This is a genomic window from Streptomyces sp. NPDC048291 (assembly GCF_043201715.1).
In the GTDB taxonomy this organism is placed as follows: Bacteria; Actinomycetota; Actinomycetes; order Streptomycetales; family Streptomycetaceae; genus Streptomyces.
The window spans coordinates 1-230,686 of sequence record NZ_JBICZC010000008.1; the positions used below are offsets into that span (position 1 = coordinate 1).

At 72.2% G+C, this 230,686-nt stretch carries 171 protein-coding genes and 7 pseudogenes (1 of these 178 cut by a window edge); 104 read left to right on the top strand and 74 right to left on the bottom strand.

Annotation, left to right across the window (positions count from 1 at the left end; all coding sequences use genetic code 11):
• A pseudogene (locus ACGF5O_RS22090) lies at positions 1-1,202 on the bottom strand (glucosidase); the annotation flags it as partial.
• A 14-nt stretch (positions 1,203-1,216) separates the two neighbouring features.
• The gene (locus tag ACGF5O_RS22095; RefSeq protein WP_393811570.1) at positions 1,217-1,921 is read right to left on the bottom strand and encodes a hypothetical protein; all 705 of its coding nucleotides are present in this window, start codon (positions 1,919-1,921) and stop codon (positions 1,217-1,219) included.
• A gap of 315 nt (positions 1,922-2,236) precedes the next feature.
• On the opposite strand from ACGF5O_RS22095, the gene ACGF5O_RS22100 reads away from it, so the two are divergent.
• Together ACGF5O_RS22100 and ACGF5O_RS22105 are read left to right on the top strand one after the other, a co-directional pair.
• Complete coding sequence (locus ACGF5O_RS22100) at positions 2,237-3,439, top strand: glycosyltransferase (RefSeq protein WP_393811571.1); 1,203 nt, start codon at positions 2,237-2,239, stop codon at positions 3,437-3,439.
• 11 nt (positions 3,440-3,450) lie between these two features.
• On the top strand, positions 3,451-3,813 hold the full coding sequence (locus tag ACGF5O_RS22105) for a signal peptidase I (protein ID WP_393811572.1): 363 nt from the start codon (positions 3,451-3,453) through the stop codon (positions 3,811-3,813).
• Here the strand turns inward: ACGF5O_RS22105 and ACGF5O_RS22110 are convergent.
• A complete protein-coding gene (locus tag ACGF5O_RS22110) occupies positions 3,810-4,436 on the bottom strand; it encodes a TetR/AcrR family transcriptional regulator (protein WP_393811573.1) in 627 nt (208 codons plus the stop codon). The genes ACGF5O_RS22105 and ACGF5O_RS22110 overlap by 4 nt on opposite strands.
• An 89-nt stretch (positions 4,437-4,525) precedes the next feature.
• Between ACGF5O_RS22110 and ACGF5O_RS22115 the strand changes: the two genes are divergently transcribed.
• The gene (locus tag ACGF5O_RS22115; protein WP_393811574.1) at positions 4,526-5,122 is read left to right on the top strand and encodes a peroxiredoxin-like family protein; all 597 of its coding nucleotides are present in this window, start codon (positions 4,526-4,528) and stop codon (positions 5,120-5,122) included.
• A 75-nt stretch (positions 5,123-5,197) separates the two neighbouring features.
• Here the strand turns inward: ACGF5O_RS22115 and ACGF5O_RS22120 are convergent, their stop codons facing one another.
• Positions 5,198-5,554, bottom strand: a complete 357-nt coding sequence (locus tag ACGF5O_RS22120) for a CAP domain-containing protein (protein ID WP_393811575.1) — start codon at positions 5,552-5,554, stop codon at positions 5,198-5,200.
• 1 nt (position 5,555) lies between these two features.
• On the opposite strand from ACGF5O_RS22120, the gene ACGF5O_RS22125 reads away from it, so the two are divergent.
• Positions 5,556-6,068 carry a hypothetical protein gene (locus ACGF5O_RS22125; protein ID WP_393811576.1) on the top strand — a complete coding sequence of 171 codons (513 nt, stop codon included), beginning with the start codon at positions 5,556-5,558 and terminating at the stop codon, positions 6,066-6,068.
• Between the two features lie 594 nt (positions 6,069-6,662).
• Here the strand turns inward: ACGF5O_RS22125 and ACGF5O_RS22130 are convergent.
• Both ACGF5O_RS22130 and ACGF5O_RS22135 read right to left on the bottom strand, forming a co-directional pair.
• Entirely contained in the window at positions 6,663-7,160 is a 498-nt protein-coding gene (locus ACGF5O_RS22130) for an NUDIX hydrolase (RefSeq protein WP_393811577.1), read from the bottom strand.
• A 77-nt stretch (positions 7,161-7,237) separates the two neighbouring features.
• Positions 7,238-7,774, bottom strand: a complete 537-nt coding sequence (locus tag ACGF5O_RS22135) for a GNAT family N-acetyltransferase (RefSeq protein ID WP_393811578.1) — start codon at positions 7,772-7,774, stop codon at positions 7,238-7,240.
• Between the two features lie 359 nt (positions 7,775-8,133).
• Between ACGF5O_RS22135 and ACGF5O_RS22140 the strand changes: the two genes are divergently transcribed.
• On the top strand, positions 8,134-8,697 hold the full coding sequence (locus ACGF5O_RS22140; protein WP_393811579.1) for a DinB family protein: 564 nt from the start codon (positions 8,134-8,136) through the stop codon (positions 8,695-8,697).
• Between the two features lie 49 nt (positions 8,698-8,746).
• Here the strand turns inward: ACGF5O_RS22140 and ACGF5O_RS22145 are convergent, their stop codons facing one another.
• On the bottom strand, positions 8,747-9,139 hold the full coding sequence (locus ACGF5O_RS22145; protein WP_393811580.1) for an ArsR/SmtB family transcription factor: 393 nt from the start codon (positions 9,137-9,139) through the stop codon (positions 8,747-8,749).
• Positions 9,140-9,277: 138 nt separating this feature from the next.
• Between ACGF5O_RS22145 and ACGF5O_RS22150 the strand changes: the two genes are divergently transcribed.
• Both ACGF5O_RS22150 and ACGF5O_RS22155 read left to right on the top strand, forming a co-directional pair.
• Positions 9,278-11,263: a heavy metal translocating P-type ATPase gene (locus ACGF5O_RS22150; RefSeq protein ID WP_393811581.1), complete on the top strand. Its 1,986-nt coding sequence runs from the start codon at positions 9,278-9,280 to the stop codon at positions 11,261-11,263.
• Positions 11,260-11,658, top strand: coding sequence for a (2Fe-2S) ferredoxin domain-containing protein (locus ACGF5O_RS22155; RefSeq protein WP_393811582.1), 399 nt, complete (start codon positions 11,260-11,262; stop codon positions 11,656-11,658). Before ACGF5O_RS22150 ends, ACGF5O_RS22155 begins: the two co-directional genes overlap by 4 nt.
• Positions 11,659-11,867: 209 nt before the next feature.
• Here the strand turns inward: ACGF5O_RS22155 and zwf are convergent, their stop codons facing one another.
• The 6 genes and pseudogenes from zwf to ppgK all read right to left on the bottom strand — a co-directional run bounded on the left by zwf (position 11,868) and on the right by ppgK (position 19,484).
• Positions 11,868-13,280, bottom strand: a complete 1,413-nt coding sequence (gene zwf, locus ACGF5O_RS22160) for a glucose-6-phosphate dehydrogenase (RefSeq protein ID WP_393811583.1) — start codon at positions 13,278-13,280, stop codon at positions 11,868-11,870.
• A gap of 42 nt (positions 13,281-13,322) precedes the next feature.
• Positions 13,323-13,775, bottom strand: a pseudogene (locus tag ACGF5O_RS22165) (6-phosphogluconolactonase); the annotation flags it as partial.
• Between the two features lie 46 nt (positions 13,776-13,821).
• On the bottom strand, positions 13,822-14,853 hold the full coding sequence (gene gnd, locus ACGF5O_RS22170; protein WP_393811584.1) for a phosphogluconate dehydrogenase (NAD(+)-dependent, decarboxylating): 1,032 nt from the start codon (positions 14,851-14,853) through the stop codon (positions 13,822-13,824).
• A 10-nt stretch (positions 14,854-14,863) separates the two neighbouring features.
• Positions 14,864-16,492, bottom strand: coding sequence for a glucose-6-phosphate isomerase (pgi, locus tag ACGF5O_RS22175; RefSeq protein ID WP_393811585.1), 1,629 nt, complete (start codon positions 16,490-16,492; stop codon positions 14,864-14,866).
• 100 nt (positions 16,493-16,592) lie between these two features.
• Positions 16,593-18,659, bottom strand: coding sequence for a transketolase (gene tkt / locus ACGF5O_RS22180; RefSeq protein ID WP_393811586.1), 2,067 nt, complete (start codon positions 18,657-18,659; stop codon positions 16,593-16,595).
• Positions 18,660-18,710: 51 nt separating this feature from the next.
• A complete protein-coding gene (gene ppgK, locus ACGF5O_RS22185) occupies positions 18,711-19,484 on the bottom strand; it encodes a polyphosphate--glucose phosphotransferase (protein WP_393811587.1) in 774 nt (257 codons plus the stop codon).
• A 211-nt stretch (positions 19,485-19,695) separates the two neighbouring features.
• Between ppgK and ACGF5O_RS22190 the strand changes: the two genes are divergently transcribed.
• The 5 genes from ACGF5O_RS22190 to ACGF5O_RS22210 all read left to right on the top strand — a co-directional run bounded on the left by ACGF5O_RS22190 (position 19,696) and on the right by ACGF5O_RS22210 (position 24,893).
• Entirely contained in the window at positions 19,696-20,499 is an 804-nt protein-coding gene (locus ACGF5O_RS22190) for a Cof-type HAD-IIB family hydrolase (protein WP_393811588.1), read from the top strand.
• 284 nt (positions 20,500-20,783) lie between these two features.
• Positions 20,784-21,140, top strand: coding sequence for a hypothetical protein (locus tag ACGF5O_RS22195; RefSeq protein WP_393811589.1), 357 nt, complete (start codon positions 20,784-20,786; stop codon positions 21,138-21,140).
• 49 nt (positions 21,141-21,189) lie between these two features.
• Positions 21,190-22,632 carry a cytochrome ubiquinol oxidase subunit I gene (locus ACGF5O_RS22200; RefSeq protein ID WP_393811590.1) on the top strand — a complete coding sequence of 481 codons (1,443 nt, stop codon included), beginning with the start codon at positions 21,190-21,192 and terminating at the stop codon, positions 22,630-22,632.
• Positions 22,629-23,669, top strand: a complete 1,041-nt coding sequence (locus tag ACGF5O_RS22205; protein WP_393811591.1) for a cytochrome d ubiquinol oxidase subunit II — start codon at positions 22,629-22,631, stop codon at positions 23,667-23,669. The genes ACGF5O_RS22200 and ACGF5O_RS22205 overlap by 4 nt, the downstream gene beginning before the upstream one ends.
• A 300-nt stretch (positions 23,670-23,969) precedes the next feature.
• Positions 23,970-24,893, top strand: a complete 924-nt coding sequence (locus tag ACGF5O_RS22210) for an ester cyclase (protein ID WP_393811592.1) — start codon at positions 23,970-23,972, stop codon at positions 24,891-24,893.
• Positions 24,894-24,972: 79 nt separating this feature from the next.
• On the opposite strand, the gene ACGF5O_RS22215 is transcribed toward ACGF5O_RS22210, so the two are convergent.
• The 7 genes from ACGF5O_RS22215 to hemA all read right to left on the bottom strand — a co-directional run bounded on the left by ACGF5O_RS22215 (position 24,973) and on the right by hemA (position 33,968).
• Positions 24,973-26,937 (bottom strand): ABC transporter ATP-binding protein, encoded by a 1,965-nt coding sequence (locus tag ACGF5O_RS22215; RefSeq protein WP_393811593.1) that lies wholly within the window; start codon positions 26,935-26,937, stop codon positions 24,973-24,975.
• A complete protein-coding gene (locus ACGF5O_RS22220) occupies positions 26,937-28,670 on the bottom strand; it encodes an ABC transporter ATP-binding protein (protein ID WP_393811594.1) in 1,734 nt (577 codons plus the stop codon). Before ACGF5O_RS22220 ends, ACGF5O_RS22215 begins: the two co-directional genes overlap by 1 nt.
• Complete coding sequence (locus ACGF5O_RS22225) at positions 28,664-29,197, bottom strand: MarR family winged helix-turn-helix transcriptional regulator (RefSeq protein ID WP_393811595.1); 534 nt, start codon at positions 29,195-29,197, stop codon at positions 28,664-28,666. The genes ACGF5O_RS22220 and ACGF5O_RS22225 overlap by 7 nt, the downstream gene beginning before the upstream one ends.
• A 69-nt stretch (positions 29,198-29,266) precedes the next feature.
• Positions 29,267-29,485: a DUF6059 family protein gene (locus ACGF5O_RS22230; RefSeq protein ID WP_393811596.1), complete on the bottom strand. Its 219-nt coding sequence runs from the start codon at positions 29,483-29,485 to the stop codon at positions 29,267-29,269.
• Positions 29,482-30,891 (bottom strand): BTAD domain-containing putative transcriptional regulator, encoded by a 1,410-nt coding sequence (locus tag ACGF5O_RS22235; protein WP_393811597.1) that lies wholly within the window; start codon positions 30,889-30,891, stop codon positions 29,482-29,484. Before ACGF5O_RS22235 ends, ACGF5O_RS22230 begins: the two co-directional genes overlap by 4 nt.
• Before the next feature lie 101 nt (positions 30,892-30,992).
• Complete coding sequence (locus ACGF5O_RS22240) at positions 30,993-32,594, bottom strand: class I adenylate-forming enzyme family protein (RefSeq protein WP_393811598.1); 1,602 nt, start codon at positions 32,592-32,594, stop codon at positions 30,993-30,995.
• A gap of 189 nt (positions 32,595-32,783) precedes the next feature.
• Positions 32,784-33,968, bottom strand: coding sequence for a 5-aminolevulinate synthase (gene hemA / locus ACGF5O_RS22245; RefSeq protein WP_393811925.1), 1,185 nt, complete (start codon positions 33,966-33,968; stop codon positions 32,784-32,786).
• A 300-nt stretch (positions 33,969-34,268) separates the two neighbouring features.
• Here hemA and ACGF5O_RS22250 point away from each other — a divergent pair, with 300 nt between their 5' ends.
• From ACGF5O_RS22250 to ACGF5O_RS22285, 8 genes are all read left to right on the top strand, one after another.
• Positions 34,269-35,816 carry a long-chain fatty acid--CoA ligase gene (locus tag ACGF5O_RS22250; RefSeq protein ID WP_393811599.1) on the top strand — a complete coding sequence of 516 codons (1,548 nt, stop codon included), beginning with the start codon at positions 34,269-34,271 and terminating at the stop codon, positions 35,814-35,816.
• Between the two features lie 134 nt (positions 35,817-35,950).
• Positions 35,951-36,502 (top strand): O-methyltransferase, encoded by a 552-nt coding sequence (locus ACGF5O_RS22255; RefSeq protein WP_393811600.1) that lies wholly within the window; start codon positions 35,951-35,953, stop codon positions 36,500-36,502.
• A gap of 34 nt (positions 36,503-36,536) precedes the next feature.
• The gene (locus tag ACGF5O_RS22260; protein WP_393811601.1) at positions 36,537-36,707 is read left to right on the top strand and encodes a hypothetical protein; all 171 of its coding nucleotides are present in this window, start codon (positions 36,537-36,539) and stop codon (positions 36,705-36,707) included.
• A gap of 52 nt (positions 36,708-36,759) precedes the next feature.
• Positions 36,760-37,128, top strand: a complete 369-nt coding sequence (locus ACGF5O_RS22265; RefSeq protein ID WP_393811602.1) for a hypothetical protein — start codon at positions 36,760-36,762, stop codon at positions 37,126-37,128.
• Positions 37,125-38,558 (top strand): FAD-binding oxidoreductase, encoded by a 1,434-nt coding sequence (locus ACGF5O_RS22270; RefSeq protein ID WP_393811603.1) that lies wholly within the window; start codon positions 37,125-37,127, stop codon positions 38,556-38,558. Before ACGF5O_RS22265 ends, ACGF5O_RS22270 begins: the two co-directional genes overlap by 4 nt.
• Positions 38,555-39,328 carry an SDR family NAD(P)-dependent oxidoreductase gene (locus ACGF5O_RS22275; RefSeq protein WP_393811604.1) on the top strand — a complete coding sequence of 258 codons (774 nt, stop codon included), beginning with the start codon at positions 38,555-38,557 and terminating at the stop codon, positions 39,326-39,328. The genes ACGF5O_RS22270 and ACGF5O_RS22275 overlap by 4 nt, the downstream gene beginning before the upstream one ends.
• Positions 39,328-40,305 carry a GNAT family N-acetyltransferase gene (locus ACGF5O_RS22280; RefSeq protein ID WP_393811605.1) on the top strand — a complete coding sequence of 326 codons (978 nt, stop codon included), beginning with the start codon at positions 39,328-39,330 and terminating at the stop codon, positions 40,303-40,305. Before ACGF5O_RS22275 ends, ACGF5O_RS22280 begins: the two co-directional genes overlap by 1 nt.
• Positions 40,302-41,924, top strand: a complete 1,623-nt coding sequence (locus ACGF5O_RS22285; protein WP_393811606.1) for an FAD-dependent monooxygenase — start codon at positions 40,302-40,304, stop codon at positions 41,922-41,924. The genes ACGF5O_RS22280 and ACGF5O_RS22285 overlap by 4 nt, the downstream gene beginning before the upstream one ends.
• Before the next feature lie 20 nt (positions 41,925-41,944).
• Here the strand turns inward: ACGF5O_RS22285 and ACGF5O_RS22290 are convergent, their stop codons facing one another.
• Positions 41,945-42,439, bottom strand: coding sequence for a MarR family winged helix-turn-helix transcriptional regulator (locus ACGF5O_RS22290; protein WP_393811607.1), 495 nt, complete (start codon positions 42,437-42,439; stop codon positions 41,945-41,947).
• Between the two features lie 108 nt (positions 42,440-42,547).
• Between ACGF5O_RS22290 and ACGF5O_RS22295 the strand changes: the two genes are divergently transcribed.
• The 4 genes from ACGF5O_RS22295 to ACGF5O_RS22310 all read left to right on the top strand — a co-directional run bounded on the left by ACGF5O_RS22295 (position 42,548) and on the right by ACGF5O_RS22310 (position 48,071).
• The gene (locus ACGF5O_RS22295) at positions 42,548-44,053 is read left to right on the top strand and encodes an FAD-dependent monooxygenase (protein ID WP_393811608.1); all 1,506 of its coding nucleotides are present in this window, start codon (positions 42,548-42,550) and stop codon (positions 44,051-44,053) included.
• A gap of 150 nt (positions 44,054-44,203) precedes the next feature.
• Positions 44,204-45,181 carry a zinc-binding alcohol dehydrogenase family protein gene (locus tag ACGF5O_RS22300; protein WP_393811609.1) on the top strand — a complete coding sequence of 326 codons (978 nt, stop codon included), beginning with the start codon at positions 44,204-44,206 and terminating at the stop codon, positions 45,179-45,181.
• A 206-nt stretch (positions 45,182-45,387) separates the two neighbouring features.
• Positions 45,388-46,419, top strand: a complete 1,032-nt coding sequence (locus ACGF5O_RS22305; protein ID WP_393811610.1) for a methyltransferase — start codon at positions 45,388-45,390, stop codon at positions 46,417-46,419.
• A gap of 44 nt (positions 46,420-46,463) precedes the next feature.
• Positions 46,464-48,071 carry an FAD-dependent oxidoreductase gene (locus tag ACGF5O_RS22310; protein WP_393811611.1) on the top strand — a complete coding sequence of 536 codons (1,608 nt, stop codon included), beginning with the start codon at positions 46,464-46,466 and terminating at the stop codon, positions 48,069-48,071.
• A 72-nt stretch (positions 48,072-48,143) separates the two neighbouring features.
• On the opposite strand, the gene ACGF5O_RS22315 is transcribed toward ACGF5O_RS22310, so the two are convergent.
• Positions 48,144-49,748 carry an FAD-dependent monooxygenase gene (locus tag ACGF5O_RS22315; RefSeq protein ID WP_393811612.1) on the bottom strand — a complete coding sequence of 535 codons (1,605 nt, stop codon included), beginning with the start codon at positions 49,746-49,748 and terminating at the stop codon, positions 48,144-48,146.
• A 182-nt stretch (positions 49,749-49,930) separates the two neighbouring features.
• On the opposite strand from ACGF5O_RS22315, the gene ACGF5O_RS22320 reads away from it, so the two are divergent.
• The 15 genes and pseudogenes from ACGF5O_RS22320 (at position 49,931) to ACGF5O_RS22390 (ending at position 62,727) form a co-directional block, all read left to right on the top strand.
• Positions 49,931-50,416 carry a DUF1772 domain-containing protein gene (locus tag ACGF5O_RS22320; RefSeq protein ID WP_393811613.1) on the top strand — a complete coding sequence of 162 codons (486 nt, stop codon included), beginning with the start codon at positions 49,931-49,933 and terminating at the stop codon, positions 50,414-50,416.
• The gene (locus tag ACGF5O_RS22325; RefSeq protein WP_393811614.1) at positions 50,413-50,937 is read left to right on the top strand and encodes a hypothetical protein; all 525 of its coding nucleotides are present in this window, start codon (positions 50,413-50,415) and stop codon (positions 50,935-50,937) included. Before ACGF5O_RS22320 ends, ACGF5O_RS22325 begins: the two co-directional genes overlap by 4 nt.
• Positions 50,934-52,805: an asparagine synthase (glutamine-hydrolyzing) gene (gene asnB, locus ACGF5O_RS22330; RefSeq protein WP_393811615.1), complete on the top strand. Its 1,872-nt coding sequence runs from the start codon at positions 50,934-50,936 to the stop codon at positions 52,803-52,805. Before ACGF5O_RS22325 ends, asnB begins: the two co-directional genes overlap by 4 nt.
• Positions 52,806-53,060: 255 nt before the next feature.
• Positions 53,061-55,019, top strand: a complete 1,959-nt coding sequence (locus ACGF5O_RS22335; RefSeq protein ID WP_393811616.1) for a BTAD domain-containing putative transcriptional regulator — start codon at positions 53,061-53,063, stop codon at positions 55,017-55,019.
• Between the two features lie 171 nt (positions 55,020-55,190).
• Complete coding sequence (locus ACGF5O_RS22340) at positions 55,191-55,562, top strand: TcmI family type II polyketide cyclase (protein ID WP_393811617.1); 372 nt, start codon at positions 55,191-55,193, stop codon at positions 55,560-55,562.
• Positions 55,559-55,990 (top strand): cupin domain-containing protein, encoded by a 432-nt coding sequence (locus ACGF5O_RS22345; RefSeq protein WP_393811618.1) that lies wholly within the window; start codon positions 55,559-55,561, stop codon positions 55,988-55,990. Before ACGF5O_RS22340 ends, ACGF5O_RS22345 begins: the two co-directional genes overlap by 4 nt.
• The gene (locus ACGF5O_RS22350) at positions 55,987-57,261 is read left to right on the top strand and encodes a beta-ketoacyl-[acyl-carrier-protein] synthase family protein (protein WP_393811619.1); all 1,275 of its coding nucleotides are present in this window, start codon (positions 55,987-55,989) and stop codon (positions 57,259-57,261) included. The genes ACGF5O_RS22345 and ACGF5O_RS22350 overlap by 4 nt, the downstream gene beginning before the upstream one ends.
• The gene (locus ACGF5O_RS22355) at positions 57,258-58,520 is read left to right on the top strand and encodes a ketosynthase chain-length factor (RefSeq protein WP_393811620.1); all 1,263 of its coding nucleotides are present in this window, start codon (positions 57,258-57,260) and stop codon (positions 58,518-58,520) included. Before ACGF5O_RS22350 ends, ACGF5O_RS22355 begins: the two co-directional genes overlap by 4 nt.
• A gap of 44 nt (positions 58,521-58,564) precedes the next feature.
• Positions 58,565-58,828 (top strand): acyl carrier protein, encoded by a 264-nt coding sequence (locus ACGF5O_RS22360; protein ID WP_393811621.1) that lies wholly within the window; start codon positions 58,565-58,567, stop codon positions 58,826-58,828.
• Positions 58,828-59,271 (top strand): annotated as a pseudogene (locus tag ACGF5O_RS22365) (SRPBCC family protein); the annotation flags it as partial. The gene ACGF5O_RS22360 and the pseudogene ACGF5O_RS22365, both read left to right, overlap by 1 nt.
• A complete protein-coding gene (locus tag ACGF5O_RS22370) occupies positions 59,257-60,024 on the top strand; it encodes an SDR family NAD(P)-dependent oxidoreductase (RefSeq protein WP_393811926.1) in 768 nt (255 codons plus the stop codon). The pseudogene ACGF5O_RS22365 and the gene ACGF5O_RS22370, both read left to right, overlap by 15 nt.
• Before the next feature lie 32 nt (positions 60,025-60,056).
• Complete coding sequence (locus tag ACGF5O_RS22375) at positions 60,057-60,806, top strand: SDR family NAD(P)-dependent oxidoreductase (RefSeq protein WP_393811622.1); 750 nt, start codon at positions 60,057-60,059, stop codon at positions 60,804-60,806.
• Position 60,807: 1 nt separating this feature from the next.
• Positions 60,808-61,134, top strand: coding sequence for an antibiotic biosynthesis monooxygenase family protein (locus ACGF5O_RS22380; RefSeq protein WP_393811623.1), 327 nt, complete (start codon positions 60,808-60,810; stop codon positions 61,132-61,134).
• Positions 61,131-61,472, top strand: coding sequence for an antibiotic biosynthesis monooxygenase (locus tag ACGF5O_RS22385; RefSeq protein WP_393811624.1), 342 nt, complete (start codon positions 61,131-61,133; stop codon positions 61,470-61,472). The genes ACGF5O_RS22380 and ACGF5O_RS22385 overlap by 4 nt, the downstream gene beginning before the upstream one ends.
• A gap of 1 nt (position 61,473) precedes the next feature.
• On the top strand, positions 61,474-62,727 hold the full coding sequence (locus ACGF5O_RS22390; RefSeq protein ID WP_393811625.1) for a cytochrome P450: 1,254 nt from the start codon (positions 61,474-61,476) through the stop codon (positions 62,725-62,727).
• A gap of 352 nt (positions 62,728-63,079) precedes the next feature.
• On the opposite strand, the gene ACGF5O_RS22395 is transcribed toward ACGF5O_RS22390, so the two are convergent.
• On the bottom strand, positions 63,080-63,613 hold the full coding sequence (locus ACGF5O_RS22395) for a carboxymuconolactone decarboxylase family protein (RefSeq protein ID WP_393811626.1): 534 nt from the start codon (positions 63,611-63,613) through the stop codon (positions 63,080-63,082).
• Between the two features lie 64 nt (positions 63,614-63,677).
• On the bottom strand, positions 63,678-64,211 hold the full coding sequence (locus tag ACGF5O_RS22400) for a cupin domain-containing protein (RefSeq protein WP_393811627.1): 534 nt from the start codon (positions 64,209-64,211) through the stop codon (positions 63,678-63,680).
• Positions 64,212-64,980: 769 nt separating this feature from the next.
• Here ACGF5O_RS22400 and ACGF5O_RS22405 point away from each other — a divergent pair.
• Positions 64,981-67,227, top strand: coding sequence for an alpha/beta fold hydrolase (locus ACGF5O_RS22405; RefSeq protein ID WP_393811628.1), 2,247 nt, complete (start codon positions 64,981-64,983; stop codon positions 67,225-67,227).
• Between the two features lie 186 nt (positions 67,228-67,413).
• On the opposite strand, the gene ACGF5O_RS22410 is transcribed toward ACGF5O_RS22405, so the two are convergent.
• Both ACGF5O_RS22410 and ACGF5O_RS22415 read right to left on the bottom strand, forming a co-directional pair.
• Complete coding sequence (locus ACGF5O_RS22410) at positions 67,414-67,818, bottom strand: type II toxin-antitoxin system PemK/MazF family toxin (RefSeq protein WP_393811629.1); 405 nt, start codon at positions 67,816-67,818, stop codon at positions 67,414-67,416.
• A 345-nt stretch (positions 67,819-68,163) separates the two neighbouring features.
• Positions 68,164-68,481 carry a hypothetical protein gene (locus ACGF5O_RS22415; RefSeq protein ID WP_393811630.1) on the bottom strand — a complete coding sequence of 106 codons (318 nt, stop codon included), beginning with the start codon at positions 68,479-68,481 and terminating at the stop codon, positions 68,164-68,166.
• A 60-nt stretch (positions 68,482-68,541) separates the two neighbouring features.
• Between ACGF5O_RS22415 and ACGF5O_RS22420 the strand changes: the two genes are divergently transcribed.
• On the top strand, positions 68,542-69,180 hold the full coding sequence (locus tag ACGF5O_RS22420) for a hypothetical protein (protein WP_393811631.1): 639 nt from the start codon (positions 68,542-68,544) through the stop codon (positions 69,178-69,180).
• Positions 69,181-69,359: 179 nt separating this feature from the next.
• Here ACGF5O_RS22420 and ACGF5O_RS22425 read toward each other — a convergent pair.
• The 3 genes and pseudogenes from ACGF5O_RS22425 to ACGF5O_RS22435 all read right to left on the bottom strand — a co-directional run.
• A pseudogene (locus ACGF5O_RS22425) lies at positions 69,360-69,557 on the bottom strand (CorA family divalent cation transporter); the annotation flags it as partial.
• A gap of 471 nt (positions 69,558-70,028) precedes the next feature.
• Positions 70,029-70,844, bottom strand: coding sequence for an SAM-dependent methyltransferase (locus ACGF5O_RS22430; protein ID WP_393811632.1), 816 nt, complete (start codon positions 70,842-70,844; stop codon positions 70,029-70,031).
• Between the two features lie 842 nt (positions 70,845-71,686).
• Positions 71,687-72,181, bottom strand: a complete 495-nt coding sequence (locus ACGF5O_RS22435; RefSeq protein ID WP_393811633.1) for a MarR family winged helix-turn-helix transcriptional regulator — start codon at positions 72,179-72,181, stop codon at positions 71,687-71,689.
• A gap of 277 nt (positions 72,182-72,458) precedes the next feature.
• Here ACGF5O_RS22435 and ACGF5O_RS22440 point away from each other — a divergent pair, with 277 nt between their 5' ends.
• Positions 72,459-73,256 carry an NTF2-like N-terminal transpeptidase domain-containing protein gene (locus ACGF5O_RS22440; protein WP_393811634.1) on the top strand — a complete coding sequence of 266 codons (798 nt, stop codon included), beginning with the start codon at positions 72,459-72,461 and terminating at the stop codon, positions 73,254-73,256.
• 113 nt (positions 73,257-73,369) lie between these two features.
• A complete protein-coding gene (locus ACGF5O_RS22445) occupies positions 73,370-74,578 on the top strand; it encodes an alpha/beta fold hydrolase (RefSeq protein ID WP_393811635.1) in 1,209 nt (402 codons plus the stop codon).
• Positions 74,579-74,861: 283 nt separating this feature from the next.
• Here ACGF5O_RS22445 and ACGF5O_RS22450 read toward each other — a convergent pair whose 3' ends face one another.
• From ACGF5O_RS22450 to ACGF5O_RS22460, 3 genes are all read right to left on the bottom strand, one after another.
• Positions 74,862-75,326 carry a hypothetical protein gene (locus ACGF5O_RS22450; protein ID WP_393811636.1) on the bottom strand — a complete coding sequence of 155 codons (465 nt, stop codon included), beginning with the start codon at positions 75,324-75,326 and terminating at the stop codon, positions 74,862-74,864.
• A gap of 237 nt (positions 75,327-75,563) precedes the next feature.
• Entirely contained in the window at positions 75,564-76,796 is a 1,233-nt protein-coding gene (locus ACGF5O_RS22455) for an alpha/beta fold hydrolase (protein WP_393811637.1), read from the bottom strand.
• Positions 76,797-77,256: 460 nt separating this feature from the next.
• Positions 77,257-78,315: a PucR family transcriptional regulator gene (locus ACGF5O_RS22460; protein ID WP_393811638.1), complete on the bottom strand. Its 1,059-nt coding sequence runs from the start codon at positions 78,313-78,315 to the stop codon at positions 77,257-77,259.
• 239 nt (positions 78,316-78,554) lie between these two features.
• Here ACGF5O_RS22460 and ACGF5O_RS22465 point away from each other — a divergent pair, with 239 nt between their 5' ends.
• The 7 genes and pseudogenes from ACGF5O_RS22465 to ACGF5O_RS22495 all read left to right on the top strand — a co-directional run bounded on the left by ACGF5O_RS22465 (position 78,555) and on the right by ACGF5O_RS22495 (position 88,243).
• A complete protein-coding gene (locus tag ACGF5O_RS22465; protein WP_393811639.1) occupies positions 78,555-78,980 on the top strand; it encodes a hypothetical protein in 426 nt (141 codons plus the stop codon).
• Positions 78,981-79,072: 92 nt separating this feature from the next.
• Positions 79,073-81,106 (top strand): SPFH domain-containing protein, encoded by a 2,034-nt coding sequence (locus tag ACGF5O_RS22470; protein ID WP_393811640.1) that lies wholly within the window; start codon positions 79,073-79,075, stop codon positions 81,104-81,106.
• A gap of 80 nt (positions 81,107-81,186) precedes the next feature.
• Complete coding sequence (locus ACGF5O_RS22475; RefSeq protein WP_393811641.1) at positions 81,187-86,109, top strand: DNA repair ATPase; 4,923 nt, start codon at positions 81,187-81,189, stop codon at positions 86,107-86,109.
• Positions 86,106-86,237 (top strand): hypothetical protein, encoded by a 132-nt coding sequence (locus ACGF5O_RS22480; protein WP_393811642.1) that lies wholly within the window; start codon positions 86,106-86,108, stop codon positions 86,235-86,237. The genes ACGF5O_RS22475 and ACGF5O_RS22480 overlap by 4 nt, the downstream gene beginning before the upstream one ends.
• 51 nt (positions 86,238-86,288) lie before the next feature.
• Positions 86,289-86,480: pseudogene (locus ACGF5O_RS22485) on the top strand (hypothetical protein); the annotation flags it as partial.
• A 166-nt stretch (positions 86,481-86,646) separates the two neighbouring features.
• Positions 86,647-86,883 carry a hypothetical protein gene (locus tag ACGF5O_RS22490; RefSeq protein ID WP_393811643.1) on the top strand — a complete coding sequence of 79 codons (237 nt, stop codon included), beginning with the start codon at positions 86,647-86,649 and terminating at the stop codon, positions 86,881-86,883.
• A 55-nt stretch (positions 86,884-86,938) separates the two neighbouring features.
• Positions 86,939-88,243: an SLC13 family permease gene (locus tag ACGF5O_RS22495; protein WP_393811644.1), complete on the top strand. Its 1,305-nt coding sequence runs from the start codon at positions 86,939-86,941 to the stop codon at positions 88,241-88,243.
• A gap of 21 nt (positions 88,244-88,264) precedes the next feature.
• Here ACGF5O_RS22495 and ACGF5O_RS22500 read toward each other — a convergent pair whose 3' ends face one another.
• On the bottom strand, positions 88,265-88,747 hold the full coding sequence (locus tag ACGF5O_RS22500; RefSeq protein WP_393811645.1) for a CBS domain-containing protein: 483 nt from the start codon (positions 88,745-88,747) through the stop codon (positions 88,265-88,267).
• A 245-nt stretch (positions 88,748-88,992) separates the two neighbouring features.
• Between ACGF5O_RS22500 and ACGF5O_RS22505 the strand changes: the two genes are divergently transcribed.
• Positions 88,993-89,568: a TerD family protein gene (locus ACGF5O_RS22505; protein ID WP_393811646.1), complete on the top strand. Its 576-nt coding sequence runs from the start codon at positions 88,993-88,995 to the stop codon at positions 89,566-89,568.
• 8 nt (positions 89,569-89,576) lie between these two features.
• On the opposite strand, the gene ACGF5O_RS22510 is transcribed toward ACGF5O_RS22505, so the two are convergent.
• The gene (locus tag ACGF5O_RS22510; RefSeq protein ID WP_393811647.1) at positions 89,577-89,864 is read right to left on the bottom strand and encodes an STAS domain-containing protein; all 288 of its coding nucleotides are present in this window, start codon (positions 89,862-89,864) and stop codon (positions 89,577-89,579) included.
• Positions 89,865-90,604: 740 nt separating this feature from the next.
• Between ACGF5O_RS22510 and ACGF5O_RS22515 the strand changes: the two are divergent.
• The 3 genes and pseudogenes from ACGF5O_RS22515 to modA form a co-directional block, all read left to right on the top strand.
• Positions 90,605-90,901, top strand: a pseudogene (locus ACGF5O_RS22515) (flavodoxin family protein); the annotation flags it as partial.
• Positions 90,902-91,053: 152 nt separating this feature from the next.
• Positions 91,054-91,593, top strand: coding sequence for a MarR family winged helix-turn-helix transcriptional regulator (locus ACGF5O_RS22520; RefSeq protein ID WP_393811648.1), 540 nt, complete (start codon positions 91,054-91,056; stop codon positions 91,591-91,593).
• A 642-nt stretch (positions 91,594-92,235) separates the two neighbouring features.
• On the top strand, positions 92,236-93,063 hold the full coding sequence (gene modA, locus ACGF5O_RS22525) for a molybdate ABC transporter substrate-binding protein (RefSeq protein ID WP_393811649.1): 828 nt from the start codon (positions 92,236-92,238) through the stop codon (positions 93,061-93,063).
• 1,099 nt (positions 93,064-94,162) lie between these two features.
• Here modA and ACGF5O_RS22530 read toward each other — a convergent pair.
• Positions 94,163-95,347: a magnesium and cobalt transport protein CorA gene (locus ACGF5O_RS22530; protein ID WP_393811650.1), complete on the bottom strand. Its 1,185-nt coding sequence runs from the start codon at positions 95,345-95,347 to the stop codon at positions 94,163-94,165.
• A gap of 191 nt (positions 95,348-95,538) precedes the next feature.
• Here ACGF5O_RS22530 and ACGF5O_RS22535 point away from each other — a divergent pair, with 191 nt between their 5' ends.
• The 3 genes from ACGF5O_RS22535 (at position 95,539) to dmpI (ending at position 98,039) form a co-directional block, all read left to right on the top strand.
• The gene (locus ACGF5O_RS22535; protein WP_393811651.1) at positions 95,539-96,711 is read left to right on the top strand and encodes a winged helix DNA-binding domain-containing protein; all 1,173 of its coding nucleotides are present in this window, start codon (positions 95,539-95,541) and stop codon (positions 96,709-96,711) included.
• A 186-nt stretch (positions 96,712-96,897) separates the two neighbouring features.
• A complete protein-coding gene (locus ACGF5O_RS22540; protein WP_393811652.1) occupies positions 96,898-97,764 on the top strand; it encodes a LysR substrate-binding domain-containing protein in 867 nt (288 codons plus the stop codon).
• A 92-nt stretch (positions 97,765-97,856) separates the two neighbouring features.
• Positions 97,857-98,039 carry a 4-oxalocrotonate tautomerase DmpI gene (gene dmpI / locus ACGF5O_RS22545; RefSeq protein WP_393811653.1) on the top strand — a complete coding sequence of 61 codons (183 nt, stop codon included), beginning with the start codon at positions 97,857-97,859 and terminating at the stop codon, positions 98,037-98,039.
• 98 nt (positions 98,040-98,137) lie between these two features.
• On the opposite strand, the gene ACGF5O_RS22550 is transcribed toward dmpI, so the two are convergent.
• The 3 genes from ACGF5O_RS22550 to ACGF5O_RS22560 form a co-directional block, all read right to left on the bottom strand.
• Complete coding sequence (locus ACGF5O_RS22550; RefSeq protein WP_393811654.1) at positions 98,138-98,929, bottom strand: S1 family peptidase; 792 nt, start codon at positions 98,927-98,929, stop codon at positions 98,138-98,140.
• A gap of 204 nt (positions 98,930-99,133) precedes the next feature.
• Positions 99,134-101,935: an AAA family ATPase gene (locus tag ACGF5O_RS22555; protein ID WP_393811655.1), complete on the bottom strand. Its 2,802-nt coding sequence runs from the start codon at positions 101,933-101,935 to the stop codon at positions 99,134-99,136.
• Between the two features lie 143 nt (positions 101,936-102,078).
• Positions 102,079-102,918: a response regulator transcription factor gene (locus tag ACGF5O_RS22560; protein WP_393811656.1), complete on the bottom strand. Its 840-nt coding sequence runs from the start codon at positions 102,916-102,918 to the stop codon at positions 102,079-102,081.
• Between the two features lie 128 nt (positions 102,919-103,046).
• Here ACGF5O_RS22560 and ACGF5O_RS22565 point away from each other — a divergent pair, with 128 nt between their 5' ends.
• Complete coding sequence (locus ACGF5O_RS22565) at positions 103,047-104,720, top strand: AMP-binding protein (RefSeq protein ID WP_393811657.1); 1,674 nt, start codon at positions 103,047-103,049, stop codon at positions 104,718-104,720.
• Entirely contained in the window at positions 104,717-106,324 is a 1,608-nt protein-coding gene (locus ACGF5O_RS22570) for an AMP-binding protein (RefSeq protein WP_393811658.1), read from the top strand. Before ACGF5O_RS22565 ends, ACGF5O_RS22570 begins: the two co-directional genes overlap by 4 nt.
• Positions 106,325-106,386: 62 nt before the next feature.
• Here the strand turns inward: ACGF5O_RS22570 and ACGF5O_RS22575 are convergent, their stop codons facing one another.
• Complete coding sequence (locus ACGF5O_RS22575) at positions 106,387-107,070, bottom strand: hypothetical protein (protein ID WP_393811659.1); 684 nt, start codon at positions 107,068-107,070, stop codon at positions 106,387-106,389.
• 208 nt (positions 107,071-107,278) lie between these two features.
• On the opposite strand from ACGF5O_RS22575, the gene gcl reads away from it, so the two are divergent.
• A complete protein-coding gene (gcl, locus tag ACGF5O_RS22580) occupies positions 107,279-109,063 on the top strand; it encodes a glyoxylate carboligase (RefSeq protein WP_393811660.1) in 1,785 nt (594 codons plus the stop codon).
• 199 nt (positions 109,064-109,262) lie between these two features.
• On the opposite strand, the gene ACGF5O_RS22585 is transcribed toward gcl, so the two are convergent.
• The 4 genes from ACGF5O_RS22585 to ACGF5O_RS22600 form a co-directional block, all read right to left on the bottom strand.
• Entirely contained in the window at positions 109,263-109,505 is a 243-nt protein-coding gene (locus ACGF5O_RS22585) for a hypothetical protein (protein ID WP_393811661.1), read from the bottom strand.
• Between the two features lie 355 nt (positions 109,506-109,860).
• Positions 109,861-111,351: a catalase gene (locus tag ACGF5O_RS22590; RefSeq protein ID WP_393811662.1), complete on the bottom strand. Its 1,491-nt coding sequence runs from the start codon at positions 111,349-111,351 to the stop codon at positions 109,861-109,863.
• A 185-nt stretch (positions 111,352-111,536) separates the two neighbouring features.
• A complete protein-coding gene (locus ACGF5O_RS22595; RefSeq protein ID WP_393811663.1) occupies positions 111,537-112,430 on the bottom strand; it encodes a 2-hydroxy-3-oxopropionate reductase in 894 nt (297 codons plus the stop codon).
• Between the two features lie 136 nt (positions 112,431-112,566).
• Complete coding sequence (locus tag ACGF5O_RS22600) at positions 112,567-113,406, bottom strand: TIM barrel protein (RefSeq protein ID WP_393811664.1); 840 nt, start codon at positions 113,404-113,406, stop codon at positions 112,567-112,569.
• A 144-nt stretch (positions 113,407-113,550) separates the two neighbouring features.
• Here ACGF5O_RS22600 and polX point away from each other — a divergent pair, with 144 nt between their 5' ends.
• The gene (gene polX / locus ACGF5O_RS22605) at positions 113,551-115,290 is read left to right on the top strand and encodes a DNA polymerase/3'-5' exonuclease PolX (protein ID WP_393811665.1); all 1,740 of its coding nucleotides are present in this window, start codon (positions 113,551-113,553) and stop codon (positions 115,288-115,290) included.
• Between the two features lie 16 nt (positions 115,291-115,306).
• Here polX and ACGF5O_RS22610 read toward each other — a convergent pair whose 3' ends face one another.
• Positions 115,307-116,500 (bottom strand): hypothetical protein, encoded by a 1,194-nt coding sequence (locus tag ACGF5O_RS22610; protein ID WP_393811666.1) that lies wholly within the window; start codon positions 116,498-116,500, stop codon positions 115,307-115,309.
• A 302-nt stretch (positions 116,501-116,802) separates the two neighbouring features.
• Here ACGF5O_RS22610 and ACGF5O_RS22615 point away from each other — a divergent pair, with 302 nt between their 5' ends.
• Together ACGF5O_RS22615 and ACGF5O_RS22620 are read left to right on the top strand one after the other, a co-directional pair.
• Positions 116,803-120,159, top strand: a complete 3,357-nt coding sequence (locus tag ACGF5O_RS22615; protein ID WP_393811667.1) for a right-handed parallel beta-helix repeat-containing protein — start codon at positions 116,803-116,805, stop codon at positions 120,157-120,159.
• Positions 120,160-120,197: 38 nt separating this feature from the next.
• Positions 120,198-121,481: a S8 family serine peptidase gene (locus ACGF5O_RS22620; protein WP_393811927.1), complete on the top strand. Its 1,284-nt coding sequence runs from the start codon at positions 120,198-120,200 to the stop codon at positions 121,479-121,481.
• A 394-nt stretch (positions 121,482-121,875) separates the two neighbouring features.
• On the opposite strand, the gene eccCa is transcribed toward ACGF5O_RS22620, so the two are convergent.
• Positions 121,876-125,805, bottom strand: coding sequence for a type VII secretion protein EccCa (gene eccCa / locus ACGF5O_RS22625; protein WP_393811928.1), 3,930 nt, complete (start codon positions 125,803-125,805; stop codon positions 121,876-121,878).
• Positions 125,806-126,150: 345 nt separating this feature from the next.
• Here eccCa and eccD point away from each other — a divergent pair, with 345 nt between their 5' ends.
• The 17 genes from eccD to ACGF5O_RS22710 all read left to right on the top strand — a co-directional run bounded on the left by eccD (position 126,151) and on the right by ACGF5O_RS22710 (position 170,400).
• Positions 126,151-127,551 (top strand): type VII secretion integral membrane protein EccD, encoded by a 1,401-nt coding sequence (gene eccD, locus ACGF5O_RS22630; protein ID WP_393811668.1) that lies wholly within the window; start codon positions 126,151-126,153, stop codon positions 127,549-127,551.
• Between the two features lie 55 nt (positions 127,552-127,606).
• Positions 127,607-129,202, top strand: a complete 1,596-nt coding sequence (gene eccB / locus ACGF5O_RS22635) for a type VII secretion protein EccB (protein WP_393811669.1) — start codon at positions 127,607-127,609, stop codon at positions 129,200-129,202.
• A gap of 222 nt (positions 129,203-129,424) precedes the next feature.
• Entirely contained in the window at positions 129,425-129,763 is a 339-nt protein-coding gene (locus ACGF5O_RS22640) for a hypothetical protein (RefSeq protein WP_362598933.1), read from the top strand.
• Between the two features lie 54 nt (positions 129,764-129,817).
• Complete coding sequence (locus ACGF5O_RS22645; RefSeq protein WP_393811670.1) at positions 129,818-130,141, top strand: WXG100 family type VII secretion target; 324 nt, start codon at positions 129,818-129,820, stop codon at positions 130,139-130,141.
• Positions 130,142-130,263: 122 nt separating this feature from the next.
• Positions 130,264-130,713, top strand: coding sequence for a type VII secretion system-associated protein (locus ACGF5O_RS22650; RefSeq protein ID WP_393811671.1), 450 nt, complete (start codon positions 130,264-130,266; stop codon positions 130,711-130,713).
• Positions 130,714-130,816: 103 nt separating this feature from the next.
• Positions 130,817-133,876 carry an AAWKG family protein gene (locus ACGF5O_RS22655; RefSeq protein WP_393811672.1) on the top strand — a complete coding sequence of 1,020 codons (3,060 nt, stop codon included), beginning with the start codon at positions 130,817-130,819 and terminating at the stop codon, positions 133,874-133,876.
• An 81-nt stretch (positions 133,877-133,957) separates the two neighbouring features.
• Positions 133,958-134,407, top strand: coding sequence for a YbaB/EbfC family nucleoid-associated protein (locus tag ACGF5O_RS22660; RefSeq protein ID WP_393811673.1), 450 nt, complete (start codon positions 133,958-133,960; stop codon positions 134,405-134,407).
• 7 nt (positions 134,408-134,414) lie between these two features.
• Positions 134,415-134,780: a hypothetical protein gene (locus tag ACGF5O_RS22665; RefSeq protein ID WP_393811674.1), complete on the top strand. Its 366-nt coding sequence runs from the start codon at positions 134,415-134,417 to the stop codon at positions 134,778-134,780.
• A gap of 18 nt (positions 134,781-134,798) precedes the next feature.
• Positions 134,799-163,211: a hypothetical protein gene (locus ACGF5O_RS22670; RefSeq protein ID WP_393811675.1), complete on the top strand. Its 28,413-nt coding sequence runs from the start codon at positions 134,799-134,801 to the stop codon at positions 163,209-163,211.
• Positions 163,212-163,245: 34 nt separating this feature from the next.
• Complete coding sequence (locus ACGF5O_RS22675; protein WP_393811676.1) at positions 163,246-164,514, top strand: ricin-type beta-trefoil lectin domain protein; 1,269 nt, start codon at positions 163,246-163,248, stop codon at positions 164,512-164,514.
• Between the two features lie 148 nt (positions 164,515-164,662).
• Positions 164,663-164,917 carry a hypothetical protein gene (locus ACGF5O_RS22680; RefSeq protein WP_393811677.1) on the top strand — a complete coding sequence of 85 codons (255 nt, stop codon included), beginning with the start codon at positions 164,663-164,665 and terminating at the stop codon, positions 164,915-164,917.
• Positions 164,914-165,282 (top strand): helix-turn-helix domain-containing protein, encoded by a 369-nt coding sequence (locus ACGF5O_RS22685; protein WP_393811678.1) that lies wholly within the window; start codon positions 164,914-164,916, stop codon positions 165,280-165,282. Before ACGF5O_RS22680 ends, ACGF5O_RS22685 begins: the two co-directional genes overlap by 4 nt.
• Before the next feature lie 127 nt (positions 165,283-165,409).
• Positions 165,410-165,919 carry a 2-oxo-4-hydroxy-4-carboxy-5-ureidoimidazoline decarboxylase gene (gene uraD / locus ACGF5O_RS22690; RefSeq protein ID WP_393811679.1) on the top strand — a complete coding sequence of 170 codons (510 nt, stop codon included), beginning with the start codon at positions 165,410-165,412 and terminating at the stop codon, positions 165,917-165,919.
• Positions 165,920-165,960: 41 nt separating this feature from the next.
• A complete protein-coding gene (uraH, locus tag ACGF5O_RS22695) occupies positions 165,961-166,356 on the top strand; it encodes a hydroxyisourate hydrolase (RefSeq protein WP_393811680.1) in 396 nt (131 codons plus the stop codon).
• A gap of 6 nt (positions 166,357-166,362) precedes the next feature.
• On the top strand, positions 166,363-167,286 hold the full coding sequence (gene pucL / locus ACGF5O_RS22700) for a factor-independent urate hydroxylase (protein ID WP_393811681.1): 924 nt from the start codon (positions 166,363-166,365) through the stop codon (positions 167,284-167,286).
• A 126-nt stretch (positions 167,287-167,412) separates the two neighbouring features.
• Positions 167,413-168,789 carry an 8-oxoguanine deaminase gene (locus tag ACGF5O_RS22705; RefSeq protein WP_393811682.1) on the top strand — a complete coding sequence of 459 codons (1,377 nt, stop codon included), beginning with the start codon at positions 167,413-167,415 and terminating at the stop codon, positions 168,787-168,789.
• A 231-nt stretch (positions 168,790-169,020) separates the two neighbouring features.
• A complete protein-coding gene (locus tag ACGF5O_RS22710; RefSeq protein WP_393811683.1) occupies positions 169,021-170,400 on the top strand; it encodes a nucleobase:cation symporter-2 family protein in 1,380 nt (459 codons plus the stop codon).
• Positions 170,401-170,515: 115 nt separating this feature from the next.
• Here the strand turns inward: ACGF5O_RS22710 and ACGF5O_RS22715 are convergent, their stop codons facing one another.
• Positions 170,516-171,313, bottom strand: coding sequence for a helix-turn-helix domain-containing protein (locus tag ACGF5O_RS22715; protein ID WP_393811929.1), 798 nt, complete (start codon positions 171,311-171,313; stop codon positions 170,516-170,518).
• A 102-nt stretch (positions 171,314-171,415) separates the two neighbouring features.
• Here ACGF5O_RS22715 and ACGF5O_RS22720 point away from each other — a divergent pair, with 102 nt between their 5' ends.
• Entirely contained in the window at positions 171,416-172,270 is an 855-nt protein-coding gene (locus tag ACGF5O_RS22720) for an NAD(P)H-binding protein (protein WP_393811684.1), read from the top strand.
• A 114-nt stretch (positions 172,271-172,384) separates the two neighbouring features.
• On the opposite strand, the gene ACGF5O_RS22725 is transcribed toward ACGF5O_RS22720, so the two are convergent.
• On the bottom strand, positions 172,385-173,815 hold the full coding sequence (locus ACGF5O_RS22725; RefSeq protein WP_393811685.1) for an MFS transporter: 1,431 nt from the start codon (positions 173,813-173,815) through the stop codon (positions 172,385-172,387).
• A 131-nt stretch (positions 173,816-173,946) separates the two neighbouring features.
• On the opposite strand from ACGF5O_RS22725, the gene ACGF5O_RS22730 reads away from it, so the two are divergent.
• Positions 173,947-174,348, top strand: coding sequence for a winged helix-turn-helix transcriptional regulator (locus tag ACGF5O_RS22730; RefSeq protein WP_393811686.1), 402 nt, complete (start codon positions 173,947-173,949; stop codon positions 174,346-174,348).
• Positions 174,349-174,379: 31 nt separating this feature from the next.
• Here the strand turns inward: ACGF5O_RS22730 and ACGF5O_RS22735 are convergent, their stop codons facing one another.
• From ACGF5O_RS22735 to ACGF5O_RS22755, 5 genes and pseudogenes are all read right to left on the bottom strand, one after another.
• A complete protein-coding gene (locus tag ACGF5O_RS22735; protein ID WP_393811687.1) occupies positions 174,380-174,802 on the bottom strand; it encodes an acyl-CoA thioesterase in 423 nt (140 codons plus the stop codon).
• 127 nt (positions 174,803-174,929) lie between these two features.
• Positions 174,930-175,583: a hypothetical protein gene (locus ACGF5O_RS22740; RefSeq protein ID WP_393811688.1), complete on the bottom strand. Its 654-nt coding sequence runs from the start codon at positions 175,581-175,583 to the stop codon at positions 174,930-174,932.
• Between the two features lie 80 nt (positions 175,584-175,663).
• Positions 175,664-176,263: a histidine phosphatase family protein gene (locus ACGF5O_RS22745; protein WP_393811689.1), complete on the bottom strand. Its 600-nt coding sequence runs from the start codon at positions 176,261-176,263 to the stop codon at positions 175,664-175,666.
• A 3-nt stretch (positions 176,264-176,266) separates the two neighbouring features.
• Positions 176,267-176,796 (bottom strand): annotated as a pseudogene (locus tag ACGF5O_RS22750) (hypothetical protein).
• A gap of 60 nt (positions 176,797-176,856) precedes the next feature.
• On the bottom strand, positions 176,857-178,065 hold the full coding sequence (locus ACGF5O_RS22755) for a pyridoxal phosphate-dependent aminotransferase (protein WP_393811690.1): 1,209 nt from the start codon (positions 178,063-178,065) through the stop codon (positions 176,857-176,859).
• 81 nt (positions 178,066-178,146) lie between these two features.
• On the opposite strand from ACGF5O_RS22755, the gene ACGF5O_RS22760 reads away from it, so the two are divergent.
• A complete protein-coding gene (locus ACGF5O_RS22760; protein WP_393811691.1) occupies positions 178,147-178,818 on the top strand; it encodes a winged helix-turn-helix transcriptional regulator in 672 nt (223 codons plus the stop codon).
• 167 nt (positions 178,819-178,985) lie between these two features.
• Here ACGF5O_RS22760 and ACGF5O_RS22765 read toward each other — a convergent pair whose 3' ends face one another.
• The 3 genes from ACGF5O_RS22765 to ACGF5O_RS22775 all read right to left on the bottom strand — a co-directional run bounded on the left by ACGF5O_RS22765 (position 178,986) and on the right by ACGF5O_RS22775 (position 182,691).
• Positions 178,986-179,849 (bottom strand): hypothetical protein, encoded by an 864-nt coding sequence (locus tag ACGF5O_RS22765; protein ID WP_393811692.1) that lies wholly within the window; start codon positions 179,847-179,849, stop codon positions 178,986-178,988.
• On the bottom strand, positions 179,849-181,111 hold the full coding sequence (locus ACGF5O_RS22770; protein WP_393811693.1) for a VWA domain-containing protein: 1,263 nt from the start codon (positions 181,109-181,111) through the stop codon (positions 179,849-179,851). Before ACGF5O_RS22770 ends, ACGF5O_RS22765 begins: the two co-directional genes overlap by 1 nt.
• Positions 181,112-181,185: 74 nt before the next feature.
• A complete protein-coding gene (locus ACGF5O_RS22775; protein ID WP_393811694.1) occupies positions 181,186-182,691 on the bottom strand; it encodes an IucA/IucC family protein in 1,506 nt (501 codons plus the stop codon).
• 93 nt (positions 182,692-182,784) lie between these two features.
• Between ACGF5O_RS22775 and ACGF5O_RS22780 the strand changes: the two genes are divergently transcribed.
• Genes ACGF5O_RS22780 through ACGF5O_RS22790 form a run of 3 tightly spaced genes read left to right on the top strand, consistent with a single transcriptional unit; the run spans position 182,785 to position 185,624 of the window.
• Positions 182,785-184,347: an IucA/IucC family protein gene (locus ACGF5O_RS22780; RefSeq protein WP_393811695.1), complete on the top strand. Its 1,563-nt coding sequence runs from the start codon at positions 182,785-182,787 to the stop codon at positions 184,345-184,347.
• A gap of 42 nt (positions 184,348-184,389) precedes the next feature.
• Positions 184,390-185,295 (top strand): HipA family kinase, encoded by a 906-nt coding sequence (locus ACGF5O_RS22785; protein WP_393811696.1) that lies wholly within the window; start codon positions 184,390-184,392, stop codon positions 185,293-185,295.
• Positions 185,292-185,624, top strand: a complete 333-nt coding sequence (locus tag ACGF5O_RS22790) for a SelT/SelW/SelH family protein (RefSeq protein WP_393811697.1) — start codon at positions 185,292-185,294, stop codon at positions 185,622-185,624. Before ACGF5O_RS22785 ends, ACGF5O_RS22790 begins: the two co-directional genes overlap by 4 nt.
• A gap of 1 nt (position 185,625) precedes the next feature.
• On the opposite strand, the gene aceB is transcribed toward ACGF5O_RS22790, so the two are convergent.
• On the bottom strand, positions 185,626-187,248 hold the full coding sequence (aceB, locus tag ACGF5O_RS22795) for a malate synthase A (RefSeq protein ID WP_393811698.1): 1,623 nt from the start codon (positions 187,246-187,248) through the stop codon (positions 185,626-185,628).
• Positions 187,249-187,432: 184 nt separating this feature from the next.
• Positions 187,433-188,032 (bottom strand): NTP transferase domain-containing protein, encoded by a 600-nt coding sequence (locus ACGF5O_RS22800; RefSeq protein WP_393811699.1) that lies wholly within the window; start codon positions 188,030-188,032, stop codon positions 187,433-187,435.
• 155 nt (positions 188,033-188,187) lie between these two features.
• Here ACGF5O_RS22800 and ACGF5O_RS22805 point away from each other — a divergent pair, with 155 nt between their 5' ends.
• Positions 188,188-188,502, top strand: a complete 315-nt coding sequence (locus tag ACGF5O_RS22805) for a DUF5955 family protein (RefSeq protein ID WP_393811700.1) — start codon at positions 188,188-188,190, stop codon at positions 188,500-188,502.
• A gap of 83 nt (positions 188,503-188,585) precedes the next feature.
• Here the strand turns inward: ACGF5O_RS22805 and ACGF5O_RS22810 are convergent, their stop codons facing one another.
• A complete protein-coding gene (locus tag ACGF5O_RS22810) occupies positions 188,586-189,374 on the bottom strand; it encodes an IclR family transcriptional regulator (protein WP_393811701.1) in 789 nt (262 codons plus the stop codon).
• Positions 189,375-189,647: 273 nt separating this feature from the next.
• Between ACGF5O_RS22810 and allB the strand changes: the two genes are divergently transcribed.
• The 5 genes from allB (at position 189,648) to ACGF5O_RS22835 (ending at position 194,395) form a co-directional block, all read left to right on the top strand.
• Positions 189,648-190,988, top strand: a complete 1,341-nt coding sequence (allB, locus tag ACGF5O_RS22815) for an allantoinase AllB (protein WP_393811702.1) — start codon at positions 189,648-189,650, stop codon at positions 190,986-190,988.
• A 49-nt stretch (positions 190,989-191,037) separates the two neighbouring features.
• Positions 191,038-192,150 (top strand): allantoicase, encoded by a 1,113-nt coding sequence (alc, locus tag ACGF5O_RS22820; RefSeq protein WP_393811703.1) that lies wholly within the window; start codon positions 191,038-191,040, stop codon positions 192,148-192,150.
• Between the two features lie 205 nt (positions 192,151-192,355).
• Positions 192,356-193,171: an AIM24 family protein gene (locus tag ACGF5O_RS22825; protein ID WP_393811704.1), complete on the top strand. Its 816-nt coding sequence runs from the start codon at positions 192,356-192,358 to the stop codon at positions 193,169-193,171.
• Between the two features lie 95 nt (positions 193,172-193,266).
• A complete protein-coding gene (locus ACGF5O_RS22830; RefSeq protein ID WP_393811705.1) occupies positions 193,267-193,893 on the top strand; it encodes a dihydrofolate reductase family protein in 627 nt (208 codons plus the stop codon).
• Positions 193,894-193,999: 106 nt separating this feature from the next.
• On the top strand, positions 194,000-194,395 hold the full coding sequence (locus ACGF5O_RS22835; protein WP_362589986.1) for a ribonuclease domain-containing protein: 396 nt from the start codon (positions 194,000-194,002) through the stop codon (positions 194,393-194,395).
• A gap of 449 nt (positions 194,396-194,844) precedes the next feature.
• Here ACGF5O_RS22835 and ACGF5O_RS22840 read toward each other — a convergent pair whose 3' ends face one another.
• The 3 genes from ACGF5O_RS22840 to ACGF5O_RS22850 form a co-directional block, all read right to left on the bottom strand.
• Positions 194,845-195,741 (bottom strand): DMT family transporter, encoded by an 897-nt coding sequence (locus ACGF5O_RS22840; protein ID WP_393811706.1) that lies wholly within the window; start codon positions 195,739-195,741, stop codon positions 194,845-194,847.
• 279 nt (positions 195,742-196,020) lie between these two features.
• Positions 196,021-197,121, bottom strand: a complete 1,101-nt coding sequence (locus ACGF5O_RS22845; RefSeq protein ID WP_393811707.1) for an NADH:flavin oxidoreductase/NADH oxidase — start codon at positions 197,119-197,121, stop codon at positions 196,021-196,023.
• A gap of 147 nt (positions 197,122-197,268) precedes the next feature.
• Positions 197,269-197,475 carry a hypothetical protein gene (locus ACGF5O_RS22850; protein ID WP_393811708.1) on the bottom strand — a complete coding sequence of 69 codons (207 nt, stop codon included), beginning with the start codon at positions 197,473-197,475 and terminating at the stop codon, positions 197,269-197,271.
• Between the two features lie 170 nt (positions 197,476-197,645).
• Between ACGF5O_RS22850 and ACGF5O_RS22855 the strand changes: the two genes are divergently transcribed.
• The 3 genes from ACGF5O_RS22855 (at position 197,646) to ACGF5O_RS22865 (ending at position 200,911) form a co-directional block, all read left to right on the top strand.
• Positions 197,646-198,929, top strand: coding sequence for a histidine kinase (locus tag ACGF5O_RS22855; RefSeq protein ID WP_393811709.1), 1,284 nt, complete (start codon positions 197,646-197,648; stop codon positions 198,927-198,929).
• A gap of 52 nt (positions 198,930-198,981) precedes the next feature.
• Positions 198,982-199,644 (top strand): response regulator, encoded by a 663-nt coding sequence (locus tag ACGF5O_RS22860; protein ID WP_393811710.1) that lies wholly within the window; start codon positions 198,982-198,984, stop codon positions 199,642-199,644.
• An 85-nt stretch (positions 199,645-199,729) separates the two neighbouring features.
• On the top strand, positions 199,730-200,911 hold the full coding sequence (locus ACGF5O_RS22865; protein WP_393811711.1) for a cytochrome P450: 1,182 nt from the start codon (positions 199,730-199,732) through the stop codon (positions 200,909-200,911).
• A 61-nt stretch (positions 200,912-200,972) separates the two neighbouring features.
• Here ACGF5O_RS22865 and ACGF5O_RS22870 read toward each other — a convergent pair whose 3' ends face one another.
• Positions 200,973-201,983, bottom strand: a complete 1,011-nt coding sequence (locus tag ACGF5O_RS22870) for a Gfo/Idh/MocA family oxidoreductase (RefSeq protein WP_393811712.1) — start codon at positions 201,981-201,983, stop codon at positions 200,973-200,975.
• Between the two features lie 130 nt (positions 201,984-202,113).
• Between ACGF5O_RS22870 and ACGF5O_RS22875 the strand changes: the two genes are divergently transcribed.
• The 5 genes from ACGF5O_RS22875 to ACGF5O_RS22895 all read left to right on the top strand — a co-directional run bounded on the left by ACGF5O_RS22875 (position 202,114) and on the right by ACGF5O_RS22895 (position 209,737).
• On the top strand, positions 202,114-202,851 hold the full coding sequence (locus ACGF5O_RS22875; protein ID WP_393811930.1) for a GntR family transcriptional regulator: 738 nt from the start codon (positions 202,114-202,116) through the stop codon (positions 202,849-202,851).
• Between the two features lie 214 nt (positions 202,852-203,065).
• Positions 203,066-204,211, top strand: a complete 1,146-nt coding sequence (locus tag ACGF5O_RS22880) for an ROK family glucokinase (RefSeq protein WP_359225227.1) — start codon at positions 203,066-203,068, stop codon at positions 204,209-204,211.
• Positions 204,208-204,789, top strand: coding sequence for a sugar kinase (locus ACGF5O_RS22885; protein WP_393811713.1), 582 nt, complete (start codon positions 204,208-204,210; stop codon positions 204,787-204,789). Before ACGF5O_RS22880 ends, ACGF5O_RS22885 begins: the two co-directional genes overlap by 4 nt.
• A gap of 104 nt (positions 204,790-204,893) precedes the next feature.
• Positions 204,894-207,713, top strand: a complete 2,820-nt coding sequence (locus ACGF5O_RS22890) for an SNF2-related protein (RefSeq protein ID WP_393811714.1) — start codon at positions 204,894-204,896, stop codon at positions 207,711-207,713.
• Entirely contained in the window at positions 207,710-209,737 is a 2,028-nt protein-coding gene (locus ACGF5O_RS22895) for an SWIM zinc finger family protein (RefSeq protein WP_393811715.1), read from the top strand. The genes ACGF5O_RS22890 and ACGF5O_RS22895 overlap by 4 nt, the downstream gene beginning before the upstream one ends.
• Before the next feature lie 22 nt (positions 209,738-209,759).
• On the opposite strand, the gene ACGF5O_RS22900 is transcribed toward ACGF5O_RS22895, so the two are convergent.
• From ACGF5O_RS22900 to ACGF5O_RS22950, 11 genes are all read right to left on the bottom strand, one after another.
• Entirely contained in the window at positions 209,760-211,883 is a 2,124-nt protein-coding gene (locus ACGF5O_RS22900; protein ID WP_393811716.1) for a bifunctional serine/threonine-protein kinase/ABC transporter substrate-binding protein, read from the bottom strand.
• Positions 211,884-211,888: 5 nt separating this feature from the next.
• Positions 211,889-214,084 (bottom strand): bifunctional serine/threonine-protein kinase/ABC transporter substrate-binding protein, encoded by a 2,196-nt coding sequence (locus ACGF5O_RS22905; protein WP_393811717.1) that lies wholly within the window; start codon positions 214,082-214,084, stop codon positions 211,889-211,891.
• Positions 214,077-214,991, bottom strand: coding sequence for a hypothetical protein (locus ACGF5O_RS22910; RefSeq protein WP_393811718.1), 915 nt, complete (start codon positions 214,989-214,991; stop codon positions 214,077-214,079). Before ACGF5O_RS22910 ends, ACGF5O_RS22905 begins: the two co-directional genes overlap by 8 nt.
• 156 nt (positions 214,992-215,147) lie before the next feature.
• Complete coding sequence (locus ACGF5O_RS22915; protein WP_393811719.1) at positions 215,148-215,573, bottom strand: OsmC family protein; 426 nt, start codon at positions 215,571-215,573, stop codon at positions 215,148-215,150.
• A 63-nt stretch (positions 215,574-215,636) separates the two neighbouring features.
• Positions 215,637-216,371: a hypothetical protein gene (locus tag ACGF5O_RS22920; protein ID WP_393811720.1), complete on the bottom strand. Its 735-nt coding sequence runs from the start codon at positions 216,369-216,371 to the stop codon at positions 215,637-215,639.
• 107 nt (positions 216,372-216,478) lie between these two features.
• On the bottom strand, positions 216,479-217,360 hold the full coding sequence (locus tag ACGF5O_RS22925) for a metal ABC transporter permease (protein ID WP_393811721.1): 882 nt from the start codon (positions 217,358-217,360) through the stop codon (positions 216,479-216,481).
• The gene (locus ACGF5O_RS22930) at positions 217,357-218,226 is read right to left on the bottom strand and encodes a metal ABC transporter ATP-binding protein (RefSeq protein ID WP_393811722.1); all 870 of its coding nucleotides are present in this window, start codon (positions 218,224-218,226) and stop codon (positions 217,357-217,359) included. The genes ACGF5O_RS22925 and ACGF5O_RS22930 overlap by 4 nt, the downstream gene beginning before the upstream one ends.
• An 11-nt stretch (positions 218,227-218,237) precedes the next feature.
• On the bottom strand, positions 218,238-219,221 hold the full coding sequence (locus tag ACGF5O_RS22935) for a metal ABC transporter solute-binding protein, Zn/Mn family (RefSeq protein ID WP_393811723.1): 984 nt from the start codon (positions 219,219-219,221) through the stop codon (positions 218,238-218,240).
• Between the two features lie 62 nt (positions 219,222-219,283).
• Positions 219,284-220,600: an MDR family MFS transporter gene (locus tag ACGF5O_RS22940; RefSeq protein WP_393811724.1), complete on the bottom strand. Its 1,317-nt coding sequence runs from the start codon at positions 220,598-220,600 to the stop codon at positions 219,284-219,286.
• Complete coding sequence (locus ACGF5O_RS22945; protein WP_393811725.1) at positions 220,597-222,432, bottom strand: ABC transporter permease subunit; 1,836 nt, start codon at positions 222,430-222,432, stop codon at positions 220,597-220,599. Before ACGF5O_RS22945 ends, ACGF5O_RS22940 begins: the two co-directional genes overlap by 4 nt.
• A 107-nt stretch (positions 222,433-222,539) precedes the next feature.
• Positions 222,540-223,796: an ABC transporter substrate-binding protein gene (locus tag ACGF5O_RS22950; RefSeq protein ID WP_393811726.1), complete on the bottom strand. Its 1,257-nt coding sequence runs from the start codon at positions 223,794-223,796 to the stop codon at positions 222,540-222,542.
• A 48-nt stretch (positions 223,797-223,844) separates the two neighbouring features.
• Here ACGF5O_RS22950 and ACGF5O_RS22955 point away from each other — a divergent pair, with 48 nt between their 5' ends.
• The 3 genes from ACGF5O_RS22955 (at position 223,845) to ACGF5O_RS22965 (ending at position 229,460) form a co-directional block, all read left to right on the top strand.
• Positions 223,845-225,680 (top strand): FAD-dependent oxidoreductase, encoded by a 1,836-nt coding sequence (locus ACGF5O_RS22955; RefSeq protein WP_393811727.1) that lies wholly within the window; start codon positions 223,845-223,847, stop codon positions 225,678-225,680.
• A gap of 80 nt (positions 225,681-225,760) precedes the next feature.
• Complete coding sequence (locus ACGF5O_RS22960) at positions 225,761-227,932, top strand: TerD family protein (protein WP_393811728.1); 2,172 nt, start codon at positions 225,761-225,763, stop codon at positions 227,930-227,932.
• 283 nt (positions 227,933-228,215) lie between these two features.
• Positions 228,216-229,460: an exo-alpha-sialidase gene (locus tag ACGF5O_RS22965; RefSeq protein WP_393811729.1), complete on the top strand. Its 1,245-nt coding sequence runs from the start codon at positions 228,216-228,218 to the stop codon at positions 229,458-229,460.
• Between the two features lie 25 nt (positions 229,461-229,485).
• On the opposite strand, the gene ACGF5O_RS22970 is transcribed toward ACGF5O_RS22965, so the two are convergent.
• Positions 229,486-230,058 carry an NADPH-dependent F420 reductase gene (locus ACGF5O_RS22970; protein ID WP_393811931.1) on the bottom strand — a complete coding sequence of 191 codons (573 nt, stop codon included), beginning with the start codon at positions 230,056-230,058 and terminating at the stop codon, positions 229,486-229,488.
• 385 nt (positions 230,059-230,443) lie between these two features.
• On the opposite strand from ACGF5O_RS22970, the gene ACGF5O_RS22975 reads away from it, so the two are divergent.
• Positions 230,444-230,686 carry the 5' portion of an ArsR/SmtB family transcription factor gene (locus tag ACGF5O_RS22975; protein ID WP_393811730.1) on the top strand. 168 nt of this gene lie beyond the right edge of the window, so the window shows 243 of its 411 coding nt (coding positions 1-243); its start codon is at positions 230,444-230,446; its stop codon lies beyond the right edge, outside the window.

The window sequence follows — 230,686 nt, forward strand, 5'->3', positions numbered from 1 at the left end:
TGCTCGGCGAGCCAGCGCTCCACGTCGAGGTAGTAGTACTGCTTGCTCCACAGCATCCCGGCCAGCGCCTGCCGCACCAGCCGCCGCTCGTCCTCGCCGAGGCCGTCCGGGACCACGCCCTCGAAGAAGACGTCGGCCTCGGCCCGGCGGGTCTCCATCACCTGCCCGAAATCGCCCCAGGGATCGGTCAGTTGAGCGTCCGTCAGGCGCAGCCGGACGGTGCCGCTGCCGCCGGCCGGCACGGTGAGCACGTGATGGACGGAGGCCTTGGTGCCGGTCCGCGCGGGATTGACGGCGTCCCGCTCGCCGTCGACGACGTACCGGCCGATGCCGTCCTTGACGTAGGGGGTGGCGTTGGGGCTGCCGAAGATCCGCTCGTTGTCGGTGTCGTTCTCGGTGAACAGGGTCTCCGCCGCGCCCTCGAAGTGCAGTCGCCGCGCGCCGAGTTCGGCGTGGTCGGCGAGGATCGCGCCGTCCGTGTGCCGCAGGCCGGGCACCTCGGTGCCGCCCGCCCACGACCAGGTGTGCCGGAACCACAGCGTCGGCAGCAGATGCAGCGTGGCCTCGTCGGGGCCGCGGTTGTGCGCGGTGATCTCGACCAGCAGGTCCTCGGGGCCGGCCTTGGCGTACTCCACGAACACGTCGAAGTACCGGTCCTCGTCGAAGACACCGGTGTCCAGCAGCTCGTACTCGGACTCGCCGCGCCCGCGGCCCCGGTTGACGGCCACCAGCTCCTCGTACGGGAACTCCGCCTGCGGGTACTTGTAGAGGAACTTCAGGTACGAGTGGGTGGGCGTCGAGTCGAGGTGGAAGTAGTACTCCTTGACGTCCTCCCCGTGGTTGCCCTCGGCGTTGGTCAGGCCGAACATCCGCTCCTTCAGGATCGAATCCCGCCCGTTCCAGAGCGCCAGCGCGAGGCACAGCCGCTGCTTGTCGTCGCTGACGCCCGCGATGCCGTCCTCGCCCCAGCGGTAGGCCCGGGAGCGGGCCTGGTCATGGGTGAAGTACGACCACGCGTCACCTCCCCGGCTGTAGTCCTCCCGCACCGTGCCCCACTGCCGCTCGCTCAGATACGGCCCCCAGCGCCGCCACGCCACCTGCCCCGCGTCGGCCGCCGCCAGCCGCAGCCGCTCGGCATCCGCCCCGTCACCGCGCTCCGTGCCGTCCGGACCGCGCTCCGTGTCATCCGCGTTGTCCGCCATCGCACGCCGTCCTCTCAGCCCGCGGAGGTGTTGTAGTTGACGATCCCCTCCACCATGAGGGCGATCGCGCCCGGCAGCGGGCTGTCCGCTTCCGTGCTCACCACGTCGGGTAACCGGTGAGCCTCCTTCTCGGTGGCCGCCACCATGCCCCAGAAGGCGTTGAACCCCGAGGGATCCACCGGCTTGTCCACGGCCGCCCCGACCGTCATGACACCGCCCACCTCGGTCACGGCGAGGGCGCCCATCTGCTGGAGCGTGCCGGGGTCCCGCCCTTCGGCGGCCACCACGCTCCACCCCGTCACGTCCACGCACCGCAGCGCGGCGAGCAGGCTGCCGGCACTGTCCTGGCCGGTCAGGACGATGTCGGGCAGGACGAGGGCCACCGGCCCCCGCGTCATCGGCAGGCCGGAGCGGATCGCACCTTCGAGGCCTGGTTCGAGCGACTCGTCCTGGTAGACGAAGACCATCTGAAGGGTCCTCGCATACCGTTCGAGATAAGCCACCGTGTCGAGCTTGTGCGTGCCGAACACGACGACCACGCGGACGGTGAGGCCGCTCTTGGCCAGTTCGACGACGGCTTCCAGGCTGCGGTCCAGCACGGTGACCCCGGGAGCCAGGCAGTGCAGCTCCTTCGGGTAGGGCGCACTGAAACGCGTGCCGAATCCGGCGCAGGGCAGGATGATCGAGACATCGGGGGCGGGCGCGGAAGAACGATGCATGGAGTGGCTCTCGGATTCTGTCGTCGACCGGGGAACCTGGCGCGCCTTGCAGGAGGTGTGGTCCTCCGGGCCGAGGCCGCGCCGCGGGCCCGGAGGACATGCTCGCGATCACCGTAATGACCGGGGCGGCTCCAGGCGAGATGGCCGCCCCGCCGCTCCTGCTCCCGCTCCTGCTCCCGCGGCCGCGCCCGCATGGAGCACGGCACGCCTGGGTAGCCAGCACCACGGTGCTCGCGGAACCTCCGCCGCCTCCGGTGTCACACGCGTACGGCAAGGGCCGGACCCCAGGGGAAGACAGAGCGAAAGAGGCGCTGGATGCGGGTGCTGTTGTCCACCTACGGGACGCGTGGCGATGTCGAACCCCTGGTGGCCCTCGCGGTGCGGTTACGGGCGCTCGGTGCCGAGGTGCGCATGTGCGCCCCGCCCGACGAGGAGTTCGCGCAGCGGCTGGCCGGGATCGGCGTGGAGCTGGTGCCGGTCGGGCCGCCGGTGCGGGAACTGATGCGGGGGACGACCCTGCCGTCGGCGGCGGAGCTGTCCCGCTACCGGAATGAGATGGTCGGCACGCAGTTCGACGTCTTCCCCGCGGCGGCCGAAGGGTGCGACGTCATGGTGGCGGCCGGCCTGGCGCAGATCGCCGCGCGGTCCGTGGCCGAGGCCGCCGGCATCCGCTACGTGTACGCCTGCTACTCGGCGGTCAACCTGCCCTCGCCCCACCACGCCCCGCCACCGCGACCGGGCTGGCCCGAGCCGGCGGCGAACGACAACCCCACGCTGTGGGAGCTGGACGCCGACCAGGTGAACGCGCAGTTCCGCGAGGTGCTCAACGACCACCGGGCAGCCATCGGCCTGCCACCCGTGGACAACGTCCGCGACCACGTCTACACCGACCGGCCGTGGCTGGCGGCGGACCCGGTCCTGGGACCGTGGCGGCCGGCCCCGGGCCTCGACGTCGTACAGACCGGTGCCTGGACCCTGCCGGACGAACGCCCGCTCCCGCCCGAGCTGTCGGTGTTCCTGGACGCCGGGGACCCGCCCGTCTACGTGGGGTTCGGCAGCATACGTCCGTCGCCGGACATCGCCCGCAGGGCCGTCGAGGAGAGCCTGGCCCAGGGGCACCGGGTGCTCGTCTCCCGCGGCTGGGCGGACCTGGACCTGCCCGAGGTCCGGGACGACTGCCTCGCCATCGGCGAGGTCAGCCACCAGAGTCTGTTCCCCAGGGTGGCCGCCGTGGTGCACCACGGCGGCGCGGGCACGACGCTGACGGCCGCCCGGGCGGGCGTGCCGCAGGTGGTGGTGGCCCTCCAGCTGGCGGACAACCCGTACTGGGCCGGCCGGGTGGCGGCCCTCGACATCGGCGCGGCGCCGGACGAACCGGCTCCGGCCGCCGACACCCTGCGCGTCGCGTTCAAGACGGCCCTGGCCCCCGGGACCCGGGCGCGAGCCAGGGCACTGGGCGCCGAACTCCGCACCGACGGAGCGCAGGTGGCCGCGAACCTCCTCCTGGCCGGCTGTTAGCGTTCCGACGCATGGCAGACAGCGTGTACGTGGGCAAGGCGGGCAAGGACGCGGCACTGGACCGGGGTTGGCTGCTGGGTCACTTCAAGGAGCACGGCGACCCCCGGCACAGCCAGGCCGTCGAGGTCAAATGGGGTGTCCACGCACGCGGCGAACAGCGGACCCAGTGGGTGCAGGGCGAGGTGCGCGAAGCCCTCCTGGTCCTCATCACCGGCCGCTTCCGCCTGGAGTTCCCCGGCCGCAGCGTGCTCTTGGAGGAGCAGGGCGACTATGTCGTCTGGGGCCGGGGCGTCGACCACTCGTGGGTGGCGGAGGACGAGTCCGTCGTGCTGACCGTGCGGTGGCCCTCCGTACCCGGATACGCCACGCCCTAGGGCCTGCCCCGAACGCCGAGTCCGTCCAGCAACAGGGCGAGTCCCGCCAGGAACTCGTGGTCCGCGTCGATGTTCCTGGCGCTCCGGGCGGTCTCCGTCAGGTGCGGGAACTCGGCGGGCGGCAGTTCGGTGATGGCCACCGTCCCCGGACCGGACAGCGGGCCGAGGTGCTCCAGCTGGATCGCTCCGATGACGTAACTCAGCAGGCCGCGCAGGGCGATGACGCGCTGCTCGCCCTCGACACCCGCGTCCGTGAGGACGCCGAGCACGGACTCCGACCAGCGCAGCACTCCGAGGGAGTGGTGCCGGTGGACGATGGTCAGCGGGACGACCGCCGGATGGGCGCCCACGGTGTCGCGCAGCCGCCGCGCCATGGCCTCGATCCGCTCGCGCCACGACGTGCCGGGATCCGGCGGCCCGGCGTCCACCCCGCCCAGCACGAGCTCGACGACGAGCCGTTCGAGCTCCTCGCGATCGTGCACGTACCTGTACAGCCCCATGGTGCTCATCCCGAGCTCCTGGGCGACGGCGCGCATCGACAGCCCGGGGAGTCCGTCGCGGTCGATGACGGCGAGGGCGGCCGAGGCGAGCCGATCGGGGGTGAGGGAACGCGGGCGCGGCATGACGGTTGACAGCGTACGGCATACGCCTACGCTGGTAGGCGTATGCCGTACGCTTACGGAGGGGGAAGTCCATGCGTATGAGCCGTCGTATGAGCCGTCGTCCGGTGGAACCCGGTTCCACCGTGACCGGGCGCAACCTCACCACCGTCTCCGGCGACCCGGTCGCCGTCCCCGCCCCCGACCGGCTGATCCATCTCCAGTTCCGGCGGTTCGCCGGCTGCCCGGTCTGCAACCTGCACCTGCGGTCGGTGACAAGGCGTCACCAGGAGATCGAGGCCGCCGGTGTCCGCGAGGTCGTGGTCTTCCACTCGCCCGCCTCGGAACTGCTGCCCCACACGGCCGCGCTCCCGTTCGCCGTCGTCGCCGACCCGGCCAGGCGGCTGTACGCGGAGTTCGGAGTGGAACGGTCGCCCCGCGCCCTGCTCGGACCGCGCGCCTGGGGACCGATCGTCCGGGCGGTCCTGAGCGGCGTACGGGAGGTCGCCCGCGGGCGGGAGCACCTGCCCGCGACCAGCCCGCACGGCGGCCGGCTAGGCCTCCCCGCGGACTTCCTCGTCGCCCCCGACGGCCGCGTGCTCGCCGTCAAGTACGGCGAGCACGCCTACGACCAGTGGTCCGTCGACGAACTGCTCGCCCTGGCGGCCCGCACACCGCATCCGCCCGGCTCGGCCCCGGCCGCCGGGTGACCGACCCCGACGGCCACCGCCGGGGCGGCCGTCGACGCGCCGGGGCAAGCGCCCGGACTTCCCGTCGGCCCCCGCTCAGCGGGCGGTGCCGAAGTCCTGGGTCCAGTAGCTGTCGGGCTGCGCGAGGCCGACGCCGATCTCCTTGAACGTGCAGTTGAGGATGTTGGCCTTGTGGCCGGGGCTGGCCATCCAGGCCGCCATGACCTGCTCGGGGGAGGCGTAACCGTAGGCCACGTTCTCGCCGTAGGCGCTCCAGGTGTAGCCGGCGCCGGTGATCCGGTCCCCGGGGGAGGAGCCGTCGGACCCGGTGTGCGACATGTTCCGGTGCAGCGCCATGTCCTCGCTGTGCGCCTGTGCGACCTTGGTCAGGGTCGTGTTCAGGGTCAGGGCCGAACAGCCGACCTTGCTGCGCTCGGCATTGACGAGCTCCACGATGCGGGCGACGACGCCGGACGCCGTGGCGGTGGCCTTCGGGGTGCTCGACGGGCTCGACGTGCTCGGCGTGGTCGACGGCTTGGGGGCCGCGGAAGCGGCGGCGGAGGTGTGCCGGGCGCTGGGGGACGCGGTGGTGCGGGGCTTGGGCGCGACGGTCCGGGCGGTGCGCGAAGGCGCTGTGGCCTTCGGCCTCGGCGCGGTGGTCTTCCCGGCGCGCGCGGGGGAGCGGGGAGTCTTCGCGGCGCTCACGGAGGCGCTCGGAGTCTCCGTGGCGCTGGGCCCCGCCGACGCCGTCCACGAGGGCCCGCCGGTCCGGACGGCGTCGTCCCAGGGGCGGCTCCGGTGGGCGTCGTTCCACCAGTACGTCTTGTTCCACGAGGCCGTCGTCGCGCGGCTCTCGGCGCTGGTGGACCGGGGCCCGCCGCCGTCGGGCCAGTTGGTACAGGCCAGGGCGGCGGACGGTATGCCCACGGCGCCCACGGCGACGCCGGCGATGACTATTCGCCGGTAATGCGTGTTCTTACGATGTCTACCCATGCGTAACCCGCTCCTGAGCTGCGGCAGCGTCCTGCGGGTCGTCATTCTTAGGACGCCTCCACCAGGTGCGCAAAGGGCCTCGGCACTAGCTCGCTTAGTAGGCGCGGGCGGCGCTTGCCGGGGGAGCGGGGTGCGCCGGCCCGCCCTCCGGGACCGCCACGGAATCCTGTCGCCCCGTCAGAATCCCTACGCGCGCGCAGAACGGATGAGGGCGGCGCGCGGGCGGAAAGCGGTGAGTCCGGGCGCGACACAGGCACCCGCCAAGCCGGACAAATCCCATATGTCGTCAGAGCGGTCTCTACTATCCGGCACGGTGAGGTGCCGGATCCGCTGTGACGGATGTCACGGAATAGCGCATTCCGGTTCTGTGCCGCTGCGATGCCGGCGGCCTGATCTCTCGGACGGCACCTCCCCGGGGCTGCCGTCCGATCGAGCGGGACGGCACCCCACTCGCCGCCACCGCGGACCGCGGCGGCCGGCTCCGGCGAACCGCCGGACCGATGCCCACGGCATCCGGGTCGGACAAGACCAGCCGCTGACAGGGGCGGATCGCCGGGGAGGCGCCTCGTCAGCCGCCGGACCCGGACCGCAGATACCGGCGCAGGGCTTCCCGTCCTCCCGGAACGAAGAGCCACTGATCCACGACCCCGCAGACTTCGGCCACAGTCAGCCAGCCCCGCCAGGCGATCTCACCCGGATCCGGGACCAGGGGCTCCGTCACGACGGCCTCATGCACCCCGAACCACACAGGGCTGATCCCCCTCCGGCAGAGGAACTTGAAGAGGAACCGCACGGGCACGCGAACGCCCAGCTCTTCGGCGAGCTCCCGGGCCGCGGCTTCCTCGTACGACTCGCCCACGTCCACGGCACCGCCGACCATCACGTCGTGGTGGCCCGGAAACCGGGACAGCGTCTCGGCCCTGCGCACCACCAGGATCCGCCCCGCACGGTCACGGCAGATCGTCGCCGCGATGCGATGCGGCCGGTTCTCCCGCACCGCCTCGTCCCGCTCGACGATGCCCAACACGTGGTCATGCTCATCGACATGCTCAACCAGTTCGCCCACGGAGGCACGATCTCAGCCCCCACTGACACCCTGGCCCGCCGGCCGCGGCACTCCAGCCCGACCAGCACGCCGGACTGCTACGCCCCGCCGCCCTGGCGCCTTGGCCGGTCGGCCGGATGAGGTGCGTCGGTCGGCGGGCAGGCGGTGGTGCGGGCGACGGGGGCGTGCAGCAGACGGGGCGATGTCTCGAAGCCGTGGCGGGAGTAGGCCGGGATCGCACGGGGGCTGGAGTGCACGGTGACGCGTTCGAGCCCGAGCTCCCGAGCCCGGTCCAGGACCGCGTCGATGAGCCGGCCGCCCAGGCCGCCATCGCGTTCGCCGGGAACGACGTACACGCACTGCAGGTCGCCCGATGTCCGGTGCAGGGCGCGCGGGCTGGGCACCCGTGGGAGGACCGCCAGCCAGGCCATGCCGATGATCACCTCGTCGCGGACCATCACCATGCAGCGATGCGACGCCGTGTTCTCCCTCGCCCACGTGACGAAGTGCCGCACGAACTCCGCACGCCCGGTGACGGGAACGTCCTGGTTCTCAAGGACCCACTGCCACCGGAGTCCGGCGACGACGTCCAGTTCGTCGGAGGCGGCCTGACGGATGACGACATTGTTGTCCACCCGCGCATTCTGCGGTCGCCCGCCCACCGCTGTCATCACCGCAACACGGCCCCACCCCCCCCACGCCCCGCTGCCAGGTGCCGACGAGGCTCGGGGTGAAGAGCATGGCAATTCTCCTCACGGCTCGGGTACCGCTGGAATGCGTGGCGGACACGTCGCGGGACCTGAGGGAACTGCTCCCGGGGCGGTGGAGGCGCAACGCCCGCGTGCTCGTCGGCGTGCAGGACGTGCGCTGCTCCGGTTCGGTTCCGGGCCGCGCCAGGCGCCTACCTCAAGTCCCTTTCGTGGGAAGCAACTTGAGTAGTCGTAGCCCAGTGGGCGGAGCGCGGCCGGGTCCCCGCTGTATGTAGTGTGCCGAAATGACGAGAAGCGAGCGGCTCGCGGAGCAGTTGGACTGGCACTGGCACAACAACCTGCGGCCGCGGCTCGACGGTCTTACCGATGAGGAGTACTTCTGGGAGCCGGTGCGCGGCTGCTGGAGCGTCCGCCCGCGCGGCACGTCGGCCGCACCGATGCCGGAAGGCTCGGGGGAGTGGACGATGGACTACGTGTTCCCCGGCCCGGTGCCGGCGCCGGTGACCACGATTGCCTGGCGGCTGGCACACATCATCGTCTCGTGCCTGGGCTATCGGGTCGGATGGTACTTCGGCGGCCAGGACGTCGACTCCGGGACATTCGCCTACGCGGGGACCGCTGACGAGGCGCTGAAACAGCTCGACGAGATGTACGGGAGATGGAACGCGGGGGTCCGCGCGCTCTCGGACGCCGACTTGGAGAATCCGCCCGCGGTGGGTCCCGAGCGGTTTCCCATGGAGAACAGGATCCTGCACATCAACAGGGAGCTGATCCATCACGGCGCCGAGATCTCCCTGCTGCGCGACCTCTACCGCTGGCAGGACGGAGCCGTACCACGCCGAGTATGACTCCGTGGTCCACACCTGTTCCCGGTGCGCGGACTCACCGGAGGCGGCGTCAGCTCACCCCGGCCGCCGTGTCCGCCGTGTCCGGGGTGTCGCGCAGGCCGAGGCGCAGGTGTTCGACGTGGTAGAGGGCCTGTTCCAGGAGTTCGGCGACGTGGTTGTCGTAGAGGGCGTAGATGACCGAGCGGCCCCGGCGCTCGGTGGTGACCAGGCCGAGGTTGCGCAGCAGCCGCAGTTGGTGGGAGCAGGCGGACTGTTCCATGCCGACGGCGTCGGCGAGTTCCGTCGCCGCGCACGGGCCCTCCTGGAGGCGGGTCAGGATGCGCAGGCGGGACGGGGTGGCCAGCGCCTGGAGCGTGGCTGCCACGTCGTCGGCGCCGACGGTTTCCAGGCGCTCGCGTGCGGTGGCGGTGGTGGTGGTCCGTCCGTCAGCTCCATGGCCCATGGGCTTCATCCTACGGACCAGTACACATGAATGCATGAATGAGTCTTCATGTGATCCTGTATGGTGGGGAAGCGTTACCGGCGCGCCGGTGCCGGTGGCCCCGCCATGCCCTGTCCGTACCGAGGGACCTCCACTCCGATGACCTCCTCCACTCCCACTCCCACTCCGCCCGCTTCGGGCCGGGCCGCGCCCGTGCGCCGGGGCACCGCACCCCGCCGTACCCGTGTCCTCGCGCTGCCCGAGGCCCGCTGGGCCACCGCCGCTCTCGCGCTCTTCCTGGCCGCGCTGCCCCTGCAGCTGACCGGCGCCCCCACCTGGACCTGGGGTCCGCTGTACGCACTGACCTACGCGGCCGGCGGCTGGGAACCGGGCTGGGCCGGGCTCCAGGCGTTGCGGGAGAAGACCCTCGACGTCGACCTGCTGATGGTGGTGGCCGCCCTCGGGGCGGCGGCGATCGGGCAGGTGATGGACGGTGCGCTGCTGATCGTCATCTTCGCCACCTCCGGCGCGCTGGAGGCGCTGGCCACCGCCCGCACCGCCGACTCGGTGCGCGGGCTGCTCGACCTGGCTCCGGCCACGGCGACCCGGCTCATGGCGACCGGTGCGGAGGAGAGCGTCGCCGTCGAGGCACTGGCTGTCGGCGACGTGATCCTCGTACGGCCCGGTGAGCGGGTCGGCGCCGACGGCCGCGTCCTGGACGGCGCGAGCGACGTGGACCAGGCGACGGTCACCGGTGAGCCGCTGCCGGTCGCCAGGGAGGTGGGCGACGAGGTGTTCGCGGGCACCCTCAACGGCACCGGCGCGCTGCGCGTCCGGGTCGAGCGCGATGCCTCCGACTCGGTGATCGCCCGGATCGTGCGGATGGTGGAGGAGGCTTCCGAGACCAAGGCGCCCACCCAGCTGTTCATCGACAAGGTCGAACAGCGCTACTCGCTGGGCATGGTGGCCGCGACCCTCGCCGTCTTCCTCGTCCCGCTCGCTTTCGGAGCCGCGCTGACCGGCTCGCTGCTGCGGGCGATGACGTTCATGATCGTCGCCTCGCCGTGCGCGGTCGTGCTGGCCACCATGCCGCCGCTGCTGTCCGCGATCGCCAACGCCGGACGGCACGGTGTGCTCGTGAAGTCCGCGGTGGTCATGGAGCGCCTCGGCGAGGTCGACGCGGTCGCGCTCGACAAGACCGGCACGCTGACCGAGGGCACCCCGCGCGTCACCGACGTCCGGCCGCTCGACGGATCCGGGCTCGACGAGAGGGAGCTGCTGACGTTCGCCGCCGCGGCGGAGCACCCGAGCGAGCACCCGCTGGCCCGTGCCGTCGTCGACGCCGCACGGGACAGGGGCCTGGACCTGCCGGTCACGGAGGAGTTCGGCTCCGCGCCCGGTGTCGGGGTCACCGCGGCCGTCGGCGGACGGAAGGTCGCCGTCGGTGCGCCGGTCCGGCTGCTCGCCGAGGCGGACGACCCGCGGTCCGTGCGGGCCGCGGTGGCCGCCGCGGAACTGGAGGAGGGCGGTCGGACCGCGGTCGTGGTCATCGTCGACGGCACCCCGGCCGGGCTGCTGGGCATCGCCGACCGACTGCGCGCCGACGCGGGTGCGACCGTGTCCGCGCTGACCGCCCTGACCGGAGCCGCGCCGCTTCTGCTGACCGGTGACAACCCCGGCGCCGCGGCCCGCCTCGCGGCAGAGGTCGGCATCGACGATGTGCGGGCCGGACTGCTGCCCGAACACAAGGTCGCCGCCGTGCGGGAGCTGGAGGAGTCCGGACGCCGGGTGATGGTCGTCGGCGACGGCGTCAACGACGCGCCCGCCCTGGCCGCCGCCCACGCCGGTGTCGCCATGGGCAGGGCCGGCTCCGACCTCGCGCTGGAGACCGCCGACGCCGTGATCGTGCGCGACGAACTCCGCACGGTCCCCGCGGTGATCGCGCTCTCCCGGCGGGCCCGCAAACTGGTCGTGCAGAACCTCGTGATCGCCGGCGTCTTCATCGCCGGCCTGGTCGCCTGGGACCTGATCGGCACGCTGCCGTTGCCACTCGGTGTGGCCGGCCACGAGGGCTCCACCGTCGTCGTCGGCCTCAACGGCCTGCGCCTGCTGCGTGAAGCGGCGTGGCGGCGGGCCGCCGAATGAGCCGCCGCAAGGAACCCGCCGCGCAGGGTGAACCCCGGTGCACGGTCACCGTGTGCCGGGGCTGCTGCTGCGGCACCGCCAAGATCCCCGGCGTCGACCACTCTGCCCAACTCGCCACGCTCAAGTCGAAGTTGGGCACGGTCGCCCGGGTCCGGGCGGTGAACTGCCTGGACGCCTGCGAGCAGGCGAACGTCATCGTCGTCCAGCCGTCCTCCGCCGGCCGTGCGGCCGGCGGTCGGCCGGTCTGGCTCGGCCTGGTCAACGACCCCGACGCGACGGCCGACATCGCCGACTGGGTGGCAGCCGGTGGGCCTGGACTCGCCGACCCGCCCGACATCCTCGACCTGTACGAGTTCGCCCCGTCGCGGCGGGTGCGGCGGGGCGTGGCGGACTGAGGCCCCCGGTCCCGCCGATCACGAGAAGGCACTGGTCGGAGGGAGGGGCCGGATCTTCCACCGGCCGCTGATTGCCTGGGTGGGCCAGAGAGGGGTCGCACGCGACGAGGCGGGGGCGGCCACCCGGGTTTTCCGGGCGTACGCCCTCGTGGATGAGGAAGGCGCTGACCGCGGACACGACGGCCGGGAGCTGCAACCGGCGTGGCGGCTCACCGTTCGGGAGACCTCGCCGACAGCCATGGCTCGTGCCAGTGCGGATATCCGGCCACGAGCTTGCTCGCTCCCGCAGGTCCCCAGGTCCCCTGCCGGTAGCGCTCGGGGTCGCCGGGCGCCTCCAGCAACGGCTGGACGATCCGCCATGTCTCCTCCACCGAGTCCTCCCGGGTGAACAGGCTCGCGTTGCCCTGCATCGCATCACTGAGCAGGCGCTCGTACGGTTCGGGTGCCTCACCGAGCGCGGCCTCGAAGAGGAGGTCGAGGTCCACCAGCTGCGTGTCCTGCTTGCCCGGCTGCTTGGCCTGGACGCGGAAGTTCACACCAGGGCTCGGATCGATCCGCAGGATCCACTGGCCGGGCTCGGGCGCGAACCGCTCCGCGAACGCGAGTCGCGGCGGGCGTTTGAACACGATCCGGATCTCGGTCACCCGCTCGGGGAGCGACTTGCCGGCGCGGATGAAGAACGGCACCCCGGACCAGCGCCAGTTCTCGATCTCCAGCCGCAACCCGACGAACGTCTCGGTACGCGAGTGCGGACGCACGCCGGGGACCTGAAGGTACCCCTCGTACTGCCCGCGGACGTAGTGGGCCGGGTCGGCGTCGGGGATCGCCCGGAACACATCGACCCGGCGGTCCCGGAGCGCGTCCGCGTCGGCGGCCGACGGCGGCTCGGACGCCACCAGGGCGAGCAGCTGCAGCAGATGGTTCTGTACGACGTCGCGGAGCGCACCGACCGGGTCGTAGAAATGACCGCGGTCCTCGACCCCGAAGTCCTCGGCCATGGTGATCTGTACGCAGGAGATGTGGTCGCGGTTCCACACCGGCTCGAACACGGAGTTGGCGAACCGCAGGAACTGGATGTCCATCGCCGGCTCCTTGCCGAGGAAGTGGTCGATCCTCAGCAACTGGTCCTCGTCGAGGAGCTGACGCAGCTCGGCGTTGAGGGCGCGCGCCGACGCGAGGTCGTGCCCGAACGGTTTCTCCACGACGACCCGGGCGCCCTTGGTCAGCCCGACGCCTGCCAGGCCCTCGACCACCCGGGCGAACAGCGACGGCGGGATCTCCAGGTAGAAGACCGGGTGCCGCTTGCCTTCCAGCGCCCGGGCGAGGCGATGGAACGTCTCCGGGTCGGCGTAATCGCCCTGTACGTAGCCGAGTCGGGCGGCGAACCGGGCCAGGACGCTTTCGTCCAGCGACTCGCCCCCCGCCTCGACCGCCGCGCGGGCGTGGTCACGCAGCGCGTCGTCGGACCAGCCGTCGCGCGCCACTCCGATGATCGGGCAGGTCAGCAGCTTGCGCCGTTCGAGCCGATAGAGCGAGCGGAACGTCATCTTGCGAGCGAGGTCGCCACTGATCCCGAAAATGACCAGCACGTCGGCGGGAACGTTCGACGAGTTCGAAGCCACCTCATCCTCCTTACGGGGCCGGCACGGCAACAGGGCCGGGCGTCATGGTTCTGCCGGCGGCCGGTCGCCGACGCGGGCGGGAACACGGCCGGCCGCCGACGCGGGCGCGAGGACGAGTGACGCCGCCGCCTCGACCCGGCCGGCGGGAATGGACCGGTCTCCCGCGACGAGCCTGGAGAGCGGTTCGCGTTGGTCCGCTCCGGTGACGAGCCGGAGCACCTGCTGGGCGCGCGCCGGCGCGGGAATCGCGATGACCTCGGCCGGAGCCGTACCGAGGCTCTCCCGCAGGTGGGTGAGGTTGCGGTCCGGGTCGCCGGCGGGCGCGACCCGCTCGTCGACCTGGAACACCGCCACGTGCTCCCAGGGGACGTCCTCGTGTGCGAGCCGCGCGAACACCGCCCAGGGGGTGTGCCCCCTGACGGCGAACGCGAACCGGCCGTGGGCCCGCACGCAGGCCCGTACCGGCCGCGCCACGGACGCCGCCGCGGTGCCGGCGACGGCATCGGGTCGGCCACGACCTCCAGTTCGTGATGCACGGCGGTCAGCCCTTCTTCTCCGCGTGCCCGCCGAACTCGGAGCGCATCGCCGAGAGGATCTTGTCGGTGAACTCCCCGGCCTGCCTGGACTCGAAGCGCTCGTAGAGAGAGGTGGTGATGACCGGTACCGGGACGCCTTCGTCCACCGCGGCGAGGACGGTCCAACGGCCTTCCCCGGAGTCGGAGACCCGCCCGGCGAAGGCGTCGAGGGAGGGCGACTTGGCGAAGGCGTCGGCGATCAGGTCGACCAGCCACGAGCCGACGACCGAGCCGCGCCGCCAGACCTCGGCCACCTCGGCGACGTCGATGTCGTACTGGTAGGCCCACGGATCGCGCAGCGGCGTCGTCTCCGCGTCGACCTCCTGCCGGCCCTGGCCGGCGTTCGCGCGTTTGATGACGGCGAGGCCCTCGGCTATCGCGGCCATCATCCCGTACTCGACCCCGTTGTGGACCATCTTCACGAAGTGCCCGGCGCCGTTCGGCCCGCAGTGCAGGTACCCGAACGGGGCGGTGCCGTCGGTCCGGGTCCGGCTCGGCGTCGGCTCGGCGCTGCCCTCGCCGGGAGCGATCGTCTTGAAGATCGGGTCGAGATGGGCCACGACCTCGTCCTCGCCGCCGATCATCAGGCAGTAGCCGCGCTCCAGCCCCCAGACCCCACCACTGGTCCCGCAGTCGACATAGTGCAGCGACCTGCCGGCAAGACGCTTGGCGCGCGTGATGTCGTCGCGGTAGTAGGAATTGCCACCGTCGATGAGGATGTCGCCTGCTTCCAGCAACGGCTCGAGCTGGTCGAGGATGGAATCGACGATCGCAGCCGGAAGCATGAGCCACAGGGCCCGTGGCTTGTCCAGTTTCGCCACCAGATCCTGGAGCGAGTCCGAGCCCGTCGCGCCTTCGCCGGCCAGTTCGGCGACGGCGGCCGCGTTGACGTCGGACACGACGCAGTGGTGGCCGTCCTGCATCAGCCGACGCACCAGGTTCGCCCCCATCCGGCCGAGCCCGATCATCCCGAGCTGCATGGGCTTGTCCGTTGCCATGTGGTGCCTCCTAGTCCTTGAGCGTGCGGTAGTGCCGGATCAGCGCGTTCGTGGACGAGTCGTGGCCGAGCTCGGGTTCGGTCGTGCTCTCGAGCTCCGGGATGATCGCGACGGCAAGTACCTTGCCGAGCTCGACGCCCCACTGGTCGAAGGAGTCGATCCCCCAGATCGTCCCCTGGGTGAACACGCTGTGCTCGTAGAGCGCGACCAGCGAGCCGAGCCGGTACGGGGTGAGCACCTCGGCCAGCAGCACGTTCGTCGGGCGGTTGCCCTCCATCACCCGGTGCGGCGCCACGTCCCGCGCCGTCCCCTCGGCGCGCACCTCGTCCTCGGTCTTGCCGAAGCCGAGCGCCTGGGCCTGGGCGAAGACGTTCGAGGAGAGGATGTCGTGGTGGCTGCCGAGCGGGTTGAGCGACTTGCCGAAGCCGATGAGGTCCACCGGGATCAGCTTGGTGCCCTGGTGGATCAGCTGGTAGAAGCTGTGCTGCCCATTGGTCCCCGGCTCCCCCCAGTACACCGCGCCGGTCTGGTAGTCCACCGGCACGCCCTCGAGCGTCACGTGCTTGCCGTTGGACTCCATGGTGAGCTGCTGCAGGTAGGCCGGGAACCGCTTCAGGTACTGGTCGTAGGGCATCACGCCGACGGTCTGGGCGCCGAAGAAGTCGCCGTACCAGACGGTGAGCAGTCCCATCAGGACCGGCAGGTTCCGCTCGAACGGCGCGGTGCGGAAGTGCGTGTCCATCGCGTGGAATCCGGCGAGGAGATCGCGGTAGTGGTCGGGGCCGACGGCGAGCATCGTCGAGAGGCCGATCGCGGAGTCCATCGAGTAACGCCCGCCGACCCAGTCCCAGAAGCCGAACATGTTCGCGGTGTCGATGCCGAACTCGGTGACCCGTTGCGCGTTCGTGGACACCGCCACGAAATGCCGGGCGACCGCCTCCTCGTCACCGAGCTGCGCGATGACCCATTCGCGCGCGGAGCGGGCATTGGTCATCGTCTCCAGCGTCCCGAACGTCTTCGACGAGATGATGAACAGCGTCTCTTCGGCGGCCAGATCACGGGTCGCCTCGACGAGGTCCGTCGAATCGACGTTGGACACGAACCTGAACGTGAGATCGCGCCGGCTGTAATGGCGCAGCGCCTCGTAGGCCATGACGGGCCCGAGGTCGGAGCCGCCGATGCCGACGTTGACGATGTTGCGGATCGGCTTGCCGGTAGCGCCTCTCCAGGCGCCCGAGCGGATCTGGTCCGCGAACGCCTCCATCCGGTCGAGCACCTCGTGCACCTGCGCGACGACGTCCACTCCGCCGACGACGAGCGAGGACTCCTTCGGCATCCGCAGCGCCACGTGCAGCACCGGCCGGTGCTCCGAGACGTTGATCCGGTCACCGGCGAACATCTCGTCGATGTGCTCGCGCAGTCCCGATTCCTCGGCGAGTCGCAGCAGCAGCCGCAAGGTCTCGTCGGTGATCCGGTTCTTCGAATAGTCCAGGTACAGGCCGGTGGCCTCGGCCGTCATCCGCTCGCCGCGTCCCGGATCCTCGGCGAACAGCTCGCGCAGGTGGCGCCCGGCGATCTCGGAGTAATGGTCCGCCAGCGCCTTCCACGCAGAACGCCGGCGCAGCACTGTCGATGGCATGGCTCGCTCCTCTGATCCGATGGGAGGTCGGCGGCCCGCTGCAAGTCCTCGATGGCCGGCTCGAAGAACAGCTCCTCGCCCTTGCGCGCCTGGGTTGCGTTCATGCCTGCTCCCTGGAGGCGGCCACACACTCGCGGGCAACCTGCGTGACTTTCTCGGGAGTGAAGCCGAATTTGGTCAGCAGCATCTTGAGCGGCGCCGAGGCCCCGAACGTGTGCATGCCGACGACCGCGCCGCCGTCGCCGACGTAACGGTCCCAGCCGAGAGTCGCCGCCTGTTCGACGGCGACCCGGGCTCTGACCCCGCGCGGGATGACCGAGTCGCGGTACTCCTCGGTCTGACGGTCGAACAGTTCCCAGCAGGGCATGCTGACCACGCGAGCCGCGAGACCCTCGGCGGCGAGCTCGGCACGGGCCGCGAGCGCGAGTTGCACCTCCGACCCGGTGGCGAGCAGGATGACGTCGGGCTTGCCGTCCGCCGCGTCGACCAGCACATAGGCTCCCCTGGCCACCCCGGACGCGGCCCCCATCCCGGTGCGGTCGAGGGTCGGCAGTGCCTGACGGGAAAGGACCAGCACCGCCGGTTCGTGTCTGAGCGCGGCAACGACCCGCCAGGTCTCGACGACCTCGTTCGCGTCGGCCGGGCGGAACACCAGGAGCCCCGGCATCGCGCGCAGCGACGCGAGCTGCTCGACCGGCTGATGGGTGGGACCGTCCTCGCCGACCCCGATCGAGTCGTGGGTGAAGATGTGCACGACCGGGATCTCCATCAGCGCTGAAAGCCGGATCGCGCCGCGTGCGTAGTCCGAGAAGATCAGGAACCCCGACCAGTACGGACGCAGTTTGGTCAGCGCCATCCCGTTCGTGATCGCGGTGGCCGCGTGCTCGCGGATCCCGAAGTGGAGGTTGCGCCCCGAGCGGTCGTCGGCCTGGAAGTCGCCGGCGCCGGGGAACACGAGGTCGGTCTTGGTCGACGGCGAAAGGTCCGCCGACCCGCCAAGCACCCACGGCACGGCCTGGGCAAGAGCGTTGAGTACCTGGCCACTGGAGTCACGGCCGGCGATACCTTTGGGGTCGGCAGGGAAGGTCGGCAGTGCCGACTCCCAGCCCTCCGGCAGTTCACGCCGCTGGATACGCTCCAGCTCGTCGGCGAGCTGGGGATGGGCGGTTCGGTAGGCCTCGATTCGAGCCTCCCAGCCCATCCGGGCTTCGCGACCGCGCGCGCCGACTCCTGCGGCGAAGTGCTCGTAGACGCCGTCGGGAACGAAGAAGTCCTTGTCCTCCGGTATCCCGAGGAACCGCTTGGTCGACTTGACGCCCTCCACGCCGAACGGCGCGCCGTGCGCCTTCGGGGTGTCCTCGACCGGTGACCCGTAGCCGATGTGGCTGTGCACCACGATGAGCGTCGGGCGCTCGTGCTCGGACTTGAAGGCGTGCAGCGCGCGGGCCACGGCGTCGAGGTCGTTGGCGTCGGCCACGGTGGTGACGTTCCAGCCGTAGCCGATGAACCGGGCCGCCACGTCCTCGGTGAAAGTGATGTCGGTATGGCCCTCGATCGTCACCCGGTTGGAGTCGTAGATCCAGCAGAGGTTCGACAGCCGCTGGTGGGCCGCGAGCGAGGCGGCCTCCGAGGTGATCCCCTCCATCATGCAGCCGTCGCCGGCCATCGCGTACACATCGAAGTCGAAGACGGTGAAGCCGTCGCGGTTGTACCGGGCCGCGAGCCACTGCCCGGCGATCGCCATCCCGGCCGAGGTCGCAACGCCCTGGCCGAGCGGGCCGGTCGTGGTCTCCACGCCGCTGGTCCACCGGTACTCCGGGTGCCCGGGGCAGCGCGAGCCGAGCTGGCGGAACGTCCTGAGGTCGTCGAGGGTCACGGCGGGTCGGCCGAGGACCTCGTAGTCAGGGTCCACGGTCCGCACGCCGGTGAGGTGCAACAGCGACCAGAGCAACGCGGAGGCATGTCCTTCCGACAGCACGAAGCGGTCGCGGTTGGGCCAGATCGGATCGGCCGGGTCGAAGCGCAGGAAGCGTTGCCAGAGCGTGTACGCGACCGGAGCGATTCCCATCGGTGTCCCCGGGTGGCCGGAGTCGGCCGCTTGGATGGCGTCCATGCACAGAGCGCGGATCGTGTTGACGGAAAGTGTTTCCAGGTCGTTGCTGCTCAATGCGGGCCTCCCTGAAGGTGCTGCCCCTGCGCTCGTATCCAGCGCGGCAGACTAGGGTTGAGCTTTCCCGGCCGGAGCGAAGAGCGCCGCACCGACAATGCCCGCATCGTTCAACAGCTGCGCCGGTACGATCTCGGTCCTGAGCTCGATGTACGGCAGGAACTTGTCGGCCTTTTTGCTGACGCCGCCGCCGATGATGATCAGGTCGGGCCACAGCAGCCGCTGGACGAGTTCGAGATACGTCTCCAGACGGTGCGCCCATTTCTTCCAGGACAGGTCGTCGTGCTCGCGCACCGATTCCGCGGCCCAGTCCTCGGCGTCCTCATGGTGCAGCGGCAGGTGCCCCAGCTCGCTGTTGGGCACCAGGAGCCCGTCGGAGAAGACGGCGCTGCCGATACCGGTGCCGAGCGTCACCATCACGACGACGCCCTTTCGTCCCTTGCCGGCGCCGAAGCGCATCTCGGCGATCCCGGCCGCGTCGGCGTCGTTCACCACCCTCACGTCGCGGCCGGTCGTTCGTGCGAAGAGCTGGGCGGCGTCCGTCTCCATCCAGGCCGGATCGATGTTGGAGGTCGTCTGGACCTTGCCGCCCCGGATGACAGCCGGGAGCGTCAGCCCGACCGGTCCTGAGACGCCGACCTGGGAGAGTACCTGCACGACCACGTCCGCGACCGCCCCTGGGGTCGCTGGATGCGGGGTCGGGATCCGGACCCGCTCACCGATGAGGCTGCCACGCTCGAGGTCGACCGGCGCTCCCTTGATACCGGTCCCGCCGATGTCGACTCCGAGCACGTGGGCCGTCTTGCCCAGACTTGCCTGCGCCACTGCCCGCTCCCGTCAGGGGCCGGCCCAAGATGTGCCGTGGAATTTCGGGCATAAGGCCCCAAGAAAGATTTTATTGATTCGATAATAGCATATATCCCTTATATTCGCGACAGGGCCCCTATCGTGATATCTTAAATTCTAAGGGATGTATTTAATTACTATGCCTCTTTGGGGTGTGCGGCCGGCCGCGACCAGAGCTTACGGAGGCGTGATGTCAACTCGCCTTGTCCGCCTGCTTCTTGCTGACGTCGACGGCACTTTGGTCACGAGCGACAAGGTGCTCACCGACCGGGCCGTCCGGGCGGTGCGCGAACTCCACGACGCCGGTGTCCTCTTCGCGGTGACCAGTGGGAGGCCACCTCGCGGGATGGCCATGATCATCGAGCCCCTCGGGCTGACCACCGAACTCGCGGCCTTCAATGGTGGTCTCATCGTCAATCCGGATATGACCGTTGTCTCGCAGCAGGTCATTCCCGCGGAGGTCGTGGCACCGGTTGTCGCGCTGATGGAGTCGTTCGGCCTCGGCGTCTGGATCTACCGGGGCGCCGACTGGTACGTCCGCGACGTGAAGGGGCCGCACGTGGATCGCGAGAGCTGGACGGTGCAGTTCGCGCCCACACTCGTTCCCGGCTTCGAGGGGCTTGAGCGGGGCACCGCCAAGATCGTCGGGGTCAGTGACGACCACGAGGTCGTCGAGGCGGCCGCGGTCGCGGCTCGCGCGCAGTTCGGCGACCATGTCTCGGCTGCCCGCTCGCAGCCCTACTACCTCGATGTGACCCATCCGCAGGCCAACAAGGGCGGTGTCGTCAAGTACTGGTCCGCCAAGCTCCGGATGCCACCCGAACGGATCGCCACAATTGGGGACATGCCCAACGACGTGCTGATGTTCGCCCACTCGGGACTGTCCATCGCGATGGGCAACGCCAGCCATGAGGTCCAGCGCGCGGCGAGGCGGGTTACGACGAGCAACGAGGAAGAGGGCTTCGCGAACGCGGTAGAGCAGTTCATCCTGTGACCCGCTCGACCGGGTGCGCGGGCCTGGCTGCCCCGAGCCTCCTGCGGACAACCTCTACGTCGTCGACACCAGCTTCTTCCCGAGCGGCGGCGCGGTGAACCCGTCCCGGCTGGGCTGAGGCCGCGCCGGTGCTCCGCCGCCGACCGGGCGAACATCCTCCGCCGGGCAGCGCAACGCGGTCCGCCGTGCCGTGTCGCCGTCCCTCCCCGGTGCTTGTCTGAGGTCTTGGACCTCTGGGCGACGGGCCCGGCGGAGGCGGGTACGCAGGGGAGGACCAGGACATCGTGAGTTCCACCGATGGCGCACCCCGGGGCGTGATCCCCGCGCACCTGCTGAACGGCCGGAAGGCACTGGTCACCGGCGCGAACTCCGGGATCGGCAGGGCGACGGCCGTCGCCATGACGGACCGGGTGGTCCGGGAGTCCGGCACGATCGACATCCTGGTCGCCAACGCGGGACTCCAGAAGGTCCCGGCCCAGGAACTCGCCCCGAAGAAGATCCGCGTGAACGCGATCACCCCCGGGGCTGTCGGCCACGCCGCGGTCGGCCTCGCCTCCGACCTCATGGACCACGTCGTGGGCGCCACCCTGTACGTCGACGGAGGGACGACCCGCTTCCCCGGCTTCGCCACCGGCGGCTGACCCACCCCATCCGCCCCGGCGCGGCGGTCTTCCCCCGGAGAGACGACACATGCACACGGTCCTGCTGCTGGCGGACGTACCGGCGCAGACGCTGCCCGCCAGATCCATGATGGCCTTCACCCTGGTCACGCACATCATCCTGGTGCCGCTGGGCGTGGCGCTGCCGCTGATCACGCTGATCATGCACGGCTACGGGCTGCGGCGCGGCGATGCGACCGCCCTGCTCCTGGCCCGGCGCTGGTCGGCGGTGATGGCCGTCCAGTTCGCCATCGGGGTCGTCACCGGCACCGTCCTCTCCTTCGAGTTCGGGCTGCTGTGGCCGGGCATGATGGGCCGGTGGGGGGATGTCTTCGGGCTCGGTTTCGGGGTGGAGGGGTGGGGCTTCTTCCTGGAGGCCGTCCTCATCGCCGTCTACCTGTACGGCTGGCGGAGACTGCCCGCCCGGACCCACTTCCTGGTCGCCCTGCCGTTGCCCTTCGCGGCCCTCGTGGGCGCCTTCGGGATCATCGCCGCCAACTCGTGGATGAACACGCCCCAGGGCTTCAGCCTCGACGCCGCGGGCAACCCCGTGCACGTCGACGTCCGCAAGGCGATCTTCACGCCCATCTTCGGCCCGGAGTACTGGCATTTCGTCGTGGCGATGTTCGTCACCGCGGGCTACGTCACGGCGGGCGTCTATGCCACGGGCTGGCTGCGCGGCCGACGCGACCGGTACCACCGGCTCGGCTTCACCATCCCCTTCACGTTCGCCGCCGTGTTCACACCGGTGCAGTTCGTGCTGGGCGACTCCATCGCCCGGCAGGTCTTCCAGAAGCAGCCGGTCAAGTTCGCCGCCATGGAGATCGTCTGGAAGACCGACACCCACCAGACGGAGTACCTGTTGGGCCGGCTGCACCCGGACGGGACGGTCTCCGGCGGCATCGGGATCCCGCAGCTCGACTCCGTCCTGGCCGGCTTCCGCCCGGACACCCGGGTCACCGGACTCACCTCGGTCCCCGCGGCCGACCGGCCGACGCCCACTCAGGCCACCATCGCCCACTGGGCCTTCGATATCATGGTCGGGATCGGCTCCCTGCTGCTCCTGCTCGCCCTCTGGTACGGCGTCCTGTGGCTCTGGAAGCGCCGGCTGCCCGTCTCCCCGTGGTTCTTCCGCGCCGCGGCGTGCGCGGGCGTCGCCTCCGTGGCCGCCGTCGAGTGCGGCTGGATCACCACCGAGGTGGGCCGCCAGCCGTGGATCGTGTACCAGAACATGCGGGTCGCCGAGGCGGTGACGGCGACCCGCTCCGCCAGCCTGTGGATCATGTTCGCGCTGGTCGTCGTCGTGTACGTGTTCGTCTTCGGGTCGTTCCTCGTCGTGCTGCTGAAGATGCGCACACGCTGGCGGATCGCCGACCGGACGGGCGGACCACGGCCGCCGGAGGAGACACCGGAGACGGAACCACCGGAGACGGACACCCCGTACGGGCCGCGCGCCACCGGGAGCCGGCTGTGATCGCCGGGGTCGTCGCCGTCGTCCTGCTGCTGGCGATCGCCGCCTACGCCTGCGGCGGGGGCACCGACTACGGCGCCGGTTTCTGGGACCTGACCGCGGGCGGAGCCGAGCGCGGCAGGCGTCCGCGGTGGCTGATCGACCACGCGATGGAGCCCGTCTGGGAGGTCAACAACGTCTGGCTGATCTTCGTTCTGGTCGTCATGTGGACGGGTTTCCCCGTCTTCTTCCAGCGGGTCTTCACCACGATGTGGCTGCCGCTGGCGCTGGCCGCCGTGGGCATCGTGCTGCGCGGCGCCGGGTTCGCACTGCGCAGGCCCGTCCAGCGGCTGGCCGGCCGGCGCCTGTACGGGGCGGTCTTCGCCGTCTCCTCGCTGCTGACGCCGTTCTTCCTCGGCGCCGCGGCCGGCGGGGTGGCCTCGGGCCGGGTGACCGCCGCGACGACGGCGTCCACGGACGCCTGGGCCAACCCCACGTCCCTGCTGTTCGGGCTGCTGGCCGTCGCCGCCACGGCGGCGCTCGGCGCGGTCTTCCTCGCCGCGGACGCCCGCCGCTTCGACGCCCCGGACCTGGACCACTACTTCCGCCGGCGGGCCTTCGGCGCCCTCGCCGCCGTCGCCGTACTCGCCGTCGTCACCCTGGTCGTCACCCACGGCGACGCGTCCCACGTCTGGCACGGCCTCACCCACGGCGTCGGTCTCGTCTTCGTGATCGTGGCCGTGCTGGCCACGCTCGCCACCGCATGGCTGCTGCTCCGGCCCTCGGGGGGCTGGTCCCGGGTCACGGCGGTCGGCGTGGTCGCCTCCGCCGTCATCGCCTGGGGCATGGCGCAGCGCCCCTATCTCATCCCGACCTCGCTGACCGTCGCCGAGGGCGCGGGCGCCCACACCACCCTGCGCTGGCTGGTGATCGTCACCGTCGTCGCCCTCGTGTTCGTCTTCCCCGCGGTCGCCCTGCTGTACTGGATGGACACCCACGGCGAACTGGAGGGCCTCACCGACGCCGACCTGCGCCGCGGCGGCACAGGTGACGAAGGCTGAGCCTGGCCCGGGCCAGTGCTTCTCAAGAGCCTCGTTCAGGGCGACGGCCGAGTCGAGGCGCGGCGATCGGCGGGGAGGACCGGCCTGTCCGGCCAGCCACGGCTCAGGGGCAGCCGCCCTGAGCGGTGCGCGTCGCGTTGTTCGGTCACCCAACGGGCCCTGGTGGCCCCGGGGTCGATCTGATGGTGCGTCAGTGGCTCGCGAGGGCCGGAACCGGCCGCCACAGGGCGAATCGAGCATGGCTCCAGTGGGTCACTGTGAGCTTGGCGCACGGTGGTGTCGACGAGGGCGGGAGCCACAGTGACTCATGTAGACAGCTTCGGCGTCTCATCGAACGACGGGGCGGACCACAGAGGCGAGGCCGATCCGGTACTGCGACTTGTGGACGACGTGTACAACGGTCGTCGCTTCGACCGACTCGACCACTACTACGCGCGGGGGCATCAGGAGCATGACCCACGGGTCGCCTCCGGACACGAGGGCCTGATGAGGTTCTGGAGTGAACTGACACACGGTTTCCCGGATCTTTCGGTGGCCGTGGACGCCCTGCTCGCCGACGGCGACCGCGTCATGGCGTTCATGACCTGGGAAGGGCGGCACACCGGCAGTTTCGCCGGGCAGCGCCCCAGCGGCCGGAAGCTGGAACTGCGTACCAGTGAACTCTTCCGGATGGAGGCGGGCCGTGTCGCCGAGCACTGGGCCGTCGTGGACTACTCCGTCCTCAGGACGTTCGGCGCGCTGCCCTTGCAGGGGCCGGGGCCGGAGCGGCCGAGGCTGCTCGGGGCGCACAGCGCTGTCGAGCGGGCGAACTCGGCCACCGTGCTGGGCGCCTACCGGGAGGTGATGACCGAGCACCGGCTCGATCGGGCGGGCGCCTACTACGAACGGGACTACCTGCACCACAATGCGCAGATGCCCGCCGTTCCGCACGGAGTCGAGGCGTTCAAGGAGTACTTCGCCGGGAACTTCGCCGCGTTCCCCGACCTGACCGCCACCGTGGACCATCTGCTCGCCGACAGGGACAGGGTGATGGTGTTTGCCACCTGGCGTGGGCACTTCACAGGTATGTCCCGCGGACGGACGCCGACGGGACGCCGGCTGCTGATGCGTACCTCCGACCAGTTTCGCCTGGTCGACGGGAAGGTCGCGGAGCACTGGGAGGTCGTGGACTACTCCGGGCTGCAGGACGCCGGTATCCCGGTGCGTCCGCTCCCGGATGCCTGAGCCCGGGAGGGCGGGAGGCACGGGACCACGGCCGGTGCGGCCGTGGTCCCGTGGTCCGTCCCGGTCCGCGTGGGCGCCGTCAGTCGACCTCCGCGAGTGCCTGGCTGAACTGCGCCGCGTACAGGCGGGCGTAGGCGCCACGGGCGGCGAGCAACTCGGTGTGGCTGCCCTGTTCCACGATCCTGCCGGAATCCATCACCAGGATCAGGTCGGCGTCCCGGATGGTGGAGAGCCGGTGGGCGATGACGAAGCTGGTCCTGCCCTGGCGTAATGAGTGCATCGCATTCTGGATCAGCAGCTCGGTGCGGGTGTCCACCGAACTGGTCGCCTCGTCGAGGATCAGGACGGCCGGATCCGAGAGGAAGGCCCGGGCGATGGTGATCAGCTGCTTCTCACCGACGCTGACACTGTTCGTCCCCTCGCCCAGAACGGTGTCGTAGCCGTCCGGGAGGGTACGCACGAAGTGGTCGACATGGGTGGCCATGGCCGCCTCGACGACCTGCTCGTGAGTCGGGTCCGTCCCCCCGTAGGCGATGTTCTCCGCGATCGTTCCGCCGAACAGCCAGGTGTCCTGGAGCACCATGCCGAAGTTCGAGCGCAGGTCGTCGCGGGACATGGTGGCGATGTCCACCCCGTCCAGGGTGATGCGTCCCGCGGTGACCTCGTAGAACCGCATGAGCAGGTTGACCAGAGTGGTCTTGCCCGCCCCGGTGGGGCCGACGATGGCTACCGTCCGGCCTGGTTCGACCGCGAGGGAGAGGTCCTCGATCAGCGGAGTCTCCGGTGTGTAGCCGAAGCCGACGTTCTCGAACCGGATGCGCCCGTCCACCTGCTCCGGGCGCGCGGGTACGACCGGATCGGGAGTCAGCTCGGGTTCGTCGAGGAAGGTGAAGACGCGTTCGGCGGAGGCGACGCCGGACTGGATCACGCCGGCCATGCTCGCCATCTGGGTGAGGGGAGCACTGAACTGGCGGGAGTACTGCATGAAGGCCTGCACGTCACCGATGGACAGACCACCGGCGGCGATGCGCAGACCGCCGAGGACGGCGATCAGCACGTAGTTGAGGTTGCCGATGAAGAGCATGGCGGGCTGCATCGTCCCGGAGACGAACTGGGCCCTGGCACTCACCGCGTAGAGGGCGTCGTTGTGCTCCTTGAAGGTGACCGCCGCCTCCTTCTGCCGCCCGAAGACCTTCACCAGGTCGTGGCCGGTGTACATCTCCTCGACGTGTCCGCTGAGCCGGCCGGTGATGGCCCACTGCTGGGCGAACCCGCCCTGGGCCCGTTTTCCGATCATGGCGGCGACGTAGACGGAGACCGGCACCGTGACGGCGGCGACCAGCGCGAGCAGCGGAGAGATCAGGCACATCACGGTCAGCACACCGATGACCGTGAGAACGGAGTTCACGATCTGACTGAAGGTCTGCTGCAACGTCTGGCTGACGTTGTCGATGTCGTTGGTGACCCGGCTCAGCACCTCGCCGTGCGGTTGCCGGTCGAAGTAGCCGAGCGGCAGCCGTGACAGCTTCGACTCGGCGAGTTCTCGCAGGCGGAAGGTCGACCGTTGCACGATGACCGCGGTGAGCCGCCCCTGGACGAGGATCAGCAGGGCGCTGACGCCGTAGACGACCGCCGCGAGAAGGAGGACGCCGCCCACCCGGTCGAAGTCGATGCCCGCCCCGGGCACGGCGTGCATGGAGGCGATGGCGTCGGCCTGCGCGTCGTCGCCCCGCGCGTGCAGGGCACGGACGGCTTCCGCGGTGGTCGTACCGGAGGGCAGGTGGCTGCTGACGACTCCGGAGAAGATGACGTCCGTGGCGTGGCCGAGGATCTTCGTGCCGATCACCGAGAGGGCGACGCTGATGGTGCACACGCCGAGCGTGGCGGTCATCAGCGCTCGTTCGGGACGCAGCACGGCGAGCAGCCGGCGGCCGGTGCCCCGGAAGTCGTCGGCGGGCCGGGAGCGGCCGCGGCCACCGGATCCGCCGGTCCGGGGGGTGCTCTCCCGGGCGGGGGGCCGGCCGGAGGTTGGGGGACTGCTCATCAGACGGGCTCGCTCTCGGTGAACTGGGACGACACGATCTCCTGGTAGACCGGGTTGCCGCCGAGCAACTCGGCGTGGGTGCCCGTGCCGACGACCCGCCCCTCGTCGAGGATGACGATGCGGTCGGCGTCCCGGATGGTGCTGATGCGCTGAGCGACCAGCACGATCGCGGAGTCGGCCGTCTCCCGGGCCAGCGCCGCGCGCAGGGCGGCGTCGGTGGAGGCGTCGAGCGCGGAGAAGGAGTCGTCGAAGAGGTAGATACGGGGACGGTGGACCAGGGCGCGGGCGATGGCGAGTCGCTGGCGCTGGCCTCCGGAGACGTTGGTGCCGCCCTGGGAGATCTCCGACTGAAGCCCGCCGGGCATGTCCTCGACGAACGCGCGGGCCTGAGCGGTCTCCAGGGCGCGCCACAGTTCCTCGTCCGTGGCGTCGGGTTTGCCGTAGCGGAGGTTGGAGGCGACGGTGCCCGAGAAGAGGTACGGCCGTTGCGGGACAAGGCCGATCGTGGACGAGATGGAGTCGGGGCCGAGCGTGCGGACGTCCAGCCCGTCGATGCGTACGCAGCCGGCCGTGGCATCGATCAGCCGGGGGACAAGACGCAGCAGCGTGCTCTTGCCGCTGCCGGTGCGGCCGATGACGGCGGTGGTCTCGCCGGGGCGTGCGATCAGGTCGATGCCGCTGAGCACCGGCTGTTCGGCGCCGGGGAACCGGAACTCCACGTCGTCGAGCCGCAGTTCGCCACGGGGGGTGGCGGGCGCGACGGGCTGCGCCGGTGGTGTGACGCTGGTTTCCGTGCCGAGCACCTCGACGATGCGTTCCGCGCAGACCTCGGCCCGGGGAATCGTCATCAGCATGAAGGTCGCCTGGACCACCGACATCAGGATCAGCACGAGATAGGTGAGGAACGCGGTCAGGGACCCGACCTGCATGTCCCCGGAGGCGATGCGGTGTCCGCCGAACCACAGGACGGCCACGGACGAGCCGTTCATCACCACCAGGACCGTCGGATACATCACCGCCATCAGCCGGCCGACCCGCAGGTTCACCTCGGAGACCTCGGTGTTGACCTCTGCGAAGCGCCGGCGTTCCCGCAGGTCGCGGACGAAGGCCCGGATCACCCTGGCTCCGGTGATCTGCTCCCGCAGTACGCCGGTGACCCGGTCGATACGGCTCTGCATGAGGCGGAACTGCGGGTTCAGCCTGCTGACGATCACGGCGATGGCGACGGCCAGGACCGGGACGGCGATGAGCAGGACGACCGAGCTGGCGGCGTCCTGCCGCAGCGCCAGCACGATGCCGCCCAGGCAGGTGAAGGGCGCCACGACCATGAGGGTGAGCGTCATGAGTACGACGGTCTGCACCTGCTGCACGTCGTTGGTGGTGCGGGTGATCAGCGACGAGGCGCCGATCCGATCCAGTTCCCGGGCGGAGAAGTCCTGCACGTGGTCGAAGACCTCCGCCCGTACGTCACGCCCGACGGCCATGGCGACGGTGGCGCCGAAGTACACGGCGACCAGGGAACAGACGATCTGGAGGAACGCCACGGCGACCATGAAGCCGCCGGTGCGGAGGATGTACGGGGTGTCTCCCGCCACCACACCCTTGTTGATCAGGTCGGCGTTCAGCGTGGGGAGGTAGAGGGTCGCCGCCGACTGCGCCAGTTGCAGTGCCAGGATGGCGGCGAGGGCTTTGCGATGGGGAGGCAGATGGGCTCGTAAGACCCTGATCAGCACGATGGGGCTCCGGAAGTGTGTCGGCCGGTGTCGGCCGAAGGCGGTGGCGCGAGGCCGAGTTCGGTGGAGAAGCGCTCCACCGCGGTACGCAGGAAGCGGCGGACGACCGGCTCGTCGGCCGGGTCGACGTGGTCGAAGAACCCCTCGAAGACACGGGACAGCTCGGCGTCGGACACCGACAGGCGCTGCCGCCCGGCTTCCGTCAGATGGAGCCGGACCACTCTTCGGTCGACCTCCGAGCGGCGCCGCTCGATCAGCCCGTCCTTCTCCAGGGTGTCGACGACGCCGGTCAGGGTGGAAGCCGCGACCATGGTCGCGGCGGCGATCTCCTTCGACGTCTGGCCGTCCGCCTCGCCGAGCCGGCGAAGGACGTTGAACGCGGTCCATCCGATCCCCAGGCGCTCGTTCAGCAGCCGGACCCAGGTACTGCCGGACAGCCGTGCCGCGAGTGCGAACAACTGTCCGATGGGTACGTCGCCGTCGAGGAGCTGAGGGGCCCCCGGCTCTGATCCCTCAATATACTTCATGGCCTCATGATTAGGTACCGAAATACATTGGGTCAAGTGGGTGCCGCGCGGCCCGTCGGCGTCCTGCGGTCAGACCTCGGGCCTGCCCCCGTTCGTGAACTCCCTGACGAGAAGCAGCTCCAGCTCGCTCAACGGCTGGTCGGGGACCAGACGTTCGGGGCCGCCGGGCGGCGGGGCACCGAGAAGCCATCCGCCTACGGACATCGAACAGACGCCTGTCTGCATGGCGCCGTACGCGACCAGGCTCTGCCAGAGCGAACGGGCACAACGGCGCAGTAACGTCCTCATGTCTGCCGACCCTTCCGTGGCACCGGCCGGAGCGGATCTTCGCCCGGTGGATCCAGAGTGAACGTGGTGGTGTGGGGCAGACGGTCGCCCCAGCCGGCCCGGCGTTCCAGGAAGCCGGGCTGGGCGGTGACGACGACCAGGAGCGGAACCTCGCCGGCCGTGCGCACGGTGCCGTCGATGAAGCTCAGCAGCATGTCGTCGGCCCGGTGCAGGTCTTCGAAGACCGTGATCAGCGGGCGCACCGCGGCCGCCTGCCGCAGCGTGCTCCGCCAGGCGGTGAAGGCCTCGTCCACCTGCACGCTCGGACGCGCGGGGAGGCCTGCCGCGAGCGGGTCCAGGGTTTTCAGCGTGTTCGCCAGTACGGTGAGGCCGCCCGGCCGTTCGTGGCCGCCGGGCGGCATCCGGCCGACCACGCACCGAACCGCTCCCTCGTCCTGGCGGACGGCATTGCGGAGGCGGGCGACCAGCCGGCTCTTCCCCGCGTGCGGACGGCCCAGGACGGTGACGAGGTGCGGCTGCCGCCGACGCCGTACGAGGTCCAGCACGCCGAGCAGCATGCCGAGTTCCGGATCGGTGCGTACGGGCCGGCTCCCGGACCGCCCTGTGGTCGCCGGCCCGGGTGAGGACGGTCCCCTGCCGCCGCCCCCGGCCGTCACCGTCATCGCTCCCTGCGCCGACGGGGTGAGGGCCGGATCGTGGTTCAGGATGGCCCGCTCCAGCTCCCGCAGACCGTGGCCGGGCTCGAGTCCCAGCCCTTCGAGCAGGGCGGCACGGTGCCGGTGGTAGACGCGCAGGGCGTCGACCTGCCGGCCGCAGTGATACAGCGCGCGCATCAGCAGGCCGCACATCCGCTCCCGCAAGGGGTCCTGGTCGACCGCCGCCTGCAGCTCACCCACGACCTCGTGATGGCGACGGCAGGCCAGTTCCGCCTCGTAGCAGTCCTCGCGCGCGGCCATCCGCTCACTGCGCAGGCCGGCCAGCTCCGCCCAGGCGACGCCGGACTCGGCGAGATCCTCCAGCGCCGGACCCCGCCACATCGCGAGGGCCTCTCGCAACAGCCGTGCCGCGCTGCCGAACGAGCCGTCCGACAGTTCCGTCCGGCCCCGGGCGGCGGCCCGTCGGAACGCGACGAGATCCAGGCATTCGGGATCCAGCCGCAGCGTGTATGCGGGGCCGCGGCTCACCAGGGCCGTGACGTCGGCGTGCACCCCGTACTGCCGGAGGGTGCCACGCAGCCCGGAGACCGCGTTCTGCAGCATCTTGCGCGCCGTGCGGGGTGCTTCGGCCGGCCACAACGCCGACACCAGATCACGGGTGGTGACGGCGTGGTTGGCATGCAGGAGCAGGAATCCCAGGGTGGCGCGTTGCGTGAATCCGCGTACGGGCAGGACGAGGTCGTCGCTCACGACCTCCAGCGGGCCCAGTATCCGGAACCCGACCGCGCGCTCGCCTGGGGTGGGTGGACATACGGTGCGTGCCGGCAGTCCGTCCACGGGGGCACTCCTCGTCAGTCGGCGTCGGGAGCCGCGGACCGCTCGGCAAGGGACCGCAGCCGCCGGCGGTCCACCTTCCCGGAGACGGCCAGTGGCAGTTCGGTGTGGAACGTGATCCGAGCCGGAACGTGCAGCGGTGTGAGCGCGGCGGCCACGTGGCGGCGCAGTTGCTCCGCGGTGCACGTGGCCCCCTGCCGCAGAGCCACGTCCGCGTGCACGTGCTCCAACTCGTCCGAGTCCCGTACGCCGTACACGACGGCGTTCGCGACGTCCTCGTGGGAAGCCAGCGCCTTCTCCACCGCCGCCGGGTGGATCTTGGTCGCGCGGGACTTGATCACGTCGCTGAGCCGTCCGGTGAGGCGCAGATAGCCCTGGGCGTCCAGATGGCCGAGGTCTCCGGTACGCAGCCAGCCGTGCCGGAGCGTCCGCGCGGTCAGAGCGGGGTCGCCGACGTATCCGGACATCATGTTCGGGGATTTCATCCACACCTCGCCGGTGCGCCCCGGAGGCAGTTCCCGTTCGGTCTCCGGATCGCGGACGCTCAGGCCGACCTCGGGGAACGGGCGGCCCACCGTGGACAGCAACTCCGGGCTGCGGTGGTCCCGCGGGCCGAGCAGCGTGATCCTCCCGCCCTCGCTCGTACCGTAGTTCTGCATCAGGGCGTCGCCGAAGAACCGGACGGCCTGGGCAAGGCGTTCCGGCGACGCGGGGCAGCCGCCGTACATGAGCTGGCGCAGTGAGGAGACGTCGGTGTCCGCGAGCGCGTGGTGGTCGAGCAGGGCGTACAGCTGGGGCACCGCCATGTAGGTGCCGGTGATCCGCTCGGTCTCTATGGCCGCGAGAGTCCGCCCCGGTTCGAAACGCTCGTGGAGCACGACGGTGCCGCCGGCGGCGAGCACGATGTCCAGGATCACGCCCACGGCGTGGCTGACCGGGGTGACGACCAGGAACGTGACCTTCGCCGCGTTCCGAAGCGCCGGATAGGCGGACAGCACCGTGCTGTTCCAGCCGGTGAACGACTGGCGGATGCCTTTCGGCCGGCCGGTGCTGCCGCTGGTGTAGGTCACGACCGCGGTGTCGGGCTCGTGTGCCGGAGCCGGCCGGCCCGCGGGGACGTCCGCCGCGGTGAGAGCGGGGATCCCGGCCCCGCACTCGCCGAAGCCGGCCAGCCGGACCGGAGGGGACAACAGGTTTGCCGCGGCCTGCCCGGTCCGGGCGTTCGCGGGGTCGACCACCAGCAGGTCCGCGCCCGTCTCGCGGAGGATCTCCGCCTGGTCGGCGGCCGGCAGGGCGGGAGCCCCCGGTCCGGGGTTCGTCGAGCGCACGTACACGGCAGTCGCGCCGAGCAGGTGCGCGGCGTAGCGAGCGGTCAGTGCCAGGGGGCTGTTGGCCTCCGTCAGCACGCCGACCGTGGTGCCCGGGCCCACACCCAGCCGGCGCAGGCCCTCCGTCGCGAGGCCGATGTCCCGGTGGAAGCCGCGTGCGGAGACCGATGTGCCGCGCCAGCGCAACGCCGTGTCGTCCCCGCGGAGCCACAGGCTCCTGAGGATGGCCTGCACGTAGTGGGCCGTATCGCGCTCCGGCTCTCCGGTGGACACGGGAATGAGTGCTGCCACGGTGATCCAATCTCGGGAGGTGGGACGGGCCCGAATCGGGCGACGGGCATCGCGGAGGGCCCATGGTGTCCGGCGGTTCTCGAGATTCGATGGGGAAGGCCTGGTGGAGTGATGCCGGCCGGACCGGCCGGGACCGGAGCAACTGCGGTCCCGGCCGGCCCCGTCCGGGGGCGGCGGCGCGGCGAGGCGCTATTCCTGGACGCGGGCGATCTCCAGCTCGCGCCAGATCTGGTCCAGGACCTCCACGAATTTCTGCACGTCGCTGAGCGTGTGCACGGCCGCGGGCGCGACCCGCAGGATCTCCTGGCCGGTCCGCACGCTGGGAGCGTTGATCGCCTGCACGTAGATGCCGTGGCGATCGAGGAGCAGCCGGGAGGCCTGCTTGCTGGTCGCGTCGTCACCGATGAACACCGACACGATGTGGGAGCCGTCGGAGAGGAAGGGGATGCCCCGTTCGGTGAGCAGACGGTGGAGCAGGCGGGCGTTCTCCGCGAGGGCGTCACGTTCGCGTTCCGACGCCCTGAGGTGCCGGACCGCGGCGAGCGCACCCGCGGCGACGGCCGGCGGCAGGGACGTGGTGAAGATGAACGAGCGGGAGAAGGCCCGGACGGCGTCGACGAGAGGCGCCGGCCCGGCGATGTATCCCCCCGCGGTGCCGAACCCCTTGGCCAGAGTGCCCATGACGACGGTGAAGTCGTCGGCGATCCCCTCGCGCGCCGCGATACCGGCTCCCTGGGGGCCGTACATGCCCACCGCGTGCACCTCGTCGAGGAACGTGGTCGCTCCGTACCGCTTCGCGAGATCGCTGATCTCGGACAGCGGTGCCACGTCGCCCGACATCGAGTAGACCGATTCGAGGACGATCATCTTGGGCCGTTCGGGATCGGCGGCCGACAGCAGTTCCGCCAGGTGCGCCGGATCGCTGTGGCGGAAGATGCGCTTCTCCGCACCACTGTGCCGAAGGCCATCGATGATGGAGGCGTGGTTGAGCTCGTCCGAGAAGACCAGGCAATCCTCCATCCGGCCGGCGAGCACCGACAGCGAGCCGTCGTTGGCGGTGTATCCGGACGTGAAGAGCAGGGCGTCTTCCTTGCCGTGCAGATCTGCCAGTTCCTTTTCCAGCAGCACGTGGTAATGGTTGGTGCCGCCGATGTTCCGTGAACCGCCGGAACCGGCGCCGAATTCGTCGACGGCACGCTTCACCGCCTCCAGTACGTCCGGGTGCTGTCCCATCCCCAGATAGTCGTTGCTGCACCAGACGCTGATGTCGGAGGTGTCTTCAGTGCCCTTTTTCCAGGTGCGGGCACTCGGGAACCTTCCTGCCCTGCGGCCTATCTCAAGGAACTCCCTTTTCCTTTCCGATGTTTCTTCCATCTGCTCCGAGAAGAGGTCAAGATGCTGCGGCACGGCGCTGACCCGCTTTCTGTCGAGTGAGTTTCCTCGCGGCCCGAACGGACCTCGATCACGGTAGGGAGATGCCGTGCGGCCTGTAAAGGCGGATGTTCCGGTGTGCGTCCACCGGCGGGTAATTCTTCATCCATCGCACTTTCCCGGCCCGATTGCCGGGCAATTGACGGCCGACTGAACATTCCGCTCAACAGCAGCCGGGTACGCGTGCCATGCTCATGGGCCTCGGTCGTGCATGTTCTGAACAATTCCCCTGCGGAGGTCGACATGTCCCTCTCGGTGGCTGCCATCCTTGCCGAATCCGCCCTGCGCCGCCCGGATCATCCGGCGCTCGTCTTCGGCGCCGCCCGCATCACCTATCGGCACCTGTGGGACGGGGCGGCACGGTATGCGGCGGTCCTGCGCGAGCACGGGATCGGTCCCGGCGACCGGGTCGCGCTGCTGCTGCCCAACACGCCTCATTTCCCGATGGCCTACTTCGGCGCGCTCGCCCGCGGCGCGACGGTGGTCCCCGTGCACGCCCTGCTGCGCGCGGACGAGATCGCCTACGTGCTGCGGGACTCGGCGGCCAAGGTGCTGGTGTGCGCGGCGCCGTTGCTGCCGGAGGGCGGTCCCGCCGCGCGTTCGGCGGGAGTCCCGCTGCTGACGGTGATGGCGGCGGAGGACGACCCGGCCCCGCGTCTCGACGTGCTCGCCGAACGTGCCGTTCCGGTCGAACGCCCCGTTCCGTGCGAGCCCGACGACATGGCGGTGGTCCTCTACACCTCGGGCACCACCGGACGCCCCAAGGGCGCGATGCTCACGCACCTGAACATCACCATGAACGTGGACACGACGATGCTGTCGCCCTTCGATCTCCGTGCCGACGACGTCCTGCTCGGTGCGCTGCCCCTGTTCCACACCTTCGGTCAGATCTGCGGCATGAACACGTGCTTCCGGGCCGGCGCGACGCTGGTTCTCATGCCACGATTCGACGGCCGTCAGGCCCTGGAACTCATGGTGCGTGAGCGGTGCACCGTCTTCATGGGGGTCCCGACCATGTACACGGCGTTGCTGGAGGCCGCCCGGAACAGCCCGGCCCGGCCCCCTCTCGACCGTGTCTTCTCCGGCGGCTCGGCCCTGCCGGTCGCGGTCCTGGAGCAGGTCCAGGAGACGTTCGGCTGCCCCGTCTACGAGGGGTACGGGCTGACCGAGACCTCACCGGTGGTCGCGTACAACCAGAAGGCGTGGCCGTGCAAGCCGGGCACGGTGGGCCGGCCGATCTGGGGTGTCGAGGTCGGCATCGCGCGTGCCGACGTCGAGGGCAGGATCGAACTTCTCCCCGACGGGGACCTGGGGGAGATCGTCATACGCGGCCACAACGTGATGGCCGGCTACCTCAACCGGCCGGAGGCCACCGCCGAGGTACTGGTCGACGGCTGGTTCCGCTCCGGCGACCTCGGCCGGACGGACGCCGACGGCTGTCTGGTGGTGGTCGACCGCAAGAAGGACATGGTGCTGCGGGGCGGCTACAACGTGTACCCGCGCGAGGTGGAGGAGGTACTGGTCCGCCATCCGGCCATCGCGCACGTCGCGGTCATCGGTGTTCCGGACGAGACGCACGGTGAGGAAGTGTGCGCCGTGGTGGTGGCACGAGGAGGCGTCCGTACGGACACGGAGCTCGCCGGGCGGATCGTGGAGTGGAGCAGGAGCCGCCTGGGCGCGCACAAGTACCCGCGCCGGGTGGAGTTCGTCGAAGGCTTCCCCCTCGGCCCGAGCGGCAAGGTCCTCAAACGCGAGCTGGCCCTCCGCTTCGGCGGTTCCCGGGCCGCCTGACCCGGGGCTGCTGGAGGCCGGCTCGACACCAGGTGGTGGGAGCGTCCACGGCGGCCGTCCGTACGCGAAGGCCTGGGAGCCTCGGTGCCGGAACAGCCAGTCGTCGAGTGCACTCAGACACGGAGAGCGTCGTCATGCTGCCAATCACCCCGGTTCCCTCCGCCCACCTGCCCGGGAACGCGTCGCGCCTCCGGGCCGCCGGCACCAGCACCCTGCTGTCCCAGCTCCTCCTGGCCACGGGGGCCACGAACGTGGTGGAGTGCGGATCCGCCGACGGGGACCTCACGGTCCGGATCGCCCGGGCCCTGAGCGCCAACGGCCGTGGCCGGGTGATCGGTTGCGAAGCCGACCGACATCGGGCCGGGCGGGCCCGAGGCGCGCTGGAACGAGTGGGGCTGACGGCGTACGGCCGTGTGGTGCCGGGCGTGCCCGGGGATCTGCTGGCTGCCGTCGAGGGCCCCGTCGATCTGCTGGTGCTCGGGGGTGAACCCGGCCAGTTCCTGCCCGCGCTCGGTCTGTTCGAGCCCCGGCTGCTGCCGGGGGCGGTGGTCGTGACCCGCACCGGCGCGGCCGGTGCGGAGGACGCCGCGGACCTCCTGGTCCGCCTGCGTGCCGCGGACAGCGGCTACGTCTCCCTCCCCCTGACGCTCGACGGCGGTCTGGAGCTGTCCGTCCGTGTGGACTGACCTTCCACCGTCGCAGGAAGCGGGGTATGCGCACATGACATCCGAACAGCAGGCGGCCGCGCCCGGGACACGGCTGCGGGTCGCCGAGATCGAGTGCCTCTACGGCGCCATGCTCGACTGCCTCACGCCCCCACCGGCGGAGCGGCCCGAGCCGGCCGCGGATCACGATCTTTCAGGCTCGCTCGAGCAGTCCTCCAGAGCGTGACCGCACCGTGGTCCCCGCAGCAGGCCTTCCGAAGATTCCGAGGAGAGTTGTCATGAGCGACGCTTGGCTCGTCGGTACCTGGAACACCCGGCTCGACGACGACGGCAAGGCCGTCCCGGGACTCGTCACCTTCTCCGCCGACGGTGGGGTCGTGTCCGTTCAGGCGAACACCAAGAGCGTGGGCCTGGGCACGTGGCGGTCCACGGGGCCCGGCACCTTCGCGTACGAGTTCCGCATCCTCGCCGTGAACGACGAGGGGCAGCATGTGGGGCACGCCCACGTCACGGTGGAAGGGGAGTTCGTCTCCGCTTCCGGCTGGCACGGCACCGGAGGCGCCGAGTTCCACGACCCGCAGGGCACCAGGCTGCGTGGCCACTCCGGCTCGAAGGTCACCGCCGACAAGCTCGGTGCCTCCGAATGAGGCTGCGAGAACGCCTCGGCGGCGATCTGGTCCTCCCCGGCGACACCGGTTACCCACTGGCCCGTCAGGTGCAGAACACGGAGTACGACGCGGTCCTTCCGGCGGCCGTCGCGTACTGCGAGACCCCGAAGGACGTCAGCGCGTGCGTACGGTACGCCGCGGAGCACGGGCTGCGCGTCCATGTGCGCAGCGGTGGACACAGTTTCAACGGCTGGTCCACCGGGACCGGCCTGGTGATCGACGTCTCCCGGATGCACCTGGTGGCCGCCGACGGCCCGACGGTACGGCTCGGAGCCGGCACCCAGTCGCTCGACGCGCTGGACGCCCTGAAGGAGCGGGGACGCCAGATCGTCACGGGTACCTTTCCCACGGTCGCCGCCGCCGGCTTCCTCACCGGCGGCGGCATCGGCTGGCAGACCAGGAAGTTCGGGGTCGGCAGCGACCGCATGGTCTCCGCCCGGGTGGTGCTGGCCGACGGCACGGCCGTGCGCTGCTCCGCGGACGAACACCCCGATCTCTTCTGGGCGTTGCGGGGCGGCGGTGGCGGCACCTTCGGGATCGTCACCGAGATCGAGGTACGGCCGATCGACGCGCCGCTCCTCATCGGCTACGAGACGCTCTGGGCGTACGACGACGCCGTCCAGGTCCTCGCGGCCTGGCAGGCCTGGTGCGTCGAGGGCGCCGACGAACTCGGCTCGTCCCTGGTGGTGCTGCCCGGCATGTTCGGTCCGGGCGGCAGGCCGGTGGTCAGGATCTGGGGCGTCCACCTGGGGCCGGCCGAGGTCCTCGAACGAGCGCTCGACGAGCTCGCCGAGCGGGCCGGCAGCAAGCCGATGAGCCGGACCGTGGGCACCCACGGGCCGTACGCCGACGTGCTGCACGAGGCGATGTGCGGCTCCAAGACCGTCGCCCAGTGCCACCGCACCGGAACCGCCCCCGAGGCGGAGGGACATCGGCATCCCTGGACCCGGCAGAGCTACCGGCTCACCTCACGGGCCGTCACCGAGTCCGAGGCGGCGTCCCTCCTCGCGGCCTGGAACCCGGAATCGGATCAGGAGCGGTATCTGCTGTGCATCGCCGTCGGCGGCGCCGCGAACCGGGTCGATTCCGCCGAGACCGCGTACGCGCACCGCACCGCACAGTTCCTCACGGGCTACCAGCTCGCGTGCCGGGACCCTGAGCCGACGCCCGGCACCGTCGACGAGTTCACGGCCTGGGCCGACCGCTGCGCCGCTGCACTCGCCCCGCTCGCCTGCGGCTCCTACATCAACTTCCCCAGTTCCCGCGTGACACCGGGCTGGGAGACGGACTACTACGGCGCGAACCACGACCGGCTGTCCCGGGTGAAGAGGACCTATGACCCGGGGGACTTCTTCCGGCACGGGCAGAGCATCGGCAGCCGGCCGCTCACCACGGAGGCGGGCTCATGAAGACCGATCTGCGCGACAAGGTGGTGCTGGTCACGGGGGCGTCCTCGGGCATCGGACGCGCCACCGCCGTGGCGTACGGCGCCGAGGGCGCGCGCGTCGCCGTCACCTACCACACCGGAGAGGAACGCGCGCAGGAGACGGCCCGGCTGGTCGCCGAGGCGGGCGGTACCCCGCTGGTCCTGCGCTACGACCTCGCCGACGAACGGTCCGTCCGTGACGCGGTGTCCCGGATCGCCGAGGAATGGGGCCGGATCGATGTCCTGGTGGCGAACGCCGTCGTGTGGAGCGAGGCGATCCCGCGTCCCGGCAGGCCGGTTCCCCGCTTCGAGGACGTCCCGCCCAAGCAGTGGCAGGAGGTGCTGCGGACCTCGGTCGACGCCGTGTTCCACACGATCCAGGCTGTGCTGCCTCTGATGCGCGGGTGTCCCTGGGGCCGCATCGTGATGATCGGTGCCGGACTGGCGGACACGGGCAAGTCCGGTGCCGGCGCGTACGGGGCGGCCAAGTCGGCGCTGTACGGGCTGACCCGCAGCCTCGCCTGGGAGCTGGGTCCGGAGGGCATTCTCGTCAACATGGTCGTCCCCGGCCAGACGCTCACCGAGACGGTACTCGCCAACGTCCCCGCCTCCTTCGCGGAGGAGAAGGGCAGGTCCCTGCCGTCGGGGCGGATGTCCCTGCCGGAGGACGTGGCGAACGCCGTGGTCTTCCTGGGCTCCGCCGCGAACGGGAACACACATGGGGAGACCCTGCGGGTCACCGGGGGTGCCTGATGGACGTACGCGCTCTGGACGGGGACGCCCCGGCCACGATCGCCGCGCTGCTTCCCGGGTTCCGGGAGACCATGCGGCGTGAGCTTCCCGCCGATCCTCCGGTGACCGCGGAGCTGCTCGCGCGCCTGCTCCAACGCCGGCACGGTGCCGACCGCGTCCTGCTGGCCGCCTTCGACGGGACGGAACCCGCGGGAATCGTCAAGCTCGGCCTCGACCTGGCGGATCCCGACGGTCCCGGGCACGGCTCCCTGTGGGTCTTCCCGGGCTTCCGGCGCCGGGGGCACGGCCGGGCACTCGTGGATGCCGCGCTGGCTGCCCTTCGAGAGCGCGGACGCGGTCCGCTCCTGGTGGACGCCCCACGAGGAGAGGCGGCGGACGGCTTCGCCGCCCTCGTGGGCGCCCGGCGCACGGCGGTGAACGCGCGCAACCGGCTGGCGCTGCGGGGACCCGCGCACGCGGCACTCGCGGCCGCCGCCGCCCGGCCGGTTCCCGGCCACGGGCTACGGCGCTGGGCGGACCGCTGCCCCGACGACCTGGTCCACTCCTACACACGCGCCTGGGGAGCGCTCGACGCCCGGGTGAACGGGCAGGCCAAGGTGCGTGAACCGACCGTCGAGGACGTACGTGCCCGGGAGGCGGAAGCAGCGCGGGCGGGACACCGGCAGTACGTCACGGCGGCCGTCGGCACCGACGGCGACGTCGTGGCCTACAGCACCCTCTTCGTGCGGGCCAGCCCGATGGCCGACGCCGGGGAGACTTTCGTGGTGCCGGACCTGCGCCGACGTTCGCTGGCCACCTGGGTCAAGGCCGACCTCCTGCTCACGGCCGCCCGCGAGAACGCTCACCTGGCCGTGGTCCAGGCCTTCAACGAGACCAGCAACGCCGCCGTCATCGCGCTCAACCGAAGGCTCGGTTTCAAGACCGACTCCCACTGGGCGACCTATGCGCTCGAAGACCTGGAAGGATCTCCGCGATGAGTTCCAGCGACACCCCCGTGCTGATCGTGGGGGGCAGCCTGGTCGGGTTGTCCACCGCGCTCTTCCTCGCCCACCACGGTGTCGCGTGCACCCTGGTCGAACGCCATCCGGGCACGTCGATCCACCCCCGTGCGGTCGGCTACTACCCGCGTACCGGCGAGCTGTTGCGCCAGGCCGGTGCGGAGGAGGCGGCCAAGCGGGCCGCGTCGGGGTTCGAGAACCACCGGACGCGCGCCGGAGTGGAATCGCTCGCCGGTGAAGTGCTCTTCAGCCGTGAGGAGTTGGCGGGTGCGGACGATCTGGGTGACGTCACCCCGGCGCGATTGCTGTTGCTTCCGCAGGACCGGCTGGAGCCCGTGCTGCGAGCTCGTGCCGAGGAGCTCGGCGCCCGCCTCCTGTTCGGCACCGAACTCCTCTCGTTCGAGGAGGACCCGGAGGGCGTCACAGCGGTGCTCGGTGCCGCCGACGGCACCTCCCGTACGGTGCGCAGCGACTTCCTGGTGGCCTGTGACGGCCCGGACAGCACGGTGCGCGAGACCCTCAAGGTGCCCCGGCACGGCCGAGGCGTGCTCTCCCGGCATGTGAGCATCGCCTTCGGCGCCGATCTGAACCAGGTGCTCGGGGACCGTCGTTACAGCGTTGTCCACGTCAAGAACGCACAGGTCACCGGGATCCTCGTGCATGACGACACGCTGACCGGCGGGACCCTGATCGTCGGCCGCGACGCGGCGCACGAGGAAGACCTCGACACCTTCACCGACGCTCGCTGTGCCGAGCTGGTGGGCGCGGCTGTCGGCGCGCCGGGGGTCGAAGTGACGATCCGTTCCCGCTTTCCCTGGGACATGGCCGAGCAGATCGCCGAGGGGTACGTGCACGGGAGGGTGCTGCTGGCCGGCGACGCGGCCCATGTCATCCCGCCGACCGGTGGCTACGGCGCCAACACGGGTATCGCCGATGCGCACAACCTGGCCTGGAAGCTCGCGCTGGTGCTCCAGGGTTCGGCGGGTACGGCCCTCCTGGACACCTACGACGCGGAGCGCAGGCCGGTGGGGGAGTACACGGCACAGCAGGCGTCGCTCCAACTGGCCGTGCGCTCGGGAACCGCCGGCCCCGAGCAGCGCGCCGAACTGGTCGACGAGCTCACGGTGACGATGGGACAGTCCTACCGGTCCACCGCAATCGTCCCCGAGGCGGGGCACGAGCAGCGCCCGGACCCCTGCGATCCCCGTAGCCTGCGAGGCGCCCCGGGCACCCGTGCGCCGTACGCGCTACTCGAAGGCCGCAGCGGCCCGGTCTCCACGCTCGACCTGTTCGGGGAGGGCTTCGTCCTGCTGGCCGGTGAACGCGGCACGCCCTGGGCCGTGGCCGCGACGGCCGGTGCGCGGCGGTGGGACGCCGACGTCACCGCCTGGCGAGTGGCCGCGGAGAGAGCGGACGAGGCGGGCGTCCTCAGGGATCCCGAGGGGCGCTGGGCCGACCGGTACGGAGTGGGAGCCGAGGGCGCTGTGCTCGTCCGGCCCGACGGGTACGTGGCCTGGAGGTCGGCCGGCGCAGAGCCCGCCGGCGACGAGACCCGGGTGCTGACGGAGGTGCTGCGCGCCGTGCTGGCGCGCATCTGACGGCCCGCCCCCGTGCGCTGCTATCCGGGTTCCGTGCCGTGCGGCAGGTGGGCCAGGGCGTCCACGTACTTGATCAGCAGCCGGGCGAACTCCAGCCGCTCCTCTTCCGGCCAGGCCCGGGTGATGTGCTCGTACGCCGCTCTCTGGTGGCGGCGGAACCCCGAGAGCATCTCCTTGCCGACGTCGGTGAGTTGCAGGATCGTGCGACGGCCGTCGAGCTGGGAGGCGGCGCGGGCCAGGTAGCCCGCGGAGATGCAGTCGGACACCATGCGGCTGGCCACCGAAGGGTCGACGGCCAGTCGCTCACCGATCACACCCACGGTGACCTCCTGCCCGTCGGGGCTCGGCCCCTCCTCCACGAGCCCCAGTACCAGGGTCCTGCTGAGGTCCTTGCGGGACAGCGGCCGCTGCGCGTTGAGCGCGGCGGCGCGCCGCAGCCGGGAGAAGGCCGGGCCAACGGCATCGAGCAACTCGGCGGCAGCCGGCGGCGAGGGCGAGGGGTCCATGGAAGACATCCTAGGTGAGCTCTTTGAACCGCGTCTGCATATGCGTAACGCTAAGCAAGTGTGTGCGGATCTGCATATGATCCGGAAGTTCCGTCCCCCTCCCAGAAAGGCTGACCCATGACATCCGACCAGGACTTCGACGTGCTCGTCGTCGGCGGTGGTCCGGTGGGCATGCTCCTCGCCGCCGAACTGCGGCTCGCGGGAGTTCGCCCGGTTGTCCTCGAACGGCTGCCGGAGCGCTCGCCGCACTCCAAGGCGTTCGGGCTGCACGCCCGCTCGCTGGAGTCGCTCGACCGGCGGGGTCTGCTCGCCCGGTTCCGCGACGGGGCCCGTTCCTGGAACAACGGGCACTTCGCCGGGCTGGACGAGTGGGTGGACTTCTCCCTGCTCGACAGCAGGCACGGCTATGCGCTGCTGTCCGAGCAGACGCGGACCGAGCGGCTTCTCGAGGAACACGCCCGTGACCGAGGTGCCGAGATACGCCGCGGGCACGAGGTCACGGCGGTGCGCCAGGACGCGGACGGCGTCGTGGCCGACGTCGTCGCCCCCGGCGGTGCCTATTCGCTGCGCGCCGCCTACGCCGTGGGCTGCGACGGCGGACGCAGCCTGGTCCGGCGGGCCGCCGGCATCGGATTCCCGGGTACCGGAGGGCGGGTCACCGCCCGGCTCGGTGACGTCGTGCTGGCCGATCCGGAGCACGCCCCGATGGGGATGGAGCGCACCGGGCGGGGGCTGCTGTTCTGCGTGCGCCTGGACGACACGTACCACCGTGTCGCCACCTTCGACTTCGAGCGGGGAAAGAACCCCGACGACGACCTGGACCTGGAGGAGCTGAGCGCCAGCCTGCGGGAGATCTGGGGCGACGACCTGGGCGCGCACTCCCCGCGCTGGCTGTCCTGGTTCACCGACTCGGCCTGCCAGGCCGAGCGGTACCGGGAAGGGCGCATCCTCCTCGCGGGCGACGCCGCGCACACCCACTTCCCGGTCGGCGGGCAAGGGGTCAACCTCGGTCTCCAGGACGCCTTCAACCTCGGCTGGAAGCTCGCCGCCGAGATCCGGGGCTGGGCCCCGGACGGGCTCCTCGACAGTTACGACCGGGAACGCCAGGTGCCCGCGCGCAAGGTCCTGGAGAACACCCGCGCACAGATCGCGCTGATGAACCCCGATCCCTATGTCACCGACCTGCGCGTCCTCTTCACCGATCTCATGCGTGGGGAACAGGTCAACCGCCACCTCGCCGGGATGCTGAGCGGCGTCACGGTCCGGTATCCCGTCGAGGGGCCCGGGCACCGGCTTCTCGGCGACTTCGCCCGGGACCTCGACCTCCGGACGGGCGACGGCAAGTGCACCCTCCCGGAACTGCTGCACGAGGGCGCGGGTGTGCTGCTCGACCTCGACGGGAGCGGCCGGATCGGGGAGGCGTTCGAGGAGTGGGGCGGGCCGGACCCGGCGCCGGCCCGGGTGCGTCATGTGCGGGCCGAGTGCGACGAGGAGCCGGAGCTCGCGGGCCTGTTGGTGCGCCCCGACGGTTATGTGGCGTGGGCCGCGGACCGTGCCGCGTCCGACCGCGAGGTCGGCGACGGGCTGCGCGCCGCGCTCCGGGCGTGGTTCGGAACGGCCTGAGAGCCGCCGCGGGCAACGAGTGGTGACCACCTGCAAACATGTGTATGCTTGCAGGTACGTGCTTGAGAGCATGTAAATGCAACCCGCATGTCGGGCGGAGTCCCAGGCTGTGTCCTCGGACTCGAGAGACCTCCTGAGTTGGGAGAAATCATGCGTATCGTCCGCCACGACGAACACGGGGCGCCGGCAGTGCTGCGCGTCGAAGAGGTGGAGAGGCCGCAGCCCGGTCCGGGTGAGGTGCTGGTCCGCGCGGAGGCCATCGGCGTGACGTTCGCCGAGGTCCAGCGCCGCCGGGGAATTCCGATCGGCGGTCATGCGGACCTGCCGGGAGCTCCGGGTGGTGACGTGGCCGGCGTCGTCGAGGCGCTCGGCGAGGGCGTCACCAACGTCAGGGTGGGTGACCGTGTGGTCGCCGATGTGGACCGAGGCGCCTACGCCGACTATGTCGTCGCGGACAGCGCCTGGCTCATCGCCCTGCCCGAGGCCATCGACGCGGCCGAGGCCACGCTGCTGCCCAGCCCCGCCCAGACCGCCTACCACGCGATCAAGGAGTCCGGTCAGCTCAAGCCGGGCGAGACCATTCTGATCGACGCCGCGTCCGGCGGGGTCGGGCACCTCGCGGTGCAGATCGCCAAGGCCATGGGCGCGGGCAAGGTCATCGCGACGGCCAGCACCCAGGCCAAGCTGGACTTCGTGCGCGGCCTCGGGGCCGACGTCACCGTCAACTACACCGATGACGACTGGGACGAGCAGGTCAAGGCCGCGACCGACGGCCGGGGCGCCGATGTCGTCCTGGAGACCGTGGGCGGGGACATCCTGACCAAGAGCGTCCAGCTCACCGCCCAGTTCGGACGGCTGGTCTTCTACGGCTCGGCCAGCGGGACCATGCAGCCGATCCACCCGCTGGCCCTCAGCCGGATGAAGACCGTCGCCGGATTCGCGCTGTACGCGATGCTGTACAACCGTCCGGAGGCCATCGCGGCCGGACAGCGCGATCTGTTCGACATGATCCTCAGCGGCAAGGTCCGGCCGGTCGTGCACGAGCGCCTCGCCCTCACGGACGCCGTGAAGGCGCACGAACTGATGGAGGCCCGGGCGCACATCGGCAAGATCGTTCTGGTTCCCTGACCCTTACAAGCTGCGGCCGACCGTCGTCATCCCCCGAGGCGGTCGGCCGCTTCGTCATGCCCGAACCGGACAGCGGACAGGTCCGTGCCCTGCCCGGACCGGCCGGGCGCACGGCTTCAGAACTCTTCGAGCCCTCCTCGAACCCCGCCGACCATGGTGTTCACACGGCAACACCCCGGACGTCGACGGACTGCCAGGAGGCGCGTGTGACCACGACCGAGAATCCGACAACAGAGGAAGCGATCGATCCCGGCCCGTTGATCAAGCTCACCATCGCGGACTGCGCCGCCAAAGCCCTGCACAGCGCCCTCGCGCTCGGAGTGTTCGAGGCGTTGGCAGACGGGCCCGCCGACCTGGCCGGAACGGCCCGGCGCACCGGTCTGCACCCTCGCATGGCCGCCGACTTCCTCGATGTCCTGGCCGGCCTCGGTCTGCTGGAGCGTGCCGGTGACGGCTACCGCAACTCCGCTCTGGCGCAGGCCTACCTCGTACCCGGCCCGGCGTCGTACCTCGGTGGGTTCGTCGAGCTCACCAACGAGACCCTGTACGGGACATGGGGCCGCCTCACGGAGGCGCTGCGCACCGGCGAACCCCAGCATCTCGACCCGGACAAGGGCGGGTTCGTGGGGGACAGGCATCAGGACCCCGCCAAGATGAAGCGCTTCCTGGCCGGTCTCGACGCCTACAGCGATCGGATGGGCACGGAACTGGCCCGTCGCGTCGACTGGCCGGGCTACCGGTCCTTCCTGGATCTGGGCGGCGCACGCGGAAACCTCGCCGCCGTCCTGGTCCGGGCGCATCCCCACCTCGAGGCGATGTGCTTCGACCTGGAGCGCACCAGGCCCCTGTTCACCGAGCACATCCGCGGACTGGGCCTCGAAGGCCGGATCGGGTACACGGGGGGAGACTTCTTCACCGACCCGCTGCCCGAGGCCGACGTGGTCGTTCTCGGGCACATCCTGCACGGATTCGACACCGACCGGCGGCGCGCCCTGCTGCGCCGGGTCTTCGACGCCGTCCGGCCGGGCGGCGCGGTGCTCGTGTACGACCGGATGATCGACGACGACCGCAGCGACCCGGAACGGCTGCTCAGCAGCCTGCACATGAGGCTGGTCAGCCCCGAAGGATCCGAGTACCGCGCGGCGGACTGCCGGCAGTGGCTCCGCGAGGCGGGCTTCGCCGAGGGGCGCACCGAGGCGATGCTCGGCACGCACACCCTCGTGACGGCGTACCGGTGACCACGCCCTCAACCAGCCGCCCAGACTCCCCCAGGAGACAGGACATGAAGCAGGAGAACGCGCCCGTCGTCATCATCGGAGGCGGGCTCACCGGACTGTCGGCCGCCGTCTTCCTCGCCCGGTGCGGGGTGCGGGCGACGCTGGTCGAACGGCATCCGCACACGTCCACCCACCCCAAGGCCCGGGCCATCAACCCGCGCACCATGGAGCTCTACCGGTCGGTCGGCATGGAGGAACGAATCCGGGCGGGCCGTTCGCCGATCACGGGCAACACCGATCTGATCCACGTCGTGACGTTGGCCGGTGAGGAACGTGTGCGCATGCCCAACGCCTCGATCGAGGACATCGGGCGCATCAGTCCCGCGACGTGGACGCTCATCGACCAGAACCAGCTGGAGCCGATCCTGCGCGAGCGTGCCGTGGAAGTCGGTGCCGATCTGCGCTTCCACACCCGGGTCGACGCCCTGGAGGAGGACGCCGACGCTGTCGTCGTCCACACCACCGACATGGCGACGGGCGACACCGGACGCATACGCGCGGCGTACGTGATCGCCGCGGACGGCAGCCGCAGCCCGATGCGTGAGCACCTCGGCATCGGAGCGCACGGCCGGGGCACCATCACCCATCTCGTCAGCTTCTTCTTCGAGGCCGATCTGGAGTCCGCCCTGAAGGGCAGGAAGATCATCGCCGCCTACGTCAACAACCCCGAGGTGCGCGGCACGATCATCCCGATCGACAACGACCGGCGCTGGGTCATCAACGTCTCCTTCTTTCCCGAGAAGGGCCAGAGCGCGGCGGACTTCACCGAGGAACGCTGCGTCGACCTGGTCCGGGCCGCCGTCGGAATCCCCGACCTGCCCTTGAAGATCGAGTCCGTGGACATGCCCCCCTGGGACATCTCCGCCCGCGTCGCGGACCGCTTCGCCACCGGACGGATCTTCGTCGCCGGCGACGCGGCCCACGTCATGCCGCCCACCGGGGCCTTCGGGGCGAGCACGGGTATTCAGGACGCCTACAACCTGGCCTGGAAGATCGGCCTCGTACTGTCCGGTGCCGCCGGTCCCGGGCTGCTGGAGAGTTACGACGCCGAACGGCGGCCGGTCGCCGAGGCCACCGTCGAACAGGCGTTGCTGCGCTTCGCCGTGCGCGAGGGCAAGCAGTTCCGCGACGTCGCCGACCGGCTGCTGGACGAGACGACCATGACCTTCGGCTACCGCTACCCCGTCGGCGCCTTCGCGGCCGAGGCCGGCGCCCCCGAGACGGTGATCGAGGACCCCGACCGGCCGAGCGGCCGTCCGGGGAGCCGTGCGCCGCACGTCGCCCTGGACGGCGCGGACGGGCCGGTGTCCACGATCGACCTCTTCGGTGACGGGTTCACCTTGTTCGCCGGGGCCGACGCACGGCAGTGGACCGGCTCGGCCGTGGCCGCCGCACAGCGGCTCGGCGTCGAGCTGACGGCGCACACCGTGGGCAGCGGCGGCGAATTCACCGACCCGACAGGCGAGTTCGGCAAGCGGTACGGCCTTGTGGACGGCGGGGCCACGCTGGTACGGCCCGACGGGTTCGTCTGCTGGCGGGCGACCGCGGACCGGAACGGCGGCTGGGCGGACGCGGTCACCGACGCGCTGCGCGAGACACTCGACCGACGCTGACCACACCGCCCCGTACACCTCGGCGCGCCTCCACGGAGGCGCGCCGAGAGCATGTCCGGGAGGTGCGGTGGTTCACCCGGCGCGGGACAGGATCCGGTCGAGGACCGAGGAGAGCTCCGCGCCCGCGGAGAGCGGCCCTTCCGAGGTGCGCCAGGCGATGAAGCCGTCGGGCCGGATGAGGACCGCACCCGCCTCGCCCACGCCGTACGACTTGGCGAAGCGCTCCGAGACCTCGGCCGGCTCAGCGGTACCGATCCGGTGGAAGGAGACGGCGAGTCCGGTGGCGGTGCGCACCTCCGCGAGCGCTGCACCCCATGCGCCGCCGCCCGGGCCGGCCAGCAGCAGGAACCCTCCGTCGAGCAGGTCGTGCAGGGGAACGCCTTCTCCTCCCTCGGCCTTGCCCAGGGGCAGATGAGGGGCCCTCGTCCCCGGCCGGCCGGAGGGGAGCACCGGGTCCTCCACAGGGAAGGCGTCGTCCACGCGGGCTTCCCGCACCACCGCCCCGGAGCGGTAGACATGGCCGAACAACACGGTGCTCTCCGGCTGGTGCCGGGCCGCCGCCGCCTCGTCCAGCCCGCTGCGCTGCAGATACCGGATGACACCCTGGTCCACGGTGAACTCGGCGACGGGCGCCCGCTCCTGCTCGTAGCTGTCCAGCAGTTCGGGACCGGCCTGACCGCGGAGCACCAGCGAGAGCTTCCACGCCAGGTTGTGCGCGTCCTGCACCCCCATGTTGCCGCCGAACCCGCCGGTGGGCGGCATCACATGGGCGCTGTCGCCGGCCAGCAGCACCCGGCCCGAACGGAACCGGTCGGCCACCCACGCCCCGATCTCCCAACCGGTGCAGGACTCCACCGTCACCGCGAGGCCCGGCACCCCCGTGGCCGCCCGCACCAACTCCACGCATGCCTGGGTGTCGTACCCCTGGTGGCTGTCCTCGGGCGGCAGGCTGGGTGCCAGCACCCAGCGGTCGGATCGCTCCCCGCCCAGCTTCCCCAGCACGCCCTTGACCTGGTCATTGCTCACGAAGCACAGGAAAAAGGTGCGCCCGGCGACGTGCGCGTCGAGATCCGCGTGGAAGACGATGTTCATCTGGCGCCCGAAGACGCCAGGCCCGTGCACGCCGATGCCCAGCCGCTCCCGGATCGGAGAACGGAAACCGTCCGCGGCGACGAGATAGCGGGCGCGTACCGAACGCTCCGTACCGTCGGACAGGTTCCGCAGGACCGCGTCGACCCCCGCGTCGTCCTGGGTGAAGGAGACCATCTCGGTGGCGAACCTGAGGTCCGCACCGAGCGCCTCGGCGTGCGCCCGGAGGACGGGTTCGAACTTGTCCTGCCCGATCAGGGTCCAGCCGGTGGCGGCCACCTCACCGGGGTCGTGGCGGAACGGGCCCCGGAACCGACCGAGTTCCCGGCCGGTGAGGGATTCGGCCTGGAGAATGTCCCCGTACCGGGCGTGCGGGTTCTCGTTGGCGCGCACCTCGCCCTCCAGCCCGAGCGCCCTCATCAGTTCCATGGTGCGCGGGCTCACGGCCTGGGCGCGTGGGTGGGCCGAGAGATGCCGGTGACGTTCCACCAGCACCGGCCGTACGCCCTGCCGGGCGAGGAACAGGGCCGTGGACAGCCCCACCATGCTGCCGCCCACGATGAGCACCTCGACTGTCTCGTCCGCCATTGAAGGACTCCTTCGGATGAGTCGGGACCACACCGACCGAGGTAACGCGGCACGCATCGAGCCCGGCTGGGGCGACGCGCCAGCCGATGGAGGTGCCGGGACGCGGGACACCAGGGGGAATCGAGCGGACTCCCAGGTGCGACTGCGAACGTTCGTCCCGCTGATGCGGATGAGCTGCCGAGATGGCGGACGGGACGGACCGACGAGAGGGACTGACCGTGGTGGAGGCGCTGACTGTACTGGTGCTGCTGGGCACCGGGCTGGTGGCGGGGGTGCTGTTCGCAGTGGCGGTGAGCGTGATGCCCGCGCTGATCGCCCTGCCGCCCGACCGATATGTGATCACGCACAAACTGCTCGGCCGGCACTACGACCGGATCATGCCGTTCATCGTCACCGGGTCCGTCGTGATCGACACGGTCCTCGCCTTCCGGGGATCCGGCACCGGTCGGGTGCTGTTCGCCGCGGCGGCCGTGTGCATGGCCGGTGTCGCCGTGGTCTCCCAGACCAGGAACGTTCCGATCAACAAGCGGGTGAAGCGCACGCGCCCCGAGGACCTCGGACCCGACTGGGAGGATCCGCGGATCCGGTGGCGTGACTGGCACCTGGTACGCACCTGCTGTGCCGTCGCCGGGTGCGCGCTGACCGCCGCGGCGGTGGTGCTGCCGTGAGCCCGGTCGTCGAACGGGCGCTGCCCGACGAGAAGGACAGGGCGGGGACGGACGCCCGGATGCGTGAGCTGCTGTCGCGGCCCGCACCCGGTCCGGTCGCCGACCGCATCGCACTGCTGCACTTCCTCGGCAGGCGCACGGGCCGCCCCTACATCGTGCCGGCGGGCGTGCACGCCCTCGGGAACCGGCTGGTCGTGGCGACGGGAAGTGCCTGGCGGCACAACTTCGCGGGCGGCGCCGACGGTGAGCTGACCTGGCGGGGCGAGCGCCGGAAGGCCGGTTTCACTCTGCTGAGCGACACCATGCTGACCGCCCGGGGCTATCTGGAGCTCTACGAGAGGTACGGCGACCAGGCGGAGCGCCGCCTGGGGATCGTGGTGCGCGGCGCGACGCCGCCGGGCCTCGACGACTTCCGGGAAGCCGTCGAGCACCGCGGACTGTCGCTGGTGGAGGTCCGGCAGTCCGGCGACCCGAACATGCCTCCCCACACCCTTGTCGCGAACGAGAGGACACCACGATGAGCGGAATCGCGGGCTGGGCGGACTTCGAACGGGACCTGGTTCCCGAAGCGAGGACGGTACGGGCGATGGCAGGGGCACTCGCCCATCGCGGGCCGGACGGCGAAGGAGAGTGGGTCAAGGGGCATGTCGCTCTGGCCCATCGCCGGTTGAACCTGCTCGACGACGAGCACGCACGGCAGCCGGCCGTCGTGTCGTCCGGGAGCGGCCCCGCGGCCGTGCTGGTGATCGACGGTGCGCTGACGAACGGTCCCGAGCTGAGCCGTCAGCTGGCGGCCAAGGGGCACCGGCTCACCGGCCACGGCGACGCCGAGCTCGCCCTGCACGCCTACCTGGAGTGGGGCTCCGACTTCCCGAAACGTCTGGAGGGGCTGTTCGCGCTCGCCGTGTGGGACGAGCGGCGACAGGAGTTGCTGCTCGTCCGGGACCGGCTCGGAGTCAAGCCGCTGTGCTACTTCCGCACCCCGTCCGGTCTGTTGTTCGCCTCGGAGCCGAAGGCGCTGCTCGCCCACCCGGCCGTCGAACCGGTGGTGGACGCCGACGGGCTTCGTGAACTGTTCGCCCACAGCCGCAAACCCGGCACGGCCGTCTACCGGGGAGTGCGTGAGGTGCTGCCCGGTCATGTCGTCGTCGCCCACCGCTCCGGCGTGGAACAGCGCCGGTACTGGCAACTGGCGGCCCGGCCGCACACCGACGACCTGGAGAGGACGGTCGCCACGGTACGCACGCTGCTGTCGGAGGCTGTCGACTCCCACCTGCGTGCGGATGTTCCGGTGGGCGCGATGCTCTCCGGGGGCATCGACTCCAGCGCGCTGAGCGCGCTGGCCGCCGCGTCGCTACGGGACGCGAACTCCGGACCGCTGCGGACCTTCTCGGTCAACTTCGCCGGTTACGCGGAGAACTTCGAACCGCACCCGACGATGCGGGCAACGCCCGACGCCCCCTTCGCGGAGCTGGCTGCCCGGCACATCGGTACCGAGCACACCGAGATCCTTCTCGACACCGGAGCCCTCGTCGGACCCGAGGTGCACCTGGCCGCACTGCGCAGCCAGGACGCTCCGTCACCCCTGGGCGACATGGACGTCTCCCTGCTTCGCTTCTTCGAGGCCGTGCGACGCGCAGGGGTGACGGCGGTGCTGTCGGGAGAGACGGCGGACGAGGTCTTCAACGGGTACTTCTGGGCCTACGACCCGCAGCACAGCAACTCCCGCACGTTCCCGTGGATCTCCTTCGAGCGTGGACACGACGCCGCGGCCGGCGGGCTCGGGTGTTCCCTGGTGGACCGGACGCTGCGCAAGGAACTGGACTTCATGGAGTACGCGGACCAGCACTACCGGGACGCACTCACGGAGGTGCCGCACGTGGCCGGCGAGAGCCCCGAGGAGCGAAGGGCCCGTGAGATCACCTATCTCGCGCTCACCCGCTGGGCGCCGACGCACCTCGACCGGGCGGACCGCATGAGCATGGCGCACGGTGTGCAACTACGCCCGCCGTTCTGCGACCGGGCCCTCGTCGAGTACGTGTACAACGTGCCGGCGGCGATGAAGCGGGTGAACGGGCAGGAGAAGAGCCTGCTGCGTGCCGCAGTCGACGACCTGCTGCCCAGGCCCGTGCTGGATAGGCGCAAGAGCGCCTATCCCACCACGCAGGAGGCGGCCTACGGTGAGTCCGTCCGAAGTCGCTTCGTGCAGCTGACGCGAGACCGTGGTTCCCGTGTCGCCGCGCTGCTCGACGCCAGGGCCACCGATGCCGTGCTGACGTCGGAAGCCGCACCGAGCGGCGCCTTCGCGTGGGTGGAGCGCGCGAGTATGGAGATGATGCTGCAGCTCGATGCCTGGCTGGCGGACTACGATATCGAGCTGCGTCTGTAGTTCTTACCTTTCGGCAATCGGTAAGAAGCCGACCGCCCGGTCCATTCACATTAAACCGATTGGCGTGATATGTGTCACGTTTGGGTTGGTGGGTGGAGCGTTGGACGGAGTTGCCGACTCGCGTGTGTCTCCGGCACGGAAAGAACCTGGCCATCGGCTCTTTACTCGGGTGACATCGACGGGTGAGTGTGAGTAGGTTCGCGGATGGCCAAAGCCCCATCATGGCAGGATGGTTCAACTAGGCTGCGGGGGAGTGTGTTGATAGAGATCAATTTACTGGGCTCGTTCCGAATACGGCGAGACGAGTTGGACGTCACGCCGTCCGCCCCGAAACTCCGTCAGGTTCTTGCCCTCCTGGTACTCAATGTCAATACCCTGGTGACGGCCGACCAGTTATGTGAGGAGTTGTGGGGGGAATATCCCCCGGTCAGCGCGCTGACCACGCTGCAGACCTACATCTACCAACTCCGCCGTAAGCTCCGGTTGTCCACAGGGCAGTCCGGTGCGGCATTCGGTTCCCGGCCCTCGCGTGAATTGCCGGCCCTCCTGACCAGAGTGGGCGGCTACGAACTGCGGTTGCGGAACAAGGACGCCGTGGACGCATACCGCTTCGAGCGGGTTGCTGAGCAGGGCATGACCGAATACCGCGAGGGTGCGGCCGAAACGGCCGTCCGAACACTGCGGGAGGCGTTGGCGATCTGGCGGGGTGAGGCGCTCGTGGACGTATCGGGCGGCCACCGGCTCTCGGCCTGGTCGACGCAATTGGAGGAACGGCGCAAGAGCACGTTGGAGAAGCGATTCGCCATCGCGCTGGAGCTGGGCCATCACCAGGCAGTGGTCGACGAGTTGTCCGCCGTCGTGCGCGCCTACCCCACCCATGAGATTTTCGCGGGGCAGCTCATGCGGGTCCTGCAGCGCTGCGGCCGCCGTCCGGACGCGCTCGACGTCTTCCGCGTCCTGCGGTCCCGGCTCGTCCACGAGTTGGGGCTGGAGCCCTCCGCGCCGCTTCAGAAGCTGCACCAGGAGGTGCTGGCGGACCGGGGGCATCCGGTCAGGCAGGAGCGACTGAAGTCCGTCCCCGCTGCCGCGGTCCGGCCGGCCGCCCCCAGGCCCGCGCAGCTTCCCGCCGACCTGAGCGACTTCGTGGGCAGGGAAGCGGAACTGGACCAGGTGGAGGCGTACCTGTGCGGCGACGCCTCCCCCGAGGTGGGCTTGCGCCTGGTCGAGGTTCACGGCCCGCCCGGAGTGGGCAAGACCGCCTTTGCCACCAGGGCCGCACACCGGCTGCGCAGGCATTTCTCCGACGGGCAACTCTTCATCGACCTCACCCACGTGGACAACGGTGCCGCTCAACTGGCCGATGTGCTTGCCGCGAGTCTGAGCGCGTGCGGAATGGCCCGGGAGAAGCTGCCCACGGGGCTCGACGAGCTGGGCCAGCTGTTCCGCACCGTGACCGCCGACCGCCGGGTCCTGCTGGTGATCGACGACGTGCTCGCGGCGTCGCAGTTGCGTGCCCTCCTGCCGGGCGGGTCCAGTTGCTCGGTCATCACCACCAACCGCTATCGCACGCAGGGCCTCGCCACCGGCCGGAAGATCGCGCTTTCCGCGCTCTCCCCCGGAGATTCGCTCCAGCTGTTCGACGGGTTGGTCGGTGGCGGTAGGCAGGGCGACGAGGCCGTCGCCGTAGGTGAACTCATGCGCATGTGCGACGGCCTGCCGCTCGCCGTGCGGGGCGTGGGCACCCGCCTCGCCGCGCGGCCGACCTGGTCCGCCGCGCGGTTGATGGCCCGGCTGCGTCGGGACCGTGGTCTGCTGCTCGAACTTCAGGCAGGCACCCAGTCCCTGCTGAGCACCGTCGAGTCGAGCTACCGCCTGCTGTCGGAGCGGCACCGGCTGCTGCTGTACCTCATGGCCGAGAACGGCCGCATGCGGTGGCGCCTGGACGAGGTCGGCCGGCTGTTGCCCGGGGACGACGTCGAGACGCTGGTCGAGTCCCTGGTCGACGTGCACCTCGTCAACGAGTCCCTCGGCCTGGAACGCCGGTCCGGGCCACCGGGGGAGAACGAGCCGGTCTACACCCTGTCCAGCCTCAACCGGCAAGCCGTACTCAGGCTGTACCCGGAGCGGGGCAGGCCGGGCCTGGTGAGCCTCACCAAGGCACGCGGCGTCGTGCGTCCGCGTCGCTCCACCGTACGGAGCCAGCCGTCCTCCTGACCGCTGACCGCTGACCCCGGAACGGAACGGCCCCTCACGCCTTCAGGCGTGAGGGGCCGTTCCGTTCTGCTCGCACCGCACCACCGTCGCCGAGCGGCACCAGCGTCCTTCGAGACTCCTTCGAACCCCGCCGACCAGGGTGAACCAGGAACCAAGCAGCTGGAGGGCATCGTGCATCGAACGCTGATCGTGGCGAGGATGGACCTCACCGACGCACAACAGGTCGCGGAGATCTTCGCCGACTCGGACCGGACCGAACTGCCGCGCATGGTGGGGGTGTCCCGGCGAACCCTGTTCGCTTTCCACGACCTCTACTTCCACTTGGTGGAAGCCGACGAGGACATCGCACCCGACCTCTACAAGGCGCGCAGTCATCCCCTGTACGGGGAGATCAACAGGCGTCTCGGCCGGTTCATCTCCCCGTACGACCCCGACTGGCAGGAGCCCAAGGACGCCATGGCCGTCCCCTTCTACTCGTGGACGCCGGACGCGGGGCCGCTGATCACCGAGCCGACCGGTGCGAACCTGGGAGGAACCGCGTGACCGGCTCACCCGCAACCACCAAGGTCGCCGTGGACTCCGTGCCGGCCAACACAAAGCGCGGCGGTGACATACGCGTGACCCTGAGCCCGAAGACGGTGGGGTGCGGCTCCGGCTTCGGGGGAGTGCTGAGGCTGGCGCCCAGAGAGTTCGTGACCGAGCATCTCCACCCTTACTCCGAGGAGTTCCTGCACGTCGTCCGGGGCCACCTCGAAATGTGCCTGGACGGAGTGCCGGTGAGGTTGGAACCGGGCGACTCGTTGCTGGTGCCGATCGGCGTCCGGCACCGGCTCGTGAACACCGGTACCGTCTCCGCCGAAGCGGTCTTCCACCTGTCCCCGCTCGCGCCCCGCCCCGAACTCGGCCACGTGGACACCGAGCAGCCGGTGCACGCGGACGCCGGTGACCCGAGTGTCGGCGGCTCACGATGAACCGCCGCGCCGTCATCACCGGCGTAGGGGTGGTCGCGCCGGGCGGTGTCGGGCAGGACGCCTACTGGGACCTGCTCACCGCCGGGCGCACCGCGACCCGCGCCATCAGCCTCTTCGACGCCTCCGGCTTCAGGTCCCGGATTGCCGCGGAGTGCGACTTCGATCCGCTGGCGGCGGGACTGTCGCCGAAAGAGGTGCGGCGCATGGACCGTGCCGCGCAGTTCGCGGTCGTCGCGGCGCGTGAAGCGATCGGGGACAGCGGGCTGGAGCTGTCGTCGGCCGACCCCGGCCGGGTCGGCGTGAGCATCGGGAGCGCGGTGGGCTGCACCATGGGCCTTGAGGACGAGTACGCCGTGATCTCCGACGGCGGACGGAACTGGCTCGTCGACCACACGTACGGGGTTCCGCACCTCTACGGCTACATGGTCCCCAGCACGCTGGCCGTCGAGGTCGCGTGGCAGGCAGGGGCCGAAGGCCCGGTCGCGCTGATCTCCACAGGATGCACGTCGGGTCTCGACGCGATCGGCCACGGCGTCCAGCTGATCGAGGAGGGCGGCGCCGACATCGTCCTGGCAGGTGCCACCGATGCCCCGCTGTCCCCCATCACCTCCGCCTGCTTCGACGCGATCAAGGCGACCACCCCGGACAACGACGATCCCGCGCACGCGTCGCGCCCCTTCGACCGGCGGCGCAACGGGTTCGTACTCGGCGAGGGGTCGGCTGTGATGGTGCTGGAGGAGGCCGAAGCGGCGCGGCGCCGTGGCGCGTCCGTCTACGCGGAGGTCCTCGGATTCGCCGGCCGCAGCAACGCCTTCCACATGACGGGGCTCAAGCCGGACGGCAGGGAGATGGCCGAGGCCATCCGGGTCGCTCTGGACCGGGCTCGGCTCGGCCCGGACGACATCGACTACATCAACGCCCACGGCTCCGGTACCAAGCAGAACGACCGCCACGAGACGGCGGCGTTCAAACGCAGCCTCGGAGAGCGTGCGTACCGGGTTCCGGTCAGCTCGATCAAGTCGATGATCGGGCACTCGCTCGGCGCGATCGGCTCGCTGGAGGTCGCCGCCTGTGCCCTGGCCCTGCGGCACCAGGTCGTGCCGCCGACCGCCAACCTCTCGGTGCCCGACCCGGAGTGCGACCTGGACTATGTGCCCGGGGACGCGCGTGAGCACCGGATGGAACGGGTGCTGACCGTCGGCAGCGGATTCGGCGGGTTCCAGACCGCGATGGCCCTGGGCAGGCCCCGCACCGAGCGGGAGGCGGCATGAGCGCATCAGGACTGGGCTCCGGTCGCCGTCCTGCACCGGTGGTCACGGGGCTCGGCGTGGTCGCGCCGACCGGGATCGGTGCGCGCCGGCACTGGGAGTCGGTACTGGCCGGCAAGAGCGGCCTGGGCCGCATCACCCGCTTCGATCCCTCGCAGTACCCGGTACAAGTGGCGGGTGAGATCCCCGGATTCGACGCCGGACGCCTGGTGCCCGGACGTCTCGTCCCGCAGACCGACCGGTTCACCCATGCCGCCCTGATCGCCGCGGAGGCCGCGCTCGACGACGCGCGCGCCGACCCCCGGTCGCTTCCCGAGTACGAGATGGCCGTGGTCACCGCCAGTTCCTCCGGCGGCACCGAGTTCGGCCAGCACGAGATGGAGCGGCTCTACCAGCAGGGATCCTCCTGGGTCAGCGCCTACCAGTCGATCGCCTGGTTCTACGCGGCGACCACCGGGCAGGTCTCCATCCGGCACGGCATGCGAGGCCCCTGCGGCGTGCTGTGCTGCGAGCAGGCGGGCGGCCTGGAGGCGCTCGCCCAGTCCCGTCGGCTGCTGAACAGCGGCTCCAGACTGGTCCTCAGCGGCGGCACCGACGCCTCCTTGTGCCCGTACGGTCTGGTGGCCCAGATGGCCACCGGAAATCTGTCGACCGAGGACGACCCGGCGCGGGCCTACAAGCCCTTCGACGCGGCCGCCTCGGGCCAGGTACCGGGCGAGGGCGGCGCGTTCCTGGTGGTCGAGAGCGCCGCCTCCGCCCGGGAGCGGGGCGTCGGCCACTACGGGACGCTGCTCGGACACGCGGCCGGGTTCGACCCGCCCCCCGGATCCGGACGGCCGCCGGTGCTCGCCTCGGTGATCCGGCAGGCACTCGCCGACGCCGAGGTGGAACCCGGGGAAGTCGACGTCGTCTTCGCCGACGCCTCAGGTGTGCCGGCACACGACCTCGCCGAAGCCCGCGCCATCACCCAGGTGTTCGGGCCGGGCGGAGTCCCGGTCACCGCACCCAAGACCCTCACCGGACGCCTCTACGCGGGGGGTGCGGCTCTGGACACCGTCACCGCGCTGCTCGCCCTGACCAGCGGCGTCGTGCCGCACACCGCCGGGCTCGAACGCCAGGCCCCGGGCTGCGACCTCGCCCTGGTCCGCGACCGGCCGCGCCGGACCGACCCGCGTGTCGCGGTGGTGCTCGCGCGGGGCCACGGCGGCTTCACCTCCGCACTCGTGGTGGGGCGCGGCAACCGTACGGACACCGGGCAGTGAGCCGTCCGACATCCCACAACAGCGATCCACGAAAGGGGCCGGAGATGGCCGAGTTCACAGTGGACGACTTCACACGGATCCTGCGTACCGGCGCCGGAGTCGACCAGCAGACCAATCTGGAGGACGAGCGCGCCGCCGACACCTCGCTCGTCGACCTGGGCTACGACTCGCTGGCGGTCCTCGAACTCACCAGCCGCATCGAGCGTGAGTACGCCATCGCCATACCGGACGGCGACCTGGCGCACACCCTGACACCCCGCGAGGCCGCCGCCTACGTCGCCTCCCGGATCGCGGAGGTGCAGGTCTGATGGCCGGACACGTCGACAACGAGATCGTCATCAACGCGCCCATGGAGCTGGTGTGGTCGATGACCAACGACGTGGCCTCGTGGCCGCGGCTGTTCAACGAATACGCGTCCGCCGAGATCATCGAGCGTCGCGGGGAGACCGTCACCTTCCGGCTTGCGCTGCACCCCGACGAGACCGGCACGGTGTGGAGCTGGGTCTCCGAGCGCACGGCGGATCCGGTGACCCGTACCGTGCAGGCTCACCGTGTGGAGACCGGCCCCTTCGCGTACATGAACATCCACTGGGAGTACGAACAGCGGGCCGAAGGCGTCCGGATGCGCTGGATCCAGGATTTCGCGATGAAACCCGGTGCCCCACTCGATGACGCGGGCATGGCCGAGCGCCTCAACCGCAACACGCGCGTTCAGATGCGGATCATCAGGAACAAGGTGGAGACCGCCGCACGGGCGGACCGGCAGCTGGCCGGCCGTCGCATCCTGGTCACGGGCGGTACGCGGGGCATCGGGCGGGGGATCGTACTGGCCGCCGCACGGGCCGGCGCGCAGGTGGCCACCTGTTACCGGAAGCCCGGCGAGGCCGTCACCACGCTGGAGCAGGAGCTGGCGCGAACCTCCGGCAAACACACGGTACTGCGGGCCGACGTCTGCGACGAGAACGACGTCGACCGGCTGCTCGCCGAGTGCCGAGCGAGTCTCGGCGGACTCGACGCGGTGGTCAACAACGCGGGCGCCTTCGTCCCCACGCCCTACGAAGAGCTGGACAGCGCCGCGTGGGCGGACACCCTGCGCGGCAATCTGACAGCCGCACACCTGGTCAGCAAGGGCGCCGTCCCGCTGCTGGGGAAGGGGTCGGCCATCGTGAACATCGGCTCCACCGTGGCGTCCATCGGAATGACCGGCGGCGTCCACTACACGGCGGTCAAGTCCGCGCTGGTGGGCATGACCCGTTCACTCGCCCGTGAACTCGGCCCGCGGGGCATCCGCGTCAACACGGTCTCACCGGGCCGGATCGCCACGGAGGCACTGGACGCCCTGCCCGAGGACGTCGCCGACGAGCAGCGGCGGGTCTTCTCCTCGTTCGCGGCGCTGGGCCGGCTCGGCACGGTCGAGGAGACCGCCAACGCCGTGCTCTTCCTCGTCAGCGAGCGCGCGAGCTACGTCACCGGTCAGAACATCCACGTCGACGGCTGCGTGTGAGCAGCGCCCATTCTCCAGAAGGGAACGCCCCAGTGGAACTCCCCCTGCACGGCAAGAAGGTCCTCGTCACCGGCGGAACCCGCGGTATCGGCCGCGGGATCGTCCTCGCCGCCGCACAGGCCGGCGCAGATGTGCTCACCTGCCACCGGCAGGACGGCGAAGCCGTCGACAGCCTGGTCCGGGCGCTGAAGGACACCGAGGGCGATCACCACGTGATACGGGCCGACGTGGGCGATCTCGACCAGGTCGACCGGCTCGTCAACGAGGCCAAGGACCGCTTCGGACGGCTCGACGGCGTCGTCAACAACGCCGGGGTGATCAGTCACATCCCGTTCGGGGAACTCCCCGCGGCGGAGTGGTCGCGGATCCTCGACACCAACCTCACCGCCTCGTACCGCGTCATCCAGCAGGCCCTGCCGTTGCTCGGGGCGGGCTCCTCGGTGATCAACATCGGGTCACGCGGCGCGGCCGCCGGTATACCGCTTCGGGCTCACTACACGGCGGCCAAGGCAGCCCTGATCGGCCTCACCCGGTCACTCGCCAAGGAACTCGGACCACAGGGCATCCGCGTCAACGTCGTCGCTCCCGGTGTCATCGAGACGGAGGCGTTCGACGACATGCCCGCCGACCGTGCCGCGGGCCTGCGGGCCACCTACGCGCAGAAGACCGCCCTGGCGCGGCTCGGCACCGTGGACGAACTCGCGGGGCCTGTTCTGTTCCTGCTCAGCGATCTGTCGACGTACGTCACCGGTGAGACCGTCAACGTCGACGGAGGGATCTGAGATGGACGACGTCGTTTTCCGGGTGATGCTCCGGATGGAGATCACGGCCGGTATGGAAACCGACTTCGAACGGGTGTGGCGCGAAGTGGGGGACTCGGTCACGGGCCATCCCGCGAACCTCGGGCAATGGCTGTCCCGCAGCGCCGAGGAGGACGGCATCTACTACATCGTCAGCGACTGGGTGGACGAAACGCGGTTCCGGGAGTTCGAGACCAGCGACCGGCACCTGTCGCACCGCACGAAGCTGCACCCCTATCGACGCGGCGGCTCCATGACGACCATGCACGTGGTCGCGGCGCTGACCGGTGCCGCCGGCGACCGGTCGTGACGTCCGGTGCGGTGGAGGTGGTGCTCTACCACCTCAGCGAGGACCCGGACCAGGTGCTCACCGCCTACCACGAGTCGAGCCGCCGGATGGCGGGCACGCCCGGACTCCTGGGCAACCAGCTGCTGGCCCGGGCCGACGATCCCCGGGCGTTCGTGGTGATCAGCCACTGGACGGACTGGAACGCCTTCGCGGCCTGGGAGGGCGCGGCCGCGCACAAGGAGCAGACAGCACCGCTGCGACCGTTCCGTGACACCGCGCGGGACCGTCCGTTCGAAATCTACCGAGAACTTGCCCGCTACGGCCCTCGCCGGTTCGGGCCGGTCGGAAAAGGAGCATGAGATGACGGAAGCCAACACGTCGTCGGCCCCGCTCGAACTGTTCACGCCCACGTTCTTCCAGCAGCCGCACGACGTGCTCGCGGAGCTGCGGCAGACCGGGCCCGCGCTGCCGGTCACCACTCCGAACGGGCTGCGCACCTGGCTGGTCACACGCTACGAGGACGCTCGGACGCTGCTCGCCGATCCGCGGTTGAGCAAGGACATGCGCGTCGGCCGGGATCTCATCCCGCGCAACTTCGCGGACCCGGCGAAACAGGAGGAGTTCCTGAAGGAAGCCGGCGACCAGAGCCAGTTCCCCCAGGTGCTGAGCGTGCACATGCTCGACAGCGATCCGCCCGACCACACGCGGCTGCGGCGACTGGTGGGCAGGGCGTTCACGGCCCGCAGGATGGCCTCGCTACGGCCGAGGATCGCCGAACTCACCGACGAACTGCTGGAAGGAATCGCACGGCACCGGCGGACCGACCTCATGGAAGCACTGGCGTTCCCCGTGCCGTTCACCGTGATCTGCTGGCTGCTCGGTGTCCCTCCGGACGACCGGACCGAGTTCCGCCGATGGTCGAATCTGCTGGTGTCCGGTGCGGGCACCGACGAGGTGAGGCAAGCCAGCGCCGACATGATCGGCTATCTGCGGGCTCTGATCGACGCCAAGCGCGCCGCGGCGGACGACGACCTGCTCTCCGACCTCGTCCACGCCACGGACGAGGGGGACCGGTTGACGCCGGACGAACTGATCTCCATGGCCTTCCTGCTCCTGGTCGCCGGGCACGAGACCACCGTGAACCTCATCGGCAACGGTGCGCTCGCCCTGCTTCGCCATCCGCGGGTACGCGAGCAGCTCGCCGCGGACGACACGTTGTGGCCTGCGGCGATCGAGGAGTTCCTGCGTTACGACGGTCCGGTGACCAACGCGACGTGGCGCTTCACGACCGAGCCTGTCGAGGTGGGCGACGTCGTCATCCCCGAAGGGGAGTTCGTGACGATCTCGCTGGGTGCCGCAGCCCGTGATCCGAAACGCCACGAGGACCCGGACCGGTTGGACATCGGCCGCGACAACTCCGGAGGGCTTGCCTTCGGCCATGGTGTGCACCACTGCCTGGGAGCTCCGCTCGCCCGGCTGGAAGGGCACGTCGTACTCAGCCGGCTCTTCGCACGGTTCCCGGGACTGCGGCTCGCGGAGACCCCGGACACGCTGCGCTGGCGCAGCAGCCTGATGATGCGCGGACTGGAGAAACTGCCCGTGTCCACGGCCTGAGCCCACCCGGCCGGGCGGGAACCCTGCCTGCCACCGATCCGGTTCCGTCAAGCCAGCAGTTCCTTCGCGCGGTGCCGAGGAACTGTTGGCCGAGCTTGCGGACGACACAGCCCGCTGACATGCGCGTTCACCGCCGGAGAGCGAGGCCGGCCGGCGCGGGCCGGCCTGCGTCTGCGGAATCCCGCGCCCGCCCACACCGATACCGCGGCGCCCGCGCGGTATCGGCGTCGGCGTCGGCGGCGTCGGCGGAGGTCCCGCGGCTCGCCCCGGCTCGCTCGACGGAGCCGGGACCCCGAGCGCTATGAACCGACGGTCCGCAAAGCCGCAGTCGTCGGCAGACACCCTGTCGTCGTCACGGCCGGGCAGTTGACGGATCCCCACCGGGGACCGGCACGTCGAAGCAGTTCAGCACCATCGCGATGAGGCAGTAGCTGCCGATGAGGAACACGAGCTCGCCGACCCCGTCATGGCCCAGCAACTGCGTGGCCCGGTCGTATGTGGAGTCCGGCAGTATGCGCCCGGCGGTCAACGCCATCGCGACGTCGTGGGCGACGGCCTGTTCGTCAGTCAGCCCGGAGGGCCGCCCGCCCGCCGCCAGGGTCGCGATCTGTGCCGCCGGAAGGCCGACCTGATCCGCCGTCTGCTCGTGTGCGTACAGCAGGTACCGGGCGCCATGGGCGCCGCCGACGGTGAGGATCGCCACCTCGCGGACGACGGGATCGAGGCGAGCCTCGGCCGCGACCGCCCGCTGCAGAAACAGAGCCGGAACCCCGAACGTGGGGAAGTGCAGCATCGCCGCGAACGGCCCGACGAGCGCGCCTTCGTCGTCGAGGATGACGACGCGGTCCTGCTCCTCGGTGACGAGGCCGGCGATGCCGTCATGCACCTCGCGGAGTCGAGGGTCGAGCTCATCCGGTGGGATGGGTCGAATACGCATACGATGCTCCTCCTCAGAGTCCGTCGGTGTACTGGCCGTCGACGAGTACGAAGGCGACCCGGCAGTTCGCGGCCGACCGGTTTGCCCATGCGTGGTTGGTGCCGCGCTGGATCACGATGTCGCCGGTGCGGACGATGGTCTCGTCTTCGTCGAGGACCAGCGTGAGCTCGCCCTCGACGACGATCCCGTAGTCGATCGTCTGCGTGCGGTGCATCAACGGATGCGGGGCGTCGGCAGCGGCCCGCGCGGCGTCGGCACCGCCCATCTCCCCGAACTTCGCGACCGCCTCGGCCCCCGTCAGGTTCCGGATCCGGTCGTCCTCCGGAGGGAAGTCGATCACCCGGATGCGAGTGCCGCCCTCGGGAGGCCCGAGCACCAGACCGTCCTCCGCGGGCTCACCCGACTGCCGGTCGATGACGGCCGGCGTCTGGCGTGTGGTCCACACCTCGTAGAAGGTCGGGCCACCGGGTCCGCCGATCTCCACCACGCGGGTCGGCGGTGCGTCCTGCGTGATCACCGCACGGCCGGACGCGTCATGGCCGGTCACGATTCTCCGGAACGGTTGCACTGGGATCATGTGGAAAGTCCCGCCTCTTTCGGCTTGTTCGGGCATGCGAGGTCGTCGGGTCGGTGCGGCAAGCGGCCCGGCAGGCGTCGGCACCGCCGCACAGCGCAAGACTGGCGCCCGCCACTTGACGCGGAGTGAACCGTCTGCGGACGGTGCTGCACCGTCCGTAAAGTCCGTAGGCCGGCACTCGCCACGGAGGATCCGACGATGGCGCCGGTGCGCCGAGAGCGGCACGAGAATTCGGCCCATGCGTCAAGCTGGCAGGCCGACCAGCACGAGCGAGCTGATCGACCTGATCTGGGGCGAAAGCGCCCCCTCCAGCGCCTTGAACGTACTTCAGAAGTACATCGGCGCGTTGCGACGGCTGTTCGAGCCCTTGCTGCCCGTCCGCGAAGCCGGCTCGTTCCTCCACCGTCGCGGCAGTTCCTGCCTTTTCGCCGCCGGGCCCGCCGCATGCACGGGCTCGGTCAGGCTTCTCCCGATCCGGTCGTGCGACGCTACGGCCGGGGCCGGGTACGCGGAAACGGCACGGCGAGCCGCCGAGCGGTACGGCTTCCACGTGCGGTCTGCGAGGGGGTGGACGGGCTTCGTGTCCGCAGGCCGGTTCGACGTGCTGGACAACAACGGAACCGATGGTGAAGCGGCCCTTGGAGGCGCCCGGAATTCTGTTCAGTGCTCGTCAAGTAGCCGGTTCTACGCTGACCCGCGATCACCACTGAGAACACCGGCTGTCGAAGGGTGCACATCGATGACGACAACTCGCAGGGGGCTGTTGGCCGGATCCGCCGCCGTGGTGGTGGGCGCCGCGCTCGACGCGCCCGCCGCGCAGGCGCACACCGGCAGCGGCAGCGGCCGGAAGCCCACCGTGGTACTCGGGCACGGCGCGTTCGCCGACGCCTCCGGCTGGAACGGGGTCGCCTCCAGACTCGTCCGCGACGGCTATCCGGTCATCGCACCGCCCAACCCGCTGCGCGGCGTGGCCTCCGACTCCGCCTACCTGGCCGGCATCCTCGCGACCCTCGGCGGCCCGCTCGTCCTCGTCGCGCACTCCTACGGCGGGATCGTCGTCACGAACGCCGCGGCCGGCAACCCGAACGTGAAGGCGCTGGTCTACGTGGCCGCGTTCGTGCCCGATCAGGGGGAGACGCTGCTGGGCCTGCAGACGAAGTACCCGGGAAGCAGGCTCGGCGAGGAGGCGCTGGACTTCCGTCCCTACGGTGAGGGTCTCGTCGACGGCTACATCAAGAAGGAGCTCTTCCACGACGTGTTCGCCGGGGACCTGCCGAGGACGACCGCCGAGCTGATGTGGGCCGGCCAGCGGCCGGCGGACGTACGCACCCTCGGGGAGCCGTCCGGCGCCCCGGCCTGGAAGACCATTCCGTCCTGGTACCTCGTGGGCCGCGACGACCAGGTGCTGCCCCGCCGCCGGCTCGCCGAGTACGGTGAGGTGGAGCACGCCGAGCCCGGCCGGGATCTGTTCACGTCCGGCGACGACACGTACGACTTCTTCCTGCTCCGGTCGGCGACCGTGGACATCGTCCGGGACGCGACGGCGATCGAGCCGGAGCGCCTGATCTACCGGGGCGGCCCAGGAGACTTCCTCGGCGAGCTCAACCTGCTGACCGGTCAGCACGTCTACCTGACCGCACGCGTGGTGTCCGCCGGGGCGGTCGTCCGGATCCGGTCGGCGATGTTGCGCCGGGCCCTCGCCGAGCAGGTCGACATCGCCGACACGCTGATCGAGGCGTTCCGGGAACGGCGCGAGGTGATCCGCGGCGCCGCAGGCAACGCCCTGGAGCTCGTCGGCCGGCCGTACGCCGCGCAGACGCTGGAACTCCGCACCTACGTGGCGCAGATGCTCCTGCCGCACTCCTGGCTCGAGGCGGACTCGCACCCCGGACGCTCGCTGATGCGACGGGCGGGGTTCGGCGAGGACGACCTCCCGGCCGCGGTGGTCAACGGTTCGCTGCTGAGGCGCGCGACGCCCAGAGTCCTTGCCGAGGTGCTCGGTCTCACGTATCGAGCCGACGGGCGTCCGGTGGATCTCGTCGTGGTGGGTGCCGGCCCGGCGGGTCTGGCCGCCGCCGTGTACGGAGCGTCCGAGGGTCTCGTCACCGTGCTGCTGGACCGAACCGGGCTCGGCGGCCAGGCCGCCAAGAGCGCCCGCATCGAGAACTACCTGGGCTTCCCGCAGGGGGTCAGCGGCGAGAGCCTGACCCGTCTGGCGATGGTCCAGGCGCTCAAGTTCGGGGTACGGATCCACGCGCCCTGCACGGTGGCCGGCCTGGACCTCTCCGAGGAACGACGCCCGGCCGTCCTCCTGGAGGACGGCACACGCATCCGGTGCCGCGCGGTGATCGCCGCGACCGGGGCGCACTACCGCCACCTCGACCTGCCGCAGTGGACGACCTTCGAGAAGTCCGGTTGCGTCCGGTACGCCGCGACCGAGCTGGACGTCCGCGGCTATGAAGACCAGCCGGTGACGGTCGTCGGCGGCGCCAACTCGGCCGGGCAGGCGGCCCTGTCCCTCGCCGCCCGCGGTGCGACGGTGGATCTGATCGTCCGCGGCGCCGATCTGGGAGCCCGGATGTCGTCCTACCTGACCGACCGGATCCGGGCGCATGCGCGGATCCACGTCCATACCGGCAGCACGATCCGCGAACTGGGCGGCGGCGACACCCTCGCGTCGGTCGTCGCCGAGAGGTCCGACGGGCGGCTGCACCGGCTGGCCGTCCGTGCCTTGTTCTGCTTCATCGGCGCCGACCCGGTGTCGGGCTGGCTGGACGGCGTGGCCAAGGACCACAAGGGCTTCGTCCTCACGGACAGCCGCCTGCCTGCCCGACCGTCCGGCACACCCCTGCCGTTCCAGACCAGCGCACCCCGGGTCTTCGCGGTCGGCGACCTCCGGGCGGGCTCGACGAAAAGAGTGGCCACCGCCGTCGGCGACGGCGCCGGCGCGGTCTCCTCCGTCCACGAGGCACTCGCCGTCGACTGACACGTCCCCCGGCCTCGCCTCGTACGCGACGGGGGTCGGCAGGTCGAGTGCGTACGCGGCGAAGGCCGGTACTCCGGCCGTAGACCGTGACCTTGACGGTGAGGGGCGCCGAGGCGGCAGGTGGCCGACGTGGATCATCACGCCCGGGACCGCCCACGCCGCCGCGGGCGTGGGCCTCTCCTTCGGCTACCCGAGTTCACCGAGACGGAGGGCGTCCCTTGTCTCGCTGAGCTTCGCGGTCGTTGCCGCAGTCCGCTCCTGCGCGTGTTCAGCGAGTCGGAGGGCTTCGTCGATCTCGCTGAGCTTCGTGGAAGACAGGACGGTCTCCCGCTTTATCAGGTCGTCCCGGGACACAGTGGTCAGCCACGTGCACGGGGTGAAACCTGGACGCGGGAACGCGAGCCGCAGTACGCCTTCGAACGGCAGTCCTTCAGCGGCGCCCACCGTCACTTCGACGCCCAGACCGCTGAGATCGACGCCCGCCGGAGCGACGACCTGCATCACCCGGATCCCGGACGTGTCCTCTCCCGACAGAAGTACGACCAGCCTCCGCTCGTCGAACTGAACCCACCAGACTTCGCCACGTTGCACAGGTCCTCCAGACACAGGACGGCAGGCAGCCGCTGCGCGACCCTGATGCGCTGTGGAGACGGCCGCGGCCACCGTTGATCACCGGCGCCCGAAGACAAACGATCACGCGGTGGCCCCAGGTCACAGCGTAGACCCTGCCCGCCGGCCGGAAACCTTCGAGGGCCTGGTGATCCCGATAGCGGGACGGTTCGAGCGGCCGGAACCCCGGCGCCGGGCCCGGAAGTTGGCACTCGGCCCGCTGTCGGACCTGCTCGGGCGGGCCACGGGACCGGATCGACCGAGGCGACGCCGACCATTCGCACTCCCGGGACCAGCGGGTGAGGTTCTCGGCGCCCCGGCGCTCGGTCACAGCCCCCTATGGCTGAGTGGGTCCGGCTGACGGGACGCGTTGTCGGCGCAGGAGCAGCCCTGCCGCCGCCGCAGGGCGAAGGCCAGGCCGAGGCCGAGCGGGATCTGCAGGAACTGCTGGATCACCGGGGGCCCGGGCCTGTCCCCCCGCCTGAGCGGGGCACGGTCCTGCGGATCGACGGTCACCGTGTAAGTGCCGCCCACCACCCATTTCCAGCCGATGAGCCCGTTCTCCTCGATCGGAGCCAGCGGTGGGCCGTCGAGGACGGTGACCCTGTATGGATTGTTGAACGATCCTTCAATAGGATGGTTCAACGTCCCATCGTCTGCTTCCCGGACGCGGAACGGCGGCAACCAACCGGAGGGCTGTGGGAGATGAGCCGGTATCAGTTCGAACAGGTCGACGACCACGGGCGGATCCTGTTCAGCGACGACCCCGCGCTGCGGCTCGGGCGCGTGCTGATGGTTCTGGACACCGCGGAAGGCGCGGTCACCCTCGATCACATGCAGACACGTCACATGCCCACTGCCCTCTTCGAGTTCCGTCGCGCCGTGGGCGTGGGCTACTTCGGGTTCGTCATGCCGAGGGGAGCCTCGCCCGACGACATGCCCGAGGAACCGCAGATCGAAGGCGCCATCCTGTTCGGCATGAGGCGCCTGCCGCCCGAGTTCTCCGACCTGCGCCTGATCCCTGGATGGGAGCTGCACGAGATACCCGATGAACAGCCCAAACTGGAGCAGCGCCTCGGGTACACCTACTCCCGGCTGGAACTGCGGACGCCCGACGGTGAGATCTACTCCCGGACCTGGGTCGCGCACGACCCCGAGTGGGCGGCCGCCGCCCTGCGTCACGGCTACGCCGTGTGCCTGTGCGGCGTGGAAATGGGGATCCGCGCACCGTATGCGATGACCGACGCGCAGCACACCCCGCGCATGCGCTACGAGGCCTTCCGCCGCGGATGCGCGGTGGGTCTGACAGTGGGCGGATTCGTCGCCTACGTCGACCACCACTGACGCGCGGCGTCCGAGCGGGCCCTGCGGACGATGTGCGGGGTGATCTGGAACCGGCGGACCTTGTTGGCCGGCCGTGCTTGCCGCGGATCGGCGGGACGGCCTGGATCAGCGGAATGGGGCTTCTGGCGGCCGCTTCCGCCCCTGTGTGTCGCCGACCCGCCTTCTCGGGGGTCGGTTACTCAGAGCCAGTCCTTCCGCTTGAAGATGAAGTACAAGCTGGTACACACGACCGCCATCAGGACGATCGCGAAGGGGTATCCGAGTGCCCAGTGCAGCTCCGGCATCTCCTGGAAGTTCATCCCGTAGATCGTCCCGACCAGCGTCGGGGCGAAGAGAATCGCCGCCCAGCTTGAGATCTTCTTGAAGTTGTCTACCTGGTGGCGCTGACCTGCGGTGATGCTGTTGGGGACGTCCCTGGCCTGGGCTGATCCGTTTCTCTGGGCCTTTCACGCTCGTGCCCGGTTGCGCAGTCGGCTCTCCCCGCGGGCTCCCCAGCGCCGCCGATACTCCCCAGATTCTCCCCAAGGAATGGCCCCGAGCGGGGTCGGTGGGGCGTGCTGGCGAAGCTGCTCCGCTGGGTCCGTGGTCACAGGCGGTTGCTGAGAGTTGGGGAAGAGCTCGCTGTTCACGCAGTTACCTCGATTGCCGCGCCGGGCGGTCTCGTCCGCCCGCTACCGTGGGACCGCCCGGCGGGACGAACTCGGCAGGGCCGCCGATGAGGTCCGGATCACCCGCAAGACGCTGCTGGAGATGCCCGATCCGCAGCCGGCGCGCTTGTGGGTGATGGCGCTCAACGCCGCGCACACGAGTCGTCGATTCCTGTGGCGGCAGCGAGGTGGGGCGAGAGGTCACGGCTTCAGCGCCACGGCTCCCAGTTGGGGTACGACGGTGGGCTCTTCGCCGGGCTCCGGCCGCCACAGCGAGCAGGACACGAGGCCAGGCTCCAGGAACGTGAGCCCGTCGAAGTACTGGGCGACCTCGTCACTGCTGCGGGCGGTGACCGGCGGTTTGGCGTTGGCGTTCCAGAACTCCATCGCCTCAAGCTGGAGGTCGCCGCCGAGTTCGGGCTCCGTGGTGGGGTGGGTCAGTACGAGGAAGCTGCCGGGAGACAGTGCCTCCACGAGCCGACGTGCGATGGCCCGCGCCTCGTCACCGTCGAGGATGAAGTTGAGGATGCCGAGCAGCATGAGTGCGGTGGGCTTGGTGAAGTCGAGGGTGCGTCCGGCGATGCGCAGGATGGTGTCCGGGTCGTGCACATCGGCGTCGATGTAGTCGGTGGCGCCTTCCGGGGTACTGGTCAGCAGGGCGCGGGCGTGCGCGAGCACGATGGGGTCGTTGTCGACGTACACGATCTGCGACTCGGGGGCGATCCGCTGGGCGATCTCGTGGGTGTTCTCCAGGGCCGGCAGGCCGGTGCCGATGTCGAGGAACTGACGGATGCCGTGTTCCTGTGCCAGACAGTGCACGGCGCGGCCGAGGAACTCCCGGTCGGCGCGCGCGATGTCGCGGATGACGGGGATCATTCCGGCAACGTGATCGCCCACCTGCTGGTCCACCTGGTAGTTGTCCTTGCCGCCCTGCCAGTAGTTCCACACGCGAGCGTTGTGCGCGGTCCCAGTGTCGAGTCGCTCCACTGCTGTGTTGGCGCTCTGGTTCTCGCTCACGTCTTCCTCTCCTCGCACGCCCAAGGACCGTATGGAATCGTGCACTTGCGGTCACAGCTGCGGCTATGGCACATCGGTTGTCGTCATTCTGCCGCACACAGCCGTCGTCGCGGCCCGGAACAAATGGGCCGGAGAGGACCCGGGTCCACAGCGCTCTGCGGGTGCGGGACGGACACGTTCTCCTGGCTACGCTCGGCCCGTGATGAATCGCTGGAGGGGCCACGCGACGCGCCATCCGCTCTGGGTGGCCGTCGAATTGAGACTCGCCTGGCATGTCGTGCTTGGTTGATTCTGCGGCGGTGGGGGTGGCCGCGGGCTTCCGGCGCGGCGACGAAGAGGTGATCGTGGCGCTGCGTGCGCTGATCACCGATGCGCTCGGCGGCGTGGCCGAGGACGAACAGGGTTCGCCCCATCCTCTCGTCCGGGTCCGCAGGGACGTCCCCAGCGGGTTGCGAGCGGACCCTGGAGTTGCTGCGCCGCCTTGTCCGTCAGCTTCGACCACGTGGATGCCGAGCCTGACGAGGACGGCATCTTCTGGGTGGGGATGGAGCGGTCGGCGGTGGCCGGTCCGGGTGTGGCGCTGCCGGCGGCAGTCACCCCGCAGCGGGTGGGCCGACGCGCTGAGGACTGTGCTTTCCGTTCCTCGCGCCCTCGTCCTCGTCGCCCTCGGCCGAGACGGAAACGGCGCCGCCCATGGCCGCCTGAGGAGGCGTCACCTGCGGGGAGGGTGTCTGTAGGACTCGGCGGACATCCTCCCCCCGTTCGCTACAGCCCTCGCTGTCCGCTCGCACCGCGGAGGGCGGACAGCGGTGCGGCCGGGACCCGGTACACCTGGGATCCGGTCAGGTGTCCGTCGGCTCATCGAGCTGTTCGGCCAGTCGGAAGAGAGCGGGCAGGGCGTTCGTGATGGCCGCGCGGGAGTTCTGGTCGAGTGCGGTCAGTGCCGCGTCCATCCGGCGTTCGTGGGCGGTCGTCCAGGCGGCGAGCTGTTCGCGTCCGGCGGCGGTGAGGGTGACGACCGAGGCGCGGCGGTCGGCCGGGTCGACGTCGCGGGCCACCAGCCCTGCCGTGATCATCTGGCCGATCAGGCCGCTGACGGTGCTGGCCGCCAGGCGCTGGCGGGCAGCGAGGTCGCTGATGCGCGCGGGGGGGTGTTCGCCGATTACCTGGAGGAGTTCGACCTGGGCCATGGGCAGGGTTTCCCAGGGGTAGTCGGTCCGGATGGACGCCCTCAGTGCGCGGCGCAGCCGCGTGACGGCGTCGGTGAGCAGCCGGGCGTCCGGCGTCTCGCCGGTGGACCGGGAGACGGGGATGTCGGAGCGGGGCTGCGTGGGCACGGGCCAAGGGTAGTCGGCGGACCCGGGACACCCGTCCGACATGTCGGTAGATGGGTTGCCTTCGTGCCTGTGCCTGCTCTGGAGCTTTTCGCGCCCGGCCTCCTGCGTACCGGACGACCTGACGGTCCGGTAACGATCCGCCCGAAAAACGCTTGCATGATGCAAATAAATATTACGATCCGCCGATATGGAGAGAGCTGCGAAGATCGGGATAGCCGGAACATGTACGGTCCTGGTCGCCCTCGGGGGAATCGGCACCTATACCGTCGTTCAGGCGATGTCCTCAGGCACGGCCCAGAGCGGCGAGACCAAAGCGGCGCGCGGATTCGACCCGACGGCCGTATCGAGCGAGCCGCCATCGGATGCCAAGGCCGTCACGCTCACCCGGGTCTTCCTCGACAACTGGACCAAGCAGCAACTCGGCGAGGCGGCAAGCCGCACCGACGCATCGGCCACGGCCGCTTCGGCCCTGCGGGGATATGCGGACGGGCTGCACGTGAAGTCGCTGGCCTTCAGCCGGGTCACCTCGGCGGGGCCGTCGGCGGTCACGCCGGGCGCCACCAAGGTCACCTTCGACGTCACGGCCCAAGTGGCGGGCGGCACCTGGACCTACGCGAGCGCGGTGGCGGTGCGGCAGAGCACCAACGGCCAGTTGGCGGTGCACTGGAACAACTCGGTGCTCTGTCCGGGTCTGGGCGACGACCAGTCGCTGACCGCGGGCAAGCTCCCCGCCGACGCGACCCCCGCCAAGGTCGTGGCGAGCGACGGCAGGACGGACCTCGCCCGGTTCTCCTCCCTGCACGACATCGTGGCGACGGTCCGCAAGAACGCCACCCCCACCGGTGGCAGCCCCGGCACGGGGGTCGCCGTGGTGGACGCGAGCGGTGAGGGAGTCAAGGCCCTGAAGGTCTTCGGCAAGGGCCAGGCCCCTGTCATCAGGACGACCATCGACGCGTCCCTCCAGGCCGTGGCCGAGAACGCGGTGACCGACTCGCATCTCCAGGGCAAGCCCGCCGGGACGGTCGCGGACCACCGGCGATACCGGGAGGCGCCCGATCCGGAGGAGATTCGATGATCGAGGTCGGGCAGGGGGGCCGGGAAGTGGCGCGTTCCTGAGCGGTGGCCACGTTCTCCGGCGCGCCGGTTCATCAACTCCCCTACCAGGAAGCGCAGTTATATAGTCAGAGGGTGAGCGGCGGGGTCTACCGGTTCGAGCAGTACGCGTTGGACGCGGAACGCCGTCGGCTCAGCCGTGACGGGCAGCCGGTCGATGTCGATTCCCGGGCCCTGGAACTGCTGTGCCATCTTGTCGGGTGCCGCGACCGTGTCGTACCCGAGGCCGAGCTGCTCGACCGGATGGGGCATGGGAGTGAGGTCGGCCCGGCGGTGTTCGCCGACTGGCTGCGCACCGCCCGTCTCGCGATCGGTGACGACGACCGGCGGCAGCGGCTCATCCGCGCCGTGCCGCCGGACGGCTACCGGTTCGTCGCCCGTGCCACGGCCGCTTCCGGTGCGCCGCCCGCTGTTCCTGCCGGTGGGCCGGCGACGGAGGCGGACTACGAGGTCATCCGTTTCTGCCGGTCCGCCGACGGCATCCGTATCGCGTACGCGCTGACCGGCGAGGGGCCGCCGCTGGTGAAGGCGGCCAACTGGCTGACCCACCTCGACCTCGACCGGACCACACAGATGTGGGCGCACTGGTTCGACGGGCTCACCCGTGGCCGGCAGCTCATCCGCTACGACGAGCGGGGCTGCGGCCTGTCCGAGTGGGCGCTGCACAGTTTCACCCTCGACGACCTCGTCGCCGACCTCGAATCCGTGGCCGACGCCGCAGGCCTCGACCGCTTCCCGCTGCTCGGCGTGTCCCAGGGCGCCGCGGTGGCGGTCGCCTATGCCGCGCGTCACCCCGAGCGGGTCAGTCGGCTGGTCCTCGCCTCCGCGTACGCCCGCGGGCAGCTGGTCCGGGCCGCCGGTGACACCGAGCGGGACGCCGCCGAGGTCGATCTGAACATCGCCCGCGCCGGATGGCGCTCCCAGGACAGCAGCTTCCTGCGCTACTTCGCCTCCCAGTTCCTCGCCGACGCCAGCCCAGCGGACTGGGACGCGTTCGCCGCCTACCAGCGGCAGACGACCTCGCCGGCCAACGGCCTGCGCTTCCTGGAGGAGTTCAGCCGTATCGACGTCTCCGGTATCGCCCACCGGGTGACCTGCCCCACCCTGATCGTGCACGCCCGAGACGACGCGCGGGTCCCCGTCGCGCAGGCACTGGAGCTGGCGACACTCATCCCCGACAGCCGGCTGATGCTCCTTGAAAGCCGCAACCACCTCTTCACCGCCGACGACCCCGCCTGGCCGACGTTTCTCAACCACCTCGACGCATTCCTCGCCGAGGGGTGAGCAGGCAGCACGCGGCGGAGGCCCGGAGCCGGCCCGCGCACACCGGGCGGACCCCCGCGGCCGCGGGGTCGTCCGGCGGCGCGCCGACCGCCGGACTGCGATCCGGGCCCCGGTGGCGGACCCGGCCGCATTGCTCCGTGTGTCATTCCACGGTCTGACGGTGCGCCGAGCCGGTCCGGTGAAGTCCGGTGCCCGTCCGCCGACTCCCCGAAGCGGCACGCGGAACTCCGCTGCCGGCCACGACGGATCCGCGGATGACACACCGGACTTCGGGCGGAGACGCTCAGCCGATGACGATGTCGCAGTCGGCCCTGCCGTGGTCGGCGATGGCGGCGAAGTCGCCCTGGACGTCGGGGTCGTAGGCGGCCGAACTGATGGTCCGGGTCGTCTTGCCCGGCACGGCCTTCTCCGCGGTCGCGTGCGTGACCTCGGCGGCGTCCCACGTCAGGTCGCACGTCCAGTGGAACGTGCGGACGAGGAGGTTCGAGTTGTGGGCGGTCCCGGTGATGGACCAGTTGCCGTCCGCGTTCACCACGAACGTCACGCTCCCGCTGACGTTCCGGCTGCTGTCGCTGGTCGCGAACGTGATCGACTGACCGTCGGCCGAGACCTCCTTGGTGGTGTCGTTGGCCTGCGCGGGAACGGTGCCCAGCAGCAGGGAGCCCAGCGCGGCCCCCGAGGCGATCAGCAGCGCCAGCCCCCGTCGACTCCGGGCCCGGCCGGACGTCCTGGTGTTGTCGACTCGCATGTTCCGTCCTTTTCTCTCGCGCTCTCGCGCGGTCTCTCGCGTTGTCGCTCTTCCTGGATGCCGGGACGGAGCGCGTTCTCGGTCGAGTGCCCCTCGGCCCGGCGTGTTCCAAGAATCGGGCCGGTCGCGGTACCGGGACTTGGGGGAGGTCTGAGGCTTCCCTGAGGGCATGATGAGGGCGTCGTCAGCGCACACGCGCCGGTTCTGCAGTCCGGTTACCCGGACGGGAAAGGCGTCCTACTCGGCCAGGAAGGCGTCCATGTGGGCGAGGAACTCGTCCCAGGCCGGCTCGAACGCGGTGAGCAGGTGGTTGCGGCTCTTGAGCAGGACCAGTCGGCTGTCGGGAATGAGCGCGGCCAGCTCACCGGCCTGCGCCGCCGGTACCCGCTCGTCGTCACGGGAGTGGATGATCAGCGTCGGGCAGGCCACCTTGTGGGCGATCGCGGAGACGTCGATCCGGGCGAACTCCTCCAGAAAGCGGACCCCGTTCGCGGGTGAGGTCGTCTGCCGCTGGAAGGCGGTGAACTCCGTCCAGTCCTCCGGTGTGCCCTCGGGCAGGAACTGGGAGGCGAAGACCCTCATGAACCTGGGGTCCTGGTGGAGCCATCCCACGCGGGCCAGGTCCAGGTCGAGGGCCGCCTCCTCGCGCTCGGCCTCGGTCCGGGCCCGTACCTGCCGGCCCCGGGCGTAGGCCCCGGCGAGGACGAGCCGGCTGACCCGTTCCGGGTGGCGTACCGCGTAGGCCACGGCCACCGCCCCGCCCTGCGACACCCCGAGCAGAGGGAAGCGGTCGAGTCCTGTGGCCTCGACCACGGTGTGGAGATCGTCCACCCAGTCGTCGAACGTGAAGCCCGGCACCGTCCAGTCCGAGAGACCGCAGCCGCGTTCGTCGTAGCGGACCAGCCGGCGGTTGCGTGCCAGGCCGCCCAGCCAGTGGGACCACACCGGGGTCGTCCACTCCAGGTCGAGGTGCGACATCCAGTTGGCGGCCTTGAGCAGGGGAGGGCCCGAGCCCACGGTCGCGTAGGCGATGCGGGTGCCGTCGGCGGTCCGGCAGAACCGGATCGTCTGGCTGTCGGGGCCGCTCGGCCCGTCGGCCGGCGCGGAATCGGAGTCGGCCTGCCGTCCGGCGCCGACGGACGCTTCGCCCCCGACGACCGTCGCCGTGGCCACGAACCGGTAGCCCCGCCGGTGGACGGTGCGGATCAGGTCCTGCCGACTGCCGGTGTCCCCGACGGCCAGGCGCGCGGTCCGCAGCGCCGTGGTGAGCGCCGCCTCGCTGACGAAGCGGTCCCCCCATATCTCGTCGAGGAGCTCGTTCTTCGGCACCACCCGGTCCCGGTGCTCGACCAGATGGCACAGCAGGTCCAGGGCCCGGGGCTCGACATGGACCGGCTCTCCGGCCCGGCGGAGCAGATGCCCGGCCGCGTCGAGCTCGAAATCTCCGAAGCGATACTTATCCCCCTCCACCTTTGCAGCGTACAACTCTCAGGTGTCGGCGTACATGTGAACGAATCGTGGATGTGCGGCGGCGTGGCAGGTGGACTCCGGACCGGCTGTGCCCGCCGGATGCGCCGCCCTGTCGGGCAGGGCTGTCACAGGTGCCGCTCGGACCGTCCGGGCCGCCGGGGCGTCAGATGTCCCCGGGTGTGCGGCTGTCGCCGCAGGCGGTCCCGGGGTGGTCGACGGCGTGGCGGATCGCGATGTCCTCGTCCGGTTCGATCGGCATGGCTCGCCCTGTCGTCGGGGTTGCTGTGATGTCCCCGGCGAGGCCCGCGACGGCGCCGTTCGGACATTCCTCCACCGCTCGGACCGCGGCGCGGCGGCGTCACCGCGGGCCCCGACAGGACGATAGTGCAATGGTTCGGTACCCGATGTAATGGCGAGGTCATGGTCGTGCAAACGACGACCGGCCGTCGGGCGCCGTGCGTCACAGAGCCGTCGCGGGCCAGTCCAGCAGCCGCGCCCCGATGACCGCCGTCTGGAGCATGTACCGGTGGGTCGGGTCCGCGGGGTTCGCCCCGGTGAGCTTGTGGATGCGATCCAGGCGGTACGTCAGGGCGCGCACGCTCAGGGAGAGACGGCGGGCCGCCTCGGTGGCCACGCAGCCGGAGTCGAAGTAGGCGGTGAGCGTGTCGAGGAGGGGTTCGGCGCCGCCGCGGGCTGCGACGAGCGGGCCCAGGGTGCCCTGGACGAGGTCTGCCATGGCCTGCCGGTCGCGGGTGAGGACGGGGTAGACCAGCAGGTCGGCGGCGCGCAGGACGGGCTCGTCGAGGTCGAGGCGCTCGGCCAGTTCGAGCGCGTTGAGTGCCTCCTCGTACGACTGGACGACCCCGCCGGGGCCGGGCTGGGGGCGGCCGATGGCGACCCGGCCGCCGTCGGTGGCGGCGTGCGCATGTTTGGCGAAGTGGGTGAGGACGTCGGGCTGGTGGCCGGATGCGATGCACAGCAGCCGGCCGTCCTTGGTGGTGAGCAGGACGCTGCGGTCGCCGAACCGGGCGATGACGGCCTGTTCCACCTGTCTCGGGACCGGGTCGCCCTCGCCGTAGGCGGTGGTGCCCTGGGCGACGGCGACCGCATGGGCGTGGGACAGGCGGAGGCCGAAGCGTTCGGCTCGTTCGGAGAGCCGGCCCAGGTTGCTGCGGCCGTAGAGGAGGTCGTCGATGAACTCCCGGCGGGCGGCCTCTTCCTGGCGTACCGCGAGCAGTTGGGCGCGTTCGAAGCCCTCCGCGAACGCGTCGACGACCTGCTGGACGGCGGCGAGCGCCTCGTCGGCCGAGCCGGATGCGCTGGGCCAGGCCGTGCGGGCGGCCACGAGGTGTGCGCTGACCAGGGCGCGCAGGCCGTGGCCGGCCTCGGCGGCCTGTTCTCCCAGGGCGCGGCGGGAGGCGATCTCGTCCCGGGTGAGGCGTCGGCCGGTGACGGAGACCTCGGCGAGGATGCGGGCGTAGCCGTCGAGGTACCGCTCGGGTATGTGCCCGTCTGTCACGTCGTCCCCCGGAATCTTGACGCGCCGCTGACGGTTTCTTAGCGGTCACCGGCATGCAGACCCTAATGAACACTGCCGGACACCGGCAATGCGCGGGGTGGCTCCGGTCGTGGAGCATGGCTCGCGGGGAGCACCGCGGACGGTTCCGGTGCCGGACACCGGCAGGTGCCCGCACCGGAACCGGATCTGATCCGTGCCTCCACGGACACGAGCGGCGCGGGCCGAGAGGGGGGCGGGGCATGCGGACGTTTCTGGTGGCCGCCACCGGCCTGCCCACCATCCTCCCGACCACGGCCATGGTGGCGGTGGTGTGCTTCTGGCTCCTGACCCTGGCGCATCTGGCCGACGCCGACAGCTTCGACACGGACGTGGATCTGCGGGCGTGGCGCATGGACGGGGTCCCTGTGGCGGTCGCCCTCTCGCTGCTGACGGTGCTTGCCTGGACCCTTAGTGTCTCGGCCGTGGTGGTGCTCACCGCTGTCGGACCCCCGGGGTCGGTCGCCGGGCCGCTGCGTCTGGCCGCCCCCGCAGGAGCGCTGCTCCTGGCCTGGACCGCCACCCGTCTGCTCGTACGCCCGCTGCACCGGCTCTTTCCGGATGCACAGGACGACGACCCGGACGAACCCGTGGCGGCCTTGCGTGCGCAGTGGGACCGCGCGGCCTGACCCACGCCCCGCCCGGTTCCCTTCCCCCTCGCCTTCTCTTCCTCCTTCGCGCCGGAACGCACGAACTCCCCTACGCCTCAAGGACGTATGCCATGACTCCCATGACCATGGGCATCGGCGTGCTCATCGCCGTCTGCCTGCTCGCCGTCGCCGCCGTCTCCCTGCTGTTCCGCAAGGTGGAGCAGGGCAAGGCGCTGATCGTCTCCAAGCTGCGCAGGGTCGATGTGACGTTCACCGGACAGGTCGTGCTGCCGGTGCTGCACAAGGCCGAGATGATGGACATCTCGGTGAAGGCCATCGAGATCACCCGGGCCGGCCGGGACGGGCTGATCTGCCGGGACAACATCCGTGCCGACATCCGGATCTCGTTCTTCGTGAAGGTCAACAAGACCGCCCAGGACGTCGTCAAGGTGGCCCAGGCCGTCGGCACCGCGAGAGCCAGCGACCAGAAGACGCTCCAGGAGCTGTTCCACGCGAAGTTCTCCGAGGCGCTGAAGACCGTCGGCAAGCAGCTGGACTTCACCGACCTCTACACCAAGCGCGAGGAACTCCGTTACAAGATCATCGAGTTGATCGGCGTGGACCTCAGCGGCTACCACCTGGAGGACGCGGCGATCGACTACCTGGAGCAGACGCCGCTGTCCCAGCTCGACCCGGCGAACGTCCTCGACGCCCAGGGCATCCGGAAGATCACCGAGCTGACGGCCGTGGAGCACGTGCGCACCAACGAGGCCCAGCGCACCGAGGAGAAGGAGATCACCCGGCAGAACGTCGACGCCCGCGAGGCCATCCTGGAGCTGGAGCGCCGGCAGACGGACGCGGAGATCAAGCAGCGCCGCGAGATCGAGACGGTGCGGGCGCGCGAGGAGGCCGAGACCGCGCGGGTCGTGGAGGAGGAGCGGCTGCGGGCGCAGGGGGCGTTCCTGAAGACCGAGGAACTGCTCGGTGTGCAGCGCGAGAACCAGGCCCGGGAGATCGCCGTCGCCGCGAAGAACCGCGAGCGGGTCATCGCCGTCGAGGGCGAGCGGGTCGAGAAGGACCGCCTCCTTGAGGTCATCGCCCGGGAGCGGGAGACCCAGCTGACCCGGATCGCCGCGGACAAGGAGGTCGAGTCGGAGAAGCGGGAGATCGCCGAGGTCGTCCGGGAGCGGGTGGCCGTGGACCGTACGGTCGCCGAGCAGGAGGAGGCCATCAAGAAGCTGCGGGCCGTGGAGGAGGCCGAGCGGGAGCGGCAGGCGGTCGTCATCGCCGCCGAGGCCGAGGCCCAGGAGAAGCTGGTCAAGGACATCAAGGCCGCCGAGGCCGCCGAACAGGCCGCCGTGCACCGCGCCGCGCAGGAGATCACCCTCGCCGAGGCCCGGTTGAAGACCGCCGACCTGGACGCCCAGGCCAAGCTGCGGCTCGCCGAGGGGGTCCGGGCCGAGGCCGCCGCCGGGGGGCTGGCCGCCGTGCAGGTCCGCGACAAGGAGGCCGAGGTCGTCGAGAAGGCCGGGCGGGCGGAGGCCGCCGCGTCCGAGGCACGGCTGCGCGCCGAGGCGGAGGGCACCCGGGCCAGGGCGCTGGCCGAGGCCGAGGGCATCGGCGAGAAGCTGAAGGCGGAGGCCGCCGGCCTCACCGAGAAGGCGGCGGCGATGGCCGCCCTGGACGACGCCTCGCGCGGCCACGAGGAGTACCGGCTGCGGCTGGCGGCCGAGAAGGACATCCGGCTCGCCGGGCTGGACGCGCAGCGGCAGATCGCCGAGGCGCAGGCCGCGGTGCTCGCCACCGGCCTGGAGAACGCGGACATCGACATCGTCGGCGGCGAGTCCCTCTTCTTCGACCGGCTCGTCTCCGCGATCTCGCTCGGCAAGAGCGTCGACGGGTTCGTCCAGAACTCCGACACCGCGCAGGCGCTCGCCGGGCCCTGGCTGGACGGATCCGCGAGCTTTCCCGACGACCTCGGCCGTGTCCTCGGCTCCGTCTCGGCGGCCGGCATCCGGGACCTGACCGTGTCCGCGCTGCTGACGCAGCTCATGACGTCGGGCGCCGCGAACCCCGGGCAGCTCCAGCAACTGCTGGACAGGGCGGGCGAACTGGGGCTCGCCGACACCTCGCTCGCCGCCCTCAACGGCAGCGCCAGGGGCTGACCGGTTCGTGGTCCGGAGCCGCCGCACAGGGGACGGCGGCTCCGGACCGTGTATCTCCTTCGATCTGCTGAGAGGGATCCATGAGCACCGGTCAGGACACCGGGACGTACGAGGCACAGGGCACCGACAAGCCGGACGCCGGCGCCTACGGAACTCCGGGCGTCGACGCCCCGGACGCCGGCGCCTACGAGGTGCTGCGGGCCCGGCTCACCGCCCAGGCCGCCGAACTCGCCCGCCGCGCCGAGACCCTGAACGCCCGCCGCACCGAGGAGTTCGGCTCGACCCGCCTCGAACTCGCCGGCACCGGACAGCTGCGCACCGAGCACGCCAGTGTGCCCCGCGACCTCGTCGCCGTAGGCGACACGCTCCTCCTCGGCCACAACCCCGCGCCCGGGAACGGGAACGCGGTCGGTGACGTCTTCGCGCTCTACGACCGGCACCTGGACCGGTTGCCCGACGACGCCGTCCCCGGCCTGCTCGACGACCCGGCGTTCGTCCGCGAGACGGCCGACCTCCACCGCTACTACCGCCAGGCCCGGCTGCTCCGGCTCCACCGGGTGGACGGCAAGCTGCTCGCCGTCTTCCAGACCGGTGACCAGGCCGGCGACACCCGCGTCCTGCGCTGGGCACTCACCGACGACGGCCGGGCGTCGTTCGTGGACGCGCGCGGCGACCGTGACCACGTCCTGCCACCGTCCCACGACGTCGAGTGGACCGCGACGACCCGCGAGGACCACGTCCTGGGCCGCCATCCGCACGTCTCCGTCGGAGGCGAGGTCTTCGTCGACACGCTCGGCGGGACACTGACCGTCAAGGCCGAGAACGACACCGGGACGGACGAGGGCATCCACTCCGAGCCGGTCGACGAGCCGCTGCAGTCCCTCGCCGACGCGGACATCGCCTACGCCCGCGTGGGCTCGCTGGTCCTGCTGCGGATCCGCCCCTACAAGGAGGACTCCGACCGGCACCTGGTCTTCAACTCGCTGACCAGGAAGGTAGTCCGCCTGGACGGCATCGGCCCGGCCTGCCGCCGCCTGCCCGAGGACCAGGGTGTCGTCTTCCCCGGCGGCTACTGCCTGGCCACGGGCACCCACCGGACGTACGACCTCGACGTCACCGGCCTGGAGTTCGAGCGCGAGGTGCGCTCGCCGAACGGCGAGGACGTGCTGTACGCCTTCCACTCGCGGGTCACGAGCCGCAGTCTGCTGCTGCCGTACAACATGATCCGCAAGGAGGTCGCCGCCCCGCTGTCCGGCCACGGCTGGGCCCTGTTCGAGGACGGCACGCTGGCGGTCCTGCATGCCGACGGTGACGACGCCCGGCGGGTGCACCCGCTCCAGCTGTGGAACTCCCCGTACGTCTCCGACACCCACGCGGCCGCGCGGCCACCCGGCACCGGTCCGCTCGCCCGGGTCGGCAACGCCGACCTGGTGCGCGGCATCTCCGCCTGCCTGTCCATCACCCGCTCCGTCGCGGAGACGACCCCGACGAGCGAGGTGTACGAGGCACTGGCCGCCGCGTGCGTTCGCGCGGCCGACGTCCACCACTGGCTGGGCGACCCGGAACTCGGCGACCTGAACGAGCCGCTCGCACAGGTCCGTGCCACGGCGGAACAGGTGCTGACCGAGTTCGCGACCGTCCAGGCCCTCACCCGGCAGGCCGCCGACGCGCTCACCGAAGCCGACGCCCGGATCGCCGCGGTCGTACGACGTCTGCGCGGCGAGGCCCCGCGAGGCGCCGCCGCCTGGGTCACCGGCCTGACCGAACTCCGCCACGCCCAGGGGCACCTGCTCACCCTCAGGGACATGCGGTACGCGGACACCGCCCGCATCGACGAGCTGGCCGGCGCCACCGAGGCCGACCTCGCCGCCTTCGGCCGGCGGGCCGTCACCCACCTGGCCCGCGAGGACGCCTTCGCCGAGCACCGGGCGGACGTCGAGCGGCTCACCGCCGCCGCCGGGGCGATCGTCACGGTCGCCGAGGCAGCGCCGGTCTCCGCACGTCTCGACGAACTCGCCGACGGGCTGCGGACGGTGACCGGGGTCGTCGCCGGGCTCGACGGCGGCGACGCCACCGTGCGTACCGCCGTCCTGGAGCGGATCTCCGAAGTCCTCGGCGGTCTCAACCGTGCCCGCGCCACCCTCGACGGCCGCCGCCGCGACCTCCTCGACCGCGAGGGACGCGCCGCGTTCGCCGCCGAGTCCGCCCTGCTCGGCCAGACCGTCACGAGCGCGCTCGCCGCCGCCGGCAGCCCCGACACGTGCGACGAGCAGCTCGCCCGGGTTCTCGTGCACATCGAGGACCTGGAGTCGCGGTTCGCCGAGTTCGACGACTTCCTCGGCACGCTCGCCGACAGGCGCGACGAGGTCCACGAGGCGTTCGCCGCCCGCAAGCAGAGCCTCGCCGACGCCCGCGCCCGCCGCGCCGAACGCCTCGCCGACTCCGCCGCCCGTGTCCTCGGCACGGTGACCCGGCGCGCCGCGACGCTCGCGGACACGGACGCCGTCAGCACGTACTTCACCTCCGACCCGCTGCCCGTCAGGATCCGCCGCACCATCGGCGAACTGCGCGAACTCGGCGACCAGGTAAGGGCGGAGGAACTCGACGGCCGCCTCAAGGCAGCCCGCCAGGAAGCCCTGCGCGTCCTGCGCGACCGCGGCGACCTGTATGCCGACGACGGCCGCACGCTCCGCCTCGGCACCCACCGCTTCGCCGTGAACACCCAGCCCCTGGAACTCACCCTGGTCCCGCACGGCGACGGCCTCGCCTTCGCCGTCACCGGCACCGACTACCGCGCGCCGGTCACCGACCCGGACTTCGCGGCCACCCGCCCCTACTGGGACCGCCCGCTGCCCTCGGAGTCCCCGGAGGTCTACCGCGCCGAACACCTCGCCTCCCGGCTCCTGGACGAGCACGGCCCGGCCGCGCTCGCGGAGGCCGACCTGCCCGGCCTGGTCCGGCAGGCGGCGGAGGCGGCCTACGACGAGGGGTACGAGCGGGGCGTCCACGACCACGACGCCGTACTGATCCTCACGGCCCTGCTGCGCCTGCACGACGGCGCCGGCCCGCTCCGCCACCGGCCCGCCGCCCGCGCCGCCGCCCAGCTGTTCTGGGCACATGCCACCACCGCGGACGAGCGCACGGCCTGGACCCGCCGGGCCTGCTCCCTGGCCCGCGCACGCGACACCTTCGGCCTCGCCCCGGCCGTCGCCGACCTGGAAGGGGAACTGTCGGCGGCGATCGGCGGCCCGACCGCGACCGACGCCGCCCACTACCTCTTCGAGGAACTCACCACAGGCCCCGACGGGTTCGTCATCAGTACCGGCGCCCGCACGCTGCTCGACAAGTTCCGCCGCGCCGTGGGTACGTCGGCGTACGACGACGACCTCGCGGCCCTCGGTGCCCTGGCCGACCGCCGGCAACTCGTCGAGGCGTGGCTGACGTCGTACACCACGGCAACCGGGGCGGACGTCGACGCCGGAGACCTCGCGGAGGCGGTGGCGGCCGAGCTCTGCCCGGAGCTTCCCCGCCATGAATCCGACGCGCCGCTGACCGAGACCGTCGAAGGGCTGCTCGGCACCCACCCGCGCATCAGCCGCCGTACGCTCACCGTCCGGATCGACGAACTCCTCGCCCGCACAGAGGAGTTCCGCACCCACGAGATACCCGCGCACCGCGCCTACCAACGGCACCGCACGGCCCTGGTGGCCGCCGAGCGTACGCGGATCCGGCTGGACGAGCACCGGCCGCGGGTGATGCCGACGTTCGTGCGCAACCGGCTCATCGACGAGGTCTACCTGCCGCTGATCGGGGACAGCCTCGCCGGGCAACTCGGTACCACCGGCGAGACGAAGCGCACCGACACCGGCGGCCTTCTTCTGCTCGTCTCCCCGCCGGGCTACGGCAAGACGACCCTCGTCGAGTACGTCGCCGACCGCCTCGGCCTGCTCCTGGTCACGGTCGACGGCCCGGCGCTCGGGCCCGGGGTCACCTCGCTCGACCCCGCCGAGGCCCCGAACGTCACGGCCCGCAGGGAGGTCGAGAAGATCAACTTCGCGCTGGAGGCCGGGAACAACACCCTCCTCTACCTGGACGACATCCAGCACACCTCGCCCGAACTGCTGCAGAGGTTCATCCCGCTGTGCGACGCCACCCGCCGCATCGAGGGCGTACGGGACGGTGAGCCGCACACCTACGACCTCAGGGGCAAGCGCTTCGCCGTCTGCATGGCCGGAAACCCGTACACCGGGTCCGACGGCCGCTTCCAGGTCCCCGACATGCTCGCCAACCGCGCCGACGTGTGGAACCTCGGCGACATCCTGACGGGCAGGGAGGACGCCTTCGCACTCAGCTTCGTCGAGAACGCCCTGACCGCCAACCCGGTCCTCGCCCCGCTCGCCGGTCGTGACCGGGCCGATCTCGACCTGCTGGTCCGCAGGGCGGAGGGCGACCCCGCGGTCCGCGCGGACCGCCTCCTGCACCCGTACCCGCCTGCCGAGCTGGCACGGATCCTGGCGGTGTTGCGCCATCTGCTGACCGCCAGGGAAACGGTGCTCGCGGTCAACGCCGCCTACATCGCCTCGGCCGCCCAGCCCGACGCCACCCGCACCGAACCGCCCTTCCGGCTCCAGGGCTCCTACCGCACCATGAACAGGATCGCCCAGCGCATCCAGCCGGTCATGGACCACGCCGAACTCGCCGCCGTCCTCGACGACCACTACACCGCCGACGCCCGCACCCTCACCTCCGGTGCCGAGGCCAGCCTGCTGAAACTGGCCGAGCTGCGCGGCACGCTGACCGCCGAGCAGACCGTGCGGTGGACCGAGGTGAAAGCCGCGTACGTCCGTGGCCAGTCCCTCGGCGGCCCGGAGAGCGACCCACTCACCCGCGCGGTCTCCGCCCTCGCACTGCTCGCCGACCGGATCGGGGCCGTGGAGACGGCGATCGACCGGGCCGCCACCCCCGGCACCCGGCACCCGGCCGTGCGGAAGGAGAGGCCATGACGTCCTTCCTCATCCCCGTCGCCGCCGCCGTACTGGTCGTGGCGGCCTGCACGAGCGCACTGGTACGTCGGGACCGGCGTCGGATGGCGCGGGCCCATCGGAGCGGGTTCCCGCATGAGCAGGACTGATCCGACTCTCGTCCGGCGGCCGGCCCGGCCGGCCGAGAAGGGCGCCGGCGCTTCCGGCGCCACGGCGACGCTCCGCGCGGCACCGGAGTGAGGCTCGGCCTCGCGGTCGCCCGGGGCTTCGCCGAGGCCATGGGCCGCACTCTCGCGGCCGAGGACACCCCGGGCGGCGGGCTCACGATGATTCCCACCGTCCCGGTGGCAGCCGGTGCGACCGCCCACCGGTCGTCGACGGCCGCCACGTAGCCCCGCGCGCGAGACTCGTTGCCGGGCACCGGCAACCTGGCGTCCGCGACGGTGCGCGTAAGCGTTCTGTCAAAGACGCATCAAGAAAAGGTAGGGTTCCCACCGGTGTGCCGGGAAGCCTGGTCGGCGAACAGAGGTGTTCTCTCTTCCGATCGGGGTGTGACCAGTGGTACTCGTCGCTGTCTTCGGGGTGGCGCTGCTGATCGCGGTACTGCTCTCCGGGCTCGTCATCCTCTACGGCCTGTGCCACCGCACCCATGCCAACCCCTACCCGGCCGCGTTCCCCGCGGAGCCGGCGAAGTTCGCCACGCTGCTGATCTCACTGGCCGGCGCCGGGTTCGAGCGGCGGGAGAAGCTCACCGCCGCGTGGTTCGGGCCCATGGGCTTCGCCTCGGTGGTGTGACGACGCGCCCGACCACGCAGACCCCGCAGGCCGACATGGAGAGAAAGACCGCTGTATGAGCGATTGGCAGAGCTGGGCGGCCGTGGCCGTGTTCGTCGGCGCGTACGCGCTGATCATCAGCGAGCGCGTGCACCGGACGGCCGCGGCCCTCGGCGGCGCCGGACTCATGCTCGTCATCAGCGCCACCGACGACAAGGCGGCGTTCTACTCCGAGCACACCGGCATCGACTGGAACGTGATCTTCCTGCTGCTCGGGATGATGGCGATCGTCGGCGTGCTCCGGCAGACCGGCCTGTTCGAGTACCTGGCGATCTGGTCGGTCAAGCGGGCTCGGGGCAGACCCTTCCGGGTGATGGCGATGCTGATACTCATCACGGCGACGGCGTCCGCGCTCCTGGACAACGTCACCACCGTGCTGCTGGTCGCCCCGGTCACCCTGCTGGTGTGCGAGCGGCTCGCTCTCCCCTCCGCGCCGTTCCTGATCGCCGAGGTGTTCGCCTCGAACATCGGCGGCACCGCGACCCTGGTCGGCGACCCGCCCAACATCATCATCGCCAGCCGCGCCGGACTGACCTTCAATGACTTCCTGGTCCACCTCGCCCCGATCGCCGCCGTCCTGACGGTGGTGCTGCTGGCACTGTCCCGGGTGATGTTCCGCAAGGCGTTCGTCTACGACGAGGAGCGCGCCGCACAGGTCATGACACTGACGGAACGCGAGGCCATCCGCGACCCGCGCCTGCTCTGGCAGGGGCTGGCGGTCCTGGCGCTCGTCGTCGCCGGCTTCGTCCTGCACCCGGTGCTGCACTACGAGCCGAGCGTGGTCGCCCTGCTCGGCGCGGGTCTGCTGGTCGCCGTGTCGAAGGTGGACACCCGGGATGTCCTGGGCGAGGTGGAGTGGCCCACCCTCGCCTTCTTCGCCGGCCTGTTCGTGATGGTCGGCGCCCTGATCGAGACCGGTGTCATCGGCGACCTGTCCCGCGCCCTCGCTGACGCCACCGGCGGCCGGGAACTCGGCGCCACCCTCACTCTGCTGGGCGGCTCGGCGGTGCTGTCCGGAGTCGTCGACAACATCCCCTACGTGGCCACCATGGCGCCGATCACCGCCGACCTGGTCAAGGACATGGGCGGCGCGGCCGGCGGCCACCACGTGCTGTGGTGGGCGCTGGCCCTGGGCGCCGACCTGGGCGGCAATGCCACCGCGATCGGCGCCAGCGCCAACGTCGTCGTCCTCGGCATCGCCGAACGCAACCGGCAGCCCATCTCCTTCTGGCAGTTCACCAAGTACGGCCTCGTCGTCACGGCAGTGACCGTGCTGATCAGCGCTCTGTACCTGTGGCTGCGGTACTTCGCCCTGGTCTGATCCGGCTGCCGGCGAGGCCGCTCAGGTGGTCGGCGTACTCGCCGCGCCCGCCTTGCCCAGCAGCTCGTGCAGCAGGTGCGAGGCGGTGACGACCCCGAGCAGACGAGTGCCGGCCTTGTCCTTCGTGGCGACGGCGACCAGGGGGCTGCGCACCCGGGCCATCAGTGCGGCGACCTCCAGCGCGGTGTCGTCCGGGTCGGCGATCGGCGGCGCAGGCGCGGTACCCGACAGGCAGTCGCCGACCCGGCGGCCGGCCAGCGCCTGGCAGAGCCGGTCGGCGTGCTGCTCGTCGATCACGGCCGCGAGTGCGGGGTCCTCGACGACGTACGCCGGGACCAGCACCTTGACCATCTGGGAGGCCGGCAGGATCGCCTTCGGCTCCCCGCGCTCGTCCAGCACGAGCAGCGCCGGCAGCTTCTGCTCGGCCATCAGCCGCGCCGCCTCCAGCGCGTCGCTGTCGACGCTCACCGACTGGTACTCCACCGCCAGATCGCGTGCGCGCACGGCCGGCTCCCGTCTTCCCGAAACGTCCCTGTGCCGAGGTTCCTACCCGCGCCGCCCGGCGCGCCAGGTCATCGGGCAGAAACATACGCAACCCGAACACCGGCACGAGTGACCCCTGTCCCGTCCCTCCGCATCGCCCGGCAAGAAGCGCGTCAAGGAAGCATCAATTCGCTGGTCACAGGCCATACTTCATCGGTGGGGGCCGACTGGGTCCTCAGTGGTCCGGCGCGGGGAGGCGACAACCGGTGAGCAGTGTCGGCGAGGGGCTCGGCAAGGTCGAGGTACGGCTGAAATGGGACCCGAGTCCTTACGGGGAACCGGCCCGGCATCTCGACATCGTCGCCGCGACCTACTCCGCGGACGATCCCCACGGGCGGCCGGAGTACATCGTCCACTACGACAGCCGGTCACCCGACGGCACCATCAACATGACCCGGCACAGCCAGACCGGCCAGGGCTTCGGCTACGTCGAGGTCATGGTGCTGGAGTTCGACCGCCTCGCCGCCGCCTACGGGCGGGTCGTCGTGGGGGTGGTCATCCACCAGGACGGCGGACGCCGGACCTTCGGCGACATCCACAACGCCGGGGTGCTGGTCGTCCAGCGCTACACCCAACTGCTCGCGGACGACTTCACACAGGTCGCCGACTCCACCGCCACCACCGTGGCCGAGTTCGTCCGAGACGACTCCGGCGTGTGGGAGATGCGCGAGATGATCCGGGGGTCCGAAAGCGACCCGGTGCCCTTCACCCTGGAGATGGGCCGGACGCCCGGGCCCCGCCCCGGCCACACCCACGAGGAACGTCCGGCCGGGACGGCCTGAACGCACGATCAGGAGTCGCTGCCCGGCTGCGCCGCCGGCACACGGGCGATACCTGCCTGGTCCAGGACCGACCGGGCCCGCTCGTCGGCGTGCGTGACGACCACCCGGGTGTTGCGGGCCCGGGCGGCGCGCAGCGTCGCGAACAGTGCTCCGCAACCGTCCGGGCTGAGATACGTCACCTTGCCGAGGTCGATCTCCACGACCTGCGGTCCCCTGTCGGTCGACCGGATCGGGCGCAGGCCGGTCGCCCTGGCGCTGCGGGCGTCGAGTTCGCCGTGCAGCCGGACGACTTTCACGCGCGGACGGGCCGCGGGCGACGGACCTTCGGGGAAAAGCGAGCGGAGAGACGCATCGGTGGCTCCGGGGCAGCGGACGACGTCCGCCGACCAGGGGGTTGCCGCAGCAGGCATCCGGGCGGGCGGTGTGCCCGCGGGGGCGTGTGCCGCCGCGCCCGTTTCTCTCGGACGTCAGGTGGCCCCGGCGGTCGATCCGCACGCTGACCGGTGTCCCCGGCCCTCGCACCGGGGTACACCGTCGTGCGGCCGGTGTGGCTGGAGCCGTCCCGGGTCGTCCAGTGCACGGTGGCCCGGACGCGGCGGTCCTGCGCGGCGCCTTCGTGGTGCGGACGGCCGCGGCGGTTCGGCGTTCGGCCCGCTGCCGGTCCAGCCGGTGGTCCACCGCGGAGCCCGCTGCAAGACCCGTGACCAGGCTCGCTGCCGGCACGCCGACCCAGGCCGCGAGCAGGATCCCGGCGTCCACCACATCACTGCGCCGCCGCAGCGGAGTGCGCCGCAGGCGCCACATCCCCACCCTGCCGCCCTGCGACCGCACCATGACCGACACCCCCCCTTGGGCGAGTGCTGGCAGGTCCGTCGTTTCCTCAAGTCTGCTCCCGTCGCGCCTCTCGGGGCTTCGGGACGCTCGACGGGACCATTCGGAGGCGCTGTGGTGGCATCCGGCACGGACGGGCCGCAGGCTGGCGCCCGGACAGCGACGACTCGCCGCGCTTCACCACGATGGCAGGGCCTTTCAGGAGGAGACCAGCAACACCCAGGGGCTGATCGACCGCAGCACCGCCGTCATGGCAGCGCAGGGAGTGCACCTCGACGTCGTACGGGCGGTCGGCCATGACATCGCCACCGGGGTCTGGCCCGACATGCGGGAGCACGGCTGGGCGACGGACGCCTGGCCGGACCTGTACCGGCAGGTCATGGCGGCCGACATCCTCGTCCTGGCAGGACCCATCTGGCTGGGAGAGGACGGGCCCGTGGGGCCCGTCGGCGGCCGGTGCGCCACCCGAGCCCATTACCCGTGTCGGTCGCTCCTGCGCGAGCGCCGGGCGGTAACACCTGGTCAGACATGCCGACGGACCGCTCCACGACGACGCCGCGATGCTGCTCCTGCGGCGGTACCACGGTCATGGGGAAGGGAAATCTGTTCCCATCGCGTGAGGGGGCGCCGACTGCGGCACGGTAAAAAGGACCCATGCCGGATCACGAGATCCCCGCGGGGGCCATGGACGATGTCGACGCGGTCACCAGGGCGGTGCTGACCGCTTCCCGGCTGCTGGTGGCGGTCTCCGCCCGATCCCTGGCCGAGGTCGAGGAGGGGGTGACCCTGCCGCAGTTCCGGATGCTGGTGGTGCTGGCCACCCGGGGGGCCACCAAGCTGGTGGCGCTCGCCGACCTTCTCCAGGTGGCGCCGTCCACCGCGATGCGCATGGTCGACCGGCTCATCGCGGCCGGGCTCGCCGACCGCCAGACCAACCCCGGCAACCGCCGCGAGACCCTGCTGCAGCTCACCGACGAGGGCCGGCGCACCGTCGAGCACGTCACCGCCCGGCGCCGCTCCGAGATCGCGGCGATCGTCGCACGGCTCGGTCCCACGCAGCGGCTCGCGCTGATCGAGGCGCTGGGCGCCTTCAACCGGGCCGGCGGCGAGCCACCGGCGATCCCCGCCGCCGACCATCCGGATCCGCACCCGCTGGGCTGGGCCGTGGACGAGGCGATGGTCCACGACGTGTGACCCGCGCGAGCAGGAACCGCAGTGCGCAGCCGACCGGGCCCCGTTTTCGGACACATCGTTTCCGGACCACGCTTGCCTTGCGCAATGCAGCCGTCGCGCAGTACCGAGCCCTCGTCGCGGAACTGCAGAACCCCGCGGTCTCCGGACCCATCCTCGATGTCCACAACCCTGATCGCCGGCTCCCCGTGTCGCAGAGCAGGCAGACGTTGGGGTTCGCTTCCTTCGCGATCACTTTCACGCTGCCCGGCGAGCCTGGATCGCCGCTCAAGGGGAAGCTGTTGTCGTCGTTGAAGTGGTCGAGACCTGTTCGATCGGATCGGCCTCAAGTACAGAACCGACATCGCGCCTGTCTTCGGGAGCGAGCGAAGTTCGATCGCGAGGTCCAGCGGATCTTCGGACCGTAGAGGGCGCGGATGCGTCGAGCGAAGGTGAGAGGTCTGACCCTGCCGGTGCTCTCGGCCGAGACAGCGTGGCCTCACGCGAGGTACTCGGCCCGCGTGCGCAGGGTGCAACTGCGGATGGCCGGTTGCGTGACGTGACCTTAATGATCATTCTCTACGGTCTGTCGACAGATCACGACGTGGCCGCGCCCCGGCCGCGCAGCACCGTCTGCATGCTGAGCAACCCGAGGAGAGCCCCGTGATGACCCGTTCCGTTCGCCGGACCCGGCGGACGCTCCAGGTGGCCGGTGCCTCGGTCGCGGCCCTGCTGGCCCTGAGCGCCTGCTCGTCCTCCAGTGACGACTCGTCCGCCACGACGAAGTCGGACACCTCGTCGTCCGCGTCACCCAAGCTGTCGGGCTCGGTCACCGTGTTCGCCGCGGCCTCGCTCCAGGAGAGCTTCACCACGCTGAAGGCCGACTTCGAGAAGGCCCACCCGGGCACCAAGGTCAACTTCAGCTTCGGCGGCAGCGACACCCTCGCCGCGCAGATCACCAGCGGTGCGCCGGCCGACGTCTTCGCCTCCGCGAGCCCCAAGACCATGGCGATCGTGACGGACAAGAAGGACAACGCCACCGCCCCGGCCACCTTCGTCCGTAACCAGCTGGAGATCGCCACCCTGCCGGGCAACCCCGACAAGATCTCCTCCCTGAAGGACCTCACCAAGTCCTCGCTCAAGGTCGTCCTCTGCGACAAGACGGTGCCGTGCGGCGCCGCCGCCCAGAAGGCCCTGGACGCCAGCAAGCTCACGCTGACCCCGGTCTCCTACGGGGAGGACGTGAAGTCCGCCCTCAACAAGGTGGTCCTCAAGGAGGCCGACGCGGCGGTCGTTTACAAGACCGACGTGAAGGCCGCGGGCAGCAAGGTCGAGGGCGTGGCGTTCCCCGAGTCGGCGAACGCCATCAACGACTACCCGATCACCCTGCTGAAGGACGCCCCGAACCCGGCCGTGGCCAAGGCGTTCATCGCCCTCGTCCAGTCCGCCGAGGGCCAGCAGGTCCTGACCGACGCCGGCTTCCTCAAGCCGTGACCGCAGCGGGCTCAGCCGCGCAGCCCCAGGGCCTCGGTGCCTGAGTAGCGGGCTTGGGGGCCCAGTTCCTGTGGAGTGACCCCCGAAATTCCGACACCTGGACACCGATATGTGTCCGGTCGGCGGCGCTGAAGTCATGGCAGACCTGGACGGCCGAGCGGCCCAGTTGGAGGCGGGCTACGACATGGGGGCCGTCAGCAGTTCCTCAAGGGCGGTCGGAGTCATGGTCGGTCGCCGCCTTCCAGCAGGAACTGCCGTTGATGGGACCGTCGTGGCGGACGGTGGCGGCCAGTAGTTCCTTGCCGGTGCTGTGGCCCGACCCGTGGTGGACCCAGTGGCTGACGGCCTGGGCCGTGGTCGGTCGAAGTACAGCAGTTCGGCGGGTGCACGGGCCTCTTCTTGCGCTAGGCCCGGCGGGCGTCGCGCAGAGGGCAGGCGACCACTCCTGCGGTCAAGCTGGGCGTGCCCACGTGCGTTTCCCAGCGGGGCTACCCCCAGGGCAAGTACAACATCGGCGGCGACGGATCGCGCAGCGAGCCACTCACCCGCGCCGACCAGACGCGTACCGGCGAGGATTGTTCATGTCGCACAAGGACATCCCCGCGACTACGTGGCACGACGCACCCTCGAAGGACTCAAGACGAAGGAACATCTTCAGATGCCTCAAGCGCTTCGTCGCGCGCGAGGTCTACCACCACCTGACCAGCGCCTTCAGCGGCACACCGGCCCGTCTACTACAACTTGACGATCTATAGAAGCTTCAGGGTATGTACAGTGGCCGCTCCACAGTCTGTTCCTGTCACTCGTTCAGTGACTCTCCGTCACGTGCCGCAGGGGAGGTCGGCGCGGCGGAAACCAAAGAACGGCGAGACACGGCGGGTTCGTTGTGCCTGGAGGCGGGTAGCGGCATTCGATTCTCCCCGGATTCTCCCCAGCGTTGACAGGCGCTCAAAAGGCCAGGTCAGAGGCGTGACCTCGTGAGGGCAAGGAGATCATCCACATCACTTCTCCCCACGGACTCCCCAGAGCCCGTTCGTGCCCCAATTTTTCCAGGTGCGAGAGCAAACAGCGGAAGCTCCGCGTGGGTGGATGCTCATCCCTAAAGCCAGTCCCGTCGCTTGAAAATCACGTACAAACTGGCACATACAACCCCCATCAAGCCGATCGCGAAGGGGTATCCGAACCCCCAATGCAGCTCAGGCATGTGTGAGAAGTTCATGCCGTAGATAGTTCCAACGAGGGTTGGAGCAAACAGAATCGCCGCCCAGGAGGAGATCTTCTTGATCTCCTCGTTCTGTTCGAAGCCTGCCTCCGCCAACGCCCGCATCTCCGCGTTCTGTTCCTGGGTGACGAGGGTCGCGTTGACCGTGAGGATTTCCGTGAGGGCCTGGCGGAAGCCGTCCACGCGTTCGCTGATGTGGGTGACGTGGTCGGCGACGTCGCGGAGGTAGCGCTGGAGTTCCTCGTCGGTCTCGTACTTGGTGAAGCCGGCCATCAGGCCGTGCAGCATGCCGACGAGGGGGCGGGTCGCGCGCTGGAACTCGACCATCTCGCGGGAGAGTTCGTAGATGCGGCGGGACACGGACGGGTCGCCGCGGAAGACCTCGGTCTCGATCTCGTCGATGTCGTTCTGGACGCCCTCGACGACCGGGGCGTAGCCGTCGACCACCGCGTCGAGTATTGCGTAGAGGACGGCCTCCGGGCCGAGTTTGAGGAGGTCGGGGGAGTCCTCCATGCGGCGGCGGACCGCCGAGAGGTCCGGGGCCGCGCCGTGCCGGACCGTGATCACGAAGTCGGGGCCGACGAACACGTGCAGCTCGGCGAAGTCGACCTCCTCCGGCGCGTCCAGATAGCGGGCGGCGCGCAGCACCACGAAGAGCGTGTCGCCGTACCGCTCCAGCTTCGGCCGCTGGTGGGCCTCCATCGCGTCCTCGACCGCGAGCGGGTGCAGGTCGAACTCGCTGGCCAGGGAGAGGAGTTCGTCCGAGGTCGGGCGGGCCAGGCCGATCCACGCCATGCCCGAGGGCGTGTCGCGCAGTTCGCGGTACGTCTCCGCGAGGGTCGCCGGTGTCGACACCCGCACCCCGTCGCTGTACAGCGCCGCCTCCACGATGCTCGGCGGCTCGGCGGACTCCCCGCCCGGCACGGACCCGGACGCCGGCGGCGCCACCGTGTCGTCCTGCTCCTGCGGCAGGGCACGGCGCCAGACGGACCTTCTGGTGCCGCGGCCGTTCCTGCCGTTCGCGGCGTTCTTCGAAGCCGGGCTGGGGCGTCGCTCGGACATCGCGGCCGCCTCTCGGTGGAGCCTGCATCGGGCGTGAGCTGTGTGATCCGCGTGGTCCGGGTGATCACGCGTGATCGCTGAGTCTCGTCGCAGGATATACGGGGCATACGGGCCCGGCGGAGGGAATCGAGGGCGGGATTCGGTGAGAGATGCGGACAGGATCTGTCCTCGTTCGGCGTTAGCGTGCCGGTATGACGAAGCAGCCGTCCGGCCCGGTCCTCGGCACCCGCGCCCTCAACCGCGCCACCCTCGACCGCCAGCTCCTGCTGCGCCGCTCACCGCGGTCCGCGAAGGACGCCGTGGCGCACCTCGTCGGCCTCCAGGCGCAGAACGTCAAGCCGCCGTACTACGCCCTCGCCGCCCGCCTCGACGGCTTCGCCCCCGAGCAGCTGTCCGGGCTGATGGCCGACCGTGAGGTGGTCCGGATCGTCACCCTCCGCTCGACCATCCACACCCACACCGCCGCCGACGCGCTGACCCTGCGCCCGCTGGTCCAGCCCGCCCGGACCCGTGAACTGACCGCCTTCCGCAAGGGGCTGGCCGGTGTCGACCTGGACCGGCTCGCCGCGCTCGCCCGGGACCTGGTCGAGGCCGAGCCGCGCACCATGGCCGGGCTGCGGGAGGCGCTGCGCGCCGAGTGGCCGGACGCCGACCCGCACTCCCTCGCCGTCGCAGCCCGCTGCACCCTGCCCCTCGTCCAGGTCACCCCACGCGGGCTGTGGGGCCGGTCCGGACAGGTCGCCCTCACCACCGCCGAGCACTGGCTCGGCCGCCCCGTCGAGCCGGCGCCCACCCCTGACGCCGCGGCTGCCACGGATGCCGCGGCTGCCACGGATGCCGACGCGGCCACGGACACCGCCGTCCTGCGCTATCTCGCCGCCTTCGGGCCGGCCTCCGTCAGGGACATGCAGACCTGGGCCGGACTGACCCGGCTCCGCGCGGCCTTCGAACGGCTGCGGCCCCGCCTCCTCACCTTCCGGGACGAGACCGGCGCCGAGCTCTTCGACCTCCCCGACGCGCCCCGCCCCGACCCCGGGACCCCGGCGCCGCCCCGCTTCCTCCCCGAGTTCGACAACCTTCTCCTCTCGCACGCCGACCGCACCCGTGTCGTCCCGGCCGAGCACCGGGGCCGCGCCTGGCAGGGCAACCAGGCCCACCGCACCCTGCTCGTCGACGGGTTCCTGGCGGGGGTGTGGAAGCTGACGGAGGATGCCCTGGTCATCGAGATCTTCGGGGCGGCGGGGGCCGGCTCGGCGGCGGAGCGGGCGGCGATCGTGGAGGAGGGCGAGCGGATGCTGGCTGCTTTGCATCCCGGCGAGCGGTACGACATCCGGTTCGGGGACGTCGTGGCGCAGGCAGGGTGATGAGCAACGTCCGGTCCACCCGGCCGGCCCCGTTCGTGCCGGGCTCCAGGCGCTCCGCCGACGGTGCCGTGCCATGCCGTCGGGCGGCTGCCGCGCCGTCGTCGCTGGTCGCGCAGTTCCCCGCGCCCCTTCGGGGGCGCTGCCGCACCGCGGTGGAGTTCACCGGTCCCGCCTAGAGTCGGTGTCATGGAACTGCGGCAGCTCAGCTACTTCGTCGCCGTCGCCGAGGAGCTGCACTTCGGGCGGGCCGCCGAGCGGCTGCACATCGTGCAGTCGGCCGTCAGCCAGCAGATTCAGCGGCTCGAACGGGAACTGGGCGCCGAGCTGTTCGACCGTTCGCCGCGCCGGGTCCGGCTCACCGGTGCGGGGGAGCGGCTGCTGCCCGAGGCGCGGGCGGTGCTGGCGGCGGCCGAGCGGGCCCGGGCCGCGGTCGCCCGGCCGGCCGGGCTGCGGATCGGCACCAGTACCGGACTCGGTGCGCACCTGGACCGGGTGCTGGACGCGTTCGCGCGCCGCGCGCCCGACGTGCCCGTCGAGCTGTACTCGCTGCCGGCCGCGGAGCGTCTCGCACGGGTCGCCGCCGGCCGCCTGGACGCCGCGTTCGTGCGGGCCGTCGAGGCCGTGCCCGGGGTGCGGGTCCATCCGCTGTGGCCCGACCCCCTGGTCGCCGCGCTCCCCGCCTCCCATCCCCTCGCGAGCCGCGCCGAGATCGGCGTCGAGGAGCTGGCCGGCCTTCCGCTCGCGCTCACCGAGCGCCGTACCAACCCCGCCCTCGTCGACCTGGTCGTCGGCGCCTGCCGCGAGGCCGGCTTCGAGCCGCTGCCGGGACCGTCACCGGGCTCCCTCCAGGACGCCCTCGCCAGCATCGGCACCCGCCCCCTGTGGACGGTCGTGTACGCGTCCCACGCGCGCGTGCTGCACAGTTCCCGGGTCGCCTTCGTGCCGTTCCGGGCGCCGGGCCTGGCTCTTGTCACGGGGCTCGCCGTGCCCGCTGTCGCGCCCTCCCCGCACCTGAGCACTCTGCTCCTGGCCTGCGACGATCACGAAAGCTGATCGCTGCCGTCGGGATCTGCTCCTTGGTCGCGGACGTCCGGCGCGATGGACTGGACCCACCGAACAGAACACGCACTCGGAGGAGTTCAGCGATGCCGATCGTCACCGTCCAGCAGGGCCCCCGCGACCCCGAACTCAAGCGGGAGCTCGTCAGGCGCGTCACCGACGCGTTCGTCGACGCGTACAAGATCCCCGCCGAGACCGTGCAGGTCTGGATCCACGAGGTCCCGGCCGACAGCTGGGGCGCCGCGGGCACACTCGCCGCCGACAAGTAGCCGGGCCGGGACGTGGATAGGGGGCGCTGCGGGCTGCTCGTGGAAGCCCGCAACGCCCCCTGGTCACTCACCCGAGGGAACCTCGGGAGGTCTTCTGGTTACGAGTTGACCTGCGCGGTCACCAGGTCCGAGAAGGTGGTCAGCCGGGTGTAGACACCCGGGTAACCCGCCTCCGCGCACCCCTCTCCCCAGGAAGTGATCCCTGCCAGGACGCCCCCGATGAGCAGGGGACCGCCGCTGTCGCCCTGGCAGGTGTCTACGCCACCGGACGTGTATCCGGCGCAAACCATGTCGGTCTGGACGAAGTCCGAACCGTAGGAGCTCTTGCAGCTGGAGTCGGACACGATCGGGACGGTCGCGGTCCGCAGCTGGTTGGAGGAGCTGCCGTTCTCCGAGGTGGTGCCCCAGCCGAGGATGCGGGCCGTGGTGCCGGCCGCGTACACGCTCGTCTGGGAGGACGTCACGTACGACGCCGGGGTGTACGACATCGCCGTCGACAGCGTCAGGACGGAGACGTCGTCGCCGTTGGTGGCATCCGTGTAGTCCGGGTTGATCCAGATCTTGCTGACCTTGCTGACCGTGCCGTTGGTGCCGTTGAGGTACGTGCGGCCGCCGACCACGCGGACGCTGCTCGTCGACTCGCCCTCCATGCAGTGGGCGGCCGTCACCACCTTGGTGGCCGACACCAGGGTGCCGCCGCAGAACTGGCTGCCGGACGCGTCCGTGATCTGCATCATGAACGGGTACGAGGTCGTCGTGGTGGTCGTTCCGCCGACGATCGGCTGGGGGGCGGCTGACGCGGTGGGGGACGCGATCAGCGCGGTCGCCGCAGCGGCGGCGGTGGCCACCAGGACTGCGGCGGACTTTCTTGCGCGGTGGTGCCCGAACATGAGTCTCCTCAGTGGGGGTTGCCGGTGGGGGTCGCGCGGGTGTGGGGGGTGCAGCACGGGGGTCGCGGGACCGACCCCCGTATGCCCGGGCGAGCGGCACATCCATAAGCTAGGACCCGGAACCCCACCCTCCCAATGAGGGAACCCCCTAGGGGGATGGCGGAGGGAAAACCCTCGGTCCGCCTCAGTTAACCGGGAGCGCTCTCACTTCGCGCGTCGCCCTGCGGCCAAACGGACTATGTCCACGCGCGATCGGATGCCCAGCTTGCGGTAGACCCGGGTGAGCGTGGCCTCGACCGTCTTGACGCTGATGAACAGCCGGGCGGCGATCTCCCGGTTGGTGGCGCCCTCCATGACCAGCGCGGCGACCTGACGCTCCATCGCGGCAAGACCGTCCAGGGCGTCGAGCGCGGCCGGCGGCTCGACCGGCGGCTCCGGCGCGGAGACGGCCTCGTCCACCTGCCGCAGCCACGGTAGCGCCCGGCACCGCCGGAACAGCCGGGTGGCCTCGTCGAACGCCGTGGCGGAGCGCCTGTCGCGCAGTGCCGCCAGCGCGAACGCGGCCCGCGCCTCCTCCAGGCCGTGGCCCAGTTTGGCGAACCGGTCCTGAGCCGAGGTCAGCAGGGTGACGGCCGCGTCGCGTTCCCCGTGCGCGGCCCGGACCAGCGCCTCGGCCCGGTCGAGCGCGGCCAGGACACTCTCCCGGCCGAGTCTGAGCGCGTGCTCCCGGGTGACGTCGATGACGTCCTGCGCCTCGGCGGGTTCACCCACCCGGACGAGTGCCTCGGCGAGGTCGCCCTGCCAGCGGCCACGGGCCGGGTCGGTGATGCCGAGGCTCTGCTCCAGTTCCCGCACCCGGCGCAGCGAGCGGACGGTGCCCGCCGGGTCGCCGGCCACCAACTGGGCGTATCCGAGGGCGCCCAGGGCCCGGGACAGGTACATGGTGTCGCCGTCCTGCTCGGCGTGCTCCACCGCCTCCCTGGCCAGCGCCAGGCCCCGGTCCACGTCGCCGCCGGACGCCTCGGCCAGCGAGGTGAGCATCGCGGAGGCGGTCTCGCCGATCCCGGAGTCGTGGGCGAGGTGCAGGCCCTCGCGGGCCAGGTCCAGGGCCCGGCCGCAGTGCCCCGAGCGCAGCTCGGTCTCGGCGAGGCCGCGCAGGAAGTGCACCTCGCTCTCCACCTGCCCGCGCCGGCGCACCTCGCGCAGCAGCGCGGTGACGGTGGCCCGCGCCTCGGCCAGCTGGTCGCCCATCACCAGCCAGCGGAACCTGGCGCTGCCCGCCCCGTTGTGGTGGCAGGCCACGTACGGGTCCTGGGGCTCCTTCAGGGCGCGCTTGATGGTGGCGGGCGCCGCCGGATGCCCCATCAGGGTCTCGACCTGGGCCTGGAGGGAGAGCGCGAGGAGTTCGGTGCGCCGGTCGCCGCCCTCGGCCGCGAGGTCGGCGGAGTGCGCCGCCGCCTGCCGGGCCTCGGTGAAGTCGCCGCCCACGATCAGCGCCCGCCAGGCCAGCTGGTAGTGGACCTTGCCGAGCAGCCGCGGGTCGTCGCCGGCGTCGGCGAGGGCGTGCGGGAAGGCCGCGTCGACCTCGGTCATGGTGTGGCCGGCGGAGTCGATCACCAGGATCCAGGCCCGCACCCGGTCCGCCGGACGGGTGGCGTGGGTGAGCACCTCACGGGCGATGTCCTGGGCGAGGTCGATCTCGCCCGCGCTGGTCGCGTCCTCGGCGGCCTGGAGCCGGCGTTCGTCCGGGGTGGGCGTGTGGTCGCCGGGGGTGTGCCGGGCGGCGAGCAGGCCGATCTGCGCGGCCACCGAGGGCGCGCCGCGGTCCCGGGCCTCGGTCGCGGCCTCGGCGAGCCGGTCGGCGACCTCCGGGTCGGTGCCGGTGGTGGCCAGGGCCAGGTGCCGGGCCCGCTCGATCGGGTCGGAGGCGGCCGTGGACAGCGCCGCGTGCGCGGCCCGGCGCTCCTGCGCGGGCGCCTCGGCGTACAGCGCGGCGGAGATCAGGGGGTGCGCGAACCGTACGGCGGGACCCTCGGGCTCGGTGGCCAGCAGTCCCAGTTCGGCCGCCTGGGCGCACTCGGCCTCGGCGTTCTCCCGGCCGGCCGCGTGCAGCAGGGCCTGGGTGGGGCGGGCGCCTGCGCTGGCCACCAGCAGGGTGCGGCGGGCCTCGACGGAGAGCATGTCGAGGCGGCTGAGGACCAGGGCGCGCAGCGAGGTCGGCACCGGCAGCGGCTCGCCGGGGCGGGGCGGGGTCGGGTTCTCGGCGAGGGCGCGGCCGAGTTCCAGGGCGAAGAGGGGGTTGCCGCCGCTGGTGCGGTGGATCTCGCGGACCGTGGAGCGGGTCAGCCCGGTGTGGCCGCGGTGGTCGAGGAGCTCGGAGACCTGCCTCCGGTTCAGCGCGCCGAGGCGGACGGCGACGGTGTCCGGGGGCGACGCGCGTAGGTGACGGTCGTACTCCTGGCCCTCCGTGCGGACCGCGCTGAGCAGTTGGACCGGGGTGCCGCCGAGCCGGCGGGCGGCGAAGCCGAGGAGCTCGGCGCTGGCCGGATCCAGCCACTGGAGGTCGTCGGCGACGATCAGCACGGGCCCCTCGGCGGCCAGCACGCGCAGCGTGGACAGCACGGCGAGGCGCAGGGCGAGGCCGTCGCGCTGGAGGGTGGACTCGCCGCGACCGGTGAGCGCCGACTCCAGGGCGGTGCGCTGGGCGCCGGGCAGGTGGGCGGAGACGTCGTCGAGGACCAGGCCGAAGAGGTCGGCGAGGGCGAGGAACGGAAGATGGGATTCGGACTCGGTGGCCGAGCAGCGCAGCACGGTGCGGGCGGCACCGGCGTATTCCGCGTCCAGCGCCCGCAGGACCGTGGATTTTCCTATTCCGGCGGGCCCGTGCAGGAGGACGCTGCCCCCCGAGGAGAGCTGCTCCCGGGCGGCCGCGAACAGCTCCGCCCGGCCGATGACCAGGTCGGGGCGGCATCTGGCAGGCTCCTGGAAGTCCCGTCGCACGGTCACCGCTCCCCTCGTGTGTCGTGTCCGGGCCAAATTCTAGGCAATGAACCCTGAAATTCGGCCGAACGACGTCGTGAGGGAAATAACAGGGGCTTCGCATATGGCAATTCACAGCGCGTGCGCATGAATGGAATGGGTCCCCTCCGCTATGGCAACACCCCCGTCCGACGAGCCGCCGACACCGCCTCCCCCCGGGTGTGCGCGCCCAGCTTCCGCATCGCCGAGCGCAGGTAGCCCTTGACCGTCTCGGGCCGCAGCCCCAGCCGCTCGGCCACCGCCGCGTTGGTCGCCCCGGCCGCCACACACGCCAGCACGTCCAGTTCCCGGGGCGCCAGCACCGCCTCGGCCGCCGGAACCGGCGCCGGCGCGGTCAGCAGCCCGCAGGCGGCGAGCAGTTCGGCGCGCAGCGCCGGATCGGTGATCCGCGGCGCCAGGGCCCGCAGCGCGGCATGCGCCTCCCGCACCTGCTCCCAGGCGGTCCCCGGATCGCCCACGACGGCCGGTTCCGGCCGCGCCGCCGCCAGCAGCCCCCTGGCCTCGTCCTGCACGACCAGCGCCTGCTCCACGTCCCGGGCCGCCGCCACCGCCGCGCCCAGCGTGCGGTCGCCCAGCGGCTGGGCGGTGCGCAGCGCGCCGTACAGCACGCCCCGGACCCGGCGCCGCACCACCACCGGAACCGCGAGCACCGAGCGCAGGCCCTCGGCGGCCACCGGGATGTCGTACTCGTGGCTGATCTGCTGTGAGGCCGAGTAGTCGACGACCGCGCAGGGTCGGGCCAGGGCGACCGCCCTGCCGCCCAGGCCGTTCCCCGAGGTGACCGCGAGCGAGCGCAGCGACGCCGTGTTGGTGCCGGTCAGCTCGCTGATCCGGACCAGTGTCCGGCCCGCCTCGACCAGCCCGCCGAAGGCGATCGGAAGCCCGGTGGTGCGCCGGAGTCTGGACAGCGCACCACGTATCTCCACCGCCCCCGCGACCTCTGCTGCCACCTGTCCTGCCCCTTCGACCCCGGCCTCGTGCTGTCCACACCCCCGTTAGGGGGTAGTGAGACCTGCATCACGGATTACACGATGCCAGAGAGCCGCCCGGCAATGGTCCGGTACTGAAGGAGACGCGTATGACGAGTGCGACGGAGGACTTCCGCAGGGCACGGGACTTCCTGCTGGAACACCGTGCGGACTACGCCACCGCCTACGAGGGCTTCGCCTGGCCGCGCCCGGACCGCTTCAACTGGGCGCTGGACTGGTTCGACGTCATCGCCGAGGGCAACGACCGCACCGCCCTGCACATCGTCGAGGAGGACGGCGGCGAGACGAAGCTGTCCTTCGCCGAGCTGTCCGAGCGCTCCGACCGGGTCGCGAACCACCTGCGCGCGCGAGGCGTCGCGCCGGAGGACCGCATCCTGGTCATGCTCGGCAACCAGGCCGAGCTGTGGGAGACCGCGCTGGCCGCGATGAAGCTGCGGGCCGTCGTCATCCCGGCCACCCCGCTGCTCGGCCCGGCCGACCTGCGCGACCGCGTCGACCGGGGCCGGGTGAAGCACGTGCTCGTGCGCGCCGAGGACGCGGCCAAGTTCGACGAGGTGCCGGGCCGGTACACCCGGACCGCGGTGGGCGGGGAGCCGGTGGCGGGCTGGGAGGCGTACGAGGACGCGTACGCCGCCTCCGCCGACTTCGCGCCGGACGGGCCGACCCTGGCCGACGACCCGCTGATGCTCTACTTCACCTCGGGCACCACCGCCCGCCCCAAGCTGGTCGAGCACACCCACACCTCGTACCCCATCGGGCACCTGGCCACCATGTACTGGATCGGCCTCAAGCCCGGTGACGTGCACCTGAACATCTCCTCGCCGGGCTGGGCCAAGCACGCCTGGTCGAACCTGTTCGCGCCCTGGAACGCCGAGGCGACCGTCTTCATCCACAACTACTCGCGCTTCGACGCGGGCCGGCTGATGGCCGAGATGGACCGGCACGGGGTGACGTCCTTCTGCGCCCCGCCGACGGTCTGGCGCATGCTCATCCAGGCGGATCTCGGCCAGCTGGCGGTCCCGCCCCGCGAGGTCGTCGCGGCGGGCGAGCCGCTCAACCCCGAGGTGATCGAGCAGGTGCGGCGCGCCTGGCACGTCACCATCCGGGACGGGTTCGGGCAGACCGAGACGGCCGTGCAGGTCTCCAACAGCCCGGGGCAGCAGTTGAAGACCGGGTCCATGGGCCGTCCGAGCCCCGGATACCGGGTGGAGCTCCTGGACCCGGTCAGCGGCGCGCCCGGCGCGGTGGAGGGTGAGATCGCGCTCGACCTCGCGGCGCGGCCGGTGGGCCTGATGACCGGCTACCACGGGGACGCCGACCGCACGGCGGAGGCGATGGCCGGCGGCTACTACCGCACCGGGGACATCGGCTCCCGGGACGAGGACGGCTACATCACCTACGTCGGCCGCGCCGACGACGTGTTCAAGGCGTCCGACTACAAGATCAGCCCGTTCGAGCTGGAGAGCGCGCTCCTCGAACACGAGGCGGTGGCCGAGGCGGCCGTCGTGCCCGCGCCGGACGACCTGCGGCTCGCCGTGCCCAAGGCGTACATCGTCCTCGCGGCGGGCTGGGAGCCGGGCCCGGACACCGCGAAGGTGCTCTTCGAGCACTCGCGGCAGGTCCTGGCGCCGTACAAGCGGGTCCGGCGGCTGGAGTTCGCCCCGCTGCCGAAGACCGTGTCCGGGAAGATCCGCCGGATCGAGCTGCGCGAGGCCACGGCCGCCGGCTCGGCCGACGAGTACCGCGAGGAGGACTTCCGGTGACCTCGTCGTACACGCACGGCACGAGCGGCACCACACTGCTCGGCGACACCATCGGGGCCAACCTGGACCGGGCCGTCGCGGCCTGGCCGGACCGCGAGGCGCTGGTGGACGTACCGACCGGCCGGCGCTGGACCTACACCGAATTCGCCGCCGACGTCGACCGGTTGGCGTACGCGCTGCTGGCGAGCGGGGTCGCCAAGGGCGACCGGGTGGGCATCTGGGCGGTGAACTGCGCCGAGTGGGTGCTGGTGCAGTACGCCACCGCCCGGATCGGCGCGATCATGGTCAACATCAACCCGGCCTACCGAACCCACGAGGTCGAGTACGTCCTCAACCAGGCAGGGATCTCCCTGCTGTTCGCCTCCCTCACCCACAAGACCAGCGACTACCGGGCGATGGTGGAGGAAGTGCGGGGCAGGTGCCCCGAGTTGCGGGAGACCGTCTACATCGGGGACCCGGGCTGGGACGCGCTGACCGCCCGCAGAACGGCCGACAGGGCCCCCGAACTGGCGGCCCGCGCGGCCGAGTTGTCCTGCGACGACCCCATCAACATCCAGTACACCTCGGGCACCACCGGCTTCCCGAAGGGGGCCACGCTCTCCCACCACAACATCCTCAACAACAGTTACTTCGTCGGGGAGTCGATCGCCTACACCGAGCAGGACCGGATCTGCATCCCGGTGCCCTTCTACCACTGCTTCGGCATGGTGATGGGCAACCTGGCGGCCACCTCGCACGGCGCCTGCATCGTGATCCCGGCCCCGTCCTTCGAGCCGAAGGCCACCCTGGAGGCGGTCCAGCAGGAGCGCTGCACCTCGCTGTACGGCGTCCCGACCATGTTCATCGCCGAGCTGAACCTCCCCGACTTCGCGTCCTACGACCTCTCCACCCTGCGCACCGGCATCATGGCGGGCTCGCCCTGCCCGGTCGAGGTGATGAAACGGGTGGTCGCCGAGATGCACATGGCGGAGGTCTCCATCTGCTACGGCATGACGGAGACGTCCCCGGTCTCGCTCCAGACCCGGATCGAGGACGACCTGGAACACCGCACCGGCACCGTCGGCCGGGTGCTGCCGCACCTGGAGGTCAAGGTCGTCGACCCCGCCACCGGGGTCACCCGACCCCGGGGAACCGCAGGCGAGTTGTGCACCCGGGGCTACAGCGTGATGCTCGGCTACTGGAACGAGCCCGAGCGGACGGCGGAGGCCGTCGACCCAGGGCGCTGGATGCACACCGGCGACCTGGCGATGATGCGCGAGGACGGGTACGTCGAGATCGTCGGCCGCATCAAGGACATGATCATCCGGGGCGGCGAGAACATCTACCCGCGCGAGATCGAGGAGTTCCTCTACGCCCACCCCAAGATCCGGGACGTCCAGGTGGTCGGGATACCGCACGAGAGGTACGGCGAGGAGGTCCTCGCCTGCGTCATCCCGCACGACCCGGCCGCCCCGCCCACCCTCGACGAACTCCGCACCTTCTGCGAGGGCCGCCTGGCCCACTACAAGGTCCCGAGCCGCATCCAGATCCTGGAGACCTTCCCCATGACGGTCTCAGGCAAGGTCCGCAAGATCGAACTGAGGGAGCAATACAACGGCCGGTAACCGCAGCGCCCCTATGGGGGCGCGGGGAACTGCGCGACAAGCCCCCACCGGCCCGCAGGTACTCACCTACCCGAGCCACGCAACGCATCGGCATGCCCGTTCACCGGCTGAGGCGTCCCCGTGAAGTCCAGCACGAACAACGGCACCCCCAGAGCGTCGGCCCGCTCCCGTGCCTCCTCGGCGAACCCCGCAAGGGAGAAGTACACGCACCCCGAGTCCTCCGTCATCGCCGTCAGCCACAGGCACTCCACGTCCCGCCGCGAGGCCGGCTGCACGGTCGGGTCCACCTGGGCCACCAGCCCCCTGGCGGCCAGCCCGATGCCGGACGGGGGCCGCTGGTCGGCCCGCCGTATGTCCCGGTAGCCGAGCCAGCGCAGGTAGAGCACCGCCGCGGTGACCGCGTCCCGGGCGGTCCGGATCGTCACGGGGTGGAAGACGGGCCGGGGCCCGGGTCCGGGCTCGGGCTCCGCCGGCGGCGCGGACACGCCGCCGGCGACCGCGATGCGCAGCACCGCCCCGCACGGGCAGCCCAGCTCCGGCTGCGGCCACTGGTCCCGCCGGCCGCAGGAGCCGCAGCTCACCGTCACCCAGTCCGCGTCCCAGGCGCGGTGCGCCACCGGTGTCGGCCCGGCCGTGCCGTCGAGGCTCGGGGTGACCGGCGCGCCGCAGGCGCACGGGTACGACGGCGCGGTGTAGACGTGTTCGCGCCGACAGGCCGGACAGCGCACCGGCACGCTCTCGGACATGGCCCCACCTCAGGCATCGCGTCGGTTCAGCCGTCCCATGGTGCTCCCGCCGGGGCCCGGTTGTCCGTCCCTTGACGACGTTCGTCACCGCACCTACATTGATTTCAGATAGCAGAATTTAGTTTCCGTAATGCGGAAAAACTGAGGCAATGCTCACCGCGGGGCGCGACGGGAGCAGGCATCCGACAGCCGAAAGCAGGAGTTCTCGATGGCTCGTATGACCGCTGCCCGCGCGGCAGTTGAGATCCTCAGGCGCGAGGGCGTCACCGATGCGTTCGGTGTGCCCGGCGCGGCGATCAACCCCTTCTACGCGGCGCTCAAGGCCTCCGGCGGCATCCACCACACCCTCGCCCGCCATGTCGAGGGCGCCTCGCACATGGCCGAGGGCTACACCCGTGCGCACCCCGGGAACATCGGCGTCTGCATCGGCACCTCCGGACCGGCCGGCACCGACATGATCACCGGTCTGTACTCGGCCACCGGTGACTCCATCCCGATCCTCTGCATCACCGGCCAGGCCCCGACCGCGGTGATCCACAAGGAGGACTTCCAGGCCGTCGACATCGCCTCGATCGCCAAGCCGGTCACGAAGATGGCCATCACCGTGCTGGAGGCCGCCCAGGTTCCGGGCGTCTTCCAGCAGGCCTTCCACCTGATGCGCTCCGGCCGGCCGGGCCCGGTCCTGATCGACCTGCCGATCGACGTGCAGCTCACCGAGATCGAGTTCGACCCGGACACGTACGAGCCGCTGCCGGTCTACAGGCCGGCCGCCACCCGCGCCCAGATCGAGAAGGCGATCGGGATGCTGAACGCGTCCGAGCGTCCGCTGATCGTCGCGGGCGGCGGGGTCATCAACGCGGACGCCGCCGAACTCCTCGTCGAGTTCGCCGAGTTGACCGGCACCCCGGTCGTCCCGACCCTGATGGGCTGGGGTGTCCTCCCTGACGACCACGAGCTGAACGCCGGCATGGTGGGCCTGCAGACCTCGCACCGCTACGGCAACGCGACCTTCCTGGAGTCCGACTTCGTCCTCGGCATCGGCAACCGCTGGGCCAACCGCCACACCGGCCGGCTGGACGTCTACACGGCCGGCCGCACCTTCGTCCACGTGGACGTCGAGCCCACCCAGATCGGCAGGATCTTCGCCCCCGACTACGGCATCGCCTCCGACGCGAAGGCGGCCCTGCAGCTCTTCGTCGAGGTGGCACGGGAGTTGAAGGCCTCGGGCGGCCTTCCCGACCGCTCGCGGTGGGCGGCCTCGGCGCAGGAGAGGCGGGCGACCCTCCAGCGCCGTACCCACTTCGACGACATCCCGATCAAGCCGCAGCGCGTCTACGAGGAGATGAACAAGGCCTTCGGCCCGGAGACCCGGTACGTCTCCACGATCGGCCTCTCGCAGATCGCCGGCGCCCAGATGCTGCACGTCTTCCGGCCACGGCACTGGATCAACTGCGGTCAGGCGGGCCCGCTCGGCTGGACGGTGCCGGCCGCGTTGGGCGTGGCCAAGGCCGACCCGGAGGCGTCCGTCGTCGCCCTCTCCGGGGACTACGACTTCCAGTTCATGCTGGAGGAGCTCGCGGTCGGCGCGCAGCACAGGATCCCGTACGTCCACGTCCTGGTCAACAACTCCTACCTGGGCCTGATCCGGCAGGCGCAGCGGGCGTTCGACATCGACTTCCAGGTCAAGCTGGAGTTCGAGAACATCAACTCGCCCGAGCTGGGCGTCTACGGCGTCGACCACGTCAAGGTCGCCGAGGGCCTGGGCTGCAAGGCGATCCGGGTGACCGACCCGGCGGAGCTGGGCGCGGCCTTCGAGCAGGCCAAGAAGCTGGCCGCCGAGCACCGGGTGCCGGTCGTCGTGGAGGCGATCCTGGAGCGCGTCACCAACATCTCCATGTCGACGACCAACGACATCTCCAACGTGGTGGAGTTCGAGGAGATCGCGACCGAGCCCGGCCATGCGCCGACGTCGATCAGGACGCTGAAGGTCTGAGCCGGCCTGAGCGGGAGCGGGCGGTCCATCCGAGAGGATGGGCCGCCCGCTTCGCGCTGTCGGTGACCCGGTGCCCGCCGCCCCCGTGCCGGCGGGCACCGTGTGACGTGAATATGCCCCCTGACTGGGGCGGTTGAAGCATGTTGAACAGAGTTCAGAGCTTGATTTGAGGATCGGCCGGTCCGTTCGTCCCGGTACATTAGCTTTCGGGATGCTCGGTCAGACCCGGCCAGTCGTCCGGGCCGCCGCCCTGCCATTCGATGAGGTCGCTCTCCTCGACCTCGATCCGGTCCAGGTCGGCCAGCCGCAGGATCTCGATCACGTCGTCGAGGTGGGAGGCGATCCCCAGGGTCACGTCGCCCTCGGTGACCCGCCGGGAGCCGTCCAGGGCGGGGGAGTGCACGACGATGTGCGGGAACTCGGTCGGTGGATGTGCAGTCATGCCACCAGGCTCCTGCGGCCGGGGTGGAAACGCACGCCGAAGCGCCGGACGCGGGCGGTTCCGCGTCCGGCGCTTCGACGAGTCCGTGGGGCCCTCCGCCGTTGTGGCCGTCCGACGGCGCGAGGCTGGGCGCGACAGGACGTTCGCGCCGCCGGACGGGGTTCGGGGGGTGTGGCTGGGACCGCGGCGGGTGCGACGGAGCCGGGGCGTCCTTCCCTCTGGTCGAGAAGAACGCTCGGTTCCTTCACCACCGCACTGGCTCGCACGCCGCCGCGGTCCTCGCCCCGCCCGCGCGCCGACACCGACCGGCCACCCCTCATCCGGGCCGGTCGGCCGCCGCGGGCCGTTCGTGGGGTCAGTCCTCGCGCAGGTCGCGGACCGCCTCCGCCACGCGCCTGCCGTACTCCGGGTCGGCGGCGTGGAAGTGGGCCAGGTTCTTCTCGATCACGTCGTCGCGGGAGACCTGCGAGAGGCTGCCGGCGATGTTCGCCACCAGGCGCCGCCTCTCCTCCGCGGGCATCAGGCGGTACAGCTCGCCCGCCTGGGAGAAGTCGTCGTCCTTGGTGTGCGGCGGGGCCTCGTGGGCGCCCTTGTGGCCGGTCACGGCGAGCGGCGCCGAGAGCGGGCGGCCGGTCTCCGCCGGGCCGTCGTAGGAGTTCGGCTCGTAGTTCTTCGCGTACCGGCCCTGGCGGTTGACGGCCATGAGGCCGTCCCGGCCGTAGTTCCGTGCGGTCGCCGCCCTCGGGGCGTTGACGGCCGGCAGGGTGTGGTTGACGCCGAGGCGGTAGCGGTGCGCGTCCGGGTAGGCGAACAGCCGGCCCTGGAGCATCTTGTCGGGGGAGGGGCCGATGCCCGGCACGAAGTTGTTCGGCGAGAACGCGGCCTGCTCGACCTCGGCGAAGACGTTGTCCGGGTTGCGGTCCAGGACCAGGCGGCCGACCCGCCGGAGCGGGTGGTCCCGGTGCGGCCAGACCTTGGTCAGGTCGAAGGAGTTGAAGCGGTAGTCCGCCGCCTCGGCCGCGGGCATGATCTGCACGTACAGGGTCCAGGACGGGTGCACGCCCCGCTCGATGGCCTGGAACAGGTCCGTCTGGTGCGAGTTCGGGTCCTTGCCCGCGAGCTCCGCCGCCTGCTCGGCGCTCAGGCTGCGCACGCCCTGGTTGGTCTTGAAGTGGTACTTGACGAAGAAGGCCTCGCCCTCGGCGTTCGTCCACTGGTAGGTGTGCGACCCGTAGCCGTTCATGTGGCGGTACGACGCCGGGATGCCGCGGTCGCCCATCAGCCAGGTCACCTGGTGCGTGGCCTCGGGGGAGTGCGCCCAGAAGTCCCAGACGCTGTCCGGCTCCTGACGGCCCGATGGGGGCACCTCCCACGCCCTTTCGGGCAGCGGGGGAGGGTCGCGCTTCCGCGAGTGGATGAAGTCGGGGAACTTGATCGGGTCCTTGACGAAGAACACCGGGGTGTTGTTCCCGACGAGGTCGTAATTGCCCTCTTCGGTATAGAACTTGACGGCGAAGCCACGCGGGTCGCGGACGGCGTCGGCGCCGCCGAGGGAGTCGGCGACCGTCGAGAAGCGAAGGAAGACCTCGGTGCGCCGGCCGACCGTGCTCAGGAAGTCGGTGTGGGTGAAGCCGGTGACGTCGTCGGTCACCTCGAAGTAGCCGTACGCGCCGCTGCCGCGGGCGTGCACCACGCGCTCCGGGATCCGCTCGCGGTTGAAGCGCGCGAGCTTCTCGATCAGGTGCTGGTCCTGGAGCAGGAGCGGGCCGCCGATGCCGGCGGAGGCGGAGTTCTGGTTGTCGGCGACCGGGGCGCCGGACTCGGTGGTGAGCACGCGCTGCGACATCGTGGGCCTTCCATGCGGGTGGCAGCGGAAAATGGTTTCCGCTTCGTGGAGCCTTCTTGGAGCCTAGGAGTGGTTCGGTCAGGGCGTCAACAGTTTGTTGAAGTGGTTTCCGGGCGGCGCCGGCGCCTGGGCGCGACAGGACAGTTGTCGGCGCCGACGCCGCCCGGAAGTCAGGGGGGTGCGGCTCAGACCCGCGTGCCGGAGAGGCGCTCCACCGCGCGCAGCAGCGCCGAGTGGTCCAGGCCGCCGTCGCCCTGCGCACGCAGGGACGCGACCAGCTGCGCCACCACGGCGCCGACGGGCAGGGCGGCGCCCACGTTGCGGGCCGCGTCCGTGACGATGCCCATGTCCTTGTGGTGCAGGTCGATGCGGAAGCCCGGCTTGAAGTCGCGGTTCAGGAAGTTGTCCTTCTTCCGCGTCAGCACGGTCGAACCGGCCAGGCCGCCGTTCAGCACGTCCAGCGCGGCCGCCAGGTCCACGCCGGACTTCTCCAGGAAGACCACGGCCTCGGCGCACGCCTGGATGTTGACGGCGACGATCAGCTGGTTGGCGGCCTTCACGGTCTGGCCGGAGCCGTGCGGACCGCACAGCACGATGGTCCTGCCCAGCGCCTCGAAGAGGGGCTTCGCGATGTCGAAGTCGGCCCGCTCGCCGCCGACCATGATGGAGAGCACCGCCTCGACGGCACCGGCCTCACCGCCGGACACGGGCGCGTCGAGCACCCGGATGCCCCGGTCCCGCGCCGCCTTGGCCAGGTCGACCGAGGTCTGCGGGGTGATGGACGACATGTCGATCAGGAGCGCGCCGGACCGCGCGTTCTCCAGGATGCCGTCCGGACCGTACGCGATGGCCTCGACCTGCGGCGACGCGGGGACCATGGTGACGACCACGTCCGCGTCCCGCACCGCGGCGGCGATCGAGCCGGCCACGGTGCCGCCGGCGGCGGCCAGCCGGTCCAGCTTGTCCTGCTCCAGCGTGAAGCCGGTGACGTCGTAACCCGCCTTGATCAGGTTCTCGGACATCGGGGAGCCCATGATGCCGAGGCCTATCCAGGCGACCTTGGGGAGGGTGTTGCTCATAGGGGGTGCCTCTCTGACTGCTGTGTCACGTCTGCTGCTCGGCGGGCGTCGGTGAATTCAGCCCGTCCGGCGTTCGAGGACGAGGCCGAAGGCCGAAGCGGGGGTCCGGGGGCGGCAGCCCCCGGGGACGGTCACCTCAACGCGCGGCGCGCTGTTCCACCGGCAGCCAGCCGAAGGCGTCCCCGCTCGGGCGGTCGCCCGCCTTGTACTCCAGGCCCACCCAGCCGTCGTACCCGGCCTTCCGCAGCCGGTCGAGGAGGTCCGCCAGCGGCAGCGTCCCCGTGCCCGGGGCGCCGCGGCCGGGGTTGTCGGCGATCTGGACGTGGCCGGTCCTCGCGGCGTACCGCTCGATCACCGACGGGAGGTCCTCGCCGTTCATCGACAGGTGGTAGAGGTCCATCAGGAAGCGGGCGTTGCCCAGTCCCGTGGCCTCGTTCACCCTGTCGACGACCTCGACCGCGGCCGGGGCCGACACCAGCGGGTACCGCGGCGACTCGGGCTCGTTGAGCGCCTCGATCAGCAGGACCGCGCCGATCCGGTCCGCCGCGCGCGCCGCGAGCGTCAGGTTCTCCAGGGCCAGCGCGTCCTGCTCGGCCGGATCCACGCCGTCGACGCGGTTTCCGTACAGCGCGTTGAGGGCCGTACAGCCGAGCGACCGGGCGAAGCCCGCCGCCACGTCGATGTTGGCGCGGAACCTCTCCGACTCCGCGCCCGGGACCGACAGGGCGCCCCGGTCGGGTCCTGGCAGCTGCCCGGCGTAGAAGTTCAGGCCGGTCAGCCGGACGCCCGCGTCCTCGATCGCCCGCTTCAGCGCGTCCAGCTCGGAGCGCTCGGGGGTGGGGGAGTCGACCCAGGGCCACCACAGCTCGACCGCCGAGAAGCCGGCCGCGGCGGCGGCCGCGGGGCGCTCCAGGAGCGGGAGTTCCGTGAAGAGGATCGACAGGTTGACGTTGAAGCGCTGCTCTGCAAATCCCATGCGGGTCGCGCTCCCTTCCGCTGCCTAGTGGGTTCGTTGAAATTCCGTATTACGGAAGTTGCTTTCTGCTTAATGGAAGACTGCCTGTGCCTGAGGAGGGCTGTCAAGAGCGCCCGCGCAAAACCGGCGCCCTACCCTGAAGGCATGGCTCGGTCCAACGACGAGGTGGCGGCCCTGCTCCAGGAGTACGCCGACCTGATCTCGATCACCGGCGGCGACGCTTTCAAGGCGCGGGTCTACGAGAAGGCCGCCCGGTCGGTCGGCGGCCACCACGCCGACGTCGCCACGCTCGACCTCAAGGGGCTGCAGGAGATCCCGAACGTCGGGAAGTCGATCGCCCGGAAGGTCCGCGAGTACTTCGACAGCGGCACGGTGGCCGCCGTCGAGGAGCTGCGGGCGAGGATCCCGGACGGGGTACGGCGGCTGACGGCCGTCCCCACCCTCGGCCCGAAGAAGGCCATGGCGGTCTACGAGGAACTGGGCGTCTCGTCGGTGGACGAACTCGCCGCCGCCATCCGCGACGAACGGCTGCGCGACCTCAAGGGCTTCGGGCCGAAGACCGAGGAGAACATCCTGCACGGCATCGAACTGCTCCGGTCCTCCGGCGGACGGGTGCAGATCGACGTGGCCATGGAGCTGGCCGAGGACGTCGTCGGCGCCCTCTCCGCCGCGACCGGCTGCGAGCGGTGCGCCTACGCCGGCTCGCTGCGCCGGATGCGCGAGACCATCGGCGACATCGACATCCTCGCGGCGGCGGCGGACTCGGCGCCCCTCATGCGGGCGTTCACCGCACTGCCGTACGTCACCGAGGTCATCGGGCAGGGCGGGACCAAGACCTCCGTGCGCACCGGCAAGGGGCTCAACGTCGACCTGCGGGTCGTGCCGCCGGACTCGTGGGGCGCCGCGCTGCAGTACTTCACCGGCTCGAAGGCCCACAACATCCGCACCCGCGAGATCGCGGTGCACCAGAAGCTCAAGCTCTCCGAGTACGGCCTCTTCGACGCCGAGAGCGGCGAGAAGATCGTCTCCGCGACCGAGGAGGAGGTGTACGCGCGCCTCGGCCTGCCCTGGATCCCGCCGCCGCTGCGCGAGGACCGCGGCGAGATCGAGGCCGGGCTCCGCGACGAGCTGCCCGACCTGGTCAGCGAGGCCGACCTGCGCGGTGACCTGCACACCCACACCGACCTCACCGACGGCCTCGCCCCCCTTGAGGAGATGGCCGAGGCCGCCGCCGGGCGCGGCTACGCCTACTACGCGATCACCGACCACGCGCCCGACCTGGTCATGCAGCGGATGACCGACGAGCGGATGCTGGCCCAGCGGGAACGGGTGCGCGAACTCGACGGCACCTATCCCACCAGGGGCCGGCGCGGCGGGCTGCGGCTGCTGCACGGCACCGAGCTGAACATCGGCCCCGAGGGCAAGGTGGACTGGCCGGGCGACTTCCTCGCCGGGTTCGACCTGTGCGTGGCCTCGGTCCACTCGCACTTCAGACAGAGCCGCGAGGCCCTGACCCGGCGGCTCGTCCGCGCCTGCGAGAACCCGTACGTGAACATCATCGGCCACCCCACCACCCGCCTCATCGGCAAGCGGCCCGGCATCGACGCCGACCTCGACGCGGTCTTCGAGGCGTGCGCCCGCACCGGCACGGCCCTGGAGATCAACGCCCACCCGCACCGGCTCGACCTGCGCGACGAGGACATCCTGCGGGCCCGCCGGCACGGCGTGCGGTTCGCCGTGAACAGCGACGCCCACGCCGTCCCGCACCTCGCGAACATGCGCTACGGCATCGGCACCGCCCAGCGCGGCTGGCTCACCGCGGACGACGTGATCAACACCTGGCCGGAGCGGCGGCTGCGGAGCTTCCTGCGCAAGGGCCGGTGAGCCGGGAGGACGCCGGTCAGTGCTGGGTGTTGGTGGCCCAGACCGGGGTCGATCCGGCGTAGATCACCACGTTGCCGTCGCCCTGGACCCTGAGGATCGCGCCGTTGTGGCCGGGGGTCTGGCTGGCCCAGACAGGACGGCTGTCGGAGGTGTAGACGACGAGGTTTCCGTCCGCCTGGAAGACCGCCTGGTAGTTGGAACCGAAGGTCATGGTGGCCCAACGGGCCTTGTTGTGCTCGTCGTACACGACGAGGTTGCCGTCGGTCTGCATACGCAGCCGGGCCTTCTTCGCCTCGATGGACTGACCGGCCCTGAGCACCCGGGTGGCCGTGACGAGGACGTCCGAGGGAAGGGTGGACTCCGCGGTCGACTTCGTCCCGGACTTGCTCGTCGTGGCGGGCTTCTTCGTCTGCGTCTTCGCCGGTGCGGCGGGCTTCTTCGGCGCGGCCGTCGTCGGCTTCGCCGCCGGATGCGCCACGACCGTCTTCGCGGGGGAGGGGCGGTGCGTGGCCGGCTTCGGCTTGACGGAGGGGGTGGACGGGGCGGGAGTGGAGGGAGCGGAGGAGGCGTACCCGGCTCCGGGGTCCTGTGTCGCGTCGCCGCCGAGGACGGTGCCCGCCTGGTCGGCGACGACCCGGTCGTGGCCCTCCGGTGCCCGGTCCCGGCTCGTCAGCAGCACCGGTACCGTGATCAGCAGCGCGCCGAGCACCGCAGCCCCGGCCAGCAGCGGGCGGCCCGGACGGCCCACGGACACGGCCGCCGTACCGCCGCCGGGGGCGGACCCGTCCGCCTCGGGGACGCTCGCGGCGAGCACCTGGGCCGGGGCCTCGGCCTCGGCGCCCTCCGCGCGCGCCGGTCCGGCGGACGGGGGTTCCCCGCCGCCGGGCCCCGCGAGGGCGGGCGCTTCCGCCACGGTCCCCGCCGTCGGGGCCGCCACGGGGTCCGACTCCTCCTGCGCCACGGACTCCGCCGAGACGACCCCCCGCGTCCTCGGGGACCCCGACCGGGTTCCGGGCTCCCGGCCGACCGTGCTTCCCGGCGCGGGATCCGGCGCCCCCGGGCCCGCCCCCGCCGCCCCCGTGGTCACGGGTGCCGTTTCCGCCGGGCCCGCCGCCGTCGCCTCCCCGGCCGTGGCGCCGGCCGCCGCGGGCTCCGCCGCCGAGGTCTGCTCCGCCTTCGTTCTCGCGGCCGGTCCGGTCCCGTCTGTCATCAGCCCTGTCCGCCTCGTCCGCTCGGTGGTCCGTCGTACGCCAGAGTGAGTAATCCTATTCACGCACGGATGCCAACGGCGGTTCAGTTTCTCAGTGTTAACAATCATGACGGGTAACTCGCCGTGCTGGTAAGGGTGTTGTGCAACGGCCCATAATTCGCGGTACGGCTTCCCGCGCCGTACCGGCTGCCACCGGCCCCTCCGTGGCCGTTCCGCACGCCGGACCGGAGTGGGAACGCGCGTACGGAGACGGCATGATGGGGTGGCCGCCCGACGGGTGCCGACACGAGGAGGTCAGCTGAGTGCGCCAGGTACTGACGGTCTGTCCGGAGGGCACCGGGGACGCCCGGACGATCGGCGAGGCCCTGGCCAGGGCGCGCGGCGGGGCGGTGCTGAGTGTGCGCCCGGGGACGTACGAGGAGAACCTCGTCGTCACCACCCGGGTCACCATCGTCGCCGAACAGTCGCGCGGTACCGTCCGGTTGGCCCCCCGCAAGGGCACCGTCATCTCGCTGCGGGCGGACGCGGTGATGCTGACCGACCTGGTGGTACAGGGGCACGACGAGGAACTGCCGGCCGTGGACGCCTCGCACGGACAGGCCGCGATGCAGGGCTGTGACCTGTCCGGCGCCTCGTGGGCGACCGTGCTGGCGCGCAGCTCCGGCTCGCTGGCCATGCGGGAGTGCCGGATATCCAACCGTACCGGCGCGGGTGTCGTGGTGACCTCGCCGACGGAGAGCTCACTGGAGTCGTGCACCCTCGAACACTTCGGCACCAGCGGCGTGGTGATCGGCGAACGCGGCCGGGCGACGCTGCGCGGCTGCACGGTGCGGGACGCGCGCGGCAACGGCGTCCTCGCCAACGGCGACGCCCAGGGCTCCGTCGAGGACTGCGACCTGGCCTCCACCGACAAGCCGTCGCTGGCCCTGGAGGAGCGCAGCGCGGTACGGGTGCTGCGCACCGTCATCCGCGACACCTCGATCGGCGTGCACGTGACCAGCGCGGCCCGCTGCGAGCTGGAGGAGGTGCGGGTCACCGGCAGCAGCGGACCCGGCATCATCGTCTCGCACGGCGCCGACCCGGTGCTGCGCCGCTGCCGCACCGCCCGCACCGCGGGCAACGGCCTGCTGGTGACGGACCGTTCGCGCGGTACCTACGAGGACTGCTGGCTGACCGGCGCCCAGCTGCCGGCGCTGCGGGTGGCCGGGGCCTCCTCGCCCACCCTCACCTCGCTGACCGTCCGGGACGGCGAGGCCGACGGCGTGCTCCTGGAGGAGGACGCGGCGGCCGAGCTGGAGCGGGTGGAGATCGTCGACGTCAAGGGCGCCGGTGTGGTGATCCAGTCAGGCGCCAACCCGCTGGTGCGCCGCGCCCGGATCACCGGCGCCGGCGGGGTCGGCGTGTCGGTGCGCGACGGCGGTCGCGGCCGGGTGGAGGACTGCACGGTGGAGGCGCCGGGCGGCGCGGGCGCGGGTGTCGCGACCGGCGGCAACGTCTACCTCGCCGGATTCCGGGTGAACAACCCGGGCGGCGCGGGCCTGGAGATCGGTGGCGAGGGCACCGCGGCGATCCGCGACGGCGAGCTGGTCTCGGCCGGCGCCTGCGGCGTACTCGTCGACACCGGTGGCGAGCTGACCGCGAACCGGGTGCGGGTCGCAGCCGCCGCCGAGCACGGCTTCCTGGTCCGCGACGGCGGCCGGGCCTCCCTGAACGGCTGCGAGGCGGCCGGCAGCGAACGCGACGGCATCCGGGTCGAGTCCGAGGCACCGGTGTCCGTGGTGGGCTGCACGGTCCGGGACAACCGGGGCGGCGGCCTGGTGCAGGCCAAGGCGGGCGGCCGGCTGGCGGTGGAGAACCTCACCAGCACCGGCAACGAGTCCCGGGACGCCTGGGGCTTCGGCGAGGCCGAGGGCACCGATCCGGCGGGGACCGTGCCCGCCTCGGAGGGGCCCGGACGGCCGGACGGGCCGATGGCCGCGCTGGAGGGACTGATCGGCCTCGACAACGTCAAGGAACAGGTCCGCACCCTGGTCAACCTCACCCAGCTGGCCCGGCGCCGCGCCCAACTCGGCATGTCCGCCCCGCCGATGAGCCGGCACCTGGTCTTCGCCGGCCCGCCCGGCACCGGCAAGACCACCGTGGCCCGCCTCTACGGCACGATCCTCGCCGAGCTCGGGGCCCTGCGCTCCGGGCACCTGGTCGAGGTCTCCCGCGCCGACCTGGTCGCCCAGGTCATCGGCGGCACCGCCATCAAGACCACGGAGGCCTTCGAACGGGCCCTGGGCGGTGTCCTGTTCGTCGACGAGGCGTACACCCTCACCTCCGACTCCCGCGGCTCCGGCGCCGACTTCGGCCGGGAAGCGGTGGACACCCTGCTCAAGCTGATGGAGGACCACCGCGACGACGTGGTGGTCGTGGTGGCGGGCTACTCCGACGAGATGCGCAGCTTCCTCGGCTCCAACCCGGGTCTCGCGTCCCGTTTCTCACGGACCGTCGAGTTCGAGAACTACTCGGTGCCCGAGCTGGTGGAGATCATGGAGAGCATGTGCGTACGCCACCAGTACGTGCTCGACGAGGAGACCCGCCGGGCGCTCGCGGTGCACTTCGAACGGATGCCGAAGGACGCCGGGTTCGGCAACGGCCGTGCGGCGCGGCAGGTGTTCGAGGAGATGGTGGACCGGCAGGCGGTGCGGCTGGCCGCGCTGGCCGACGTGACCGAGCAGGACCTCTCCCTGCTGCTGCCCCAGGACATCAGCGAGGAGGCGGCCCGGCAGGCGGCCGAGGGGCCGAACGCCGCCGACGCCGGCGACGACGCGCTGAGCAGGCTGGACGCGCTGGTCGGGCTCTCCGCGGTGAAGCGGGACGTCACCGACCTGGTCAACCTGGTCTCGACGGCCCGGCAGCGCGAGGCCGCCGGACTTCCGGTGCCCCGGCTCAGCCACCACCTGGTCTTCACCGGCCCGCCCGGCACCGGCAAGACCACCGTGGCCCGCCTCTACGGCGAACTCCTCGTCTCGCTCGGCGTGCTGCCGCGCGGCCAGCTGGTCGAGGTGTCCCGCGCCGACCTGGTCGGCCGCTACGTCGGCCATACCGCCCAGCTGACCCGGGAGGTCTTCGAACGGGCCCTGGGCGGCGTGCTGTTCGTCGACGAGGCGTACACCCTCACCCCGCGCGAGGCGTCCGGCGCGGACTTCGGCCGGGAGGCCGTGGACACCCTGCTGAAGCTGATGGAGGACCACCGCGACCAGGTGGTCGTCATCGTCGCCGGCTACACCCAGGAGATGGAGACGTTCCTGGCCTCCAACCCCGGCCTGTCCTCCAGGTTCTCGCGCCGGGTGGAGTTCGCCGACTACTCCTCCGACGAGCTGGTCACCATCGTCCGCCAGCACGCGGTGCAGCTGGGGTACGAGTGCGCCGCCGGGCTCGGACCGGTGCTGCGGCAGCACTTCGACACGCTGCCCCGCGACCGGTCGTTCGGCAACGCGCGCACCGCCCGCCAGGTGCTGGAGCGGATGATGACCCGCCAGGCGGGCCGGCTCAGCCGACTGGCCGCCCCCAGCCTCGACGACCTGCGTCTGCTGCTCCCGGAGGACCTCACCGACCCCGCGGGCCCGGCCTCCGCCGCCTCCTCCACCTCCACCGGGGCGGCCCGGGCATGACGACGACACACGGGACCGGTCAGGACGCGGCACGCGAGATGGAGGCGGCGCCGACAGCCACGGCCGCCGGTGTGGTCCGGCGGGGCACCGTCCGTCATGTGCGTCCGCTCGCCGCCGCTCTGGTGCTGACGGCCGTTCTGAGCGCGGCCGGCGCCGGGGCCGCGACGGCGGCCGGGAGCACGGTCCGGCTGCCGGTGCTGCCCGCACGGGTGGACGCCGGAAAGCCGTGCACGGCGGGCTCGGACCAGCGGGCCGCCGACGTGCCCTGGGAGCAGGTCTCCCTCCAGCTCGACCGGACCTGGCAGGTCGCATCGGGCACCGGGGTGACCGTCGGCGTGGTCGACACCGGGGTCTCCGCCACCGCGCCCGCGCTGAAGGGGCGCGTGACAGCGGTCGGTGACGCCGGGACCGACTGTGTGGGACACGGCACCTTCGTGGCCGGTCTGGTGGCCGCCGCCGTACGGGACGGTGTGCGGTTCGCGGGTGTGGCGCAGCAGGCCCGCATCCTCGCCGTGCGCGGCAGCGACGCCCGGGGGGCGGTCACCGCCGAGCGGGTCGCGGCCGGTATCCGGGCCGCCGTCGAGGGCGGTGCGCAGGTGGTCGCGGTGTCGGCGGCGCTGGGCAGCGACACCGCGGGGCTGCGGGCGGCCGTGGCGCTGGCCCAGAAGAAGGACGTCCTGGTGGTCGCCGCCGCCGTGCCGGACGAGCCGGCGACGGCCACGTCGCAGAGTCCGCCCGCCCGCGACTACTACCCGGCCGCGGACGACGGTGTGCTCTCCGTCCTCGACGTGGACGTCGACGGCGCGCGGCCGGCCGGCGCGTACACCACCGACAGCGCGCAACTCGCCGCGCCGGGCGACGGCGTGGTCGGCATCGGCCCGGCGAAGGACGGCCACTACATCGGCTCCGGGGCGTCGCTGGCCGCCGGGTTCGTGGCGGGGGCGGCGGCGCTGGTGCGCTCCGTCCACCCGGAGCTGACGGCCGCGCAGACGGCGAGCCTGCTGCGGTCGTCCGCGTACCCGGCCGACGTGCCGCGCCTCGATCCGTACGCGGCGGTCACCTCGGTCCTCACCGCCACCGCAGCTGCCCCTGACCGGGACGCCGCCGCCCCCGGTGCTCCCGTGCGCATGCCGGCCGACCAGGCGGCCGGACCACTCCGCCGCGCCCTGTGGCCCGCGTCGGCCGGCCTCGCCGTGATCGTCGCGGTGGTCTGGGCGGGCCTGGTCATCCCCCGCGGCCGCCGGCTGGGCTGGCGCCCGTCCGCCCGGCGGAGCGCGGCCGCGGCGGGCCCGGCGGGCGCGGGCGGGGGCCCGGAAGCCTGACGGCCTTCGGGGGCGCCGAGGCTTTCGCAGGCGCCGAGCCGGTCGGTGGGCACCTGCGGGCCGGTGGGGGCTGGTCGCGCAGTTCCCCGCGCCCCTGGGTCGGCTGCCGATGGCCCGGCTGGCAGCGTCCGATCGGACACCGGGAGCTGTGCCTGGGTCGGTTGCCGACGGTCGTATTCGGGCACCGTCCGGTTCCTGCTCGATCGGGCACCGCCCAGCGCCTGCCAGGCACCGTCCGCCTCCTGCCCGGATTACCTCAGGCCGACCTCCGACCGCCGACCGCCGACCGCCGGTCCCCTGATCGGTGCGCGCACTCGGCGTTCTCGGCCGCGACCGACGGCACGGCCTCGGGCGGTCGTGTGGCGTTGCCCGTGGTCGTGCCGTTGCGGGGTGGTCAGTTGTCCTCCGTGCCTGCTGCCAGGGCCGTCTGGATGAGGACCGGCTTGCGGCGGACGATGTGGAGGGCGCGGCCCGGGGGGAGGACGCGGGGTTTGACGTTGCCGAAGACGTAGCCCTCGGAGGGTGGGCAGGACATGAGGACGCCGGGGGTGTTGACCTCGTCGAGGCGGCGCAGGAGCTGGTCGTTGAGGCCGCGTCCGGCGCCGGTGGCGGAGCGGGCGACGACGATGTGCAGGCCGAGTTCGTGGCCGAGGGCGAGGTGTTCGAAGAGTGGGGCGAAGGGGTGGTCCATGACCGTGCCGCCGCCGACCATGTCGTAGTCGTCGACCAGGACGAACAGGCGGGGCCCCGACCACCAGTCGGCGAGCCGCATCCGGGCCGGGGTGATCTCGGGGCCGGGCAGCCGGGTGCGCAGCGCCTTCGCCGAGCCGCCGACCAGCTGCTTGAGGGTGTCCAGGGCCACGGCGTGGCCGAGCCGGTACTCCTCGGGCACGGCGTCGACCAGGCCGCGGCGGTAGTCCACCACGAGGATGCGGGCCTCGTTCGGGGCATAGCGGGCGACGACCGCGTCCGCGACCAGCCGCAGCAGGTTGGTCTTGCCGCTCTCGGCGTCGGCGACGGCCACCAGGTGCGGGGTGCGGGAGAAGTCGTGCCAGACGGTGCCGAGGGTCTCCTCGTCCTGGCCGAGCGCCAGCCGCAGGCCGTCGGCGAGCTCCGGTGCGGGGAGTTCGGCGGCCGGCAGCCGGTGCGGCAGCATCCGCACCTGCGGGGCGTGCGGCCCGTGCCAGGCGGAGGCGATCCGGTCGACCAGCTCCGCGACGCCCTCGCTGAGCGTCTCCGGGTCCGACGACCCGTCGCCGCGGGGCAGCGCGGACAGGAAGTGCAGCTTGGCGTCGACGGTGAGACCACGCCCGGGGACCTGGGGCACGGAGCCGGCCTTCCGGATGTCCACCACGGAGTCCATGGTGTCGCCGAGCCGCAGTTCGAGCCTGGTCGCGGACTGGTCGCGGACCGGGGCGGTGAGCTCCAGCCAGCGGGCGGTGGCGACGATCAGGTGGATGCCGTAGTTGAGACCGCTGGTGGCGATCTGGTTGAACGTCGGGATGAACTGGTCGAAGTTCTGCCGGACCGCCGACCAGCCGTCGATCACCAGGAAGACGTCGCCGTGCGGTTCGTCGGGGAACTCCCCGGCGGCCCGGCGGCGCCGGTAGGTGGCCATCGAGTCGATGCCCTGGTCCAGGAAGAACTGCTCGCGGTGGGTGAGGACCGCGGTGACCTCGGCGACGGTACGGCTGATCCGCTCGGTGTCGAGACGGGCCGCGACCCCGCCGACATGCGGCAGCCCGGTGAGCTGGGAGAGCGTGCCGCCGCCGAAGTCGAGGCAGTAGAACTGCACTTCGCGCGGGGTGTGGGTGAGGGCGAGGGCCATGATGAGGCTGCGCAGCACGGTCGACTTGCCGCTCTGCGAGCCGCCCGCGACGGCGACATGGCCGCCGGCCCCGGCGAGGTCCACCACCAGCGGGTCGCGCCGCTGGTCGAAGGGCTTGTCGACGAGCCCGACGGGGACCCGCAGCCGCCCGGCGCCGGTCCAGCGGGAGGCGACCAGGCCGCGCTCCGGGTCGGCGGTGAGCCCGCCGAGCAGGGTGTCCAGCGAGGTGGGGGCGTCCAGCGGCGGCAGCCACACCGGGTGGGCGGGCGGCCCGGAGTCGCGCAGCCGGTCCAGGGCCACGGACAGCAGGCTGTCGGCGCTCGCCTCCTCCTCCGGTTCCGGCACGATCACGGCCGGTGCGGGGGCGCGGGGCACGATGTACCCGGTCGACCAGGGCACCACCTGGGTGGCGACCCGGGCCTGGGCGACGGCGCCGCCGCGCCTGCGGTAGGGACCGGAGACGTAGGCCGCGCGGAACCGGGTGAGGGCCTCGACGCCGCTCTTGAGGTAGCCGCTGCCGGGCTGGGAGGGCAGTTCGTAGGCGTCGGGGACGCCGAGGACGCCCCGGGACTCCATCGCGGAGAAGGTGCGCAGGCCGATCCGGTAGGACAGGTGCGACTCCAGCTGGTGCATCCGGCCCTCGTCGAGGCGCTGCGAGGCGAGCAGCAGGTGCACGCCGAGGGACCGGCCGAGGCGGCCGATCATCACGAACAGCTCCATGAACTCGCGGTGCGAGGCGAGGAGTTCGCTGAACTCGTCGACGACGACGAACAGGCTGGGCAGCGGGGCGAGGTCGGCGCCGCCGGCCCGGGCCTTCTCGTACTCCAGGGCCGAGGTGTAGTTGCCGGCCGCCCGCAACAGCTCCTGGCGGCGGATGAGTTCGCCGTGCAGGGCGTCCTGCATGCGCTCCACCAGGGCGGCTTCGTCGGCGAGGTTGGTGATGACGGCGGAGGTGTGCGGGAGTTCGTCGAGACCGAGGAAGGTGGCGCCGCCCTTGAAGTCGACGAGGACGAAGTTGAGGGTCTCGGAGGAGTTGGTGAGCGCGAGGCCGAGGACGAGGGTGCGCAGCAGCTCGGACTTTCCGGAGCCGGTGGCGCCGATCAGCATGCCGTGCGGGCCCATGCCGCCCTGCGCGGACTCCTTGATGTCCAGCTCCACGGGCCTGCCGTCCGCGCCGACCGCGACCGGGACGCGCAGCCGGCCGGAGCCGCCGTGCCGCCGCCACAGCGTGTCGGGGTCGAGGCGGTGCAGGTCGGCGATGCCGAGCAGGGTGGTCAGCTCCATGTCGGCGGAGAGCGGTTCGACCGCGTCGGAGGTGAGGCTCATCCGGTACGGGGCGATCAGCCGGGCCAGCGACTCGGCGGCGACCGGGCCGACCCGGTCGGGGCGGCCCAGGACGGTGGTCTGCTCCTTGCGGCTGCGGTCGGTGCGGACCAGCGCGACGGCGTCGGCGGCGACGTCGAGACGGAGGGTGGTGCGGCCGGGCCGCCAGGTGAGGCTGTCGGAGAGGTCGAGGACGACGGCGTTGCGGTAGCCGGGCCCGTCGAAGCGGTGACCGGCCGGGATGCCCGCGCCGTCCACCACCACGACCACCAGCGGCTCGTCGCGTCCGGGCACGGCCTCCGGGTCGAAGGCGGGCCGCTCGGCGAACTCACTGCCGAGCTGGTCCTCCAGATCGGCGAAGGCGGCGGCCACCATGCGCAGCGGGCCCGCGCCGTCGGTCTCCTGCGGGTGCTGGTTGTGGGGCAGCCACTTCACCCACTCCCATTCGCCGCGTACCTCGTCGGCGGCGCAGACGACGATCCACAGCTCCTCCGGCGGGTGGAACAGGGCGAGTTGGCACAGGGCGGCACGCAGCATCCCGCGGGCGGCGTCCCGGTCGCCGCGCAGCAGCACCCGTGACCAGGAGCGCAGGTAGAGGGCGATGGGCTGGCCGGGGACGGTGCTGTAGGCGCGGATGAAGCGGCGCAGGGCGTGCGCGCACAGCGGTTCGAGGTCCTCGACCGGCTTGGTGGAGACGGGGGTGAGCCGCATGGCGAGCTGCTGGTCGCCGACGGCGATCCGGACCTCGCCGAAGTCGTCGTCCTTGACCCGGCGTTCCCACAGCCGGGTGGTGCGGACGACGGAACGCAGCACCCGGGGTTCGGGGTGGCGCCAGGCGAGGGCGAGCTGCTGCTCGACCACGGCGCGCTGCACGGTGCGCCGGCTCTGCGCGAGGTAGCGCAGGTAGTCCCGGCGTTCGCCGCGCAGCCGCTGTTTGCGGTCGCCCGCCTTGCGCATGACCTGCCCGACCATCATGGCGCCCGCGGCCATCACCATCATGCCGAGCGCGATGTACATGAAGACACCGCTGGACTGCCCGCCGGTCCGCAGGAACAGCATCATCATCGAGACCGACATCATCGCCATCGGCAGATACGTCCACACCGCGGACGTGTCCGGGACGGTCTCCATGAGGGTCGGCGGCTCCTGGAGGACCAACTCGCCGGCCGGCATGTCGGGTCCGCGACGACGGGCCGGACGACGGAACAGGACCACGCTCAACGCTTGGCACTCCTAACGGACTTCGCGCACCGCGGCGGTACGTGGGGGGTGCGTGCCGGGAGGGACCTCGGCACTCGCACGCGGATCACGCTGTCAACACCGTTCGTGGGGGCTCCCGTTGACAACGGTCGCGGGGAGTGTCAGTAGTGTGCACCCCGTCAACTCCATACGTCCATGTCACCCCCTGCTTTCCCACGCTCCCCCCAGCCGTCCCCCACCGTTCCGCGACGCTCCCCCCACCCGGCACGCCGCGCCGCGTGCCCCCGCTTCCGATGTCCAGGAGACGTGAGCCCCGGTATGACCGACACTTCCGTGACCGGCCTGTGCCATCTGACCGTCCGTGCCCCGCGCCGCACGGTCGACCTCGCCGTGCCGTCCGACGTGCCGGTCGCCGATCTGCTGCCCACGGTGCTGCGGTACGCCGGTGAGGACATCGAGGAGCACGGTCTCGAACACGACGGCTGGATACTCCAGCGCCTGGGCGGACGGCCGCTGGACGAGGAGGCGACGCTGGCCTCGCTCGGGCTGACCGACGGCGAGGCGCTCCATCTGCGGCCGCGTACCGAGGCGTTGCCCGAGGTGCGGCTCGACGATCTGGTGGACGGGATCGCCGCGGTCACCCGGGACCGGCTGCACGGCTGGAGCCCGGAGGCGGCGCGGCGGCTGCTGCGCGGCCTGGTGGCGGTGGCGGTGCTGGCCGGCCTGGTCCTACTGGCCCTGCCGGGCGCCCCGGTGTCGCTGCGGGTGGCCACCGCCTGCGGCACCGGCCTGCTGCTGCTGGCCGGGGCGGCCTCGGCGAGCCGGGCGGTGGACGACCCGGCCACCGGCACCGTCCTGGGCCTGCTGGCGTCACCGGCGCTGGCGCTCGTGGGCTGGCTGCTGCCGGGCGGCGAGCTGACCGGGCCGCAGGCCCACCAGGTGCTGGGGGCACGGCTGCTGGGCGCGGCGGCGGCCTGGGCCGGTGCCGCGGTGCTGGCCCTGGCCGCCGCCGCGGCGCGCACCCCGCTGTTCCTGGCGTCGGCGCTGGTGGCGCTGGCGGCGGCCCTGGGCGGCGTGCTGATGACGGTGTTCGACGTGCGCCCGGCGGGCGCGGCGGGTGTGGTCGCGGCGCTGACGGTGCTGGTGGGCGGTCTGGTGCCCGCGCTGTCGTTCCGGTTCGCGGGGATGCGGATGCCGGCGTTGCCCACCAACGCCGAGCAGTTGCAGGAGGGCATCGAGCCGTACCGGGGCAACGATGTCGCCGCCCGCACCGAGCTGGCCGGCGAGTGGATGACGGCGCTGTACGGCGCGACGGGCGTGCTGGCGTCGGCCTGCCTGCTGGCGCTGGCCCACCGGCCCAACCTGCCGGCGCTGCTGAGCGCGCTGGTCCTGTCGCTGCTGCTGCTTCTGCACGGCCGGGGCCTGGTGAACACGGCCCAGCGGCTGGTACTGGTGCTGCCGGGCGCGTGGGGTCTGCTGCTGCTGGCGTTCGGCTGGGGACTCGAGCTGTCCGGCAGCGACCGGGCGCTCCTGGTGGCGGGGCTGCTCGCGGTGGCGGGAGCGCTGACGGTGGCGGTGTGGACGGTACCGGGACGGCGCATGGTGCCCTACTGGGGACGGGCCGCGGAGCTGCTGCACTCGCTGCTGGCGATCGCCCTGCTGCCGCTGACGCTGTGGCTGCTGGGCGTGTTCGGCACCCTCCGCGGCCTCTTCGGCTGACCCGCCGTCAGAACCCCACCGACAAGAAGTACGACGACCCAGCCGGGAGGAAAGCGTGCGGTCGAAGCGCGATCAGGTGCAGGCGCACACGTTCATGATGGGCCGCCTGACCTCGGGCATGCTGCTGGCCGACCCGGACGCACCGGAGAGCCCGCTGGGGCGTACCACCAGGGGTGCGCTGGTCGGTGTGGTCGTCGGCGCGCTGGTCTGCGGCGGAGCGCTGGTGTACGGGCTGGTCAGGCCGGGCGGCAACGACGCCTGGAAGAGCGGCGACACCCTGATCGTCAACAAGGAGACGGGCGCCCGCTATCTGTACAGCGGCGGCCGGCTGCGCCCGGTGCGCAACTACGCGTCCGCCGTCCTGATCGGCGGTTCGGACCTGAAGACCACGTCGGTCGGCACGGCGTCGCTCGCGGGTACCCCGGTCGGCAGGCCGGTCGGCATCACCGGCGCCCCGGACACCCTGCCGGGCTCCGGTGACCTGGAGTCGTCGCCGTGGCAGGTGTGCTCGACGGGCTCCGGTGCGCGGACGACGCTCGTGCCGGGTGCTCCGGTGGCGACGGATCCGCTGGGCACGGAGGCGGGGCTGGTGGTGCGCGGCCCGGACAAGCGGCTCTACCTGGTGTGGCAGGGCAGCCGCCTGGAACTGGACGCGAAGTCGGGCGCGGCGGAGTCCCTCGGCTACGGGCCGGTGACGCCCCGCCCGGTGTCGGCGGCCTTCCTGGACGCCCTGGTGACCGGCCCGAAGCTGGCCGCCCCGGCGGTCGAGGGCCGCGGGGCGGCGGGGCCCGCGCTGGGCGGCCGGGCGACCCGGGTCGGGCAGGTGTTCCGGGTGGTGGCGGGCTCCGGGAACCAGGAGTACGTGCTGCAGAAGGACGGCCTGCACCCGCTGACGGCCACCCGGTCGGCGCTGCTGCTCGGCGACCCGGACACCCGCAAGGAGGCGTACGACGGGACGGCGCCCACGGTCGTCACCATCGACGTCTCCGACCTGCGGGCGCATCAGGCGCCCGGGACGGCGGGGGACCCGTCGGTGCCGGGGCTGCCGGACAGTCCGCCGCGCGCGGTCCGGCCGGCTTCGGGGGAGTCGGTGTGCGCCCAGGTCGACCCGGACGACGGGCAGGTGCGGGTGACGTCGGTGCGGGTGCCGGAGTCCGCGCTGTCCCCGGCGGCCCAGGCGGACACGACGGCGCTGACCGCGGCGTGCGTGCGGGTGGACCGGGTGGTGATGCGGCCGGGGCACGGCACGCTGGTACGGGCGCTGGGCGCCGCCGGTGCGACGGTCGGCGACACCACGTTCCTGGTGGACGACGACGGGGTGAAGTACCGCATTCCGGACGCGAACGCGCTCTCCGCCCTCGGCTACGACGGAGCGACCCCGGTGCGGGTGCCGTCCACGCTGCTGTCGATGCTGCCGACCGGCCCGGAGCTGAACACGCGGGCGGCCGCGGCGGAGCCGGTCTCCGGGGCGGCCCGGGTGCCGGGCGCGACGGCGCAGTGCGGCGGCGGAACCGCGACGGGAACCGGCGGTGCCGCCCTTGCCGGGGGTGCTCCGGCGGGTGGCGCGCCCGCGGGGAGCGCACCTGCGGGCAGCGCACGGATCCAGGGGCCGGCCTCGGCGTCCGGTTCGGGTGCGGGCTCGAAATCTTGACGAGTTCACGCCTAGCCGGGCCGAATTCAGGCCAATTCGTGCGGGACCTCGAACTGCTCCGCACCGGAGGGCCGTGTTCCAGTCAAGTTGCCTGACAGTTAAAGCCTTTGATCGGAAACGGACACCAACCTCAGATCTTCCTCAGGTCGTTGTCAGTACAACTTCCGTCAACCTAGGCTCACTTGCACGCGTACTGTAGATCGACTTACGAGAGGTGGGACGATGGCGGGAGACGGCCAGCAGTCAAGCGAAGGTTCGACACGGAACGGAATCCAGGCCCTGGAGAGCGCCTTCAGCGGCATCGTGAAGATCCGTCAGGACGTCGACAGCACGCGTTCCACCCTGGGCAGCGGCTACCAGGGCAGCGACGGCGGCCAGTACGGCGAGCTGCTCTCGCAGTGGGACGGCCAGTGCAACGTCATCCTCAAGAACCTGGAAGACGTCATCGACCGGCTGAACCAGAGCCTCGTGGAACACAACAAGACCCAGGGTTCCTCGAACGACTCCATCAACCAGGCCTACAACGCGGCGCAGTCGGCCTTCGACCAGCTGGCAGGCTGAGCGACCCCCCGCATCGACACGTCCGACCCCCACATCGCGTGAAAGAGGCAAGCCGTGGCAGACAACCTGACGGACGGTTACATCTACGTCAGCTACAACCACATGTCGAACGCCGCCGACGACATGGTGATGCAGACCAAGGCGATCGCGCAGACCCTGTCCAACCTTGAGCAGGAGCTCAGCGAACTCTCCAAGACCTGGTACGGCAACGACGCCGACGTCTACCGCCAGAAGCAGGCGGCCTGGGACGGCGCGGTGACCAACATGGAGAACCTGCTCACCTCGCACTCGCAGCTCCTCAGCGACATCTCGGACAGCTACAAGTACAGCGAGAACTCGCTCAGCCAGATGTGGTCCGAGGTCACCATCGGCCGCTGAGCCGACCGGTCCCACCGCACCGCACCGGCCGGTCCTCCCCGTGGCCGGTGCGGTACAGGCATCTTCCCGTACCGTCGCCGCGCCGCCCCCCGGACCGGCGCGTCCCGCCAGCGGAGGCACTCATGGCAGACCTGACCCATCTGGACTCGACGGCGCTGAAGAACTTCAAGAACAACGACGTCGCCGACTTCATCAGCGACCTGCTGGAGATCCGCAAGGACAAGGCGGGGATCAGGTCCCTGAAGAACCTTCTCGCGGAGACCGGCGACGACTCCGCCTCGGGCGCCGCCAAGATCCTGCGGATCGGCCTGATGAACGGCGGTGACAGCAAGGACCCGGTCGGCGGGTCCACGCTCGTGGAGGCGCTCAAGACGCAGGCGGGCGCCCTCGACAAGATCCTCAAGGGGCAGAAGACCCTCTTCGACGACATCGACGACGCGCTGGACGAGACGATCACCACCCTGCTCAAGACGCAGGGCGACAGTCTCACCTCGATCGACGGCGAGAAGCTGCTGGACATCTTCGACACCGTCGACGGCGACATGAGCGGCACCGACTCCAACGACTCCTGAGGCCGGTACGCGGTCCGCGGGCTCCCGCTGAGCCCCGGTCCGCGCGCCCCGGACCCCCCACCCCGTCCCCGCCCCCTCATCCCCAGCAGCGGAGTTCCGCCCCATGGCCGACAGCACCAGCACCTCCGGAACCCCCAGCTACGACCCGGACGACTACTTCGCCCAGGCTGTCACCGACTTCACCGGCTACACGATCCCGCCCCGGTCCACTCTGTTCGACAAACTCAGCAGCTCGAACAACGACGACTTCTCCGACCTCAAGCTGTTCCGGATGGACATCCAGGGCATCGACATGCGGGCGGTGACCGCGGCCGACTACTCGGCGCTCTCCGGCTGGCAGGTCAACAAGGGCGAGGACTACGACCTGGCCTTCTACGACGCGGGCGGGGACGGCGCGCACAGCAGTGTGGACATGAAGAAGGCCCGGATCGTGATGATCGGCGTCACGGTCGACGAGAACGGCCGTGCCACGCTCTGGAGCGGCGGGGAGATCACCGGCGGCGGCGCGTTCGAGGGGTCGTACTCGCACGTCCAGTGGGACTCCGGGCCGATGGCGCAGTACATCTCCGGCAGCAAGCTGGTCCTCGACCAGTTGCTGACGAGTCCGTCGTACTCGACCAAGGGCTTCTCTTACAGCGGGCTGACGGTCACCGACGACAACGCCGTCGACATGCTCTCCTTCGAGTCCACCGGACAGTCCTTCGACCGGGTGGTGCAGTTCTTCAAGGACCACTCGGACATCGTGAACCAGTGGATGACCTCGCTCGGCGAGGACCAGGCGGCCTGGAAGGGGAAGGCGGCCAGCCTCTTCTGGCACCTGCTGGACGAGCTGAAGACCAACTACGACGGCTACGTCTCCCAGTTGGGCGGCCGCGACTACACGGCGACCAACAGCACACTCGGCGGCTATGTCCCGAAGTCGAAGCTGAGCGACGCGCTGGCCGCGGCACAGCAGGCGCTGAAGGACGCGGTCACCTCCCTGCAGACCGCGTGGACCAACTGGGCCTCGGACGGCCAGCACGACCCGCACTACCACGTCAAGAAGATCCTCGACGCGATCAGTCAGTGGATCATCAACAACAACATCAACCACGTGCTGGAGGAGACCTCCAGCGCCGGTGAGAGCACCGTCACGACCTACTCCACCGACGCCGGGTTCAAGCAGTCCGTCCCCGACTACGGCGACCTCACCCAGCACACCACCTGGCAGAAGATCGCCGACGCCGCCGTCAAGAGCTGGTCCGACAACGCGGACTCCAAGCTCAAGGAGCCGGCCATCGACGCGCTCAGCGCCGTGAAGAACGCCTGGGCCGACGTGCAGGACGCCTTCGACGACGAGATCACCAACAAGAACAAGGAGACGCTCGCCGAGGTCCTCCAGAAGGAGGAGAACGAGATCGCCGAGGAGGAGGCGAAGGAGAACAACGACAAGCTCAACGAGAACCTGAACAACCTCAACAACAATCTCAACGACAACCTCGACAACCTGAACGACAACCTCAACAACCTCGGCGACAACTTCAACAACCTGAACGACGACCTCAACGACAACCTGAACAACCTGAACGACGGGCTGAACGACAATCTCAACAACCTCGGGAACAACTTCAGCAGCCTCAACGACGGCCTGAACAACAGCCTCAACAACATCGGCGACGGCCTTGACTCGAGTCTCAACAACCTCAACGACGGGCTCAGCAACAGCCTCAACAACGTCGGCGACGGGCTCAACGACCTCAACGCCAACGACCTGGCGAACGCCGCGCTGACGAGCCTCAACCCGTCGCTCCTCAACAACGACTCGACGAAGAACGGCTCGACGTCGCTGAACTCCCCGACCGGGGGCACCACCCAGCTCAACGGCGACGGCACCCTCACCACCACGTTCCCGGACGGCTCCACCCAGACCATCGACCCGTCGACCGGCCTGGTCACCACCACGTCACCCGACGGCACCACCTCGGTCTCCCAGCTCAACCCCGGCACCACCATCACCAACCCGGACGGCTCCACCACCACCCTGAACCCGGACGGCACGCTGACCACGAAGTTCCCGGACGGCACGAGCCAGACCATCGACCCCGCCACCGGCCAGGTCAGCACCCTCAACCCGGACGGCAGCCTGAGCACGTCCACGCTCAACCCGACCGCGGGTTCCTTCACCACACCGGACGGGTCCACCGCCCAGCTCAACGCGGACGGTTCGGTGACCACCCACTTCCCGGACGGCTCCACCGAGACCCTCAACCCGGACACCGGTCAGGTCTCCGTCACCGACCCCTCGGGCCACGTCACCACCACCCATCTCAACGCGGGCGACTCCTTCACCAACCCGGACGGCTCGACCACCACCCTGAACCCGGACGGGACCCTCACCACGAAGTTCCCCGACGGCTCCACCCAGACCCTCAACCCGGACACCGGGCAGCTCACCACCACCGACCCGTCCGGGCACACGACCACCACGGACATCGACGGCAGCGGCCTGCCGTCGTCCTCGACCGACACCAGCGGCCTCAACAGCAGCGGCCTGGACACGAGCGGCCTCGACACGAGCGGCCTGAACAACAGCGGTCTCAACTCCGGCGGCCTGGACACGAGCGGTCTCAACAGCAGTGGGCTCAACAGCGGTGGGCTGAGCGGCGGCGGCCTGAACACCTCGGGCAGCCTGGACTCGGGTCTCGACAGCGGCTACGACGACTACGACAGCACCCCCTACACCGGCGGGGCGCTGCGCTCCGACGCCCTCACCGACGGGACCGCACTCGCCGCCTCCACAGGCACGCAGAGCGCGTCCGGCGGGACCCCGCTCAACCCGATGGGGATGGGCGGCATGGGCGGTATGGGCGGGGGCATGGGCGGCGCCGGCGGGCAGGGCGGCAACAGCGAGCGCACCCGCGCCGTACTCACCGACCCGGCGGGCGGCGCCACCAGGCGCGGCCGGGGCAACCGGGCGACCACGTCCGTCGACGAGGACGAGGACGTCGTGTACACCCGGCCCACCACGTCCAGCGCCCCGTACCCGGTGGGCGGGCCCGGTGCCACGGGCCAGAACGGCCGCTCCACGGAGAGCGGCGACCGCACCCGGGAGGCGTGGCTCACCGAGGACGAGGACGTCTGGGGCACGGACGAGGGCGGATCGCCCGCGGTGATCGGCCGCTGAGGCCGCACCGGCGCAGGAGGGCCGGGAGCGGACGGGAGCGGACGGGATCGTACGGGATCGGGAAAGTCTGGGAGGTGCGCAGTGGACAGCGAGTCGATAGAGCAGCGGTTGGCCAGGGCCATGGCCGAACTGGAGGCCACCGAGGCCGCGGTGGCCCGCGCGGAGGGCGAACTCGCGCGCGCGGAGAGCACGGTGCGCTCGGCGGACCGCGCGGTCGAGGTGACCGTGACCGCGCAGGGCGACCTCACCGCGCTCACCTTCCTGGACGACAAGTACCGGACGATGCCCGCCGGTCAGCTCGCCGCGAGCGTGCTGGAGGCGGTGCAGGAGGCACGGGCCCGCATGGCCCGGCACGTCATGGCGACCTTCGCGCCCTTCACCGAGGCACGCCCCGAGGCCCCCGAACTCACCGGCTTCGACGTGGACTGGAACAAGATCTTCGGGCCCGGTGTGCTGGAGGGCCCGAAGAGCGGCCGGCGTCGCGGAGCCGGCCGGCTCCGCGACGAGATCAGCGAGGACCCGGAGGACTGAGGAGAAGATGTCGGAGAACGCCTACTACGCCAGCCCCGAGGGGCTCGCCTCCGGTACCCGCCAGATCGAGCAGATCAGCCGGCTGGTCACGGACATGGTCAACGAGTTCATCACCGACGTGTCCGCCACCTCGCACTGGCCCGGACACGACGACAGCTACGCCCAGCAGATGCTGCCGCAGGAGAAGCAGCAGCGGCTGAGTGCCATCAAGACGGGCACCTCCCTGTCCGAGGCGGTCGTCGGAGTGGGGGACGGCACGCTCGCCAACCTGAAGAGCGTGCTGGGCACCCAGGGCGGTGTGCTCGACGCCATCCACGACTCCAGCATCAACACGGGCGACACCAATGGTGGTTCGCACGGCGGAAAGCACTGACGCAGCGGATCGAGCCCGATGTCCATCCAGGTGTCTCCCCAGCTGAACAACCTGTTGTTCGTGCTGATCGGCGAGAAGATGCTGCAGGCCGACGAGGACATGGCCTACGCCAACGGCAAGCCGTACGAGCGGCTTGGCCGGCGTGTCCGCGACCTCTCGGACCTGATCGAGCAGACCGCCGGGGGAGTAGGGCGCTCACTGCCGCCGAAGGTCGGGAACAACTACGTGCGCGCGATGCACCTGTTCCTCGACAGCGGCGGTGTCAACTACCTGAAGGACTTCGCCGACCAGCTCGACGGACTGGCCAAGTCCCGCACCAAGTCCTCCATGGACATCATGGAGGCCAAGTGGCAGATCATCGCCGAGCTGATCCGGCTGCTCATCGAACTGGCCATCATCGCGGCGCTGTCCATCTTCACCGGCGGTTCCGCCTCCAGCCAGGCCGCCGTGGCGAAGGCCCGCAGCCGGGTCGCCATTCTCACGCTGCTGGAATGGCTGATGAAGCGCACCCATCTGCTGCCGAGCCTCACCGAGGCGATCGAGGAGGCCTTCACGACCTTCGCGGTACGCCTGGCCATGATGCTGGGTGCGCCCAAGGGCCGCCGCCCGGGCGGGTTCGACTGGTCGCAGATCGTGCAGGACGGCGTCTTCGGTGCCTTCACCGGCCTGTTCCACGGCGCCCTCTCGGACCTCGCGAAGAACCTGAAGAAGAACTTCAAGAACATCCTGAACGGCCCCAACCCGTTCAAGAACATCAAGACCGACGGCAACAAGTTCAACCACAAGTTCGACAACACGTACACCAACGGCAAGCCGAACCCGAAGCCGAACCCGAAGACCACGCCGACTCCGACGCCGAACCCCAAGATCACACCCACGCCGACGCCGAAGCCGACCCCGACTCCGACGCCCACCCCGAAGACCAGCCTGGGGGACAGGGCGAAGCACGAGATCGGCGAGGACATCGAGCACTTTCTCACCGAGGGCGGCGCGGAGGCGCTCGGCGAACTGGCCACGGCGTCCGTCTTCGGCTTCCCGGTCGACCCGCTGACGACCTTTCTGGGCGGCGGCCTCAGCTCGGTGAGCGAACGTCACCTGGGCCAGGGGGCGAGCGCCTTCGGAACCAAGTTCAACATCAACCAGCCGCCGGCCGTGAACTCCGTGGACACCGTCGGCACCACGGACACCCGCACCGACACCGACTCCTCGTCGAACGGCCCGACCCGCTCGTCCGGCACCGGCACCGGCGGCGGCTCGGCCGGATCCGGACCTGGTTCCGTCAACACGGTGTCGAACAGCCGGGGTTCCGGTGACGTCGACGACGTACAGAGCAACGTGCGGAGCAACGGGCAGAGCGACGGGCAGGGGGATGGGCAGAGCGACGGAGGGATCGACGCGCAGGTCGACGGGGGCGAGGACCTCGGGACCGACATCCCGCGGGTAACCGCTCCGCACACCGCACCGGGCGGGACGGCTACGACCGGCGGAGGCAACTCGCGGTCCACCGCGTCCACGGAGACGCCGGCACACGGTGACGCCGACGGTGACGCACAGACCCGGCCCCCGGAACAGACCTCGCACGAGGACTCCGGGAGCACCACGGCGACCCCGCCCCCGTCCACCACCACGGCCACCCCGCCCGCGACGGCCACCGGCACGCCGGCCCCCGTACGCACCGTGCAGCAGGAGCCGCACGGTACCGGTGAGGTCGAGAACACGGCCGACACCGACGGCGCGCAGACCGGCACCCCGTCGGACACGGCTGCGCCCGCGCCCACACCTTCCACGGCCGTCCCGACTCCGGGCGCCGACACCACCGTCGTACCGCCGGGCACCACGGGCGGCGGCACTCCGACCACGGGCGGAACGGCCACGGGCAGCCCGGCCCCCGCCTCCGGCACCAACCCGACCGCCGGCGGGAGCCCGCGCACCACGGGACCGGGGCGCCCCGAGGGCACCGACACCGCCCGCACCGACGCCACGAACCCCACCGGCACCGAGGGTACGGACACCACCGACACGCCGGGCGACGACACCGCGCCCCTCCCCGCGGCCGACACGTCCGGCGCATCCAACACCTCCGGTACCTCCGGCACGTTCGGCGACACGGACCCCGGTGCCGGTCTGCCGACGCCGGTGCCCACCAGCAGCAGCGCTCCGGCACCGACCGTTTCGGCGCCGGACCCGGCGCCCGCCGCGGCCCCGCTCTCCGACACCGGCTCCGCCACGCCGGCCCCGGCGCCCGTCCGTACCTCGTCGGACCCGTCGGCCGGACCGGCTCCGGACACCCGGCCCACACCGGCCACCGGCGCGACTCCCGACACGGCCGCGACTCTCGACACGGGCGTGACTCTCGACACGGGCGTGACTCTCGACACGGGCGTGACTCTCGACACGGGCGTGACTCTCGACACGGCCGAGACTCTCGACACGGGCGTGACTCCCGACACGGAAGCGACCCCCGCGCCCGTCGTGTTCACCCCGTCCGCCGCACCCCCGGCCGTGCCGGAGCCCGGCACGATCGCGGACGCGCGGAGCGCGGTGACGCCCTCGGAGCGCAGCCACACCTGGGTCGACCCGGTCTCCCGGCCCGTCGGGCCGGACGGCAACCACACCCAGTACGTGGTGCGGTCCGCGTTCGCCGTACGGCGCTTCACCCACGGCGGCGAACCGGTCACCGACCTCACCGTCACCTACCGGCTCACCGGCAGCCCCCACCTCGGGCCGCACGCCGACGGGGTCCACCAGCGGCTGGCCGACGGAGTGGCACGGGTCTTCAACACCGGCGGCCACCGTCTGCCCGACGGGAGCCTGCTGCACGTCACGGTCGTACCGGCCGCCCCCGGCGAACAGGCCCACCTCGACGTCACCCTCACCGACCCGGCGGACGGGGTGCCGACCACCCACCACTCGTGGCCGGCCGACATCTCCGACTCCGACCTGGCCCATGAGATCGGCCACCAGCTCGGGTTGCGCGACGAGAGCGGCCTGGACCCGGCCGCCCCGCAGCGCGGCGGCACGAACAGCCTGATGGGGGACCACACTCCGGTCACGACGTCGTCCGCGGCCACGGCGACGGAGTCCGACCCCGGCCCCGATCCTGCGTACGAGCCGGGCGGGCTGCGGCCCCGTCATCTCGCGCTGATGGGCACCCTGATCGGCGCCCCGGAGGACGGCAACCGCGCCACCGGCGGCGGCAGGCGCGGCACGGTGCCGCCGGCCGCGGCCACGGGCGACCCGGGCGCGGACCCGCCCGCCCCCGCGGTCCCCACCCCGCCGGTCCCGGTGGTCACCACGTCATCGTCCACGCCCGCCCCCGGCACCAGCGACGGACATCCGCAGGTCACAAGTCCGCCGGTCACGGATCCGCACGAGACCGCCGTCCCCGTCGCGGTGCCCGCCCTCACGGTGACCTCGCCGGACGGCGACACCGTGTCCCTGCCCGACCCGGCGGGCGGCGGCGGTCACCGTACCTCCTACCTCGGCGGCTACGGGCGGCGGCACGACGGCCAGGTGGGTCTGGTGCACGTGGAGCCGTTCGCGCCCGACGTGGTCGACGGGGCCCACCGGCAGGTGCTCGCGGCGCTGGGCAGGCCCGCGCCGCGCCCGGACGACCCCGTACTGGCACAGCTGCGGGACGTGCTGTCGGCGGAGCAGATGGCCATGAACCTGCCGTATCTGCGCAGCCTGGGCGGCCATCGGATCACCCTGCGGGTCAACGGCGCCGACCGGACCGTGGACGTACGGCTGACCCTCGACGACGTACGGCCGTCCGCACGGCAGGGCACGCTCGACACGAGCGACCCCGACAAGCACGTGGAGCGGCGCGGGCAGGGCACCCGGGAGACCGTCTCCGCGCAGCCGTCCGGCACGTACTCCACCATCCCGGTGCCGTGGACCGGTTCGATACCGATCGGGGCGGCGGGCCCGGTCCGCGGGGTGGACCTGGCGCTGTCCGCGACGCTCACGCACAACCAGGCGGACGACTCGGCCACGGTCACCCAGGTCGTGCAGACCACCAGCGCGCAGCGCAGCAACGAGCCGTCCCGCGCCTACGACTTCACCGGCACCTGGCAGGTCCGCACGGACACGCCCGCTCCCACGCCCGCCCCCGCTCCCGAAGGCACTCCGGACGACACCCCTGACGGCACTCCGGCACCCGACTGGCGTCCGCCCGCGCAGCACGGGCCGGTCACCGTCTGGTTCCCGCAGCACCTGGTGGACGCCGACGCCGACCCCGCCCAACAGCTGCCCGGCCCCGCCGATCTCGACGATCTGCCCATCTACGGGGTGGACTCGGTACTGAACCCGCGCAGGCTGTACGAGGGCGCCGCGGACCACTTCCGGGCCGACCTGGACGCCACCGCGGCGGCCCAGCTCGCCGACTTCCTCGCCGAGCCGGTACTGCGCGGCACCCTGCCGATGCAGCGTGACGGCGGGCTGTACTCCCCGGTGCTCACCGACGCGAACGGCCGTGCGGTGGGCATCGTGCGGCTGGACGCGGATGTCACCCCGGTCACCCCGGTGGCCAAGAGCATCGACAAGAAGATCAACCTGGAGAGCCATCTCGTCAACACGGTCAAGAACGACCAGAACACGACGTTCAACAGCGGGGTGACCCTCGCGGGCAGCGCCGGTCCGGCCTTCACCGGCGACCACCGACCGGGGCACCCGGACGCCTCCGGCACCGTCGGCGGAACGTTCACCGTCAAGGGCACCGCCAGCCTCGCGGCGCAGAACGCGTTCGGCACCAGCTCCGTCGCGGGCACCATGCACGCGGTGCGCACCAACCGCAGCCACCTGCTGACCGAGGCGGACGTCGCCTACACCCTCACCCTGATCCGCCCCGACGGCAGCACCTCCAGCTACGCGCCCGGGACCTGGGAGCACGCCCTCGACCTGCGGGTCCTCAGCGCCGAGGACGCGCGCGGCCACGCACCGACCGAGGACGAGGTCCGCGCGCTGCCGCACGAGCTGGCGACGCTGGAGACGATCGGACAGTCCGCCGCACCGCTGGGAGTGGACGGCGCCGATCAGCTGTTCGACGAAGCGGAGACCTGGCTGCGGGACCAGGGGTTCCTGCCACCGCCGGCGACGGCCCCGCACCGGGGCCGGCTGCCGGACGAGACACTGGTGCAGGCCCAGTTGAACAACCTGCGGCGGCTGCGCGAGCTGCGCTCCCAGCTCGGGCTGCGGGCCGCGACCGACTCCATGGTGGACGGCGGGCACTCGCTGTACCTGGAGACCCCCTCGGTGACGGGACGGCGCCGGGTACGGCTGGAACTGGGCGCCCACCGGGACGCGGACCGCCCGGTGGCGCACAGCAGGGTGCTGCCCGGCATCCAGGTGATGGCGCTGGCGCAGGCGACGTCCGGCGGCAGCGGCCGGCTCGGCAACACCTACGGCCTGGGGGCCGGGTTCGGCGGCGGGCCGAGCATCCCCGTGGGGGACGGCTCATGGACCCTGAGCGGTACCGGCGACTACCAGTTCGTCGGGCAGGCCACGCTCGGCAACACCACGGCCACCGCCGTGGGCCACGACCAGTTCTTCATCGGCACCGGGCAGGACACCGAGGAGTTCGCGGTGCCCGCCCGGCTCACCCTCGACCTGTACGAGGGCCCCGGCCAGGACCCGCAGGTGAGGTTCGGCGAGCCGCGGCCCGAGCCCCGCGCCCAGGACGATCTGGAGGCCGGTCCGCCGACCCCCCGGCCGCGCGGGGTCCCGGGCACGGTCCGGCTGGGCGTACCGCACGAGCGCACCCTGGCCGCCGAGGAGCCCGCGCCGGCCGGCGAGCCGCACACCGTACGGCAGGTCACACCCCTGGACACGGAGCGGCTGGCCCTGACGGATCCGGCCACCGGCGGGCCGCACCCGGACGTGGTCCGCGTCCCTGACGACGCCCTGATCGACGTGGTGCGCGGTACGGCTGCCCTCCAGGACGCCTTCCGCCGCATCGTCACCGGCCTCGGCACCGGCCCGGCGCCGGGCACCGGTACCACGCCGGGTACCGGTACCACGCCGGGTACCGGTACCACGCCGGGTACCGGTACCACGCCGGGTACCGGCACCACGCCAGGTACCGGGGACACGCGGCCGACCACCGAGCCGCGCCCCACGGACGCCGACGGGACGCCGCCGGACACTGCCGCGACCCCGCCGGACACTGCCGCGACCCCGCCGGACACTGCCGCGACCCCGCCGGATCCCGCCGCCACTCTGCCGGACCCCGCCGCGATCCCGGCGGACCCGGAGTCCGTCCCGGAGCCCGTTCCGGAGACCGCCCCCGCCCGGCCGCCGGGCGGCCTCGTCGGGTTCCTGAGCAGCTCACTGCTGGGCAACCCGCCCGCCGACACCACCACGGTGAGCGCCGAGTCCCGCACCGCGGCGCTCTCCCCGGGCTCGCTGGTCGGCCGGGGGCACCAGATCTTCGGCGGCACCTATGTGGTGGAGGGCCTGACGCTCCCCGGGCTCGGTGCCGACGGCCAGATCGCGATCGAGATCCAGGCCGTCGCCCACACGCCCCGGCTGACGCAGAGCGTGAACCAGTACCTGGAGACCGGCATCTCCGTCGCCGACTCCGCGCAGCAGCTCAAGGGGTTCGGCAAGACGCACCAGTTCGGCCTGGCCGGCTCGGCCACCCAGAACAACCCGTCGAGCTCCACGACCACGAGCCAGCAGTCCGCTCCCGACCAGAACCAGAACCAGAACCAGAACCAGAACCAGACCCCGGGCCAGGCGCAGGGCCAGGACGGCTCCCCGACTCCCCCTCACCCGTCCCGCTTCAACCCGTCCGGGCGCTATCAGTACGACCGTAAGGCCGACAAGTCGGACACCCTCACCAGCAGCACCGCCACCAACCGGGTGCCCACCCAGTCCGGCCTCCAGCACCGGGTCACGGCCGACGTCACCTACCTGATCACCGTCCGGTCCGGACACCGCAACGTGCTCGCCAACTCCCTCGGCTTCGGACCGGCGCAGACCGTCACGCTCGCGGTGGACGTGCCGCGCGGGCTCCAGTTCCTGATGACCGAGAGCCAACTGCGCCGCGACTGGCGGTGGATGGGCGCCGTGGACGGCCGGCCGGCCGCCCCACCCGCGACCGGCCTGGAGAGCCCGCCGCTGCCCAGCCGGTACGTCCGGGACGGCACCCTGGGCCTGGCCACGGTCACCTCGGTCACCGAACTCTCCGGCCCGGGCACGCCGGGGACCGAGCAGCGGGGCCGACTCCACGACGAGGTACGGCAGTTGGTGGACCGGTTCGCGCCCGGCGTGACCACGCCCGGCCACGCCTCCTACCTGCCCGGTGTCGCCGCCCTGATCGCCGACCACACCGGTGTCTCCGGAAAGCGGGCGCTGATCGGGCGCGGCGGCGGGCAGACCAGGTTCGGTTTCCGGCACCACCGGTTCGGCGGCGCGGCCCTGGTCGAGGTGACTCTCTCGGCACGCCCCACGACCACCACCGCCGACCGGGGCGGGCGGCGCGGCATCGCGGTGCCCGACGACAAGTCCGGTATCGAGCAGTGGGGTTCGCACACGGCGGCGGGCCGTTCGACGTCCGACTCGGTGGGCCGGCAGCACCGCCTCACCGTCAATCCGACGGCCCGCTTCAGCCGCCCCCACACCGACGACCGCACCGACCGGCTCGGTCCGTCCATGCACCTGGTGTCCTCCTCCAGCAAGGCCGGCAGGCGGGGCCGCACCGCCGAGGACCGCTTCTGGCTGCGCACCGACAGCGCTGCCGACTTCGACGACCTGGACTACGAGTTCGTCGCCACCGTCCGCTCCACCCTGGTGCTGGACTGGCCGCCCAACGTGCTGGGCGCGCTGGTGCAGCGCGGGTTCATCGCCTGGGACGACGCCACCCCGTCCACCCGCTCCTGGCTGAGCCGCACCCTCTCCGGTGAACTCGGCGACCAGATCCGGGTACCCGCCCGGGCGAGCCTGCGGTTCACCGGCAGCGAGACGGACACGCCCGCCGCCGACCGGCCACCGGTGCCGGTGTCCGTGTCCCGGGTCGACCCCCGGCTGCTGTACGAAGGCCGGTCCCCGCTGCCGGACGCCGACCTGTTCCACCCGACGAGTTATGTGCCGGTGTACGGCTTCAACGCCTGGGACCAGCTGTACCAGGCCCTCGACCAGGTGGCCCCGGCCACCGGACGGGGCTGGCGGGCCCAGCCGGCCGCCACCTCCGACGAGCACGCGTCGGTACGGCTGGGCGAACTCATCCAGGCCGGCACGCTCTCCCTGGACACTCCCCGTCAGGCCGGCGGCATGCTCCCGACGATGCCGGGTGCGTTCCCCCTGGAGGGCGCCCCGGACCAGCGGCCCACCCTCACGGTGTCGCTGTACCGGCCCCGGGCGGTCACCGACGGCGGCGACGTGGCCATGGACCGGCTGCGGATCACCTCGGACAGCAACAGCACGGTGTCCGGCGGGGACACCACCACCGGGCTGTCGCTGCCGTTCGTACTGAGCGCCGACGACCCCGACCGCAATCTGCTCGGCGCGAGCCCGCCGCTGCTGCAACGGCCGGTGGACGCGAGCAACTTCGGCAGCGCGGTGTCCGGCGGTCGTCGGGACTGGCTGAAGACCGGCAGCACCAGCCTGCCCGCCGAGGGCCGCGGCACCCGCAGCTACGAGGTCCGGGCCGACGTGCACATCGAGGTCTCGGGCCCCGAAGGCGTACGGCACGTCACGGGCACCGCCACCGTCCGCATCGAGGAACGCGACGCGCTCGGCCACGGCATCACCGTGCCCCGGCCGGTCCCCCGGGTGTACGACCTGCCGGCCCTGCTGGCCGCGCAGACGGGCGCGGCCCCGGGGGACTGGGCGTCGACGCCGGTACGGCAGGTACCGGACGCGCTCGTCCAGGGCCTCGACCCCGGCGACGACGGATACCAGTTCTGGGTGGCGACCGGCACCGACCCGGACGGCTCCCGGCTGGCCCTCGCCCTGTACGGCGTCTCCCGGGCGGCCCGCGCGCAGGGGCGCCCGGCGGAGCTGGTCACCAGGGGGCCGGAGGGGCTGCGGGTCTGGTCGTTCGACCCGGACGGCACCCTCACCGGGCCGCCCGCCACGACGCCGGACACCACCACCGGAGACCCGGCGCTCGATCAGGCCTGGGCGGACTTCGAGACCACCGCCGCCGACCTCGATCGGGCCGTGGCCGACCACGAGCAGGCGGTGGCCGACGAACACGGACTGCGGGAGCTGCGGCCGGACGCGGTGGACTCCCTGGCAGAGGCGGTCACCACGCTGGCGGGCGCGGAGGACACCGCCGGGCGGACCGGCACCGCCGCCACCACGGCCGAGCAGGCCGCCGACCACGCCGAGGCGGACCTCCGCGGCCTCACCGACCGGGTCTCCACGCTGACCGGTGACATCTCCGAGGCGCGTCGCACGATCGGCCCGCTCACCGACGCCGTCGCGGAGGGCGAACGCCAGGAGGTGCGGCTCAGCGCCGAGGCCAAGACCGCCCGGCGCCGGCTCACCGAACTCAACGACCGCGCCACGGCCGCCGCCCGGCAGACCACCGGACCCGGCGGCGCCACACCGACCGCCCCCCTCCCGGCTCCGGCCGGCACGAGCAGCGGTACGACGACGACCGGGACCCCGGCGGCGGACACGGCCACGGGGGAGACGCCCGGGCCGGACACCGCCACCGTGGACACCGCCGCGTCCGACACCGCCATCGTGGACACCGCCACGTCGGACGCGACCACGTCGGATCCGACCACGGCGGAGACGACCGCGCAGGACACCGCCGTAGGACCGCCGACCGGCGACGGCGCCGCCCCCGCGGTCGACCCCCGGCTCACCCGGCAGATCGAGGAGGCCACCGCCCAGGTCGATCGGCTGGACGCCCAACTCGCCGGGGTGCGGGCGGGTTTGGCGCAGGACCGCACGGCCCTGCGGAACGCCGAGGCCGCCCTCGCCCGCGACCAGGCGGCCCTGAACGACGCACGGGCACAGCTGCCCGGCGCCCGCGACACCGCGGACCGCCTGCGCGCGGACGCCGACACGGCGCGCGGGCACGCCGAGGATGCGGCACTGGCCCTGGACGACGCACGCGAGTCCCGCGACCGTGCCCAGCAGCGGCTCGACGACATCGACACCGGACTCGACAACGCCCTCGGCCGGCGCGACGACGCCGCGGCCCGGCGAGCGGCGGCGGAGACCGCGCTGCCCGGCGCGGCGGGCCCTGTGCTGGCCGCCGCTCCCTCGGCGCTGCCCACCTCACGCACGACCCTGGCCGACACGGCCCCGCGCTGGCCGGGCTCGGGCCTCCCCCGTACCGCGGGCCCCTCCACCGGCAACACCCCGCCTGCCGGTGGCGACGACACCTCCGACAGCGACGACGAAACCGGCAGCCGGGACGGGGATTCCGACGGCGACGACCGGTCGGACGCCGACACCGAGCTGACCGTGCCCGATCCGGCGGCCACAGACCCGGCGGCCACAGACCCGGCGAAGGGCAGCCCGCCGGCCGACGACGACCCTGCCGGCCAGAACGGTGGTGACACGTCCGGTGATCCGACCGGCGACACCTCGGACCAGGACACCGGCGACCAAGAAGAGACGAAGGGCAAGGACAAGGGCAAGGGCCCAGCCCTGGACGAGCCGGGCACAGACCCCGCGGACCCCGCGCGGGACGACGCCGAGAGCGCCCCGACCCGGCCCGCGCCCTTCCAGGTACGGCCGGCCCGGGGCCGGATCGTCCAGACCCGCGGCGACGGCCGGTGCCTGCTCTACACCTTCATCGGCACCGACCCGGAGCGGGTACGCGACCGCCTGCCCGGCCTGCGCACCGAGGCACCGGAGACCTACGCCTGGCTGAGCCGCCCGGATCAGGTGCGCGCCGGCCTGGCCCGGTTCGCCCGCTGGGACGGGATCTCCCCGATGCCCGCGGCCGGCACCCATCTGCTGATCGCCGCGGACCGGCTCCGCACCCTCGCGGAGGACCGGCTGCTCACCGCGCGCAGCGGGCGCCCGCTGCCGCACGAGGTCGTGGGCCAGGTACGCCAGACGCTCGCGCCGTGGTTCGACCGGCGGACGGCCGCCATGGACCGGGCCACGCTCCTGGCGACCCTCCAGGAGTACGGCATCGGCGGCGTCACGGAGCCCGAGGACCTGAGCGACCTGGCCACCCGCTACCGCGCCGCGCTGGCCGCCGACGGTGTGCCCCACCCCGGGGACCCCGGCGTGCGGCGGATGTTCGCGTATCTGCGGGACACCGACCGGCTGCCCGCGCTGACCGACCTGACCGACGCGCAGCTGCGTCAGCTGCTCGCTCACGGATACAGCGACAGCGACGCGCCGTTCACCGACGAGGAGCTGGCCCACGCGCTCGACGCGGTCGCGAACTGGTCGCGGTCGTGGGAGACCAACCAGGGCGAGCTGTTCCTGCCGCTGCTGGCGGACACGCTCGACGTGGCGGTGGAGGTGCTGCGCCCGAATCCGTCGACCGGACTCGGGACCGTGACCCGGGTCGGCTCGCCCGCCGCCGACCGGACGCTGGAAGTCCACTACACCGGCCTGAACCACTACAACGCCACCGACGCGGGCCCCCTCACCGACCCACCGGTCGTCACGTCGTCGAGTGCGCCGCGTCGTGCGGGGGATGTGCCGAGTGTGCGGCCGTCGGGCCGTGTGCGTCCGGTGCCGGTGCGGGACGAGCGGCCTGCGGTGCGGCTTTCCGATCCGGTGCGGCGGGGGGAGTGGTACGGGTTGCGGGGTCGGGCTCGTGCGGCGGTGCAGGCCACGGAGCGGTTCGATCCGCACACGGATCAGAGCACTGTCCCGCCTCGTCCGGGCAGGTTGGGTGGTGCGACGACGTTGATCCGGTCGCATGTGCGCCGGATCCAGGCGCCGGATCTGCGGTGGGTGCGTGACCACACCCTGAATCTCCCGGTCAAGGCCGCTGATCCGGGGCACGTGGGTGCTTTGAGTGAGCGGATCAACCGGTTGCTGGACGCGCATCTGAACGGCCGTTACGCGCTTCCCCGTTCGGGTGACCAGCTGCATGTGACCGTCCGTCTGGTGGAGGACGCAGGCCATCCGGAGGCCATCACCCTCACCGACACGGCGAAGCCTGCCCGTGCCGACCAGTTGCACCTGGACCTCAACCACTCGGACGAGGACCTGCTGCACGAGGTGCTGCATTATCTGGGGTTGCCGGACGAGCAGCGGGACAACGACTTCGTCTTCCGTGACCATGCCAACAGCACGGCCGTGCACACCGCGGGCGTGATGGCGACGACCGAGTACGGAGTGGAGATTCCCCAGCGCTATCTCGACATCATCGAGAGCGTCACGGCGGCGGGCCCCCGGCTCCACGACCACCCCTTCGACAGCGGCGTCCACGACGGTTCCGTCGAGGAGCCCGCCGACCCGCCGATCCCCGCCGACGCCCCGCCCGCCTGGCCCACCTCACACGCACCGACCGCGACCCCGCCCGCGCCGGCCCCGCTCCCGTCGGGCTATGTGAACTCCTACGGCACGCTCCCGGACGGCACCGTCGGACTGGTGTACGCGGAGCCGTTCTCCGACGAGGTGATCGAGGGGCTGCACGGCCAGGTGTACGAGGCGCTCGGTGTGGACCCCGACAACCCGCCCGAGTCGGTGCGCGACCAGGTACGGGACGCTCTGAGCCGGGAGAACCTCGCGCTCCAGCTGCCGTATCTGCGCTCCAACGGCGGCCACCGCATCACGGTGCGCGTCGACGGGCGCGACCACACCGTCGACGTACAGCTGACCCTCTCCGGGGCCCGGCCCTCGCTGCGGCAGGGCCGCTTCGACCCGCGGGACCCGGACAAGCACGTCGAGCGGCGCGGGTTCGGTACCCGGGAGAACTTCTCCAGCCAGCCGTCCGGCACCTACCGCACGTTCCAGGTGCCCTGGACCGGTTCCTGGCCGATCACGGCCCCGACCGCGGTGCGGGCGGTGGACGGATCGCTGTCCGCGGCCATCACCCACAACCAGGCGAGCGACGCCACCACCGTCACCCAGGCCGTCCAGACGACCTCGGCCCAGCGCTCCAACGAGCCTTCGGACCCGGTGGAGTTCACCACCCACTGGCGGGTCCGCGTCGATGCCCCCGCCGTCACCGCGCCGCCCGCCGTCCCCCCGGCGAGCACCGCGCCCGCCGCCCCCGCGACCGGCACCGCACCCGCGCCGGACGGGTGGAGCGCGCCGGAGTCGCACGGTTCCACCACCATCTGGTTCCCCCGTCACCTCACCACCGCCGATCCGGCACCGGGTTCGCTGCCCGCGCCGGCCGCCCCGGCGGATCTGCCGCTGTACGGCGTCGACTCCGTGATCGACCCCAGGGCCCTGTACGAGCACGTCCATCAGACGTTCCACGCCGATCTCGACGACACCGCCGCCGGGCAGGTCTCGGACTTCCTCTCCGAACAGGTGCTGCGCGGCACGCTGCCCATGCAGATCGACGGCGGCATCTACTCTCCCGTCCTCACCGACGCCTCCGGCAACGCGGTCGGCATGCTGCACCTGGTCACCGTGCCCACCGTCGGCACCCCACAGCGGCAGAGCACCCCGGGCCAGATCAACCTCGAAAGCCATGTGGTCAACACCGCGAAGGTCGACCTCTCGTCGAAGTACACCAGCGGCATCGCGGTCAGCGGCAGCGCCGCCGCCGCGCTCACCGGCGACCACCGACAGGGCCACCCGGACGCCTCGGACACCATCGGCGGCAGCCTCGGTCTGCGCGGACAGACCCAGGCGACCGTCACCAACACCTACGGGGCGAGCAGTTCCTCCGGCACGATGCACGCTATCCGTACCAACCGGGGCCATCTGCTCACCCCCTCCGGCGTCACCTACCGGGTCACCCTGATCCGGCCGGACGGCACCGAGACCCCGGCGCCGCCGCTGGTCCATGCGCACGGCATGGACCTGCGGGTGCTGAGCAGGACGGACGCCACCGGCCACCCGCCGGCCGCCGCCGAGGTGCGGGAGCTCCCGGACTCGCTGGAGCGGCTGGACGGCATCGGGCTGAGCACGGCCCCGCTCGACGTCACCGGTACGGACCCGCTGTTCGACCGCGCCGAGGCGTGGCTGCGCCGGGAGGGCTTCCTGCCGCCGGATCCCACGGCGCCGGGCCCCGCCGGGATCGGCGCGCGGCTCAAGCAGGCGGTGCGGGACCACGAGCCCGAGCACCAGATCCGGCTGCACGCCCAGCTCAACAACCTGCGCCGGCTGCGCGAGGCCCGCTCCCGCACCGGGCTGCGGGCCGCCACCGACGCCATGGTGGACGGCGGGCACGCCCTGCACTTCGAGGTGCCGAACAGCAGCGACACCGGCGTCCGCCGGGTCCGGCTGCTGCTCACCGCCGTCCGTGACACCCCGACCCCCAGCACCCACCGCCGGGTCCTGCCGGGCATCCAGATCATGGGCCTGGCCCAGATGTCGGGCGGCGACACCGAGCAGCGCGGCGAGTCCTACGGCGCCGCGGCCGGGCCGATGGGCAGTGTCAGCGGGCCGCTGGGCAGTTGGGGCTCCATCGGGTTCGGCGCCGACTACCAGTACGGCCACCAGGTCACCCACGGCGACACCGTGGGCGGCGCCACCGCGCACGACCAGTTCTTCATCGCCTCCGGCCAGGACAGCCACGAGTTCGAGGTGCCGGTGCGGCTGGCCCTCGACCTCTACGCGGACGACGGTGACCGGCCCAGCGAGCGGTTCGGGGAGGACGTCAACCAGGCCGCCCTCGCCGCGGCGCCGCCCCCTGTCGTGCCGCCCCCCGTCGTCCCGCCCGTCGTGCCCGGTGCGCCGCCTGTCGTCCCCGCGCCGCCCGCCCCCGTCCCGCCGCCCGCCCCCGTATTGCCGACGGTCGCTGGCTCGCTGCGGCTGGCGGTGCCGGACGGCCGTACCCACGCGCCCTCGGCGACCGCGGCGCCGCCCGCCGCCCGCGCGGACGGGGCGCCCCGCCGTACCGACGCGACCGACCTGGCCCGGCTCGACGCGACCGACGCCACCGGCACCCCGCGCCCGGAACTGGTGCGGGTGCCGGACGACGCCCTGATCGACACCGTGCGCGGCTCCGCGGCCATCGAGTCGGTCTTCCGGCGGGCTGCCGCGGAGATCCGCCGCCAGGCCCAGCCGCCGCCCCCCGCCACCGGCACCGGCACCGGCACCGGCCCGATCCTCCCGGTCACCGCCCCCGGCGTGCCCGCGGCCCCGGTGACCACGGGCACGGCGCCCGCCCCGGCGACCACCGGTACGGTCACGGCCCCCGGCACCACCGCCGCCCCGGCTCCCGCGACGCCTGCCGCGGCGCGACCGCAGCGCGACGGCATCTCGCCGCTCGCCGGGCAGGGGCTGACGGACAGCAGGACCCGCGCCGCCGAGACCCGGCACGCCGCGCTCACCCCGGGCAGTCTCGTCGCCCACGGCCACCAGCTGTTCAAGAACTCCTACGTCGTGGAGGGCCTGAGCCTGCCGGGGACCGTCGCGGACGGCCAGTACTCCCTGGAGATCCAGGCCATCGCACACCGCCCCCGGCTGCTGGACACCACCAGGCAGTACCTGGAGACGGGCGTCACCGCCACCGACAGCGCCCAGCAGCTCAAGTCCCTCGGCAAATCCCACCAGTTCGGCGGCACCGGGGTGCTCACCCAGAACCCGCCCACGGCGCCGGAGGGCCCGGAGGACGCGGCCGGACAGGGCAACACCGGCCCCGAGTCGGACGGTTCGGTCTCGCACGGCGCCCCGAGCCGCAGCGGCAAGCCGTACAAGGGCCTGTTCAACCCGTCGGGACGGCTCGGCCACGTGGCCCGTACCGACACCTCCGACACCCTCTCCGCCGCCACCGGCGCCAACCGCACCCCCACCGAGAGCGGCACCCTGCACCGGGTGGTCGCCGACGTCACCTATGTGGTCACGGTCCGGGCCGGCTCCCGCACCCTGTTCAACGGGATCGGCGAGCCCGGCACGATCGGCCCCGTCACCTTCGCCGTGGACGTTCCCGACGGCCTCCAGTTCCTCCTGACCCAGGGGCAACTCGCCCGCGACGCACGGTGGCTGGGCTCGGTGCAGGGACTCGCACCGGCGCCCGCACCGGTTCCGACGGCGCCACTGCCGGCGCCGTACACCCGCAGCCGGGAACTCGGCGTCGGCGGTGTCCTCTCGGTCATCGAGTACCAGCGGCCCGTCGCCGCTCCCCTCCCGTCGACGGGGAACCCCGCGGGCGCCGTCCCGCTGGTACCGGTGAACCCGAGGGAGCGCCGCGGCCAGGTCCGGCGGGAGCTGCTGACGCTGGTGGAGGCCGAGGCACCCGGCGCGGTCACCCCGGGGCACTCCGGCTACCAGCCCGGCGTGCACAGCCGGATCGCCCAGCTCACCTCGACCGCCGGACTGCGTTCGCTGCCCGGACGCGGCCCGGACGGCACCCCGCGCCGCGCCACCACCCGCTTCCACTTCCGCCACCACGGATACGGCGGCGAGCGGCTGGTCGAGGTCACCCTGACGGCGGTGCCCCGGCGGACCCAGAACCTGGCCGCCGTCCGGGGTTCCTCGGCGCCCGGCTCGGGCCTCGAACAGTGGCAGTCGCACACCTCCTCGGGCCGTACCACCACCCGGGCCTCGGTACGGCAGACACAGCTCCCGGTTACCCTGACCACCCGCTACCTGCGCCCGAACCAGGGCCCCGACCCGACCAAGGTGGACCGTGCGGCGCCGGTGTTCACCCCGCAGTCGGCCAGCAGCAGGTCGGCCCGGCGGGCCACCACCGCAGACAACCGGTTCTGGCTGCGCACCGACAACGGCGCCGACTTCGACGGCCTGGAGTACGACTACGTCCTCTCCGTCCGCTCCGCCCTCGTCGCCGACTGGCCGCCCAACGTCATCGGCGGCCTCGTCCAGAACGGCGTCATCGCCTGGGCCGACGCGAACGGCGACGTACGCCGGTGGATGGACGAGCTGCTGGCCCGCGGCAACCCCCGCACCCGCACCGTCCCGGTCCGGCTGACGCTGCGGTTCACCGGCACCGAGACCGGCGCGCCCGCCCGGCCGGCCACGGTGACCGCCCCGTCCGTCGTCTCCGGCGCCGACCCGCGCAACACGGTCCTCCCGGGTCCCGCCCGCACCCCCTACCTCGCCGACGCGCAGATGTTCCACCCGGTGGGCCCGACCCCGGCGTTCGCCTTCGACGGCTGGGCGCATCTGGAGACGGCACTGAACGAGGTGGCCCCGCGCGGTGGCCGCGGCTGGCACGCGCAGATCACCTCCGTGTCGGTGGAGGGGCAGGCGGTCCGGCTCGGCCAGTTGATCCAGGCCGGGCGGGTCTCGCTCGACCGGCCCCGGCTGGCCGCCGACCTCACCCGCCGGATGCCCGGCAGCACGCCGTTCGAGGGGGCGCCGGACCGGTCCCCGTCGATCTCGGTGACGCTCTACAACCCGCGCCGCGCCACCCACGCCGACGACATCACCCTCGACCAGCTCCACAACACCACCGACACGGTGAGCACCGCTGCCGGCGCCGACCACTCCTTCGCCACCGCGTTCACCGAACTCCTCAGCGGCGACGACGACAACCACCAGCTCGCCGGTCTCTCCGTGCCGCTCGCCCAGCGGCAGACCCAGCCCTCCACCTTCGGCGGCACGACGACCGGCAGCCGCCGCGACTGGCTCAAGTCAGGCAGCACCAACGCCCCGGCGAACGGAGCCCGCGGCACCCGCAGTTACGCCGTCGACGCCGATGTCCACCTGCTCGTCGAGGGCCCGGAGGGGACCCGCCACGTCACCGGTACCGTCACCCTCCGCGTGGAGGAACGCGACCTGCTCGGCCACGGCCTCATCACCCCGGCCGAGTCCCCGGCGAACGTCCACGACCTGCCCGCGCTCGTCCCCGACTGGGACACCGCCGCGCCGCACACCCTGCCCGAGCGCCTGCACTCCGCGATCCCCGCGGGCAGCCACGGTGTGCAGTTCTGGGCGGCCCTCGGCGCCGACCCGCACGGCACTCGGCTCGGACAGGCCCTCTACACGGCCTCCCGTGCCGCCGTGCTCGGCAACCGGCCCGTCGAACTGATGACCCGCGACCCGCAGGGCATCCGCCGCTGGGAGTTCACCCCGGAGGGCGCCCTCGTCACCGCCGACCCGGGCCTCACCACCGCGTGGACCGCCTTCCACGCCCAGGCCGAACTCCTGCACTCCGCCACCGACATCCTCACCGACACCCCCCAGCGGCTGAACCGCCTCACCCTCTCCCTCCAGCACGCCAACCGCGCGCACACGGACGCCACGGACGCGCTCGAATCGGCGCGGCAGGCGGTCACCGACGCGGTCGCCGCCCGGCAGCGGGCGCGGACCGCCGCCGCCACCTCCGCACAGGCCGTACTGGATGCCGAGGCCCTGGTCGGGCGGCTGAAGAACGGGCTGGCGGACGCACGGCGCACCGCCACCACACTGCCCGCGGTGATCGCGCGGAACGAACGGAACGAGACCCAGGGCCGCCGTGACCTCCAGACGGCGCTGGCCGGACTGACCCGGACCGAGAACGCCGTACGCGCCGAACGCGCGGCCGCAGCGGCAGCGGCAGCCGCAGCCGCAGCCGCGCAGGGCGGACAGGGCGGGCAGTCGAGTGCCACACCGGCGGCTCCGGCCGCCCCGCCGGCCCCCGCCGTGGTCGGCGCCCCGCGCTCCAGCCGTCCCGCGGCCGATGTCGCCGACGACCCCCGGGTACAGGCCGTGGTCCCGGCGATCACCGCCGCCGAGAACGCGATCCAGCAGGCCGCCGCCAGGCTCACGACCGACCGGGCGGCGCTTGCACAGGCACAGCGGATCGTCTCCGTCGGACCGGCCCGCGTCCGCCAGGCGGAACAGGACCACGCGGACGCCGTCGCTCGGGCGGGGGAGGACACGCAGGCCGTGGACCGCCGCAACGAGAACCTGCGGGTGGCCAGGCTCCGCGAGACCCGCCCCCAGGGCCATGTGACCCGGGCCCAGGCCAAGGTCACCCGCCGCAACAAGGAGCTCGGCGACGCGGTCACCGCACAGCAGCAGGCCGCAGCCGACCAGATGGCGGCCACCGCCGCGCTGCCGGGCCTGTCCGCCGCCGTCCAGGACAGCGCCCCGACGCCCGAACAGGCACTGCGGACCACCTTCGCCACCGCCCCGCCCCGCTGGCCCGACCCCGACGGCCGGGCCACCCCCCTCCCGGCCGGCGGCCAGACCCACGACCCGACCGCCGCCCCCGCCACCACCGTCACCGGGACGACGGGGACCACCGTCACCACGCCGCCGTCCAAACCGGCGAACCCGCAGCCGAAGAAGACCGGCACCACCCAGGACAAGGGCAAGAGCAAGGCGGCTGACAAGAGCAAGGGCAAGGCCCCGCTCGTGCCACCGCCCCCACCGCCCGGCACGAGTACGACGACGCCCGGCACCAGCGCGACGACGCCCGGCACTTCCACCACGACGCCCGGCGCCACCACAACGCCCGCTGTCCCGCCGTCCCCGTACGTCACCCCCCGCGGCAACGGCGTCCCGACCCCCGGTGACGGCAACTGCCTGCTGTACGCCGTCATCGGCAGCGCGCCGCAGCTGGTCGCCGCCCGGTTGCAGCAGGCCAACCCGGCCCTCGACGCGGGCCTCGCCGCCTGGCTCGGGCAGCCCAACCTCGTACGGCAGACGCTCATGGCGCTGGCGCAGAACCCGCAGACCGCCGTCCAGGGCTCCGGGCATCTGCGCGCCGCCCGCCAGGGGTTGCAGAACCTGGTCCTGACCCGGCTGGCGGCGGCACGCAACGGCACCCAGCCGCTCCCGCCGCAGGTCCTCGGCCAGCTCAGGGGGGTGCTCGTCCGGCGGTTCGCGACGGTGGCACAGGGCAGGCCCGCTGCCTGGGTCGACAACCAGCTGGCCCAGTACGGCATCACCGGTGTGACCCGTGCCGAGGACATGGACCCGGTCGACCTCCAGACCCGTTACGCGCAGGCCGTCTCGACGCCGGGCGCGCCGCCCGCACCGGCCGGCAGCCCGCCGAGCAACCGGCGGATGTTCGCCTATCTGCGTGCGGTGAACGCGCTGCCGACGCTCGCCACCATGACGGTGGACGAGCGCAGGGCACTGCTGATCGCCCGCTACCACCAGAGCACCACCCCGCTCACCGCCCCCGAGGCGGCCGAACTCGACCGTGCCGTGCGCAACTGGTCGGACGAGTGGGCGAACTCGGTCGGCGACACGTTCCTGCCGTTGCTCGCCGACACGCTCGGCGTTCCGATCCAGGTCTTCCAGCCGGTGCCCGCCGCGCTCGCCGGCACCACCGCGACCGGCGGCCCCCGGGGCATCATGCTGAGGTACGGGCCGGCCACCAACGCGCCCGCGATGGAGCTCTACTACACGGGCCTGAACCACTACAGCGCCAGCGACGCGGGCCCCGCCACCACGGCCGGACCTTCGGTCATCACGTCGTCGAGTGCGCCGCGTCGTGCGGGGGATGTTCCGGGCGGTCGGCCGTCGGGCCGTTTCCGTCCGGTGCCGGAGCGGGACGGGCGGTCTGCGGTGCCGCTTTCCGATCCGGTCCGTCGGGGGGACTGGTTCGGGCTGCGGGGTCGGGCCCGCCCCTCGGTCCAGGCCACGGAGCGGTTCGACCCGCACACCGACCAGAGCACCGTTCCGCCTCGTCCGGGCAGGTTGGGTGGTGCGACCACGCTGATCCGGTCGCATGTGCGCCGGATCCAGGCGCCGGACCTGCGGTGGGTGCGTGACCACACCCTGAATCTCCCGGTCAAGGCCGCTGATCCGGGGCACGTGGGTGCTTTGAGCGAGCGGATCAACCGGTTGCTGGACGCGCATCTGAACGGCCGTTACGCGCTTCCCCGTTCGGGGGATCAGCTGCATGTGACGGTCCGGCTGGTGGAGGACGCGGGTCATCCGGAGGCGATCACCCTCACCGACACGGTGAATCCTGCGCGTGCCGACCAGTTGCACCTGGACCTGAACCATTCGGACGAGGACCTGCTGCACGAGGTGCTGCATTATCTGGGGTTGCCGGACGAGCAGCGGGACAACGACTTCGTCTTCCGTGACCATGCCAACAGCACGGCCGTGCACACCGCGGGTGTGATGGCGACGACCGAGGCCGGGGTGGAGATTCCCCGCCGGTATCTCGACATCATCGAGAGCGTCACGGCGGCGGGCCCCCGGCTCCACGACCACCCCTTCGACAGCGGCGTCCACGACGGTTCCGTCGAGGAGCCCGCCGACCCGCCGATCCCGGCCGACACCCCGCCCGCCTGGCCCACCTCACACGCACCGGTCCCGGCGCCGTCGTCCTCGTACGTCCTCGCGTACGGCCGGCAGCTGGACGGCAATGTGGGGCTGGTGTTCCTCGAACCGCTGTCGGCCGCGGTCGTGGACGGGCTGCACGAGCAGGTCATGGCGGCGCTCGGGCTGGCGCACGCGCCCGACACGCACCCGGTGCGGGAGCAGTTGCGGACCGTGGCGAGCGCGGAGGAACTGGTGCTCAACCTGCCGTATCTGCGCGGCAGTCTGGGCCATCGGATCACGCTGCGGGTGAACGGCCGGGACCGGGTGGTGGATCTGCGGATGCGCCTCGCGGACCCGGTGGCGGCGGCCCGGTACGGGCAGGCCGAGGGTGCCGAGCGGGACGTGCGGGTGGAGCGGCGCGGTGTGGGCACCCAGGAGTCGGTGTCGGCGGAGGCGTCCGGCACGGTCCGTACCCTGCTGCTGCCGTGGACCGGGCTGTTCCCGGTGACCAGGGCGATCCCGGTCCGCGGTGTCGACGTCGCGCTGACCCTCGCGCTGACGTTGAACCAGCTCGCGTCGACGTCGTCGGTGACCACGGTGGTGCAGACGACGTCGGCGCAGCGCAGCAACGAGCCGTCGGAGCCGTACGACTTCACCGCCCTGTGGGAGGTGCGGCTGGACACCCCGGCACTGGCCGCACCGGTCACCTGGGGGGCCGCCGTGTCGCACGGGCCGGTGACCTTCTGGTTCCCGCAGCATCTGGCGCGGGACGAGGAGGGGGAGCTGCCGGAGGCGGCGGATCTGGACGACCTTCCGGTGTGGGGCGTGGACACGGTGGCCGAGCCGGGGCGGCTGTTCGCGGAGGCGCTGGAGCACTTCGGGGCGCGGCTGCGGTCCCTGGACGAGGACTCCCTGGCCGAACTGGAGACGTTCCTGTCGGAGCCGTTGCTGCGGGGCACCCTGCCGATGCAGCGGGACCGGGGGGTCTTCTCGCCGGTGCTTCTCGACTCGTCGGGGCGCGCGGTCGGCATGTTCCAGCTGCTGACCGAGGTGGTCGTCGGGGATCCGCTGCGGCGCAGCGTCCCCGGGAAGATCAATCTGGAGAGCCATCTGACCCAGGTGGTGCGGATCGACTCCCAGTCGAGGTTCAGCAGCGGCCTGTCGTTGTCCGGGAGCGTCGGTCCGGCGCTCACCGGCGACCACTCCGAGGGCCACCCGAACGCGGTGCGCCGGGTCGGGGGCGGGGTGCTGGGGCGGGCCTCGGCCCAGGCGGGGACGAACGAGTCGCTGGCGCAGAGCGGCAGCGCGGCCCTGATGCACGCGGTGCGCAGCAACCGGAGTCATCTGCTGGCGCCGGCCGAGGTACGGCACACGCTGGTGCTGCACCTGCCGGGCGGCGGGCACCTGGACTTCGCGCCGGGCGACTGGCCGCGCGGGATGCACCTGCGGCTGCTGACCGCCGAGGACGCCCGGGGCCATGCCCCGTCGCCGGAGGAACTGCGGCGGCTCCCGGCGGAGTTGGAGCATCTGCAGGCGATCGGCACCACCACGACCCCGCTGGGCGTCGCGGGCGCCGAGCCCCTCTTCGTGCATGCCGAGAACTGGCTGCGCCGGGAGGGCTTCCTGCCCGCCGACGCCACCTCGCGCAACCGGGTGCTGCCCGACGAGGCCCTGGTGCAGGCCCAGTTGAACAATCTGCGCAGATTCGAACAGGCCAGGTCCCAGGTGGGGCAGCGGGCCGCCACGGACGCCATGGTGGACGGCGGGCATCCGCTCTTCCTGGAGATCCCGACGCTGTCCGGGAGCCGCCGGGTGCGGCTGGTGCTCAGCGCGGTGCGCGGGGAGGGCGACAGCGTGCACACCCGGGTGCTGCCGGATGTGCAGGGCATGGGCGTGGCGTCCCTGTCGACGGCCGGCAACGACCAGCGGGGATCGTCGTACGGGATGTCGTACGGCGGCGGTGGTTCGTTCGGGCTGCCGGTCCGCAGCGGTGCGTGGACGCTCGGCGGCACCGGCGACCATGTGCGCGGCCATCAGGTGCAGCACGACAACAGCGTCCAACTCTCCGTCGGACACGACCAGTTCTTCATCGGCAGCGGGGCGGGACAGCGCAGCGAGGTGTTCGAGGTGCCGGCCGAGCTGGCGCTCGACCTGTACGAGGGGCCGGGGGAGCAGCCCCTGGTGCGGTTCGCGCACGAGACGGTGACCGAACCGTACGCACCGCACGGCGCCCCGCCGGCGGACCCGCCGCCTCCGCCGCCGGACCGGGTGCCGGGGACGCTGCGGCTGTCGGTGCCGACGCACCGTACGCTGCCCGCCACCGCGCCCGCCCCGGCGGCGCCCGCGGCCCACACCGTGCGGGCCGCCACCCCGGCCGACCGCACCCTGCTCGACCTGACCGACGACCACGGCACCCCGCTGCCGGACTCGGTGCCGCTACCGGACGACTCGATGGTGGAGGTGTTCCGGGCGTCGGCCGCGCTCGACGAGGCGTTCCGGTCGGTGCTCGGCAACACCTACCCGGGGCATCCCGCCCGGGGCCTGCTGGACGACGTACGGGACGCGGTGGCCGCGCGCACCCCGGCGCCGGTGGCGCGCGTGGGCCGGGCCGTCGGCGGGTCGCTGGCCGGTGCCGCGGCCACCGACCCGACCACGGTGGCCGCGGAGATGCTGACCGCCGCCCGCAGCCCCGCGGCCCTGCTGGCCCGCGGCCACCAGGTGTTCAAGGGCGCCTACGTGATCGAGGGGCTCACCCTGCCGGGGCTCGCCGCGGACGAGGTGCTGTCGGTGGAGATCCGGGGCGCCCTGCGACGGCCCCGGGCGGCGGGCGACGTCTCGCAGTACTTCGAGACCGGGCTGAGCGCAGCCGACGGGGCCGGACAGCAGCGGGGGGTGTCCAGCAGCGTGCAGTGGGCGGGCGGCTTCACCGCGGTCCGCAACACCTCGTCGGCGCAGACCCCGGCCGCCGACCAGGCAGCGGGCAACGACGACGACGGCGGCATGCACCACCGCCGTGCCGACGACCCCGCGCAGCAGCAGGGCGACGGCACGACGGCGTCCGCACACCGGCCGTCGACCCTCAACCCGTCGCTCCGGCACAGCCGTACCACCCGAGGCGACCGGTCCCGGGCGCTCGCCTCCTCGACGGTGGTGAACCGCACGGCCACCGAGAGCGGCGCCCAGCACCGCATCGCGGCCGACGGACTCCTGCTGGTGACGTTCCGGCGGGGCCGCCGCAACGCCGTCGGCAACGCGTTCGGGCAGGGCGAGGGCCGTACGGTGACGGTGGCGGTGGAACTGCCGGACGCGGTGCGGTTCCTGGCCACACCGGCGCAGATCCGGCGCCACGCCGCCTGGTTCGCGGGGGTGGCCGGTCTCACGGTGCCCGCGCAGGTGCCGGGCTCGGTGCCGCTGCCGCGCCGGTTCGTCGCCTCCCGCGAGGTGGGCCTCGGCAGCGTCCAGGCGATGGACCAGTTCACCGACGCCACCCGGACCGTGCGGCGCCCCGACGAACTGCGGCGGCTGCTGCTCGGACTGGTGGAGGACGAGGCGCCCGGCACGACCCGGCCGGGGCACTCGTCGTACCTGCCGGGCGTGGCCACCAGGATCGCCGACCTCACCTCCACGGCCGGGCTGCGCACCCTGGCCGGGCGGGGACCGGGCCGGGTGCAGCGGTTCCGGTACCGGCACGTCGGCTACGGCGGTGCCCGCCTGGTCGAGGTGACGCTGCGGACCGAACCGGACGCCGACGACCACGCGCTGCGCCTGCTGCGCGGGTTCCCGGCGGCACCGGGCGCCGGCATCGAGCACTTCCTCGGCCACACCCCGTCCGCGGTGACCGACCGGACCGCGCGTACCGTCCGGCACTCGGGGTTCGTCCAGCTCCAGTCGCGGATCCCGAGGCTCACCGGCGGTCCCCGCACCGACCGGGCGAACGTCCTGCTCGGCGCCGACACGGTCCGCGGCAACTCGGCGCGGGCGACCCGGGCAGCCGAGGACCGCTACTGGCTGCGCACCGACAACGCCGCCGACTTCGAGGGCGTCCCGTACCGGATCGTCGCCGAGGTCCGCTCGACCCCGACCGCCGACTGGCTGCTGGACCTGCCGGGCAGCGTCCTCCAGCACGGGGTGCTGAGCCTGACCGACGCGGACACCCCGCTCGCCGACCGGATCACGCACCTGTTCCGGGGCCGGCCCGCCCGGACCGTCACCGTGCACGCCTCCGCCGCGCTGCGCTTCACCGGCAGCGAGACCGCCGAACCCGCGCCCGCCGAGGCACCCCTGGCGGTGGGACGGCACCGCGGGCGCCCCGCGGTGACCGGGCGGCGGTTCACGCCGGGCGGCCCGGCGCCGGTGTTCGGCTTCGACGGGGGCGCCGAACTCGCCGCCGCGCTCACCGAGGTGGCCCCGGACCTCACCCACTCCTGGCGGTCGCTGGCCGCCTCGGACTCCGCGGACGCCACCGCCGTGCGGGTCGGCGAACTCGTCCAGGCGGGCACGGTCTCGCTGGACCACCCGCGCGGCCCGGCCGGTGTGACCACCGTGATGCCGGGCGCCTACCCGTTCCAGGGCCGTCCGGGCACCCCGCCCCGGCTCACCGTGGAGCTGTACCGGCCGCGCCCGGTGACCGACACCGGCGACGTGACGGTGGACCGGCTGCGGATCAGCACGGTGAGCGCGGGCTCCGCCTCGCAGGCGGGCCTCACCGGAAGCCTCTCGGCGCAGGGCGGCTTCAGCGTCGACGACGCGAACCGGCACCTCCTCGGCTTCACCCTGCCGGTGCTGGCCCGCCAGCCGCAGCAGCCCGGCACGGGCGCCGCCGTCAGCGGTGCCCGCCGGGACTGGCTCAAGCACGGCAACACCACCACCCCGGCCGGTTCGCGCGGCACCCGCAGCCACGAGGCACTCGCGGACGCACTGATCACCGTGCACGGCTCGAACGGCGTCCGGTACGTGACCGGCACCGTGCGGATCCGGCCCCTGGAGCGCGATCTGCTCGGGTTCGGGGTCGCCGGTGCCCGTACCGACCCGGGGGTGTTCGACGGCGCCTCCCTCGCCCGGGAGGCCGCGGACGCGCGGGCGGCGGACGGCAGGGCCGACGACGTGCTGCGGGACTGGCGGACCGTGCCGCTGCGGGACCTGCCCACCCTGCTGGCGGACGGCATCGGGGCGGGCCCGGACGGCGACGACGGCATGGTCCAGCTGTGGCTGGCCGTCGACGGCGGCGCGGCACAGACCGCCCGCGCCCTGTACGCCGCCTCGGGCACCGCCGCCCTCCTGCGGCGACCGGTCGAACTGGCCCTGCGCGACGGCGACGGCGTGCGGTTCCGTCGGTTCGACGCCGACGGCGACCCGGACGTCACACCGGCCGAGGACCAGGCCGAGGACCGGGACGAGGATCAGGCGGAGGACCGGGCCGCCGGCCGGGACGGGGGCGTGGGGGACGGCCGGGGCGACGGCTGGACGGCCGTACGCGCTCAGATACGCACGCTGGAGGAGGCCGGGCAGGCCGAGGACGCGGCCCGCGCGCACGAGGCCCGGCTCCAGGCACGGATGCCGGACGCCCTGCGCGCGCGGGACGACGCCCTGCCGCCGGTGACCGAGGCGGAACGGGAGCTGGCCGACGCCCGGGCCGCGGCCGGCACCGCGGCCGACGCCCGCACCGCCGCCGACACCGCCGTCACCGAGGCCGCCCGCACCGACCGGGAACGGCGTGCCCGGGTGACGGAGTTGACGGCCGATCTCGCTGAGCGGACCGGGCGGGCCACGGCCGCGGCCGACGCCGCCGACGAAGCCCACGAGGCGGTCAGGACCGCGGAGACCGAGTTGGAGGAGGCGGAGGAGGCCGTACGGCGGGCCGCCACCCCGGCCACCCCGGCCACGCGGGGCGGCGGTCGCGGCAGCACGGGCAGCGGCGCCTCGGGTGAGTCCCTGGCCCGGCGCGAGTCGCGCCGGAACGGGGCGCGCACGGCGCTGGCCCGGGCCCGGACGGCGGCCGAGGCGGCCGGCCGCGCCGCCGAGACCGCCCGGCACGCCGCCGACGACACTGCGCGCCGGCTCGGCCTGGCCCGGGACGCGGCCCGCACCGCCGCCGAGGCCCTGACCCACGCCCAGGACACGGCCGCGACGGCGGCCACGGCCGACCGCACGGCCCGGGCGGCACTCGCCGCGGCCGTCGCACGGCACGACCAGGCGGTCGCCGCGCGCGACGCCGCCCAGGAGGCGCTGGACGCCCTCGGACGCGAGGTCGACGCCTCCCTCGCCGAGCAGGGCCGGCAGGCGGCCCGGCAGCGGAACGCCCAGAACGACCTCGCCGACGTGGTAGCCCTCCTGGAGACGGAGCGGGCGGCGGCAGACGACGGCACCGTGCCGCTGCCCACCGGCTCCCTGGCCGCCACCCCGGCCGCCTGGCCCCGCCGCACGCCTCGCCCGACCCGGGCCCGCAGCGGCGCCGGACCGGCGGCCGAGCTCGCGCAGGAGCCCGAGGACGAGCCAGAGGCAGCCCCCGAGGAGGCGCCGCGGGAGCCGGGGACCGTGCCGGCCGGAGCCGGGGGCGGGACCGGCGAGGAATTCGAGAGCGACGACAGCGACGACAGCGACGACAGCGACGACAGCGAGGACGAAGACGACGAGGACGGCGACGGCGGCGGGAGCGGTCCGGGCGGCGGAGGGCCGTCGGTCCGTCGGCCCGTCGTGTCGCGGGCGGAGCGCCCCGAGACGTTCGCCCGTTCCCTGGCCGGGCTGCTCGCTTCCTCCGGCACCGCCCCGGCCTGGACCCGTCGCCGTGACCCGCACGGCGCGCTCCTCGCCTGGGCCCGGGCCGACGTGGCCGCGCACGGGGCCCCCGACGACGCCGCGCTCCCGGGCCCCGACACGGAGCTGACGACCGCCGCGCTGGCGCACGTCGGTGCCCTCACCGAGGAGGTGCGCGCCCAGGCGATCCTCCAGAACGGCACGGTGACCGTCGCCGAGGCCGGACTGGACGACTCCGCGCGCCTCGCACTGGTGCTGGCCCGCCCCGACACCCCCTTCTACGTGTCCACCCTGGCGGCGCTGGTCGCACGTGACACCGGGCGACCGGTCCTGGTGCTCGGCCCCGGCGACCGCAGCCACCGGTTCGGCCCGGCCGACGGCGCCCCGCTGACCCTCTACTTCGACGGCAACCGGTTCTCGGTCGCTGCGCCCGCCGCGGACGACGACTGACCGGTCGCCACCCGATCACATCGGAAGGAACACCATGTCCGGCAAGAACAGCCCGCGGCACCAGCCGACGACGGGCGAGACGGAGTCGGGTGCGGCCCCGGACCCCACCTCGGGCGGTGCGCCCGCGACCGGAGCGGCGCGGGAGGCCCAGGCCTCGGCAGCGGCAGCGGTCCCGGCCGCCGGCGGGGAACCGGCGACCGGTCCCGGCGAGACGGAGACCGCCGCGCGGGCGGAAGAGGCTCTCACGGCCCGGTCGCGGCCTGCCGCTGCGGCCCCGGCCCCGGTCGCGGCCTCGGCCTCCGCCCCGGGCCCCGGTCAGGCCGCGGGAACGCCTCCGGCACCGGGCGCCGACGCGGGCGCGAACCCGGAGCGCGGGGCCGGCGCAGGCCCCGGCCCGGAAGCGGCACCCGACGGCCACGCCGACACCGAGGCGGAAGCCGCCCCGGGCGCCGGAGCCGGAACCGGCGCCGAAGCCGGTGCGGACGTCCTGGGCACCCCCGCCTTCGGCCGTCCCTCCCGGGGGCTGCTGGCCGGAGCCGCGATCGCGGGGGCGCTGCTGATCGGCGTGCCGTTCCTGGTGTCGGGCATGCTCGGCCGGTCGGGTGCGGACGGGAAGACGTCGGACCGGGCCGCCGAGGCCGGCACGGTGCTGAACGGGGCGACGACGGACGACGGGCCGGGTGCCTACGGTTCGGCCACCCCGGACCCGGCGTCCTCCTCGCCGACCGCGTCGCCCTCCCGGTCGGCGGGCGGCGGCAGGAAGAACACGGTGAAGAAGGGCGCGGGGGCCGCGGCGGCGGGTGCCGGGGTGGTGGCGGGCAGCTCCGCGCAGGCACCCAAGAAGGCGTCCTCCGGCGGGAGTTCCAAGAAGAAGACCACCGGCACCAAGGCCACGGTCACCGCCACGGTGACCAGCGCGCCCGGCACCACCATCTACAGTCACGCCTCCAACCGGTGCATCGAGATGGTGGGGCACAAGGGCGCGGACGGCTCGCCGCTGGAGATCTGGACCTGCAACGGCAAGAACTGGCAGAAGTGGGACTTCCGTTCCGACGGCACGATCCGCTCGATGGGTCTCTGCATGGACGTCGCCTGGGGCTCCTCGCAGAACGGCGCGGTGATCCAGCTCGCGGTGTGCAGCGGCAACCCGGCTCAGCAGTTCCGCCTGAACTCCAGCAACGACCTGGTCAATCCGCAGGCGAACAAGTGCGTGGACGTCAAGGACGAGCAGACCGGCAACGGCACCCGGCTCCAGCTCTGGGACTGCAACGGTCAGGACAACCAGAAGTGGAGCACCCGCTGACCGGGCGGAGGGGTGCCCTGGTCGGTTAGGGTCGGCTCGTGGCGGACGCAGCGGCTCCGTCACGGTGGAACTGACTGGCCCGGGGTGTGTCGCGGCTGTGCGGCGGTCGGCCGAAGCCCAGGCCGGAAGTGCGTTTTCTGGGGGCGCAATGCGATTGAGAGTGGAGTTCACGACCGAACCCTTCGACCTCGACGAGGCCCCCGCGCACGCGCTGGTCGCCCGTGAGGTCATCGAGGGTGCTCAGCTGGACGCGGTGGACGTCGGGCCGTTCGGGAACACGGCGGAGGGCGGCTCCGACGCCGTGCTCAGCGCCGTGGACGCGCTGCTGCGCAGGGCCCTGGAGGCCGGCGCCACCCGGATCTCGCTCCAGGTCAACGTGGTGGGGGAGGGCGGCGACAAGTGACCGGAAACGGGGACGAGCCCTTCATCACCGCCGTGAAGCCGCTGGTCGACGCCATGGGCGGGGAGATGCTCCCGCCCGACGAGGCCGGCCCCGACGACGTCGTGCTCGCCTGGGAGGGCGTCGACGTGGTCGCCGTACGGCTGCCGCAGCTCGCGGACTCCCTCGACCACATCCTGGCCGCCATGGAGCGCAAGCAGGGCAAGCCGCTGGCCGACCTGGACCGCAAGGCGAAGCAGGAGGTCGTGCGCATCCTGGAGGCGCGGGGAGCCTTCTCCGTACGGCACGGCGTGGAGACCGTGGCGAGCGCGCTCGGGGTCAGCCGCTTCACCGTCTACAACTACCTCAACCGCGACAAGGAGAGCTGAGCCGGCCGGCCGGCGGCGGGGGTTGTTACGCGGAATTTTCAACAAAGTGTTGACGCTGGGTTCCGGAGGGCGTTAGCTGACGGCAGTCCGTTCAGCACGAAGGCCGCACACGGCCACGGAGGCTCCCGTGACGTCGACTTCCACGCCCCCGGGCCTGGCCCGGTTCAACGAACTGGAGGAGCGCGCGGCACTCGCCGCCCTCCACGAGGCGTGCGCCTCCACCGCCTGGGCCCGGCACCTGCTCGCCGCCCGCCCCTACGCCACCCCGGAGGCCCTCTACACCGCCAGCGACACCGCCATGGCCGGGCTGAGCGCGGCGGACCTCGCCGAGGCCATGGCCGGGCATCCGCCGATCGGCCGCCCCAGGCCGGGCGACCCCACCTCGGCCCGCGAGCAGTCCGGCATGGCCGGCGCCGCGGACGCCCTCAAGGCGGAGATGCTCGAACTCAACCTCGCCTACCAGGAGCGGTTCGGCCATGTCTTCCTGATCTGCGCCACCGGCCGCACCGGCGAGGAGATGCGGGACGCGGCCAAGGAGCGGATCGGCAACGCGCCCGAGCAGGAGCGGGAGATCGTCCGCACCGAACTGGGCAGGATCAACCGCATCCGGCTCGGCCGGCTGGTCGAAGCGGACTGAAGTCGAAGCAGACCGAAGAGCTGAAGAGGACGCCTGACACCATGAGCACCAGCACCACCGCCTCCGTGTCCACCCACATCCTGGACACCAGCGTCGGCCGTCCCGCCGAAGGCGTCGCCGTCCGGCTCTCCGCCCGCCCCGGCCGGGAGGCGGACTGGCAGGCGCTCGGCGGTTCCGTGACCGACGCGGACGGCCGGTGCAAGGACCTGCCGGCGCTGCCGGAGGGGACCGCACACGTACGGCTCGACTTCGCGGTGGAGCCGTATTTCGAGAAGAAGCAAGCCGATGCGCAGCAGGACGCCCCCGCGAATCGGGACAGCGGACCGGCCGTGTTCTTCCCGGAGGTGGCGATCACGTTCGCCGTCGTACCGGGCGAGCACTACCACGTACCGCTGCTGCTCAACCCGTTCGGCTACTCCGTTTACCGAGGGAGCTAGCTACACATGCCCACGATTCTTGGACAGAACCAGTACGGCAAGGCCGAGAACCGGGTCGTCAAGATCACGCGGGACGGCGCCACCCACCACATCAAGGACCTCAACGTCTCGGTGTCGCTCTCCGGCGACATGGACGAGGTCCACTACTCCGGCTCCAACGCCAACGTCCTGCCGACCGACACCACCAAGAACACGGTGTTCGCGTTCGCCAAGGAGCACGGCATCGAGTCCGCCGAGCAGTTCGGCATCCACCTCGCCCGGCACTTCGTGACCAGCCAGGAGCCGATCCACCGGGCCCGGATCCGGATCGAGGAGTACGCCTGGGAGCGCATCGAGGCCTCCGACGCCAACTCCAGGTCCATCGGCGCCGACGAGGTCAAGCACTCGTTCGTGCGCAAGGGCCAGGAGACCCGGCTCACGCAGATCACCTACGACGGCTCCGCGTGGGAGGTCGTCTCCGGCCTCAAGGACCTCGTCGTGATGAACTCGACGAACTCGGAGTTCTGGGGCTACGTCAAGGACAGGTACACGACCCTCCCGGAGGCGTACGACCGCATCCTGGCCACCGAGGTCTCCGCCCGCTGGCGGTTCAACTGGACCGACGACGAGCAGAAGACGCCCCACTGGGAGAAGTCCTACGAGCAGACGAAGAAGCACATGCTCCAGGCCTTCGCCGAGACGTACTCCCTCTCGCTGCAGCAGACGCTGTACCAGATGGGTTCGCGGATCATCGAGAACCGCGGCGAGATCGACGAGGTCCGCTTCTCGCTGCCGAACAAGCACCACTTCCTCGTCGACCTGGAGCCCTTCGGGCTGAAGAACGACAATGAGGTGTACTACGCCGCCGACCGGCCCTACGGCCTGATCGAGGCGACCGTCCTGCGGGAAGGCTGCGAGGCGAGGATCCCGGTGGACCTCACCAACCTCTGACCTCCTCACTCTTTTCGGCACCCTCGGCCGGGGAGCGGGCTCTTCGGGCTCCCCGGCCGCGGCACTCAAATCCCCGGGGTCCTGCCGTGCCCTCACCACGAGTCCACTGAGCGAAAAGGACGCATCATGGCAGCAGACCAGCGCATCGTCATCGAGAACTGTTCGATCGCGACCGTCGACGCCCACGACACCGAGTACGCGAACGGGTACGTCGTCATCGCCGGCAACCGCATCGAGTCGCTCGGCGCGGGCAGGGCACCCGAGGGCCTGGAGAACGTCGTACGCCGTATCGACGCCGCCGGCCACCTGGTGACCCCCGGCCTGGTCAACACCCACCACCACTACTACCAGTGGATCACCCGGGGCCTGGCCACCGACCACAACCTCTTCAACTGGCTCGTCGCCCTCTACCCGACCTGGGCGCGCATCGACGAGCCCATGGTGTACGCCGCCGCGCAGGGCTCGCTCGCCATGATGGCCCGCGGCGGTGTCACCACCGCGATGGACCACCACTACGTCTACCCGAAGGACTCCGGCGACCTGTCCGGCGCGATCATCCGCGCCGCCCGCGAGACGGGCGTCCGCTTCACCCTCGCCCGCGGCTCCATGGACCGCAGCGAGAAGGACGGCGGACTGCCCCCGGACTTCGCCGTCGAGACCCTCGAAGGCGCCCTCGCCGCCACCGAGGCGACCGTCGGGGAGCACCACGACGCCTCCTTCGACGCCATGACCCAGGTGGCCGTCGCGCCCTGCTCGCCGTTCTCCGTCTCCACCGAACTCCTCAGGCAGGGAGCCGAGTTGGCCCGACGGCTGGGAGTGCGGCTGCACACCCACGGCTCGGAGACCGTCGAGGAGGAGCAGTTCTGCAAGGAACTGTTCGGGACGGGCCCGACCGACTACTTCGAGTCCACCGGCTGGCTCGGCGAGGACGTGTGGATGGCGCACTGCGTCCACATGAACGACTCCGACATCGCCGCGTTCGCCCGCACGAGGACCGGCGTCGCCCACTGCCCGTCCTCCAACGCCCGCCTCGCGGCCGGGATCGCGCGCGTCCCCGACATGCTCGCCGCCGGCGTCCCGGTCGGCCTCGGCGTCGACGGCACCGCGTCCAACGAGTCCGGCGAACTCCACACCGAACTGCGCAACGCGCTGCTGATCAACCGCCTCGGCGCGCACCGGGAGGCGGCCCTGAACGCCCGCCAGGCGCTGCGCCTCGGCACCTACGGCGGCGCCCAGGTCCTCGGCCGGGCGGGCCAGATCGGCTCCCTCGAACCCGGCAAGCTCGCCGACCTCGTTCTCTGGAAGCTGGACACCCTCGCCCACGCCTCCATCGCCGACCCGGTGACCGCCCTGGTCTTCGGCGCCGCCGCCCCGGTCACCGCCTCTTTCGTGAACGGCCGTCAGATCGTCGAGGACAACCGGCTGCTGCACGTCGACGAGGACGCCATCGCCCGCGCGACACGGGCCGAGGCCCGGCGGCTGGCGGAGATCGCCGGGCGGTAACCCCGTTCCCTTGCAAGGCACTTGAGCTCCGGTCGGGAGGGACGGCTCCCGGCCGGTGGCCGTGGACCCCGAAAGGGCCCACGGCGGCCGTCTCCCGGGCGCGCGCTGCCCTGCGCGCGCCCGGGCACGGTCACCGTCCTCCTCTCGGGTCCCGCACGACCTCGACCACCCGCACCACCTCCCTGAAACCCGCGTCAGAGCCGATGCGTAACCGACCGGAGGAGAGCCGCAGTGTCCGCGCAACCAGTGCACCCCGTCGACGAGAAACTCCCCGTCCTGAAAATGGCCACCACGGGCCTGCAGCACGTGGCCGCCATGTACGCCGGAGTGGTCGCCCCGCCCCTGATCGTCGGAGCGGCCATCGGCCTCACCGGCACCGAACTGACCTTCCTGACCGCCGCCTGCCTCTTCACCGCGGGCCTCGCCACCTTCCTCCAGACCCTCGGCGTCTGGAAGATCGGCGCCCGGCTGCCCTTCGTCAACGGCGTCACCTTCGCCGGGGTCGCCCTGATGACCGCGATAGCCGCGTCCACCCACGACAGGTCCGACGCCCTGCCCGTCATCTTCGGCGCGGTGATCGTCGCCGGCCTGCTCGGCTTCCTCGCCGCCCCCTTCTTCAGCAAGGCCGTCCGCTTCTTCCCGCCCGTCGTCACCGGCACGGTCATCACGCTCATCGGTGTCTCGCTGCTCCCGGTCGCCTTCGGCTGGGCGCAGGGCCCCGACCCGGCGGCGCAGGACTACGGCTCGGCCGGGTACCTGGGGCTGGCCGCCGCAACTCTCGTCATCGTCCTGCTCCTTCGCCGCTTCACCCACGGCTTCGTCAAGCAGATCGCCGTGCTGCTCGGCCTGGTCGCCGGCACCGTCGTCGCGATCCCGTTCGGCGTCACCGACTTCGCGCCCGTCGCGGACGCGGACCTGATCGGCTTCCCGACGCCCTTCCACTTCGGCGCCCCGCAGTTCCAGCTCGCCGCGATCCTCTCCATGTGCGTGGTGATGGTGGTCTCGATGACCGAGTCGACCGCGGACATGCTGGCGCTGGGCGAGATCGTCGAACGGCCCGCCGACGAGCGGACGATCGCGGCGGGGCTGCGCGCCGACACCCTCGGCTCGGCGCTCAGCCCGCTCTTCAACGGGTTCATGTGCAGCGCGTTCGCGCAGAACATCGGCCTGGTCGCGATGACCCGGATCCGCAGCCGGTTCGTGGTCGCGGCCGGCGGCGGCTTCCTGGTGCTGATGGGCCTGTGCCCGACGGCCGCCTCGCTGATCGCCGTCGTACCCCGTCCGGTCCTGGGCGGCGCGGGCGTGGTCCTGTTCGGGTCGGTGGCGGCCAGCGGCATCCAGAACCTGGTCGGGGCCGGCCTGGACAAGGGCGAGAACGTCCTGGTCGTCGCCGTCTCCCTCGCCGTCGGCATCATCCCGATCACCGAGCCGGACTTCTACCACGCCTTCCCGGAGACCGCCCGGATCGTCCTCGACTCGGGGATCTCGACCGGCTGCGTGACCGCGGTGGTGCTGAACCTGGTCTTCAACCACCTGGGCCGGGGGCGCGCGGAGGCGAGGGCGACGACGGAGACCGCCGTACCCCTCGCCGCGCCTCAGTCGATCACGTGACGCAGGCGCCTGGGCGGCAGCCTCCGGCAGGCGCATGCGGGTCGACCACCACCGGCTGTTCAGCCACGACCCGCCGCTCGGTCCGGGTGCGCGCGTCGGCCTCGAGCGACCGGAGTCAGCGCCGCCGGAGCCGCAGCGCCTGGCAGGGGGTGGTCGCGGGCAGCCGGCCGGTGAAGTACGAGCGGGGCGGTACGCCCATCAGGGCGCGGAAGTCGGTCGTCATGTGCGACTGGTCGAAGTAGCCGGTGGCGGCGGCCAGTTCGGACCAGCCGACGCTGCCCGCGCGGGCCGCGACCGTGCGGACCCGGTCGATGCGGGCGTAGTGCTTCGGGGAGACCCCGACCCCGTCGCTGAACAGGTTCCGCAACTGGCGTTCGCTGACGGCCAGTTCCCGGGCCACGTCCCGCACCTGCGCGGGCGCCCGGTCCAGCCGCACGGACAGCGCGTCCACGCCCGCCCGCAGCAACGCCGTCCGGTCCGCGTCCGTCTGCTCGGACAACAGGCCGGGCAGCACCTCGGCGATCCGCGGCAGCGCCGTCGCCGGATCCAGCCACCGCACCTCATGTGCGAACCGGCGGGCCACCCCGCCGGGCAGGGCGTCCAGCGGCACCACCCGGCCGACCAGCCCGGCGGCCGGTACGCCCAGCAGGGCCCGGGCGGTGCCCGGAGCGAGGACCAGCTCCACGCACGAGATGTGCGGTTTCCCCTCGTGGTAGGCGGCCCGCACCCGCGGCCCGACCGCGAGGACGTCACGCTGCCCGTCCGCCGTCACCCGCAGCACCACCTTGGTCAGCGCGTCCGGCAGCTGGACGAACGTCCCCTCGGGAGGCTCCGCGAAGGAGATGGTCCGCACCCCGGCGACCCAGGGGCGCAGCGCGTCGGGCACGGTCGCGAGCGGCTCGGCGATGGTCATCGGCACCCTTCCACCGTAAGCGACCCGCGCCGCGGTCCGGGCGGGCCGGCCGTGCCGGAATTTCCAAGAGAAGGGCGCCCCGGCGGGCCCACCGTGGACCGCATGATTCTGGTGACGGGTGCCACGGGCACCATCGGACGTGACGTCGTACGACAACTGGCCGGGCGCGGAGCCAAGGTGCGCGCGCTCACCCGCGACCCGGCCAAGGCCAAGGTGCCCGCCGGGGTGGACGTGGTGCGCGGGGACTACGCCGAACCGGCGTCCCTTGAGGCCGCGCTGGCCGGCGTGACCGCCGTGTTCCTGCTCAGGCAGGCCGGCCCCGACGAGGGACAGGACGCGGTCCTGGTCGCCGCGGCCAGGGCCGCCGGCGCGGAGCGGCTGGTGAAGCTGTCCGCCATCGCCACCGGCGATCCGGGGTCGGGTCCCTCCGGCTCCTGGCACGTGGCCGGGGAGCGGGCCGTGCGGGACAGCGGGCTCGCCTGGACGGTGCTGCGGCCCTCGTCGTTCGCCTCCAACACGCTGACCTGGCTGCAGGCGCTGCGCACGGGCGAACCGGTCCCCAACATGACCGGGGACGGCGCTTCGGGCGTGATCGACCCCCGCGACATCGCCGAGGTGGCGGTACGGGCCCTGCTCGACGCCGGGCACACGGAGCGGACGTACACCCTGACCGGTCCCGAGGCGATCACCGTCCCCGGCCAGGCCGCCGTGCTCGCCGAGGTCCTGGGCCGCCCGGTCCCGACCCGTGACCTGTCCCCGGACGAGACCCGCGACTTCCTCCGCACGGCCTGGGGCATGCAGGGGGCCCAGGTGGACGGCGTCCTGACCGGCCTGGCGTTCGTCCGCGCCGGAGGCAACGCGGTGCTCACCGAGGACGCCCGCGAGGTGCTCGGCCGCCCGGCCCGGACCTATCGGGAGTGGGCGGAGGACCACAGGGGCGCGTTCGGGGCGGTCTGAGAGCAGGGCCTGCCCGGCGCCGGTGCGGGTGTACCGGCTCCGCTCGGGGTGTGCCGGTTCCGTCCGGTGCCGGCGCGCCGGTCCGCCCGGCTCAGGCGTGCCGGACCGCCCGGATCAGGCGCGCCGCGGTCGCAGCGTGGCCGCCGCCAGACCCAGGGCCGCCACCGCGATCACCGTGGCCACCCGGAAGGCCAGCTGGTAGCCGGCCGCCGTGGCCGGCACCGATTCGGCGCCCGCGTGCAGCAGGCCGTCGGTACGGCTCGCCGCGAGGGTGGACAGGGCGGCGAGGCCCAGTGAACCGCCCACCACCTGCGTGGTGTTGAAGAGCCCGGAGGCCAGCCCCGCGTCCTCCTCGCGGGCACCGGCCATGGCGAGGCCGGTGAGCGGGGGCATCGCCGCGGCGAAACCGGCCGCCATGAGCAGCATCGGCGGCAGCACGTCGGAGTACGACCCGCCGGCGGGCGCCCGGCTCAGCAGGGCCATCCCGACGGTGATGAGGACCAGCCCGGCGAGGAGCACGCGGTACGCGCCGAAGCGGCCGGTCATGCGCGCCGACAGCCCCAGCATCAGGACGCCGATCGCCAGCGGTGCCGGCAGGAAGGCGAGGCCGGTGTGCAACTCGCCGTAGCCGAGGACGCGTTGCAGGTAGAGCGCGCCGATGAACTGGAAGCCGTACATCGTCGCGATCATCAGGATCTGCACGCCGTTCGCGCCGCTCAGCGTCCGGGAGCGCAGCATCCGCAGCCGCAGCAGCGGGTGTTCGGCCCGGGCCTGGCGGACGGTGAACGCCACGAGGAGCGCGAGGGCGAGCGCGGCCAGCAGCAGGGTGGCGGACGTACTCCGGTCGCCGGAGCCGACGATGACGTAGACGGTGAGCATCAGCGCGCCGGTGACCAGGGCCGCGCCCGGACCGTCGGCGCCCCTGCGGAGCCCGGCGCCGGGCTCGCGGGCCAGGATCCGTACCGCGGCCAGCCAGGCCGCCACCCCGATCGGCAGGTTGATCAGGAAGATCCAGTGCCAGCTCAGCGCCTGCGTCAGCGCCCCGCCGAGGAAGGTGCCCAGGGTGGCGCCCACCGACCCGACCGCGCTGAACACGGCGATGGAGCGGGCCTGTTCGCGCGGCTCGGGGAAGAGCGAGACCAGCATGCCGAGCACGACGGCCGAGGTCATCGCGCCGCCCGCGCCCTGCACCGCCCGCGCCGCGACCAGCGCGCCCTGACTCGTCGCCAGCCCGCACGCCACGGAGGCCGCGGTGAACACGGCGAGCCCGGCCGTGAACATCCGCTTCCGGCCCACCAGATCACCCAGACGGCCGAACAGCAGAAGCAGTCCGCCGAACGGGATCAGATAGGCGTTCACCACCCACGCCAGCCCCGGACCGCTGAAGCCCAGGTCGCGTTGGACGGCCGGCATCGCCACGGTGACGATCGTGCCGTCCAGGATCGTCATCAGCGCCCCCGCGCACAGGACGGCGAGGGACGCCCAGCGCGGGTATGTTCGAGAGGTGGTCACCGGTGCGGCCGGTGTGCCGGTCGTGGTCGACATGGCCTTCTGGCCTCCGCAATCGCCGTAGCTCGCCAGGGACATCAACAGGAACCGATCGTGCGCAAGGTGCACGACTTGTAACGGGGTTCATGGTGAGTGACCATAAGAGGACGGCGTAAGGAGGCAGTTCGATGTCCCAGAGGAACACCGGTGTTACCAGCCAGGTCGTGAACGCGCAGGCCTGTCCCGTCCGCGAGGTTCTTGACAGGGTGGCCGGGAAATGGAGCGTGCAGATCCTGGTGGCGGCCTCGCACGGGCCCATCCGGTTCACGGAACTGGAGCGCGGCATCGAGGGCATCAGCCGCCGGATGCTGACCCTCACCCTGCGCAACCTGGAGCGCGACGGCCTGGTGACCCGCACCGTGTATCCGACGGTGCCGCCGCGCGTGGAGTACGAACTCACCCCGGTGGCCCTGGAACTGCACGAGACCCTGCAGCGGCTGACCGACTGGGCCGAGCAGAACCGCCACTACATCGCGCAGGCCCGGGCGGTCTACGACGCCGAGCACCAGCCGGAACTGCTCGACGCGTAGACGGCCGCGCGGGCGGCGCGCGCGGACCGGGTCAGAACCCGAACAGCTCCGGGTCCGCGGCGAGTTCCTTGAAGACCTCGCGCGGATCGGCGACCAGCTTCCGGGCCTTCAGGTCCAGCAGCCCGCCGACCGCGTCGACCTCGGCGGCCAGCGTGCCGTCCGCCTTGGTGATCTTCTGGAGTATCCGGAACGTCTTGCCGCCGCCCCACTCGAACGCGCAGCTCACGTCGACCTCGTCACCGGCGAGCAGCTCCCGTTTGTACCGGATGGTCGTCTCCAGCCCCACCGGGCCCACGCCCCGCCCGATCAGCTCGGCCTGCGTGACCCCGGCCGCCTGGAGCAGCGACCAGCGGGCGTGCTCGGCGTAGTTGATGTACACCGCCTGGTTCAGATGCCCCTGCACATCGGTCTCGTAGCCACGGACGGTCACCCGGACGGAATACGGTTCGCTCACGACTTCCCCTTCTCGCGTACGACGTCACGTGCACGACGCCTCGTGTACGACGTCTCGCGTGCGGCGTCTTGTGGACGACGTCACGTGTACGACGCACTGATCCTTTGACGGCATCCTGGCACGCCCGTCACACCCGGCGCGGCGATGCCAGCAGATAGCGCGTCCTGGTCCGCGCCTCCGTGTACTCGCCCGTCTGCCAGCCCGCCCGCTCCAGGGCGGCCGTGCACGCCCGCAACCGCTCGCCCTCCGGCGCGTACACGGCGACCGCCTCCGGCTGCGGGGTCGCCCGCACCCGGTACCCGGGGGTGTCCGGCCCCTCGGGCGGCTGCCCATCCGCCTCCAGGGCGAGCGCGGCGGCCCGCACCAGATGCGCGCGCTCCCAGCCGCACGGCCGGTCGGTGGCGCCGTCGGGATTGGTCATCCGGCGCAGTTCGAGCAGCCCCTGCCAGGCGCTGTGCACCTCACGGGCACGGGCTGGCCCGCCCGCGGCCGACTCCTCCCCGCCGACCCGCGCGGCGAACCTACCGGTCGGCTCGGTCTCCCTCGCGGCCCGGGGTTCCGTCGCGGTCCGGGGCTCCGTAGCCGTCGGCGGCTCCGGAGCCTCCCGTATCCGGTGCCCGGCAGGCGTCAGGAAGTGGTCGTGCGGCGGGCGCGGGTGCCGGAAGGCGAGCCCGCGCCCGACCAGGGCCGTCAACTGCGCCTCGGTCCCCCGCAGCCGTCCGGTGACCGGGTCGGCGGCGTCGATGACCCGCCGCTGCGCGGCGGTGGGCGGTCGGGTCACGGTGTGCACCTCCCCGGCGTCGAACGCGGTACCGATCCCTGCTCCGAAGGTTACGACCGGGCACTGACAACGCGGTCCCGCTACCCGCCCGGCCGGATGTTCCACCCCGCGATCACCGGTCGCCCGTGCTCCGTACCCAGTCGGCACAGCGTCCCGGTGGCCAGCTGGAAGAGGGCCCCGCCGGACGGCGGCAGGCCGAGCCGGCGAGCGGTCAGGACGCGCAGGAAATGCCCGTGGGCGACCAGCAGCACGACCCCCTCGGTCTCGGCGAGGGCCGCCTCCACCTTGGCCAGCATCCGGTCGGCCCGCTCGCCGACCTGCTCCGGACTCTCCCCGGGGTGCTCCGGCGGGCCGGGCGCCACCCCGTCCGTGAACAGGAACCAGCCGGGCCGGGTGCGCTGGATCTCCACGGTGGTCACGCCCTCGTAGCCGCCGTAGTCCCACTCCCGCAGGTCGTCGTCGACCCGGGCGTCGGGCACCCCGATGAGCTCGGCGGTGTCGCGGGCCCGCCGGAGCGGGCTGACGAAGGCGGCACCGATGCGAAGCGAACGGATCAACGGCCGCAGCCGGTGCGCCTCGTCCCTGCCGTGCTCGGTGAGCGGCACGTCCGTCCACCCGGTGTGCCGTCCGGACCGCGACCACTCGGTCTCACCGTGCCGGACGAGAAAGACATCAGCCATACGTCAGAGGCTAAGAGCCCAGCGCTCCAGTTCCGCGAAGTCACGCGCCCGCAGGCCGTGCCGCGGATCCACCGGAAGGAGCAGTGCGGGCCCGTCGTGGTGCTCGGCGACGTGGCGGACGTCGAGCTCGGTGACCATGTCGTCCACCCACACGAACGGCCGCCCGGCCGCCCACGCCACCACGGTCCGGGTCTTCCAGTACAGGCCGTCCGGATCCTTCGCGAACAGCTCAGGCCACTCGATGACGGGCAGCTCGGGCAGCCCGACGACCGGCCCGATCATCTCGTTGGCCTGGTGCATCCAGGTGGTGGCCCAGGCCAGCTCGTACGGCAGCGCGAGCAGCCGCGCCCCGTGCCCCGGATGCAGCCGCACCCGCAGCCCCCGGCGCAGCGCGCGGAGCCGGGCCGCTGCCGGGCGGACCAGTTGGCGGGGTGCAGCCTGCGGGTCACATACCCGCGGTGCCGCAGGAACCGGGCCCGGAAGGGGTTCAGGGGGCCGTCGACGTCGAGGAGGAGCAGAGGCCGCTGGGTCATGAGGACGGCATACCCGGACGGCCCCCGATGACTACCGCGCCTACCGCGACCACCGCACGGCTACTGCCGATAGCCGCTCAGGAACCGCCCGATCCGGCCGATCGCCGTCTCCAGGGTCTCCGCGTGCGGGAGGGTGAGGATGCGGAAGTGGTCGGTGGCGGGCCAGTTGAAGCCGGTGCCCTGGACGACCTGGATCTTCTCCTGGAGGAGGAGGTCCAGGACGAACCGCTCGTCGTCGTGGATCGGGTGCGCCTTGGGGTCGATGCGCGCGAAGGCGTAGAGGGCGCCCTTCGGCTTGACGCACGAGACGCCGGGGATCTCGTTGAGCTTCTCCCAGGCCACGTTGCGCTGCTCGTACAGCCTGCCGCCGGGGGTGGTGAGCTCGCGGATGGACTGGCGGCCGCCGAGCGCGGCCTGGATGGCGTACTGGGCCGGGGCGTTGGCGCACAGCCGCATGGAGGCCAGCATGGTGAGGCCCTCCAGGTAGTCCCTGGCGTGCTGCTTCGGGCCGGTGATCACCAGCCAGCCCGAGCGGAAGCCGGCCACCCGGTACGTCTTGGAGAGGCCGCAGAAGGTGAGGACCACCAGGTCGGGGGCGAGCGCCGCGGTGGAGTGGTGGACGGCGTCGTCGTACAGGATCTGGTCGTAGATCTCGTCCGCGAAGACCATCAGGCCGTGCCGGCGGGCCAGGTCGAGGATGCCCTCCAGGATCTCCTTCGGGTAGACGGCGCCGGTCGGGTTGTTGGGGTTGATGATGACCACGGCCTTCGTCCGGTCCGTGATCTTCGACTCCATGTCGGCCAGGTCCGGGTACCAGTCGGCCTGTTCGTCGCAGAGGTAGTGCACCGCCTTGCCGCCGGCGAGGGTGGTCACGGCGGTCCAGAGGGGGAAGTCCGGGGCGGGGATGAGGATCTCGTCGCCGTCCTCGACGAGGGCCTGGACGGCCATCGACACCAGTTCCGAGACGCCGTTGCCGAGGAAGACGTCGTCGACGCCCACCTCCAGGCCGAGCGTCTGGTAGCGCTGGGCGACGGCGCGGCGGGCGGAGAGGATGCCGCGGGAGTCGGTGTAGCCGTGTGCCTGCGGGAGCATCCGGATCATGTCCTGGAGGATCTCCTCCGGCGCCTCGAAGCCGAACAGCGCGGGGTTGCCGGTGTTCAGGCGCAGCACGCTGTGGCCCGCCTCCTCCAGCGCGTTGGCGTGCTCGATCACCGGTCCGCGGATCTCGTAACAGACCTCGCTGAGCTTGTTGGACTGCCGGAACTCCATGCGCCCCTCCGGAAACTCGTGTTGCTTGGTTTTACCAAGTAGGAGCTTGGAAAGTCCAACATCTTGTCTAGACTGCGTCGCATGTCACCTCGCCGAAGCTACGACCAGTACTGTTCCGCGGCCCGCGCCCTCGACGCGGTCGGCGACCGCTGGACCCTGCTGATCGTCCGGGAGCTGTTCGGCGGTCCCCGGCGCTACACGGACCTGCACGCGGATCTGCCGGGGGTCAGCACGGACGTCCTCGCCTCCCGGCTGAAGGACATGGAGCGCGACGGTCTCGCGACCAGGCGGCGGCTGCCTCCGCCGGGTGCGGCGTACGTCTACGAACTCACCGCGCGGGGGCGGGAGTTGCTCCCGGTGCTCCAGGCGCTGGGCAAGTGGGGCGAGTCCGAGCTGGGTGAGCGCCGGCCCACCGACGCGGTACGCGCCCACTGGTTCGCGCCGCCGCTGCTGCGGGCCCTGACGGGCGAGGGGCTCGTCGAAGTCCGGCTGGGGGAGGGGGACTTCCACCTGTACGTCGGGGCGGAGGACGGCCCGGTGTACGGCGACGGGCCGGCACCGGCCGAGCCCGACGCCCGCCTCGTACTCGACGCCGGGACGGGTACCGCCCTGGCCCGGGGCGAGTTGGGGCTGGCGGAGGCGGTACGGGACGGGCGGGTCACGGTGACGGGGGACGGGGCGCTGGCCAAGGAGCTGCGGGAGGTACGAGACCGGGTCTCCGTCCCGGGCGCCGGAGGCTCGGCTGATCGCTGATCGCTGATCGCTGATCGCTGATCGCGGTGGAGGGTGGCATCGCGATTGGTCGCCGCTCGGGGTTGCTTCGTCGGCCCGACCGGGTCCGGGGTGGCGTGGCGACCGGCCGCCACCCCGGACTCCGACTTCTCAGGTGACCGAGTCGGGTGGGTGGATGGGCAACGGGGTCAGGCGCCCGGCGGCATCCGCGACGGCCGTCCCGCCCCGCGGGTCAGCGCGTACCCGCCGATCCCCGCCAGCGCGGCCAGCACGCCGCCGATCCCGGTCCACACCCAGCGGTCGCTCCACCAGCCGGAGGACCAGCCGCCGTCGGGCTCGATGCTGGACAGCACCGCCGACTTCGTGGACGAGGAACCGTCGTCGGACGAGGAACCGTCGTCGGACGAGGAGCTGTCGGACGATGAACTGCTGTCGTCCGAAGCGGACTTGACCGCGATTCCCGGCACCAGCGGCTCGGCCAGCGAGCCGTCCACCGCCGCCGAGCCGCCGATGTCCTTGGAGTCCACCTTCACCTCGGCGCTCACCGGCTGGCCGAGGTCGGCCGAGGTCAGGTCCACCACCGTCAGCCGGATGTAGTACGTGCCGGGCAGCGGGTCGTCGGCCCACGGCTCCGACCAGGCGCGCACCGTCCGCATCACGCAGGCCAGCTCCACCGACGTGGCGCCCTGCGCGGCCGTGCGGGTCTGCGCGCCGTACTGGCAGGCCTGCCGGCGCCGCAGACCGTCGTACACGTCGAGCTGCCAGGTCTGCCCGGCGTGCGAGTCGGGCAGCTTCACCGTCGCCTTGACGTCGGGGCGCTGGCCGGCGTCGGCCGGGAAGGACCAGTACAGGTAGTCGCCGGTGGAACCGCTGGCCGTCGCCTGTTGCCCCTGCTCGATCTCGGCCGCCGTACGGAAGGACGTGCCCGCCTGGGTGGGCGCGCCGCCGTCCGCCGAGGCGCTCGGCGAGGGGGAGGCGTCGTCGGCGGCCGCCGGGGCCGCCGCCAGGCCCACCGCCAGCAGGGCGGTGCTCAACACTCGTGTGATCGACATCAGTTGGTCCTCCAGACCGCGACCCGCCAGCGCGACACCCAGCCCCACACCAGACCCGCGAGGAAGCCGGTCAGCACCAGGGCGCCGAGCAGCCACCAGCCGCGGCCCAGACCGAAGGAGGCGACGTCGCTCGCCTTCGACGGCCCGTCCACCACGTCGACCGTCAGCTCGACCGGCAGACCGGGGCTGGTCTTCACCCCGGACGCGGCCGAGAAGGAGTTGGTCACCTGGAGGCAGACGGTCTCGGCGGCGGCGTTCTCGTCGTCGCTCTCGGCCTTCGGGTACCGCAGCCCGGTCGAGATGACGTCCGTACGCCCGAGGCCCGACGCCTCGCCGCGCACTATCTCCCGCCCGTGCACGGTCACCGCGCGCAGCAGCACGCCGTAGTCGGCGTTGACGGCCCGGTCGGCCGCGACGCTCACCGAGGCGCGCAGTTCCTGGCCCGGGTCGACGTCGACCTTGTACCAGCGCTGCTGCCCGAACTCCTCACGGTCGGTGTACAGCCCCGACTTCAGCGCGGGCGCGGACGAGCACTGGTCCGTCCCCTCGGTCGCCACCGGCGTGACCACCGGGTCCGCCGCCCGGTCCACCAACTGGCCGACGCGGTCGGTCAGCTCCTCCTTGTGCTGGACGGAGGTGTACGTGCCGCCGGTCGCGTCCGCGATGCAGCTGAGCTGGTCGCGGGTCTTGGCGTCCGGCACCAGGCCGAGGGTGTCGATGGTCAGCCCGACGCCCTTGGCGGCGATCTCGCGGGCCACCTCGCAGGGGTCCAGCGGCGGACAGGTGTCCTCGCCGTCGCTGATCAGGACGATACGGCGGGTCCCGTCACCGCCCTGGAGGTCGTCGGCCGCCTTGAGCAGCGCGGGGCCGATCGGGGTCCACCCGGTCGGGGAGAGCGTGGCGACGGCGGTCTTCGCCTCCGTGCGGTCCAGGGTGCTGACCGGGTAGAGCTGCGCGGTGTCCTTGCAGCCGGTCTTCTTGTCGTTCCCGGCGTAGTTGGCGCCCAGCGTGCGGATGCCGAGCTGGACCCCCTCGGGCGTCGCGTCCAGCACCTCGTTGAACGCCTGCTTGGCCGCGGCCATGCGCGTCCCGCCGTCGATGTCAGCCGTCCGCATGGAACCGCTGACGTCCAGCACGAGCTCCACCTTGGGAGCGGCCTGTTCGGTCTCGTCGGCGACCGCATGGCCGGGGAACGCGATCCCGGCCGCCAGGGCGGCGAGCAGAGCACAGACTCCTGCCGCCGGCCGATGTGTTCTGATCATCGGCGGATCCTATTGATCAAAGGCGCCGGGCTCCAAAACGAGGTCCGGAGCCCGAAACCGGAGTGACCCTCACGTCAACGCAGGGCGGCGAGCGGGTTCGGCAGGGCCGTCCACTGGTCGCCGGGCACCTCGGGGGAGAGCCGCATCAGGGTCAACGCCTTGGCCGGCAGCGGGCCTTCGAGGAGTGCTGCCAGGTCAGGGGTGGCGTTCAGGTGCGGTACGGCCGCCTCCAGGGCCGTCGCCAGGGCCGGTCCCGAACCCGCGGTGCCCGCGAGGGCGCCCCCGACCAGGGAGCCGAACAGCTTGCGGCGCAGGGTCGCCTCGTCGTCCGTGACCAGGCGGCCCGTCAGGTCGGGCGGGGTGATGCCGTGGCGGCGGAGGCGGGCGGGGCCGAGCCGGATGTCGGCCAGGTCGCGGTAGACCAGGCGGAGCGGGGCGCCGGTCCCGGAGAGCACGACCAGGAGGTTCTGGCCGTGTGCCTCCAGGGCCACGCCCAGGTCCAGCAGCCGCAGCCCCACCGTCAGCGCGAGCCGGGTGAACTCCGCCAGCCAGGACGGCGATTCGGGCAGGCCGGTGCCGGTCAGGGCGGCCACCGGGAGGACCCGCTCGCCGGCCGCCGCGTACACCTGCGGCGACTCGCGCAGGAGCGCCGCCAGATCGGGGGAGTCGGCGGTCACGGCGCCCAGCGTGCGGGTGATGTGCAGGAGCCCGTCCGTGCGGTCCGCCAGGTCCGCGGCGAACGCCGACAGCGTCATCGCCGCGCCGACCGAGTACGCCGAGATGTCCCGCACGGACGAGGTCAGCCGGGCGCTGAGCGCCGTCTTCACGTGCGGTCCGCCGGGGAGCGCGAGCGTGCGCAGGGACATCAGCGGGTGCGCGTCCCGCCAGGGTCCGGCGGAGCCGCTCTTGAGGACATGCGCCCGCTGCCAGGGGTGTACGGGAATCAACAGCCGTTCCCCGTCGTGGAGTTCGTCCGGCCAGTCGCCGGTCAGCAGGCAGTCCCCGGCCGCGACCGGAACCGTCTCCAGCCGTACGACCGCCCGGTGCTCCGGCCCGTACGCGAGCTGCTCCGCCGCCGAGAAACCGGGCCGGGAACGGCAGTTGGGGTGGAAGGGATGCCCGTCGACGACCCGCTGCTCCCACTCCCAGTCGCGGTCCGGCCACTCCTGCGACGGAGATTCCCGGTCGGCCCGCGAGAGCGCCAACGACGCGGCGCTGTTCGCCAGTTCGGCCGCGAATGCGGCGGAGTGCGGCCACCCCAGATCCGTCATCAGCCGCGCCGGATCGTCGTACGCCTCTCCGTCCAGACGTACCGCGGTCACATACGCGTCCGTGGCGTACGGATCCGCCCGCGGCCCGTGCAGCGCCCGCCCGTCGGCCAGCCGCAGGGCGAGGCTGTGCGCCCCGCGCACCCGGTGCGCCACCCACGGCAGCGGCTCGTGCGCCAGCGCCCGCCACAGCCGGGTCAGCACCGCCGCCCGCGCACCGGGCAGCTCGGCCCGGTACCGGTCGACGAGGTCCGGCCGCGCCTCGGCCAGCTCCGCGGCGAGCCGGGTCTCGATGGGGGAGGGACGGTGCACGGGAGGGCTCCTCGGGGACGGGTACGACGGTCATGATGACCGGTGACGAGCGACATACTGATCAGGATCGGACTGTGTGGACGTAGCGAACGAATGGAACGCGTGGATCTCATGCCCCTCAGCGACGACGTCGGCGAACGCGCCGACGCCTACGCTGCCGCCCCCCTGCTCAACTGCCTGCTGCGGGAGGTGGCCCAGCCGCTCCCGGACACCGGGGAAGGGCCGTCGCGGGTCTACCGGCTGCGCGGCGGCGGACGGCTGCTGCGGGTGCGCGGCGAACGCCGGCCGACCGCGCCCGAGGTGTACGCGGACGGCACCTGGCACCGCGTCGGCCACCCCGAACTGGTGAAACTCGTCGCCGAGGAACTGCGCAGACACACCGGGCTGTCCAACGGCGACCTGCCTGCCGAGATGATCGACAGCCGGGACGCGGTCGCCGCGCTGCTCACGGCACGCGCCCGGGCGACGGCGCCCGACGACCCGTATCTGCGTTCGGAACAGTCCCTCATCACCGGCCATCCCTACCATCCCGCCCCCAAGGCACGTGGCGGCGGCCCGGTCACCGCCTGGCTGCCGTACGCCCCCGAGGCGCACGCCCGCTTCCCGCTGGTGCTGCTCGCGGTCCGCGAGGACGAGATGGCGGAGGAGGGCGACACGGCCGCGCTGGACGCACTGGCCGCCGTACCGCCGGGCTACCGGCTGCTGCCCGCCCACCCCTGGCAGCTCGACCTGGTCGCCCGCGACCTCGCCCCCGCCTTCGCGGACGGGCGGCTGCTGCGCCTCGCCGAGACCGCCTTCACGGCCTGGCCGACCGCCGCGATCCGCACGGTGTACGAGCCGGAGCGGGACCTCTTCCTGAAGTTCAGCCTGGATGTCAGGATCACCAACGACATCCGCCGCCTCTGGGCCCACGACCTGCGCAGACTGCGCCGCACGGACGCCGCCGCGACCGCCGCGTTCACGGCGATGGGCGGGCCCGCCGGCTGGCTCGGCGACCGCGGCTACCGCACCGCCCGCTTCGCCTTCGAGGAGCTGGCCGTGCTGGTCCGGGACGGGCTGCGCGACAAGCTGCTGCCGGGCGCCACCCCGCTGCTCGCCGCCGGCCTGGTGGAGGGCTTCGACGGCGACCCGCTGGCCGCCGCGGCGGACCCCGGCGCCTGGTGGGAGGCGTATCTGCGGGCCGTCGTACCGCCCGCCCTGACCGCCTTCGCCGAGCACGGCGTCGTCCTCGAAGCGCACCTCCAGAACACCCTGGTCGCCGTCGACGCCGTCGGCGTGCCGGTGCAGGCGCTGTACCGGGACGCAGAAGGGGTCAAGCTGCTGGCCGACGTGGACCGGGCCGCCGGGTGGGAGCGCCTGGTGTACTGCCTGGTCGTCAACCACCTGACCGAGGTCGCCGCCGTGCTCGCCGAACGCCACCCCGGCTTCGACCCGTGGCCGGCCGCACGCAGGGAGCTGGCCCGCCACCCGCTCCCGGAGGTGACCGACCTGCTGGCCTCCCCGACCCTGCCCGGCAAGACCAACCTCCTGCTGCGCTGGACCGGCGCGGACGGGGCCGACGCCCGCTACCTGCCGTTGCCGAATCCGCTGGCCCGAAACCGGCGGGGGTCCGCACCGGGACGGCCGACGGACGCATGGCCCGGCACGCCCGGTTAGGCTGGTCACTTCAGGTCCGAGGCCGGAGAACGAGGGGCGAGCATGCTGAGGGAGGTCACCGCCACCCGCTACGTCGCCCCGCTGCACTCCGGCGGATCCGTGCCCGGCATCGTCGAGGCCGATGATCTCGGGACCTACGTGGTGAAGTTCACCGGGTCCGCGCAGGGCCGCAAGGCGCTGGTCGCCGAGGTGATCGTGGGGGAGCTGGCGCGGGCGCTCGGGCTGCGGTTCCCCGAGCTGGTCCTGGTCCACTTCGACCCCGCGATCGCCGGGGACGAGCCGCACCAGGAGGTACGCGACCTGCACGCGGCCAGCGGCGGGGTGAACCTCGGGATGGACTTCCTGCCCGGTGCGGAGGACCTCACCCCCGAGATCGCCGAGGTCTTCCCGGTGGACCCGCTGGAGGCGGGCCGGATCGTCTGGCTGGACGCGCTCACCGTCAACGTCGACCGTACGGTGCACAGCTCCAACCTCATGGTCTGGCCGACCCTCGGCATCGCACCCCCGCGCCTGTGGCTCATCGACCACGGCGCCGCCCTCGTCTTCCACCACCGCTGGGACACCTCGGCCCCCGGGAAGGCGTACGACTTCCGCCATCACGCCCTCGGCCGGTACGGCCCCGACACCAGGGCCGCCGACGCCGAACTCGCGCCCAGGGTGACCGAGAAGCTGCTCCGGGACGTCCTCGCCGAGGTCCCGGACGCCTGGCTCACCGGCTTCGGCACGCCCGCCGAGACGCGCGAGGCCTACGTCGGCTATCTGCTGGCCCGTGTGCGGGCCTCCGCCGAGTGGCTCCCCACCGACTTCCCGGGCCGCGACCAGCTCGCGGCCGAGGAGGCCGCCCGCGCGGCCAGGACCCGGCGGGGACGCCCGGCCTGGCTGCAGCGGGTACCCGACCTGCACGGCAAGCCCGCGGCCCAACAGGATTGGTCGGTGCACCTCGGATGACTGACAGCCGACGCGTGGAGATCGAGTACTGCACCCAGTGCCGCTGGCTGCCGCGGGCGGCCTGGCTGGCGCAGGAGCTGCTGACCACCTTCGAGGCCGAGCTGACGGAGCTGGCCCTGAAGCCGGGCAAGGGCGGGATCTTCGTCGTGCGGGTCGGTGACGAGGTGGTCTGGGACCGGCGCGAACAGGGGTTCCCGGAGCCGACGGCCGTGAAGCAGGCCGTACGCGACCGAGTGGCCCCGGGGAAGTCCCTGGGCCACTCGGACAAGGCCGCGTCGGACGCGCCTGCGTCGGACAAGGCTGCGTCGGACAAGGACGCGCTGGACTAGGTCAGCCGCGCAGCTGCTGGTACGCGGGCAGCGTCAGGAAGTCCGCGTAGTTCTCGTCGAGGGAGACGGTGAGCAGCAGGTCGTGGGCCTGCTGCCAGTGGCCGGCCGCGAAGGCCTCGTCGCCGAACTCCGCGCGGATGGCGTCGAGTTCCTCGGCGGCGATCCGGCGGGCCAGCTCCGGCGTGGCCTTCTCGCCGTTCTCGAACTCGACACCGGCGTTGATCCACTGCCAGATCTGCGACCGCGAGATCTCCGCGGTGGCCGCGTCCTCCATGAGGTTGAAGATGGCCACCGCACCGAGCCCGCGCAGCCACGCCTCGATGTAACGGATGCCCACCTGGACGGCGTTGACCAGACCCGCGTAGGTCGGCTTGGCCGCCAGCGAGTCGACCGCGATCAGGTCGGCCGCCTCGACGTGGACGTCCTCGCGCAGCCGGTCCTTCTGGTTCGGCTTCTCGCCGAGGACCCGGTCGAAGGACTCCAGGGCGATCGGGACCAGGTCGGGGTGGGCGACCCAGGAGCCGTCGAAACCGTCGTTCGCCTCGCGGTCCTTGTCGGCGCGCACCTTCTCGAAGGCGACCTTGTTGACCTCGGCGTCCCGGCGGGACGGGATGAAGGCCGCCATGCCGCCGATCGCGTGCGCGCCGCGCTTGTGGCAGGTGCGGACGAGGAGTTCGGTGTACGCCCGCATGAACGGGGCCGTCATGGTGACCGCGTTGCGGTCCGGGAGGACGAACCGGGGCCCGCCGTCACGGAAGTTCTTGATGATGGAGAAGAGGTAGTCCCAGCGGCCCGCGTTCAACCCCGAGGCGTGGTCGCGGAGTTCGTAGAGGATCTCCTCCATCTCGTACGCGGCCGTGATCGTCTCGATCAGCACGGTGGCGCGGACGGTGCCTTGCGGGATGCCGACGTAGTCCTGCGCGAAGACGAACACGTCGTTCCAGAGCCGGGCTTCGAGGTGCGACTCGGTCTTCGGGAGGTAGAAGTACGGTCCCTTGCCGAGGTCGAGCAGCCGCTGCGCGTTGTGGAAGAAGTAGAGCCCGAAGTCGACGAAGGCGCCGGGCACCTGCTCGCCGTCGACCTCGACGTGCCGCTCGTTCAGGTGCCAGCCGCGCGGCCGCATGACGACGGTCGCCAGCTCCTCGTCCGGGCGCAGGGCGTACGACTTGCCGCTCGCCGGGTCCGTGAAGTCGATGTTCCGGCGGTAGGCGTCCATCAGGTTCAGCTGGCCCAGGACGACGTTCTCCCAGGTCGGCGCGGAGGCGTCCTCGAAGTCGGCGAGCCAGATCCGGGCGCCCGAGTTGAGGGCGTTGACGGTCATCTTGCGGTCGGTGGGGCCGGTGATCTCGACCCGGCGGTCGTTCAGCGCCGCGGGGGAGGGGGCCACCCGCCAGGAGTCGTCCGCGCGGATCGCGGCGGTCTCCGGGAGGAAGTCGAGCGTGGAGGTGCGGGCGATCTCGGCGCGGCGCTCGGCACGGCGGGCGAGGAGTTCGGCACGGCGCGGCGAGAACCGCCGGTGCAGCTCGGCCACGAAGGCGAGCGCCGTGTCGGTGAGGACCTCCTCCTGCCGGGGCAGGGGCTCGGCGTCGACGACGGCCGGCGCAGACGGCGCTGGTGCGGACATGAGCTGTCACTTCCTTCAGCGGTGGCACCGGGTGCCAGTCGTTCCGGGTAGAGCGAAGCGGACCCGATCGGGGGTCGAGCGCTTCTGGACAGTGGATACTAGTTTCCTCATCGTGGAAGTTCAATGGTTTGTTGACGTCGAGATTCTCCGGGTCGAGCGAAGGTGGCGCTCAGTGCCACCGCGTTCACTCAAGGTGGCCCAGATCCGCTTTCGTGTCGATGTCGTACGGCTCGGCCACGTCCCCGCACTCGACGAGCGTGATCGCCTCCTCGTGGGCCTTGAGGTACGCGCGGGCGCCCCGGTCCCCGGTCGCGCTCGCCGCGATGCCCGCCCAGTGGGCCGAGCCGAACAGGACGGGGTGCCCGCGCACCCCGTCGTAGGCCGCCGACACCAGGGAGTTCTCGTCCCGGCAGCCGCCGAGCACCCGGGCCACGGCCGCGCCCCCGATCCCCGGCTGGTCCACCAGCGACACCAGGGCGGCCCGCACCCCCGCCCCGGCGAGCGACTCCAGCCCCACCCGCAGCGAGGACCCCATGCCCTCGGCCCAGTCCGGGTTCTCCACGACCACGCAGCCGTCGAGCTCGGCCCGCTCCCGCACGTCGTCCGCGCCGGCTCCCAGGACCACGTGCACCGGCCCGCAGCCGCCCGCGCGCAATACTCCGACCGCGTACTCCACCAGCGGCCGTCCTCGGTGCGTCAGCAGCGCCTTGGGTCGCCCGCCGAGCCGTCGGCCGGCGCCGGCGGCGAGCAGCAGCCCGGCGATCCGGTCATGCGTGTCCGTCATACGTCCTGCATACCCGACACCGGGGCGGGCGGCCGGTTCCGAAGGGCTGAAATTCGGTCCGCGCTGTAGCGCTTCCCGTGGGGGAGGGCGTTTACTGACCCGCGTCCCCGGGCGCCCGACCATCGTTCAGGGGCGCCTGGCGAGGGGGGAGAGCTGTGTTGCGGAGCTTGGGACAGAGGCCAGTGACCGGCAGTGACGAGGATCCGAGAGTGACGGAACTACGCACGGCGGTCTCCCGGCTGCGCCGCGAACTGGCCGCGCACCCGGCCGAGTTCCCGGACCGCGCGATAGCCGAGGACGAGCTGGCGGCCCTGGCGGCGATGGCCACGGGCGGCATCCCGGAGATCCCCCGCCTGCGCCGCTCCCTGTTACTGATCGCGGGCGCCATCGGCTCGATGAGCGCCCTGTCGCGGGGCCTGTCGGACGTACGCGAGGCGGTCGACCTGTTCGGCGAAACCCCGCGAACTTGAGCGCCCCCCCTTGGGGGCGCGGGGAACTGCGCGGCCGGCCACACACAACCCGCACCCGCCGACGGCGAACCGGCCCCTACCCCTTAGGCTCCCGAACTCGCCAACGCCTGGGACAACTCCACAGCCACCTGCTGCAGCACCGGCACGATCTTCTCCGTCGCCGTCTCCGTGACCCGCCCCGCGGGCCCGGAGATCGAAATGGCCGCAGCGGTAGGAGAATCGGGCACGGACACGGCAAGACACCGCACCCCGATCTCCTGCTCGTTGTCGTCCACGGCATACCCCAGCCGGCGCACCTCCTCCAGCGCGCCGAGGAAGCCGTCCGGTGTCGTAATGGTCTTCTCCGTGGCCGCAGGCATCCCCGTCCGCCCCAGCAGCGCCCGCACCTCGGCGTCCGGCACGTTCGCCAGCAGCGCCTTGCCCACGCCCGTGGAGTGCGGCAGCACCCGCCGCCCCACCTCGGTGAACATCCTCATCGAATGCTTCGACGGCACCTGCGCCACGTACACGATCTCGTCCCCGTCGAGCAGTGCCATGTTCGCCGTCTCCCCGGTCTCCTCGACCAGCCGCGCCAGGTACGGCCGCGCCCAGGTGCCGAGCAGCCGGGACGCCGACTCGCCCAGCCGGATCAGCCGGGGGCCGAGCGCGTACCGGCGGTTGGGCTGCTGGCGCACATAGCCGCAGGCGACCAGCGTCCGCATCAGGCGGTGGATCGTCGGCAGCGGCAGCCCGCTGCTCGCGGACAGCTCGCTGAGGCCCACCTCGCCGCCCGCGTCCGCCATCCGCTCCAGCAGATCGAAGGCGCGCTCTAGGGACTGGACGCCGCCGCCGGACTTGGCGGAGTCGGTGGTGCTGGCGCTGGACGTCGGCACGGCGCGTTCCTTTCGCACGGGCGGGAAGGGCAGAAGCCTACCCGGCGGTCGGTTGACGCCCCGGTCGTAGGTAGCTACGTTCTGCTTGCCGGAATTGTAATTCCGCTCTGTGGAAACGTCCAGAGTGCGGCGTCCATGGGGCCCCGACAAGCAGTGTGCCCTTGACGGCGCGGGGGCGGGAGTGAAGACTCCTTCAACAGAACGTTGAATTCCGTTGCGTGGGTGTAAATCCCGTTTCGCGGAAGTAAAACGGCGGCAGAGAGAGGGGTCCGGGTGTCCGACGCTGAACTGGTGCTGCGCTCGACGCGCGTCATCACCCCGGAGGGGACACGGGCCGCCTCGGTCGCCGTCTCCGCCGGGACGATCACGGCCGTGCTGCCCTACGACGCCCCCGTCCCGGAGGGCGCCCGCCTGGAGGACCTCGGCGACGACGTCCTGCTGCCCGGCCTGGTCGACACCCACGTGCATGTGAACGACCCGGGCCGCACCGAGTGGGAGGGCTTCTGGACCGCCACCCGCGCGGCGGCGGCCGGCGGCATCACCACCCTGGTCGACATGCCGCTCAACTCCCTCCCGCCGACCACGACGGTCGAGAACCTCCGCGTCAAGCGGCAGGTCGCCGCCGACAAGGCACACATCGACGTCGGCTTCTGGGGCGGCGCGCTGCCCGACAACGTCAAGGACCTGCGCCCGCTGCACGAGGCCGGTGTCTTCGGCTTCAAGGCGTTCCTGTCGCCGTCCGGCGTGGACGAGTTCCCGCATCTCGACCAGGAGGGGCTGGCCCGGTCGCTGGCGGAGATCGCCTCCTTCGACGGCCTGCTGATCGTGCACGCCGAGGACCCGCACCACCTGGCGGCCGCCCCGCAGCACGGGGGCCCGAAGTACGCCGACTTCCTCGCCTCCCGTCCGCGCGACGCCGAGGACACGGCGATCGCCCAGCTGATCGCCCAGGCGAAACGCCTGCACGCGCGCGTGCACGTCCTGCACCTGTCCTCGTCCGACGCGCTGCCGCTGATCGCGGCGGCCAAGGCGGACGGCGTCCGTCTCACCGTCGAGACCTGCCCGCACTACCTCACCCTCACCGCCGAGGAGGTCCCGGACGGCGCCAGCGAGTTCAAGTGCTGCCCGCCCATCCGGGAGGCGGCCAACCAGGACCTGCTCTGGCAGGCGCTGGCCGACGGCACCGTCGACTGCGTCGTCACCGACCACTCGCCCTCCACGGCCGACCTGAAGACCAGCGACTTCGCGACCGCCTGGGGCGGCATCTCCGGCCTCCAGCTCAGCCTCGCCGCGGTATGGACGGAGGCCCGCAGGCGCGGCCACGGTCTGGAGGACGTGGTCCGCTGGATGTCGGCCCGCACGGCGGCGCTGGTCGGCCTCGACGACCGCAAGGGCGCCATCGCGGCGGGCCGGGACGCCGACTTCGCCGTCCTCGCGCCCGACGAGACCTTCACCGTGGACCCGGCGGGCCTGCAACACCGCAACCGGGTCACCGCGTACGCGGGCAAGACCCTGCACGGGGTCGTGCGCTCCACCTGGCTGCGCGGCGAACGCATCGTCGCGGACGGCGAGTTCACGCCCCCGCGGGGCCGCCTCCTCACCCGCACCCCCTGACCCCCGGCTCCTCCCGCACCCGCAGCGGCCGACACCGAAAGGAACACCTTTGACGGCGATCCCGAGCTTCACCGGCGACGCGCACCCCTACTCCGGCGGCGACCCGTACGCGGACTACCGCACCGCCGACTTCCCCTTCACCCAGTACGCCGACCTCGCCGACCGGCAGCTCGGCGCCGGTGTCATCGCCGCCAACGACGAGTTCTTCGCCCAGCGGGAGAACCTGCTGGTGCCCGGGCGGGCCGAGTTCGACCCCGAGCACTTCGGGCACAAGGGCAAGATCATGGACGGCTGGGAGACGCGCCGGCGCCGCGGGGCCTCGGCCGGCCACCCCTGGCCCACCGCCGAGGACCACGACTGGGCGCTGGTCCGGCTCGGCGCGGCCGGCGTGGTCCGCGGGATCGTCGTCGACACGGCCCACTTCCGCGGCAACTACCCGCAGGCGGTGTCGGTCGAGGGCACGTCGGCCGCCGGCTCGCCGTCCCCCGAGGAACTCCTCGGCGACGACGTGAAGTGGACGACCCTCGTCCCCCGCACCCCCGTCGGCGGCCACGCGGCCAACGGCTTCGCCGTCTCCGTCGAGCAGCGCTTCACCCACCTCCGCGTCAACCAGCACCCCGACGGCGGCATCGCGCGCCTGCGCGTGTACGGCGAGGTCGTGCCCGACCCCGAGTGGCTCGCCGTGCTCGGCACCTTCGACGTGGTCGCCCTGGAGAACGGCGGCCGGGCCGAGGACGCCTCGAATCTCTTCTACTCGCCGGCCACCAACACCATCCAGCCGGGCCGCTCCCGCAAGATGGACGACGGCTGGGAGACGCGCCGGCGCCGCGACCAGGGCAACGACTGGATCCGCTACCGGCTGGCCGCCCAGTCCCAGATCCGGTCCGTCGAGATCGACACGGCGTACCTCAAGGGCAACAGCGCGGGCTGGGCGTCGGTGTCGGTCAAGGACGGCGAGGACGGCACCTGGACGGAGATCCTCCCGCGCACCCGCCTCCAGCCGGACACGAACCACCGCTTCGTCCTGCCGACCCCCGCGGTCGGCACGCACGCACGCGTGGACATCTTCCCGGACGGCGGAATCTCCCGCCTGCGGTTGTTCGGCACACCGACGGAGGCAGGAGCAACGACCCTGACCACAAGGCACCGCGAACTGTCCTGACGCCTTCCTCGCCCGCCCGCCCACCCGACTCGCCTCCTCGGAAAGCGAACTCGAAGAGCAACGACAGCGCGACACGGCTGCCGAGGTACTCAGGGTGGAGTGGGGCGGCCCGGGCATCGGGTTCGCGGCCTCGCTTCCCGGCTGACCGAGTCGGCTGGTGGGTGGGCGAGGGGAACCGCAGGACCGTCGGCTACGTTGTTCTGCCGTGACTCTTCAGCAAGAAATCGTCGGCAACGCCATGCAGATGGCGATCGTCAACCTGCACCCCGGCCAGACCGTGTACTGCGAGGCCGGCAAGTTCCTGTTCAAGACGACGAACGTGACCATGGAGACCCGGCTCGGCGGCCCGAACGGCGGCGGCCGGCAGCAGGGCGGCGGCGGTGGCGGCGGCATGGGCGGCATGCTCCGCCAGGCCATGGGCACCGCCATGCAGGTCGGCCAGCGCATGCTCGCCGGCGAGTCGCTGGCGTTCCAGTACTTCACCTCCCAGGGCGGCGAGGGCACCGTCGGCTTCGCGGGTGTCCTGCCCGGCGAGATGCGCGCGCTGGAGCTGAACGGCACGCGTGCGTGGTTCGCCGAGAAGGACGCCTTCGTCGCGGCCGAGTCCACCGTCGAGTTCGGCATCGCCTTCGCCGGCGGCCGTACCGGAATGAGCGGCGGCGAGGGCTTCATCCTGGAGAAGTTCACCGGCCACGGCACGGTGATCATCGCCGGCGCGGGCAACTTCATCGACCTGAACCCCGCCGACTTCGGCGGCCGTATCGAGGTCGACACGGGCTGCGTCGTCGCCTTCGAGGAGGGCATCCAGTACGGCGTCCAGCGCGTCGGCGGCCTCAACCGCCAGGGCCTCATGAACGCGGTCTTCGGCGGCGAGGGCCTCTCCCTGGCCACCCTGGAGGGCAACGGCCGGGTGATCCTGCAGTCCCTCACCATCGAGAGCCTCGCCAACGCCCTGAAGAAGGCCCAGGGCGGCGACAAGCAGGGCCCGACCGGCGGACTGTTCTCGACGCACGCGGGGTGAGGGCGAACCGGAGACCGGCCGACCGATGAGTTGCCGGTGCCGCGGGGGTCTGAGCTGACGACAAAGGACCGCACCCCCGGGAAGCAGGCACCGCCATGGGCAAGCTCGTCTCCACCATGTTCGTCACCCTCGACGGCGTCTACCAGGCGCCCGGCGGCCCCGAGGAGGACCCCGGCGGGGGCTTCACCCACGGCGGCTGGAGCTTCACCTACGGCGACGAGGACTTCGGCCGGTTCGTCGCCGAGGTCTTCGAGCGGGCCGGCGCCTTCCTGCTCGGCCGCCGTACGTACGACATCTTCGCCGCCTACTGGCCGAAGATCACCGACCCCGCCAACCCGATCGCGGCCAGGCTCAACGCCCTCCCGAAGTACGTACCGTCCGCGACCCTGACCGACCCGGCCTGGTCCGGCACCACGGTCCTCGCCGGCGACCTCGCCAAGGAGGTCACGGCCCTCAGGGACCGCACCGACGGCGAGCTCCAGGTGCACGGCAGCGGCGCCCTGGTCCGCTCCCTGCTCGACCTCGGCCTCGTCGACACCCTCCACCTCGTGACCTTCCCGGTCGTACTCGGCTCCGGCCGCCGGTTCTTCCAGGAAGGCGCCCTGCCGACGAAGTTCCGGCACACCGGCGGGCGGATCACCACGGCGGGCGTCTCCATCCAGTCGTACGACACCGCGGGCCGCCCCGACTACGGCTCCTACATCGCGGAGCAGAACGCCTAGCCGCGCAGCCGCCCAAGTTAACTCCCTGAAAACTCGCGGGACTTGGCGGCAAATTCTTCGAACTTGTCATTGACATGCCACACTCTACGCGCGTCATCATGGAGCCATGAGATTCCCCCCACGAATCACCCGCATCGGCGCCGCCGGCGCCCTGCTGTCCGCCCTCCTCGTGGGCGGCACCGTCTCCGCCGTCACGGCGGACGCCGCTGCCACCTCGGTCGGCAGTATCTGCTACAGCGACCTGCCGTCGCAGGCGTACGACACGCTCGACCTGATCGCGTCGGGCGGTCCGTTCCCGTACTCGCAGGACGGGACGGTCTTCCGCAACCAGGAGGGCGTGCTGCCGAGCGAGCCCAGCGGCTACTACCACGAGTACACCGTGAAGACGCCCGGTTCCTCCACGCGCGGTGCACGGCGCATCGTGACCGGCGAGGAGTACCAGGAGGACTACTACACGGCGGACCACTACGTCACGTTCGACCTGATCGACTTCGACTGCTGAGCGGCTTCCCCACCTGAGCCGGCAGGTTGTAGAGATCACGGTCCGCTGAGGAACGGCGCGACCCGCCGGAGGCCGGTCCACGTCCGCCCGGACCTCCGGCCCCTGCCAGGGGCCTCGCCCCGCGGTCCCCTCCCCCCACGTTGTAGACCGCGGGACGAGGCCCCGCCCGCTCGTTGCCGGCGTCGCCGCCGATGTCAGCGGGCAGGTCCGTGCAGTGCCCGGCCCGCTGCGCCGCACCGGGAGGACACGAGGTTCGCCTCGTGTCAGGTGCTCGTCCTTGCAGGCCCCGACGACGACGGACGTGACGGCGGGCTTCGTCAGCAGACAGGCCGCGCCTGGTCGGCGGATCGGCCGGACCGGACACGCGTCGGCCGAAAGCCGCGCGTCACGCGAGGAGCGCACGGGGTCCACTCTCGTCCCGCCCGGTGACGCTCGCATCCGCGCCCCGGCTACATCGCCGTCGCCGCCGGACGTCCCGCCCGGTGTTCCTCCTCCGCCGCGTCCCGGTCGACGCACTTCGCCAGGCAGCGGGTGCGGGAGAGCGTGAAAACGCCGTACGAGAGCAGGACGACCCCGAAGAGGGCCGGCGCGAGCCACCTGCCGTGGCGCGGTGACTCCGCGAACAGGGTGACTCCGAGGCAGAAGCTGACCACGGCATCGCCCAGGGTGAGCGCCGGCTGGGAGGCGATGAGGGGGCCTCCCTGCATGGCGTAGCCGAGCAGGATGATGGAGAACGAGCCGACGAGCGCGAAGCCGTAGGTCTGCCACGCGAGGAAGAACGCGGTGGCTCCGTGCCGGGACAGGATGTGCATCGCGGACTTGACCAGGGCCGCCGTGAGCGCGTTCCCGACGGCGGCGGCCGCGGCCAGGCAGGCCGCGCGTGCCGGTCCGTGCGGGCGCCGCAGGCCGACGAGGACGAGCGTGGCCACGGTCGCGCCCAGCGCGGCGATCGTGGGCACCCACCACATGCCGGGGACCTGGTCGCGGCCGCCGGAGGGCGCGGCCGAGAAGAGGCTGATCGCCAGCCCCGCGAAGATGGCGGCGACGCACCCCCACGCCTTGCGGGAGACCCGGACCCGGAACACGAGGCTGCCGAAGACGAGTGCGAGCGGCAGTTCGAGGATGAAGACCGGCTGGACGGCGGCCAGACTCCCGAAGTCGAGCGCGAGCGCCTGGAACAGCGCCGCACCGACGACTCCGAGAATGCCGCCGAGCCAGACGGGACTGCGCAGCAGGCTCCCGACGAGGCCGAGGGGGGAGTGCGCTTCGGGCGTGCTCGTGGCGGCCCGGCGCTGCAGCACCGTGCCCCACGCGTTGCTGGCGGCGGCGAGCACGGCACAGGTCATCGCGACGATCATGTCGATCGCATCGCTTCCGGACGGTCGGCGGCGTTTCGCGGGCGGGCCGGCCCGGCCCCGGAGCTGCCCCGGGGCCGGGCGGTCCGGCTGCGGTTCACGACGTTGCGGTTCACGACGCTGTGGTTCACGACGCTGTCGTGCACGGCCGGGAACGGCGAAGCGGGGAGCGGCGCACTCACCTGTCCAGTGTCCGGCCGGAGTCCGGGGCGGGCGAACGGTGACGTCTTTGTCACCGGGGCCACTGCCGCGGCCGGCGGGCCACCGGTGTCAGGCCCGGTGGTACTGGACGGGCGTGCCGACGCTGCCCCCGAGCCGGTCGGCGGCGTGCCGGGCCCAGAAGGGGTTGCGCAGGAGCTCCCGGGCCAGCAGGACCGCGTCGGCGCTGCCGGAGGCGATGATGTCGTCGGCCTGCGCGGGCTCGGTGATCATGCCGACGGCGGCGACGGGCATGCCGGTCTCGTTGCGGACGCGGTCGGCGAACGGGACCTGGTAACCGGGGCCACTCGTGATCTTCGCGTCGGGGACGATGCCGCCGGAGGAGATGTCCATCAGGTCGACGCCGTGCGCCAGCAGCTCCCCGGCGAAGCGGACGGTGTCGTCGGCGGTCCAGCCCGTCCGGCCGTCCTCGGGGTTCTCCGACAGCCAGTCGGTCGCGGAGATGCGGAAGAACACCGGCAGGTCCTCGGGCCACACGGCGCGTACGGCGTCGACGACCTCCAGGGCGAAGCGGGTCCGGCCCTCGAAGGAGCCGCCGTACTCGTCGGTGCGACGGTTGCTCTGCGGGGAGAGGAACTGGTGGATCAGGTAGCCGTGGGCACCGTGGATCTCGGCGATCTGGAAACCGGCCGCGAGAGCGCGGACGGCGGCGTCGGCGAACTGCCGGACGATCTCGCGGATGCCGTCCGTGGTCAGTTCCTCGGGCACCGTCGACGTCTGGTCGAAGGCCACCGCGCTGGGGCCCACCGGCGTCCAGCCGTGGGGCTCGTCCGGGGCGATCGGGCGCCCGCGGTCGACCCAGGTGCGCTCGGTCGACGCCTTGCGCCCCGCGTGGGCCAGCTGGATCCCGGGGACCGTGCCCTGCGACTTCAGGAAGGCGGTGATGCGCCGGAAGGCGGCGACCTGCTCGTCGTTCCAGATGCCGAGGTCGTAGGGGGAGATCCGGCCCTCGGGGCTGACGGCCGCGGCCTCGGTGATGATCAGGCCGGTGCCGCCGGCGGCGCGCGCGGCCAGGTGGGAGAAGTGCCAGTCCGTCGGGACGCCGGCGGCCGCACCGTCGGGCTCGGCGCTGTACTGGCACATCGCCGCCATCCAGATGCGGTTGGGGATCGACAGCGACTTGAGGTCGAAGGGGGTGAAGAGCGGGTTCAACGCGCGACTCCTTGGCAGGTCTGTGGGTCGGTGCCATACGCCGGGGCCGTCGGGTGCGGCCTGTGCGCACGGCACGGGAGTCATAATTGCATGCGCGGGTATTTTATTTCCGCTGACTATCGGCACTTGCATATATCGTGGTCCCGCTCACCCCCGACCGGACCTCCGGCTCCCCGCGGCGGCGAACAGCGCGCACGCCAGCACGATCAGCGCGACGCTCGCGTAGACGCCGTAGCCGTCGAGGAAGCCGAGCCGCTGCAGGAGGCCCACGCGCCAGTGGGTGAACTCGTGCAGCAGCCCCAGCACACCCTGCGCGAGGGCGATGAATCCGAGCAGTCCCAGCACCTGTTTCACGGCACGACCCTCGCCCCGCGGACGCCCGCCGTGCCATCGGCCGTGGGGCGAGCCGTGGCCGCTGGAAGACTCTCCGCACGCGCGCGCGGCACACCGAAAGTCCACACGGGCACAACTTTGGTCGACGATCCCGTGCACGAGTAGGTGTCCCGGGCCGGTCCTGCGTAGATTTGTCGACCGTGAGCGGTGACATCTCCATACGGACGTTCGAGGGGCGGCGGTGGCTGTTCCCCTCCGCCGTAATCCATGAACTCGACCCCGACGCCGGTCGGGCCGGCCGCCGGCCCCGGCGCACCGCGCGTGACTGGCTCGTCGACTTCAGCTGCTTCGTGCTGGCCGTCCTCCTCGGCGTGGCCGCCGCCAACACCATGCGCCAGGACCCGACCGTCTCGCACGGTCTCGCCGTCGCCGACCAGCTGGTCGGCGGTCTGGCCTGCGCCGCGGTCTGGCTGCGCCGCCGCTGGCCGACGGGCCTGGCCGTCGCCATGGTCCCGGTCGGCTTCGTCTCCGACACCGCGGGCGGCGCCGCCATGGTCGCGCTGTTCACGCTCGCCGTGCACCGCCCGTTCCGGCACGTCGCCTGGATCGCCGGCGTCAACCTCGCGCTGGTCCCGCTCTTCTACTGGCTGCGCCCCGACCCCGACCTGCCCTACCTGGCCGTCGTCATCCTGGTCGTGCTCTTCACCCTCCTGGTCATCAGCCTCGGCATGTTCGTGCGCTCCAAGCGGCAGCTCATGGTCAGCCTGCGCGACCGGGCCCGGCGGGCCGAGACCGAGGCCGGGCTGCGCGCCGAGCGGGCCCAGCGGCTGGCCCGGGAGGCCATCGCCCGCGAGATGCACGACGTACTCGCCCACCGGCTGACCCTGCTCAGCGTGCACGCCGGGGCGCTGGAGTTCCGGCCCGACGCGCCCCAGGAGGAGATCGTCCGGGCGGCCGGGGTCATCCGGGAGAGCGCCCACGAGGCCCTCCAGGACCTGCGCGAGATCATCGGCGTACTGCGCGCCGCCGACGGCGACGAGGCGGGCGGCCGGCCGCAGCCGACGCTCGCCGCCCTGGACTCCCTGGTCGCCGAATCCCGCGGAGCCGGCATGACCGTGGTGCTGGACAACCACGTCGGCGACCCGGCCGCCGTCCCCGCCTCCGTCGGCCGCACCGCCTACCGGATCGCGCAGGAAGGCCTCACCAACGCCCGCAAGCACGCCCCCGGCGCCGAGGTCACCGTCCGCGTCACCGGCGCCCCGGGCGACGGCCTGGACATCACCGTGCACAACCCCGCCCCGGCGACCGAGGCCCCGCACGTCCCCGGCTCCGGCCAGGGCCTGATCGGCCTGGCCGAACGCGCCACGCTGGCCGGGGGACGGCTGGACCACCGGGCCGTCGGCGACGGCGGCTTCGAGGTGCGGGCCTGGTTGCCCTGGGGCGCCGCCGCTCCCGCCGCTTCTCCCGCCGAGTGACGACCGGGCGACCGGCCACGTGATGCCGTACCCGCGTGATTACGTAGGAGCCATGACCGCGATCAGACTGCTGCTCGTCGACGACGATCCGCTGGTGCGGGCGGGGCTCGCGCTCATGATGGGCGGAGCGGGGGACATCGAGATCGTCGGGGAGGGCGCCGACGGCGACGAGGTCGAGACGCTCGTGGACCGCACGCACCCGGACGTCGTCCTGATGGACATCCGGATGCCGTCCGTGGACGGACTCACCGCCACCGAGCGGCTGCGCGCGCGTGCCGACGCCCCGCAGGTCGTCGTCCTGACCACCTTCCACGCCGACGAACAGGTGCTGCACGCCCTGCGCGCGGGAGCCGCCGGGTTCGTCCTCAAGGACACCCCGCCCGCCGAGATCGTGGCCGCGGTGCGCCGGGTCGCGGCCGGCGAGCCCGTGCTGTCGCCCGCCGTCACCCGGCAGCTGATGGCGCACGCGGCCGGCGCGCGGGCCGACACCCGGCAGGCACGCGCGCGTGACCGGCTCGCCGCCCTCAACGACCGCGAGCGCGAGGTCGCCGTCGAGGTCGGCCGGGGCCTCGCCAACGCCGAGATCGCCACCGGCCTCTTCATGAGCGTCGCCACCGTCAAGACCCACGTCTCCCGCATCCTGGCCAAGCTCGGCCTCAACAACCGCGTCCAGATCGCCCTGCTGGCGTACGACGCGGGACTGCTGGAGGAATAGGGCGCCCGCGGGGCACCTGTGGGGCGGCCCGTGCGTTCACCGGGTACGGGACGGCCTCGGGGACCTCTCGAAGGGGGAGCAGAGCATGCAGGTGACCGACCTCGGCGAGTTCGGCGACGGACTGCGCACGGACCCGCACACGGTGTACGCGCGGCTGCGCGAGCGCGGCCCGGTGCACCGGGTGCGGTGGCCGCTTCCCGACCAGTACCACGAGACCTGGCTGGTCGTCGGGTACGAGGAGGCGCGCGCGGCGCTCGCCGACCCCAGGCTGGCCAAGGACACCGAGAAGATCGGCTTCAAGTTCCTCGACGAGGAGCTGATCGGCAAGTACCTGCTGCTCGCCGACCCGCCCCAGCACACCAGGCTGCGCGGCCTGATCACCCGCGCGTTCACCGCCCGCCGGGTGGCCGGGCTCGAGCCGAGGATCCAGGAGATCACCGACCGCCTGCTCGACGAGATGCTCCAGCGCGGTCGCGCCGATCTCATCGACGCCCTCGCCTACCCGCTGCCGATCACGGTGATCAGCGAACTGCTCGGCGTCCCCGAGCTGGACCGGGCGCGGTTCCGGAAGCTGTCCAACGAGGTGGTCGCGTCCAGCCACCCGGGCAGCGAGTACGACGCCTTCGCCGCGCTCGCCGACTACCTCGCCGAGCTCATCGAGGACAAGCGGTGCGCGGGCCCGAGCGGCGACCTGCTCAGCGACCTGATCCGCACCACAGCCGAGGACGGCGACCGGCTCTCCGCCGCGGAGCTGCGCGGCATGGCCTTCGTACTGCTGATCGCCGGCCACGAGACCACCGTCAACCTCATCGGCAACGGCGTCCTCGCCCTGCTCACCCACCCCGACCAACTGGCCGCCCTGCGCGCCGACATGAGCCTCCTGGACGGCGCGGTCGAGGAGACCCTGCGCTGGGAGGGCCCGGTAGAGAACGCCACGTACCGGTACGCCGCCGAGCCGCTTGAGATCGCCGGCACCGCCATCGGCCGCGGCGACCCCGTGATGATCAGCCTCGCCGGTGCCGACCGCGACGCGGACCGCTACCCCGAGCCCGGCCGGTTCGACATCCGCCGCGACCACCGCGGCCACCTCGCCTTCGGCCACGGCATCCACTACTGCCTGGGCGCACCGCTGGCCCGCCTGGAGGGCCGGATCGCCCTGCGCACCCTCCTGGAGCGCGCCCCGGACCTCGCCCTGGACGGCCCGCACGGCGAGTGGCTGCCGGGCACCCTGATGAGAGGGGTGCGCAGCCTCCCGGTGCGCTGGTAGCCACCGTCGGGCTGTGGTCGCCGTCGGGCAGCAGCCGCCGTCGGGCTGTGGTCGCCGCCGGTCAGGCCAGGCGGTCCGGGACCTCCGCGAGCGCCACCGGTCTGCGCTCGTGCCGGGAGATCTCGCAGGCCTCCGCGATCCGCAGCGCCTGCAGCGCCTCGCGCCCGTCGCAGGGGTTGGCCAGCTGACCCCGCACCACGTCGACGAAGGCGCACAGCTCGGCCTCGTAGGCGGGCCCGAACCGCTCCAGGAAACCGGGCCACGGCTTGTCCGCGGGCGGCGGCCCGGTCGGTTCGGTCGAGGCCACCGGCGTACGGTCGTCCAGGCCGACCACCACGGTGTCCCGCTCCCCGGACAGCTCCATCCGCACGTCGTACCCGGCGCCGTTCAGCCGGGTCGCCGTCGCCGTGGCCAGCGTGCCGTCGTCCAGGGTGAGCACCGCCGCGCCCGTGTCGACGTCACCGGCCTCGCGGAACATCGAGGGCCCCGCGTCCGAGCCGGTCGCGTACACGTCCACGACCTCGCGGCCGGTCACCCAGCGCAGCACGTCGAAGTCGTGGATCAGGGTGTCCCGGAACAGCCCGCCGGACAGCGGCAGCCACTCCGGTGGGGGCGGGGACTGGTCGGAGGTCAGCGCCCGTACGGTGTGCAGCCGCCCGAGCCGGCCCGAGCGCACCGCCTCCCGCGCGCCGACGTACCCCTTGTCGAAGCGCCGCTGGAAGCCCATCTGCAGGACCGTGCCGGCCTTCTCCACCTCCGCCAGGGCCTGCAGCGTGCCGGGCAGGTCGAGGGCGATCGGCTTCTCGCAGAAGACCGGCAGCCCGGAGCGGGCCGCCCGGCCGATCAGGTCGGCGTGGGCCGAGGTGGCGGCGGTGATCACCACGGCGTCCACGCCCCACTTGAAGATCTCGTCCGTCCCGGGCGCCGCCGTCTCCCCGAGCCGGTGCGCCAGATCCTGGGCCCGCTGGGGATCCACGTCCGTGAGGATCAGCGATCCGACCTCGCGATTACGGCTGAGCGTGTTCGCGTGAATGGTGCCGATGCGGCCCGTCCCGATGACCCCGATGCGCATGGGAACAAGGTGCTGGTGCACCCCGCGCGCTGTCAATCCGTATGTCCGGACAATCGAACTACACAACTTCCCGTCAACCCGTCACGGGGATACGCTCGGCCCCGTGCCGAAACCAGATGTGGACCCGACCGTGACGCTCGACCTCCGCGTGGACCGGAGCTCCCCGGTGCCGTTGTACTTCCAGCTCGCCCAGCAGCTGGAGGCGGCCATCGAGCACGGCTCGCTCACACCCGGCAGCCTGCTGGGCAACGAGATCGAGCTCGCCGCACGGCTCGGCCTGTCCCGCCCGACCGTCCGCCAGGCCATCCAGTCCCTGGTGGACAAGGGTCTGCTCGTCCGCCGCCGGGGTGTCGGCACCCAGGTCGTGCACAGCCAGGTCAAGCGCCCGCTGGAGCTGAGCAGCCTCTACGACGACCTGGAGTCGGCCGGCCAGCGCCCCGCGACGAACGTGCTGGTCAACACCGTCGTCCCGGCGTCCGCCGAGGTCGCCGCCGCGCTCGGGGTCGCCGAGGGCGCCGAGGTGCACCGCGTCGAACGGCTGCGGCTGGCACACGGCGAGCCCATGGCTTACCTGACCAACTACCTGCCCCCCGGCCTGCTCGACCTGGACACCGCCCAGCTGGAGGCCACCGGCCTGTACCGCCTCATGCGGACCGCCGGGATCACCCTGCACAGCGCCCGCCAGTCCATCGGCGCGCGCGCCGCCACGACCGCCGAGGCGGACCGGCTCACCGAGCCGGAGGGTGCCCCGCTGCTCACCATGCAGCGCACCACGTACGACGACACCGGCCGTGCCGTCGAGTTCGGCGACCACATCTACCGCCCGACCCGCTACTCCTTCGAGTTCCAGCTCCTCGTACGGTCCTGAACACCCCGACGCTCTGGTTCTAATGTCCGGACAAGGTGACCATGTCGAAGGAGAGGCACTGCAACGCCCCTGAAAGGGACGCGGGGCTGTGACATGTGCGGCTCCGCCGCGTGGGCGCGACCAGCCACGACGCAGCGGCACCCGGCAACGGCGCGCACCCTCCTTATCTCCCCCGAACGGCACCCTTTCTCATGGTGAGGCACAATCAAGCCCGATGAGCACCTACCGCGACCTCACCGCCCCCATCGGCTCCCGCCGAGCCCCGGTCCTGCGCACCGTCGGCACCCGGGAGCGCCGGTCCCACCTGACGGCCCCCCGCGTGCCCACGGTCGGCATCGACATCGGCGGCACCAAGGTCATGGCGGGCGTCGTGGACGCCGACGGCAACATCCTGGAGAAGCTCCGCACGGAGACCCCGGACAAGTCCAAGAGCCCGAAGGTCGTCGAGGACACCATCGTCGAACTGGTCCTGGACCTGTCCGACCGGCACGACGTGCACGCCGTGGGCATCGGCGCCGCAGGCTGGGTCGACGCCGACCGCAACCGCGTCCTGTTCGCCCCGCACCTGTCCTGGCGGAACGAGCCGCTGCGCGACCGCCTCGCCGGCCGCCTGGCGGTCCCCGTCCTGGTCGACAACGACGCCAACGCCGCCGCCTGGGCGGAGTGGCGGTTCGGCGCCGGCCGCGGCGAGGACCACCTGGTCATGATCACGCTCGGCACCGGCATCGGCGGCGCGATCCTGGAGGACGGCCAGGTCAAGCGCGGCAAGTACGGCGTCGCCGGCGAGTTCGGCCACATGCAGGTGGTGCCCGGCGGCCACCGCTGCCCGTGCGGCAACCGCGGCTGCTGGGAGCAGTACAGCTCCGGCAACGCGCTGGTCCGCGAGGCCAAGGAGCTGGCCGCCGCCGACTCCCCGGTGGCCTACGGGATCATCGAGCACGTCAAGGGCAACATCGACGAGATCTCCGGCCCGATGATCACCGAGCTGGCCCGCGAGGGCGACGCGATGTGCATCGAGCTGCTCCAGGACATCGGCCAGTGGCTCGGCGTCGGCATCGCCAACCTCGCCGCCGCCCTCGACCCCTCCTGCTTCGTGATCGGCGGTGGCGTCAGCGCCGCCGACGACCTGCTCATCGGCCCCGCGCGGGACGCGTTCAAGCGCCAGCTCACCGGCCGCGGCTACCGCCCCGAGGCCCGGATCGCGCGCGCCCAGCTCGGCCCCGAGGCCGGCATGGTCGGCGCCGCCGACCTCGCCCGGCTCGTCGCCCGCCGGTTCCGGCGCGCGAACCGGCGCAGGGTGGAACGGTACGAGCGCTACGAGCGGTACGCGGAGGCCCGCCGCACCCGGGACACCGCATGACCGCTTCGCTGCCCCGCCAGGCCGCGTCCCCGGAGGAACCGCAGCGCCCGCCGGAGACCCCGGGTCACAAGGCCAAGCGGAGGGCGCTGACGCTGCTGATCATCGTGCTGCTCATCGGCGTACCGGCCGGCTATCTGGTGATCTCCGCCAACCAGAGCCGCAACAGCGGCAAGGACAAGGAGTCCAAGTACTCGGCGACCGGCCTCGCCGAGGGCTGGCCCTCGAAGGTGCAGCGGCGCCTCTACCAGGTGCCGGTCCCGCACCCGGCCGACCGGATCGCGTACTACGAGACGAACAACTGGAAGACCAGCCGTCTCTACGTCCAGTTCCGCACCAACAGCGCCGGACTGGACAGCTTCCTGGAGGGCATGGGCCTCAACCGGGAAGCGCTCAAGAAGGACGACATCAGCATCGGCGCCCGCGACCGGAAGATCACCGGCTGGGAGTTCACCGGCCCCGGACCCTGGTCGGGCCTGACGCACAAGCAGAAGAACCCGGCCCCCACCCAGGACGTGGTCGTGAACACGGCCGACCCGAACTACCCGATGATCTACGTCGTCTCCCGCACCGTGCCGTAGCGGCACCCGCGCCCCACCGGCAGGCCGCCGGGACCGATTGTCAGACCCCGCCCGTACAGTCGGAGACGTCTGATCCGACAGACGGGCGGGAGGTGGCAGAACGTATGAGCGGCACGACGGCCGAGGCCGACGCGGACGTACCGGTGCGCCTGGCGGCGGTCTACCTGCCGGCCGCCCTGCCCCGCCAGGGCCGCGTCGCCTTCTGGGACCCCGAGGGAGCCCCGCTGCCCGCCGCCGCGACCGAGGAGCTGACGGTCGTACGACGGCACGGCGCCGCCGGGGCCCGCCGCCGGCAGGTGCCCGCGCTCACCCTGCCGCTCGCCGCCGCCCTCCCGCTGCTCGTCCGGGCCCGCCGCGACCCGGCCGCCCACCCCGCCACCGCCTGCTGGGGAGCCGCCGCCCTGCACGCGCTGCGGCTCGCCGCCCGGGGCCGCCTGCTGCCCGGCCTCACCCCGGGAGGACACGACGCCTGGCGGGCGGGCCCCCTGGAGCCCGCCGACATCGCCCACCTGCGCGCGGTGGCCGCCGCCCTGCCCGCCGAGGGACACGCCGTCCCGCTGCCCGGCCCCGGCCCGCTCCTGCTGCCCCAGCCGGAGGCGCTGGTCCGCTCCTTCCTGGACGCGGTCGCCGACACCCTGCCCCGCACCCCGGCCGCCCCGCACACCACGGGCAGGCCCTTCGCCGCCCGCGAGGCCCAGCGGCTGCCCGACGCCCAGGAGTGGGCCGCGGAGGTCGCGGCCGGCATGGACGCGGGGGTGCGGATCTCGCTCCGCCTGGACCTGTCGGCGTACGACCTGTTCGACGACGGCGAGGGCGCGCAGCGCGCGGGCGCGGCGATCGTCCAGGTGCACAGCCTCGCCGACCCCACCCTGGTGACCGACGCGGCGGCGCTGTGGTCGGGGGCCTCCGACGCCGCCTTCGGTCCCCGCGCGCGCGTGGACGCGGCGCTGGCCGTGCGCCGGGCCGCCCGGGTGTGGCCACCGCTGGACCGCCTCGCGGAGCAGGACGTGCCGGACGTGCTCGCGCTCTCCGAGGAGGAGCTGGGGCAGCTGCTCGGGGTGGCGGCGACCCGGCTCGCGGCGGCCGGGGTCGCCGTGCACTGGCCCCGGGACCTGGCCCAGGACCTGACCGCGGCGGCCGTGGTCCGGCCCGCGCCCGGCTCGGCCACCGACGGCACCGGCTTCTTCGAGAGCGAGGAACTGCTCCAGTTCCGCTGGCAGCTGGCCCTCGGCGGCGATCCGCTCAGCGACGCCGAGATGGACGCCCTCGCCGAGGCGCACCGCCCGGTCGTACGGCTGCGGGACCGCTGGGTGCTCGTCGACCCCGCCCTGGTCCGCAAGGCGCGCAGGCGCGAACTGGGCCTGCTCGACCCGGTCGACGCGCTCTCCGTCGCGCTCACCGGCGAGGCCGAGGTGGACGGCGAGCGGGTCGAGGCCGTCCCCGTCGGCCTCCTCGCGGCCCTGCGCGACCGCCTCACCGCCGGCATCCAGCCGGCCGAGCCGCCCACCGGTCTGCACGCCACCCTGCGCGACTACCAGCTCCGGGGCCTGGCCTGGCTCGACCTGATGACCTCCCTCGGCCTCGGCGGCTGCCTCGCCGACGACATGGGCCTCGGCAAGACGATCACCGTCATCGCCCTGCACCTGAAGCGGGCCCGCACCGAGCCGACCCTGGTGGTCTGCCCGGCCTCGCTGCTCGGCAACTGGCAGCGGGAGATCGCCCGCTTCGCACCCGGCGTCCCGGTCCGCCGCTTCCACGGCCCCGACCGCACCCTGGACGGCCTCGCCGGCGGCTTCGTCCTCACCACGTACGGCACCATGCGCGCCACCGCCACCAGCCTTGCCGAACAGCCCTGGGGCATGGTCGTCGCCGACGAGGCACAGCACGTCAAGAACCCCTACTCGGCCACCGCGAAAGCCCTGCGCACCATTCCGACGCCGGCGCGCGTGGCCCTCACCGGCACCCCCGTGGAGAACAACCTCTCCGAGCTCTGGGCCCTCCTCGACTGGACCACCCCCGGGCTCCTCGGCCCCCTCAAGTCCTTCCGCGCCCGGCACGCGCGCGCCGTCGAGAACGGCGGGGCCGACGAGAACGGGGCGGCTGTGGCCCGGCTGGCCCGCCTCGTCCGCCCCTTCCTCCTGCGCCGCAAGAAGTCCGACCCCGGGATCGTCCCGGAGCTCCCGCCCAAGACGGAGACCGACCACCCCGTCCCGCTCACCCGCGAGCAGGCCGCGCTGTACGAGGCGGTGGTGCGTGAGTCGCTGCTCGCCATCGAGACGGCGGACGGCATCGCCCGCCGCGGCCTGGTGCTCAAGCTCCTCGGCGCCCTGAAGCAGATCTGCGACCACCCCGGGCTGTACCTGAAGGAGGAGTCCCGCACCGAGGGCCTGGCCGCGCGCTCCGGCAAACTCACCCTGCTCGACGAGCTGTTGGACACCGTGCTCGCCGAGGACGGGTCGGTGCTCGTCTTCACGCAGTACGTCGGCATGGCCCGCATGATCACCGCGCACCTCCAGGCCCGCGCGGTCCCGGTCGACCTGCTGCACGGCGGCACCCCGGTGCCGGAGCGGGAGCGCATGGTGGACCGCTTCCAGGCCGGCGCGACCCCGGTCCTCGTGCTCTCCCTGAAGGCCGCGGGCACCGGCCTCAACCTCACCCGGGCCGGCCACGTCGTCCACTTCGACCGCTGGTGGAACCCGGCGGTCGAGGAACAGGCCACCGACCGCGCGTACCGCATCGGCCAGACCCAGCCGGTCCAGGTGCACCGCCTGGTCACCGAGGGCACCGTCGAGGACCGCATCGCCGAGATGCTGGAGGCGAAGCGGGCCCTCGCCGACGCCATCCTAGGCTCAGGCGAGGCCGCCCTGACCGAGCTGACGGACCGCGAGCTGTCCGACCTGGTGTCGTTGCGGAGGACGTCATGACCGGCGCGGGCGAGCAGCGGCCCGGGGACGCGGCACGGCGCGCGTTGCGGGCGGCGCGCGGACCCGGGCCGGAGACCGGGGACGACGGGATCGCGCCCGGCGAGCACGAGGGTCCGACGGCTTCGGGCGAGGCATCGGGCGAAGGCCCGGGCGAGGTTTCCGGGGAGGTTTCCGGAGAGCGTGAGGAGCGGGCCCCGAGGCCGGGGGACGCCGCCCGCCTGGCGCTGCGGGCTGCCGCCGCCGTGAAGGAGGCGGAGCTGCGGCAGGCCGAGCCCGAGGACGAGCCGGACACCGTTCGGGACCGGCCCGAGGAGGCCGAGGAGACTGAGGAGACTGAGGAGGCCGGCACCGATACCAGCACCGGCGCCGTTGCCGCCGCACCACCCGGCAGCCGTCCCGGTGACGTCGCGCGGGCGGCGCTGCGGGCGGCGCGTGCGGAGGCGAGGCGGGCCGAGCAGGCCGCGGCGGCGGAGGCCGCGGAACGGTCCCCGGCCCCCGCGGTACGACGGCTGCCCTCGCCCTCGACCACGCGCGCCCAGGCTCCGGCCCCGGCGTCCGCGGCTCGCGGTCGCACCGCCCGTGACCTGACGCAGTTCCTGACGACCGCGTTCCGGATGCCGAGCGACGCGGCAGAGCCGGAAACCTCCGAGCCCCAGCCCGCGCCCGCGCCCACCCCCGACTCGGCCCCGGCCCCCGCCCCCGAGGCCGGCACCGACCGCCAGGAGCCGGATCCTCCCGCACCCGCCACCCCCCACCTCCCGCGCACCATGGCCACCCCCCACCGCGACACCGAACTCCGCCGCACTTTCCCCTCCCTCTCCTCCCGTGCGTCCGCCGCTGCTTCCGGCTTCGCCGAGACCTGGTGGGGCAACGCCTGGGTGCGGGCGCTGGAAGAGGGCGCGCTGGACGTGAAGCGGCTGGCGCGGGGGCGGGGTTACGCCGAGCACGGGCACGTGGACGCCATCACCGTGACCCCCGGACTGGTCCTGGCGTACGTGCAGGGGAGCCGACCCCGCCCGTACCGCGTGCAGGTGCGGCTGCGGACCTTCGGCGAGGACGAGTGGGAGCGGCTGCTGACGGCCGCCGCCGACCGGCCCGCCGACATCGCGGCGCTGCTCGACAAGGAGCTGCCGCAGACCCTCGCCGACAGCGGGGTCGCGCTGCTGCCGGGGCCCGGTGAGCTCGAACCCCGGTGCAGCTGCCCCGACTTCGGGCACCCCTGCAAGCACGCGGCAGCCCTCTGCTACCAGACCGCGCGGCTGCTGGACGCCGATCCGTTCGTGCTGCTCCTGCTCCGCGGCCGTGGCGAGCGTGAGGTGCTGGACGCGCTGTCCCGGCGCAACGCCGCCCGCGCGGCCCGGGAGCGGCGGCCGACGGCGCTGCCCGGCGTCCGTGCGGGCGAGGCTCTCCTGCCGCGTCAACTCCCGCCGCTGCCGCCTCCGTTGCCGGTTCCGGCCCACCCCGGGCAGCCGCCGGTGTATCCGGGGGTGCCCGGCGGCCCGGACCCGTTCGCGCTGGACCAGCTGGCCACCGACGCGGCGGCCCGCGCCCACGCCCTGCTCGCCACCGGACACGACCCGGTCGGCGACCTGACCCTCTGGCAGGACGCGGTGCGGCTCGCCGCGGCCCGGCCCGGTTCCGGCCTGACCGCGTCCACCCGCGCCCTCTACGCCACGCTCGCGGACGCCGTCGGCCGTACCCCCGGCGACCTGGCACGCGCGGTCGCCGCCTGGCGCCAGGGCGGCATGGAGGGACTGGCCGTGCTGGAAGAGCCCTGGGACCCGCCGGCCGGCCGCTTCGACCGGGCCCGGCCGCTGCTGCTCGCCGCCGACCTCCCGGCGTTCCGGCCGTCGCGCAACCACCTCACGCACCCCGGCGGCCACCTCCAGCTCCGCTTCGGCCGCGACGGCCTCTGGTACGCCTACGAGTCGGAGCCGGGCCACGACGACTGGTGGCCCAGAGGCACCCCCGACCTGGACCCGGTGGGCGCACTGACGGGGCTCGGCGCATCGGACGACCTCTAGCCCCGCCGTCCCAAGGGAGGGCCTACGACGCCTTCTTCTTCGCGAGCTTCCCGATGTCGTCGTGCCGGGCCACGAACCGGGCCCTGCCGTTCTCGACGCGGTAGAGGAACCAGCCGCCGTCCTGGTCGGTCTGCAGGTACTGGGTCTGGCTCTCGTAGCTGTACCTGCGGGTGATGCCCTGCCAGGGTTTGCGCATCAACTCCGCGCGCAGCGACTCGCGTTCGTCGCTGCTGGGTGCCGCGAGGCCGTGCGCGGCGTAGCCGACGGCGTCGTACGCCTCGGCCGCCCACGGTGGCGGAGCCGCGCGGTAGCGGGTGCGGTAGGCGGCGGCGAACGCCCGGGTCTTCGGGTCGGCCGACGGGTCGCAGTACCCCGTGCTGATCCACCAGCCCGTGCCGGCCTTCAGGAAGGGCGTGCCGAGGAGGTGTTCGTCGCCGCCGCGGAACCCGCGGTGCCCGGAGTCGGTCAGGGCCTGCGCGCAGGCGGCGGCGCGGGCCGGGAGACCGCCCGCGAAGAGGACGGCCGTGTCCGGGTGGGCGGCGAGGCCGTGGGCCACGTCGGTGAAGCCGGTGCCCGCGGCGACCTCGGCCACCTCGACTCTGCCCACCGTCAGCATCCCGTAGACGGTGACGCCGCGGACGGTGGCCTCGCCCTCGTCGGCGTCGGTGAGGTCGTACACGACGACGGCCCGGGCCGGTCGAGCCACCTTGTTGAGGTATTTCACGACGGCACCGGGCCCCGCGGTGCGGGTGCTGCGCAGGTTCAGGGAGCTGGTCGTGTTGGTGGTGTCGAGGGCGTCGGTGTCGGCACGGGTGACCAGCAGGCACACCCCGGCCGCGGTGCAGACCGGTACCGCGGCGGGCACGGCCGTGTTGGTGCCGGCGCCGATCACCGCGTACACCTCGCGGGCGGCCACGAGCCGGGCGGCCGCGGCGGCCGAACCGGCCGCGGTGCCCTGGTCGTCGGCCGTGCGCAGGGCGAGGTCGAACGTCCGGTCGGAGCGGGCGTTGTGCTGGTCGACCGCCAGCTGTGCGCCGCGCACCTGGGCCTGGACCACGGCGGTGGACAGGTCGCCGAGCAGGGCGATCGTACGGCTCGGCAGCGGGCCCTTGCCGGACCCCGGCGTCCCGGACCGGCCCCACCGCCACCAGGCGCCGCCACCGCCGACCGCGCTGACGCCGGCCGCCGCCGACGCGATCAGCAGCCGGCGCCGCGACGGGGCGGGCGGGGTGTCGGTGAACGGTGCCTCGGAGAGGGCGGTGGGTTCCGGCACGGGCAGGTCGAGGACGCGCGCGGCGCGGTCCGCGACCAGTGCGGGCAGGCCGGGCGGCAGCCACGACTCCGCCGTGAACCCACCGAAAGAGGAACGCAGTCGGGAGATCGTGGGGCGGTCGCCCGGTTCCTTCGCCAGACAGGCGCGCAGCGTCGGGGCGAGCTCCTCGGGGACGCCGGCCAGGTCCGGGTCCTCGCGCACCGTCCGGTACAGGACGGCCGCCGCGCCCCCGGTGCCGAACGGCGGTCGTCCGGTCGCCGTACGGGCGAGCACGCAGCCCAGCGAGAAGACGTCGCTGGGCGGTCCCACGGTCCTGCCGCGGGCCTGTTCCGGTGACAGGTAGCCGGGGGAGCCGATGACCGAGCCGTCCGTGGTGAGCGCCGTCGCGCCCACCGCGCGGGCGATGCCGAAGTCGATCAGGCGCGGCCCGTCGGCGGCGAGCAGCACGTTCGCCGGTTTCACGTCCCGGTGGACGAGACCGGCCCGGTGCACGTCGTCCAGGGCCGCGGCGAGGGCGGCGCCCAGCGTCCGGACCGGTTCTGGAGGCCAGGGCCCGTGCAGCGCGAGGGCCTCGGACAGCGGCAGGCCGGGCACGTAGGCGGTGGCCAGCCAGGGCGCGCGGGCGTCCGCGTCGGCCGTGAGCACGGGTACCGTCCAGCGGCTGGTGAGCCGGGCCGCCAGCTCGGTCTCGCGGCGGAACCGGGCCCGGAAACCGGGGTCTCCCGCGTACTCCTCGCGGATCACCTTGAGCGCGACCCAGGCGCCGTGCGGCGAACGCGCCAGGTACACCACGCCCATGCCGCCGGCCCCGAGCCGCCCCACCAGCCGGTGGCCGCCGACGGAGGACGGGTCGGCGGGCCGGAGCCGCTCCAACTCCGCTACCCCTTCGTCTGCGCGGCCAGGATCGGCCCGATCTGCTCGAACCGCCCGTCGTGGACCTGGTGGACGTAGGTCACACCCGCCATGGCCTTCACGTCGGCGTCGAACTGGTTGTACTGGTTGAAGGCGTAGGTGCGTGCGATGCCCTGGTACGTGGCCTTGTGGAGCCGCAGGGCGAGCGCGAGCCGTTCGGGGCGGCCACCGCCGGGCGGCAGGGTTCTGGTGAACTCGCGCAGCACCATCCGGACGCTGTCGTACGCCTCGGCGCCGTACGGGTCCGGGACGCCGCCGTACCGCTTCCGCCAGGCCGCCGTGAACCGCTCGGCCGCCTTGGTCTTCAGCACGCTCGCGTCGACGGTGGGCGTCACCGCGAACCAGCCCTCGCCCGCCGCGCCCGCGAGCTTCGGGAAGTCGGAGCCGTAGAGGAGATGGGACATCCAGCGCGGTCCGGTGAAGCCGGCCGCGGACAGCTGTCGAGCCGCCCGGACGGTCGCGTCCAGCGGGCCCAGGTAGACGAAGTCGCGGACCCGGGCGGCGAGGATGGCGGCGACGGCGGCCGGGGCGTCGTCGGTGTCCTCGGCGACGACCTTCGGGACCACCTCGGCGTGCAGCGACTCCCGCCACTGGTTGACCAGGAGACTGCCCTGGTCGTGCTCGACGGAGCCCCCGGAGCGGTCGATGACGATGCCCAACGGGGCGGCCAGGCCCTTCAGCAGCGCCTGCAGGGCGATCGCGGTGCCCGCCGCCTGGTGGCCGACCCCGGTCTGGAAGCTGACGGTCGGCGACCAGACGTAGTAGTCGTTCTGCCCGGTGGTGCTGCTGACATGGGTGAGCTTGGCCGACGCGTAGACGCGCGAGGCCGCCCGCATCGTCAGTTCGGTGACCGGGCCGAGCACGGCCACGACGGCGCGGTCCGCGGCCAGTTCGTGGGCGACCGAGGTCGCCCCGTCGACGGTCCCGTGGTCGTCCAGGACCCGTACACCCAGGTCGAAGGCGCGGCCGGCGGTCGCGTTGTGCTCGGCGACGGCCAGCCGCGCGGCCCGTTCACAGGCCCGCGCCAGGGGCGCCGCCGCCCCGCTCTTCGTCACCTGCACGCCGAGCACGTACGACGGCCGGGCCGCCGTCTTCTCTCCCGGGCCGTCGTCGCGGCCGGCTGCCCAGAGCGCCGCCCCGGTACCGCCGCCCGCCAGCAGCAGCGCGCCCCCGGCCAGCAGCAGGCGCCGCCGGGTGGTGCGGGCGGGCCGGCCGGTGCCGGGGTCGTCGACCACCGTGGGTTCGATGTCCGGCAGGGCGAGGCTCTCCGCCGCCCGGGCCGCCACCATGCGGGCGACGGGGTCCGGCAGCCAGGCCGACGGCGACTGCGCCGCGTCGGCGGTCGGCGGCCGGAGCCGGAAGTCCTCGGCGAGCCGCAGCCGCAGCTCCGCCGCGCCGCGCCGCTCACCGGGGTCCTTGGCCAGACAGGCGTCCAGCGTCCCGCGGAGTCCGCCGGTGACACCGTCGAGGTCGGGCTCGTCGTGCACCGTGCGGTAGAGCAGCGCGTCCGGGGTGCCGGTGCCGAACGGCGGGCGGCCCGTGCCCGCGTACGCCAGCACACAGCCCAGCGCGAAGACGTCGCTCGCCGCCCCGGCCGCCTCGCCGCGCGCCTGCTCGGGGGCGAGGAAGCCCGGGGTGCCGACCACCATGCCGGAGGCGGTCAGGGCGGTGTCGTCGGCGGCCCGTGCGATGCCGAAGTCGATGAGGCGCGGTCCGTCGACCGCGAGCAGCACGTTGCCCGGCTTCACGTCCCGGTGCACCAGTCCCGCCTCGTGCACGGCGGCCAGTGCCTCGCCGAGCAGCGAGCCCAGCACGCGTACGGCCGACGGCGGCAGCGGTCCGTGCGCGGTGACCGCCTCCGCGAGCGAGGGACCCGCCACGAACCCGGTCGCCAGCCACGGATCCTGGGCGGTGGCGTCCGCGCCGAGCACCGGCACCACCCAGGGGCTGTCGACCCGGGCGGCCAGCTCCGCCTCCCGCGCGAACCGGGCCCGGAAGCCGTCGTCGGCGGCGCCCTGCGCCCGGATCACCTTCACGGCGGCCAGCGCACCCGTCTCGGAACGGCCCAGATAGACCACTCCCATTCCGCCGGCGCCGAGCCGCCGCAGCAGCCGGAAACCCCCGACCGACGACGGGTCGGACGGCCGCAGCGCCTCACTCATCGCCGGCTCCCTTCACCTCGGCGGACGAAGCGGCTGACGGGGTGGCGGACGGGGTGGCCGAGGCCCGGTCCCGGCCGTAGCGGTCCACGTTCGCCGTCACATAGCCGACGCCCGTCAGCGCGGCCTCGGTGAGGGCCGTCTGCTCCTTCTCGCTCTCACCCGCGGCGTGCCGCACGGTCGCGGCCACGGTCACCGGGCCGAGGCGGTGCTTGTACCAGTCGAAGTCACGGGCCTTCGGGTCACCGTCCACGACGTACTCGCCGTACTCGGTGAGGTCGTCGTCCGTGGTGGCGGTGCGCTGTTCGCCGAACGGATCGCCGCGCGAGGCCATCTTCTGCACGGTGTCGGTCGCGTTGAGCCGTTCCTGCGGGCAGCGCAGCGGCTCCTCCAGCGAGGACGCCATGTCCCGGCGGGCCTCGCGGACCGAGGCGTGCACGGTGACCGTGAGGGACACGTACGCCGCTCCCGCACCGCCCGTGCCCTGCCGGACGAACGACCTGGTCAGGCTGGCCAGCACGGTCGACGGCAGCGCCTCCCGGCGCCACAGGCAGTCCGTGCCGAGCACGGCCCAGCTGGTCGGCCCCTGTTCGTACGGGTCCCGTCTGCGGTACCCGGTGCCGAAGTAGTCGGGCTGCACGGTGAGTCCGCGGACGAACGCCACCGCCTCGGCCCGCGTCTTCGGCGCGACGGCCTCGGCCAGCGTGTACGGCTGGTCGGACGTGGACGTGGACGTGGACGTGGACGCGGATGCGGACGGCGAGGCACCCGTGCCCCCCGAAGCGGCCGAACCGCCCGCCGTGCCCGAACTCCCCCCGGGCGTTGCCCCGGCGCCGCCGTGCCCGCCGTTCGTGCAGCCCGCGAGCAGCAGTGCCACCGCCGCCGCGGACAGGACCGTTCCCCGTCCCATCACGCTCACCCCCAGCAGACCGCCGTACGGCCCTCCCCTGGGGGCCGCAGGTCGAACGCTAGCGCCAACCTGTGTCAACTGGCCCCACTGGAAAGTGAGTTGAGTCGAACGGTAACCCCTTGGCCATCAGCCGGTGACAGTTCGCATCGCGCGGTGTCATCCCTCGACCGACACGGCGACCGGCGTGCCCGCCTCGACCGTGCGGCTGACCGTGCACAGCCGGTCGTGGGAGACGGCGACCGCCCGGGGCAGGATCGCGCGGGCGCGGTCGCCGGCCGCGCCCTCCGGGAAGGTGACCGAGAAGGCGACGGCGAGGTCCGTCATCCGGTTGCCGTCCTCGTCGCCCACCTTGTGGCCGCTGACGGTGACGGTGAACGCGGTCGGTTCCACGTGCCGGCTCGTCGACACGTCGACGTCCGCCGCCGTACAGCCCCCGATCGCGGCGAGCAGCAGCTCGACCGGGGTGAATTCGGTGCCGTCGCCGGTGCCGAAGGCGATCGTGCCGCCGCGGGCGTTCGTGGCGGTGAAACGGCCGGTGCCGGTGCGCTCGACCGTGACCAGGCGCAGGGAGTCTTCGCTCATGGGGACGAACCTAAGGCAGCCCGGCCGCCGGCGCTGTCACCGTCGTCAGTGCCGTCAGTGCCTTCAGTGCAGGATGTTGACGGCGCGCGCCACCACCAGGACCACCGTCACCAGGGAGACCGAGGACTGGAGCATCATCAGCATCTTGGCCCAGTGCGACAACGGCATCACGTCGGTCGGGCTGAACGCGGTGGAGTTGGTGAAGGACAGGTACAGGTAGTCGAGGAAGCCCGGCTCCCAGTCCTGCGGCGCGGTCTCCGGACTCTGCATCTGCACGAAGAGGAAGTCCGCGTACTGGTGCCGGCCGAGCACCCGGGCCATCGGCCCGCCGCGGTCCCACTCCCAGTACCAGAGGGCGAACACGATGACGTTCGTCAGCCAGATGCCCCCGCCGGTCAGCAGCAGCGGCCCGGCGTCACGGCCCTCGGTGCCGTTCACGAGACCCGCCACCAGCCGGACCGCCGACCAGCCGTTGGCCAGGCTGATCACCCCCATCAGCACCAGCCCCAGCAGCCGCAGCCACCGGGTGCGGGGCTCGACCCGACGGGGGTTGCCGACGATGACGCCGCCCAGCAGCACCACCTCCAGGACCGGCAGCAGCCAGTACGGCTGGAAGGCGAGCCGGTGCGGCAGCATCAGCTGGAGGGTGATCGCCACCAGTATCACGGCGGTCACCGCCCACCGCGGCTCGCCCTGGGTGGCCCTGCGCCACGCGGGCACGACATCGTGCTCGCCGCTCTCCAGCAGCCCTTCGATCCTGGACAGCCGGTTCTCGGCATCGGACATGCGGTCGCTCATGCCCCTGATTGTCCCGAGACCCCCCGGCCGATCCACGACCGGCTCGGCCACGGGTCTTCGCGGCTGCCCGGGACACGCCCGGGACACGGTCGTCAGGCGGGCTGTCGTCAGGCGGGCTGCGGAGCCGCCCGCCCGGCTCCCCACCGTCGGGTGCGGTAGCCGCCCACCAGCCGGCAGCCGAGATAGACGGCGAAGGAGACCGTCGTGACGTAGGGGCTGATCGGGATGCTGCTGCCGAGGGCGAGCAGGATGCCGCCCTCGATCGAGACCACCGCGAACAGCACGCTCAGGGCGGGCAGCAGGACCGGCGAGGCCGTGACCCGCGCGGCAGCCGCGGCCGGGGTGACGAGGAGGGAGAGCACCAGCAGCGCGCCGACGACCTGTACGGAGAGGGCGACGGCGAGTCCGAGGACGAGCATGAAGGCGATCGACAGACCGCGCACCGGCACCCCGCGCGCCTCGGCCACGTCCGGGTCGGCGCCGGCGAACGTCAACGGCCGCCACACCACCGCCAGCGCGACCAGGACGACGCCCGAGGTGGCGAGCAGCCAGGTCAGCTGCGGGGTGTCGACGGCGACGATCTGACCGGTCAGCAGACCGAACTTGTTGGCCGCCCGCCCTTTGTAGAGGGCGAGGAAGAGCACGCCGAGGCCCAGGCCGAAGGGCATCAGGATGCCGATCACCGAGTTGCGGTCGCGGGCGCGCGTGCCGAGGACGCCTATCACGCCGGCCGCGAGCAGCGAACCGGCGATCGAGCCCGCCACCACGTTCGCCCCCAGCAGCAGGGCCGCGGAGGCGCCCGCGAAGGACAGTTCGCTGATGCCGTGCACCGCGAAGGGCAGGTCGCGCATGATGACGAACACACCGGCCAGGCCCCCGACCAGGCCGAGCACGGCCCCGGCGACGAGCGAGTTGCGGACCAGCACGAGGAGTTCGCCGTAGTCGGTGTAGTCGAAGATCTGATGCCAGATGCCGCCGGTGGACGTCATGGGCGCGCTCCCTTCGGCCGGTGCGGGTGGTGGGCCGGAGTCGCCGCTTCGTCGGGCGCGCCGACGACCACGATCCGGCCGTGCACGCGTACGACGTCGACCCGGCTGCCGTACAGCCGCGACAGGGAGTCGGAGGTGAGGACCTCGTCCGGGGCGCCGACGCGGTGGCCGCCCGGCGCGAGGTAGAGCACCCGGTCCGCGAGGCCGAGCACCGGGTTGATCTCGTGGGTGACGAAGACCACCGCGGTGTCGTGCGAGCGGCGGCGCGCGTCGATCAGTCCGGTCACGGCCCGTTGGTGGTGCAGGTCGAGGGAGAGCAGCGGTTCGTCGCAGAGCAGGATCCGCGGGTCGGTGGCCAGGGCCTGCGCTATCCGCACCCGCTGCCGCTCGCCCCCGGACAGAAGGCCGACGGGTACGTCGGCGTAGGCCGCGGCTCCGACCGACCCGAGGATCTCGTCCACCCGGCGGCGGGCGCCGGCCGCGCGCGGCAGCGGGCCGAAGCGGTGGCCGTCGATGCCGAAGCGCACCAGGTCGCGGGCGCGGACCAGGGCCTGCGCGGCGAGGGCCGCCTGCTGGGGGACGTAGCCGACGTGCCGGGCGGCCTCGCGCGGCGGGCGGCCCAGGACGCTCAACTCGCCCGCGGCGAGCGGCTGCCGGCCGAGCAGGGCCCGTACGAGGCTGGACTTGCCCGACCCGTTCGGCCCGAGCACGGCGAGGAACTCCCCGGCCCGTACGTCGAGTTCGAGGTCGCGCCACACCGTGCGTCCGCCGTACGCCAGGGCGGCGCCGCGCAGCCGGATCACCGGAGCGGAGCCGGCGCCCCGGGGCGCGGGAGTGCCCTCGCGGGCCCGGGGCGCGGAGGCCATGCCGGGCCTCCTCACTTGTTCAGCGCGTCGGCGAGCGCGTCGACGTTGGCGGTCATCCAGCCGAGGTAGTCCTTGCCGTCGGGCAGGGTCTCGGTGACGGGAACGGTGGGGATGCCGGCCGCCTTGGCCGCGTCCTCGACCTGCTGCGTCTGGGGCCCGGACGTCTGGGCGTTGTAGACCAGGGCCTTGACCTGCCTGGCGCTGTACAGCGCCAGGGTCTCCTTCAGGACCCTCGGGGAGACGTCGCTGCCCTCCTCTACGGCCTCGCTGAACGCCTCGGGGGTCCTGTTCACCAGACCGGCGGCCTCGGTCATGTACAGCGGCACGGGCTCGGTGATGCCGATGGCCTCGCCGCCGTGCGCCTTCCTGATGTCCGCCTCTTTGGTCTCCAGGGGCTTCAGCTTCGCCTTGAAGGCCTGGGCGTTCCTGGTGAAGGCGGCGGCGTCGCCGGGGTCCGCCCTGCCGAGGGCGGCGGCGATCCGGTCGGCGATCCTGGCGACGGTGGGGAAGTCGTACCAGACGTGCTCGTTGAGCTCGCCGCCCTCGGGGGCGGACTTGCCCGAGACCCTGACGGCGTTGATCACCTCGGCGGTGGAGTTGCCGCCGCTCTTGAGCATCCGGTCGACGAAGTCGTCGTACCCGCCGCCGTTCTCGATGACGATCTCGGCCCTGGACAGGGCGAGCTGGTTCTGGGTGTCGGCCTCGTAGGAGTGCGGGTCCTGGTCGGGATCGCTGATGACCGAGGTGACGTCGGCCTTGTCGCCGCCTATCTGCTCGGCGATGTCGCCGTACACGTCCGTGGAGGCGACCACGTCGACCTTCGAGGAGGCGGCGGCGGCGCCCTGCGCGGTGCTCGCGCCGCTTGCGGAGCCCGACGAGCCCGACGAGTCCGTCGAACTGCCGCAGCCGGCCAGCAGGGCCAGCGAGGCGCCGGTGACCAGCGCGAGCTGCCGGGACCGGGAGCGGGACGGGGACGGGTACGGGGACGAGGGCATGGGTCCTCCAGGACGGGGTGGTTCGTGGGTGGTTGCGCCCTCACGCTAGATGGAAATGAATGTCAACACCATGTCTTGATCTGATCGATATGAAAATCATTACCGAGAGTTGACGGTCGGCGCGGCAGCAGCGTCGCCGCCAGGGCCGGTACGGCGGCGAGGACCAGCCAGGGCACGGCGGGTGGGAGACCGAGGTCGAGAAGGGTGCCGGTGGCCGAGCTGCCGGCCAGGACGATCAGACCGGAGGCGGAAGAGAGGGCGCCGGTGTAGAGGCCGAGCCTGCCGGTCTCGGCGAGGTCGGGCACCCAGGCGCGGGCGGCCGGGGTGACGAGCATCTGGCCGAAGGTGAGCAGGACGACGTACCCGGTGGCGGGCAGCAGCCCCACGAGTCCGGTCCACCCCGCGGGCCGTGCCGCGGCCACGACCGCGAACCCGGCGGCGACCAGGACCAGCCCGGCCGCCATGGAGCGGCGCAGGTCGAGCCGTTCGCCGGCCCAGCGGGCGACCGGCAGCTGGGCGGAGACGACCAGCAGGGACGACAGGGCGAACAGCCAGGACAGGGCCGCCTGGGAGCCGGTCGCCCGCTCCACCTCGGCGGGCAGGGCGAGGTAGAGCTGGTTGTAGGCGAGCAGGTGGCTGCCGTAGGCGCAGCACAGGGCGAGGAAGCGGCGGTTGCGCAGCAACGCGCGCAGCCCGCCCGGGTCCCGGACCGGTTCCCGGCCGGGGATGTGCCGGGGCAGCAGGCGGGCGTGCCCAGCGAGGACGAGCACGAACACCGCGGCTCCGGCGAGGCAGGCGGCGCGGAAGTCCACCGCGAGCAGCAGGGCGCCGAGCAACGGGCCGACGAAGGCGCCCGCCTGGCCCGCGGCGGAGAACAGGGCCAGGACTCCGGTACGGGGGCCCTTGCCCCGCTGCTCCCACAGCACCGCCTGCCGGGCCACCTCGGACTCCACGGCGGGGGAGAACAGCGCGGCGGCGAAGCCGATGAGCAGCACCGAGCCGATCACCGCCCAGGGGGCCCGCGCGTACCCGAGCCAGCCGAACCCGGCGATCCGCAGCGCGCACCCGGTCAGGACGACCGGCCGTACGCCGTACCGGTCGGCGAGCCGGCCGCCGACCACGAACAGCCCCTGCTGGCTGAAGGTGCGCAGGCCGAGCACGAGTCCGACCAGCCAGCCCGCCATGCCGACGGCGGTGCCGAGGTGCGCCGCGAGGAACGGCAGTACGGCGAAGAAGCCGACGTTGAACGCGAGTTGGGTCAGTATCAGCAGCCGCAGCAGCGGCGGGAGATGCCTCCAGACGCGCTCGCGCGGACGCTTTCCGGCGGGGGCGGCCGGGTGGGTCGGGTGGGTCGGGTTGCGGGAGGAGGGTTCCGTCATGCGGTGTCCGTGGGTGCGGTGGGTGCGGTGGGTGCGGTGCTTGTCGTGCGTGCGGTGCGTGCTGTGTGTGCGGCGCCGTCGTGGCCGTTCGCGCGGTTCCCCGCGCCCCTGACGGGGCGCTGGGTCGGCCTGGGTGGGCTTGTTCGGGGTGGTGCCGGGGTCCGCTTCCGGCGGGGCAGGCGTATTCCGCCCGCCGCCGTCACCGCCAGCGCGCCGAGGAGGGAGAGGACGGCGGCGGGGGCCAGGACGGCCCAGGGAGCGCGTTCGACGTAGGGCTGGTTCTCCGCGAGCAGCAGGCCCCACTCGGGGGAGGGCGGCTGGGCGCCCAGGCCCAGGAAGCCGAGCGCGGCCAGGCCCAGCGCGATGCCGGGCAGCCGGAGCAGGGCGTGCCGGACGACCGGTGGCAGGACCGCGGGGAGCAGTTCGTGCCGGAGGAGGTAGCCGCGGCCGGCACCCAGGGCCCGGGTCGCGGTCAGATGGAGGGTCGCGCGTTCCTGGCGCAGCAGGGCCGAGGTGTGGACGGCCAGCGGGGACCAGGCCACGACGGCCACCGCCACGGCCGGTGTCCAGGGACCGCCGCCCGCGACACCGGTGACGAGGAGGGCGGCCAGTACGGGCGGTACGGCGTTGACGGTGTCGACCAGCGGCCCGGACAGCCGGGGCAGCAGGCCCAGCAGGACGCCGGTCAGCAGGGCGGCGGCGCTGACCGCGAGGGCCGTGCCGAGGGTGGTGAGCGCGCCGTGCGCGACGCGGGCCAGCACGTCCCGGCCGAGGGCGTCGGTGCCGAACGGGTGCGCCCGGGAAGGGGCTTGCAGACGGGCGGTGGTGTCGAGGGCGAGCGGGTCGCGGGGCAGACCGAGGGCGACGACCGCGGCGAGCAGCAGGCCGTGGCCGAGCGGTACGACCCGTGGCGCGGGCGGGGTCGGCCGGTGCAGGGAGTGCAGGGCGCCGTCGCGCAGCGCGGGCCCGGTCAGCCGGCGTACGCCGAGCCGGGCCGCCAGTGCGGCGACGGCCGCGAGGGCGACGAGGGCGAGGGTGCCGGTCTGCAGGACGGGCAGGTCCTGGGCGAGGGCGGCGCGCAGGGTGAGCCGGCCGAGACCGGGGATGTCGAAGATCTGCTCGACGGCGACCGAACCGCCGGTCAGGCCGACCGCGAACAGGCCCAGGCTGGGCAGGAGTCCGGGCGCGCAGCGGCGCAGCGCCTGCCGGGCGATCGACGCCGGCGCCACACCGCGGGCGGCCGCGGCCAGCGCCCAGGGTTCGGCGAACGCGGCGGGCAGCAGGTCGTCCAGCAGCCGCCCGAGGACCGCCCCGGCGGGCAGGCCGAGGGCGAGGGCGGGCAGGACCGTCCACCGCGGGCCGTACCAGCCGAGCGCGGGCAGCCAGCCGAGCTGTACGCCGACGACGGAGGCCAGGACGGAGGCGACGAGGAACTCGGGCAGCGCGGCCAGCACCGCCGACCCGGTGCCGCCGGGGCCGCGGCTCCCGAGGCGGCGCCGCGAGCCCAGCCACAGGGTGCGGGCGCACACCGCCGCGGCCGTGGCCAGGGCGACGACGAGGGCACCGGCCATCAGCAGTAGGGAGACCCCGAGCGCCTGTACGACGGCGGGCAGTACCTCGGTGTCCGACACCCAGGACCGGCCCGCGTCGCCCCGCAGCAGCCCACCGAGCCAGCGGCCCAGGAGCGCCGACGGGCCGTCTTCCAGGCCGAGTTGGTCGCGGACGGCGCGCAGCGTCCCGGGGGTCGGGGTCCGTTCGGCCGAGCGGGCCCTGAGCACGGTCAGTGCCGGGTCGGTGCGGGACAGCCAGGGCAGCAGGCCGACGGCGCCCACGAGGGCCGCCGTGAGCAGGGCCCGCCACAGCAGCGCGGGGCCGCCGCCCTGCGCGAGGGTGCGCAGGGCGGCGGTGCACGAGGTCCTCCCGGGTGCGGCGGCGGGCTTCAGCGCCGGGTCCCGGTGCCGACGAACTCCCGCTCGTACGGGTCGAGTACGGCGTCCCTGACGGACGTGCCGACGCCGGTGACGACCTTGAGGTGGACGAGGGGGATCACCGCGTCGGTGCCGAGGACGGCGGCCTCCGCCTTCATCGCCGCGTCCTGGCGCCTGGCCGGATCGGACTCCGCCTGGGCGTCGGCGACCAGCTTGTCGACCTCCTTGTCGCACAGGAAGGACAGGTTGTAGGAACCGTCGCAGGAGTAGTCGCCGGCCAGGACGGTGACCGGGTCGCCGGTGTCGAGCATCATGTTCCGGGAGACGACGGCGGCGTCGAACTTCCCCGCCAGCAGGTCGCTTTCGAGGCGCGCGTAGGTGCGCACCTCCAGCTTCACGGTGAAGCCCGCCTGCTCCAGCTGCTGTTGGAGCACCTGGGCGGTCTCCGCCAGCTCGGGCCGGTCGTCGTAGGTGGCGACCGTGATGTGCCGGCCCTCCGCGTCGGCGGCCTCCGCGCGGCCGGTCGGCTCGGTCCGCCTGCCGGACGCCCAGGTCAGGGCCGGACCGAACAGCCCCTGGGCGGGCTCGGCGTAGTCCTCGTACACACCCTTGGCGACGGCGGAGGTGTCGATCGCCTCGCGGGCGGCGGCGCGCAGGCCCGGGTCCCTGAACACGCCCTTGCGGGTGTTGAGGTACAGGCTGGTGTTCCGGGCGGTGCCGATCTCGTGGACGGTGTCCTGGTCCAGGGAGGCGACCTGGGCGACGGGGATCGCCTCGGCCATGTCCACGTCGCCGGTGCGCAGGGCGTTGGCACGGGCGGTGCCGTCGGAGACGTACTTCGCGTCGATCCCGGACGCCTGGGCACGGCCGCCCCAGTAGTCGTCGAAGCAGTCGAGGGCGGCCGCCGTGTCACCGGTGATCCGGGTGAGCTCGAAGGGGCCGGTGGCGGTGCCGACCGGGTTCACCTTGCCGTTGCGCGCGTACGCCTCGGCGGAGAACACCGCGAGACCGGGGTTGGTCAGCCGCAGCGGCAGCACCGGGTCGGCGGTGCCGGTGCCGACCCTGACCCGGTCGTCGCCGACGGCGACCGCGGTGAGCCGGACGCCGGAGAGGGCGGCGGGCGCGGGCTCGGCGTCGGCGGCGTGGGTGAGCGCGGCGGCGACGGCCTCGGGGGTGACCTCGGTGCCGTCCTGGAACCTGGCCTCATATGCAGCAAGTCCTGTGTGTCGAGCTTCGCCAGGTGTTTGTGAGGATGCTGTAGGTGACACGTAATGGGGCTTCCGGCCGCCGGAGCCCCTCCCTACTCTCCGGTTCTCATGACAACGGAACACGCGCAGCAGTCTCAGGGGCACGGCGGGCACAGCCGCAGGCGATTCCTGGCGGCGGGCGGGGGAGTGGTCGCCGGAGCCGTGGGCGGGGGAGCGGTCGGGGTCTTAGGGGCGGCCGGCAGCGCGGCCGCGGCCGACTCCGGCAGGCGCGTCGCCGTCCTCGGCGGCGGGGTCTCCGGCCTCAGCGCCGCCCACGAACTCGCCGAACGCGGCTACCAGGTCACGGTCTACGAGTACTACGACGCCCTCGGCGGCAAGGCCCGCTCGATGGACGTCCCCGGGACCGGAACGGACGGCCGCAGGCCGCTTCCCGGCGAGCACGGCTTCCGCTTCTTCCCCGGCTTCTACCGGAACCTGCCGGACACCATGCGCCGCATCCCCTTCCCCGGCAGCACCAACGGCGTCCGCGGCAACCTCCGCAACGGCACGGAGGAGTTGTTCGCCCGCGACTCCGGCCGCCCGGACCTGCACTTCCCGCTCCGCCGCGCCACCACCCCGCCGGCCCCCGGCGACCTCACCCCGTCCTGGATCCGCGACCAGGTCCTGTCGGTGCTGGACCTCGGCACCCACCTGCCCGCCCACGAGGCCGCCTACTTCGCCGACCGCCTCCTGGTCCACCTCACCAGCTGCGACGCCCGCCGCGAGGACCAGTGGGAGAAGGTCGCGTGGTGGGACTTCATCCGGGCCGGCGAGATGAGCCGCGAGTACCAGGTGCTCCTCGGCATCGGCCAGACCCGCAACCTCGTCGCCACCCGAGCCGAGGTCGCCTCCACCCGCACCGTCGGCCGCGTCATCATCGAGGCCCTCATCCTGTGGGGCCTGCTCGGCCGCGGCATGGACGGCGACGCGGACGTCGACCGGGTGCTGAACGCCCCCACCAGCGAGGCGTGGATCGACCCCTGGGAGACACATCTGCGCTCCCTGGGCGTCGAGTTCGTGCTCGGCACCGAGGTCCGGGAGGTGGTGTACGACGGCGGCCGGGTCACCGGCGTACAGGTCGCGGCGCGCGACGGCAGCCGGCAGCGCACCGTCACCGCCGACCACTACGTCTCCGCCCTCCCGGTCGAGCACGCGCGTGTGACCTGGGGCCCGGCCCTGCGTGCCGCCGACCCGCAGCTCGGGCGGTGCGACGCGCTCAAGACGGACTGGATGACCGGCGTGATGTTCTACCTGCGCACGCCCACCCCCGTCGTGCACGGCCACATCAACTGCCTCGACTCGCCCTGGGCGGTCACCGGAATCGGCCAGTCCCAGTTCTGGGACGTACGGGACTTCGCGCGCGACTACGGGGACGGGCAGGCCCACGAGTGCCTGTCCACGATCATCTCCGAGTGGGACAAGCCCGGCATCCTGTACGGCAAGACCGCCCGTGAGTGCACCAGGGACGAGATCGTCGCCGAACTGTGGGCCCAGCTGAAGGACGGCCTGAACGACTCCGGCAAGACGACGCTCAGGGACGAGGACCGGCTCGGCTGGTTCATGGACCCGGCGGTGACGGGCCTCGGCGGCCCCGACCCGCAGAACCGCGAACAGCTCCTCGTCCACCCCACCGGCACGCTCTACCACCGCCCCTCGGCGAGCACGGCGGTGCCGAACTTCTTCCTCGCGGGCGACTACATCCGTACCGACGTGGATCTGGCGACCATGGAGGGCGCCAACGAATCGGCCCGACGCGCCGTCAACGCACTCCTGGACGCGGACGGTTCGGACGCGGAGCGCTGCCACGTCTGGGAGCTGTTCCGGCCACCGGAGCTGGAGCCCCTGAAACGGGTCGACGAGCTGCGCTACCGGCTGGGGCTGCCCAACACCTTCGACCTGGGCTAGGAGTTGCCCGCAGGAGTTGTCCGGCGGCGGAGCGGAAAACCCCTGTGCACCGGCTCGGGCACCTCTGCGATCATCCCCGAATGGCGCACAGTCCCGAATCGCTGGTCATCCGGCACACCCACCGCCTTCCCTCCCCCAAGGGCTCCGCCGGGGAAGGCGCCGTCGCGGCACGGCAGTTCGACGCGGCGCTGGCCTCCGCGGGCTTCAAGCTCTCCGCGGAGCTGCTGGAGCGGCTGTCGGGGCTGTCCGAGGCCGCGGTCGTGCACACCGCCCGGCGGACCCTGCGCACCGTGGGCGAGATGGTGGGCGACCACGTCCGGCACAACGCGTACTTCATCGACTTCCCGGCGAACGTGCCGGACACCGAAGAGTTCTGGATGCGGTGCGTGGCGCAGGCGCTCGCCGACGGGAAGGCGCGCGAGAACGTGCTGGCCCAGCTCGGCCGCGGCGTGCTGGACCTGCTCGGCCTCCCCACGTACGGCCGGTACCAGCACACCTACGAGGACATGCTCGCGGCGCAGGACGAACTGATCGCCTCCGCGGGCGACCGGGTCACCGTCCTGTACCTCGGCCGGGACCTGGACGACGAACTCACCGATCTGTACCTGGCGTTGGCCAGCAGCACGACCCCGCTGGGCGAGGACGACCTGCGCGACCTCGGAACCCTCGCCGAGCGGTGCGCGCCCGGCCCGCAGCCGGCGGCGATCCCGGTCCGGGAGAACCGGGCGGTCGTCAACGCGGCCCGGCTCGGCGTCGGGGCGGACCTCCTCCTGGACACCGTCACCGACGTGCTGCGGCTGGCCTGTGCGCTGTCGGAAGGCGACGTGACCCTCCAGGAGCCGACCCGGTTCCGGGCGCTGTCCCGGCCGGTGCGCCGCGCCCTGCTCGCGGGCCTCGACGCCGTGGTCGCCGCCAACCCCGCCAAGCTCGCCGACGTGCACGCGCACCGGGAGCCGTTCAAGCGGCTCGGCGAGCGCCTCCACCCGCACGAGTACCCGCGCTGGCCGCACGCGGCCGACGTGTTCGCGGTCGCGCGGGGCGAGAAGGAGGCACGGTCCTTCGACAGCCGGGTCGGACAGCTGCTCGACGCGTCCGACGTCCCCGGTGCGGCGCAGCTGCTGACGTCCGCGCCCGGCAAGCTGTTCCGCGCCCTGGACCTCCTGCTGCGCAGCGCCGCCGACCAGGAGGAACGGGACGCGGTGGTGGCCGCCGCGGTGCAAGTCGCTCCCGACGTCTCCGGCCGGGTCGTGCTCGCGGTGCGCGAGCACCTCCACAACCGGGCACGGGAGACCGACCGGCCCCGGGTCTTCGTCAACCGCCGGGGCCGCGCCTGGGTGACCCCCGACGCCCGAGCGCCGCTGCCGGCCGCCGACCGCGACCGTCTGATCGCCGCCCTCGACGCCGAGACGCGCCGCCGGCTCCCGGCACCGGCCCGGCTGCTGCTCGACCCCGACGTCGTCGACGTGGCGCTTCCGCTCAGCGGCCGGGCGACCGCGGCCGGGCTCGGCGTGCTGCCGCGAGGGTCGGTCTCCGCGGTCGACGGCGGACAACTGCGCTTCTTCGTGTACTGGAAAGAGGCCGAGCGCCGGACCGACTACGACCTGTCGGCGCTGCTTCTCGACGCCGACTACAGCACCGACTCCTGGCTCTCCTACACCTCTCTCACCGCCGTCGGCGGCGAGCACTCGGGCGACGTCACCGAGGCGCCCGACGGTGCCTCGGAGTTCATCAACCTGTCCCTGGACCGGGTGCGCGGCACGTTCATCGTCCCGCAGGTCAACATCTACGCCGGCGAAGGCTTCGAGGAGGTCGAGGAGTCGTTCTTCGGCTTCATGCTGCGCGACGCCGAGCAGAAGGGCCGGCCGTTCGAACCGCGCACCGTGCGGATGAAGTCGGAGCTGCGCGGGGTGGGCCGGGTGGCCCTGCCGCTGGTGTTCCGGCGCGGGGACGACGGCCGGTGGCACGCCAAGTGGCTGCACCTGTACCTGAAGGGCATCTCGTCGGCCAACCGCGTCGAGGAGAACCAGGTGTCCGTTTCGAAGCTGGTGCGCGCCGTCGTGGAGCGCGAGCAGCTGACGGTGGGGTACCTGGCCGGCCTGATGGCCGACGGCACCACGACCGTCGACCTGTGGACCGGCGACCCGGTCCCGCACGACCCCGTCACGTACATCGGCCTCGAACGACCCGAGGGACTCCACCCGGACTCCCGGATCATCACCCTCGAAAACCTGCGCGACCTGATCCCGGACTGAGTGCTAGCGTTGTCCCCGGCGAGGCCATGAAGGGGCTTCCTTCTCAATTCCTGTACTGAACAAGCCCTTTCGCTTTCCTCGCCACCGACTTCGACCGGGGGACGCCCGTTTCCGGGGGCGCCGGGAGGTTTCGCGGCTACGTACTTGACGAAGTGGTTCCCTGCATCGTCGAGTTCCTCGCCTCCGAATGACGTTCCTTCATCTCCCCGTCGCCTGGAAGGCGTTGTCGCTTCGTGGTCACGCCTTTGGGTTCGGCCGGGTCGTCCCGCTGACCTGGAGAGCAATGAGCCGTCTCTTCCCGAGCCGTCGTATGTCCGTGCTCGGTGCTGTCGTGATCGGCCTCGCCGTGCTCGTGGTCACCGTCCGGCCCTGGGCGGACCGGGCCGACAGCGCGGATGCCGACCCGGGCCGGAGATGCGTCTCCTCCGTTCCGTATGAGGCGGGTGCGGGCGGTTACGGCAGTTACCGCATCCCCGCCGTCGTCCGCACGAGCGGCGGGACCCTGCTGGCCTTCGCCGAAGGCCGGGTCGGGGGCAGGGCGGACCACGGTGACATCGACGTCGTGCTCAGGCGGTCGTGGGACGGCGGATGCACGTGGGGCCGGCTGCAAGTCGTCGCGAAGGGCGACGGGAACACCCGGGGCAACCCGTCCCCGGTCGTCGATCCCCGTACGGGGAACATCGTGCTCGTCACCTCGTACCACAGCGGTGACGTCACCGAGGCGCAGATTCTGCGCGGTGAGGCCACGGGCGAGCAGGGCCGGCGGGTCTTCGTGCAGACCAGCGAGGACGACGGACGCTCCTTCTCCGCCCCGCGCGAGATCACGTCGGCGGTGAAGAAGCCGGGCTGGCGCTGGTACGCCACGGGGCCGGGGCATGCCGTCGCGCTGACGCGGGGCGACCACGCGGGGCGCCTGGTCGTCCCGGCGAACCACTCCTCCGCGCCGCCTCCGGGATCGCCGGACACGGGCCAGGAGCCCAAGTACTACGGGGCGCACGCGATCTACAGCGACGACGGAGGGAAGTCCTGGCACCTCGGCTTCGTCGACGACTCCTACGAGGGCGTGTACAACGCCAACGAATCGACGGCGGCCCAACTGCCGGACGGGCGACTGTATTTCAGCGCCCGGAACCAGAAGGGCACGAGCTCGGGGAACCGCCTGGACACCTACTCCAGCGACGGGGGCGCGACCCTGGACCGTGGCTATGCGGAGCAGCGTTCGCTGAACGACGTGCCCTTGGTGGAGGGCAGCCTGCTGCAACTGGCCGGGATGAAAGGGATCCTGCTGTTCTCGGGGCCCTCCGTACCGACCGACCGCGCGGCGATGGCGTTGTGGAGCAGTACGGACGACGGGCGGTCCTTCCGCAAGGCGCTGACCTTGTCCACGCGGAAGGCCGGGTACTCGGACCTCGTTCGGACTGACGGCGACAGTGTCGGCATCCTGTACGAAACGGGTGTCCGGACGGCGTATGAATCGATCGAGTTCCGGCGGGTTCCCCTGACGGAGTTGTCGGCCGGCGGTCGGTAGAGGCTCGGGCCGGGGGCGGTGCGCCTCAGCCGTGAAATTCGGTGACGCCGAGGGCGAGGTCCCAGTGCCCCACCCCGTGGCGGGCGAGGCCCATCTCGACCAGGCTCGCCGCCTCCAGCCAGTGCGCCGTTTCCAGGCCGCCGACGTCCAGCGGGCGCAGCCCCAGGCTCTCGATGAACGCCTCCACGCCCGCCTTCGCCCGCGCGTTGTCACCGGCGACGAAGACGTCGAGCGGCCGGCCCTTCTCCAGGACATGACGGAAGACGGTGTTGAACGCCTTGAACACATGGGCGTCGGCCGGGGCCGCCTTGGCGGCTTCCTGCGCGATCGAGGTGCTCTCACCGATGGCCAGCCCGTCGCCCCCGGAATTGAAGGGGTTGCTGATGTCGATGATGGTCTTGCCCGACAGGGCGTCTCCGTACTCGGCGACGATCGGAACGACACTGTCGTACAGCACGGCCACGATGACGATGTCCCCGGCCGGGACGGCACCCCACGCTCCCGTCGTGACGCTGCCGCCGAGAGCGTTGGCCAGGGCAGCGGCCTTGGCCTGATCACGGCCCATGACCGCCGCGGTCCGCACCCGAGTCCTCAACACCGAGTCCTTCCCGACCGCCGCCGCCATCGCCGCCGTCCTCATCGACAACGCCATCCCCACGACAGCCCGGTGACGACCTTCGAGGCGTGACAGCGGCCGACACCGTGAGACGGATCGGCCTCGGCCGCCGTGTCCGAGGCGGGAGTTGAGCGTCCGGTCCGGTGCGGGATGTCGTCGTGAGCCGTGCCGGACGAGCTACGGGATCACATGCGGCCGCTGGTTTCCCGGTCTCCCGCGTCAGGGACGGCGGCAGATCGGTCGGCTCCGAGACCATCGCGCCCAGCTCCCGGCCGAGCCCGGGCCACTCGTCCCGGACGGCGGGACTCCTGTTCACGCGCCGGCCGACGGGGAGGGAGTGGTGTGGGTGCGCCGGTACCATAGTTGCATGGATGCGCAAGAATGGGCGTGGGACGCGGAGGCCGCCGAGCGGGCGGTCGCGGTGCTCAAGGCGGTGGCCGACCCCTCGCGCTACCGCTTGCTGTGGGCGCTGAGCAGCGGCCGTGAGCTCCCGGTCAGCGAGCTGGCCGGGATCCTGGGCGCCCATGTGGCCGCGACCTCGCAGCATCTGGCGAAGCTGCGCGCGGCCGGGCTCGTGACCACCCGGCGGGAGGGCACCCGGATCTACTAC

Bases quoted from the DNA above. Each gene is read 5' to 3' on its own strand.
- ACGF5O_RS22095 (WP_393811570.1), bottom strand. From the start codon at position 1,921: ATGCATCGTTCTTCCGCGCCCGCCCCCGATGTCTCGATCATCCTGCCC.
- ACGF5O_RS22100 (WP_393811571.1), top strand. From the start codon at position 2,237: ATGCGGGTGCTGTTGTCCACCTACGGGACGCGTGGCGATGTCGAACCC.
- ACGF5O_RS22105 (WP_393811572.1), top strand. From the start codon at position 3,451: ATGGCAGACAGCGTGTACGTGGGCAAGGCGGGCAAGGACGCGGCACTG.
- ACGF5O_RS22110 (WP_393811573.1), bottom strand. From the start codon at position 4,436: ATGCCGCGCCCGCGTTCCCTCACCCCCGATCGGCTCGCCTCGGCCGCC.
- ACGF5O_RS22115 (WP_393811574.1), top strand. From the start codon at position 4,526: ATGAGCCGTCGTCCGGTGGAACCCGGTTCCACCGTGACCGGGCGCAAC.
- ACGF5O_RS22125 (WP_393811576.1), top strand. From the start codon at position 5,556: ATGCGGGCGACGACGCCGGACGCCGTGGCGGTGGCCTTCGGGGTGCTC.
- ACGF5O_RS22140 (WP_393811579.1), top strand. From the start codon at position 8,134: ATGACGAGAAGCGAGCGGCTCGCGGAGCAGTTGGACTGGCACTGGCAC.
- ACGF5O_RS22145 (WP_393811580.1), bottom strand. From the start codon at position 9,139: ATGGGCCATGGAGCTGACGGACGGACCACCACCACCGCCACCGCACGC.
- ACGF5O_RS22150 (WP_393811581.1), top strand. From the start codon at position 9,278: ATGACCTCCTCCACTCCCACTCCCACTCCGCCCGCTTCGGGCCGGGCC.
- ACGF5O_RS22155 (WP_393811582.1), top strand. From the start codon at position 11,260: ATGAGCCGCCGCAAGGAACCCGCCGCGCAGGGTGAACCCCGGTGCACG.
- gnd (WP_393811584.1), bottom strand. From the start codon at position 14,853: ATGGCAACGGACAAGCCCATGCAGCTCGGGATGATCGGGCTCGGCCGG.
- pgi (WP_393811585.1), bottom strand. From the start codon at position 16,492: ATGCCATCGACAGTGCTGCGCCGGCGTTCTGCGTGGAAGGCGCTGGCG.
- ACGF5O_RS22190 (WP_393811588.1), top strand. From the start codon at position 19,696: ATGTCAACTCGCCTTGTCCGCCTGCTTCTTGCTGACGTCGACGGCACT.
- ACGF5O_RS22200 (WP_393811590.1), top strand. From the start codon at position 21,190: ATGCACACGGTCCTGCTGCTGGCGGACGTACCGGCGCAGACGCTGCCC.
- ACGF5O_RS22215 (WP_393811593.1), bottom strand. From the start codon at position 26,937: ATGAGCAGTCCCCCAACCTCCGGCCGGCCCCCCGCCCGGGAGAGCACC.
- ACGF5O_RS22225 (WP_393811595.1), bottom strand. From the start codon at position 29,197: ATGAAGTATATTGAGGGATCAGAGCCGGGGGCCCCTCAGCTCCTCGAC.
- ACGF5O_RS22230 (WP_393811596.1), bottom strand. From the start codon at position 29,485: ATGAGGACGTTACTGCGCCGTTGTGCCCGTTCGCTCTGGCAGAGCCTG.
- hemA (WP_393811925.1), bottom strand. From the start codon at position 33,968: ATGGAAGAAACATCGGAAAGGAAAAGGGAGTTCCTTGAGATAGGCCGC.
- ACGF5O_RS22250 (WP_393811599.1), top strand. From the start codon at position 34,269: ATGTCCCTCTCGGTGGCTGCCATCCTTGCCGAATCCGCCCTGCGCCGC.
- ACGF5O_RS22255 (WP_393811600.1), top strand. From the start codon at position 35,951: ATGCTGCCAATCACCCCGGTTCCCTCCGCCCACCTGCCCGGGAACGCG.
- ACGF5O_RS22260 (WP_393811601.1), top strand. From the start codon at position 36,537: ATGACATCCGAACAGCAGGCGGCCGCGCCCGGGACACGGCTGCGGGTC.
- ACGF5O_RS22265 (WP_393811602.1), top strand. From the start codon at position 36,760: ATGAGCGACGCTTGGCTCGTCGGTACCTGGAACACCCGGCTCGACGAC.
- ACGF5O_RS22270 (WP_393811603.1), top strand. From the start codon at position 37,125: ATGAGGCTGCGAGAACGCCTCGGCGGCGATCTGGTCCTCCCCGGCGAC.
- ACGF5O_RS22275 (WP_393811604.1), top strand. From the start codon at position 38,555: ATGAAGACCGATCTGCGCGACAAGGTGGTGCTGGTCACGGGGGCGTCC.
- ACGF5O_RS22280 (WP_393811605.1), top strand. From the start codon at position 39,328: ATGGACGTACGCGCTCTGGACGGGGACGCCCCGGCCACGATCGCCGCG.
- ACGF5O_RS22285 (WP_393811606.1), top strand. From the start codon at position 40,302: ATGAGTTCCAGCGACACCCCCGTGCTGATCGTGGGGGGCAGCCTGGTC.
- ACGF5O_RS22290 (WP_393811607.1), bottom strand. From the start codon at position 42,439: ATGTCTTCCATGGACCCCTCGCCCTCGCCGCCGGCTGCCGCCGAGTTG.
- ACGF5O_RS22295 (WP_393811608.1), top strand. From the start codon at position 42,548: ATGACATCCGACCAGGACTTCGACGTGCTCGTCGTCGGCGGTGGTCCG.
- ACGF5O_RS22300 (WP_393811609.1), top strand. From the start codon at position 44,204: ATGCGTATCGTCCGCCACGACGAACACGGGGCGCCGGCAGTGCTGCGC.
- ACGF5O_RS22310 (WP_393811611.1), top strand. From the start codon at position 46,464: ATGAAGCAGGAGAACGCGCCCGTCGTCATCATCGGAGGCGGGCTCACC.
- ACGF5O_RS22315 (WP_393811612.1), bottom strand. From the start codon at position 49,748: ATGGCGGACGAGACAGTCGAGGTGCTCATCGTGGGCGGCAGCATGGTG.
- ACGF5O_RS22320 (WP_393811613.1), top strand. From the start codon at position 49,931: ATGGCGGACGGGACGGACCGACGAGAGGGACTGACCGTGGTGGAGGCG.
- asnB (WP_393811615.1), top strand. From the start codon at position 50,934: ATGAGCGGAATCGCGGGCTGGGCGGACTTCGAACGGGACCTGGTTCCC.
- ACGF5O_RS22350 (WP_393811619.1), top strand. From the start codon at position 55,987: ATGAACCGCCGCGCCGTCATCACCGGCGTAGGGGTGGTCGCGCCGGGC.
- ACGF5O_RS22355 (WP_393811620.1), top strand. From the start codon at position 57,258: ATGAGCGCATCAGGACTGGGCTCCGGTCGCCGTCCTGCACCGGTGGTC.
- ACGF5O_RS22360 (WP_393811621.1), top strand. From the start codon at position 58,565: ATGGCCGAGTTCACAGTGGACGACTTCACACGGATCCTGCGTACCGGC.
- ACGF5O_RS22380 (WP_393811623.1), top strand. From the start codon at position 60,808: ATGGACGACGTCGTTTTCCGGGTGATGCTCCGGATGGAGATCACGGCC.
- ACGF5O_RS22390 (WP_393811625.1), top strand. From the start codon at position 61,474: ATGACGGAAGCCAACACGTCGTCGGCCCCGCTCGAACTGTTCACGCCC.
- ACGF5O_RS22405 (WP_393811628.1), top strand. From the start codon at position 64,981: ATGACGACAACTCGCAGGGGGCTGTTGGCCGGATCCGCCGCCGTGGTG.
- ACGF5O_RS22420 (WP_393811631.1), top strand. From the start codon at position 68,542: ATGAGCCGGTATCAGTTCGAACAGGTCGACGACCACGGGCGGATCCTG.
- ACGF5O_RS22440 (WP_393811634.1), top strand. From the start codon at position 72,459: ATGTCCTCAGGCACGGCCCAGAGCGGCGAGACCAAAGCGGCGCGCGGA.
- ACGF5O_RS22450 (WP_393811636.1), bottom strand. From the start codon at position 75,326: ATGCGAGTCGACAACACCAGGACGTCCGGCCGGGCCCGGAGTCGACGG.
- ACGF5O_RS22465 (WP_393811639.1), top strand. From the start codon at position 78,555: ATGCGGACGTTTCTGGTGGCCGCCACCGGCCTGCCCACCATCCTCCCG.
- ACGF5O_RS22470 (WP_393811640.1), top strand. From the start codon at position 79,073: ATGACTCCCATGACCATGGGCATCGGCGTGCTCATCGCCGTCTGCCTG.
- ACGF5O_RS22475 (WP_393811641.1), top strand. From the start codon at position 81,187: ATGAGCACCGGTCAGGACACCGGGACGTACGAGGCACAGGGCACCGAC.
- ACGF5O_RS22480 (WP_393811642.1), top strand. From the start codon at position 86,106: ATGACGTCCTTCCTCATCCCCGTCGCCGCCGCCGTACTGGTCGTGGCG.
- ACGF5O_RS22495 (WP_393811644.1), top strand. From the start codon at position 86,939: ATGAGCGATTGGCAGAGCTGGGCGGCCGTGGCCGTGTTCGTCGGCGCG.
- ACGF5O_RS22520 (WP_393811648.1), top strand. From the start codon at position 91,054: ATGCCGGATCACGAGATCCCCGCGGGGGCCATGGACGATGTCGACGCG.
- modA (WP_393811649.1), top strand. From the start codon at position 92,236: ATGACCCGTTCCGTTCGCCGGACCCGGCGGACGCTCCAGGTGGCCGGT.
- ACGF5O_RS22530 (WP_393811650.1), bottom strand. From the start codon at position 95,347: ATGTCCGAGCGACGCCCCAGCCCGGCTTCGAAGAACGCCGCGAACGGC.
- ACGF5O_RS22535 (WP_393811651.1), top strand. From the start codon at position 95,539: ATGACGAAGCAGCCGTCCGGCCCGGTCCTCGGCACCCGCGCCCTCAAC.
- ACGF5O_RS22540 (WP_393811652.1), top strand. From the start codon at position 96,898: ATGGAACTGCGGCAGCTCAGCTACTTCGTCGCCGTCGCCGAGGAGCTG.
- dmpI (WP_393811653.1), top strand. From the start codon at position 97,857: ATGCCGATCGTCACCGTCCAGCAGGGCCCCCGCGACCCCGAACTCAAG.
- ACGF5O_RS22550 (WP_393811654.1), bottom strand. From the start codon at position 98,929: ATGTTCGGGCACCACCGCGCAAGAAAGTCCGCCGCAGTCCTGGTGGCC.
- ACGF5O_RS22565 (WP_393811657.1), top strand. From the start codon at position 103,047: ATGACGAGTGCGACGGAGGACTTCCGCAGGGCACGGGACTTCCTGCTG.
- ACGF5O_RS22575 (WP_393811659.1), bottom strand. From the start codon at position 107,070: ATGTCCGAGAGCGTGCCGGTGCGCTGTCCGGCCTGTCGGCGCGAACAC.
- gcl (WP_393811660.1), top strand. From the start codon at position 107,279: ATGGCTCGTATGACCGCTGCCCGCGCGGCAGTTGAGATCCTCAGGCGC.
- ACGF5O_RS22585 (WP_393811661.1), bottom strand. From the start codon at position 109,505: ATGACTGCACATCCACCGACCGAGTTCCCGCACATCGTCGTGCACTCC.
- ACGF5O_RS22590 (WP_393811662.1), bottom strand. From the start codon at position 111,351: ATGTCGCAGCGCGTGCTCACCACCGAGTCCGGCGCCCCGGTCGCCGAC.
- ACGF5O_RS22595 (WP_393811663.1), bottom strand. From the start codon at position 112,430: ATGAGCAACACCCTCCCCAAGGTCGCCTGGATAGGCCTCGGCATCATG.
- ACGF5O_RS22600 (WP_393811664.1), bottom strand. From the start codon at position 113,406: ATGGGATTTGCAGAGCAGCGCTTCAACGTCAACCTGTCGATCCTCTTC.
- polX (WP_393811665.1), top strand. From the start codon at position 113,551: ATGGCTCGGTCCAACGACGAGGTGGCGGCCCTGCTCCAGGAGTACGCC.
- ACGF5O_RS22610 (WP_393811666.1), bottom strand. From the start codon at position 116,500: ATGACAGACGGGACCGGACCGGCCGCGAGAACGAAGGCGGAGCAGACC.
- ACGF5O_RS22620 (WP_393811927.1), top strand. From the start codon at position 120,198: ATGGAGGCGGCGCCGACAGCCACGGCCGCCGGTGTGGTCCGGCGGGGC.
- eccCa (WP_393811928.1), bottom strand. From the start codon at position 125,805: ATGCCGGCCGGCGAGTTGGTCCTCCAGGAGCCGCCGACCCTCATGGAG.
- eccD (WP_393811668.1), top strand. From the start codon at position 126,151: ATGACCGACACTTCCGTGACCGGCCTGTGCCATCTGACCGTCCGTGCC.
- ACGF5O_RS22640 (WP_362598933.1), top strand. From the start codon at position 129,425: ATGGCGGGAGACGGCCAGCAGTCAAGCGAAGGTTCGACACGGAACGGA.
- ACGF5O_RS22650 (WP_393811671.1), top strand. From the start codon at position 130,264: ATGGCAGACCTGACCCATCTGGACTCGACGGCGCTGAAGAACTTCAAG.
- ACGF5O_RS22655 (WP_393811672.1), top strand. From the start codon at position 130,817: ATGGCCGACAGCACCAGCACCTCCGGAACCCCCAGCTACGACCCGGAC.
- ACGF5O_RS22665 (WP_393811674.1), top strand. From the start codon at position 134,415: ATGTCGGAGAACGCCTACTACGCCAGCCCCGAGGGGCTCGCCTCCGGT.
- ACGF5O_RS22670 (WP_393811675.1), top strand. From the start codon at position 134,799: ATGTCCATCCAGGTGTCTCCCCAGCTGAACAACCTGTTGTTCGTGCTG.
- ACGF5O_RS22675 (WP_393811676.1), top strand. From the start codon at position 163,246: ATGTCCGGCAAGAACAGCCCGCGGCACCAGCCGACGACGGGCGAGACG.
- ACGF5O_RS22680 (WP_393811677.1), top strand. From the start codon at position 164,663: ATGCGATTGAGAGTGGAGTTCACGACCGAACCCTTCGACCTCGACGAG.
- uraH (WP_393811680.1), top strand. From the start codon at position 165,961: ATGAGCACCAGCACCACCGCCTCCGTGTCCACCCACATCCTGGACACC.
- pucL (WP_393811681.1), top strand. From the start codon at position 166,363: ATGCCCACGATTCTTGGACAGAACCAGTACGGCAAGGCCGAGAACCGG.
- ACGF5O_RS22705 (WP_393811682.1), top strand. From the start codon at position 167,413: ATGGCAGCAGACCAGCGCATCGTCATCGAGAACTGTTCGATCGCGACC.
- ACGF5O_RS22715 (WP_393811929.1), bottom strand. From the start codon at position 171,313: ATGACCATCGCCGAGCCGCTCGCGACCGTGCCCGACGCGCTGCGCCCC.
- ACGF5O_RS22720 (WP_393811684.1), top strand. From the start codon at position 171,416: ATGATTCTGGTGACGGGTGCCACGGGCACCATCGGACGTGACGTCGTA.
- ACGF5O_RS22725 (WP_393811685.1), bottom strand. From the start codon at position 173,815: ATGTCGACCACGACCGGCACACCGGCCGCACCGGTGACCACCTCTCGA.
- ACGF5O_RS22730 (WP_393811686.1), top strand. From the start codon at position 173,947: ATGTCCCAGAGGAACACCGGTGTTACCAGCCAGGTCGTGAACGCGCAG.
- ACGF5O_RS22745 (WP_393811689.1), bottom strand. From the start codon at position 176,263: ATGGCTGATGTCTTTCTCGTCCGGCACGGTGAGACCGAGTGGTCGCGG.
- ACGF5O_RS22755 (WP_393811690.1), bottom strand. From the start codon at position 178,065: ATGGAGTTCCGGCAGTCCAACAAGCTCAGCGAGGTCTGTTACGAGATC.
- ACGF5O_RS22760 (WP_393811691.1), top strand. From the start codon at position 178,147: ATGTCACCTCGCCGAAGCTACGACCAGTACTGTTCCGCGGCCCGCGCC.
- ACGF5O_RS22765 (WP_393811692.1), bottom strand. From the start codon at position 179,849: ATGTCGATCACACGAGTGTTGAGCACCGCCCTGCTGGCGGTGGGCCTG.
- ACGF5O_RS22770 (WP_393811693.1), bottom strand. From the start codon at position 181,111: ATGATCAGAACACATCGGCCGGCGGCAGGAGTCTGTGCTCTGCTCGCC.
- ACGF5O_RS22780 (WP_393811695.1), top strand. From the start codon at position 182,785: ATGGAACGCGTGGATCTCATGCCCCTCAGCGACGACGTCGGCGAACGC.
- ACGF5O_RS22785 (WP_393811696.1), top strand. From the start codon at position 184,390: ATGCTGAGGGAGGTCACCGCCACCCGCTACGTCGCCCCGCTGCACTCC.
- ACGF5O_RS22790 (WP_393811697.1), top strand. From the start codon at position 185,292: ATGACTGACAGCCGACGCGTGGAGATCGAGTACTGCACCCAGTGCCGC.
- aceB (WP_393811698.1), bottom strand. From the start codon at position 187,248: ATGTCCGCACCAGCGCCGTCTGCGCCGGCCGTCGTCGACGCCGAGCCC.
- ACGF5O_RS22800 (WP_393811699.1), bottom strand. From the start codon at position 188,032: ATGACGGACACGCATGACCGGATCGCCGGGCTGCTGCTCGCCGCCGGC.
- ACGF5O_RS22830 (WP_393811705.1), top strand. From the start codon at position 193,267: ATGGGCAAGCTCGTCTCCACCATGTTCGTCACCCTCGACGGCGTCTAC.
- ACGF5O_RS22835 (WP_362589986.1), top strand. From the start codon at position 194,000: ATGAGATTCCCCCCACGAATCACCCGCATCGGCGCCGCCGGCGCCCTG.
- ACGF5O_RS22840 (WP_393811706.1), bottom strand. From the start codon at position 195,741: ATGACCTGTGCCGTGCTCGCCGCCGCCAGCAACGCGTGGGGCACGGTG.
- ACGF5O_RS22860 (WP_393811710.1), top strand. From the start codon at position 198,982: ATGACCGCGATCAGACTGCTGCTCGTCGACGACGATCCGCTGGTGCGG.
- ACGF5O_RS22865 (WP_393811711.1), top strand. From the start codon at position 199,730: ATGCAGGTGACCGACCTCGGCGAGTTCGGCGACGGACTGCGCACGGAC.
- ACGF5O_RS22870 (WP_393811712.1), bottom strand. From the start codon at position 201,983: ATGCGCATCGGGGTCATCGGGACGGGCCGCATCGGCACCATTCACGCG.
- ACGF5O_RS22880 (WP_359225227.1), top strand. From the start codon at position 203,066: ATGAGCACCTACCGCGACCTCACCGCCCCCATCGGCTCCCGCCGAGCC.
- ACGF5O_RS22885 (WP_393811713.1), top strand. From the start codon at position 204,208: ATGACCGCTTCGCTGCCCCGCCAGGCCGCGTCCCCGGAGGAACCGCAG.
- ACGF5O_RS22890 (WP_393811714.1), top strand. From the start codon at position 204,894: ATGAGCGGCACGACGGCCGAGGCCGACGCGGACGTACCGGTGCGCCTG.
- ACGF5O_RS22895 (WP_393811715.1), top strand. From the start codon at position 207,710: ATGACCGGCGCGGGCGAGCAGCGGCCCGGGGACGCGGCACGGCGCGCG.
- ACGF5O_RS22905 (WP_393811717.1), bottom strand. From the start codon at position 214,084: ATGAGTGAGGCGCTGCGGCCGTCCGACCCGTCGTCGGTCGGGGGTTTC.
- ACGF5O_RS22910 (WP_393811718.1), bottom strand. From the start codon at position 214,991: ATGGGACGGGGAACGGTCCTGTCCGCGGCGGCGGTGGCACTGCTGCTC.
- ACGF5O_RS22915 (WP_393811719.1), bottom strand. From the start codon at position 215,573: ATGAGCGAAGACTCCCTGCGCCTGGTCACGGTCGAGCGCACCGGCACC.
- ACGF5O_RS22920 (WP_393811720.1), bottom strand. From the start codon at position 216,371: ATGAGCGACCGCATGTCCGATGCCGAGAACCGGCTGTCCAGGATCGAA.
- ACGF5O_RS22925 (WP_393811721.1), bottom strand. From the start codon at position 217,360: ATGACGTCCACCGGCGGCATCTGGCATCAGATCTTCGACTACACCGAC.
- ACGF5O_RS22930 (WP_393811722.1), bottom strand. From the start codon at position 218,226: ATGGCCTCCGCGCCCCGGGCCCGCGAGGGCACTCCCGCGCCCCGGGGC.
- ACGF5O_RS22935 (WP_393811723.1), bottom strand. From the start codon at position 219,221: ATGCCCTCGTCCCCGTACCCGTCCCCGTCCCGCTCCCGGTCCCGGCAG.
- ACGF5O_RS22940 (WP_393811724.1), bottom strand. From the start codon at position 220,600: ATGACGGAACCCTCCTCCCGCAACCCGACCCACCCGACCCACCCGGCC.
- ACGF5O_RS22955 (WP_393811727.1), top strand. From the start codon at position 223,845: ATGACAACGGAACACGCGCAGCAGTCTCAGGGGCACGGCGGGCACAGC.
- ACGF5O_RS22960 (WP_393811728.1), top strand. From the start codon at position 225,761: ATGGCGCACAGTCCCGAATCGCTGGTCATCCGGCACACCCACCGCCTT.
- ACGF5O_RS22965 (WP_393811729.1), top strand. From the start codon at position 228,216: ATGAGCCGTCTCTTCCCGAGCCGTCGTATGTCCGTGCTCGGTGCTGTC.